General features: G+C 71.7%; 196 protein-coding genes and 6 pseudogenes (1 of these 202 running past the window's edge). 95 read left to right on the forward strand and 107 right to left on the reverse strand.

The genetic code is table 11. The features are described 5' to 3' along the window. The 5 genes from NW895_RS15045 to NW895_RS15065 form a co-directional block, all read right to left on the reverse strand. A partial coding sequence (locus NW895_RS15045; protein ID WP_289936028.1) for an aldehyde dehydrogenase family protein occupies nt 1-1,128 on the reverse strand: 1,128 nt, incomplete at its 3' end. Beyond that, a complete protein-coding gene (locus tag NW895_RS15050) occupies nt 1,125-2,003 on the reverse strand; it encodes an SDR family oxidoreductase (RefSeq protein WP_289936029.1) in 879 nt (292 codons plus the stop codon). The genes NW895_RS15045 and NW895_RS15050, both read right to left, overlap by 4 nt. Continuing rightward, nucleotides 2,000-3,346 carry an NAD(P)/FAD-dependent oxidoreductase gene (locus tag NW895_RS15055; RefSeq protein WP_289936030.1) on the reverse strand — a complete coding sequence of 449 codons (1,347 nt, stop codon included), beginning with the start codon at nt 3,344-3,346 and terminating at the stop codon, nt 2,000-2,002. Before NW895_RS15055 ends, NW895_RS15050 begins: the two co-directional genes overlap by 4 nt. A 226-nt stretch (nt 3,347-3,572) precedes the next feature. Next, the gene (locus NW895_RS15060) at nt 3,573-4,769 is read right to left on the reverse strand and encodes an MFS transporter (RefSeq protein WP_289936031.1); all 1,197 of its coding nucleotides are present in this window, start codon (nt 4,767-4,769) and stop codon (nt 3,573-3,575) included. Nucleotides 4,770-4,909: 140 nt separating this feature from the next. Further along, a complete protein-coding gene (locus NW895_RS15065; protein ID WP_289936032.1) occupies nt 4,910-8,131 on the reverse strand; it encodes a cytochrome P450 in 3,222 nt (1,073 codons plus the stop codon). A gap of 203 nt (nt 8,132-8,334) precedes the next feature. Here NW895_RS15065 and NW895_RS15070 point away from each other — a divergent pair, with 203 nt between their 5' ends. Continuing rightward, on the forward strand, nt 8,335-8,922 hold the full coding sequence (locus NW895_RS15070) for a TetR/AcrR family transcriptional regulator (protein WP_289936033.1): 588 nt from the start codon (nt 8,335-8,337) through the stop codon (nt 8,920-8,922). A 261-nt stretch (nt 8,923-9,183) separates the two neighbouring features. On the opposite strand, the gene NW895_RS15075 is transcribed toward NW895_RS15070, so the two are convergent. The 3 genes from NW895_RS15075 to NW895_RS15085 all read right to left on the reverse strand — a co-directional run bounded on the left by NW895_RS15075 (nt 9,184) and on the right by NW895_RS15085 (nt 12,730). After that, nucleotides 9,184-10,236 (reverse strand): LacI family DNA-binding transcriptional regulator, encoded by a 1,053-nt coding sequence (locus NW895_RS15075; RefSeq protein ID WP_289936034.1) that lies wholly within the window; start codon nt 10,234-10,236, stop codon nt 9,184-9,186. 197 nt (nt 10,237-10,433) lie between these two features. Continuing rightward, a complete protein-coding gene (gene trpC / locus NW895_RS15080; protein WP_289936035.1) occupies nt 10,434-11,219 on the reverse strand; it encodes an indole-3-glycerol phosphate synthase TrpC in 786 nt (261 codons plus the stop codon). Nucleotides 11,220-11,413: 194 nt separating this feature from the next. Then, the gene (locus tag NW895_RS15085) at nt 11,414-12,730 is read right to left on the reverse strand and encodes a ferredoxin reductase family protein (protein ID WP_289936036.1); all 1,317 of its coding nucleotides are present in this window, start codon (nt 12,728-12,730) and stop codon (nt 11,414-11,416) included. Nucleotides 12,731-13,419: 689 nt separating this feature from the next. Between NW895_RS15085 and NW895_RS15090 the strand changes: the two genes are divergently transcribed. Next, entirely contained in the window at nt 13,420-14,526 is a 1,107-nt protein-coding gene (locus NW895_RS15090) for a ricin-type beta-trefoil lectin domain protein (protein ID WP_289936037.1), read from the forward strand. A gap of 179 nt (nt 14,527-14,705) precedes the next feature. On the opposite strand, the gene NW895_RS15095 is transcribed toward NW895_RS15090, so the two are convergent. From NW895_RS15095 to NW895_RS15150, 12 genes and pseudogenes are all read right to left on the reverse strand, one after another. Beyond that, nucleotides 14,706-15,428 carry a FadR/GntR family transcriptional regulator gene (locus NW895_RS15095; RefSeq protein WP_289936038.1) on the reverse strand — a complete coding sequence of 241 codons (723 nt, stop codon included), beginning with the start codon at nt 15,426-15,428 and terminating at the stop codon, nt 14,706-14,708. Further along, nucleotides 15,419-16,099 (reverse strand): aldo/keto reductase, encoded by a 681-nt coding sequence (locus NW895_RS15100; RefSeq protein ID WP_289936039.1) that lies wholly within the window; start codon nt 16,097-16,099, stop codon nt 15,419-15,421. The genes NW895_RS15095 and NW895_RS15100 overlap by 10 nt, the downstream gene beginning before the upstream one ends. Before the next feature lie 112 nt (nt 16,100-16,211). Then, nucleotides 16,212-16,793 (reverse strand): annotated as a pseudogene (locus tag NW895_RS15105) (PfkB family carbohydrate kinase); the annotation flags it as partial. Continuing rightward, on the reverse strand, nt 16,790-17,422 hold the full coding sequence (eda, locus tag NW895_RS15110) for a bifunctional 4-hydroxy-2-oxoglutarate aldolase/2-dehydro-3-deoxy-phosphogluconate aldolase (protein WP_289936040.1): 633 nt from the start codon (nt 17,420-17,422) through the stop codon (nt 16,790-16,792). The pseudogene NW895_RS15105 and the gene eda, both read right to left, overlap by 4 nt. Continuing rightward, nucleotides 17,419-18,180, reverse strand: a complete 762-nt coding sequence (locus tag NW895_RS15115; protein ID WP_289936041.1) for an SDR family oxidoreductase — start codon at nt 18,178-18,180, stop codon at nt 17,419-17,421. The genes eda and NW895_RS15115 overlap by 4 nt, the downstream gene beginning before the upstream one ends. Further along, entirely contained in the window at nt 18,177-19,220 is a 1,044-nt protein-coding gene (locus tag NW895_RS15120; RefSeq protein ID WP_289936042.1) for an alcohol dehydrogenase catalytic domain-containing protein, read from the reverse strand. The genes NW895_RS15115 and NW895_RS15120 overlap by 4 nt, the downstream gene beginning before the upstream one ends. After that, nucleotides 19,217-19,654 (reverse strand): RbsD/FucU domain-containing protein, encoded by a 438-nt coding sequence (locus NW895_RS15125; RefSeq protein WP_289936043.1) that lies wholly within the window; start codon nt 19,652-19,654, stop codon nt 19,217-19,219. Before NW895_RS15125 ends, NW895_RS15120 begins: the two co-directional genes overlap by 4 nt. Beyond that, nucleotides 19,645-20,547, reverse strand: a complete 903-nt coding sequence (locus NW895_RS15130; RefSeq protein WP_289936044.1) for an amidohydrolase family protein — start codon at nt 20,545-20,547, stop codon at nt 19,645-19,647. The genes NW895_RS15125 and NW895_RS15130 overlap by 10 nt, the downstream gene beginning before the upstream one ends. After that, entirely contained in the window at nt 20,540-21,865 is a 1,326-nt protein-coding gene (locus NW895_RS15135; RefSeq protein ID WP_289936045.1) for an L-fuconate dehydratase, read from the reverse strand. Before NW895_RS15135 ends, NW895_RS15130 begins: the two co-directional genes overlap by 8 nt. 94 nt (nt 21,866-21,959) lie before the next feature. After that, nucleotides 21,960-23,003, reverse strand: a complete 1,044-nt coding sequence (locus NW895_RS15140; RefSeq protein ID WP_289936046.1) for an ABC transporter permease — start codon at nt 23,001-23,003, stop codon at nt 21,960-21,962. Continuing rightward, nucleotides 22,996-24,561, reverse strand: a complete 1,566-nt coding sequence (locus NW895_RS15145; RefSeq protein ID WP_289936047.1) for a sugar ABC transporter ATP-binding protein — start codon at nt 24,559-24,561, stop codon at nt 22,996-22,998. Before NW895_RS15145 ends, NW895_RS15140 begins: the two co-directional genes overlap by 8 nt. Nucleotides 24,562-24,607: 46 nt before the next feature. Beyond that, nucleotides 24,608-25,672, reverse strand: coding sequence for a sugar ABC transporter substrate-binding protein (locus NW895_RS15150; RefSeq protein WP_289936048.1), 1,065 nt, complete (start codon nt 25,670-25,672; stop codon nt 24,608-24,610). A 455-nt stretch (nt 25,673-26,127) separates the two neighbouring features. Here NW895_RS15150 and NW895_RS15155 point away from each other — a divergent pair, with 455 nt between their 5' ends. The 5 genes from NW895_RS15155 to NW895_RS15175 all read left to right on the forward strand — a co-directional run bounded on the left by NW895_RS15155 (nt 26,128) and on the right by NW895_RS15175 (nt 37,019). Continuing rightward, the gene (locus tag NW895_RS15155) at nt 26,128-28,359 is read left to right on the forward strand and encodes an alpha-L-fucosidase (RefSeq protein WP_289936049.1); all 2,232 of its coding nucleotides are present in this window, start codon (nt 26,128-26,130) and stop codon (nt 28,357-28,359) included. A 731-nt stretch (nt 28,360-29,090) separates the two neighbouring features. Then, on the forward strand, nt 29,091-31,118 hold the full coding sequence (locus NW895_RS15160; RefSeq protein WP_289936050.1) for a non-reducing end alpha-L-arabinofuranosidase family hydrolase: 2,028 nt from the start codon (nt 29,091-29,093) through the stop codon (nt 31,116-31,118). 95 nt (nt 31,119-31,213) lie between these two features. Continuing rightward, a complete protein-coding gene (locus NW895_RS15165) occupies nt 31,214-32,179 on the forward strand; it encodes a glycoside hydrolase family 6 protein (protein WP_289936051.1) in 966 nt (321 codons plus the stop codon). Between the two features lie 700 nt (nt 32,180-32,879). Further along, nucleotides 32,880-35,330 (forward strand): SpoIIE family protein phosphatase, encoded by a 2,451-nt coding sequence (locus tag NW895_RS15170; protein ID WP_289936052.1) that lies wholly within the window; start codon nt 32,880-32,882, stop codon nt 35,328-35,330. A gap of 303 nt (nt 35,331-35,633) precedes the next feature. Beyond that, complete coding sequence (locus NW895_RS15175; protein WP_289936053.1) at nt 35,634-37,019, forward strand: MFS transporter; 1,386 nt, start codon at nt 35,634-35,636, stop codon at nt 37,017-37,019. Nucleotides 37,020-37,061: 42 nt separating this feature from the next. Here NW895_RS15175 and NW895_RS15180 read toward each other — a convergent pair whose 3' ends face one another. The 4 genes from NW895_RS15180 to lnt form a co-directional block, all read right to left on the reverse strand. Further along, on the reverse strand, nt 37,062-39,065 hold the full coding sequence (locus NW895_RS15180; protein WP_289936054.1) for a GAF domain-containing protein: 2,004 nt from the start codon (nt 39,063-39,065) through the stop codon (nt 37,062-37,064). Nucleotides 39,066-39,161: 96 nt separating this feature from the next. Continuing rightward, a complete protein-coding gene (locus NW895_RS15185) occupies nt 39,162-39,962 on the reverse strand; it encodes a 3-hydroxybutyrate dehydrogenase (RefSeq protein ID WP_289936055.1) in 801 nt (266 codons plus the stop codon). Between the two features lie 54 nt (nt 39,963-40,016). Further along, on the reverse strand, nt 40,017-40,496 hold the full coding sequence (locus NW895_RS15190; protein WP_289936056.1) for an NUDIX domain-containing protein: 480 nt from the start codon (nt 40,494-40,496) through the stop codon (nt 40,017-40,019). Between the two features lie 67 nt (nt 40,497-40,563). After that, nucleotides 40,564-42,174, reverse strand: coding sequence for an apolipoprotein N-acyltransferase (gene lnt, locus NW895_RS15195; protein ID WP_289936057.1), 1,611 nt, complete (start codon nt 42,172-42,174; stop codon nt 40,564-40,566). A 239-nt stretch (nt 42,175-42,413) separates the two neighbouring features. Between lnt and NW895_RS15200 the strand changes: the two genes are divergently transcribed. Next, nucleotides 42,414-43,481 (forward strand): O-antigen ligase family protein, encoded by a 1,068-nt coding sequence (locus NW895_RS15200; RefSeq protein ID WP_289936058.1) that lies wholly within the window; start codon nt 42,414-42,416, stop codon nt 43,479-43,481. A gap of 46 nt (nt 43,482-43,527) precedes the next feature. On the opposite strand, the gene NW895_RS15205 is transcribed toward NW895_RS15200, so the two are convergent. Together NW895_RS15205 and NW895_RS15210 are read right to left on the reverse strand one after the other, a co-directional pair. Beyond that, complete coding sequence (locus tag NW895_RS15205; protein ID WP_289936059.1) at nt 43,528-44,073, reverse strand: hypothetical protein; 546 nt, start codon at nt 44,071-44,073, stop codon at nt 43,528-43,530. A 32-nt stretch (nt 44,074-44,105) separates the two neighbouring features. Further along, nucleotides 44,106-44,918, reverse strand: coding sequence for an aspartate/glutamate racemase family protein (locus NW895_RS15210; protein ID WP_289936060.1), 813 nt, complete (start codon nt 44,916-44,918; stop codon nt 44,106-44,108). A 39-nt stretch (nt 44,919-44,957) separates the two neighbouring features. Here NW895_RS15210 and NW895_RS15215 point away from each other — a divergent pair, with 39 nt between their 5' ends. Beyond that, nucleotides 44,958-46,151, forward strand: a complete 1,194-nt coding sequence (locus NW895_RS15215) for a glycosyltransferase (protein ID WP_289936061.1) — start codon at nt 44,958-44,960, stop codon at nt 46,149-46,151. Between the two features lie 20 nt (nt 46,152-46,171). Here NW895_RS15215 and NW895_RS15220 read toward each other — a convergent pair whose 3' ends face one another. Further along, complete coding sequence (locus tag NW895_RS15220; protein ID WP_289936486.1) at nt 46,172-47,452, reverse strand: TerD family protein; 1,281 nt, start codon at nt 47,450-47,452, stop codon at nt 46,172-46,174. A 306-nt stretch (nt 47,453-47,758) separates the two neighbouring features. On the opposite strand from NW895_RS15220, the gene NW895_RS15225 reads away from it, so the two are divergent. The 4 genes from NW895_RS15225 to NW895_RS15240 all read left to right on the forward strand — a co-directional run bounded on the left by NW895_RS15225 (nt 47,759) and on the right by NW895_RS15240 (nt 52,440). Continuing rightward, nucleotides 47,759-48,199 (forward strand): DUF6643 family protein, encoded by a 441-nt coding sequence (locus tag NW895_RS15225; RefSeq protein WP_289936062.1) that lies wholly within the window; start codon nt 47,759-47,761, stop codon nt 48,197-48,199. Nucleotides 48,200-48,243: 44 nt separating this feature from the next. Further along, nucleotides 48,244-49,071, forward strand: coding sequence for an MOSC N-terminal beta barrel domain-containing protein (locus tag NW895_RS15230; RefSeq protein ID WP_289936063.1), 828 nt, complete (start codon nt 48,244-48,246; stop codon nt 49,069-49,071). A 174-nt stretch (nt 49,072-49,245) separates the two neighbouring features. After that, nucleotides 49,246-49,851 carry a hypothetical protein gene (locus NW895_RS15235; RefSeq protein ID WP_289936064.1) on the forward strand — a complete coding sequence of 202 codons (606 nt, stop codon included), beginning with the start codon at nt 49,246-49,248 and terminating at the stop codon, nt 49,849-49,851. A 156-nt stretch (nt 49,852-50,007) separates the two neighbouring features. Continuing rightward, nucleotides 50,008-52,440 carry a right-handed parallel beta-helix repeat-containing protein gene (locus tag NW895_RS15240; RefSeq protein WP_289936065.1) on the forward strand — a complete coding sequence of 811 codons (2,433 nt, stop codon included), beginning with the start codon at nt 50,008-50,010 and terminating at the stop codon, nt 52,438-52,440. Here the strand turns inward: NW895_RS15240 and NW895_RS15245 are convergent. Further along, the gene (locus NW895_RS15245) at nt 52,410-54,785 is read right to left on the reverse strand and encodes a hypothetical protein (RefSeq protein WP_289936066.1); all 2,376 of its coding nucleotides are present in this window, start codon (nt 54,783-54,785) and stop codon (nt 52,410-52,412) included. The two genes, NW895_RS15240 and NW895_RS15245, sit on opposite strands and share 31 nt — an antisense overlap. A gap of 289 nt (nt 54,786-55,074) precedes the next feature. On the opposite strand from NW895_RS15245, the gene NW895_RS15250 reads away from it, so the two are divergent. Next, nucleotides 55,075-55,896 (forward strand): DeoR/GlpR family DNA-binding transcription regulator, encoded by an 822-nt coding sequence (locus NW895_RS15250; protein ID WP_289936067.1) that lies wholly within the window; start codon nt 55,075-55,077, stop codon nt 55,894-55,896. Nucleotides 55,897-55,971: 75 nt separating this feature from the next. Then, a complete protein-coding gene (locus tag NW895_RS15255) occupies nt 55,972-56,454 on the forward strand; it encodes an SRPBCC family protein (protein ID WP_289936068.1) in 483 nt (160 codons plus the stop codon). Nucleotide 56,455: 1 nt separating this feature from the next. Here NW895_RS15255 and NW895_RS15260 read toward each other — a convergent pair whose 3' ends face one another. Continuing rightward, a complete protein-coding gene (locus NW895_RS15260; protein ID WP_289936069.1) occupies nt 56,456-57,580 on the reverse strand; it encodes a PLP-dependent cysteine synthase family protein in 1,125 nt (374 codons plus the stop codon). Between the two features lie 353 nt (nt 57,581-57,933). On the opposite strand from NW895_RS15260, the gene NW895_RS15265 reads away from it, so the two are divergent. Both NW895_RS15265 and NW895_RS15270 read left to right on the forward strand, forming a co-directional pair. Beyond that, nucleotides 57,934-58,257: a hypothetical protein gene (locus tag NW895_RS15265; RefSeq protein WP_289936070.1), complete on the forward strand. Its 324-nt coding sequence runs from the start codon at nt 57,934-57,936 to the stop codon at nt 58,255-58,257. 183 nt (nt 58,258-58,440) lie between these two features. Then, nucleotides 58,441-58,983, forward strand: a complete 543-nt coding sequence (locus NW895_RS15270) for an ATP-binding protein (protein WP_289936071.1) — start codon at nt 58,441-58,443, stop codon at nt 58,981-58,983. Between the two features lie 24 nt (nt 58,984-59,007). Here NW895_RS15270 and NW895_RS15275 read toward each other — a convergent pair whose 3' ends face one another. Genes NW895_RS15275 through NW895_RS15285 form a run of 3 tightly spaced genes read right to left on the reverse strand, consistent with a single transcriptional unit; the run spans nt 59,008 to nt 62,602 of the window. Further along, on the reverse strand, nt 59,008-61,569 hold the full coding sequence (locus NW895_RS15275; RefSeq protein WP_289936072.1) for an FtsX family ABC transporter permease: 2,562 nt from the start codon (nt 61,567-61,569) through the stop codon (nt 59,008-59,010). After that, entirely contained in the window at nt 61,566-62,315 is a 750-nt protein-coding gene (locus NW895_RS15280) for an ABC transporter ATP-binding protein (protein ID WP_289936073.1), read from the reverse strand. The genes NW895_RS15275 and NW895_RS15280 overlap by 4 nt, the downstream gene beginning before the upstream one ends. Beyond that, nucleotides 62,312-62,602, reverse strand: a complete 291-nt coding sequence (locus NW895_RS15285; RefSeq protein WP_289936074.1) for an SHOCT domain-containing protein — start codon at nt 62,600-62,602, stop codon at nt 62,312-62,314. The genes NW895_RS15280 and NW895_RS15285 overlap by 4 nt, the downstream gene beginning before the upstream one ends. A 154-nt stretch (nt 62,603-62,756) precedes the next feature. Here NW895_RS15285 and NW895_RS15290 point away from each other — a divergent pair, with 154 nt between their 5' ends. The 4 genes and pseudogenes from NW895_RS15290 to NW895_RS15305 all read left to right on the forward strand — a co-directional run. After that, nucleotides 62,757-63,338, forward strand: a complete 582-nt coding sequence (locus tag NW895_RS15290) for a TetR/AcrR family transcriptional regulator (RefSeq protein ID WP_289936075.1) — start codon at nt 62,757-62,759, stop codon at nt 63,336-63,338. Between the two features lie 10 nt (nt 63,339-63,348). Further along, nucleotides 63,349-63,927, forward strand: coding sequence for a DUF4865 family protein (locus tag NW895_RS15295; RefSeq protein ID WP_289936076.1), 579 nt, complete (start codon nt 63,349-63,351; stop codon nt 63,925-63,927). Next, nucleotides 63,924-64,853: a phosphotriesterase gene (locus NW895_RS15300; RefSeq protein ID WP_289936077.1), complete on the forward strand. Its 930-nt coding sequence runs from the start codon at nt 63,924-63,926 to the stop codon at nt 64,851-64,853. The genes NW895_RS15295 and NW895_RS15300 overlap by 4 nt, the downstream gene beginning before the upstream one ends. Before the next feature lie 8 nt (nt 64,854-64,861). Continuing rightward, a pseudogene (locus tag NW895_RS15305) lies at nt 64,862-65,194 on the forward strand (tautomerase family protein); the annotation flags it as partial. A gap of 50 nt (nt 65,195-65,244) precedes the next feature. Here the strand turns inward: NW895_RS15305 and NW895_RS15310 are convergent. Then, the gene (locus tag NW895_RS15310; RefSeq protein WP_289936078.1) at nt 65,245-66,249 is read right to left on the reverse strand and encodes a DUF6215 domain-containing protein; all 1,005 of its coding nucleotides are present in this window, start codon (nt 66,247-66,249) and stop codon (nt 65,245-65,247) included. A 62-nt stretch (nt 66,250-66,311) separates the two neighbouring features. On the opposite strand from NW895_RS15310, the pseudogene NW895_RS15315 reads away from it, so the two are divergent. Beyond that, a pseudogene (locus NW895_RS15315) lies at nt 66,312-66,889 on the forward strand (LysR substrate-binding domain-containing protein); the annotation flags it as partial. A 16-nt stretch (nt 66,890-66,905) separates the two neighbouring features. On the opposite strand, the gene NW895_RS15320 reads toward NW895_RS15315, so the two are convergent. Both NW895_RS15320 and NW895_RS15325 read right to left on the reverse strand, forming a co-directional pair. Next, nucleotides 66,906-68,147 carry an ROK family protein gene (locus NW895_RS15320; protein ID WP_289936079.1) on the reverse strand — a complete coding sequence of 414 codons (1,242 nt, stop codon included), beginning with the start codon at nt 68,145-68,147 and terminating at the stop codon, nt 66,906-66,908. A gap of 37 nt (nt 68,148-68,184) precedes the next feature. Next, complete coding sequence (locus tag NW895_RS15325; RefSeq protein ID WP_289936080.1) at nt 68,185-68,826, reverse strand: alpha-ketoglutarate-dependent dioxygenase AlkB; 642 nt, start codon at nt 68,824-68,826, stop codon at nt 68,185-68,187. 68 nt (nt 68,827-68,894) lie between these two features. Between NW895_RS15325 and NW895_RS15330 the strand changes: the two genes are divergently transcribed. Continuing rightward, on the forward strand, nt 68,895-70,028 hold the full coding sequence (locus NW895_RS15330) for a methyltransferase (protein ID WP_289936081.1): 1,134 nt from the start codon (nt 68,895-68,897) through the stop codon (nt 70,026-70,028). Here the strand turns inward: NW895_RS15330 and NW895_RS15335 are convergent. After that, complete coding sequence (locus NW895_RS15335) at nt 70,018-70,878, reverse strand: class II fructose-bisphosphate aldolase (RefSeq protein WP_289936082.1); 861 nt, start codon at nt 70,876-70,878, stop codon at nt 70,018-70,020. The genes NW895_RS15330 and NW895_RS15335 overlap by 11 nt on opposite strands. A gap of 26 nt (nt 70,879-70,904) precedes the next feature. Continuing rightward, nucleotides 70,905-71,786 (reverse strand): sugar isomerase, encoded by an 882-nt coding sequence (locus tag NW895_RS15340; RefSeq protein ID WP_289936083.1) that lies wholly within the window; start codon nt 71,784-71,786, stop codon nt 70,905-70,907. Nucleotides 71,787-71,908: 122 nt separating this feature from the next. Between NW895_RS15340 and NW895_RS15345 the strand changes: the two genes are divergently transcribed. Both NW895_RS15345 and NW895_RS15350 read left to right on the forward strand, forming a co-directional pair. Continuing rightward, complete coding sequence (locus tag NW895_RS15345) at nt 71,909-72,688, forward strand: DeoR/GlpR family DNA-binding transcription regulator (RefSeq protein ID WP_289936084.1); 780 nt, start codon at nt 71,909-71,911, stop codon at nt 72,686-72,688. A gap of 94 nt (nt 72,689-72,782) precedes the next feature. Continuing rightward, entirely contained in the window at nt 72,783-74,606 is a 1,824-nt protein-coding gene (locus NW895_RS15350) for a glycoside hydrolase family 15 protein (RefSeq protein ID WP_289936085.1), read from the forward strand. 2 nt (nt 74,607-74,608) lie between these two features. Here NW895_RS15350 and NW895_RS15355 read toward each other — a convergent pair whose 3' ends face one another. Next, nucleotides 74,609-75,556, reverse strand: a complete 948-nt coding sequence (locus NW895_RS15355) for a hypothetical protein (protein WP_289936086.1) — start codon at nt 75,554-75,556, stop codon at nt 74,609-74,611. A 192-nt stretch (nt 75,557-75,748) separates the two neighbouring features. Between NW895_RS15355 and NW895_RS15360 the strand changes: the two genes are divergently transcribed. From NW895_RS15360 to NW895_RS15370, 3 genes are all read left to right on the forward strand, one after another. After that, nucleotides 75,749-75,979: a cation transporter gene (locus NW895_RS15360; protein ID WP_289936087.1), complete on the forward strand. Its 231-nt coding sequence runs from the start codon at nt 75,749-75,751 to the stop codon at nt 75,977-75,979. A gap of 1 nt (nt 75,980) precedes the next feature. Continuing rightward, nucleotides 75,981-78,233: a heavy metal translocating P-type ATPase gene (locus tag NW895_RS15365; RefSeq protein WP_289936088.1), complete on the forward strand. Its 2,253-nt coding sequence runs from the start codon at nt 75,981-75,983 to the stop codon at nt 78,231-78,233. A 288-nt stretch (nt 78,234-78,521) separates the two neighbouring features. Next, entirely contained in the window at nt 78,522-79,223 is a 702-nt protein-coding gene (locus tag NW895_RS15370) for a phosphatase PAP2 family protein (RefSeq protein ID WP_289936089.1), read from the forward strand. Here NW895_RS15370 and NW895_RS15375 read toward each other — a convergent pair. The 9 genes from NW895_RS15375 to NW895_RS15415 all read right to left on the reverse strand — a co-directional run bounded on the left by NW895_RS15375 (nt 79,177) and on the right by NW895_RS15415 (nt 89,195). Beyond that, entirely contained in the window at nt 79,177-79,773 is a 597-nt protein-coding gene (locus NW895_RS15375; protein ID WP_289936090.1) for a hypothetical protein, read from the reverse strand. The genes NW895_RS15370 and NW895_RS15375 overlap by 47 nt on opposite strands. A gap of 5 nt (nt 79,774-79,778) precedes the next feature. Continuing rightward, nucleotides 79,779-80,645: a carbohydrate ABC transporter permease gene (locus tag NW895_RS15380; protein WP_289936092.1), complete on the reverse strand. Its 867-nt coding sequence runs from the start codon at nt 80,643-80,645 to the stop codon at nt 79,779-79,781. Beyond that, nucleotides 80,642-81,586, reverse strand: coding sequence for a sugar ABC transporter permease (locus tag NW895_RS15385; RefSeq protein WP_289936093.1), 945 nt, complete (start codon nt 81,584-81,586; stop codon nt 80,642-80,644). The genes NW895_RS15380 and NW895_RS15385 overlap by 4 nt, the downstream gene beginning before the upstream one ends. Continuing rightward, entirely contained in the window at nt 81,583-82,866 is a 1,284-nt protein-coding gene (locus NW895_RS15390; RefSeq protein ID WP_289936094.1) for an ABC transporter substrate-binding protein, read from the reverse strand. The genes NW895_RS15385 and NW895_RS15390 overlap by 4 nt, the downstream gene beginning before the upstream one ends. 64 nt (nt 82,867-82,930) lie before the next feature. Next, nucleotides 82,931-83,701, reverse strand: coding sequence for a cupin (locus tag NW895_RS15395; RefSeq protein ID WP_289936095.1), 771 nt, complete (start codon nt 83,699-83,701; stop codon nt 82,931-82,933). Beyond that, nucleotides 83,695-84,627 carry a PmoA family protein gene (locus NW895_RS15400; protein ID WP_289936096.1) on the reverse strand — a complete coding sequence of 311 codons (933 nt, stop codon included), beginning with the start codon at nt 84,625-84,627 and terminating at the stop codon, nt 83,695-83,697. The genes NW895_RS15395 and NW895_RS15400 overlap by 7 nt, the downstream gene beginning before the upstream one ends. Beyond that, on the reverse strand, nt 84,624-85,739 hold the full coding sequence (locus tag NW895_RS15405) for a Gfo/Idh/MocA family oxidoreductase (protein ID WP_289936097.1): 1,116 nt from the start codon (nt 85,737-85,739) through the stop codon (nt 84,624-84,626). Before NW895_RS15405 ends, NW895_RS15400 begins: the two co-directional genes overlap by 4 nt. A 150-nt stretch (nt 85,740-85,889) precedes the next feature. After that, the gene (locus NW895_RS15410; RefSeq protein ID WP_354670091.1) at nt 85,890-86,960 is read right to left on the reverse strand and encodes an LCP family protein; all 1,071 of its coding nucleotides are present in this window, start codon (nt 86,958-86,960) and stop codon (nt 85,890-85,892) included. A 153-nt stretch (nt 86,961-87,113) separates the two neighbouring features. Then, nucleotides 87,114-89,195 (reverse strand): bifunctional polysaccharide deacetylase/glycosyltransferase family 2 protein, encoded by a 2,082-nt coding sequence (locus tag NW895_RS15415; protein ID WP_289936099.1) that lies wholly within the window; start codon nt 89,193-89,195, stop codon nt 87,114-87,116. Between the two features lie 238 nt (nt 89,196-89,433). On the opposite strand from NW895_RS15415, the gene NW895_RS15420 reads away from it, so the two are divergent. Beyond that, nucleotides 89,434-90,018, forward strand: coding sequence for a hypothetical protein (locus tag NW895_RS15420; RefSeq protein WP_289936100.1), 585 nt, complete (start codon nt 89,434-89,436; stop codon nt 90,016-90,018). A 270-nt stretch (nt 90,019-90,288) separates the two neighbouring features. Here NW895_RS15420 and NW895_RS15425 read toward each other — a convergent pair whose 3' ends face one another. Beyond that, nucleotides 90,289-91,032, reverse strand: coding sequence for a response regulator (locus NW895_RS15425; protein WP_289936101.1), 744 nt, complete (start codon nt 91,030-91,032; stop codon nt 90,289-90,291). Further along, nucleotides 91,029-92,663 (reverse strand): ATP-binding protein, encoded by a 1,635-nt coding sequence (locus tag NW895_RS15430; RefSeq protein WP_289936102.1) that lies wholly within the window; start codon nt 92,661-92,663, stop codon nt 91,029-91,031. Before NW895_RS15430 ends, NW895_RS15425 begins: the two co-directional genes overlap by 4 nt. 238 nt (nt 92,664-92,901) lie before the next feature. Between NW895_RS15430 and NW895_RS15435 the strand changes: the two genes are divergently transcribed. The 3 genes from NW895_RS15435 to NW895_RS15445 are packed head-to-tail and all read left to right on the forward strand — an operon-like array spanning nt 92,902 to nt 95,916. Next, nucleotides 92,902-93,885 carry a tripartite tricarboxylate transporter substrate binding protein gene (locus NW895_RS15435; protein ID WP_289936488.1) on the forward strand — a complete coding sequence of 328 codons (984 nt, stop codon included), beginning with the start codon at nt 92,902-92,904 and terminating at the stop codon, nt 93,883-93,885. Further along, nucleotides 93,882-94,421: a tripartite tricarboxylate transporter TctB family protein gene (locus tag NW895_RS15440; protein WP_289936103.1), complete on the forward strand. Its 540-nt coding sequence runs from the start codon at nt 93,882-93,884 to the stop codon at nt 94,419-94,421. The genes NW895_RS15435 and NW895_RS15440 overlap by 4 nt, the downstream gene beginning before the upstream one ends. 1 nt (nt 94,422) lies before the next feature. Beyond that, on the forward strand, nt 94,423-95,916 hold the full coding sequence (locus NW895_RS15445) for a tripartite tricarboxylate transporter permease (protein WP_289936104.1): 1,494 nt from the start codon (nt 94,423-94,425) through the stop codon (nt 95,914-95,916). A gap of 24 nt (nt 95,917-95,940) precedes the next feature. Here the strand turns inward: NW895_RS15445 and NW895_RS15450 are convergent, their stop codons facing one another. Then, a complete protein-coding gene (locus NW895_RS15450; RefSeq protein WP_289936105.1) occupies nt 95,941-97,185 on the reverse strand; it encodes an ROK family transcriptional regulator in 1,245 nt (414 codons plus the stop codon). 226 nt (nt 97,186-97,411) lie between these two features. Between NW895_RS15450 and NW895_RS15455 the strand changes: the two genes are divergently transcribed. The 4 genes from NW895_RS15455 to NW895_RS15470 all read left to right on the forward strand — a co-directional run bounded on the left by NW895_RS15455 (nt 97,412) and on the right by NW895_RS15470 (nt 103,700). After that, nucleotides 97,412-98,788 (forward strand): extracellular solute-binding protein, encoded by a 1,377-nt coding sequence (locus NW895_RS15455; protein WP_289936106.1) that lies wholly within the window; start codon nt 97,412-97,414, stop codon nt 98,786-98,788. A gap of 95 nt (nt 98,789-98,883) precedes the next feature. Continuing rightward, nucleotides 98,884-99,714 (forward strand): sugar ABC transporter permease, encoded by an 831-nt coding sequence (locus NW895_RS15460; protein WP_289936490.1) that lies wholly within the window; start codon nt 98,884-98,886, stop codon nt 99,712-99,714. Continuing rightward, nucleotides 99,714-100,613, forward strand: coding sequence for a carbohydrate ABC transporter permease (locus tag NW895_RS15465; protein WP_289936107.1), 900 nt, complete (start codon nt 99,714-99,716; stop codon nt 100,611-100,613). The genes NW895_RS15460 and NW895_RS15465 overlap by 1 nt, the downstream gene beginning before the upstream one ends. A gap of 30 nt (nt 100,614-100,643) precedes the next feature. After that, on the forward strand, nt 100,644-103,700 hold the full coding sequence (locus tag NW895_RS15470) for a glycoside hydrolase family 38 C-terminal domain-containing protein (RefSeq protein WP_289936108.1): 3,057 nt from the start codon (nt 100,644-100,646) through the stop codon (nt 103,698-103,700). Here NW895_RS15470 and NW895_RS15475 read toward each other — a convergent pair. Continuing rightward, complete coding sequence (locus NW895_RS15475; protein ID WP_289936109.1) at nt 103,690-104,772, reverse strand: substrate-binding domain-containing protein; 1,083 nt, start codon at nt 104,770-104,772, stop codon at nt 103,690-103,692. The genes NW895_RS15470 and NW895_RS15475 overlap by 11 nt on opposite strands. Further along, on the reverse strand, nt 104,769-107,303 hold the full coding sequence (locus NW895_RS15480) for a SpoIIE family protein phosphatase (RefSeq protein WP_289936110.1): 2,535 nt from the start codon (nt 107,301-107,303) through the stop codon (nt 104,769-104,771). The genes NW895_RS15475 and NW895_RS15480 overlap by 4 nt, the downstream gene beginning before the upstream one ends. Nucleotides 107,304-107,622: 319 nt before the next feature. Between NW895_RS15480 and NW895_RS15485 the strand changes: the two genes are divergently transcribed. From NW895_RS15485 to NW895_RS15495, 3 genes are all read left to right on the forward strand, one after another. Next, on the forward strand, nt 107,623-108,711 hold the full coding sequence (locus tag NW895_RS15485; protein WP_289936492.1) for a substrate-binding domain-containing protein: 1,089 nt from the start codon (nt 107,623-107,625) through the stop codon (nt 108,709-108,711). Nucleotides 108,712-108,755: 44 nt separating this feature from the next. Then, complete coding sequence (locus NW895_RS15490; RefSeq protein ID WP_289936111.1) at nt 108,756-109,529, forward strand: ATP-binding cassette domain-containing protein; 774 nt, start codon at nt 108,756-108,758, stop codon at nt 109,527-109,529. Nucleotides 109,530-109,627: 98 nt separating this feature from the next. Then, on the forward strand, nt 109,628-110,806 hold the full coding sequence (locus tag NW895_RS15495; RefSeq protein ID WP_289936494.1) for a sugar ABC transporter permease: 1,179 nt from the start codon (nt 109,628-109,630) through the stop codon (nt 110,804-110,806). 23 nt (nt 110,807-110,829) lie between these two features. On the opposite strand, the gene NW895_RS15500 is transcribed toward NW895_RS15495, so the two are convergent. The 3 genes from NW895_RS15500 to htpG all read right to left on the reverse strand — a co-directional run bounded on the left by NW895_RS15500 (nt 110,830) and on the right by htpG (nt 114,368). Beyond that, nucleotides 110,830-111,552, reverse strand: a complete 723-nt coding sequence (locus NW895_RS15500) for a class F sortase (protein ID WP_289936112.1) — start codon at nt 111,550-111,552, stop codon at nt 110,830-110,832. A gap of 114 nt (nt 111,553-111,666) precedes the next feature. Continuing rightward, on the reverse strand, nt 111,667-112,209 hold the full coding sequence (locus NW895_RS15505) for a hypothetical protein (protein WP_289936113.1): 543 nt from the start codon (nt 112,207-112,209) through the stop codon (nt 111,667-111,669). 260 nt (nt 112,210-112,469) lie between these two features. Then, nucleotides 112,470-114,368 carry a molecular chaperone HtpG gene (gene htpG / locus NW895_RS15510; RefSeq protein ID WP_289936114.1) on the reverse strand — a complete coding sequence of 633 codons (1,899 nt, stop codon included), beginning with the start codon at nt 114,366-114,368 and terminating at the stop codon, nt 112,470-112,472. Nucleotides 114,369-114,769: 401 nt separating this feature from the next. On the opposite strand from htpG, the gene NW895_RS15515 reads away from it, so the two are divergent. Continuing rightward, nucleotides 114,770-115,417 (forward strand): hypothetical protein, encoded by a 648-nt coding sequence (locus tag NW895_RS15515; RefSeq protein ID WP_289936115.1) that lies wholly within the window; start codon nt 114,770-114,772, stop codon nt 115,415-115,417. 62 nt (nt 115,418-115,479) lie between these two features. On the opposite strand, the gene NW895_RS15520 is transcribed toward NW895_RS15515, so the two are convergent. Together NW895_RS15520 and NW895_RS15525 are read right to left on the reverse strand one after the other, a co-directional pair. Beyond that, a complete protein-coding gene (locus NW895_RS15520) occupies nt 115,480-116,532 on the reverse strand; it encodes a cellulase family glycosylhydrolase (protein ID WP_289936116.1) in 1,053 nt (350 codons plus the stop codon). A gap of 195 nt (nt 116,533-116,727) precedes the next feature. Then, nucleotides 116,728-116,871: a hypothetical protein gene (locus tag NW895_RS15525; protein ID WP_289936117.1), complete on the reverse strand. Its 144-nt coding sequence runs from the start codon at nt 116,869-116,871 to the stop codon at nt 116,728-116,730. 234 nt (nt 116,872-117,105) lie between these two features. Here NW895_RS15525 and NW895_RS15530 point away from each other — a divergent pair, with 234 nt between their 5' ends. From NW895_RS15530 to NW895_RS15540, 3 genes are all read left to right on the forward strand, one after another. Beyond that, the gene (locus NW895_RS15530; protein WP_289936118.1) at nt 117,106-118,197 is read left to right on the forward strand and encodes a LacI family DNA-binding transcriptional regulator; all 1,092 of its coding nucleotides are present in this window, start codon (nt 117,106-117,108) and stop codon (nt 118,195-118,197) included. Between the two features lie 102 nt (nt 118,198-118,299). Next, nucleotides 118,300-118,830: a DUF2269 domain-containing protein gene (locus tag NW895_RS15535; RefSeq protein WP_289936119.1), complete on the forward strand. Its 531-nt coding sequence runs from the start codon at nt 118,300-118,302 to the stop codon at nt 118,828-118,830. A 58-nt stretch (nt 118,831-118,888) separates the two neighbouring features. After that, a complete protein-coding gene (locus tag NW895_RS15540) occupies nt 118,889-120,334 on the forward strand; it encodes a glyceraldehyde-3-phosphate dehydrogenase (RefSeq protein WP_289936120.1) in 1,446 nt (481 codons plus the stop codon). 130 nt (nt 120,335-120,464) lie between these two features. On the opposite strand, the gene NW895_RS15545 is transcribed toward NW895_RS15540, so the two are convergent. Genes NW895_RS15545 through NW895_RS15560 form a run of 4 tightly spaced genes read right to left on the reverse strand, consistent with a single transcriptional unit; the run spans nt 120,465 to nt 125,114 of the window. Next, nucleotides 120,465-121,376: a YceI family protein gene (locus NW895_RS15545; protein ID WP_289936121.1), complete on the reverse strand. Its 912-nt coding sequence runs from the start codon at nt 121,374-121,376 to the stop codon at nt 120,465-120,467. 26 nt (nt 121,377-121,402) lie between these two features. Then, on the reverse strand, nt 121,403-122,473 hold the full coding sequence (locus NW895_RS15550; RefSeq protein WP_289936122.1) for a maleylacetate reductase: 1,071 nt from the start codon (nt 122,471-122,473) through the stop codon (nt 121,403-121,405). Continuing rightward, nucleotides 122,470-123,339 carry an intradiol ring-cleavage dioxygenase gene (locus NW895_RS15555; RefSeq protein ID WP_289936123.1) on the reverse strand — a complete coding sequence of 290 codons (870 nt, stop codon included), beginning with the start codon at nt 123,337-123,339 and terminating at the stop codon, nt 122,470-122,472. Before NW895_RS15555 ends, NW895_RS15550 begins: the two co-directional genes overlap by 4 nt. Continuing rightward, nucleotides 123,339-125,114 (reverse strand): FAD-dependent monooxygenase, encoded by a 1,776-nt coding sequence (locus tag NW895_RS15560; protein ID WP_289936124.1) that lies wholly within the window; start codon nt 125,112-125,114, stop codon nt 123,339-123,341. Before NW895_RS15560 ends, NW895_RS15555 begins: the two co-directional genes overlap by 1 nt. Nucleotides 125,115-125,264: 150 nt before the next feature. On the opposite strand from NW895_RS15560, the gene NW895_RS15565 reads away from it, so the two are divergent. From NW895_RS15565 to NW895_RS15575, 3 genes are all read left to right on the forward strand, one after another. Then, on the forward strand, nt 125,265-127,094 hold the full coding sequence (locus tag NW895_RS15565; RefSeq protein WP_289936125.1) for a helix-turn-helix domain-containing protein: 1,830 nt from the start codon (nt 125,265-125,267) through the stop codon (nt 127,092-127,094). Between the two features lie 194 nt (nt 127,095-127,288). Beyond that, nucleotides 127,289-128,452 (forward strand): MFS transporter, encoded by a 1,164-nt coding sequence (locus NW895_RS15570; protein WP_289936495.1) that lies wholly within the window; start codon nt 127,289-127,291, stop codon nt 128,450-128,452. A 59-nt stretch (nt 128,453-128,511) separates the two neighbouring features. Next, nucleotides 128,512-129,240, forward strand: a complete 729-nt coding sequence (locus tag NW895_RS15575) for a maleylpyruvate isomerase family mycothiol-dependent enzyme (RefSeq protein WP_289936126.1) — start codon at nt 128,512-128,514, stop codon at nt 129,238-129,240. A gap of 31 nt (nt 129,241-129,271) precedes the next feature. Here NW895_RS15575 and NW895_RS15580 read toward each other — a convergent pair whose 3' ends face one another. Then, complete coding sequence (locus NW895_RS15580; RefSeq protein ID WP_289936127.1) at nt 129,272-129,667, reverse strand: MarR family transcriptional regulator; 396 nt, start codon at nt 129,665-129,667, stop codon at nt 129,272-129,274. A gap of 86 nt (nt 129,668-129,753) precedes the next feature. On the opposite strand from NW895_RS15580, the gene NW895_RS15585 reads away from it, so the two are divergent. After that, nucleotides 129,754-131,232 (forward strand): MFS transporter, encoded by a 1,479-nt coding sequence (locus NW895_RS15585; RefSeq protein ID WP_289936128.1) that lies wholly within the window; start codon nt 129,754-129,756, stop codon nt 131,230-131,232. 83 nt (nt 131,233-131,315) lie between these two features. Then, on the forward strand, nt 131,316-131,600 hold the full coding sequence (locus NW895_RS15590) for a DUF6332 family protein (protein WP_289936129.1): 285 nt from the start codon (nt 131,316-131,318) through the stop codon (nt 131,598-131,600). On the opposite strand, the gene NW895_RS15595 is transcribed toward NW895_RS15590, so the two are convergent. The 3 genes from NW895_RS15595 to NW895_RS15605 form a co-directional block, all read right to left on the reverse strand. Next, on the reverse strand, nt 131,561-132,226 hold the full coding sequence (locus tag NW895_RS15595; protein WP_289936130.1) for a response regulator transcription factor: 666 nt from the start codon (nt 132,224-132,226) through the stop codon (nt 131,561-131,563). The genes NW895_RS15590 and NW895_RS15595 overlap by 40 nt on opposite strands. Further along, nucleotides 132,223-133,452: a sensor histidine kinase gene (locus tag NW895_RS15600; RefSeq protein ID WP_289936131.1), complete on the reverse strand. Its 1,230-nt coding sequence runs from the start codon at nt 133,450-133,452 to the stop codon at nt 132,223-132,225. The genes NW895_RS15595 and NW895_RS15600 overlap by 4 nt, the downstream gene beginning before the upstream one ends. 125 nt (nt 133,453-133,577) lie before the next feature. Next, nucleotides 133,578-134,267: a TetR/AcrR family transcriptional regulator gene (locus NW895_RS15605; protein ID WP_289936132.1), complete on the reverse strand. Its 690-nt coding sequence runs from the start codon at nt 134,265-134,267 to the stop codon at nt 133,578-133,580. A 149-nt stretch (nt 134,268-134,416) separates the two neighbouring features. Here NW895_RS15605 and NW895_RS15610 point away from each other — a divergent pair, with 149 nt between their 5' ends. Further along, nucleotides 134,417-134,866, forward strand: coding sequence for a nitroreductase/quinone reductase family protein (locus tag NW895_RS15610; RefSeq protein ID WP_289936133.1), 450 nt, complete (start codon nt 134,417-134,419; stop codon nt 134,864-134,866). Here the strand turns inward: NW895_RS15610 and NW895_RS15615 are convergent. Beyond that, nucleotides 134,856-136,091, reverse strand: coding sequence for a geranylgeranyl reductase family protein (locus NW895_RS15615; RefSeq protein ID WP_289936134.1), 1,236 nt, complete (start codon nt 136,089-136,091; stop codon nt 134,856-134,858). The genes NW895_RS15610 and NW895_RS15615 overlap by 11 nt on opposite strands. A 134-nt stretch (nt 136,092-136,225) precedes the next feature. On the opposite strand from NW895_RS15615, the gene NW895_RS15620 reads away from it, so the two are divergent. The 3 genes from NW895_RS15620 (at nt 136,226) to NW895_RS15630 (ending at nt 139,404) form a co-directional block, all read left to right on the forward strand. Continuing rightward, nucleotides 136,226-137,581, forward strand: coding sequence for a dipeptidase (locus NW895_RS15620; protein ID WP_289936135.1), 1,356 nt, complete (start codon nt 136,226-136,228; stop codon nt 137,579-137,581). Nucleotides 137,582-137,642: 61 nt separating this feature from the next. Continuing rightward, entirely contained in the window at nt 137,643-138,341 is a 699-nt protein-coding gene (locus tag NW895_RS15625) for an MBL fold metallo-hydrolase (RefSeq protein WP_289936136.1), read from the forward strand. Nucleotides 138,342-138,351: 10 nt separating this feature from the next. After that, on the forward strand, nt 138,352-139,404 hold the full coding sequence (locus NW895_RS15630) for a protein kinase family protein (protein WP_289936137.1): 1,053 nt from the start codon (nt 138,352-138,354) through the stop codon (nt 139,402-139,404). On the opposite strand, the gene NW895_RS15635 is transcribed toward NW895_RS15630, so the two are convergent. The 8 genes from NW895_RS15635 to NW895_RS15670 all read right to left on the reverse strand — a co-directional run bounded on the left by NW895_RS15635 (nt 139,377) and on the right by NW895_RS15670 (nt 148,232). Next, on the reverse strand, nt 139,377-140,447 hold the full coding sequence (locus tag NW895_RS15635) for an oligopeptide/dipeptide ABC transporter ATP-binding protein (protein ID WP_289936138.1): 1,071 nt from the start codon (nt 140,445-140,447) through the stop codon (nt 139,377-139,379). The genes NW895_RS15630 and NW895_RS15635 overlap by 28 nt on opposite strands. Further along, nucleotides 140,444-141,538 carry an ABC transporter ATP-binding protein gene (locus tag NW895_RS15640; protein ID WP_289936139.1) on the reverse strand — a complete coding sequence of 365 codons (1,095 nt, stop codon included), beginning with the start codon at nt 141,536-141,538 and terminating at the stop codon, nt 140,444-140,446. Before NW895_RS15640 ends, NW895_RS15635 begins: the two co-directional genes overlap by 4 nt. After that, nucleotides 141,535-142,455 (reverse strand): ABC transporter permease, encoded by a 921-nt coding sequence (locus NW895_RS15645; RefSeq protein ID WP_289936140.1) that lies wholly within the window; start codon nt 142,453-142,455, stop codon nt 141,535-141,537. Before NW895_RS15645 ends, NW895_RS15640 begins: the two co-directional genes overlap by 4 nt. Beyond that, nucleotides 142,448-143,434: an ABC transporter permease gene (locus tag NW895_RS15650; RefSeq protein ID WP_289936141.1), complete on the reverse strand. Its 987-nt coding sequence runs from the start codon at nt 143,432-143,434 to the stop codon at nt 142,448-142,450. The genes NW895_RS15645 and NW895_RS15650 overlap by 8 nt, the downstream gene beginning before the upstream one ends. A 103-nt stretch (nt 143,435-143,537) precedes the next feature. Further along, nucleotides 143,538-145,355 carry an ABC transporter family substrate-binding protein gene (locus NW895_RS15655; protein WP_289936142.1) on the reverse strand — a complete coding sequence of 606 codons (1,818 nt, stop codon included), beginning with the start codon at nt 145,353-145,355 and terminating at the stop codon, nt 143,538-143,540. A 228-nt stretch (nt 145,356-145,583) separates the two neighbouring features. Next, complete coding sequence (locus NW895_RS15660) at nt 145,584-146,645, reverse strand: NUDIX hydrolase (RefSeq protein ID WP_289936143.1); 1,062 nt, start codon at nt 146,643-146,645, stop codon at nt 145,584-145,586. 147 nt (nt 146,646-146,792) lie between these two features. Next, entirely contained in the window at nt 146,793-147,014 is a 222-nt protein-coding gene (locus NW895_RS15665; RefSeq protein WP_289936144.1) for a hypothetical protein, read from the reverse strand. Nucleotides 147,015-147,278: 264 nt separating this feature from the next. Then, nucleotides 147,279-148,232, reverse strand: coding sequence for an ROK family protein (locus tag NW895_RS15670; protein ID WP_289936145.1), 954 nt, complete (start codon nt 148,230-148,232; stop codon nt 147,279-147,281). Between the two features lie 160 nt (nt 148,233-148,392). Here NW895_RS15670 and NW895_RS15675 point away from each other — a divergent pair, with 160 nt between their 5' ends. Then, the gene (locus NW895_RS15675) at nt 148,393-149,484 is read left to right on the forward strand and encodes a LacI family DNA-binding transcriptional regulator (protein WP_289936146.1); all 1,092 of its coding nucleotides are present in this window, start codon (nt 148,393-148,395) and stop codon (nt 149,482-149,484) included. A gap of 7 nt (nt 149,485-149,491) precedes the next feature. Continuing rightward, the gene (locus NW895_RS15680) at nt 149,492-150,235 is read left to right on the forward strand and encodes a hypothetical protein (RefSeq protein WP_289936147.1); all 744 of its coding nucleotides are present in this window, start codon (nt 149,492-149,494) and stop codon (nt 150,233-150,235) included. Between the two features lie 99 nt (nt 150,236-150,334). On the opposite strand, the gene NW895_RS15685 is transcribed toward NW895_RS15680, so the two are convergent. Together NW895_RS15685 and NW895_RS15690 are read right to left on the reverse strand one after the other, a co-directional pair. Beyond that, the gene (locus NW895_RS15685) at nt 150,335-151,921 is read right to left on the reverse strand and encodes a serine/threonine-protein kinase (RefSeq protein WP_289936148.1); all 1,587 of its coding nucleotides are present in this window, start codon (nt 151,919-151,921) and stop codon (nt 150,335-150,337) included. 165 nt (nt 151,922-152,086) lie between these two features. After that, complete coding sequence (locus NW895_RS15690) at nt 152,087-153,388, reverse strand: aldolase/citrate lyase family protein (RefSeq protein WP_289936149.1); 1,302 nt, start codon at nt 153,386-153,388, stop codon at nt 152,087-152,089. A gap of 190 nt (nt 153,389-153,578) precedes the next feature. On the opposite strand from NW895_RS15690, the gene NW895_RS15695 reads away from it, so the two are divergent. After that, complete coding sequence (locus NW895_RS15695; protein WP_289936150.1) at nt 153,579-154,472, forward strand: endonuclease/exonuclease/phosphatase family protein; 894 nt, start codon at nt 153,579-153,581, stop codon at nt 154,470-154,472. A 55-nt stretch (nt 154,473-154,527) separates the two neighbouring features. Here the strand turns inward: NW895_RS15695 and NW895_RS15700 are convergent, their stop codons facing one another. The 4 genes and pseudogenes from NW895_RS15700 to NW895_RS15715 form a co-directional block, all read right to left on the reverse strand. Beyond that, nucleotides 154,528-155,490: an electron transfer flavoprotein subunit alpha/FixB family protein gene (locus tag NW895_RS15700; RefSeq protein WP_289936151.1), complete on the reverse strand. Its 963-nt coding sequence runs from the start codon at nt 155,488-155,490 to the stop codon at nt 154,528-154,530. A gap of 54 nt (nt 155,491-155,544) precedes the next feature. Next, on the reverse strand, nt 155,545-156,333 hold the full coding sequence (locus NW895_RS15705; RefSeq protein ID WP_289936152.1) for an electron transfer flavoprotein subunit beta/FixA family protein: 789 nt from the start codon (nt 156,331-156,333) through the stop codon (nt 155,545-155,547). A 218-nt stretch (nt 156,334-156,551) separates the two neighbouring features. After that, complete coding sequence (locus NW895_RS15710) at nt 156,552-157,061, reverse strand: flavin reductase family protein (RefSeq protein ID WP_289936153.1); 510 nt, start codon at nt 157,059-157,061, stop codon at nt 156,552-156,554. A 207-nt stretch (nt 157,062-157,268) separates the two neighbouring features. Next, a pseudogene (locus NW895_RS15715) lies at nt 157,269-157,681 on the reverse strand (thioredoxin family protein). Nucleotides 157,682-158,007: 326 nt separating this feature from the next. Here NW895_RS15715 and NW895_RS15720 point away from each other — a divergent pair. Continuing rightward, nucleotides 158,008-158,736: a lysophospholipid acyltransferase family protein gene (locus NW895_RS15720; RefSeq protein ID WP_289936154.1), complete on the forward strand. Its 729-nt coding sequence runs from the start codon at nt 158,008-158,010 to the stop codon at nt 158,734-158,736. Between the two features lie 5 nt (nt 158,737-158,741). Here NW895_RS15720 and NW895_RS15725 read toward each other — a convergent pair. The 5 genes and pseudogenes from NW895_RS15725 to NW895_RS15745 form a co-directional block, all read right to left on the reverse strand. Beyond that, nucleotides 158,742-159,059: pseudogene (locus NW895_RS15725) on the reverse strand (phenylalanine--tRNA ligase beta subunit-related protein); the annotation flags it as partial. Between the two features lie 65 nt (nt 159,060-159,124). After that, nucleotides 159,125-159,697, reverse strand: a complete 573-nt coding sequence (locus tag NW895_RS15730) for a transglutaminase domain-containing protein (RefSeq protein WP_289936155.1) — start codon at nt 159,695-159,697, stop codon at nt 159,125-159,127. An 88-nt stretch (nt 159,698-159,785) separates the two neighbouring features. Further along, nucleotides 159,786-160,856, reverse strand: coding sequence for a low specificity L-threonine aldolase (locus NW895_RS15735; RefSeq protein ID WP_289936156.1), 1,071 nt, complete (start codon nt 160,854-160,856; stop codon nt 159,786-159,788). Then, on the reverse strand, nt 160,853-161,599 hold the full coding sequence (locus NW895_RS15740; protein WP_289936157.1) for an SDR family NAD(P)-dependent oxidoreductase: 747 nt from the start codon (nt 161,597-161,599) through the stop codon (nt 160,853-160,855). The genes NW895_RS15735 and NW895_RS15740 overlap by 4 nt, the downstream gene beginning before the upstream one ends. A 38-nt stretch (nt 161,600-161,637) precedes the next feature. After that, nucleotides 161,638-163,035, reverse strand: coding sequence for a DUF6421 family protein (locus NW895_RS15745; RefSeq protein WP_289936158.1), 1,398 nt, complete (start codon nt 163,033-163,035; stop codon nt 161,638-161,640). Nucleotides 163,036-163,296: 261 nt separating this feature from the next. Here NW895_RS15745 and NW895_RS15750 point away from each other — a divergent pair, with 261 nt between their 5' ends. Continuing rightward, nucleotides 163,297-163,980 carry a glycerophosphodiester phosphodiesterase family protein gene (locus tag NW895_RS15750; RefSeq protein WP_289936159.1) on the forward strand — a complete coding sequence of 228 codons (684 nt, stop codon included), beginning with the start codon at nt 163,297-163,299 and terminating at the stop codon, nt 163,978-163,980. Here NW895_RS15750 and NW895_RS15755 read toward each other — a convergent pair. Continuing rightward, the gene (locus NW895_RS15755) at nt 163,970-164,539 is read right to left on the reverse strand and encodes a GNAT family N-acetyltransferase (RefSeq protein WP_289936160.1); all 570 of its coding nucleotides are present in this window, start codon (nt 164,537-164,539) and stop codon (nt 163,970-163,972) included. The two genes, NW895_RS15750 and NW895_RS15755, sit on opposite strands and share 11 nt — an antisense overlap. A 79-nt stretch (nt 164,540-164,618) precedes the next feature. Between NW895_RS15755 and NW895_RS15760 the strand changes: the two genes are divergently transcribed. Further along, the gene (locus NW895_RS15760) at nt 164,619-165,011 is read left to right on the forward strand and encodes a VOC family protein (RefSeq protein ID WP_289936161.1); all 393 of its coding nucleotides are present in this window, start codon (nt 164,619-164,621) and stop codon (nt 165,009-165,011) included. 216 nt (nt 165,012-165,227) lie between these two features. Here the strand turns inward: NW895_RS15760 and NW895_RS15765 are convergent, their stop codons facing one another. Beyond that, nucleotides 165,228-166,148: a GNAT family N-acetyltransferase gene (locus NW895_RS15765; protein WP_289936162.1), complete on the reverse strand. Its 921-nt coding sequence runs from the start codon at nt 166,146-166,148 to the stop codon at nt 165,228-165,230. 174 nt (nt 166,149-166,322) lie between these two features. On the opposite strand from NW895_RS15765, the gene NW895_RS15770 reads away from it, so the two are divergent. Continuing rightward, nucleotides 166,323-167,087, forward strand: a complete 765-nt coding sequence (locus tag NW895_RS15770; RefSeq protein WP_289936163.1) for a VOC family protein — start codon at nt 166,323-166,325, stop codon at nt 167,085-167,087. Between the two features lie 93 nt (nt 167,088-167,180). Further along, nucleotides 167,181-168,233 (forward strand): aldo/keto reductase, encoded by a 1,053-nt coding sequence (locus tag NW895_RS15775; RefSeq protein WP_289936164.1) that lies wholly within the window; start codon nt 167,181-167,183, stop codon nt 168,231-168,233. A gap of 16 nt (nt 168,234-168,249) precedes the next feature. Here the strand turns inward: NW895_RS15775 and NW895_RS15780 are convergent, their stop codons facing one another. Continuing rightward, nucleotides 168,250-170,823 (reverse strand): cellulosome protein, encoded by a 2,574-nt coding sequence (locus NW895_RS15780; RefSeq protein WP_289936165.1) that lies wholly within the window; start codon nt 170,821-170,823, stop codon nt 168,250-168,252. 245 nt (nt 170,824-171,068) lie between these two features. On the opposite strand from NW895_RS15780, the gene NW895_RS15785 reads away from it, so the two are divergent. Next, a complete protein-coding gene (locus tag NW895_RS15785; protein ID WP_289936166.1) occupies nt 171,069-171,809 on the forward strand; it encodes a restriction endonuclease in 741 nt (246 codons plus the stop codon). Nucleotides 171,810-171,873: 64 nt separating this feature from the next. On the opposite strand, the gene NW895_RS15790 is transcribed toward NW895_RS15785, so the two are convergent. The 5 genes from NW895_RS15790 to NW895_RS15810 all read right to left on the reverse strand — a co-directional run bounded on the left by NW895_RS15790 (nt 171,874) and on the right by NW895_RS15810 (nt 178,542). Continuing rightward, nucleotides 171,874-173,157 carry a VWA-like domain-containing protein gene (locus NW895_RS15790; protein WP_289936497.1) on the reverse strand — a complete coding sequence of 428 codons (1,284 nt, stop codon included), beginning with the start codon at nt 173,155-173,157 and terminating at the stop codon, nt 171,874-171,876. 164 nt (nt 173,158-173,321) lie between these two features. Further along, nucleotides 173,322-174,629 carry a MoxR family ATPase gene (locus NW895_RS15795; protein WP_289936167.1) on the reverse strand — a complete coding sequence of 436 codons (1,308 nt, stop codon included), beginning with the start codon at nt 174,627-174,629 and terminating at the stop codon, nt 173,322-173,324. Between the two features lie 110 nt (nt 174,630-174,739). Further along, nucleotides 174,740-176,233: a hypothetical protein gene (locus NW895_RS15800; protein WP_289936168.1), complete on the reverse strand. Its 1,494-nt coding sequence runs from the start codon at nt 176,231-176,233 to the stop codon at nt 174,740-174,742. 135 nt (nt 176,234-176,368) lie between these two features. Further along, nucleotides 176,369-176,878, reverse strand: coding sequence for a MarR family transcriptional regulator (locus tag NW895_RS15805; RefSeq protein WP_289936169.1), 510 nt, complete (start codon nt 176,876-176,878; stop codon nt 176,369-176,371). Between the two features lie 29 nt (nt 176,879-176,907). Continuing rightward, on the reverse strand, nt 176,908-178,542 hold the full coding sequence (locus NW895_RS15810) for an FUSC family protein (RefSeq protein WP_289936170.1): 1,635 nt from the start codon (nt 178,540-178,542) through the stop codon (nt 176,908-176,910). Nucleotides 178,543-178,702: 160 nt separating this feature from the next. Here NW895_RS15810 and NW895_RS15815 point away from each other — a divergent pair, with 160 nt between their 5' ends. The 5 genes from NW895_RS15815 to NW895_RS15835 all read left to right on the forward strand — a co-directional run bounded on the left by NW895_RS15815 (nt 178,703) and on the right by NW895_RS15835 (nt 182,975). Beyond that, a complete protein-coding gene (locus NW895_RS15815) occupies nt 178,703-179,251 on the forward strand; it encodes a DUF5134 domain-containing protein (protein ID WP_289936171.1) in 549 nt (182 codons plus the stop codon). An 88-nt stretch (nt 179,252-179,339) separates the two neighbouring features. Continuing rightward, nucleotides 179,340-180,275: a M56 family metallopeptidase gene (locus tag NW895_RS15820; RefSeq protein WP_289936172.1), complete on the forward strand. Its 936-nt coding sequence runs from the start codon at nt 179,340-179,342 to the stop codon at nt 180,273-180,275. 79 nt (nt 180,276-180,354) lie between these two features. Further along, nucleotides 180,355-181,071 (forward strand): phosphatase PAP2 family protein, encoded by a 717-nt coding sequence (locus NW895_RS15825; protein WP_289936173.1) that lies wholly within the window; start codon nt 180,355-180,357, stop codon nt 181,069-181,071. Between the two features lie 297 nt (nt 181,072-181,368). Then, entirely contained in the window at nt 181,369-182,058 is a 690-nt protein-coding gene (locus tag NW895_RS15830) for an HAD-IA family hydrolase (protein ID WP_289936174.1), read from the forward strand. Between the two features lie 212 nt (nt 182,059-182,270). Further along, on the forward strand, nt 182,271-182,975 hold the full coding sequence (locus NW895_RS15835) for a TetR/AcrR family transcriptional regulator (RefSeq protein ID WP_289936175.1): 705 nt from the start codon (nt 182,271-182,273) through the stop codon (nt 182,973-182,975). Here NW895_RS15835 and NW895_RS15840 read toward each other — a convergent pair. After that, a complete protein-coding gene (locus NW895_RS15840) occupies nt 182,963-184,465 on the reverse strand; it encodes a hypothetical protein (RefSeq protein ID WP_289936176.1) in 1,503 nt (500 codons plus the stop codon). The genes NW895_RS15835 and NW895_RS15840 overlap by 13 nt on opposite strands. A gap of 191 nt (nt 184,466-184,656) precedes the next feature. Between NW895_RS15840 and NW895_RS15845 the strand changes: the two genes are divergently transcribed. Continuing rightward, nucleotides 184,657-185,310 (forward strand): DUF305 domain-containing protein, encoded by a 654-nt coding sequence (locus tag NW895_RS15845; protein WP_289936177.1) that lies wholly within the window; start codon nt 184,657-184,659, stop codon nt 185,308-185,310. 30 nt (nt 185,311-185,340) lie between these two features. On the opposite strand, the gene NW895_RS15850 is transcribed toward NW895_RS15845, so the two are convergent. Beyond that, nucleotides 185,341-185,796 (reverse strand): DUF6214 family protein, encoded by a 456-nt coding sequence (locus NW895_RS15850; RefSeq protein ID WP_289936178.1) that lies wholly within the window; start codon nt 185,794-185,796, stop codon nt 185,341-185,343. A 209-nt stretch (nt 185,797-186,005) separates the two neighbouring features. Between NW895_RS15850 and NW895_RS15855 the strand changes: the two genes are divergently transcribed. Together NW895_RS15855 and NW895_RS15860 are read left to right on the forward strand one after the other, a co-directional pair. Further along, nucleotides 186,006-187,349 carry an FAD-dependent oxidoreductase gene (locus NW895_RS15855; protein ID WP_289936179.1) on the forward strand — a complete coding sequence of 448 codons (1,344 nt, stop codon included), beginning with the start codon at nt 186,006-186,008 and terminating at the stop codon, nt 187,347-187,349. A gap of 201 nt (nt 187,350-187,550) precedes the next feature. Then, nucleotides 187,551-188,912, forward strand: coding sequence for a nucleobase:cation symporter-2 family protein (locus NW895_RS15860; RefSeq protein WP_289936499.1), 1,362 nt, complete (start codon nt 187,551-187,553; stop codon nt 188,910-188,912). A 72-nt stretch (nt 188,913-188,984) separates the two neighbouring features. Here the strand turns inward: NW895_RS15860 and NW895_RS15865 are convergent, their stop codons facing one another. Beyond that, nucleotides 188,985-190,298: a PHB depolymerase family esterase gene (locus NW895_RS15865; protein ID WP_289936180.1), complete on the reverse strand. Its 1,314-nt coding sequence runs from the start codon at nt 190,296-190,298 to the stop codon at nt 188,985-188,987. After that, nucleotides 190,295-191,404, reverse strand: coding sequence for a non-reducing end alpha-L-arabinofuranosidase family hydrolase (locus NW895_RS15870; RefSeq protein WP_354670092.1), 1,110 nt, complete (start codon nt 191,402-191,404; stop codon nt 190,295-190,297). Before NW895_RS15870 ends, NW895_RS15865 begins: the two co-directional genes overlap by 4 nt. A gap of 43 nt (nt 191,405-191,447) precedes the next feature. Between NW895_RS15870 and NW895_RS15875 the strand changes: the two genes are divergently transcribed. Then, complete coding sequence (locus NW895_RS15875) at nt 191,448-192,425, forward strand: polysaccharide lyase family 1 protein (RefSeq protein WP_289936182.1); 978 nt, start codon at nt 191,448-191,450, stop codon at nt 192,423-192,425. A gap of 38 nt (nt 192,426-192,463) precedes the next feature. Further along, nucleotides 192,464-193,267 carry a pectate lyase gene (locus tag NW895_RS15880; protein WP_289936183.1) on the forward strand — a complete coding sequence of 268 codons (804 nt, stop codon included), beginning with the start codon at nt 192,464-192,466 and terminating at the stop codon, nt 193,265-193,267. 63 nt (nt 193,268-193,330) lie between these two features. Here the strand turns inward: NW895_RS15880 and NW895_RS15885 are convergent, their stop codons facing one another. Further along, the gene (locus NW895_RS15885; RefSeq protein ID WP_289936184.1) at nt 193,331-194,083 is read right to left on the reverse strand and encodes a PaaX family transcriptional regulator C-terminal domain-containing protein; all 753 of its coding nucleotides are present in this window, start codon (nt 194,081-194,083) and stop codon (nt 193,331-193,333) included. Between the two features lie 75 nt (nt 194,084-194,158). On the opposite strand from NW895_RS15885, the gene NW895_RS15890 reads away from it, so the two are divergent. Together NW895_RS15890 and NW895_RS15895 are read left to right on the forward strand one after the other, a co-directional pair. Further along, nucleotides 194,159-195,829 carry a DNA alkylation response protein gene (locus tag NW895_RS15890; RefSeq protein WP_289936185.1) on the forward strand — a complete coding sequence of 557 codons (1,671 nt, stop codon included), beginning with the start codon at nt 194,159-194,161 and terminating at the stop codon, nt 195,827-195,829. 120 nt (nt 195,830-195,949) lie between these two features. Then, complete coding sequence (locus NW895_RS15895) at nt 195,950-198,160, forward strand: HEAT repeat domain-containing protein (RefSeq protein ID WP_289936501.1); 2,211 nt, start codon at nt 195,950-195,952, stop codon at nt 198,158-198,160. Between the two features lie 82 nt (nt 198,161-198,242). Here the strand turns inward: NW895_RS15895 and NW895_RS15900 are convergent, their stop codons facing one another. Continuing rightward, a complete protein-coding gene (locus NW895_RS15900) occupies nt 198,243-198,827 on the reverse strand; it encodes a hypothetical protein (protein WP_289936186.1) in 585 nt (194 codons plus the stop codon). A gap of 281 nt (nt 198,828-199,108) precedes the next feature. Here NW895_RS15900 and NW895_RS15905 point away from each other — a divergent pair, with 281 nt between their 5' ends. The 4 genes from NW895_RS15905 (at nt 199,109) to NW895_RS15920 (ending at nt 203,061) form a co-directional block, all read left to right on the forward strand. Continuing rightward, complete coding sequence (locus NW895_RS15905; RefSeq protein WP_354670093.1) at nt 199,109-200,203, forward strand: exo-alpha-sialidase; 1,095 nt, start codon at nt 199,109-199,111, stop codon at nt 200,201-200,203. A 132-nt stretch (nt 200,204-200,335) separates the two neighbouring features. After that, nucleotides 200,336-201,013 carry a uracil-DNA glycosylase gene (locus NW895_RS15910; RefSeq protein WP_289936188.1) on the forward strand — a complete coding sequence of 226 codons (678 nt, stop codon included), beginning with the start codon at nt 200,336-200,338 and terminating at the stop codon, nt 201,011-201,013. Next, on the forward strand, nt 201,010-202,026 hold the full coding sequence (locus NW895_RS15915) for a BadF/BadG/BcrA/BcrD ATPase family protein (RefSeq protein ID WP_289936189.1): 1,017 nt from the start codon (nt 201,010-201,012) through the stop codon (nt 202,024-202,026). Before NW895_RS15910 ends, NW895_RS15915 begins: the two co-directional genes overlap by 4 nt. A 111-nt stretch (nt 202,027-202,137) precedes the next feature. Next, the gene (locus NW895_RS15920; RefSeq protein WP_289936190.1) at nt 202,138-203,061 is read left to right on the forward strand and encodes a hypothetical protein; all 924 of its coding nucleotides are present in this window, start codon (nt 202,138-202,140) and stop codon (nt 203,059-203,061) included. A gap of 116 nt (nt 203,062-203,177) precedes the next feature. On the opposite strand, the gene NW895_RS15925 is transcribed toward NW895_RS15920, so the two are convergent. Both NW895_RS15925 and NW895_RS15930 read right to left on the reverse strand, forming a co-directional pair. Beyond that, nucleotides 203,178-204,221: a lactonase family protein gene (locus NW895_RS15925; protein WP_289936191.1), complete on the reverse strand. Its 1,044-nt coding sequence runs from the start codon at nt 204,219-204,221 to the stop codon at nt 203,178-203,180. 95 nt (nt 204,222-204,316) lie between these two features. After that, the gene (locus NW895_RS15930; RefSeq protein WP_289936504.1) at nt 204,317-205,807 is read right to left on the reverse strand and encodes an FUSC family protein; all 1,491 of its coding nucleotides are present in this window, start codon (nt 205,805-205,807) and stop codon (nt 204,317-204,319) included. Between the two features lie 204 nt (nt 205,808-206,011). Between NW895_RS15930 and NW895_RS15935 the strand changes: the two genes are divergently transcribed. From NW895_RS15935 to NW895_RS15955, 5 genes and pseudogenes are all read left to right on the forward strand, one after another. Continuing rightward, complete coding sequence (locus tag NW895_RS15935; protein WP_289936192.1) at nt 206,012-206,488, forward strand: Lrp/AsnC family transcriptional regulator; 477 nt, start codon at nt 206,012-206,014, stop codon at nt 206,486-206,488. Nucleotides 206,489-206,552: 64 nt separating this feature from the next. Further along, nucleotides 206,553-207,245: an HAD family phosphatase gene (locus NW895_RS15940; RefSeq protein WP_289936193.1), complete on the forward strand. Its 693-nt coding sequence runs from the start codon at nt 206,553-206,555 to the stop codon at nt 207,243-207,245. A 62-nt stretch (nt 207,246-207,307) separates the two neighbouring features. After that, nucleotides 207,308-210,448, forward strand: coding sequence for a carboxyl transferase domain-containing protein (locus NW895_RS15945; protein ID WP_289936194.1), 3,141 nt, complete (start codon nt 207,308-207,310; stop codon nt 210,446-210,448). 6 nt (nt 210,449-210,454) lie between these two features. Next, a pseudogene (locus NW895_RS15950) lies at nt 210,455-211,093 on the forward strand (glycosylase); the annotation flags it as partial. Nucleotides 211,094-211,244: 151 nt separating this feature from the next. Beyond that, a complete protein-coding gene (locus tag NW895_RS15955) occupies nt 211,245-212,015 on the forward strand; it encodes a DUF4142 domain-containing protein (protein WP_289936195.1) in 771 nt (256 codons plus the stop codon). Between the two features lie 37 nt (nt 212,016-212,052). On the opposite strand, the gene NW895_RS15960 is transcribed toward NW895_RS15955, so the two are convergent. Further along, on the reverse strand, nt 212,053-212,799 hold the full coding sequence (locus NW895_RS15960; RefSeq protein WP_289936196.1) for a LysR family substrate-binding domain-containing protein: 747 nt from the start codon (nt 212,797-212,799) through the stop codon (nt 212,053-212,055). A 58-nt stretch (nt 212,800-212,857) separates the two neighbouring features. Between NW895_RS15960 and NW895_RS15965 the strand changes: the two genes are divergently transcribed. The 6 genes from NW895_RS15965 to NW895_RS15990 all read left to right on the forward strand — a co-directional run bounded on the left by NW895_RS15965 (nt 212,858) and on the right by NW895_RS15990 (nt 218,821). Beyond that, entirely contained in the window at nt 212,858-213,247 is a 390-nt protein-coding gene (locus tag NW895_RS15965) for a DUF5997 family protein (RefSeq protein ID WP_289936197.1), read from the forward strand. Between the two features lie 218 nt (nt 213,248-213,465). Continuing rightward, complete coding sequence (locus tag NW895_RS15970) at nt 213,466-214,803, forward strand: sugar ABC transporter substrate-binding protein (RefSeq protein WP_289936198.1); 1,338 nt, start codon at nt 213,466-213,468, stop codon at nt 214,801-214,803. Next, nucleotides 214,800-215,705, forward strand: a complete 906-nt coding sequence (locus tag NW895_RS15975; RefSeq protein WP_289936199.1) for a sugar ABC transporter permease — start codon at nt 214,800-214,802, stop codon at nt 215,703-215,705. Before NW895_RS15970 ends, NW895_RS15975 begins: the two co-directional genes overlap by 4 nt. Then, nucleotides 215,702-216,646 carry a carbohydrate ABC transporter permease gene (locus tag NW895_RS15980; protein WP_289936200.1) on the forward strand — a complete coding sequence of 315 codons (945 nt, stop codon included), beginning with the start codon at nt 215,702-215,704 and terminating at the stop codon, nt 216,644-216,646. The genes NW895_RS15975 and NW895_RS15980 overlap by 4 nt, the downstream gene beginning before the upstream one ends. A 25-nt stretch (nt 216,647-216,671) precedes the next feature. Further along, complete coding sequence (locus tag NW895_RS15985; protein ID WP_289936201.1) at nt 216,672-217,580, forward strand: 5-dehydro-4-deoxyglucarate dehydratase; 909 nt, start codon at nt 216,672-216,674, stop codon at nt 217,578-217,580. Beyond that, nucleotides 217,577-218,821, forward strand: coding sequence for a glucarate dehydratase family protein (locus tag NW895_RS15990; protein WP_289936202.1), 1,245 nt, complete (start codon nt 217,577-217,579; stop codon nt 218,819-218,821). The genes NW895_RS15985 and NW895_RS15990 overlap by 4 nt, the downstream gene beginning before the upstream one ends. 51 nt (nt 218,822-218,872) lie before the next feature. On the opposite strand, the gene NW895_RS15995 is transcribed toward NW895_RS15990, so the two are convergent. Continuing rightward, entirely contained in the window at nt 218,873-219,100 is a 228-nt protein-coding gene (locus NW895_RS15995; protein ID WP_289936203.1) for a LysR substrate-binding domain-containing protein, read from the reverse strand. A 636-nt stretch (nt 219,101-219,736) separates the two neighbouring features. On the opposite strand from NW895_RS15995, the gene NW895_RS16000 reads away from it, so the two are divergent. The 5 genes from NW895_RS16000 to NW895_RS16020 all read left to right on the forward strand — a co-directional run bounded on the left by NW895_RS16000 (nt 219,737) and on the right by NW895_RS16020 (nt 224,253). Next, a complete protein-coding gene (locus NW895_RS16000; RefSeq protein ID WP_289936204.1) occupies nt 219,737-220,621 on the forward strand; it encodes an NAD(P)-dependent oxidoreductase in 885 nt (294 codons plus the stop codon). Nucleotides 220,622-220,635: 14 nt separating this feature from the next. Next, nucleotides 220,636-221,058: a PPOX class F420-dependent oxidoreductase gene (locus NW895_RS16005; protein WP_289936205.1), complete on the forward strand. Its 423-nt coding sequence runs from the start codon at nt 220,636-220,638 to the stop codon at nt 221,056-221,058. A 73-nt stretch (nt 221,059-221,131) separates the two neighbouring features. Then, nucleotides 221,132-221,560: a DUF2267 domain-containing protein gene (locus NW895_RS16010; protein ID WP_289936206.1), complete on the forward strand. Its 429-nt coding sequence runs from the start codon at nt 221,132-221,134 to the stop codon at nt 221,558-221,560. 160 nt (nt 221,561-221,720) lie between these two features. Next, a complete protein-coding gene (locus NW895_RS16015) occupies nt 221,721-223,142 on the forward strand; it encodes a cytochrome ubiquinol oxidase subunit I (RefSeq protein WP_289936207.1) in 1,422 nt (473 codons plus the stop codon). Nucleotides 223,143-223,221: 79 nt separating this feature from the next. Next, nucleotides 223,222-224,253, forward strand: coding sequence for a cytochrome d ubiquinol oxidase subunit II (locus tag NW895_RS16020; protein ID WP_289936208.1), 1,032 nt, complete (start codon nt 223,222-223,224; stop codon nt 224,251-224,253). 83 nt (nt 224,254-224,336) lie between these two features. Here the strand turns inward: NW895_RS16020 and NW895_RS16025 are convergent, their stop codons facing one another. From NW895_RS16025 to NW895_RS16040, 4 genes are all read right to left on the reverse strand, one after another. Beyond that, nucleotides 224,337-224,816 (reverse strand): hypothetical protein, encoded by a 480-nt coding sequence (locus NW895_RS16025; protein WP_289936209.1) that lies wholly within the window; start codon nt 224,814-224,816, stop codon nt 224,337-224,339. Nucleotides 224,817-224,818: 2 nt separating this feature from the next. Further along, nucleotides 224,819-225,373 (reverse strand): AAA family ATPase, encoded by a 555-nt coding sequence (locus tag NW895_RS16030; protein ID WP_289936210.1) that lies wholly within the window; start codon nt 225,371-225,373, stop codon nt 224,819-224,821. Nucleotides 225,374-225,387: 14 nt separating this feature from the next. Continuing rightward, a complete protein-coding gene (locus tag NW895_RS16035; protein WP_289936211.1) occupies nt 225,388-225,879 on the reverse strand; it encodes a DUF1360 domain-containing protein in 492 nt (163 codons plus the stop codon). Between the two features lie 74 nt (nt 225,880-225,953). Beyond that, nucleotides 225,954-226,340 carry a DUF2267 domain-containing protein gene (locus NW895_RS16040; protein WP_289936212.1) on the reverse strand — a complete coding sequence of 129 codons (387 nt, stop codon included), beginning with the start codon at nt 226,338-226,340 and terminating at the stop codon, nt 225,954-225,956. 259 nt (nt 226,341-226,599) lie between these two features. On the opposite strand from NW895_RS16040, the gene NW895_RS16045 reads away from it, so the two are divergent. Continuing rightward, nucleotides 226,600-228,381 (forward strand): glycoside hydrolase family 15 protein, encoded by a 1,782-nt coding sequence (locus NW895_RS16045; RefSeq protein ID WP_289936213.1) that lies wholly within the window; start codon nt 226,600-226,602, stop codon nt 228,379-228,381. Nucleotides 228,382-228,611: 230 nt separating this feature from the next. Continuing rightward, on the forward strand, nt 228,612-228,800 hold the start of the coding sequence (locus NW895_RS16050) for a cytochrome P450 (RefSeq protein WP_289936214.1). 1,206 nt of this gene lie beyond the right edge of the window; 189 of the gene's 1,395 nt are visible here — the first part of the coding sequence; its start codon is at nt 228,612-228,614; the stop codon falls past the right edge of the window.

Raw genomic sequence — 228,800 nt, forward strand, 5'->3', positions numbered from 1 at the left:
GGTGAGCACGTCGCTGCCCGCCGGAGCCCGGCTGATCACGGTGGGCGGGTAGTAGGCACCGCGCGCCGGCAGCCCGTGTGGCAGCCCGCCGGTGTGGATGTGGGCTCCGGCGGAGCGGGCCGCCTCCACCGCCGCCACGACCCGGTCGAAGGCAGCACGGTCGATGAGCGGCCCCATCTGGGTGCGCGGGTCGGCGGGATCGCCGATGACAAGGCCTTTCGCGGCGGCTGCAAACCGGTCGAGCACCTCTTCGGCGATGCGGTGGTGGACCAGGACACGGGAGCCGGCGGTGCAGTTCTGCCCCATGGTCAGGAACGCTGCCTCGATCATGTCGGCGATGAGTTCGTCGCCGTACTCGAGCGCGTCCGCCATCAGGAGTTGAGGGCTCTTGCCGCCCATCTCCAAGGAGACCCGTTTGAAGTTGGTCTCCGCCGCGTCGGCCAGGACACGGCGTCCGGTGGCCGTGGATCCGGTGAACGACAGGGCTCGCACAAGCGGGTTGCGGGCGAGCGCCGTACCGGTGACGGTGCCGTGGCCGGGCAGCACGGTGAGCACGCCGTCCGGAAGGCCCGCCTCGGCCGCCAGACCGGCGAGGTGCAGGGTGGAACGCGGGGTGGCCTCGGCGGGCTTGAGCAGCAGGGAGTTTCCCGCGGCGAGCGCGGGCCCCACCTTCCAGGCGGCCATGGCCAGCGGGTAGTTCCAGGGCAGGATGGCGGCGGCCACCCCGACCGGCTCCCGGCTCACCAGACCCAGGCTGTCGTGACCGGTGGGGGCCACGCGGCCGAAGACCTTGTCGGCCGCCTCGGCGAACCAGCGGATCGACTCGATCGCCGCGGGCACGTCGCCCGTGCGGCACTCGGTGATCGGCTTGCCCGCATCCTCGCAGTCCAGCCGGGCCAGCAGCTCGGCGTCGCGCTCCATCAGGTCGGCCAGGCGCAGCAGGACAGCGGCCCGCTCCCGTGGGGACCGGCCGGCCCAGGCGCCGCTGTCGAAGACCTTGTGCGCCCGCTCGGCGGCCAGCACGACGTCCTGCTCGCTCGCTGCCGGCACGGTGGTGATCAGCTCACCTGTCGCGGGACTGACGACGTCGAGCGTCCCCTCGACATCCGTGATGGCCCTCCCGCTCATGCTTCCTCCACCAGTTCCCACCGGCCGCCGCCGACTTGGCGCGCCAGTCCCCTGCGGCGCAGGTCCTCCAGATAGCGGGCCATGCCCCGCTCACCGCGCCTGCGGAACAGTGGAAAGATCCGGGGCAGCAGATTCGGGGCCAGCATCGCGCACCGCACCAGCCGGGACTCGCCGGGTCTGACGTAGGCCTCCAAGCGGGGCTTGTCCAGCAGGCTCACGACCGCCCTGACGACATCGGACGGCTGCTGCGGCGCGTCCTGGAACTGCAGTGAGTTCCCTCCCTCCACGGCCTCCTGACGGAGCATCCGGGTGTCGGTCGCCGAGGGCAGCACCGAACTCGCCGTGATGCCCTTGCCCCGCAGGTCCAGCCCAATGGCGAGCATCGCGCCACGCAGCCCGAACTTCGAGGCGGTGTAGATCGGCGTCTCGCCCAGCGGGAAGATCCCGCCGAGGGACACGGTCGTGACCACCCGGGGGTCGCCGGAAGCCCGTAGCAGCGGGATGGCGACCCGGGTCATGACCAGCGGGGAGACCAGGTTGAGATCGATCTCCCGCTCGATGCTCTCGACGCTGCGCACATCGAACCGCTCGGCGCTGGTCATGCCCACGTTGTTCACCAGGACGTCGATACGCCCGTGGGTGACCGCGATGCCGTCGAGCATCTGCTCCACCGCGAGCCGGTCCAGCAGATCGCAGCCCAGCCCGGCATGCCCACTCCCGGGCAGATCGGCAGCGGTCCGCTTGGCCCGCACCTCGTCGATGTCGACCACGACGAGCCGGGCACCTCCCGCGGCGAAGCGGTGGCACAGGGCGCTGCCGATGCCTCCGGCACCGCCGGTCACCAGGATGACCTTGTCATGGAAGTCGTACGTCATGACGCCGTCGCCTCCTGTCGCACGGACGCCGGCCGAGGCGGCCGACCCGCGGTACGCCACCCCATCCCTTCGGCCACTTTGCCGAGGTACCTCACGAAGGCGTCGCTGTGGACATAGCCGGTGTGGCGCGGCGAGTCGACGAACTTCAGTCCGCCGGACAGGTCCGGCCGGTCGCTGCGGATCATGCGTGCGAACCGCTCGGCGGTCGGCAATCCGGCCCGCGCGTCCCGGATGAATGAGGCAATCAACTGGGCCTGGGCGTCGAAGAGTTTGTAGGCACCGGAGTTGGTCTCCACGAAGCCGACGCCGAACAGGCCCTCGTGCTCGCGGGAGAACGAGGACAGATAGAGGTCGGGGTGCTGCTCGTCTCCGAAGTACTTCTGCGCGACGGGGACTTTGTGGACGTACCCCGTCGCAAGCAGGATCAGGTCGAAGTCGTCGCTGGTGCCGTCCGTGAAGTGCACCGTCCGGCCCTCGGTGCGCGCGATGCCGGGCCTGGCCGTGATGTCCCCGTGCTGGAGGTGGTGGATCAGCAGCGAGTTGATGGCCGGGTGGGTCTCGAACAGCCTGTGGTCGGGCTTTTGCAGACCGAGCCTGCGCGGGTCGCCGTTGAGCAGTCGCAGCAGGCCGCCGAACAGCTTCTGCTGCAGCCACATCGGCAGGTGGGGTCCGCCCGCGGCGATGGTGTCCACGGGCCGGCCGAACAGGTGCTTGGGTATGAACCAGTAACCACGGCGCATGCTGATCGCGGCGTGGTCGGCGGAACGCGCCGCGTCGCAGGCGATGTCCAGCCCGGAATTCCCCGCACCCACCACCAGCACCCGTTTGCCCCGCAGTTCGGCGCTGCTGCGGTAGGTGACCGTGTGGCGGACCTCTCCCGTGAAGTCGCCGGGGAGGTCAGGGACGTTGGGGTGCCACTGCGCACCCGTACACACGACGACCTCCCGGTGTGTGCCGGTCCGGCCGTCGGCCCGGGTGACCGTCCAGGTGCCGTCCGGGTTCTTGTCCACGCTGCGGACCTCGGTGCCGAACTCGATCCGGTCCCTGAGCCCGTACGCCTCGGCGAACGACGTCAGGTAGGACAGGATCTGCCGGTGCGGCGGGTAGTCGGCGAAGTGGTCCGGCATCGGATAGCCGCCGAAGCCGGAGAGGGTCTTGCTGGAGATGAAGTGGGCCGACTCGTACATCGGACTGCCCGGGTTGTCGATGTCCCACAGCCCGCCCGGTCCCGTGTGGCGCTCGATGTGCGTGTACGGCAGGTCCCGCTCGGCCAGCGCCCTCGCGACCGCCAGCCCTGCGGGTCCCGCACCGATCACACAGGTGTCGTACTGGTTCTCACTCACCAGCTCGCTCCTTTCGCCGATGTCTCATGTGTTGTGGGGAACCTATGCACCGGGTGACCGGCGCGAACTGACCCGCGCGGCCACAGAGGGGACCGCGGCGGCCACAGACAGGCCTCGACGTCGGACCCGGTCAGGACGCGGTCCAGCCGGTACAGCGGACTCGAGTCCGGCCACGCTCCGGGGGACGTCACCGACGTCGAGCCGTCGGACCAGCCGCCTGCAGAGCTCACCCCGTCTCGGCGGCGGAGGAGGGCGCGAGCCCGTGCTCGGCCGCTGCCTTGGTGCCGGACACCGTCATCCGGAGCAGGGGCAGCGAGGCGATGAAGGTACCGAGCGCCAGGACGACGCCGAGCAGGTCGGCCCCGGCGGCGTCGAGGACCGCTCCGACGGCCAGCGGTCCGAGGCCGGTGCCCAGGGCGCCCGCGCCGCTGAGGGAGGCGACCAGGCGTCCGGTCGGGTCGATGAGCGCCGCGGCGGCGAGCATCTGCACCAGAACGGCAAGTTGGCAGGCTTGCCAGAGGACGGCCGCGACGGCGAAGAGCACGGGGTCGTGGGTGATGACCAGGACCGACATCGCGAGGGCCTGCGCCGTGACGAAGACCGCCATCGACCGCATGCGCCCGAAGCCCCGCGCAGCCACCGGACCCACCACCGCGCCGACGAGAGCCACCACGCTGGAGATCGCGAGGACGGCCGACACGGCCGAGTGGGACATCCCGGTGTGCTGACGGCCCAGGACCGACGCGTACGACCACGCGCCCTGTGTGACGGTCCACAGCAGCGCGGTTCCGAGGAGCAGAACCACCGACGGCTTGGCCGTGGTCGTCACTCCGGTACCGGCGGAGGCGGCGCCGGGCGTCGCGGGACCGTCCGGGAGTCGGCGTACCAGTGGCCAGGCCACGAGACAGCACAACGCCATGAGCAGGAAGCCGGTTGCCTCCCCCAGGTCGTGGTTGGCCGCGGGGACGCCCATGATCAGCAGCGCCGTCACGCCGACCACGCCGGAGATGGTGACCGCGGACGCCTTGTCGGCGTCGTCGGTGGCGGCGAGCGCCGCCGTGGCCGCCGCGTAGACCGCGCCGAGCCCCGCGCCGAGGACCAGGTTGGCCAGGACCAGGGTCACCGGGTCGGTGGCCGCCGCCGCTCCCAGGAAGCCGGCGCCGGAGAGGGCGAGCCCGAGGCGGGTCATCCGCACCCGTCCCGGCCGCGCTGCCCGCTTGGCCAGCAACAGCGTCACCACCGCCGTCGCCATCAGCTGGGTCGCGGCCACGAGCCCGGCGCCTGAGTCCGACAACCCGAAGCGTGACGCGAAGTCGTCGACGAACACGGGCATCACGTTCGCCCCACCGTTGCCGAGGGTGACCCCGGCGATGAGCGCCACCGCCACACCGAAGGTCAGGGCGGAGGCGCTTCGCGCGTTCACCGGCCGCTCCTAGGCGAGGAGTCGGGGACTACTACCGTTCCTCGGCGGAGCGCCGAGTGTGCACCAAGCATGAGAGCCTCACGAGTCAGGGAGCGCGAGCCGCGTTCGAACGAAGTTGAGAGCCGGGGGGGGGACGGCGGTCAGCCGGCCCAGACGTCTTCGACGTAGTGGCCGGACTCGGTCAGGGCGGCCAGCCAGGCGGTGGCCTCCTCGTCGTCGGCGCCCGTGTTCTTGCGGTAGATCGCCATGAACGCCTCCCGCACCGCCGGGGCCATGCGACGGCCGTCTCCGCAGATGTAGACGCGTCCGCCGGCCTCCAGTACCGCCCAGACCTCGTCGCCCTCCTTCACGATGCGGTCCTGGACGAAGCGGGCTCCGTCCTCGGGGGCGCAGGAGAAGGTGGGCCGCATGCTGACGGCGCCGGCTGCCTCGGCGGCCTCGAACTCCGCGCGGTGCAGGTAGTCGACGTCGGGGTGGTCGCAGCCGAAGTAGCACAGCAGCGTTCCGGTCGACCGGGTGTGGTGGCGGTCGAGGACCGCGCCGCGGAAGGGAGCCAGACCAGTGCCCGCGCTGACCAGGATCACCGGCACCGACTCGTCCCGGGGCAGGCGGAAGGCCTCGCTGCAGGGCAGCACCCTGGCCTGGACGGTGTCGCCCGCCGCCACGGTCTGGAGGTAGTGCGAGGCGATGCCGTGGAAGGTGCCCTCGCCGCCGCGGTGGGGCGCGGCCAGCAGTGACACCATCAGGTCCACTTCGCCGGGTGCCGCTTCGGCGGACGAGGAGATGGAGTAGTGGCGCGGCCGCAGGACGGGCAGCAGCTCCAGGAAGCGTTCGAAGGGCAGCTCGCAGGCGCGGTAGCGCTCCAGCAGGTCCAGGACGCTGCGTCCGGCCGCGGTCACCTGCTCACGGAAGGTCTCCGGGTCCGCCGCCGCGAGTTCGGCCAGGGGCCGCTTCTCGGGCGGGCAGGCGGTGTGCTCGGCGAGTACGGCGACCTGCTCCTGGGTGGCGGCGTCCTGCAGTTCCACGAAGCCGGTCAGCAGGCGGCGCAGGGTCAGCGGCCGGTCGACGGGCAGGGCGCCCCGGCTGCGGCGACGGGCGCGCAGTCGCACGGTGCGGTCCAGATCGAGGCCGAAGCGGTCGGCCACCCGCCGCACCAGGGCGTCCGGGTTGCTCGGGAGCACGGCCAGGTGATCGCCGGTGCGGTAGGTGACGCCCTCGGGCAGCCGCAGTTTGAGGAATCGCTTGGAGCGGCCCAGCTCGTGGTCCATGTCGACGAGTTCGTACGCGTCGAGCACCTCCATCGGCTGCACGCCGTGCCGTGCCGCGAGCCCGCCGATGACCGAGTCGGTCGCGTCCTGCAGTTCGTACAGTCCCGTCTCATGGTCGGCGGCCGGCTCGGCCTCGTGCGCTTCTGCGGCGGCTCCGTACCGCTCCAGCAGGGCGTTCCACAGGTCGCCGGTCCACCGGTCCACCGTGCCGGCGAAGTCGCCGGCGGCGTCCGCGGCGCCGCGCTCAAGCAATGGGGTGGCGCCCGCGGCGGTGAGCTTCTCGTCGATGAGGGTGGGGATGCGCTGGTAGGTGGCGGCCCAGTTGCGGTCGCCGACCCCGAGTACGGCGTACTTCAGGCCGTCGAGCGCACCGGGCTCCAGGCCCTCCAGCCATGCGACGAAGTCCGTGGCATCGTCGGTGGGCCTGCCGTTGTAGGAGGCGGCCACGATCACCACCGGTCCATCACCCGCGGAGAGTTCGCCCACGGCGTCGTCGAGGGGAGCGACGGACGGGGCGAAGCCGCGCTCGTCGCCGTCCGCCGCCAGGTCGCGGGCAATGCCCGCGCAGGTGCCCAGGTTGGAGCCGTGCAGGAGGGTCAGCGCGGTTCCGGTTGCGCGCCGGACGGCGGGCCGGTCCCGGCCGGCGGGAGCGCTGTTCGCGTCCACGGCCGCAGCGGTGGGCAGGCGGCGCTCCGCGCTGGTGCGCCGGGCCAGGTGCAGTGTGAACTCGTCGGGCTTGAGGGTGAGCGACTGCTTGATCTTCAGCTGGTAGTCGGTGTGGTCGATCAGCCGGTAGCGGTGGATCACCAGCGCCAGGACCAACGTCGCCTCGTGCAGCGCGAACTGGCGGCCGATGCAGGCGCGTTCGCCGCTGCCGAACGGCTTGAACAGATGGACCGGCCGCTCCTCCTCCCGCTCGGGCAGGAACCGGTCGGGGTCGAACAGCTCGACGTTCTCACCCCAGGCGGGGTCCCGGTGCAGCTGCGGGATGAGGATCTGGATCGACTCGCCCTTGCGCACGGCGTACTTCCCGCCGATGACCGTGTCCTCCAGCGGCTCCACCGCGTAGGCGGGGGCCGTCGGCCACAGCCGCAGGCCTTCGTTGAGCACCTGGCGGATGTACGTCAGCTTGCCGATGTCCCCGTAGTCCGGCTCGGGGGTGTCGGAGTCGCCCCACAGGGCGTCCACCTCGGCCTGGGCGCGGGCTAGGACCTCGGGGTGCTTGGTCAGGTAGTAGAGGGCGAAGGACAGGGCACCGCTGGTGGTCTCGTGACCGGCGATGAGGAACGTGATCGCCTGGTAGCGGATGTTGATGTCGTCCAGGGGCTCGCCGGTCACCGCGTCCCGGGTGTGCAGCATGCGCCCGAGCAGGTCGTCGGTGCTCTGGTCTCCGGACGCCCGGCGCTCTCGGATCACGTCGTCGACCAGGCCCTTCATCAGGGCCACGTCGGCGCGGAACTGCTCGGCCTGCTTCCACTTGAACAGCTCCGTGCCGGGGATGGACTCCCCCTTGGCCTGGGCGAAGCCGAGCGCTCGCGACAGGGCGGCGACGAAGGGGTGCGGCTCCTCGCGGCCGAAGGACTCGAAGTCGTAGCCGAAGCCGCACAGACCGATCGTGTCGAACGTCAGCCGCGTCATGTCGCCGGCCACGTCCACGGGCTCCGTTCCGGCCGCCCGGTCCCACTTCCCGATCAGCTCCCGGGCCACCGTGAGCATCGTCGCGTGGTAGCCACGCATCGCGCCGAGCGAGAAGGCCGGCATCAGGACGTCGTGCGCCTTGCGCCAGTTGGGCTCGTCGTTGAACGCGGTGAAGAGCCCGTCGCCGCCGATCTCGCGAAGGATCACGAGGTCGGGGTGCACGTTCTTACGGAACCGGCTCTCGTCCGCCAGCTCGGTGACCAGGTCGAGGCCGGAGGCGAAGTTGATCTCGTTGCCGAAGACACGGAGCTTGAACAGCGGCCCCAGCTCCTTGGCCTCCTTCATCACGTAGAGCAGGCCGTCGGCGCCACCCGGGATGTCGAAGGCGTGGCCGACCAGGGGCAGGGCGGGGCGCTGAGGGATCGGCTCGGTTCCGCGCAGGGTCTCGTGAGTCATGAGCTTGCCTTTCGGTCGGCGCAGGCTGTCGCTGGGCAGAAACATACAAGCGACTTTGTCAGGCGACAATGTCAGCCGACCCTGTTGGATGACACAGTCGCTTGATGGAACCGTCGGAGACCTCGAAGCGTCTGGCTAGAGCCAGGTCGGGGACATCTTGTCGAGCGACCAGTTCGACAGACTGAGTCGCATAAGATGCCGTCATGGCTCATGTATCCGCGGCGGAGCGCCGCCCCCAGCTGATCAAGGCGGCCATCGAGCTGATGGCCAGGGAGGGCGTCGCCGCCGGCAGCACCCGCGCCATCGCCGCAGAGCTCGGTGTGGCCCAGGCGACCGTGCACTACACCTTCGGCACGAAGGAAGAGCTGTACCGGGCCGTCATGGAGCAGCTCACCCAGGACCTGGTCGCCCAGGTGGAGCAGGCCGCGCCCGCGGCCGCGAGCTTCGAGGACACGATCGCCACGCTCGCCGAGGCCCTGTGGCGCACCGTGCTCGAACAGCCCGCGTCCTACCAGCTCCTCACGGAACTGTCGATGTTCGCCCTGCGCACGCCCCATCTCCGGGAGGCTCTGCACAGCCACCATCGCGACGTCTCGGCCGTGACGACGAAGCTGATCAGTGCGGCCGCCGAACGCACCGGCCACCGGCTCGCCCAGCCCGCCGAGGTGATCGCGAGGTTCTTTCTCGCGGGTTTCGACGGACTGACGATGCAGCACCTCTCAGTGCCGGACGAGGAAGCCGAAGGGGTCTGCATGCGGGCGCTGATCTCCGCCGTCCTGGCCATGGCCTGAGGGCACCCGCGAGCGACGGGGAACACGTCGAGCCCCCTTGCCGGCCGGACTGGGACATCGTCGCGTTTCAGGCCGTCAGCAGGGGGAGTTGGTCTGCGTGGGCAGGCTCATCCTTCAGGGCAGGCGGAGGAGGTCCGGCCGTTGCCGGCGCGGACCGTCTCGCCTCGACCAGCTCGCCAACGTCCGCAAAGGCAGGTGCGCCGACGTCAAGGACGCTTCCAGCACGGCCGGTGCAAGGGTGATCGGCCCTGCATGGGCCCCTCACGGTGTGCCGTTCCTCCGCCGCATCGCGCGCCGAGTGGACCGCCGGGGGAACAGCACCGGTTGCACGAGCCGGCGCCGGTCCACGCCGCTGCGGGCGTTGATGACAGCGATCAGCAGGTCGACCGCTTCGGCGCCGACCCGGTCCGGGCGGAGACTGACCGTGGTGAGGGGCGGGGTGGTGGTCGCGTAGTCCGGATCCTCGCTGATGCACGCCACCAGCAGGTCCTGCGGCACCCGAAGCCCGTGCTGCCGGGCGGCGGCCAGGATGTTGTGACCGGAGTCGGAGTAGACGCCGATGACGGCGTCCGGCCTCGGATCGTGGTGGAGGAGCCGGCTGACGGCGTCCTGTTCGGCCGTGAAGTAGTCGGGCACTGTGGCGTACTCCTCCACGAGCGCGGGCATGCGGTGTTCGTCGCACCAGGACCGGTAGGCGTGTGCGATCAGGTGCGGGTACGCGTCGTCGTGGACAGGCAGGGACAGCCCGATCCGCCGGGCGCCGGACCGCGCGAGGTGCTCCAGCAACAGACGCAGGCCCGCTTCGTGGTCGGCGTCCACCCATGCGTCGCACGGATGCGGCTTGGGCGGCCGGCCTTCGCTGATCATCGGTATGCCACGTTCCCGCAGGATGGAACGGACCGGGTCCTCGGCGCGCGGTCCGACGTGGATGACTCCGTCCATCGGCGTGTTGAGCCACATCCACGGTGACTTCGAACTCTGCATCACCAGGAGCAGATGGCCGCGCTCGTGGGCCGCTGCCATGGCGCCCAGCGCCAGCTGTGCGTAGTACGGGATCTCCGTGTACGGGACGGGCAGGTCGCCGTACGTGGTCATGGTCAGGCCAAGCACTCCGGTTCCGCCGCGGGCGAGGGCACGGGCCGTACTGGTGGGGGCGTAGCCGAGTTCGCGCGCCGCGGCGAGCACGCGCTGTCTGGTCGCCTCGGAGAGCCGTCCCTTGCCGTTGAGTGCGTTCGACACCGTGGCGGTGGACACGCCTGCCCGTGCGGCGACGACGTCCAGCGTGGGACGCCGCCAGGCACGAGAGTTCTGCATACCCACCCCAACTACCGTGTGACCGGCTGTAGTTCTTGCGGTCAAGAACTTGACCACGCAGCGTACCGGGCACGGCTACCACAAGGATCGCCGGGTGAGGAGTGATCAGATGTCAGAGGTCTTGGACGGCACACTCGAAGGCCCGGGGACGGCACGCTGCGCCGGAACAGCACGTCGCCCCACCGCGGCGGACTCCGTTACGCCCCGGCCGCCTCGATGAACTCGCGCACGGCGGTGCTCGGGTCCCCCGAGCGGACCAGTGCCTCGCCGACGAGCACCGCGTCAGCTCCCCAACCTCGGTACTCCGCTACGTCCTTCGGGCCCATCACCCCTGATTCCGCGATCTTGACGGTGCCGTCCGGGATGGCGGTCACGAGGTCGGCGAACACACTGCGATCCACGTCCAGCGTTGTCAGGTCTCGCGCGTTGATGCCGAGGAGCTCGGCTCCTGCCGCAGCGGCGCGCCGCACTTCGTCGGCTGTGTGGGCCTCCACGAGCGGTGTGAGGCCCAACTCCTCGCACAGTCCCATCAGATCGGCGAGTTGGCCGTCGTCCAGCGACACGACCATGAGAAGCGCGAGATCGGCGCCGTGTGCGCGAGCTTCCCACAGCTGGTAGGGGTCGATGATGAAGTCCTTGCGCAGGACGGGCACGTCGACCCGGGCACGTACGGCGTCCAGATCGGCGAGAGAGCCGCTGAAACGCCTGCGTTCGGTCAGCACGCTGATCGCAGCGGCACCGCCGGCCGCGTACTGGACCGCGAGCGACGCGGGGTCGGGGATGTCCGCCAGAGCACCCTTGCTGGGGCTCCTTCGCTTCACCTCGGCGATGATGGACACCCCCGGCGACCGGAACGCGGGCAGCGGGTCGATCGCGGGTGCCGCGTCCGCCGCTCGGGAGCGCAACTCTGCCAGCGGCGTCGCGCGCTTACGCTCTTCCAGGTCTTCGCGGACTCCCGCCAGGATTCCGTCAAGAACGCTCATTGTCCTCTCCTTGTCGACTGCTGTCTGCCGCCGCGGACGTCCCCGGCGGCTTGGGTGAGGCCGTTGCCTCACCCACGTCCACGTAGTGCTCGGATCGGCCAGTGGGCGCGGCCACCAGCATGGGACTCTGCCTGGCCGCGCCCCTCCTCGCTGCCTTCGGTCTCGACGAGCCGGACACCGCCGCAGGCGGGGGCTCAGGCCAGGCCGAACCGCTCGGCGTGCACGCGCCGTTGGGGAACCTTCAGCGTGCGCAGGGCGCTGAGCACGGCCGAGGTCATGGCGGGCGGGCCGCAGACGTACACGTCGCGTTCGGTCAGGTCGGGAACCAGGGCACGGAGACTGTCCGGCCCGAACGGCGGGTTCCCCTCCCCCGTGCGGCCGGTGAGCAGGTGCAGCTGCCCGCCGCGGTCCGCGACCAGGGTTCGTACCTCGTCGACCAGCACGGCGTCCTTCTCGCTGCGCACCCGGTAGAGCACGACGACGTCGCCGGCCGGTTCCTCCTCCAGCAGAGCTCGAACCGGCGTGATCCCCACTCCTCCGGCGATCAGCAGTGCGCCGGGCCGCGTTCGATGCAGGGAGGTGAATGCCCCGTACGGCCCTTCGACGAACGCGCGGCTTCCGACCGGGACGTGGCGCAGGCCGGCGCTGGTGCTGCCGACCGCCTTGGCGGTCAGGCGCAAGGTACGGCCGTCGGGTGCCGCCGACAGGGAGAACGGATTCGCCAGCCACCAGTGGTTGTGGCCGGGGAACCGCCAGATGCAGAACTGGCCGGCCCGGGCCGGCAGCCGGTCGAGGTGGCGGCCGGTGACCCGCACCGACACCACGTCGTCCGACTCCGCCACAACCTCCGCGACCCGGAATCGGTGATAGGCGTTGCGCCACAGAGGCATGACGACACGGCCCGTGACCAGGGCACCGAACGCGAACAGCCACAGTGCCCACCAGTAGATCTTCGCGAACGCGGAAGAGCTGAAGGTCGTGGTCTCCTGCAGTTGGTGGACGAACGCCAGCCCCAACGCCAGGTACAGCAGCAGGTGCAGGCCGTGCCAGGTCTCGTACCGCAGCCGCTGCCTCACATACCGGCCGGAGACCGCGCCGACCACGACGACGATCGCCGCGGCCAGCATCCCGAGCAGGGAGGCCGGTACTCCGGCCAGCGCGAAGAACGTCTTCGTCATCGACGCGTCATCGAGCCTCGCGTAGCCCAGCACCACCAGCACGGCGTGGGTGAGGAGGGTCCACAGCAGGGTGAAGCCGACCCACCGGTGCCACACCGTCAACCGGTCCATGCCGATACGACGGTCGAGCCACGGCAGCCGGGCCACCAGCAGGAGCTGGAACAGCATCACCACGGCGGCGTGCAGGCCGAAGAACTTGGCGACCGTGAGCACCGCGTTTTTTCCGGTCCCGGCGGTGAGGAACAAGGCCTCGACGATCACCAAGTTGACGATGACAAACGTCCACAGCGCCAGCCGCGCCGCAACGACCGGAGGTATGGTGCCTTGCCGCACCTGCGAAATGGTCGCCTCCACCGCTTCCCCTCTTGTTCATGTGCTTGTCCATGCGATTGTTCATGTGAGGACGTGCGAAGAATAAGGAACTGACGTGAATCGGGCTGTCCTGGCCGACCGGCCGCCATTGACCGGTACGTTGAGTGATTAACGTCTTAACCGCAAGCCTTCACAGGGGTGTCCCGGCAGGTCAGCTCATGCCCTGGAGGCGCACGTTCACCGAGGCCGAGTTGCCGCTCACGGTCAGGGCCTGGTCGGAGACCGTCACCGGACGCGCAGGCCGTCAGCTCCGGCGCGCTCCGGGCGGGAGATGTACTCCCGCCCGCGTGCCAGAACACCGGCAACGTCAGACATGGGATGTCCACGGGTCCACATCAGCGTGACGGAGTGGCGAGCAGGTCGCCCCAGCAGCGTCCCTCTGCGAGAAACAGTGCAGGACTCGCCTTCGTGCCGGCGATCCCCGATTTCCGCCATTCATGGGATGTCCCAGCCGCGATCGTGGTATCTATACGGATGCGCTTGCGAGACGGGTTCGAGCCGACCCCCTCGGTGCGTGCGCCCCGCCCACCCCGTTCTGCCCATACGTAAGGCGGCCGCCGAGCCGAAGGAAGGCGCTGCGGCCGAGCTGCTGACACGAACGGCGATCAGGCCCGCTGATACAGCTACCACTCGCAGAAGAGGACGCCTGCATGAGAAAGTCCTGGATCCTGCCCCTGTTCACGCTCGTCGCCGCCACGCTCGGGGTGACAGCGGCAGGTGAGGCCCCTGCCTCCGCCGCCCCCAACACCCCTTTACGGGTCATGCCGTTGGGCGACTCGATAACCTGGGGTGTGGGAAGCAGTACGGGCAACGGTTACCGGGGTCCGCTGTGGAACCGGCTTGCGGCGGACGGCCATCCGCTGGACTTCGTCGGCACGGTGCGGGGCGGGTCGATGTCCGACCCCGACAACGAGGGCCACCCCGGATACCGTATCGACCAGATCGCCGCCCTCGCCGACGCCTCGCTGACCCGCTACCGGCCCAACGTCGTGACGCTGCACATCGGTACCAACGACCTCCAGGGGGCCTCCGAGGTCGACAGCTCCATCGCCCGGCTGAGGTCGCTGGTCAACCGGATCACCGCCGACGTCCCCGACGCAACCGTCCTCGTCGCCTCCTTGGTCGTGTCCACCAGCAGCTCGGAGGAGCGGTGGCGGGGCACGTACAACCAGGCCATCCGCCAAATCGTCAGCGACGCACAGGCCACGGGCAAACGCGTCGCATTCGTCGACATGAGCAGCGTGACCACGGCCGACCTGGTCGACCCCCTGCATCCCAACGACGTCGGCTACCAAAAGATGGCCGACGCCTTCCACCGCGGCGTCCGGGCCGCGGACAGCGCAGGGTGGCTGAGGAACCCAGCCCCCGCCCCCGCACACATTCAGTCCGGAATCGCCGGCAAGTGCATGGACGTCAACGGCGCAGGCACCGCCGACGGGACCGCCGTCCAGACGTGGAGCTGCGGCGACAGCGCCAACCAGTACTGGTCCGCCTACACCGACGGCACCCTGCGCTCCATGGGCAAGTGCCTAGACGCCGCCGGCGGGGCCACGGCCAACGGCACCAAGGTGCAGCTCTGGTCCTGCCACGGCGGCGCCAACCAGGTCTGGCAGCCCTACAACGGCGGCTACCGCAACCCCGCCTCCGGCCGCTGCCTCGATGTTCCCGGCTCGTCCACAGCTGACGGCGCGCAGCTCCAGCTGTGGGACTGCCACGGCGGCTCCAACCAGAAGTGGACCACTCTGACCGCCGGATGAACCCCGCGCTCGGGGCATGAGCCCGGCTCACGCCCCGAGCGAAAATACGACGCGTGGGGCCGCAGGCATCAGACTGCCCAAGCCGCCGCAGGAAGTGGCGCTCCAGGCCGCCCGCGCGGCACAGCGAGTGGCCCGGCCGCCCGACGCCGACTTCTTGCGCCACGGGCGGCGCCCGCCCGTCACTTCCGGACTGTCGCCCCGAAGGGCAGGGGTTCGCCCGAGCGCAGGTGTTCCCTCAGCCACTGCTCGGTGTTGCTCACGTGCAGGAGTGCGGCGGCCTGGCTGAGGGCGGCGTCGCGGGTGGACAGGGCGTTGAAGATCGCCTCGTGTTCGGCGAGGGTGCGGCCCGCGGCCTTGTCGTCGACCAGACCGCGCCAGATGCGGGCGCGCAGGGTCCGGCCGGAGATCCCTTCGAGAAGGGTGAGGAGGCTTTCGTTGCCCGTGGCCGAGACGACGGCCCGGTGAAAGGCGGCGTCGTGGGCGTTGAGCTGTTCGACGTCGTCGCGGGCCTCGCGCATGGCGTCCAGGTGCCGCTTCACCTCGGCCAGCTGTTCATCGGAGATCCGGGTGGCGGCAAGCGCCGTGGCGACCGGTTCGAGGAGCCGCCGTACCTCCATGAGGTCCTGAAGGGCGGCCGAGTCGCCCTGCAACAGCTCCACCGCGCCGCCGAGCCCCTCCAACAGCAGGCTCGGCTGGAGGCTGGTCACATAGGTGCCGTCGCCTCGCCGGACTTCCAGGACCCGCGCGACGGCCAGTGCCTTGACCGCTTCCCGGGCGAGATTGCGGGACAGGCCCAGCTGGGCCGCCAGGTCCGGCTCCGGCGGCAGCTTCGAGCCCGGCGGCAGGGCACCGGTCCGGATCAGCTCACGGATCTGCTCGATGGCCTTGTCCGTCAGAGACACCGCGCATCCCTCCCCCCGCCGTGCCCCGCGAGCACGTCCGACCTGATCAGCCCCTGAGCGCGGAGATCGTGCCAGAGACCATCAGGTACGCGCCGATCTTGGACTTTCACGTTCCGTACGACCTGTTCCGGGGTCCGCATGCCGAGGGTCACGTTGATGATACTGGGGTGCGTTCGCGGGAAGGCGATCGCGGCGGCGGGCAGGGTGGTCCCGTGCGCCTCGCAGACCTCGGCGATCGCCCGGGCACGGGCGACCAGGGCCGGTGGGGCGTCCTGATAGTCGTACTTCATGCCCTCGGCGGGCCGGTCGAGACAGAGCAGTCCCGAGTTGAACACGCCCACCGCCACCACGCTCTTGCCGAGTTCCCGCGCGGCGGGCAGGACGTCGTCCAGCGCCGACTGGTCCAGGAGTGTGTAGCGCCCGGCGAGCATGACCACGTCGGCGTCGGTCTCGCGCAGGAACCGGGCGAGCATCGCCGACTGGTTCATGGAAAGGCCGAGGCCGTAGTGCGGCGCGGTGTCGACATACCGGATGCCGGCTTCCCAGGCCGCGTCGACGGCGGCTGTCGCGTCGTCCACCGGCGTGACGTGGTAGAGGTTGCCGATCACGGACGCCCCGAAGCCGAGTTCCGTGAGTGCGATGGACGTGTTCCGGATCTTCCGCTGGTGCAAAGGTGCTCCTGGGATACGGGCGATGGGAGCGCCGGTCAGCGTCTGACGTGGGCCGAGCCGCCCGCGATGAGTGCCTCCACCTCGGGGAGCGTGGCCATGGAGACGTCTCCGGGTCGACCTCGCGGGCGGCGCCGGCGCCGCCCCGGCCGGCCCACAGGCTGGGGCGGTGGTTGGGGTCGTAGGACACGGTCACCCCGTGCCGCCGGGCCACCGCCATGGCCTCGTCCGCGACGTCCGCCGTGGTGTCCGACAGACCCGCGAAAATGCCTCCGGTGTGGAACCAGCGCACCCCGGCCGAGAACACGGCGTCCCAGTCGACGTCCCCTTTGCGCAGCTGGGAGACGGCGGTGTGCGCGCGGTCGCTGACGCCCAGCGCGCCGCGGATGCCGTAGCCGCGTTCGACGAAGTTCAGGCCGTTGCGGGCGGTGCGGCCGACGCCGTCGTCGGGCACCCAGCGGATCAGCGAGGTGTCGACGCCTCCCTGGAGGATCAGGTCCTCGACCAGCCGGCCCACCGCGTTGTCGGCGAGCGCGGTCACGACCGCTGTCCGCAGGCCGAAGCAGCGCCGCAGCCCGCGTACGACGTTGTACTCGCCGCCGCCCTCCCAGACCTGGAAGGTGCGGGCGGTGCGGATGCGTCCCTCGCCCGGGTCGAAGCGGAGCATCACCTCACCGAGGGCCACCACGTCGATCACGCCCTGCTCCTCTCCACCGCGTCGCCGGTCAGCCGGCGGATCTCGTCGTAGTCGCCGCGCTCCAGGTGGTCGGTGGTGGCCATCCAGCTGCCGCCGACGGCGAGGACCGCCGGGTGGGCGAGGTAGGCGGCCAGGTGGGAGGCGCCGATCCCACCGGTCGGCACGAAGCGCATCCCGGGGAAGGGAGCCGCGAGCGCTCGCAGCGTCGGCACACCGCCGAGCGGCTCGGCGGGGAAGAGCTTCACGGTGTCGAGGCCCGCCTTCAGGGCGCGCATCAGCTCGGTGGCGGTGGCGATGCCGGGCACCACCGGCACGCCCAGCTCGCGGCACTTCGCGACGACCTCCTCGTCGAAGCCGGGTGAGACCACGAAGCCGGCGCCGGCCGCTACGGACCGTTCCACCTGCTCGGCCGTGAGGACCGTGCCGGCGCCGACGGCCAGGCCACCGTGGGCGGCCATCTCCTTGAGCACCTGCTCGGCATCCGGTGTGCGGAAGGTGACCTCGGCACACCGGGCGCCGCCCGTCGCGAGCGCGTCGGCCAGCGGGCCGGCGGTCGCGACGCGCCGCACCGTCAGTACCGGCAGCACGCGGGCTCCGGCCAGTACGGAGGCCAGGTCGGTGCCGGTCATCGGCCCAGCCATCCGCCGTCGACAGGCAGGACGACGCCGTGGACGTAGGCGGCGGCGTCCGAGGCGAGGAACACCGTGGCGCCCGCCAGGTCGTCGGCGTCGCCCCAGCGTCCGGCCGGTATGCGGTCGAGGATCGCTGTGCTGCGTACCGGGTCGTCGCGCAGCGCCTGGGTGTTGTCGGTGGCGATGTAGCCGGGGGCGATGGCGTTGACGTTCACCCCACGTGGGGCCCACTCGTTGGCCAGCGCCTTGGTCAGGCCGGCGATGCCGTGCTTGGCGGCCGTGTAGCCCGGGACGGTGATGCCGCCCTGGAAGCTGAGCAGTGACGCCGTGAAGATGACCTTCCCCTGGCCGCGGGCCACCATCGCCGCGCCGACCGCCCGGGTCAGCGCGAACTGGGCGTTGAGGTTGACCTGGAGCACCGACTCCCAGTCAGCGTCGCTGTGTTCGGCGGCCGGAGCACGGCGGATCGTGCCCGCGTTGTTGACCAGGATGTCCACCGGCCGTTCGCGCCCGGCGAGCTCGGCGCCCAGGGCCCGTACGGCCTCGGGATCGGCGAAGTCGGTGCGGATGGCCTCGAACGTTCGGCCCGCGGCCAGGACGTCCTTCTCGATGTCGCTGCCGGACTCCTCCAGGTTCGCGCTGACGCCGATGACGTCCGCGCCGGCCTCGGCGAGCGCGCGGGCCATGGCCCGGCCGATGCCGCGCCGGGCACCGGTGACGACGGCGAGCTTGCCGGTGAGGTCGAAGACGGTCATACGGTGGCTCCCTGGGCGTCGTCGGTGCAGTCCACGAGGATCTTCATCACGTCGCCGCCGCTCTCCAGGGCCTCGAAGGCGGCCGGCGCCTGGGTGAGCGGCACGACCTTGCTGATCAGCCGGTCGGCCGGGACCGTGCCGTCGTCGACCAGGGCGACCGCCTTCTCGAAGTCGGAGCGGTCGTACAACCGGGCGCCGACCAGGGTGAGTTCGCGCCAGAAGAAGCGGTGCAGGTTGACCTCGCGGGGGTGGGGGTGGATGGCGACCAGGCACAGACGGCCGCGCACACCCAGCACGTCGACCGCCGTGGTCACGCCGCCCGCGGCACCGGACACCTCGAAGGCGACGTCCGCGCCCGCGTCCCCGGTCCACTGCCGCACCAGCTCCGGCACGTCGACGTCGGCCGGGTTCCACGCCGTCAGTCCCCATTCCTCGGCGAGCAGCCGACGGTGGGCGCTCAGCTCCACCACGCGGACCTCGGCGCCCGCGGCTCGCGAGACCAGCGCGATGAGGATGCCGACCGGGCCGCCGCCGACCACGACGACCTTCTCGCCCGCGCATACGGCGGCCCGGCCGACGTCGTGGACGGCGACGGCGGTGGGCTCCACGAGCGCGGCCCGGTCCAGGGGCAGGGAGTCCGGCAGCCGGATGAGCGTCGAGGCGGGCACGGTCCAGCGCTGCTGCATCGCGCCTGGGGAGTCGATCCCGATGAAGTCCAGGTGCTGGCAGATGTGCTGGTGGCCGGCTCGGCAGGCCGGGCAGGAGGCGTCCCAGCGCAGCGGCATCACGGTGACCGCGTCGCCGGGCTGCCAGCCCTCCACTTCGGGGCCGACGCGTACGACGCGGCCGGACATCTCGTGTCCCAGGACGGCGGGCGCGGCGACCCGGGCGTCCATGACGCCGTGGAAGATGTGCAGGTCGGTGCCGCAGATGCCGACAAAGGCGGGGGCGAGCTCCACCTCGCCGGGACCGGGATCGGAGGGCGCGGCGGGAGCGGTGTCCAGGGTGCGGGCGGCTGTGTAACGGACGGCGAGTGTCATGGTCTCGTCAGGGTCCCTTCAGCGCGGACGCCGATGGTCAGCAGCAGGTTGGCGTAGGTACGGGTGTCGGCGGTGACGATGGCGAGGGCCAGGTCGGGTGAGCGGGCGGCGTCGTAGAACTCGAAGCGCCCCAGCCTGTCGACCGGGAGGGGCGCGAGCATCGAGCGGTACTCGGCGATGGCAGGCGGCTCCGGTTCGCCCTCGGGCGGCACCATCACATGGGCTGCCTCGATGGGCAGGGCGCGCAGCAGGACGTCGAGCACGGTGGTGACGTCCAGCAGGCCAGGGGTCAGGTTGAGGTGAACGGTCCTGGCGCGCTCGCCGGTGGCGGTGCTCGCGGGGTAGTGACCGTCGGCGAGCAGGACCCGGGCGCCGTGGCCGGCTCCGGCCAGGGATTCGAGGATGCCGGGGTGGAGCAGTTCCGTCAGGAGCATGCTGTCCCCTCCTTGGTGGGGGCGGGGGTCAGGCGGTAGAAGGCGGTGGCGGTGCCGGCGAGCACCGCGTGGATCTCGGAGCCGGAGCAGCCGTCCAGGAGTTCCTCGACGGTGGCGGCCCAGCGGTTCCAGCCGCCGGCGAGGACGCAGACCGGCCAGTCGGAGCCGAACATCAGCCGGTCGGGACCGAAGGCGGAGAGCAGCACGTCCCATACCGGGCGGATGTCGTCGACCGTCCACTTCTCGTGGTCGGCCTCGGTGACGAGACCCGAGACCTTGCAGCGGGCTGGGGAGTGCCGGGCCAGCATCCGCAACCGCTGTGCCCAGTCGGTCAGTTCCCGCCGCGCGACGGGGGGCTTGCCTGCGTGGTCCAGGACGAGCGGCAGCTCGGGGAGTCGTTCCGCGAGGCGGATCGCCTGCGGGAGCTGGTGGCTGCTGATCAGCACGTCGTATCCGAGCCCGCGCTCCCCGACCGCCCGCAACCCGCGCTCGACGTCGGGCCGCCCGAGCCAGTGCTGGTCCGACTCGCCCTGCACGACGTGCCGTACGGCCCGTAGGTAGCGGCCTGTGGGCCCGGCCCGCAGGTCGTCGAGTCCGTCGCCGATCGCGGGGGACGTCAGGTCCGCCCAGCCGACGACGGCGCCGATCAGCGGGTCACTGCCGGCCAGGGCGAGGAGGTCGCGGGTCTCGGGTACGGAGGCGACGCACTGGACGACGACCGTGCGCGTCAGCCGGCGACCGGCGATCGGCCGGGTCGCCGCCGAGCGCAGGGCGTGCGAGCTGAAGCTGCGGCGGATCGGCCCGTGGCCCGGTTCGTCCAGCCACGGCTGCGGCCGGACGTGCAGGTCCCCCACGTGGTGGTGGGCGTCGATGAGGCCCTGGGCATCAGACACGAGCGGTCCAGACGGGACCGTCGGGGTAGGCGTACTCCTTGAGCGAGTCCGGGTGCATCTGCGCGCTCAGCCCGGGCAACGTCGGCGCCTGGTAGTGGCCGTCGACGATGCGCACCGGGTCGACGAAGTGCTCGTGCAGGTGGTCGACGTACTCGATGACACGGTCCTCGGTCGTGCCGGAGACCGCGACGTAGTCGAACATCGACAGATGCTGGACCATCTCGCACAGGCCGACCCCGCCGGCGTGCGGGCAGACCGGCACTCCGAACTTCGCGGCGAGCAGCAGGATCGCGATGTTCTCGTTGACGCCGCCGACCCGGGCGGAGTCGATCTGCACGATGTCGACCGCGCCGGCCTGGAGGAGCTGCTTGAAGACCACCCGGTTGGCGATGTGCTCGCCGGTGGCGACCTTGATGGGACCCACCGCCTTGCGGACGGCGGCGTGGCCGAGGATGTCGTCGGGGGAGGTGGGTTCCTCGATCCAGTACGGCTTGTAGGGGGCCAGGGTGCTCATCCAGTCGATCGCCGCCTGGATGTCCCATCTCTGGTTGGCGTCCACGGCGATGCGGATGCCGTCGCCGACCGTCTCGCGGGCGGTGCGCATGCGCCGTACGTCGTCCTCCAGGTCAGCGCCGACCTTCAGCTTGATCTGGGTGAAGCCGTCGGCGACGGCCTCGCGGGCCAGGCGGGCCAGCTTCTCGTCGGAGTAGCCGAGCCAGCCGGGGGTGGTGGTGTAGGCGGGGTAGCCCCGGTCGAGCAGGCGGCCGATGCGCTCGTCACGGCCCGGTTCGGCGCGCTTGAGGATCTCCAGGGCGTCCTCGGGGGTGAGGGCGTCGCTGAGCCAGCGGAAGTCGACCTGCGCGACCAGTTCCTCCGGGGACATCTCCCCGAGGAAGCGCCACACGGGCTTCCCGGCCCGCTTGGCCGCCAGGTCCCAGGCGGCGTTGACGACGGCGCCGGTGGCCATGTGGATGGCGCCCTTCTCCGGTCCCAGCCAGCGCAGTTGGGGATCGTGTACGAGGGAGCGGGAGAACGCGCCCAGGTCGGCGCAGACCTCCTCGACGGACAGGCCGACCACGTGCGGGGCAAGGGCCGCGATGGCGGCGGCCTGCACGTCGTTGCCGCGGCCGGTGGTGAAGGCGAGAGCGTGGCCCTCCAGTCCGTCGCCTGCGTCGGTGCGCAGGACGACGTAGGCGGCGGAGTAGTCGGGTTCGGGGTTCATGGCGTCCGAGCCGTCGAGGTGTTCGGAGGTGGGGAACCGCACGTCCAGGACGTCCAGGGCGGTGATGCGGGCGGATGAGGGCACGGTGCGGGACATGGCGGCAACTCCTGTGAGGGGCAAGGAGGATCGGCCCCCTTGTGACGAGACGTGAACGCGGCGGAGGGCGGTCGGCGGGCGACGGCCGCCCGGGTCACTCCTGGACCTTGCCGCCGGTGATGCGGGAGATGGCGAGGGCGACCAGGATGATCAGGCCGTTGAGGGCGCCGATCCACTGGGCGGGGACGCCGCCGAGCGTGAGCACGTTCTGGATCATGAACAGCAGCAGGATGCCGCAGAACGCGCCGAACATGGTGCCCTTGCCTCCGTTGAGGCTGATACCGCCGATGACGGCGGCGGCGAAGACGGTGAAGATGTAGCCGTTTCCCTGCGCCGAGGCCACCGAGGCCAGGCGTCCGGAGAGCATCAGCCCGGCGAGCGCGGCGAGCAGGCTGCCGGTGACGATGACGATCCACAGCACCCGGTCGGTGCGGATACCGGCCGCCTTCGCCGCGTCTACGTTGCCGCCGATGGCGTACAGCGAGCGGCCGAAGCTGGTCCAGCCGAGCACCACGATCGCGATGGCGAACAGCACCAGGCAGATCCAGATCGACGCGGGCGTCCCGAACCACTCGGCGGTGCCGAGGTAGAGCATCGACGGCGGCAGCTGGAAGAACGTCTGGCCGCCGGAGATGCCGGTGAGAACTCCGCGCAGGACGATCAGCATGCCGAGGGTGACGATGAAGCCGTTGAGCCCGAACCGGATGATCAGCAGGGCGTTGATCACGCCGACGAGCGCGCCCACGGCGAGGGTGACGGGGACGGCCCACGCGCCGGGAAGCAGTCCGAGTCCGTGGCCCGCGCCGACCGGCACCACCAGCCAGGCCGCGACGCCGGGCGCGAGACCCATGGTGGACTCCAGCGACAGGTCCATCTTCTTGACGATCAGCACCATCGTCTGGGCGAGGACCAGCAGGGCCATCTCGGACATGGTCTGCAGGACGTTGATGAGGTTGTCGGGCTGCAGGAAGACCGGGTTGATGATCTGTCCGACGATGGCGATGACCACGATGGCCGGGACAAGCGCGAGGTCGCGCAGGCGGGCCAGGGGTATCCGGCCGCCGAGCAGAGCGGTCCGCTTGGGGCCGGCCCCTTCCGTCTTCAGGGCGGGTGTGTCCGCGAGGGCGGTTTCAGGCATCGAGGTCCACTCCTTCCATCGCGGCCACGAGGTCGTGGTCGTGCCAGCCGCGGGCGATCTCCGATGTCACACGGCCCTGGAACATCACCAGGACCCGGTCGCACATGCGCAGGTCGTCGAGCTCGTCAGAGGCGATGAGCACTCCGGTGCCGGTCTGCGCGGTTTCCTCGACCTTGCCGAGGAGGAACTCCTTGGAGCGCACATCCACGCCCGCGGTCGGGTTGATCAGGACCAGCAGCTTCGGGTCGTCGGCGAGGGCACGGGCCATGACGACCTTCTGCTGGTTGCCTCCGGACAGGGCGGAGACGGGCAGGTCGGGACCGGACGTCTTGATCGCCAGGTTCTCGATCATGCCCTCGGTGAGCCGGTCCCGTCGGCTGCGGCTCAGGAACCCGCTCCGGCCCAGCCGCCCCGGCACCGACAGGGTGGCGTTGTCCGCGATCGACATGTCGGGGACGAAGCCCTGGTGGTGCCGGTCCTGGGGGACGAATCCGACGCCGGCGGCGAGCGCGGCGGGCACGCTGCCGGGCCGGGGCCGGTTGCCGGCGATTTCCACGTCGCCGGCCGTTGCCGCCCGCAGCCCTACGACGGTCTCGGCGACCTCGGTCCGCCCGCTGCCGGCGGCACCCGCGAGGCCGACGATCTCCCCGGCGCCCACCTGGAAGGTGACATCGCTGTAGGTGCCGCCACTGTTCAGCGCGCGCACGGAGAGCGCGGGCGTGACGGTGGTGTCGAGGGAACTCGACCGCTCCTGCAGCCGGTCGGCCGCCGCCTCGCCGGTCATCGCCGCGACCAGTTCGGTGCGGGGCAGTTCCGCGACCGGGGCGGTCACGATGTGCCGGGCGTCCCGGAACACCGTCACCATGTCGCAGATCTCGTAGACCTCCTGGAGGTGATGGCTGATGAACAGGAACGTCACGCCCTGGCGCTGCAGGTCGCGGATCCGGGCGAAGAGGCGGTTGATGGCCGCCCCGTCGAGCTGGGCGGTCGGCTCGTCAAGGATGATGAACCGGGCGCCGAAGGACAGCGCCCGGGCGATCTCCACGAACTGCCGCTGCTCCACGCTCAGATCAACGGCCGGGCTCTGCGGATCCACGTCCACCGACCACGTCGACAGCAACTCCTGTGCCCGCCGGCGCACACCCTGCCAGCTGATCAGCCGGCCGCGGCCGCGGTCGTACCGGTTCAGGAAGAGGTTCTCGGCCACGGTCAGCGTGGGGATGATCGTCGACTTCTGGTAGACGCAGGCCACACGCTCTCGCCAGGCGTCGCGGTCGGCGAGTCGTGGTGCGGGACTGCCGCCGAAGGTCACCGTTCCCCCGTCGGGGGCCTGGAGGCCGGTGAGGACCGACACCAGGGTCGACTTGCCGGCGCCGTTGCGGCCGACGAGCGCGTGGGTCTCACCGGGCCTGATGGTGATCCGGGCGCCGTTCAGGGCCACCGTCGGACCGAATCGTTTGACTATGCCCGCCGCCTCGACGACGGGCAGGCCCGAGGGAACCCGTCCGTTGTCCGCCGGCGCGGGCGCGGGGGTGACTGTTCGCTCCTCGTCGCTCATCTCAACCGCCTTGTGCTGGATAGCCGTTGGGTTCTGACGAACGCTGTCAGCCGATGTTGTTGCCCCATAGCGACTTGTCGTCGCTCTTGACGCTGGGCACGCCGCCGTAGGTGCCGCCGTCGGCGGTGACGAGCGGGGCGGAGAGCTGGTCTTCGAGCAGGCCGTCGCGGACCCGGATGATCGTGCTGTCATGGTCCGTCCTGCCGGGCTTGAACGTCTTCCCGTCGATCGCTGCCTTCAGGTAGTACAGGGCGTACTTGGCGTAGAGGTCGGCCGGCTGGGAGACCGTGGCGTCGATCTTTCCCTCGGCGATGGACTTCAGTTCCTCGGGGATGCCGTCATTGGACACGACGAAGACGTGCTTCTTTTCCTTCGGGCCCACCAACAGGCCCTTCTGCTTCAGGACTTGCAGCGTGCCGGACAGGGCGAAGCTGGACTGCATGTAGACGCCCTTGATGTCCGGGTGCTGAGCCAGCCGCGTCTGGAGCTTCTGCGCGGCGACGGCGCCGTCCCAGTTGGTGGCCTCACCGAACACCTTGATGTCCGGGTAGTTCTTCTTCATGCAGTCGCTGAACGCCTCGGTGCGGTCACGGCCGTTGATGGAGTCCAGGCCGCCCTGAAGCATGACGACCTTGCCCTTGCCGCCGAGCTTGGTCCCGAGGTACTGGCAGGCCTTCTCACCGTAGGCGCGGTTGTCGGCGCGTACGACCATGAACACCTTGCCCGTGTCAGGGCGGGTGTCGACGGTGACGACCGGGATCTTCTTCGCCTCCAGCTGCGCCAGGGTCGGGGCGATGGCGGCGGTGTCCTGCGGGGCCATCGCGAGGCCCTTGACGCCCTGGCTGATGAAGGTCTGCGCGTTGGCGGTGAGCTTGGCGACGTCGTTCTGCGAGTTGGTGGTCTTCAGGTCCAGGCCCAGCTCCTTGGCGTACTGGGGCGTGTACTTGATGTACGAGTTCCAGAAGTCGGTGTCGGAGCGCGGGTAGTCGACGCCGACCAGCGGCGCCCCACTCGACGACCCCGCGGTGGTGGAGCCGTTGCCGCACGCGCTGACCAGCGCCAGAGCGGACAGGGTGGAGACGACGGAACAGAGGGCGGTTCTGAGTCTCATCGGTGCTTCCTCGCGCCGGTCCCGTAGCGGGAGATGTTTCGCCTCGGCGACATCTGCGTATCGCCGCGCAGCAGAGATGGGATGTTTATAGGTCCGGTCTCGATGCGCTGTCCAGCCTCCTGCTCGACCCCGCAAGGAAGTCCCAGGTCACTTCGCCCAGCAAGGGCGGGACAACACAAGATCCATCCCATCAATCATCGTCGTCGGACAGACGCGATCAGCCATGAGCCCCTCACAGACATGCCATGTTTAGCCAGCCACAAATCGCCAGAAACAGGCCGCGAAGGTACTTAACACCTGAACCACCGGCGCCTTTCATCCCTGCAAACCGGTTGACATCCCATGGGGGCATGGCGGACCTTCATGGCGTAACAAGCGGCGCCCCATGCACAGCAGCCACGCCGACTCGTGTCCTCCTGCGCCCCCTGTCCCCCTTCTGCACCAGGGATGTCTCCATGCCGAGTTCGCTCAACAGACGCCACTTCCTGGCCGGTGCCACCTGTGTCGCGACGGCGGCCGTTGCCGGAGGTGGGTTCGGCGCCGGCATCGCCCAGGCGGCGCCCAGCACCTACACGCCGGACTGGAACTCCGTCGACCAGCACCCGCCGGCCCCGGAGTGGTTCCAGGACGCCAAGTTCGGCGTCTACTTCCACTGGGGCGTCTTCAGCGTCCCCGCCTACGGCAACGAGTGGTACCCGCGGAACATGTACGAGGCGGGCAACAACGCCAACCAGCACCACATCGCGACCTACGGCCAGCCGTCGGCATGGCCGTACCACAACTTCATCAACGGCGCTCAGGACCTGGCGGGCAACTTCGTGAAGTTCGCGCCGAAGCTGAAGTCGGCCGGCGGGAAATTCGACCCCGACGAGTGGGCGCAGCTCTTCGTCGACGCCGGCGCCAGGTTCGCCGGCCCGGTCGCCGAGCACCATGACGGCTTCTCCATGTGGGACAGCCAGGTCAACGAGTGGAACTCGGTCAAGAAGGGCCCAGGCCTTGACCTGCTGAAGCTCTTCTCCACGGCCATCCGCGCGAAGGGACTCAAGCTGCTGGTGGCCATGCACCACGCGTACAACTTCACCGGCTTCTACGAACACGCCCCCGCCCAGACGGACCCGAGCCTGAAGAAGCTCTACGGGCAGCTGGGGTCGGCCCCGGAGAACCAGCTCTGGTTCGACAAGCTCAAGGAGGTCGTCGACCGCGCCCAGCCCGACATCCTGTGGCAGGACTTCAACCTGGACGCCGTCGACGAGCAACAGCGCCTGAACTTCCTGGCGTACTACTACAACCAGGCAGGCACCTGGGGCCGTGAGGTCGTCGCCACGTACAAGGACGGCATGCACGGCAAGGGCGAGGTCTTCGACTACGAGCGCGGCGGCCCGGCCGACCTCACCACCCCGTACTGGCTGACCGACGACAGCATCTCCAGCTCCAGCTGGTGCTACACGCAGGGCATCGGCTACTACACCATCCAGCAGATGCTGCACTCGTTCATCGACCGGGTCAGCAAGAACGGCAACGTGCTGCTGAACATCGCGCCGATGGCCGACGGCACCATCCCCCAGGCGCAGAAGGACATCCTGCTCGGCATCGGAGACCACCTGAAGCGCTTCGGCGAGTCGGTCTACGCGACCCGCGCCTGGACCGCGTACGGCGAGGGCCCCACGAAGATGGGGGGTGGCTCCTTCACCACCCCGCACGCCGGCACGCCGCAGGACATCCGCTTCACCCGTAACAAGGCGAACACCGTCCTGTACGCCACCGTCCTGGGCTGGCCGGGCGGCTCACTGACGATCAAGACCCTGAGCTCGGACCGGATCAACCTCGCGTCGCTGTCCTCGGTGAAGCTGCTCGGCACCACCGCCGGCACCTACATCGACCTGCCCGCACCGACCCAGAACTCCTCCGGCCTCACGGTCACCCTGCCCTCCTCGGCGCCGTACAGTGCGAACGCCTACGTCCTGAAGCTGGCTTTCTCCGGAACGATCCCGGCGCTGCGGCCGCTCACGGGAGCCGTCGCCTTCGCGGACGTCAACTACACCGGCAACGCAGGCGTGTTCACCGTCGGCGACTACACCGCGGCCGATCTGACCGCCGCCGGACTGGGCGCGGGCACGCTCTCCTCCCTGCGGCCGGCGCCCGGTTACCAGGTGATCGGCTACTCCGGAGACAACTTCACCGGCACCTCCTGGACCTTCACGGCCGAGAACCCGGACCTGCGGGTCACCGGCAACAACGACCGGATCACCTCGCTGAGGGTCCAGTTCAACCCGGCGACGTACTTCCGGATCACCAACGCCACCAACGGGCTCGCCCTGGACAGCGGTGGCAACGTGGCCTCCGGGTCCAACCTCAAGCAGTGGACCTGGGACGGCAGTACCAACCTGCAGTGGCGGGCGGAGGCCGTCGGGGGCGGCTACTACCGGCTGGTCAACCGCACGAACGGTATGGTCGCCGACGGCTGGGGCGCCACTTCCGACGGCTCTCCGGCCCGCCAGGCCCCCTGGAACGGCGGTACCAACCAGCAGTGGAAGATCACCCACCGGGGCGGTGACCGCTACTCGTTCGCCAACCGCACCACCGGCCTGGTCCTCGACGGCGGAGGCAACGTCGACTCGGGCTCCGTCACCAAGCAGTGGACGTACGGCAGCAGCACCAACCTGCTGTGGAGCGTCACGGCCGTCTGACCCTCGGAACGCGCGAGCGGCTGCGCCGGCGTGCTCCCCGTACGCTGTTTCCGTCGGGGGGCGCTGCCGGCTCATCGCTGAGGGCGGCACCGAACACGGCCACGGCGTGTCCATCGCCCCGTCCGCACTCCCAGTGGGCTGCTTGGTAGCCGGCCGACCAACGGCCCTGCAGTGATGGACCGGCGTGGTCACACACAGCGCCAGACAGCGGATGAAAGCTCCTTAGAGCGGCACTGTCAGGCGGATAACAGCTTATGGATCATTCGAAATTTCGCTTGGATTTCGGATCGCTGACGTCACAGACGCTAGAGGACATCACGAGGCTGTCAACACTCTCATCGTACCGTCCGCAATCTTGACCGGCTATCGACCACCATCGGCCGCACTCCGGCGTCGAAAGATTTCGCTGATCACATCGACTCCTGCGAGGCCTATTGACGGGAGCTCTCGGCCTCCTATCATCCAGGATGCTCACCCCTCGATTGGTATTCGAGTTTTCGAACACAGCCGGACCGATCGCCTCAAGCAAGCACTCCCTGGAGAGATCGAGACATTGACATGTCATGTTCTCAACAACCCTTGGCTCGCCGTCGGGCGCCGGCTGCCGCGACCGGCCTTGTCACCAGCGCCTTCCCTTCCCGGGCGCACCCGTCGTGGACGGTGCATGTTCGCGCACGCCTGAGGAGGTCCACCTACCGCACCACCCAACCCCCCACCCCACGAGGAGAACCATGAACCCGCTGAAACGGCTCGGCTGCCGCCGAGCCTCCGTCCTCGCCCTGCTGGCGGCGACCATCCTGGTGACGCCCGGGACGGCAACCGGCGCGCCCGACGCCGTGAAGGCCTCCACCCTGGGCGCCCAGGCGGCCCAGTCCGGACGGTACTTCGGGGCCGCCGTGGCCGCGGGCCGGCTCGGCGACGGTACGTACACCGGCATCCTGGACCGTGAGTTCAACTCGGTCACGCCCGAGAACGAGATGAAGTGGGACGCGACCGAGCCCTCCCGCGGCTCGTTCAACTTCGGCCCCGCCGACCGGATCGCGAACCACGCGCAGGCCCGCGGTCAGCGCCTGCGCGGCCACACCCTGGTCTGGCACTCCCAACTGCCCGGCTGGGTCAACTCCATCAGGGACGCGAACACCCTGCGCGGCGTGATGAACAACCACATCACCACCGTGATGAACCGCTACAAAGGCCGGATCCACTCCTGGGACGTGGTCAACGAGGCCTTCGCCGACGGCCCCAGTGGCCAGCTTCGCAGCTCGGTCTTCCGGGACGTGCTGGGCAACGGCTTCATAGAGCAGGCGTTCCGCACCGCGCGCTCCGCCGACCCGGCGGCCAAGCTCTGTTACAACGACTACAACATCGAGAACTGGAGCGACGCCAAGACCCAGGGCGTCTACCGCCTGGTCCGCGACTTCAAGGCGCGCGGTGTGCCCATCGACTGTGTCGGCCTGCAGGCCCACTTCGGCAACGGTGGCCCACCCGCCAGCTTCCAGACCACGCTGTCGAATTTCGCCGCCCTCGGCGTGGACGTCCAGATCACCGAACTGGACATCGCGCAGGCGTCGCCGACCGCGTACGCGAACACGGTCAGGGCCTGCATGAACGTCGCGCGCTGCACCGGCATCACGGTCTGGGGCATCCGCGACAGCGACTCCTGGCGCGGTTCGGAGAACCCGCTGCTGTTCGACCGCAACGGCAACAAGAAACCGGCCTACCGATCGGTGCTCACCGCGCTGGGCGGCACACCCACCGCCACCAGCGGCACGCCTGGCGCCGCGCGCAGCGCTACCAACGCCGCTGCTCTGCCCAGCCGTTACTCGTGGAGCTCCAGCGGCCCGCTGATCTCACCGAAGTCGGACGCCAGCCACAACATCGCCGGGATCAAGGACCCGACGGTCGTGCAGTACAACGGCAAGTACCACGTGTTCGCGAGCGTCGCCAGCTCCTCCGGATACAACCTGGTGTACCTGAACTTCAATGACTGGTCCCAGGCCGGCTCGGCCACACACCACTACCTGGACCGCAGCGCCATCGGTCGCGGGTACCGGGCCGCACCGCAGGTCTTCTACTACGCGCCGCAACGCCTGTGGTACCTCGTGTACCAGACCGGCAACGCCTCGTACTCCACCAACCCCGACATCAGCAACCCCAACGGGTGGAGCGCCCCGCGCAACTTCTACTCGTCGATGCCCGACATCATCAGGCAGAACATCGGCAACGGCCACTGGGTCGACATGTGGGTGATCTGCGACAGCGCCAACTGCTACCTGTTCTCCTCCGACGACAACGGACACCTGTACCGCTCACAGACGACCGTCGGCCAGTTCCCGGGCGGCTTCACCAACACCGTCATCGCGGCTCAGGACTCCAAGTACGCCCTGTTCGAAGCGAGCAACGTGTACAAGGTGCAGGGCACCAACCAGTACCTGCTGCTCGTCGAGGCCATCGGATCGGACGGCCGACGCTACTTCCGGTCCTGGACCTCGGGCAGCCTCGCCGGTTCCTGGACGCCCCTGGCCGCGTCCGAGAGCAACCCGTTCGCTCGGTCCAACAACGTCACCTTCCCCTCGGGCGCCTGGACCCGGGACATCAGTCACGGCGAGATGATCCGTGCCGGCTACGACCAGACACTGACCATTCCCGCCTGCCGGCTCCAGTACCTCTACCAGGGCATGAACCCCAACGCGGGCGGCGACTACAACCTCCTCCCGTGGCGGCTCGGCCTGCTGACCCAGACCAACTCGACCTGCTGACCGACCGTGCCGTGGGGAGCGCTTCCTACAGGAGCGCTCCCCACGCTCACCGGCGACCTTCGGACGCATCCCTGTCAGAAAGCCGAGGTAATGCCATGCGCCGCAGACTTCTCGCCCTGGTGGCAGCGCTCGCCTCGCTGCCGCTGGCGCTCGCCGCCGCCCCGTCCGCCCACGCGGCCGACCCGACGACCATGACCAACGGGTTCTACGTGGACCCCGACTCCAGCGCGAAGCGGTGGGTCGCCGCCAACCCCGGCGACGGCCGGGCGCCCGCGATCAACGCCTCCATCGCCAACACCCCGACGGCCCGCTGGTTCGGCTCCTGGAGCGGCACCATCGGCACCGCCACCGGCGCGTACGTGGGCGCCGCGGACGCCCGGGACAAGCTGCCCATCCTCGTCGCCTACAACATCTACAACCGCGACTACTGCGGCGGGCACTCCGCGGGCGGAGCCTCGTCGCCGTCCGCCTACGCGAACTGGATCGCCCAGTTCGCGGGCGGGATCGCAGGCCGCCCGGCCGTCGTCATCCTCGAACCGGACTCCCTCGGGGACTACGGCTGCATGACCCAGGCCCAGATCGACGAACGCAGGGGCATGCTCACCGGCGCGCTCGCCGAGTTCAACCGTCAGGCCCCCAACACCTGGGTCTACCTCGACGCCGGCAACCCGGCCTGGGCGAGCGCGGCGACCATGGCCCAGCGCCTCCACGGAGCCGGCCTCCGGCAGGCCCGCGGTTTCTCGCTCAACGTCTCCAACTACCTGACCACGGCCGAGAACACCGCGTACGGCGCCGCCGTCAACAGGGAACTCAGCGCCCGGTACGGCTACACCAAGCCGTTCGTCGTGGACACCAGCCGCAACGGCAACGGCTCCAACGGCCAGTGGTGCAACCCTTCGGGCCGCCGTATCGGCACTCCCACCCAGTTGGGCGGAGGCGCCGAGATGCTCTTGTGGATCAAGGTCCCGGGCGAGTCCGACGGCAACTGCGGCGTGGGAACCGGCTCCTCGGCCGGACAGTTCCTCCCGGAGGTCGCCTACAAGATGATCTACGGTTACTGATCCGGAACCGCTCAGACGCGGCTCTGCGGGCCGAGGTCGATCACGCCGAGAGGGACGCGGACCGACCTCGGCCCTGACGTGGGATCAGCCTCCGTTGACTGGAGGATCGGCTTGATGCCCTCGTGCCGGAGTTGGAGTCGTGCGTCCGCTTGTAGTTGACGCAGAGCATGATCTCTCCACTGGTGGTCGGTAATTGATCCGCGTCCAGGTCTTCGTCTCGTCGTCGGAGCGGTAGATGGCGTTGCAGCTCTCGACGGCGCCGACCTGTGGATCGCCGGGTAGGAAGCGCCCCTGGTGCCTTGCCGAAGCCCAGGGTGCGTGAGGTGCGGCGGCTGCACCTCAGGTAAGCCCGTCGACACGAGACTCCCGCGATGCGCGCCCGCGACGACCGCGTGGCGCTGAACGAGGACGGTACGACCCTGGCCCTCCCGGCATGTCCACGGCGAGCAGCGCGGCGATGAACAGCAGCCCGGCGCCGACCACGCTCTGCAACGGGCACCTGAAACCCTCCGCCGGCGGACGAGCTGCGGTTGATGTCGCGAGGGGATGCGCAGGCCCCGGCCCCGATCGCTCCGGCACCTGACACCCCGGACGCGCCGGTCGGAGCGCCGTGGAGCGGCAGCCGATCTAGGCTGGAAGCAGCCGCTGGAAACCAGCCCTGACGGGCACGGCTGTCCGGACGGAGGCGTGTCGGGTGGAGATGGCCGACAAGCAGGACGCGCCCACTGCCGTTGCCGTTGTGGACCCGGACGGCATGGTCAGTGGCTGGAGCGAGGGGGGCCGGCTGCTGCTGGGCTGGACGGCCGAGGACACGGTCGGGCGCCCCGTGACGGATCTGCTGGTCGATCCCGCGCCGCCCGGCTTCCCCGAGGGCTACGGCGCCGGCCCCGACCCCTCGGGGTTCATCCCCCTTCGCCACCGGGACGGCTCCACGGTGGACGCCGTGGTAACGGCTCACCCGCTGTTCGGCCCCGACGGGCGGGCGCTGGGTCACGTGATGACCATCCAGCGTTGGGGACGCCGCCCGGTGATCGCCGACCGGGCCTTCGAGCAGTCTCCCTTCGCTCTGGGCGTCTACGACCCTGAGCTGCGGTTCCTGTGGATCAACGCCTCCTCGGGCCGGGTGATCGCGCACTCCGAAAAGCAAGTGCTGGGTAAGAAGTACCGCGAGGTGCTTCCCGAATTCGACCGCACGCTGTTTCCCGAAAGGGACGACAAGCCCTACACCGACGCGCTGGCCGAAGTGGCGAGGACGGGCGAGGCCACGCGTCTCATCACCGTCTTCCGCCCTCGCGGCAGTGACTACGCCAATGCCTGGGCCACCAGCATCTGGCCCGTCCGGGATGCCGAGGGCAGGGTCCGCGCGATCGCCAACTGGGGATTCGACATGAGCGCCGAGTACTGGGCTCGGCAACGCCTGCTCATCCTCAACAAGGCCAGCGGCGGCATCGGCCGGACACTCGACGTGATCGGCACCGCCCAGGAACTGGCCAGGACCCCGGTGCCGGGATTCGTCGACCTCGTCAGCGTGGATCTCTTCGACGAGGTGCTGCGCGGTGAGGAACCGCCCTCGGTGTCCGCGTTCACCCCCGGCGAGACGATCAGGCTCAGCCGTGCCGCCCAGCACAGCGCGAAGGAGGACGCCGACCGGGCGCCCGGGCCCACGACGCCGGTCAGTCACCCTGCCGGTTCCGTCGCCGCCCGCTGCATGGCCACCGGCAGGTCCACGGTCGAGCTCGCCGCTGAGCCCGGCCAGGGCGGCGAGTGGGCCTTCGGGCCCGGGCTCGCCGCCGATCCGGCCCACTGGCCACCGGGCAACCCGGTGATCGACGAGTCCATCGCCGCGGACGGGCTGACCGGCCGGATCACCGTGCCGCTCCGGGCGCGCGGCGCGCTCCTCGGCGTCGTCGCCTTCTCCCGCCTCGACCGGCCCGAGGCCTTCACCGCCGACGACCTGATCCTCGCCGAAGAGCTGACCGCCAAGGCAGCCGTCGCCATCGACAACGCCCGCCGGTACTCGCGCGAACGCACGACCGCGCTGACCCTGCAACGCAGCCTGCTGCCGCAGGGCCTGCCGGTCCAGGAGGCGGTCGAGGTGGCATCCCGCTACCTGCCCGGCGGGACCGGCATGGAAGTGGGCGGTGACTGGTTCGACGTCATTCCGCTGTCCGGCGCCCGGGTCGCCCTGGTCGTCGGCGATGTAGTCGGCCACGGCCTGCACGCCTCGGCCAGCATGGGCCGACTGCGTACGGCCGTACGCACCCTCGCCGACGTCGACCTGCCGCCGGACGAGCTGCTGACCCACCTGGACGACCTGGTCCTCCACCTCGCCGACGACCTCCAGCCCACCGGCCACTTCCAGCCGACCGGCGAGTCCGGCGCCACCTGCCTGTACACCGTCTACGACCCTGTCTCCCGGCGCTTCACGCTGGCGAGTGCCGGCCATCCCCTGCCGCTGATCATCTCACCGGACGGCACCAGGACCCCGGTGCCCGTCCATCCGGGACCCCCGCTCGGCATCGGTGGTCTGCCTTTCGAGGCCGCCGAGCTCGAACTGCCGGAGGGCAGCCTGCTCGCCCTCTACACCGACGGGCTGGTGGAAAGCCGCGAGCGCGACGTCGACCAGCGGACCACCGAACTGGAGCGCGCCCTGGACCCCTCGGCCACCTCGCTGGAGGCCCTGTGCGACACGGTGATGGACGCCATGCTCCCCGAACGCCGCACCGACGACGCCGCCCTGCTGCTCGTTCGCACGCACGCGCTGGCTCGCCGGCACGTCGCCGACTGGGAGGTCGAGCCCGACACCGCGCAGGTGCCGCGCGCCAGGAAGTTCGCTGTCGACCAGGTGGACGCCTGGGGCCTGGAGGAGGCGGCGTTCGTCACCGAGCTGGTCGTCAGCGAGCTTGTCACCAACGCCATCAGATACGGCGAGCCGCCGATCAGGCTGCGGCTGATTCGCGATACCTCCCTGATCTGCGAGGTCTCCGACTCCAGCAACACCGCCCCGCACCTGCGCCGGGCTCGCGTCTTCGACGAGGGCGGTCGGGGACTGTTGCTCGTCGCCCAGCTCACCCAAGGGTGGGGCACCCGGCACACCGGCAACGGCAAAACGATCTGGTGCGCGCAGACCCTCCAGTCTGAGCCGCACTGAGATCCCGGCTCGCGGAGCGGCGCCGGCCGCGCGGCAGGGCACGGCAACGGCACCGCTCGTCCGTGCGGGAGCCCGCCGCCTCGCGAGGGCCGGCACGACATCCGGCTGACGAGGCCTGGTCTCTGGGCACGATCAGGATCCGTGATCCACGCCTCTCACCCACCGCGCCGCGAGCGGGCATGGTGGTACGACGCATAGCTACGCCCCGAAGTATGTTGCACCACCACATGTGCCCCTGACGTGCACCTTCTTACGGTATCCCGACACGTACCCGTCCCCACCGCACACGAGGAAGTGGCGCACATGCCCTCCGCAACCACCGTTCCCCCACCCCCCGCCAGCCTCAAACGCATCGTGGCTGCCGGCCTCATCGGCACCACCATCGAGTGGTACGACTTCTTCCTCTACGGCTCAGCCGCCGCCCTCGTCTTCAACAAGCTGTTCTTCCCGGGCTCCGACCCTCTCGTCGGCACGCTTCTGTCGTTCCTCACGTACGCGGTCGGGTTCGCCGCCCGTCCGCTGGGTGCTCTCGTGTTCGGGCACTACGGCGACCGGCTCGGCCGCAAGAAGTTGCTGGTTTTGAGCCTGTTGCTGATGGGCGGGGCGACCTTCGTGATCGGGTTGCTGCCCACGCACGCGACCATCGGGACCGCCGCGCCCGTGCTGCTGACGGTACTGCGGCTGGTCCAGGGCTTCGCGCTCGGCGGTGAGTGGGGCGGGGCCGTGCTGTTGGTGTCGGAGCACGGGGACGCGCGGCGGCGCGGGTTCTGGGCCTCGTGGCCGCAGACCGGTGCGCCGGCGGGGCAGTTGCTGGCGACCGGTGTGCTCTCGCTGCTGACCGCCGTCCTGTCGGACTCCGCCTTCGGCTCCTGGGGCTGGCGGATCCCGTTCCTGCTCTCCGGTGTGCTGGTGATCGTCGGTTTGTGGATTCGTCTGTCTGTCGATGAATCGCCGGTCTTCAAGCAGGCGTTGGCGCGGGCCGAGGCCCGCAAGGCGGCGGTGGCGACGGACGCCGAGCGGCCGCCACTCGTGTCCGTGCTGCGGCACCACTGGCGGGACGTGCTGGTCGCGATGGGCGCGCGCATGGCGGAGAACATCAGCTACTACGTCATCACGGCGTTCATCCTCGTCTACGCCACCACCTCGGCAGGCGTCTCCAAGCAGACGGCCCTCAACGCGGTGCTGATCGCCTCGGCCGTGCACTTCGCGGTCATCCCGGCCTGGGGCGCTCTGTCGGACCGCATCGGGCGTCGGCCCGTCTACCTGCTGGGCGCAGCCGGCGTGGGGCTCTGGATGTTCCCGTTCTTCGCACTCGTGGACACCGGCGGCTTCGGCGGCCTCGTCGTCGCGGTGACGGTGGGCCTGGTGCTGCACGGTGCGATGTACGCGCCCCAGGCCGCCTTCTTCTCCGAGATGTTCGCGACCCGGATGCGCTACTCCGGTGCCTCCATCGGCGCTCAGTTCGCCTCGGTCGCGGCGGGCGCGCCGGCGCCGCTGATCGCCACCGCGCTGCTGTCCGACTACGGCAGCTCCACCCCGATCGCCCTGTACGTCATCGCCGCGGCCGTCCTGACGATCGTCGCCGTGGCGGCGGGCAAGGAGACCCGTCACCGGGATCTGGCCGACGTCGGGCCCACTGCGGGCACGGTGCCGGCGGCGGCCGGGGCGGCGGACGCGCACACCGTCTGATCAGGGCTCCGCACCGCCCCCGTACGCCCGTGCGTGCGGGGGTCAGCGCTGTGCCGGTGTCGCCAACCGGTGCAGCCGCAGGGCGAGTTGTATCTCCAGGGCGCGGGCGGGGCTCTGCCAGTCGTCGCCGAGGAGTCGGCCGACGCGTTCCAGGCGCTGGGCGACCGTGTTGACGTGGACGTGCAGTCGGTCCTTGGTGCGGGCCGGGCTCATCCCGCAGGCGAAGTACGCGTCGAGGGTGCGCAGCAGGTCGGTGCCGCGCCGTGCGTCGTACGCGACGACCTGGCCGATGGTGCGGTCGACGAAGCCGGTGATGTCCCGGTCTCCGGCCAGGAGGAGGCCCAGGAAACCGAAGTCCTCGGCGGCGGCTCCGTCCCCGGAACGGCCCAGGAGCCGCAGGGCGTCGAGGCAGCGGCGGGCCTCCGCGTAGGCCGCGGCCACGGAGTCCGGGTGGGCTGCGAGGTCTTCGACCGGGGCGGAGGCGCCGACGGTGACGGCTTCATGGACGGCCGTGCCGAGGTGTCGGGCGGTGCGGCGGGCCAGCTCGGTGGCGGTGTCTCCGGGGCCGAGGGGCAGCAGCAGGACGGTGCCGCCGTCGCGGGCGGCGGCCAGGCCGTGCCGGGTGGCGGCGAGGTGGGACGCGGCGGACCACAGGCGCCGGCGGGCGGCCGCCTCCTGGTCGGCGTCGGCTGCTGTGCCGTCGAGGCGGGCGGCGAGCACGGCGTGGGTGGCGTCGAGGTCGGCGTGCAGCCGAGAGGCGCGGTCGCGCAGGAGGCGCGGGTCCCGGTCGCGGGCGTCGAGGAGGTCGTCCAGCAGTTCGCCGCGGACGCGCTGTTCGGCTTCGGCGGCGGAGCGACGGGCCAGCAGGAGCAGCGACGTGACCGTCGCGGCACGTTCCAGGGTGCGTTGGTCGACGGGGTCGAGCCCCGGGTGTCCGCGCAGCACCAGCGCGCCGAGCAGTTCGCCACCGGCGGCGACGGCGGCGATCCAGTCGTCCTCGTGGCGGACCGCGTGCCCTTCGGCGCGGGAGGCCTCCAGGGCCTTCGCCGGTGCGGCGGCCGCTTCCGTGAACTCGACGGTGCCGTCCAGGACCTGGGAGACAGCGGCGGCCACGTCGTGCACCCCGCCGCCGCGCAGGACGAGTTCGGCGAGTCTGTCGTGGACGTCGGAGGCGCGTTCGATGACCCCGCTGCGGTCGCGGATGATCTCGTTAGCCCGTTCCAGGTCGGTGAGGGCGGACCGGGTCTCGGCGAGAAGGTTGGCGGCGTCGATGGCGGCCGCGGCGAGGGCTGCGAAGGAGCCGAGCAGGGCGATCTGCTCCCGTTCGAAGACCCGGGCGCGCCGGTCCGCCGCGAACAGCACGCCGATGACGTGGTGCCCGAGCATCAGTGGCACTCCGAGGATGGCCACGAGCCCCTCGTCCCGCACCCCCGCGTCGATGGTGTCGGTGTGCTGGAAGCGGGCGTCCTTGAAGTAGTCCTCGGTGACGTACGGGCGGGCTGTCTGGGCGACCAGGCCGCCGAGGCCCTCCCCCATGCCGAGCCGCAGCTGCTGGAAGCGGGCCGCGACCGAACCCTCGGTGACCCGCATATAGGTGTCGCCTCTGACCGGGTCGTTCAGGCTGAGGTAGGCGACGTCCGTGCCGAGCAGCGAGCGGGCGCGCTGCACAATCGCCTGCAGAACGGCGTCCAGGTCGCGCAGCCCGGCCAGGTCGTGGGCGGTCTCGAAGAGCGCGGACAGCTCGGCCTCCCGCCGGCGCCGCCCCTCCAGCTCCGAGCGGACCCGCAGGGCGAGCAGCTTGGCATGCTCCAGCGCGGCGATCCGCTCGGCCGGCCGGCCCTCGGCGCGGGCGAGGAGCACCGGCTGCTCGTAGGCGTCGGCGGAGGCGCCACGGGCCAGCAGCTCCAGGAACGGTGTCTCGGCATCTGCCGGCCTGGAGCCGCCCAGCGCCTCGCCCGGCGCCTGGCCCGGGTCCCTGGCGTCGCCGGCCGGCGCTCCGGCACCGGTGGCGGAACGCTCGGCGGACTGCACGTGATCGAGGGACATGCTCACAGGATTACTCATCGCCCACCCGCCCCGTCAGGCCTGTGGAAAACTCGGGCCCGCCACGGCGGGGGCCGTCGGCACGGCGAAGGACCGCGCTCAGTGCGCCGTCCAGCCGCCGTCCAGGACGAGCGAGGTGCCGGTCACGAAGGATGCCTGTGGGCTGCACAGATACGCCACGGCCTCGGCGACCTCGTCCGGTTCGATCAGCCGTTTGACGGCGCTGTCCTGCAGCAGCACCTCCGACAGGACGCGTTCCTCGGGGATGCCGTGTGCTCGGGCCTGGTCGGCGAGCTGCTCCTCGACGAGCGGGGTGCGGACATAGCCGGGGTTGACGCAGTTCGAGGTGACGCCATGGGGGGCGCCTTCCAGGGCGGTGGTCTTGGAGAGTCCTTCCAGGCCGTGCTTGGCGGTCACGTAGGCCGACTTGTAGGCCGAGGCGCGCAGGCCGTGGACGGAGGAGATGTTCACGACGCGGCCCCAGCCCTGCCCGTACATGTGCGGCAGGGCGCCGCGGATGAGCCGGAAGGGCGCCTCCAGCATCACGGTGAGCATGGTGTGGAAGACGTCGGGCGGGAACTCCTGGAGGGGCCGCACCAGCTGCAGCCCGGCGTTGTTGACGAGGACGTCGGTGCCCGCGGCGGCGAGTTCGGTGGCGTCCAGGTCGGTGAGGTCGAGGACGTGCGGCTCGACGGTGCCCGCGAGGTCGCGGGAGTGCTCGGTGAGCGCGTCCAGGCCGGCGGCGTCCCGGTCGACCGCTCTCACCTTGGCCCCGGCGGCCGCCAGGCGCAGCGCGCAGGCGCGGCCGATGCCCCCGGCGGCGCCGGTGACGAGGGCGGTGCGGCCGCCGAGGTCGAGCGGGAGGGCGTGGGGGGCCGGGTGGACGCTGGGCGCGGTCATGCTCCGACCCTAGGCGGCAGCCACACACCGACCCATGTGGTCTGGCCCCACAGTTCAGCCGGAACCGGTGGGGTCGAACCATGTGGGTGCGTCGGTCAGGGCCTGCTTGATCCGGAAGAGCCCGAACTCATGGAGGTCCGGCAGGGCGTCCACCGCGAACCAGCCCACCTCCAGCGACTCGTCGTCGTTGACCCGCGCCTCGCCGCCGACGGCCCGGCAGCGGATCGTGACGTCCATGTACTGGCAGATGTCGCCGTTGTCGTACGTGACCGGGTCCAGCGCCTGGACCAGGACGATCCGCTCCGCGACGCAGCGCACCGCGGTCTCCTCGTACACCTCTCGTACGGCGCAGGCGGCGGGCTGCTCCCCCGGTTCCGGGATACCGCCGATCACCGACCACCTGCGGGTGTCGGACCGCCGGTTCAGCAGCACTCTGCCCTCGTCGTCGAAGACGAGGGCGGTGACTCCGGGGAGCCACAGCAGCTGCTGTCCGGCGGTGGCACGCAGGGTGCGGATGAAGTCAGGAGTAGCCATGGCCCGACCCTAGCGGGCCTGCTCCGTCGCCTCCGGCGATTTCAAGGGGCGTGCGGCGGGCGTGCTGCTACACGTCACGGGCGCGTCGCCCGCGCACGCCGGCGCCGATCGCCCAGCCGAGTCCGCCCGCGGCGAGCAGCACCAGGGCGATCTCCGGCAGCACGCCCAGCTCTGTGGCGGGGGTCGTGGAGGTGCGCAGGGGCACCTTCTGGACGAGGTAGTCGGCCACGAACATGCCGGTCTTCTGTGTGATCTTCCCGTCCGGCATGATGATCGCGCTGACGCCGCTCGTCACCGGCACGGTGACGGTCCGGCTGTGCTCGACGGCGCGGACACGGGACATGGCGAGCTGCTGGTAGGTCATCTCGCTGCGGTCGAAGGTCGCGTTGTTGCTCGGCACGGAGATCATCTGGGCGCCGTCGGTGACCTCGGAGCGCACGGTCCAGTCGAAGGCGGCCTCGTAGCAGGTGACCAGCCCGACCTTGGCGCCGTCCATGGTGAACACGCCCGGCTCGGTGCCCCGGCTGAAGTCCTGGCGGGCCATCGCCGTCCAGTTCTTGTTGATCGCTCCGATGAGCGAGCGCAGCGGCAGGTACTCGCCGAAGGGCTGGATCTGCCGCTTGTCGTAGGTGTCGACGGGGCCCTTGGCCGGATCCCACTGGATCTGCTCGTTGTACAGCTTGCCGTCGCGCTCCACGACTCCGCCGACCGAGATGGGCACGCCGATCGCCCTTGCCGCACCGTCGATGACGGCACGCGCGTCGGCGTTGGCGAACGGGTCGACGTCGGAGGAGTTCTCCGGCCAGAGCACGAAGTCGGGCTGCGCGACCTTGCCGGCCTTGACGTCGGCGGCCAGACGTTCGGTCTCACGCGCGTGGTAGTCGAGAACCGCGCGGCGCTGGGAGTTGAAGTCGAGGCCTGCGCGGGGCACGTTGCCCTGGATCACGGCGACGGTCACGGTGCCGTCCTCGGCCTTGTCGCTGACCAGTGGCCGGGCCGCCACGGCCCCCGCCACCGGCACGGCCAGGCTGAGCAGGGCAACGGCCGCCGCGCCCCGCCGTACCGCACGGGTGCGCCGCGCCTGCATGGCCAGGCGCACGACCTCGTAGAGACCGAAGCCGCACAGGACGACGGCGAAGCCGAGCACCGGGGTGCCGCCTACCGCGGCGAGCGGCAGGAAGACGCCGTCCGCCTGCCCGAACGCGATCTTGCCCCAGGGGAAGCCGTTGAACGGCACGCGCGCGCGTGCCGCCTCGCCGACGGTCCACACCGCGGCCGCCCACACCGGCCAGGCGGGCAGTTTCGACACCGCGGCGACGCCCGCGCCGACCAGCGCCACGAAGAGCGCCTCGATGGCGACCAAGGCCAGCCACGGCACAGGGCCGACCTCCACGCCGGTCCACACCAGCAGTGGCAGCAGGAAGCCGAGGCCGAAGAGGTAGCCGAGGCCGAGTCCCGCCTTCCAGCTGCGGCCGCGCAGCACCCGGCCGAAGACGGCGAAGGCCGGCAGGGCCAGCCACCACAGGGTGCGCGGCGGGAAACTGATGTAGAGCAGCACTCCGGAGAGCGCGGCAGCGGCGGCCGGGACCAGGCGCAGGAGCCACTCGCCGCGCGATGCGGGCGCGTTCCGCGGCTGCAGCTGGTCCGAGTCGCCGACGGAGGTTGCGGTGACGGTCACCCGGGGAGTCTACGGCGAGTGACCTGGCCGCCGACAGCGCGGTCCGCGGGGCGGCGGCGCAGGGCACGGCCCGACTGCCGCATCGTTTCTTCACAACTCTGCACGACTCATCCACAAATCGCCCACCAGTCGTTACGGTGTGCCGGAGCCCTTGTCGCACGGCCCCGCACGGCCGGGCGGCCGGGGCCGTCACAGGTCGGGGGCGGCGCGGGTCGGGGGGCGGCGTGGGTTCCAGAAGGATGACGTCTGCGGTCGGTCCCGAGGCGGACGGCGACGGACGGCTCGTTTCGGACGCGGCGGGTGTGGTGATTCTCGGGGCCTGTGCCGCCTGGTCACTGATCTCGGCGACCGCGCGCGACGGCCGTCCCGAGGGCGTCCTGCTCGCGGTGCTGGCCGTGACCGCCGGGTATGCCGCGGGGCGGATCGGCGGAGCCGTCCTGCCGGTAGCCGCGCCCGGTGTCGCCGCGCTCGCCGGCACCGGCCTCACGGTGGCCGTTCCGCATCTGGCCCCGGGACCGCAGCTCGCAGCGCCGCTCGGGCACGCCGGCGCCACTGCCGCCCTGCTGACGCTGGCGACGGGCGCCGCGTGCTGCGGGGCCTGGGCCAGTGGGGTGCCGGCCGTGCGGCTCGGGCTGCGTCTGCTGGCCGCCGGGATCGCGGTGACGGCGGCCGCTCTGGGCTCGGCCACCGGCTGCGTCGCCTGTGCCGTCGTGCTGCTGTGCTCGCTCGCGGCCGGCCACGTGCGGCACCGCGGTACGGGCATCGCCGCGCTGGTCCTGGTCGTGGCCCTGGTGACCGCCCTGACGTGGGCGCTGGCGGCGAACGCGTTGCCCGCCGGGCTCACCGCGTCCCTGGAACGTCCACTGACCTCGCACCGGGTCCAGCTGTGGCGGGACGCGGTGCACATGGTGCGCCAGGAGGCGGCCCTGGGCATCGGTCCGGGGCGCTTCGGGGAGCTGAGCCCGACGGCGGCGCTGTCCCTGCCGCCCGACATCAGGCCCCACTCGGCGCCGTTGCAGCAGGCGGCCGAACAGGGAGTCGTGGGCGTGGCCCTGCTGGGCGCCGCCTTCTGCTGGTTGCTGTTCGCACTGTGGCGCTCGCCGCGCCCCACACCGGTCGCGCTCACGGCGGGCGTGGCCCTGACGGCACTCGCAACCATCGCCACCCTCGGCAACGCCCTGAGCTTCACCGCGGTGACGGCAGGCGCGGGACTGCTCGCAGGACTGGCCACAGCCCACCCACTCGCCGACGAGCCACCGACCCGGACCACGAACGTCCGGCCACGCGGCGACCGGCTCTCACGGTGACTTCACCGGCAACGCCCCGAGCTGCACCACAAGCCGCGCGGTGACCTCAGTGGGCGGTGCCGGTCGCCTTGGGGCGTAGTCGGGCCTTGATGACCTGGACGGCTGTCTCGGCGTCGTCCACGGTGATCGTGAAGGTATGACCGTCCCACAGTTGGAGCACCACGCCCTCGCCGCGCCGTACGACGACGGCCGTGCCCTTCTCGGGCCGCCAGCGGTAGCCCCAGCCGCCCCACTGACGCGGGGTGACGTGGGAGCAGTACTCGGCACCGGCGACGTGCGCCAGCGGGATGCGGCGGCGCGGCACGCCGATGTGGCCGCAGCGCACTTCCAGCCACTCCTGGTCGACCCGCAGGGCGACATGCACGAACGCCAGGGTGCCGAAGAGGACGAGCAGCCCGGCCGCGATGCAGCCCACGACGGCCATGACCAGCGGAACGATCCCGGACGTCCACGCGGAGTCGACGGCCAGCTCGATGCCGAGCGCCATGCAGGCGGCACCGGCGAGCGCCATCAGCCACTGGACCCGGTTCCTGGCGTGTCCGGTCCAGACATCGGAGTGGGGGGCGTGCTCGCCGTGGCGGTGGTCCCTCATATAGAGGAGGTTACTCAGGTTTCGCTCCGCGGCTACAGCGTTGCGGAGCGTGACTGAGCCGACCGGGCGGGTGTGACCGTCCGCAGCAGCTGGCCCTCCTCGTACGCCAGGGCGGGCGCGGGCAGCGTGCCCTCGCGCCCGCTGAGCAGCACCGTCAGGGTGCCGACCGGCTCGGCTTCGGGGGCGGGCAGTTCGCCGATCCGGCGCAGTGCCTGAGCGGCGACGGCCCCGGCGGAGCCGTGCAGGACGAGGGGCGGGTGACCGGGGCGCTGCACGGCGGTCCGGATGCGCTCGGCGACCAGTTCGTAATGGGTGCAGCCCAGGACAACGGTCGTTACATCCTCGGGGGTGAGGGCGGCCGCCGCGGCGACCGCGGCGGTGATCGCCGCCTCGTCCGCGCGTTCGACTGCTTCGGCGAGCCCCCAGCAGGGGACCTCGGTGACCGAGACCCCGCCCGCGAAGTCCTGGATGAGATTGCGCTGATAGTCGCTGCCGGTGGTGGCGGGCGTCGCCCAGATGGCGAAGGGGCCGCCGCCGGCCGCGGCCGGCTTGATCGCCGGGACGGTGCCGATGACCGGCAGGTCCGGCTCCAGCCGGGCGCGCAGGGTGGGCAGCGCGTGCACGGTCGCGGTGTTGCAGCCGACGATCAGGGCGTCCGGCCGGTGCGCGGCGGCGGCCTCTGCGACGGCCAGGGCACGAGCGGTCAGGTCTTCCGGCGTCCTCGGTCCCCAGGGCATGCCGTCGGGGTCCAGGGAGAGGATGAGATCGGCGTCGGGGCGGAGACGCCGTACCGCGGCGGTGGCCGCCAGCAGACCGATTCCGGAGTCCATGAGCGCGATCTTCACCCGGCCACGATAGACGATGTGCCGTGTCGGGCCGGTCCGGTGGGGCAGACTGCGCGCGTGAGCGCCGTTACGTGGACCGCCCTCGTATCACTCGCCTCCTGGCTGTGGCTGCTGCTCTGCCAGGGCTTTTTCTGGCGGACGGACGTTCGGCTGCCGCCCCGCCGGGAGCCGGACGCGTGGCCGTCGGTGTGCGTGGTCGTCCCGGCACGCGACGAGGCGGAGGTCCTTCCCGCGAGCCTGCCGTCGCTGCTCGCCCAGGACTATCCGGGGCGGGCGGAGGTCTTCCTGGTCGACGACGGCAGTTCGGACGGGACGGGGAGGCTGGCGCACGAGCTGGCGCGGCGCCAGGGGAGGCTGCCCCTCACCGTGTCCTCGCCGGGTGAGCCGCCCGCGGGCTGGACCGGCAAGCTCTGGGCGGTGCGCCACGGCATCACCCTGGCACGCGCGCGTGCGCCCGAGTACCTGCTGCTGACGGACGCCGACATCGCGCACGCCCCGGACAGCCTGCGGCACCTGGTGGCGGCGGCCCGGACCGGCGGGTTCGACCTCGTCTCCCAGATGGCCCGGCTGCGGGTGGAGAGTGCGTGGGAGCGGCTGGTCGTGCCTGCCTTCGTCTACTTCTTCGCACAGCTGTATCCGTTCCGCCGGATCGGCAGGAAGGGGGCGCGGACGGCGGCCGCCGCGGGTGGCTGCGTACTGCTGCGCGCCGAGGCCGCCGAGCGGGCCCGGATCCCGGACGCGATCCGGCACGCCGTCATCGACGACGTGGCGCTCGCCCGGGCCGTCAAACGCGGCGGCGGCCACATCTGGCTGGGACTGGCCGACGGGGTGGACAGCGTGCGGCCCTATCCGCGGCTGCGGCACCTGTGGCGGATGGTCTCGCGCAGCGCGTACGCACAACTGCGGCACAACCCCCTTGTACTGGCCGGGACGGTCGCCGGGCTGGCGGTGGTATACCTGGTGCCGCCCCTGGCGGTGGTCGTGGGCGCGGCCACGGGAAGTGCCCCGGCAGCGGTCGCCGGCGCCCTGGCGTGGCTCGTGATGACAGGGACGTACGTCCCGATGCTGCGCTACTACCGGCAGCCGCTGTGGCTCGCTCCCCTGTTGCCGTTCACCGCGTTCCTGTACCTCCTGATGACGGTGGATTCCGCGGTGCAGCACCACAGAGGTCGCGGTGCGGCCTGGAAGGGGCGGACCTACGCTCGTCCGGAGGCCGTGCCCGACGAGGGCTGAGCGCCCGCCCCCACACGGGCTCATTTCCTGCCGGGGGTCCAGTTCATGCCCCACCCGTAGGCGTGGTCGATCGTGCGCTGCGGGCTCACTCCGCGCTCGGGCACCAGGTAGCGGGCCTCGCGCTGGACGACCAGGTCGCTGCCGGTACTGGTGATCAGCGCGAGCGCGCACACCGTCGAGGGGACCGTGCACTCGTCGAGCGAGAACTCGATCGGGGCGCCGTACTGCGGCTGCAGGGTGACCGTGGCGTGCAGGTCGGCGAAGGAGCGTGCCCCGGCGTAGATGGTGACGAAGACGAGGATGCGCCGGAAGGCCTGCTTGTGGTCGAGGTTGACGGTGAGGTTCTCGCCGGTCGTCACGGCGCCGGTGCGGTCGTCGCCGTCCAGGTGGATGTACGGGGGCTGGTGCAGCGCGCCGAAGGCGTTGCCGAGGGCCTGGACGACGCCCTTGCTGCCGTCGGTGAGTTCGTACAGGCAGCACAGGTCGAGGTCGAGATCGTCGTGCAGGGCGACCGGACGGCCCAGCTTGCCGGCCCACCCCGAGAACTGCTTGCGCACCTGCCAGTTGAGGTTCACGCGCAGGGCGCCCGAGGTGCCGCCCTGCTTGGTCAGGGAGACCGAGGGGGCCGCCTTGGTCAGCGTCACCTTGGTCAGGCGGACCGGTGCGGCGGGCGCTGCCGCGGGTGGAGGCGGCGGAGTGGCGACCGGCCCCGTCACCGGCGGGGGCATGGTCACCGGGGGTGCCGGCGGCGGGACCGGCGCGGCGGCCGGGGCCGCGTGCTGCGGCTCGTCCACCGTGATGCCGTAGTCGGTGGCCAGGCCCTCCAGCCCGCTGCTGTAGCCCTGGCCGACGGCCCGGAACTTCCAGGCGCCCTGACGGCGGTAGAACTCACCGAGCACGAACGCCGTTTCCACCGTGGCGCCCGTGCTGTCGAAGCGGGCCACCTCCGTGCCCCGGGCCGCGTCCTTGACCTCGATGTACAGATCCGGGACCTGTCCGAACGATCCGCCGTCCGCGGAGGCGGCGAGGATCACCGTCTCGATCGCGGGCTCCACGCGCGCGAGGTCCACGAGGAGGCTGTCGGTCACCCTGCCGCCATCGGTGCGCTTGCCCTCGTGGCGGACCGCGCCGGAGGAGTGCACCGGCTGGTTGTAGAAGACGAAGTCCCCGTCGGAACGGACCTTTCCGCCCATCAGCAACAGCGCCGAGGCGTCCGCGTCGGGCACACCCGGGCCGGAACGCCAGCCCAGTTCCACCCGCAGCGCCGTGGTCGGCACCGGGGTGTTCGATCCTTTCGGCATTGACATGTCCGCCCCCATCACGTGTCACCGCGCCAGGCCGCGCCCGGCGGTCCGGGAAGTCTCCGCGCACAACCTATTCCCCCCGACTTGCCCCGGACAGCGAACTCCCCTGAGGAGGTCGACAGGACCGGCCCCCGACCCGCCGGTAACCCCTTCGGAACTCGGCCTTTACAAGAACGGCACTACTGGGGGCGCCCCTTTTTCCCAAGTTCGCTCGTATTAGGGATCCCACGTCACGCCGCACACGGAAAACAACCCTCTTATCGGTCTCCCCAACCAGCACATCGTGGGCTTAACTTATGTGCCATGACCTCCCCCCGCTCCACCTTTGGCGGCGGCTACTACTCCGCCTCATTCCCGGACACCCCGATCTACGACTCGCTCGTCAAGGAGCGGGGCACCCCGCAGATCGCCCCGATCCGGGTGCCCGCTCCGTACGACACGCCGGGGAGCCACCTACCCGCGGTCCCGTCGGCGCTGCCCGCCCTCCCGGCGGCCCCGCCCCAGCCCTCCTACGGCTACCCGCAACAGGCACCGCAGCCCGCCCCGCTGCAACAGGCGCCCGCGGCGTACATCCCGCAGCAGGCGACTGCTCCGCGCGCCTACCCGGGTCCGCAGCAGCCGCAACAGCCACGCCCGGCGGCACCCGGCGCGGCGGGCTACGAGGCCATGCGCCCCGCGGCTCCCCGGCCCGCCCCGGCTCCTTACCAGGACCCGTACAACAACCAGCAGTACCGCGGCTACTGAGCCGTTCCCCGGCGGGTGTCGGTGCCGCCTGGCACGATGTCCGCATGGGGAACGCGCGACTGCAGTCGATTCATGTCCATCCGGTCAAGGCGTTCCGGGGCCTGGCGCCCCGGGAGGCCGTCGTGGAGCCCTGGGGGCTGGCCGGAGACCGGCGTTGGGTCCTGATCGACGACGGGGGAAAGGTCGTCACCCAACGCGAGCATCCGCGCCTCGCGCTGGCCGCCGCCGAGCTTCTGCCCGGCGGCGGCGTCCGGTTGTCCGCACCGGGCATGGAGCCGCTGACCGTGCCGGTTCCGGGGCCCGTGGGCCTGCTGTCGATGGAGATCTTCCGCGACAAGGTCGAAGCGGTCCCCGCTGAAGGCGAGGAGGCGCACGCCTGGTGCAGCGCCTATCTCGGTGCCGGGATGCGGCTCGTGTACATGGACGATCCCGCCACGCGCCGACCCGTCGACCCTGAGTACGCGCTGCCGGGCGAGACCGTCTCCTTCGCCGACGGCTACCCACTCCTGCTCACGACGACCGCCTCCCTCGACGCCCTCAACGCGCTGATCGCGCAGGGCGACCGTGCGGACGAGGGCCCCCTGCCCATGAACCGCTTCCGGCCGAACGTCGTCGTGGCCGGTACCGAGGCCTGGGCCGAGGACGGCTGGTCACGCCTCACCATCGGCGAGGTCGCCTTCCGCGTCACCAAGCCGTGCGGGCGGTGCGTCGTGACCACCACCGACCAGAGCACGGCCGAACGCGGCAGGGAGCCCCTGCTCTCCCTCGGGCGGCACCGGCGCATGGGTGGCAAGCTGGTCTTCGGGCAGAACCTGGTCCCCTGTTCCCGCGGCACGATCCGCGTCGGGGACCCGGTCACGATCATCGAATAGCAAGGATTCTCCGACGGGGCCGGAGGCGGGAACCGAGCCCGAGGGCCCGCGCGTTGGCTGTCGTGAGAAGTTCATGAGGGGCACGGCGAGGGGTGATTTCGCTCTCTCTTCGACGGGCCTGCGCGTGGACGGCTCCGCCAGGGGTTATCACGGAGCGGGAAGGGGGTGCGGACGGTGCGGGCAATCAGCGGTCTGTGGCGCTGGCGGCACAATCCGCTGCGCCGTGCGACCGACCTGGCCGAGGCCTGGGTGGCCCTGGTGGCCCTGCTGCTGATCCTCTTCGTCGCACCCGTGATCGGCACCGTCGTCGGCGGCGTCGCCCAGGACGGCCTGCAGCGGTCCGTGCGAGACCAGCACCAGTCGCGTCACCTGGTGACGGCCACCGTGATCCGCAAGCTGGACCGCTCGCCCCTGGACGCCGACCCGGAGACCTCCTCCGCCCGGGATCTGCGCACCCGCGTCCTCGCCGGCTGGACCGCGCCGGACGGCACCGAGCACAGCGGACCTGTCATGGCGAGCCTCAAGAGCCCGCAGCAGGGCGACCACTTCGCGATATGGACGGACCAGCACGGCAAGTTGGTGCCCCGTCCGCTGGACTCCGCGACCGCGACGACGCACGCCGTCATCGCCGGGTTCGGCGCCGCGCTCGCGACCGCCGGACTGGTCGAGGCCGGACGGCGACTGATCGTCTGGCGCATGGTCCGCCGCCGGTACGCCCGTTGGGACCAGGCCTGGGACCGGGCCGGACCGGACTGGGGCAGGACCGGCACCGGCAGCTGACGGCCTTCCGCCTCCGGTCAACTCACCACCTGCGCGCACGCTACGGTGGACCAGCCGAACTCCCTTCGGCATCAACCCGCGCGTGAGGGAGCCACAGGGGCGCGCCCCGGAGGCGAACGAGCCATCAGTACGACGATGTGGGGGCACAGCAACGCCATGGCACAGGGCACGGTCCAGGTGACGCACACCGGCACATCGCGGTGGCGGCGCCGCACGGGTGAGTACGCATCGCTCGCCGCAGCCCTGGAGGTCGCGGCCGACGGTGACGTCCTCACCGTTGCTCCCGGGACCTACCGGGAGAACCTCGTCGTGCAACGGGCGGTGACCCTGCGCGGCCCCGAGGGCTCCCCCGGCTCGGTCCGGATCGCGCCCGTGGACGGGGTGCCGCTGACCGTGCGCGCCTCGGCGGTGGTCCAGGACCTGCACGTGGAGGGCCAGGACGCGGCCGCGCCGGCCGTGCTCGTCGAGGAGGGCACACCGGAGCTGATGGACGTGCGGGTCGTGACCCGGTCCGCGGCCGGGATCGAGGTGCGCGGGAGCGCACGCCCGACCGTGCGGCGCTGCACGGTCGACAACCCGGCGGGCATCGGCATCGCCGTCGTCGACGGCGGGGGCGGGGTGTTCGAGGACTGCGAGGTCGTCGCGGCCGGCCAGTCCGGTGTCGCGGTGCGCGGCGGCGCCCATCCCCGCCTGGAGCGGTGCCGTGTCCACCACGCCTCGGGTGTCGGCCTGTCGGCGACGGGCGAGAACTCCGGGCTGGAGGCGGTGGGGTGCGAGGTGTACGAGGTGCGCGGCAGTGGCGTGCAGGTCACCGGCCGGGCCACCGCACACCTCACCGACTGCGATGTGCACCGCACCACCGCCGACGGTGTCACGCTCGACACGGACGCGGTGATGACGCTCGCCGACTGCCGCATCCACGACATCCCGGAGAACGCGGTCGACCTGCGCTCCCGCTCCGTCCTGACGCTGACCCGCACGAGCGTGCGGCAGTTCGGGCGCAACGGTCTGTCGGTGTGGGACCCGGGCACGCGTGTGGACGCCAACCAGTGCGAGATCTTCGACAGCACGGGCGACTACCCGGCGGTGTGGGTCAGCGACGGCGCGACCGCCGTCCTCGACTCCTGCCGGGTGCACGACGTGCCGGACGCCCTGTTCGTCCTCGACCGCGGCTCCCGCGCGGACGTCGTCGACAGCGACCTGTCCCAGGTGCGCAACACGGCCGTGTCGGTGAGCGACGGCGCCACCGCGCAGCTCGACGACTGCCGCATCCGGGACGCGGCGACCGGCGCCTGGTTCCGCGACCACGGCAGCGGCGGCACCCTCAACAACTGCACCCTGGACGGTACGCAGACCGGCGTGATCGTCACCAAGGGCGCCGACCCCACGATCGAGCGCTGCACGGTCGAGTCGCCCGCGGAGGCCGGGTTCTATGTGTCGGCCGGCGGTCGCGGCAGCTTCCTGAACTGCCGCGTGACCGGCAGCAGCGGCTACGGCTTCCATGTGATCGACGGCTGCCGGACCACACTGCGGAAGTGCCGTACGGAGCGGTGCGCGCGCGGCGGGTACGAGTTCGCGGACGGCGGCCCGGGCACGGACGCGGGCCCGCTCGTCGAGGACTGCACCAGCGACGAGAGCGGGGGTCTGCGGCCGCCGATGGCGCGCGAGACAGCCGTGCAGACGGTGCCCCAGTCCCCCGGCCTGCTGGGATCGATCCCCGGGCAGCGCACCTCCGAGCAGGCGCCTCCGCCCGCGGCCGAGGAGCCGGTGAAGCCGACCCGGACCTCGAAGGCGGTGCTCGGAGAGCTCGACGCCCTCGTCGGCCTGGAGAACGTCAAGCGTGAGGTGCGGGCGCTCACCGACATGATCGAGGTGGGCCGGCGCCGGCAGCAGGCCGGCCTGAAGGCGGCCTCCGTCAAGCGGCACCTGGTGTTCACGGGCTCCCCCGGCACCGGCAAGACGACGGTCGCCCGCCTGTACGGCGAGATCCTCGCCTCCCTCGGTGTCCTGGAGAAGGGACATCTCGTCGAGGTGTCCCGCGTCGACCTGGTCGGCGAGCACATCGGCTCCACCGCGATCCGCACCCAGGAGGCCTTCGACCGGGCGCGCGGCGGTGTGCTGTTCATCGACGAGGCGTACGCGCTGTCGCCGGAGGACTCGGGCCGGGACTTCGGCAAGGAGGCCATCGACACGCTGGTGAAGCTGATGGAGGACCACCGGGACGCGGTCGTGGTGATCGTCGCGGGTTACACGGCGGAGATGGAGCGCTTCCTGTCCGTCAACCCGGGCGTCGCCTCCCGCTTCTCACGGACCATCACCTTCACCGACTACGGCCCCGGGGAACTGCTGCGGATCGTGGAGCAGCAGGCCGAGGAGCACGAGTACCGGCTCGCGCCGGGCGCCGGGGAGGCACTGCTGAAGTACTTCACGCAGCTCCCCAAGGGCCCCGCCTTCGGCAACGGCCGCACCGCGCGACAGACGTTCGAGGCGATGGTGGAGCGGCACGCGAGCCGGGTCGCCCAGCTCGACGACCCGAGCACGGACGACCTGACCCTGCTCTACGCCGAGGACCTGCCCGAGCAGCCCTGAGGCCCGCCGTCCGCGCCCGGGACGGGCGGCTGCTCGGTGTGACGCGGCGCCGGCACCTCGTGCCTCAGCCTCCCCAGCAGCCGCTGCCGTTCCTCCACGAACGCCGGGTCGGCCTGGTAGTCGGAGTGGCCGAGGATCGGCTCCGGCAGCGGATGGCTCCGGGTACGGCCGTAGGCGAGGGGGTCCTTGAGGGGCGCGCGGTCCACCTCGGGCCCGCAGCCGCCCGGCAGGCGCACGGGGCCGCCGATGGGGTCGGTGAGGCGGTAGAGGTTCCGCCAGCAGTCGATCTCGCGGTGCAGGGAGCTGAGCGCGTCCGGGCCGAAGTGGGCCGGGAACCAGCGGCCGTACAGGCGCTCCAGCGGGGAGCCGTACGTCAGCAGGGCGATCCGCTTGCGGGCGGACGGCGTCAGCTGCCAGGCCGCGGCGGCGGCGAGCACACTGCCCTGGGAGTGTCCGGAGATGACCAGCCGCCCGCCGGTGGCGTGTGTCCAGGTCGCCATGCGCCAGGTCAGGTCGGGCACGGCTCGCTCGGCGTAGCAGGGCGGCGCGAAGGGGTGGGCGGCGCGTGGCCAGAAGGTGCCGACGTCCCAGAGGATGCCGATGGTGCGGCGGGCGGAGGCGTCCTTGTAGGCGCGTCTGCCCCAGGTGACGAACAGGATGAAGCCGAGGCCGATGAGCCAGGAGCCCAGGGCCTGGGCGGTTTCGGCGGCACCGTGGACGAAGGCGTGGGTGCCTCGGGCGGCGTCGGCCGGTGGCCGGTCGGTCGTCAGGGCGCCCACCAGCGCTGCGGCGCCCAGCAGGAGAGTGGTGGCGGAGGTGACGGCGATGATGCGGGGGCCTCGGTCGGTGAGCGCTGCCATCGCGCGGGTGCGGGCGATGCGGCGGGTGCGTTCCGTGTCGGCGGGCTCACCGGGGTAGTCGCGGGTCACGGCGGCATGCTCGGCGCGGGCCAGCTGCCAGGCCCGCCGGGCGAGCCAGCCGCAGACGACCAGCAGCACGATCAGCAGCGGCGGGATCACGGACGCCTGCCAGGTCAGCAGAACCGGCGGTCCGTCGATGTTCGTGCCGGTGCCGTCCAGCCAGTCCGACACGCGTTGGGAGACGCCGCCGGACATCACGCCGCCCAGCGCGCAGGCCAGCATCGCCACCGCGGGTCCGCCGAGGCCCCGCATCGCGGCGCGCCTGTCGGGGTGGGTGCGGTGCAGGGCGTGGGCGACCACGCCGAGGGCGATCACGAGCAGGCCCTGTCCCAGGGCGATGCCGCCGAAGGCGGCGTCCCCCGGCAGCCGGCCGGCCGACTCCCACCCCGGACGGGACCACCCGGCGTAGAGCACGGCGAGCACCAGCAGGACGAGCGCGGTCAGCGGCAGGCGTCGTACGAGGTGCTGGTCGAGTTCCCGGTCGAGGCGCCGCTCGCTGCGGCCCCTGCGGCAGACCACCCACACCACGGCGGCAGCGCCGGCGACGAGTGCCGCTTCCAGGAGCCACCCCAGCGTGTCGAGCAGCGCGGGCCCGCCGGACCGGTGGTCGAAGCGGGCCGCGGGTGAGCCGACCGCCGCGGTGACCGTGAGCAGTCCCGCGGCGGTGTGCGCGGCCCGCAGCCGGGCCACCAGGCGGCGGCCGTACCAGAAACCGGGCCGGCCCAGTGCGGTGCGGCCGGTCTCCTCCTCCGGCTCGGGGGCGCGGTCCATGGGCTGCTGGGACTCGTAGGCGCTCCAGGTGCGCAGGGAGAGGAACCAGAGCAGGCCGGTGAGCGCGGCCGGGACGACGGCGGCGAGGGCGAGCCTGCGGCCGGGCAGGGTCCACCAGCTGCCGTCGGAGACCGCTGGCGACAGGAAACCCAGCCAGGAGTGCCGCTCGGCGCACTCGGGTGTGCCCGCGCACTGCCAGGCCGCGAGGTCGAGCGCGACCTCGCAGGCGGCGGCCACGAGCAGCACCGTCAGGGTCAGCCCGGTGAGCCGCACCAGCAGCCCGTACAGCCGGGCCGCGCTTCTGCGTCCGTGTGCGGGGGGCCGCATCCAGTGGGCGAGGTTGACGACCATGAACGGCAGCAGCAACAGCCACAGGGCGCGTGTGCCGTTGCCGGAGGTGAGGTTGCACCACACGTAGGCCTCGGGGACGGGTCTGCCCCGGTGGTCCTCGGGCCGGGACTCCGCGTCGGCGTCCTCGGTGCGCCGGAAGACCGCCGCCGTGTCGTCGCCGCTGATCCGCACCGTCCGCGGATCGTTCAGCATCTTCTCGGGTGTCGTGCCGCCCACTCCGTGGACCAGGAGCTCCAGAGCGGTCCCGGCTTCTCCCCTGTCGTCCGGTCCGTCCGCCGAAGTCCGCTTTTGCGCACGTTCCACTGTTTCGCCTTCCCCCGTGACGCGCCGTCGGCTGTGTCGGTGCGGGCACAAGGATCTCCATTTCAGGGGCGGCGTACACCTGCGGGCACGGAATCTCCCCGGTACGTGTGACAGATGAGGCCGGAATGAACCCCGTGCGGCATGTGCGCGTCGGCGGTCGGTGGCGCACCCCCTGGCGGGCCGTGCGAGGATGGGGCGTCCGCGCACCAGGTCGGGGGGAGAATGTCCTCGTCGGAGTAGATGTGTCGGGCGTGTCGGACGGCTTTGAGGCGAAAGGACCGGAGCGTACGTGAGCGAGAATCAGAACCTCCTCGCGGAGCAGCGGCGCGCCCTGATCCTCGACGAGGTCCGCCGCAGGGGCGGGGTCCGGGTCAACGAGCTGACCCGGAAGCTCGGCGTGTCGGACATGACGGTCCGCCGCGACCTCGACGCGCTGGCCCGGCAGGGCGTGCTGGAGAAGGTGCACGGCGGTGCGGTGCCGGTGGTCGAGGCGAGCACGCACGAGCCGGGTTTCGAGGCCAAGTCGGGTCTGGAACCGACGGCGAAGGAGGACATCGCGCGGGCTGCGGCCAAGCTGGTCTCGCCGGGTGCCGCGATCGCGCTGTCGGGCGGTACGACGACGTACGCGCTGGCGCATCAGCTGCTCGACGTGCCGGATCTGACCGTCGTCACCAACTCGGTGCGGGTCGCCGACGTCTTCCACGCGGCGCAGCGCACCTCGGGCCCACGGCAGGGCGCGGCCACGGTCGTGCTGACCGGCGGGGTGCGCACCCCGTCCGACTCGCTGGTGGGGCCGGTGGCCGACCAGGCGATCGGGGCGCTCCACTTCGACATGCTGTTCCTCGGCGTGCACGGGATATCGCTGGAGGCGGGCCTGTCGACGCCGAACCTCGCGGAGGCGGAGACCAACCGGCGGCTCGTGCAGTCGGCCCGGCGGGTGGTGGTGGTCGCCGACCACACCAAGTGGGGCGTGGTGGGCCTCAGCTCGTTCGCGGCCCTGGAGCAGGTCGACACCCTGGTGACGGACGGCGGTCTGCCGGCCGACGCGCGCGCGGACGTCTCGGAACATCTGAGCCTCGTGGTGGCGGGCGAGCCGGAGAACGGTGACTGAATCCGGCCGCACTGACATCTGACGGGCCGCCAGCTAGTGTGGCCCGGTACCAGGGGTCAGCGAGGGGGGTCGTCCATGGCGCGCCGTCTGCGTCGTCTGCGTCCGGTGGGGCTCGACCACGTCGGCACCGCCCCCGTACGACTGGTCTTCGCCCGGGAGATCACCGCCGCCCCCGAGGCGGTCTTCCATGCCCTCGCCGAGGACGTGCCGGGCTGGGCCGAGTGGTTCGCGGCGGTGACGCTGGCACGGCCGGCCGGCGACGGGGCGGGACGCGAGGTCCGGCTGAAGGGCGGCACGCGGTTCGAGGAGACGGTCCTCGTGGCGAAGGAGCCCGAGGTGTACGCCTATCGCGTGGACGCGACCGACGCGCCGGGAGTCCGTGCGCTGGTCGAGGAGTGGCGGCTGACGCCGGCCGGCACCGGCACACGCGTGCAGTGGACGATCGCCGCCGACGGGACGGCGCTGTTCCGTCTCGTCGTGAGGTCGGCACGCTCGGGCCTGGGGCGGCAGTTCAGGCACGCGGTCGCGTCGCTGGACCGGCGTCTGGCGCGCCGGTAGCTCAGTCGGGCCAGGTGCCGGTGAGGAGCAGCGACTCGATCGCCGCGGTGTAGGGACCGATGTCGAGGCCCTGTTCGGTCAGCCACGCGTCCGAGTAGTACTTGTCGAGGTACCGGTCCCCCGGGTCGCACAGGAGCGTGACCACGCTCCCCTGCCGCCCCTCGGCCACCATCTCGGCGACGATCTTCAGCGCGCTCCACAGCCCGGTGCCCGTCGAGCCGCCCGCCTTGCGGCCGATGGCCCGCTCCAGGGCGCGGACGGCGGCGACGCCTGCCGCGTCGGGCACCTTCATCATCCGGTCGATGGCGCCGGGCACGAAGCTCGGCTCCATGCGGGGGCGGCCGATGCCCTCGATGCGGGAGCCGCAGTCGCAGGTGACATCCGGATCTCCGGTGGTCCAGCCCTCGAAGAAGCAGGAGTTCTCCGGGTCGGCGACGCAGATCCGGGTGTCGTACTGCATGTAGTGGACGTAGCGCGCGAGGGTCGCGGAGGTGCCGCCGGTGCCGGCCGTGGCGACGATCCACGCGGGCACCGGATACCGCTCCAACCGCAGCTGGCGGAAGATGGATTCGGCGATGTTGTTGTTGCCGCGCCAGTCCGTGGCCCGTTCGGCGTAGGTGAACTGGTCCATGTAGTGGCCGCCGGTCTCGGCCGCGAGGGCGGCGGCGGCCTCGTACATCCTGCGGGGGTCGTCCACGAAGTGGCACCGCGCGCCGTGGAACTCGATCAGGCGCACCTTCTCGGCGCTGGTCGTGCGGGGCATCACCGCGATGAAGGGCACGCCGATCAGCTTCGCGAAGTACGCCTCGGAGACGGCCGTCGAGCCGCTGGACGCCTCGATCACCGGGCGGCCGGGCCGGATCCAGCCGTTGCACAGGCCGTAGAGGAAGAGAGAGCGGGCGAGCCGGTGCTTGAGGCTGCCCGTCGGATGGGTCGACTCGTCCTTGAGGTACAGGTCGATGCCCCACGGTTCCGGCAGCGGGAAGCGCAGCAGGTGGGTGTCGGCCGAGCGGTTGGCGTCGGCCTGGACCCTGCGGACGGCTTCCTTCAGCCACGCCCGATAGGCGGTGTCGCTGCGGTCGACATCGAGGGTCGCGCCGGGCCTGGTCTGCTGGGGGGTGGTCACGACGGGGCTCCTTAGGCTGCGCGCCGACGGCGGGTCGCGCGGGCGGCACACCGCATCATAGGCACCTTTCGCACGCTTCTCACCTGCATAAACGGATCTTTGAGCGCCTCTAAGGCGCCCCTGTAGCAAGGGGGTGCACGCCCCCGGGGCCGAGGGGTGCACGGACCTGGGGGCGCGTTCGCGGGCGTGCTCCGTTGCGCCCCGTCGCGACCCCGTCGTGCGTACTGGTGCTCGACGCCGGGCGCGGGCAGACTGCCAGCGGACGGGACGAGGGCCCGAACGGGGACGCACACTGGAGCACGACACGCGCCGGGCAGGTTCGGCGCGCCGACGCACGCGAGGGGGCAGGGGGCATGGCGGAGCCGGAGTTCACGGCCATGGGGGTGCGGATCGGGAAGCGGCTGCGCTCGCTCACCCGGGCCGGACAGGTTCGGATCAGTGACGGCAGGCTGGAGCTGCTCACCAGCTACGGCAGTGTGATCGACAGTGCGCCGGTGCAGGCGGTGCGTGCCTCCCGGCCCTGGTTCGCCCCCGAGGACCGGGCCCTCGCGGACCTCAACGGCAATCGGTACCTGCTGACGCTCGGCGAGCACGATCCCGCTCCGGGTGAGCCGGGGCCGCCCGCGGCGCGTCGCTTCATCGAGGCCGTGCGCAGGGCGGCGGGGCGCGGCGGCTGAGATGTCCGCGAGTTGCGGTACCCCACCCCCTGGGTCACTCTTGTCTCACGTCACTCTGGGTTTACCGGCGATAACGCTGCGAACCAGCCCGCCGGCCATCACAGCAGGCGGCCGTTTGGACGCAAGCACCCTGCTGGATCCGTATCCGTGTTCTTCCGGACCTCACGTCGGGGAGTCGCAGCCGTGATCAGTCACCCAAGCAGGCACTGCACGGTGGAGCTCCAAGCCCTGCCGTCGCGGATCGGCCAGGTCCGCAGAATCGTATCTGCGCAGTTGCGCTACTGGCACCTGGATTCCCTGATCGACCGGGCGGCGCTCGGCGTGACGGAGCTGTTGACCAACGTCCACCGGCACGCCCAGCCCGACAAGACCTGCACCGTGGAGATAGAGCTGCTGCTCGACCGGCTGATGGTCTCGGTACGCGATCACGATCCGCGTCTGCCGGTGGTGGAGGACCCGGGCGACATCGCGCCGCTCGCGACCTGCGGGCGCGGGCTGGCGATGGTGGCCGCGATGAGCGAGAGCTGGGGCGCACGGCCGGACGGAGACTCCGGCAAGGTCGTCTGGTTCACGCTCCCGACGCCCACGGCCGCGAGAACCACCCCCGCCCGCCCGCGGCGGCGCACGGCCGCGGAGAAGCCCGCGCACCGGTTCGCCGAGGTCGAGCACGCGGTGGACGTCGCCAGGCCCCAACCCACTCCCGCCCGGTCGGCCGTTGCCGGCTGACCGGGCGGTGACCCACCGTGCGGGTCACTCGGTGGCGATGGCCCGCAGCACGTCGAGGCGCGCCGCGCGCCGGGCCGGGCGCAGTCCCGCGAGGGCGCCGGCCGCGAGGCCCACCAGCGCCACCACCGCGAGCTGCGCGGGTGGCAGCGCGAAGGCGAAGGCGCTGTCGGAGGCGCCGTCGGAGGCCCGCACCAGCACCCAGCCGAGGAAAGCGCCGAGCCCGAGCCCGCCTGCCGTGCCGAAGGCGGCGACCAGGACCGACTCCCAGCGGACCATGGCCCGCAGTTGGGACCGGGTCTGGCCGACGGCCCTGAGCAGGCCGAGTTCACGGGTGCGTTCGTGGATCGCCAGCGTGAGGGTGTTGGCGATACCGAGGAGCGCGATGAGGACCGCCAGGGCGAGCAGCGCGTAGACGAGGGTCAGCATCATGTCGATCCCGCCCGCCGAGGACTGCGCGTACTCGTCGCGGGTCTGCACGTCCGGGTTGCCGTACCGGTCGGCGACCTGCTCCACCGCGGCCTTGCCCGCGTCCGTGCTCACGCCGTCCTTGAAGGAGACGGCGACGAGGGTGTCGGAGTCCTGGGTGCGGTGCGGGGCCCAGGCGGCACGGGTGATGACGTAGTCGCCGGCGAGTTCCGACCGGCCGTAGACCGCGCGGACCGTGAAGGTCTCCCGCTGTCCGTCGGTGAAGGTGAGCCGTGCCTTCCCGCCGGTGGTCAGGCCCTGCTTGCCGGCCTCCTTCTCGGTGACGGCGATCCCGTCGGTGCCGAGGTCGCGCAGGGAGCCGTGGACCGTGCCGAGGTCGAAGGTGCGTTCCAGGGCGACCGGGTCGGTGACGGTCAGCGCCCGTCCCCTGCCGTCGACTTCGGCGACGCCCCGGCCGAGGCCGACGGCGGTGTCCACCTCGGGCAGTTGCTGGATCGCGCCCGCCAGCCTGGGGCTCAGTCCGCTGCCACCGGCGCCGAAGGACGGCGTGCTGACCGCGACGTCGCCCGCGAAGGACCGGGACACGGTCTGGTCCATGGTGGCCTTCAGCGAGGCGCCGAACACCGTGAACAGCGACACCACGGCCACGCCGATCATCAGCGCGCCGGCCGTGGCGGCCGTCCGCCTGGGGCTGCGCAGGGCGTTGCGCCGGGCGAGGGCGCCGGTGACGCCGCGCAGCCGGTCGAGGGGCGCGCCGAGGAGGCGTACGGCGGTGGAGGAGGCGACCGGGCCCAGGGCCACGAAGGAGGCCAGGGCCAGGACGGCGCCGAGTCCGGCCAGCCACACGGACGGGGATACCAGGACGCCGGTGAACGTCACGGCCAGGGCCGCCGCGACCAGGCCGATGCCGGTGACGGCACGCGCGCGGGAGGCGCCGGAGGTGTCGACGGACGTCTCGCGCAGCGCGGCCAGCGGCGCGGTGCGGCCGGCCCGGAGGGCGGGCATCAGGGCGGAGCCCAGGCAGACCACGACACCGACCGCGAGCGGCAGCAGCAGGGACAGGGCACCGACCACCAGGGCGCCGTCGGGGAAGGGGAAGCCGATGGCCGGGAACAGCGCCCGCAATCCGGCGGCGATGCCGATGCCGCCCGCCAGTCCCGCGGCCGACGCGGTCACGGCGACGGCGGCCGCCTCGGCGAGGGTGGACGCGGTGACCTGCCGGCGCGAGGCGCCCAGGGCGCGCAACAGCGCGTTCTCACGGGTGCGTTGGGCGACGACGATGGCGAACGTGTTGTGGATGGAGAAGGTGGCCACCAGCAGGGCGATGCCGGAGAACACCAGCAGGAAGGTCGTGAACAGGGTCAGGAACTGGCTGGAGATCATGTCGGTGTTCTCCTCGGCCGACTCCTGACCGGTGATGGCCTCGACCCCCTTGGGCAGCACGGGAGTCAGCCGGTCGACGAGCTCCTGCTGGCTCACGCCGGGCTCGGCCCGTACCACGATGCTCGCGGCCTGGCCCGGCTTCGCCGTCAGGTACTTCTCCGCGTCGGACCGCGTCATGCCGGTGAAGGTCACCTGCGCCATGCCGTCCTCGCCGCCGAAGGTCGCGAGGCCGACGATGGTCACCCTGACCGGGTCGGGAGTGCGCAGGGTGGTCGTGTCGCCGATCTTGAGGTCGCCCCGCTGCGCGGTACCGCGGTTGACGATGACCTCGCCGGACCTCTCCGGGGCGCGGCCTTCGGCGAGCCGGTACGGGTTGAGCCGGGGGTCGTTGATCCAGTTGCCGGCGAGGGTGGGCGGGCCCTGGCCGCCGATGGGCTTGCCGTTCGCACCGATCAGCTGGCCGGCGCCCTGGATGTCGGGGGCGGCGGCCGCGACGCCCGGGACCTTCTCGACGGTGCTCACCAGGCCGGTGCCGACCGGCTGCCGTACGCCCTCGCTCTCGCCGGGTGTGGTGATGGCGTCGGCGCTGCGGACGACGGCGTCCGTACCGCTGGTGGCGTTGCCGAACAGGGTGTCGAAGCTGGCGCGCAGCGTGTCGCCCATGACGAGGGTTCCGGCGAGGAAGGCGACACCGAGGAACACGGCGAGGAAGGTGCCGGCGAAACGGCGCTTGTGGGAGCGCAGGGAGGACACGCTCAGGCGCACGGAGGCGTTCATGACGGCACCTCGAAGGCTTTCATGCGGTCCAGGACCTTGTCGGCGGTCGGGGATTCCATGCGGTCCACGAGGCGTCCGTCCGCGAGGAAGACGACCTCGTCGGCGTGGGCGGCGGCCACGGGGTCATGGGTGACCATGACGACCGTGCGGGCGGTCCGGCGCACGGTGCGGCCGAGGAGCCCGAGGACCTCCTCGCCGGAGCGCGAGTCGAGGTTGCCGGTCGGCTCGTCGGCGAAGACGACGTCCGGCCGTCCGGCGAACGCCCGGGCCACGGCGACGCGTTGCTGCTGCCCTCCGGAGAGTTCGGCGGGCCGGTGGTGGAGCCGGTCGCGCAGGCCGACGACGTCGATCAGCGCGTCGATCCACTCCCGGTCGCCCTTGCCGCCCGCGAGGTCGAGCGGCAGCGTGATGTTCTCCGCGACGGTCAGCGTCGGCACCAGGTTGAACGCCTGGAACACGAAGCCGACGCGGTCGCGGCGCAGCAGGGTGAGGCGGCGGTCGTCGAGGGTGCTCAGGTCGGTGCCGCCGATGTGGGCGGCGCCCGAGGTGAGAGTGTCCAGCCCGGCGGCGCAGTGCATCAGGGTGGACTTGCCCGAGCCCGACGGGCCCATGATCGCGGTGAAGCGGCCGGCCGGGAACTCCACGCTGACGCCGTCGAGGGCGCGTACGGCGGTGTCTCCACCGCCGTACACCTTCACGGCGTCCACGACCCGGGCGGCAGCGCGCACGGTGGTCGTCGTGGTCATGCCGCACCGCCCCCGGTCGTACGGCCGAACTGCTCGTCCAGGACGGACAGCCGGCGCCAGTACTCGTCCTCGTCGATCTCGCCGGAGGCGAAGCGGCGGCCGAGCACGGCGACGGGCGAGTCGCCGGACGGACGCGGGTCGTCCGGAGCGCGCCACGGTCCGCGGCGGCCGCGCCCGACGGTGCGGCGCAGCACGGTCACGGCGCCGATCGCGACGACCGCCCAGAACAGCGGGAAGAGCAGGATCCACGGGCCGGGGCCGCCGTCCCAGTGCGCAAGGGTCTGCATGTCGGTTCATCTCCCGGATGTCGGTCTGTGGCTGTGCTGCTTCGAGACTCGCGCCGCGGAGGGCTCCGGGTCGTCGTACGGCCAGCGGCAGTCCACATACCTCCCGGGGAGTACGCGGGGAGTGCCTGACTGCTCGACTTCTGTAACTACTAGTATGTACAGTGCGGGTATGAGCACCTCGGAGCGACTGATCGAGTCCACCCGCGAGCTGCTGTGGGAGCGCGGTTATGTGGGCACCAGCCCGAAGGCGATCCTGGAGCGGTCGGGCGCCGGGCAGGGCAGCATGTACCACCACTTCAAAGGGAAGCCGGACCTCGCACTGGCCGCGATCCGGCGGACGGCCGAGGAGCTGCGAGCCACCGCCGAGGGAGTACTCGGCGGTCCGGGAACACCGTACGAGCGGATCGAGGCGTATCTGCTGCGTGAGCGTGACGTGCTGCGGGGCTGCCCGATCGGGCGGCTCACCATGGATCCGGACATCATCGCCAGCGACGAGCTGCGCGCCCCCGTGGACGAGACCCTCGACCGGATCCGGGAGCGGATCGCCGGGATCGTCGAGGAGGGCAAGGAGCAGGGCCAGTTCGCGCCCTCGCTGGACGGCGAGGAGATCGCGGCAGCCGTCCTCGCCACCGTCCAGGGCGGGTATGTCCTCGCCCGCGCGTCCGGCTCACCCGCCGCGTTCGACACGGGTGTCCGGGGGCTGCTGTCCCTGCTGGCGCCCCGTTCCGCCGCCTGAGGAGGCTTCGATGCACGCCATGCAATACGAGCTCACCATGCCCGCCGACTACGACATGGACATCATCCGGCGCCGGGTGTCCCGCATCGGGCATCTGCTGGACGAGTGGGAGGGCCTCGGCGCCAAGGCGTATCTGATGCGCGAGCGCGGGGTGGACGGCTCGCCGGTCAACCAGTACGCGCCGTTCTATCTGTGGGACACCGTGGAGGGCATGAACTCCTTCCTCTGGGGAGGCGCCTTCCAGGGGCTCAGCGACGACTTCGGACGGCCGTCGGTACGGCAGTGGACGGGTGTGGCGTACGAGGCGGGCGGCGGCTCTGCCGCGCGGGTGGCCGTGCGGCGGCGGCAACCGGTGCCGGACGCAGGGACGTTGTCCGGGGTGATGGAGGACGCGGTGCGCGAGACCGGGCGGCTGGCGGCCGAGGACGGTGCGGTGCTCGCGGCGGCGGCCGTGGACACGAGCCGCTGGGAGCTCGTCCACTTCTCGCTCTGGGAGCACGACGTGCCCAAGGCCGAGGGCGAGCTGTTCCGGGTGCTGCACCTGTCGGCGCCGGGGCTGGACCGGCTGCGCCGGGGGCGTCAGTGGTGAGCACGGTCCGCACGGTGCTGGGGGACGTGCCTCCGGGGCGGCTGGGCGTGTGCGACGCCCACGACCATCTGTTCTTCGGCAGTCCCCGACTGCCCGGGCAGGAGTTGAGGAGTGTGCCGGCGGCGCGGGCGGAACTGGCCGCGTTCCGGGAGCAGGGCGGGCGGACCGTGGTGCAGTGGACGCCGTACGGGCTGGGGCGGCGGGCCGCCGATCTGCCGCCGCTGTCCCGGGAGACCGGGGTGCACGTGGTGGCCGCGACGGGACTGCACCAGGCCGTTCACTACGACGACGAGACGCTCGCGCACCTGCGCGGCAGGCTCGCCGAGGTCTTCGTCTCCGAACTGACGGAGGGCATCGGGACCTCCGGGGTCCGCGCGGGGCTCGTCAAGGTCGCGGGCGGTTTCCACGCCCTCGACGCGCACGCCCGGTGGACCATGGCGGCGGCGGCCGAGGCCCATCACGCGACGGGAGCGCCGATCGCCGTGCACCTGGAGCTGGGCACCGGCGCCCTGGACGTGCTCGACCTGCTGTGCGGCGAGTCGGGGGTGCCGCCGCACCGGGTGATCCTGGGGCACCTCAACCGCTCCCCCGACCTCGTGGTGCAGCGCCAGGCGGCCGAGTCGGGCTGTTATCTGGCGTTCGACGGACCGTCGCACGCCCACCACGCCACGGACTGGCGGATGCCGGACGCCGTACGCGCCCTCGCCGACGCCGGGCACGGCGACCGGCTGCTCCTCGGCGGCGACACCACCACCGCCGCGGCCCGCTCGGTCAACGGCGGCCCGGGGATGCCGTATCTGCTGCGCCGGGTGCGGCCACGGCTCGAAGTGGCCCTGGGTGCGGAGCTGGTGGAGTGGATCCTGACCGCGAACCCGGCACGGGCCTTCGCCGTGGACTGGTCCCCGACCGGAGAGGGGAGCCGCTGACATGCCTCCAGGTGCTGACCGGTCACGACGGCACACACAGCACGCTGCGCTGCGGCGACTACCTCGGTGTGCGCCGCGACGACGGCATCGTGTACGTCTCGATCACCATGCGGTCGGGCCGCACACCGGCACAGAAGCAGGCGCTGTACCGGCGGATCGCCGAGCTCGCCGAGGAGCACGCGGGGACCGAGCCGCGGAACGTGTTCGTCACCGTGACCGAGAACGAGTCCGCCGACTGGTCACTCGGCCACGGTGTGGCGCAGTACCTCGTGTCCTCGGACCGCCCCCAGGTGTGCGGTGATCGAGCCGTCGCCGTCCGCCGCGGACGGTCCGCCCGGTGAAGGAGCTCTGGTCCCCGTCGTCGTCGGTGCCTGGCCCTTCACCGAACAGCTCACTCGGAGATGCTCGGAAGCACCTTCTCAGTGATGCCGAGGAGAGCGCCGTCGTCCGGGAGGGCTCCGGAGGTGCTCCACACGGTGAGCTCGTAGTAGCCGCCCCGGTCGTCCCGGTCGAGGGCCACGGTCAGCGTCCTGGCCAAGGGGCCTTGTTCGACCGGCCCGCCGGATCCGCCGCTCCCGAGATCGATCTCCAGCTTCATGGTGTGATCCGAGGAGAACACCGCGGGCCGGCCGAGGACCGTGAGTGTCTTGACGTCCTTCTCGTCCCCGTACTTCATCAGCTTCACGTACTGGTCGATCGACAGCTCGTTGTAAGTGGCCGAGACGTTCACGGTGTACGTTTCGAACGCCACCTCGGCCTCCGGCTGGGCGACCTTGCCATCGGTCAGGGCAGCGGTGTTGCTGGTGCCGGAAGCAGTGGTCGCGGACTCTTCGGGGGTTCCGAGGAGCCTGGCCAGGTCCGGCCGGTTGAGCGCCTCGCACAGCTCTTCCCCGGTCACAGGGCGGGGCGTCTCCTTGTAGGCCTTCGGCAGTTCCTCGTGGTCCCCGGCCGAACACGAGGCGGGCTGCGAGGTGGTGTCTTCGGACGGCATCATGCGTGGGGCCAGCACCAGCGCGGCCCCGAGTGCCCCGAACAGGGCCACGGCCGCGAAGGCCTGGCCCCACGCGTTGGGCTCCTTCTCGGGCGTACGCGGGCCGGGACGCGGCCCGACTCCGGCCCGGGCCTGAACCTGGACCTGCGCCTCGGCGGCGGCATCGACCGCCGCCCCGTCTGCGGAGGCCGCCGGACCCGGCTTCCGGCGGGCGCGCAGTGCCCGGACCACCGCGTGGACGCGTAATGCGGTGAACACCAGGAACACCGCGCCGAGTCCGGCCGCGACCCGATCGTGATCGCGGACGGCGAGATACATGATGCGTACGCCGAGAACGGACCCGACCGCGATGAGCAGGGGCTCGCGGAGCCAGAACGGCAGGAGACGGAGGAGGAAACCGAGCATCCGGTGATCTCACCAGGGCAGGACCACATGCGCCGTGGTGGAGGCCACAGTTCCGGGTACGGGCCACGGTCAGCGCCTGTCAGGCGCTGCTGCCCGGCCTGTTGGCCCCGTTCCGCGCCGCCCATCCCCAGGTGCGGCTGGATCTGCGGACCGGTGACGCGGCGGCGCTGGCCCGGCTGGACGAGGGCGAGGTGGACGTGGCCGTGGCGGGGGTCCCGGCCCGGCTGCCCGAACCGCTGGTGAGCCGGACCGTGGCGGTGACGGAGCTGGTGCTCGTCACCGCGCGGGACCGGCGGATCCGGATCTCCGCGGCCCCTTCGTCCTCCCCCACCGCGGGCTGGTGCGCGAGGCCGCCGACCGCTGGTTCCGATCCCGCGGCACAGTGCCCGACGTGGCCTGCGAACCGGACGGTCACGAGGGGCTGCTGGCACTGGTCGCCCTGGGCTGCGGCACCGGAGTGGTCCCCCGTCTGGTCCTGGAGCACAGCGCGGTGCGGGACGGGCTGGCGGTGCTGCCCGCCGATCCGGCACCGGAGCGGTTCCCGATCGGGCTGTGCGTGCGGCGGGCTGATCTGCGGGGGCCGTTGCTGGCGGCGCTGTGGAGTCTCACGGCACCCGCCGCCGCGACCAGTGGGGTCTGACCACCACAGGAGGCGACTACGCCAGCGCCCCCAGCGGATCGTCCAGCACCGGCTGCCAGGCCAGTTCGGCCGCGCCGACCAGGCTGTTGTGGTCGAGGGTGCAGGCCAGGATGGGGACGCCTCCGCTCTGGCCCCACAGGCTGCGGTCGGCGACGACGGCGCGCAGGCGGTCCGGGTCGGCGTCGAGGAGGGTGCGATGGAGGCCGCCGAGGATGATGCGGTCCGGGTTGAGGATGTTCACCAGTCCCGCGAGGCCGAGGCCGAGGCGGTCGATCAGGGCCTCGGTGGCGGTGCGGACGGTCACGTCGTCGTAGTGGTTGCGGATCAGGTCGATGGCCTGCTGGAGCAGCGAGACCTCGGGGCCCGGCTCGCGTCCGGCCGCCGTCAGCAGGGCCAGCGGGTCGGCCTCGACGTCGAGGCAGCCGCGGCTGCCGCAGTGGCAGGGGCGTCCCTCGGGGTGGACGGTGAGATGGCCTACCTCCAGGGCGAGGCCCGAACTGCCCATGTGCAGACGGCCGTCGAGGACCAGCGCACCGCCGACGCCCCGGTGCCCGGTGGCCACGCACAGCAGGTCGCGGGCGCCGCGCCCGGCCCCGTGCCGGTGTTCGGCGAGGGCGGCGAGGTTGACGTCGTTCGCGGCGAACGCGGGCCCGTCGATGCCGGCCGCGCGCACCTGCTCCTCGAAGATCCGGCGCACGGGCGCACCCGCCGGCCAGGCCAGGTGCAGCGGGTTCAGCGCCAGCCCTTCCGGTTCGGCCACCGCCGACGGCACGGCGAGCCCCGCGCCCACGCAGCGCCGCCCGGTCTGCCGCAGCAGTTCGGCGCCCGCCTCGACGACGGAGCCGAGCACCTTCGCCGGGTCGGCGTCGACGACCTCGCAGCCGGGCGCGGTGGCGACGATCCGTCCGCCGAGACCGACCAGCGCCGCCCGGAACCCGTCGGCGTGGACCTGCGCGGCGAGGGCGACCGGCCCGTCCTCGGCGACCGCGAGCCGGTGCGAGGGCCGGCCCTGGGAACCGGCGGCCGCTCCGGGCCGGGCGTCCACCCGGATCAGGCCCAGCGCCTCCAGCTCGGCGGCGACCGCCCCGGCCGTCGCCCGCGTCACGCCCAGCTCGGCGGTGAGCACGGCACGGGTCGGCGCGCGTCCGGTGTGCACCAGCTCCAGCGCGGGCCCGAGCGCGCCGCGCCCCCGGTCCAGCCGCGTCCTTGAGGTGGTCCCATCCCCCGTTGCCGACCGGGGGTCCGCCTTGCCGCTCATGAGGGCGAGTCTCCCATGATCCGCAGGGTGTGGCGGCTCACCGGCCGCTGACCCTGAGCGTGATGTTCAGCCGCCCGGTCAGCCCCAACTCGGGCGGTGCCGTGCCCGCGTGCACTCTGGGCACGCCGTGGTAGGCGAGCCGGGAGGGCCCGCCGAAGACGAACAGGTCGCCGCTGCGCAGTTCGACGTCGGTGGAGGGCCGGCTTCGGGTCTCGGTGTTGCCGAACCGGAAGACGCAGGTGTCGCCCAGGCTCAGGGACACCACCGGCGCGTCGGACTTCTCGTCGCTGTCGCGGTGCATGCCCATGCGGGCGTCGGCGTCGTAGAAGTTGATCAGTGCGATGTCGTACGCCGCCACCGGTCCCCCGAGTGTGTCCCGCACCGCCCGGCGGCCCAGCTCCCCCAGCCACCGCGGGAACGGCTTCACCGGCGCGCCGTCGCCGTCGACGACGGTGCGGGCGTAGGCGTACGGGTACCAGTGCCAGCCGAGGCACACCTGCCGGGCGGTCATCGTGCCGCCGCCGGGGGTGCGGACCGTGCGCAGTCCGGCGGGCGGGCGAGCCCACTCCCGGCAGGCTTCGAGCAGCTCGCGCTGGTGCTCCGCGTCCAGCCAGTCCGGTACGTGCACCGCGCCGGGCGCGACCTCCGTACGCTCCCTGGGGAACAGCTCGGCGTCCATGGGTTCCATCCTGCCCGACAGGCCCTGAGCTGCGGCTCGGCTAGCCTTGACGCACGATGAACGACCGTATGACGACGCCATGGGGCAAGCTGGCCCTCTCCCGCTTCCCCGAGGACCCGCGTGACCGGTTGCGCGCCTGGGACGCCTCGGACGAGTACCTCCTCAGGCACCTCGCGGAGGAGAAGGTGCCGCTGTCGGGCACGGTCGTGGTGCTCGGGGACCGCTGGGGCGCGCTGGCCACGGCGCTCGCGGCGCACCGGCCGGTGCAGATCACCGACTCCTTCCTCGCGCAGGAGGCGACGCGCGCCAACCTCGCGCGGGCCGGCGCCGAGCCCGGCTCGGTGCAGCTGCTCACCACCCAGGACCCACCTCCCGGGCGGATCGACGTGCTGCTCGTGCGGGTGCCGAAGAGCCTGGCGCTGCTGGAGGACCAACTGCTGCGGCTGGCGCCCGCGGTGCACGAGGGCACGGCCGTGGTCGGCACCGGCATGGTGAAGGAGATCCACACCTCGACGCTGAAGCTGTTCGAGCGGATCCTCGGCCCGACCCGGACGTCCCTCGCCGAGAAGAAGGCCCGGCTCATCTTCTGCACCCCCGAGCCGTCACTCGACCGGCCCGCCAGCCCCTGGCCGTACACCTACACGCTCCCCGGCGGCATCGGCCCGGTCTCGGGAGGCACCGTCGTCAACCACGCGGGGGTCTTCTGCGCCGACCGGCTCGACATCGGCACCCGGTTCTTCCTCCAGCACCTGCCGAGCGGCCACGGTGCCCGGCGGGTGGTGGACCTGGGGTGCGGCAACGGTGTCGTCGGTACGGCGGTGGCGCTGGCCGATCCCGGGGCCGAGGTGCTGTTCGTCGACGAGTCGTTCCAGGCCGTGGCCTCGGCGGAGGCGACGTACGAGGCGAACGGGGTGGGGGGACACGCCGAGTTCCGGGTGGGGGACGGGCTGGCGGGCGTGCCGGACCGCAGTGTCGACCTCGTGCTCAACAACCCGCCGTTCCACTCCCACCAGGCGACGACCGATGCCACGGCGTGGCGGATGTTCACGGGCGCCCGGCGCGCGCTGCGGCCGGGCGGGGAGCTGTGGGTGATCGGCAACCGGCACCTCGGCTACCACGTCAAGCTGCGGCGTCTGTTCGGCAACAGCGAACTGGTGGCCGGCGACCCGAAGTTCGTGGTGCTGAAGGCCGTCAGAAAGTAGCCCGGCCGAGGGCGTCGATCGTCTCCGCCACCGTCCGCACCATGGCTTCCCTGCCCACGGTGAGGTACGGGCGCGAGTCGACCGCCTCGGGGTGGGCTGCGAGGAATTCCCTGATCGCGCCGGTGAGGGCGATGTTGAGGGCCGTGCCGACGTTGACCTTGGCGATGCCGCCGGCGACCGCCGCGGCCAGTTCGCCGTGCGGAACGCCGGAGGAGCCGTGCAGGACGAGCGGCACGTCCAGCGTGCCGGACAGCCGCTTGATGAGGTCGTGGTCGAGGGTCGCGGTCCGGGTGGTCATGGCGTGCGCGCTGCCGACGGCGACGGCCAGGGCGTCCACGCCACTGGCGGCGACGAAGGCGCGGGCCTCGACGGGGTCCGTGCGGGCGCCGGGCGCGTGGGGGTCGAGCGGCGGCTCGCCGTTCTTCCCGCCGACCTCGCCCAGCTCGGCCTCGATCCACAGACCTCGGGCGTGGGCCCAGTCGACCGCGGCCCGCGTCGCGGCGAGGTTCTGCTCGTACGGCAGCCGGGCCCCGTCGTACATCACCGAGCTGAATCCGGCGTCCGCGGCCTGACGCAGCAGGTCCTCGCTGCGCACGTGGTCGAGGTGCAGCGCGACGGGCACGGCGGCGTGTTCCGCGGCGGCGGCGGCCGCGCGGGCCAGCGGCAGCAGCCGTCCCTGGCGGAACGTGACGGCGTTCTCGCTGACCTGGAGGACGACGGGCGCGTGCACGGCCTCGGCGCCGGCGATGACGGCCTCGACGTGTTCCAGGGTGATGATGTTGAAGGAGGCGACGGCGGAGCGGTGGGCGGCGGCGCGGGTGACGAGCTCGCCGGTGGTCACGAGGGGCATGGCTTCTCCCTTGCCGACGCGTGGGGTCAGGGCGTGAGGATCACCGAGCGGGTGAGGTGGCGCGGCCGGTCCGGGTCGAGGCCGCGGGCCTGGGCGACGGCGACCGCGAGCCGCTGGGCACGGACCAGTTCGGCGAGCGGGTCGAGGGTGCCCGACACCCACAACCCACCGGTTTCCCGCACCTGTTCGGCCAGTTGCCCGGGTGCCTCCCCGATCATCCAGGTCGCCGTGCCGTGGGTAGTGACGCTGATGGGCCCGTGCCGGTACTCCATCGCCGGATAGGCCTCGCTCCAGGACAGCGAGGCCTCGCGCATCTTCAGCCCGGCCTCGTACGCCAGCCCCACCGTCCAGCCCCGGCCGAGGAAGGTGAACTGCGTGCAGTCGACGAGCCCTTCGGGCAGCGGACCGGTCAGCGCGGTGCGGGCGTCGGCGACGACCGACTCGGTGTGCAGGCCCAGGTGGGCGCGGAGCAGGGTCAGCGCGGTGGTGGCGAACCGGGTCTGCACCACCGACCGTTCGTCCGCGAAGTCGAGGACGACGACGTCCTCCGCGGCCTCCATGACGGGCGTGCGCGGATCGGCGGTGATCGCGGTGGTTCGGATGCGGCCCGTCAACCGCCCGAGCAGATCGAGGATTTCGGTGGTGGTGCCGGATCGGGTGAGGGCGACGACCCGGTCGTACGCGCGGCCGTACGGGAACTCCGAGGCGGCGAAGGCGTCCGTCTCGCCGTGCCCCGCTCCCTCACGCAGCGCCGCGGCCGACTGCGCCATGAAGTACGAGGTGCCGCAGCCGACGACCGCGACCCGCTCCCCCGGCACCGGCAGCGCCTCTCCGTATTCCGCCGCCTCGGAGGCGGCGCGGGTCCAGCACTCCGGCTGACTGCTCAGCTCATCCTCGACGTGCGTCATACCGCCACCCCCTGATCTGATTGTTCTTGCAAGATATAGGCGGCTTTCGAGCACAATCAAGCATCAAGACGGTGATCGGGTTGCGTCAGGGTCGCCGAGAGGTCGAGGAACGGAGGGCGGGGATGTCGCGCGACGCCCGCTGGAAGGCGCTGCTGGAACTGCTCGTCGAGCGCGGCCGGCTGGACGTCGAGGAGGCGGCGGCCGAGCTGGCGGTGTCGGCCGCGACGATCCGGCGGGATTTCGACCAGCTGGCCGAGCAGCAGATGCTCGTGCGGACGCGGGGCGGCGCGGTCGTGCACGGGGTGTCGTACGAGTTGCCGCTGCGCTACAAGACGGCCCGCCGGGCCTCCGAGAAGCAGCGCATCGCGAAGGCGGCGGCCAAGCTCCTCGCGCCCGGCGAGGCGGTGGGACTGACCGGCGGCACGACCACCACCGAGGTGGCGCGCGCGCTGGCCGTGCGCGGCGACCTCGCTTCCGGTTCGCCCGCGCTGACCGTGGTCACCAACGCGCTCAACATCGCGAACGAGCTGGCCGTCCGGCCGCAGTTCAAGATCGTGGTGACGGGCGGGGTGGCGCGTGCGCAGTCGTACGAACTCGTCGGCCCGCTCGCGGACGGGGTGCTGAACCAGATCACGATCGACGTGGCGGTGCTCGGTGTCGTCGCCTTCGACGTCACACACGGCGCCGCCGCGCACGACGAGGCGGAGGCGGCGGTCAACCGGCTGCTGTGCGAGCGCGCCGAGCGCGTGGTCGTGGCCGCCGACTCCAGCAAGCTGGGCCGGCGGGCGTTCGCCCGGATCTGCGCGGCCGACGCGGTGGACACACTGGTCACGGACACGGCGGCCGACCCGGAGGAGGTACGGCGGTTCGAGGAGGCGGGGGTGCGCGTCCTCGCGGTATGAGACCCCATGGGCCGTCGAGGTCTCGGTCCGAGCCCCTGGGGATACCGGGCCGCCTAAGCTGGGGTGAGGTGGGAGCCGGGCCAGGGAGGCTGCGATGGGCGGAACACCGACCGGTCGGGCGGGGCGTTACCTGCCGATCGCCGAGCACGGCCTGATCGGCGACCTGCGCAGCGTGGCCCTGGTGGGGACCGACGGCACGATCGACTGGTACTGCTGCCCCTCCTTCGACGCCCCCAGCGTCTTCGCCTCGATCCTGGACGCGGAGCGCGGCGGCTGCTTCGAGCTCGCGGCGGCCGTGCCGGCCAGGACGAAGCAGTTCTACTTCCCCGACACCAACGTCCTGATCACCCGGTTCTTCACCGAGGACGGCGTCGGCGAGGTGCAGGACTTCATGCCGGTCAGCAGCGACTCGGTGGAGGTCGCGCGGCACCGGCTGATCCGGCGGGTGCTGTGCGTGCGCGGTTCCATCCCGTTCCGTGCGCGCGTGGCGCCCCGCTTCGACTACGGCGCCCGTCCGCACACGGTCCGCAGGGTCGGCGACGCGGCGATGTTCGAGTCGGACGGGCTCGCGCTCGCGCTGAGCGCGACCGTCCCCCTGGAGACCGACGGGACGGACGCCCGGGCGGACTTCAAGCTCGCCGAGGGCGAGGCGACGGTCTTCGCGCTGGACCAGGTCGGCGGCGACGTGGCACCGCGCAGGTGCGCGAGGACGGAGGCCGAGGAGCAGTTCGCGGAGACGGTGGCGTACTGGCGGCGCTGGCTGTCCGCCTCGAAGTACCGCGGCCGGTGGCGGGAGATGGTGCACCGTTCGGCCCTCACGCTGAAGCTGCTCACCTACGCGCCCACCGGAGCGATCGTGGCGGCTCCGACGACGAGCCTGCCGGAGCAGCTCGGCGGCGAACGCAACTGGGACTACCGGTACGTGTGGGTGCGCGACGCGGCCTTCTGCGTGTACGCGCTGCTGCGGCTGGGCTTCACCGGCGAGGCCGAGGCGTTCATGCACTTCGTGACCCGGCACATCAGCCCGGGCGACGGCAAACCCTCGGGCCCGCTGCAGATCATGTACGGCATCGACGGCCGCACCGACCTGCCCGAGCGCGAACTGACCCATCTGGAAGGACACCAGGGCTCTGCGCCGGTGCGGGTCGGCAACGACGCCGCCGACCAGCTCCAGCTGGACATCTACGGCGCGCTCATCGACTCGATCTACCTCTACGACAAGTGGGCCAAGCCCGTCTCCAGCGACCAGTGGGACGACGTGTGCGCGCTGGTGGACTGGGTCTGTGACAACTGGGACCAGCCCGACGAGGGCATCTGGGAGACCCGCGGCGGCCGCAAGAATTTCCTCTACTCGCGGCTGATGTGCTGGGTGGCGATCGAGCGTGCCATCCGGATGGCCCACCGGCGCGGCCTGCCCGCCGACCTGCCGCGTTGGCGGCAGTCCCGCGACACGATCTACCGGCGGATCATGCGGCGCGGCTGGTCCGAGCAGCGGCAGGCCTTCATGCAGTCCGAGGACGGCGACGTGCTGGACGCGGCCGTGCTGATGATGCCGCTGGCGAAGTTCATCGCCCCCACCGACCCCAAGTGGCTGTCCACGCTCGACGCGCTCGGCCAGGACCTGGTGTCCGACTCGCTGGTCTACCGGTACGACCCGCAGGCCAGCCCGGACGGGATGCACGGCGACGAGGGCACGTTCTCCATCTGCTCCTTCTGGTACGTCGAGGCGCTGGTGCACGCCGGGCGGGTCGACGAGGCGCGGCTGGCCTTCGAGAAGATGCTGACGTACGCCAACCACCTGGGCCTGTACGCCGAGGAGATCAGCAGCACCGGCGAACAGCAGGGCAACTTCCCGCAGGCCTTCACCCATCTGGCGCTGATCAGCGCCGCGTTCAACCTGGACCGGGCGCTCGGCTGACCTCAGTGCGTGTGCGGGTCCGACACGTGGTCGGTGGCCGCCGCCGCTCCGGCCCGGACCGTGAACGCCGCGGTGTGGACCGTGCCTTCGTGCTGGAAGTCGAGGAAGAGGCGGTAGGTGCCGCTGCTGGGTGCGGTGGCCGTGAACGAGACGGTGGGGCCGGGCTCGGTGGTGCCGTCGCCGGGTTCGCCGTTCGGGTGGACGTGCAGGTAGGCGAGGTCGCCGGAGCGCAGGGCCACGAGGTGGCCGTACGCACCGAGGTAGGGCTGGAGGTCGGTGACGGGCCTGCCGTCGCGGGAGACCTTCAGCTTCAGTTCGCTCGCCCTGCCCGGGCGCAGCCCGCCGACGAGTTCGACCTGGTAGCCGTCGGTTTTGGCGGTGGTGCGGGGCGCCGGCACATCCTTCGGCTCGTAGGCGCCGGAGGCCGCCAGGTCCGCGCCCAGGGTGAGGTTCTCGGCGCCCTGCCGCGCCGGGGTGAAGTCGGCGAAGACGCGGTATCCGCCCGCGCGGGGCAGGTCGACGGGGGTGCTCCAGGTGCCGTCGGCGGCGCGGGTGGGGTGCAGGTGGCGGTAGGTGGCCAGGTCGCGTGAGGCCACGATGAGGTGCAGTTCCTTGCCGTGTTCCGGCCGGTAGGCGGTGACGGCGCGGCCGCTGTCGTCCCGGACGGTGAAGCGCAGGTCGGTGCGCTGCCCGGCGGTGACGCGAGGGGTGTCGAGATCGAGTGTGTAGCCGTTCTCGGAGATCTGCAGGCCGCCGGCCGCGGGCGACTCGTGGCCCGCGTGACCGTCGCCCGCCTCCGCTGCGGGGGAGGGCCGGCTGTGCCCCTTGTCATGCGGTGCGGGCGCGCTGTCGGCGACGAGGGGGTCGATGCCCTTGCCGACGCCGTAGGCCGTGCCGAAGGTCGCGGCCAAAGCGGCGGCGAACGCGGTGATCTTCAGTCCGGTGTTCATGGCGGTCGTCTCCTCCGGTGACAGGGCCTCCGGCCTGAGTGGGAGGCTTCCCTACAGCTCACAATACCCCCCGGGGGTACCAAGTCAAGGCGGCGACAGCTTGCTTTCGGTACCCCATGGGGGTATACAGATTCCCCTAGCGGGGAGATACCCCTCCCCCGTATTTCTCGCTACCTGCCGAGGAGGCACCCCATGTCTTCGACCGCCAGCGGCTTCGTCGCCACGTACGCCGTCTCCGGGATGAGCTGCGGCCACTGCAAGGCCACGCTGACCAAGGCCATAGGCGAGCTGGACGGCGTCACGGGCGTCGACGTCGACCTCGGCACCGGTCAGGTCACCGTCACCGGCACCGCCGAGCCGGACGACGCCCTGATCGCCGAGGTCGTCGACGAGGCCGGCTACGAGCTGACGGGACGGGTCTGACATGGCCGTCCGTACGACCGGCGCCGCGGCCGAGGTGGAGCTCGCCATCGGCGGCATGACCTGCGCCTCGTGCGCGGCGCGCATCGAGAAGAAGCTCAACCGCATCGACGGGGTCACCGCCACCGTCAACTACGCGACGGAGAAGGCCAGAGTCAGCTACTCCGGTGACGTCTCCGTCGGGGACCTGATCGCCACCGTCGAGGCGACCGGGTACACCGCCCAGGAGCCGGCGCCCGCCGAACGGTCCGCCGAGCCGGCCGAGGAGACCGACGAGCTCCGGCCGCTGCGCCGGCGGCTGGTGACGGCCGTAGCGCTGGCCGTGCCGGTCGTCGCGATGGCCATGGTGCCGGCCCTGCAGTTCGAGTACTGGCAGTGGTTGTCCCTGACGCTGGCCGCGCCCGTCGTGACGTATGCCGCCTGGCCCTTCCACCGGGCGGCCTTCACCAACGCGCGGCACGGCGCGGCCACCATGGACACGCTGATCTCGGTCGGTACGTCGGCCGCGTTCCTCTGGTCCCTGTGGGCCCTGTTCTTCGGGACGGCGGGCACGCCGGGCATGACGCATCCCTTCGAGCTGACCATCGCCCGAGGTGACGGCTCCGGGAACATCTATCTGGAGGCCGCCGCCGGCGTGACCGCCTTCATCCTGGCCGGACGGTACTTCGAGGCCCGCTCGAAGCGGAGGGCGGGCGCGGCGCTCAGGGCGTTGCTGGAGCTGGGCGCGAAGGACGTCACCGTGCTGCGGCCCGACGGGGTCGAATACACGGTGCCGGTCGCGGAGTTGGCGGTCGGCGACCGATTCCTCGTGCGTCCCGGCGAGAAGATCGCGACCGACGGGACGGTCGTCGAGGGCTCCTCCGCGGTGGACGCCGCCATGCTGACCGGTGAGTCCGTGCCGGTGGAGGTGGCGGCCGGTGATCCGGTCACCGGTGCCACGGTCAACGTCGGCGGGCGTCTGGTGGTCGAGGCCACGCGGGTCGGCGCCGACACACAGCTGGCCCGGATGGCGAGGCTGGTCGAGGACGCGCAGAACGGGAAGGCCGCCGCCCAGCGGCTCGCGGACCGGATCTCCGCCGTCTTCGTGCCGGTGGTGATCGCCCTGGCTCTCGGCACCCTGGGCTTCTGGCTGGGCAACGGCAGCGGGCTGACCGCCGCGTTCACCGCCGCCGTCGCCGTACTGATCATCGCCTGCCCGTGCGCCCTGGGGCTCGCCACGCCGACGGCGCTGATGGTCGGCACCGGGCGCGGCGCCCAGCTGGGGATCCTCATCAAGGGCCCGGAGGTGCTGGAGTCCACGCGCCGGGTGGACACCGTCGTCCTCGACAAGACGGGCACGGTCACCACCGGCCGCATGACGCTGCTGGCCGTCCACCCGGCCGACGGCACCGACGAGGCCGAGGTGCTGGGTCTGGCGGGGGCGTTGGAGCATTCCTCGGAGCACCCGGTGGCCCGTGCCGTGGCCGAGGGGGCGCTGGAGAAGCTGGGCTCGCTGCCCACGCCCGAGGACTTCGCCAACGTGCCGGGACTCGGTGTGCAGGGGATCGTCGACGGCCACGCGGTCCTCGTCGGGCGGGAACGGCTGCTCGCCGACTGGGCGTTGGAGCTTCCGGAGGACCTGAAGCGGGCGAAGGCGGAGGCCGAGGCGGCCGGGCGCACCGCCGTCGCGGTCGCCTGGGACGGGGAGGCGCGGGCGGTCCTCGAAGTGGCCGACGCCGTGAAGGAGACCAGCGCGGAGGCGATCACCCGGCTGCGCGCCCTGGGTCTGAGGCCGGTCCTGCTGACCGGCGACAACGAGGCGGTGGCCCGGTCCGTGGCCCGCGAGGTGGGCATCGCGCCCGAGGACGTGATCGCCGAGGTGCTGCCGCAGGACAAGGTCGACGTCGTCAAACGGCTGCAGGGCGAGGGACGTTCGGTCGCGATGGTCGGTGACGGCGTCAACGACGCGGCCGCGCTGGCCCAGGCCGACCTGGGGCTGGCCATGGGCACCGGCACGGACGCCGCGATCGAGGCGGGCGACCTGACCCTCGTACGGGGTGACCTGCGTGCCGCGGCGGACGCCATCCGGCTGGCCCGCCGGACCCTCGGCACCATCCGCTCCAACCTGTTCTGGGCGTTCGCCTACAACGTCGCCGCTCTGCCGCTCGCGGCGGCCGGCCTGCTGAACCCGATGATCGCGGGCGCGGCCATGGCCTTCTCGTCGGTCTTCGTGGTCGGCAACTCCCTGCGCCTGCGTTCCTTCCGGGCCGGGAACTGACTCTCAGCGGCTGTGCCACACGAGCGTGTGGCGGCACGACAGCCGACGCCGCGAGGCGCGCGCCGGGCAGGACGGCGCGCGCCTCGCGGCCGATCTCGGCCGTTCCGCTCCGAGAGACACCGGCGACTCGCCGCGCGGTGGCCGCACGAGGAGCACGTCCAGGCCCACGCGCGCCGGGATCGCCCGGACGGGCTCGTCAGGGCGCCGTCGGGCCGGACACGGGCGAGGCTTGTCCGGCAGCCGGTCATCAGCCGGACCGCCCCGGACCGCCCTGCGGAGCAGGAGCCCATGACCGAACCGACCAATGCCGACGGTGACACCAGCGGCCCGCTCCCGGCGGCCGCGGAGCCCGTACGCGGCCGCAGGCCGTTCCTCTCCGCCGTACTCGGCGACCTCCGCGCCGTGGACGGCGCCCTGTACGCGGCCGTGGCCGCCACCCCGACCCCCGCGCTCGACCGGGCGCTGCGGCGCCTGTCCCACGCGGCCGACCACTCCAAGGTCTCGTTCACCATCGCCGCCGCCCTGGCGCTGGGCGGCGCCCGTCCGCGCAGGGCCGCACTCGCCGGGGTCGGCGCGATCGCCGTCGCATCCGCCTCCGCCAACCTGCTCGGCAAGCGCCTGGTCCGCCGCCCCCGGCCCGACCGGGAGGCGGCCCGGGTGATCGTGGACCGGCATGTCCCGATGCCCACGTCGGCGTCGTTCCCCTCCGGCCACACGGCCGCGGCGGTCGCCTTCGCCACGGCCGTCGGTGTACTCCTCCCGTCAGCGGCGGTCCCCCTCGGAGCGCTGGCGAGCGCCGTGGGCTACTCCCGCGTCCACACCGGCGTGCACTACCCGGGTGACGTGGCCGCGGGCGCGGTCCTGGGCATCGCCAGCGCCGCCGCCGCATTGGCCGCGGCGCGTCAGGTGCCCCCGGCGACGGCGGATCACGGCGTCCCTCGCCTCACCCCCCGGCCACGGACGCCGTCCGCCGCACATCGACCGCCGTGAGCGCCAACGCCAACGGCCCCGGCGCCAGCAAGGCGAGCGGCAGCAGCATCCCCGCGCACAGGACCGCCGTCGCCACCGCGAGCAGCACCAGGGCGCTGCCGCCCGGGTCCCTCACGGCGTCGCGGGCGGCCTCGCGTACGGCGGCCGGCCAGTCGGAGAGCGACTCGGGGCGGGCGCACGCCCTGAGGCCCACGACCACCGCGCACGCGCCGATCACCGCCGCCGTCACCGCGAACAGCGGTGCCCCCGGCAGCCCCGCCGTGGCCAGCGCCAGGTCGGCGACGAGGAGCAGCACCCCCGCGAGGGCGACGGTGCCCGCCGCCAGGTCGCCCGCCCGCAGGCGGTGCCGCAGGAGGGCGACGTACCGTCCGGCGGTGGCGGGCCGGTCCTCCCCCGCGCCGCGCAGCACCGCGCACGCCGTGGACAGCGCCGCCGGGGCGGTCAGCAGCGGCAGGCAGGCCACGGCCGTGGCGAGGCCGACGCTCAGCACGTCGGCGAACAGGGTCATCCGCGGCCCGAAGACCTCACCCGGTTCACGGGTGGTACGCATGGCACTCACCCCTTGAGTCCCGAGCTGGCCATGCCCTCCACGAGGAACCGCTGGAAGGCGAGGAAGAACAGGACGATCGGCAGCAGCGCGATCACCGACATCGCGAACATGGGGCCGAACGCGGAGCTGCTGGAGGCGTCCACGAACGACCTCAGCGCGAGCGTGAGCGTGAACTTCTCCGGGTCGAAGAGGTAGATGAGCTGGGTGAAGAAGTCGTTCCAGGTCCAGATGAAGGTGAAGATGGCCGTGGTGATCAGCGCCGGGCGGGTGAGCGGCAGGACGACCTGGAAGAAACTGCGGAAGGGGCCGCAGCCGTCGATGCGGGCCGCCTCCTCCAGTTCGCGCGGCAGGCCACGCATGAACTGCACGATGAGGAAGACGAAGAACGCCTCCGTGGCGAGGAACTTGGGCAGGATCAGCGGCCAGTAGGTGTTCACCAGGCCGAGCTGGTTGAAGATGATGTACTGCGGGATGAGCACCGCGTGGTGCGGCAGCATGATCGTCGCGATCATGAAGGCGAACAGCGGCCCGCGGAAGCGGAAGCGGAGCCGGGCGAAGGCGTAGGCGGCGAGCGAGCAGCTGATGACGTTGCCGAGGACCGCGCCGCCCGCGATCAGCAGGGAGTTGGTGAGCAGCCGCCAGATGGACACGTCGTTCACGCCGTCCAGGGCGGTCGTGTAGTTCGACCACTCCAGGCGGCTGGGGAGAAGATCGAGGCTCGCGATGACCTCGTCGGCGGGTTTGAGCGAGGTGGCGAGCAGCCAGGCCAGCGGGTAGAGCATCACCAGCAGGGCGGCCAGGCAGCCGAGGTGCAGGGCGATCCGGCCCCAGCGGACGGGCTTGCGGGGAGCGGGAGTGGTGATGGTCGTCATCGGTCCCCCTCGGAGGCGTAGAAGACCCAGGAGCGCGCGGTGCGGAACAGCACCGCCGTGACGGCGCCGATGACGAGCAGCAGCACCCAGGCCATGGCAGAGGCGTAGCCCATGTGGGAGGCGACGAATCCGCGGTCGTAGAGGTACAGGGTGTAGACGAGGGTCGAGTCGGCGGGGCCGCCCTTGCCCGCGCCGATCGCGAAGGCGGGGGTGAACACCTGGAAGGCCTGGATGGTCTGCAGGACCAGGTTGAAGAAGAGCACCGGGGACAGCATCGGCACGGTGACGGACAGGAACTGCCGCCACTTCCCGGCCCCGTCCACGGCCGCCGCCTCGTACAGCTCGGCGGGGATCTGCTGGAGGCCCGCGAGGAAGATGACCATCGGAGCGCCGAACTGCCACACCGTCAGCAGCGCCACGGCCAGCAGCGCCCAGCCGGGCTTGTTGACCCAGCCGCCGGTGCCGAGCAGGTGGTCCACCGTTCCGCCGTCGTTGAAGACCGCCCGCCAGACGAGGGCGATGGACATGGAGGCGCCGAGGAGTGAGGGGGCGTAGAACGCGGAGCGGTAGAAGCCCTTGCCGCGCTTCATGGTCTTCAGGGCGAGCGCGACGACGAGCGCGAGCGCCAGTTGCAGGGGCACGGCGATCACGACGTAGGTCAGGGTCGTCACGACCGACCGCCAGTAGCGCGGGTCCTCGGTGAACATCTGCGTGTAGTTGCGCAGGCCCACCCAGCGCGGCGGGTTGAACAGGTCGTAGTCGGTGAAGGAGAGGTACAGCGACACGGCCATCGGCAGCAGCGTGAGGACGGTCGCGCCGAGTACCCAGGGGGACAGGAACACCCAGGCCGCGCCCTCGCGTTCGCGCTGCGGGCGCCGCTTCGAAGGCGCACCGGAGCGGGCGGCGGGGGCGGTGGGCGCGGGGACGTCGGTGGTGGTCATGACCTCAGTTCCGCCTTCGCCTCGGTGACGTAGTTCTCGGCCGCCTCGCGGGGCGACATGCGCTCGTACGACACCTGGTCGTAGTCGCGCTGGAAGGTGGTCTGCAGGGCGTTGTCGCCCGAGGGCGGGGCCTGGGGCGGGTCCTTGAGGGTGCCTTCGAGGGATGCCTGGAAGTCGGCGATGGTCTTGTCGAAGTCCTTGAGCTGCGGGGCGGTCTCCTCGCGGATGCTGTCGTTGACGGGGATGCCGCGGGTCGCGCCGAGGATCTTCGCCGCCTGCCGGTCGTTGATCATGAAGTCGACGAGCTGGGCGGCCTCCTTGGGGTGGTCGGTGTCGGCCGAGACGCCGAGGAACATCGACGGCTTGAAGTACTGGCCGGGCGTGCCGTCCTCCCCGGACGGCATCGGCGCGAGCGCCACGCCGCCCTTGACGAGGGCGAGGAAGCCGCTGGACGGGGCGTCCCAGTTGGTGTCGGCGGTGGCCTCGCCGCGTCCGAGCGGAGTGTTCTCGACAGAGCCGTCGAGCTGGGTGGTCTGCTCCGCCGGGGAGACGGCCCCCTCGCGGCGGAGCCCGTCGGTGAAGGTCCACCAGCGGGTGAGGTCGTCGGCGGTGAAGCCGAGGCCGCCGTCCTCGGTGTAGAGGGACTTGCCCTGGCCGCGCAGCCACACCTCGAAGGCGTCCTCGCTCTGCCCGGGGTCGGTGGCCCCCGGTCTGCCGGTCTTCTTCGCCAGGGCGCGCATGGCGTCGGCCCAGTCGCTCCAGGTCCAGCCCCGGCGGGGCAGCGGAACCCCGGACGCCTTCCACGCCTGGACGTCGTACACGACGGTCTCGGTGCCGCGGCCCTGCGGGACCGCGTACTGGGTGCCGTCCAGCCGGCCGGTGGCGAGCAGGCCCGCGTCGATGCCGCCGGTGCGCAGGACGGCCTTCTGCTTCGCCAGGTCGAGCAGGACCCCGCCGGAGGCGTACTGGTCGATCTGCCGGTAGTCGAGCTGCATCACGTCGGGGGCGTCGCCGCCCGCCGCCTGGATGGCGAGCTTCTGCTTGTAGGCCTCGTAGGCCGAGAACGATGTCTGGACCTGGATGTTCGGGTGCTGTTTCTCGAACAGGGCGACGGCCTGCTCGGTGCGTTCCGCGCGGTCGGGGTTACCCCACCACGTGTAGCGCAGCACGACCTTGCCGCCGCCGACCGACTCTCCGGATCCCCCGCATCCGGCCAGCACCGCACAGAGCACCAGTGCGGCGGCCGACGCGCAGAACCCCTTTGTCCTGTGTCCGGGCATGCCGAGGTCACCTCTTCCTCTCCTCGGACTTCCTGTGGCCCCCCTTCCGGCCCCCCTCGCTCTGTTACTCGCCCTGGTACGGCAGGGTCGTGCCGGGCAGGTTGTACTCGTCCCGCCGGCCGCACATGCCGAAGCCGCCGAGCCTGGTGGGCGCGGCCTCGTACGCGGTGGCCTCGCCCAGGTACGCCGGCTCGCCGTCCGCCAGCGCGTCCAGCTGCGCGCCGGTGCGCTCGGCGGTGGCCAGCGCGCCGGCCCGCCACAGCTCGCGCCAGGCCGGCACCTTGGCGCGGACCAGGCGGGCGGCGGCGCGCTGGAACTCGCGGTACGGGCCGTTGTCGCCCGCGACGAGGGCCTCCCGCAGGGCGAGGTAGCCCTCGACGGCGAGGTCCCTGCGGCGCCGGGCCGCCGCCGCCGTCTGCGGTCCCGTGCCGGGCGGGAGAGCCGCCGCGGCCGCGTACTCGTCGGGGTCGGCGAGCACCTCGGGCGGGAAGGTGAACACCGCGTCCCCGGCCTCGGGCAGGCCACTGTTCTGCATCAGCACGGTGATGCGCAGGTCGCCGCCCTGCACCATGCGGTGCACGGTGCCCGGCGTGAACCAGGCGACCGAGCCCGGCTCCAGGGGGATGTCCCGGTAGCCGTCGGGGCTCAGCGTCTGCACCGCGCCCCGGCCGCCGGTGACGACGTACGCCTCCGTGCACACCAGGTGCAGGTGCGGGCTGCCGCCGCACACTCCGTCGGCGGCCTCCCAGTCGTAGGCGCTCAGGTGGGACAGGCCGACGGCGCCGGGCAGCGGGTGCGGAAGGGCGGGCTTCACGACTGCGGGGTCGTTCACCACGGCAGGGCCTCCAGGTGGGTGCCGACGCGGTCGCGGTCCCAGGCGCCGTCGGCGACGACGATCCGGTAGCGGTAGGCGAAGGACTCGCCGGGCGGCAGCTCGAACTCCTCGAAGAACGCCCAGGAGAACGCGACCGTCGGGAACGGCTCGGAGCGCACGAACCAGTGCGACTCGTGGATCGCCCGTTTCTCGTCGAGGTTCTCCGGAGCGTGCGCGAAGACGAGCGTGGAGTGCGCGTCGACCTCGTCGTGCTGGGTGGTGAAGGCGAGCCACGGGCCCTGTGTGCCCATCAGCTTCCCGGCGTCGGCGTCGGTGTCCGGCGCGAAGACGGTACCGCCGGTGAAGTCGCGGGGCCCCCGCCACTGCAACCCGGTGTAGCCGGCCATCTCCCGGCCCGCGGTGGTCGGGGAGCCGAAGGCCAGGGGCTCGCCACGGATGTTGGTGAGGCGGATCGACCAGTCCAGGGCCCAGGCGCCGGCCTCCTCGTCGACCGAGTGGACGGTCACCTCGCGCTTCTCCCGCGCCCACTCGGCGCCGCCGTTCTCCACCCAGGTGAGCTCCTCGGTGAAGGCGAGCCGGTCGTCCTCGACCGTGAACGCGGGGAAGCCGTCGTGCCGCATCGAGCCGACGCGCTCGGGAAGGGCGAGATACCCCTGGCCGTGGACGTAGCAGTTGCCGCCCCAGAAGTTCTGCCCGGACAGGTGACTCGCCGTCATCTGCAGGCCCTTGTGCCAGCGGTGGTCGTTGGGACGGTAGCCGGTCACGGTGCGCCCGGCGAGGGTGCGCACCGGGTGGGCGTACGGCTTGCGGGACTCGAAGGCGTCGGGATCGGGGCGGTAGACGTAGCGGAGGATCTCGGTCCCGTTGCCCGCCGCCGCGACCGCGATGTGGTCGCCGTAGGCGTGGCTGACTCGGATGGTGCTCATGCGCGCTCCTTGGGGGCCCAGTCGGGGTGCTCGCCGTGCATGGCCGTGTAGAAGGGGTCGCCGGGTCCGATCTCGCCCGCGTGCACCGGGTGCCCCGTGAACGCCGCCTTGTAGAGGGCGGCGGCGAACTCCAGGGTGGCGCGGGCGTCGGTGCCGCTGCCGGGCGGCCGGACACCGTTGTCGTACGCGTCGAGGAGGGCACCGAGCTGCGCCGCGTGCGAGCTGGGGGTGTCCGAGGCGGGGGTGCTCCAGGCGGCGGCACGGTCGGGAGCCACGTGCGGGGCCGGGGTGTAGACCCAGTCGTCGTTGCGGTGTCCGTACAGGTGGGTCAGCTCGACCGTCGCGTCGGCGCAGTCGACGCGGACACGGCTCACCTCGTCCGGGGAGAGCACGCTGTTGACGACGGTGGCGAGGGCGCCGTTCTCGAAGCGCACGAGGGCCGTCGAGACGTCCTCGCTCTCGGTGTCTTGCACGAGCCGCGCCGCCATGGCCCGGACCTCCGCCCACGGGCCGAGCAGGTGCAGCAGCAGATCGTACTGGTGGATGCCGTGGCCCATCGTCGGCCCGCCGCCCTCGCTGGCCCAGCGCCCGCGCCACGGCACGGCGTAGTACTCGGCGTCGCGGTGCCAGGTGGTCTGGCAGTGGGCGACCCGTGGGGCGCCCAGCTCGCCGCTGGTGATCAGCTCGCGGGCGTGCACCGCGCCGGAGCCGTAGCGGTGCTGGAAGACCACGGACGCGTACGCCCCCGACGCCTCCTCGGCCGCCGCGATGTCGTCGTACTCGGCGAGCGACAGACACAGCGGCTTCTCGCACAGCACCCAGGCACCCGCCTTCAGCGCCGCCACCGTCTGCTCCCGGTGCAGCGCCGGCGGCGTACCGATCAGCACCAGATCGGGGTGTACGGCGTCCAGCATCGCGCCGACCGAGGTGAATCCGGCGACCTCCCCGCCCGCCAGTTCCCGGAAGTCGTCGAGCCTGCCCTGGTCCACATCGACGGCGGCCACCAGCTCCACCCGATCGCGGTGGGCTCTGAGCGCGGCCAGATGGCTGCCGCTGACGATGGCGCCGGTGCCGATGACGGCGGCGCGGCGGCGGGCTGGGAGCGGGGACATGCGGTCCTCCTCGGACGTACGGCGGACAGCCCTCACAGAAAGCGCTTGCACCGTGACACTAGGCGGGGATCGAATGTCAGGACAACCCCTCGCGCGGTGATGTTGGAAAGACGTGTCCCCACGACAGCCTTTCCCGGACGTCGAGGGAGGTCACCTCGGCTGCCGTGCCGTCACCGGCCGGTCGTCCCTCAGCTCGGCGAAGAGCTCCCGGGCCCGGCCCGCGTCCCAGCGCACGGCGCTGCCCTGAGGAGTGGCGAGATCCGGGTCGGAGACGGGGACGTTGAGCTGCCTGCCGTTGCCGGCGGTGACATCGCGCATCGCCTGGAGCAGCGAGCCCAGCTGCGGCAGGTCCGTGCCCTTGTCCACCACGAGAGTGTCCAGTCCCGCGTCGAGGGTCGGGAAGGCCTTGGCCGGGTTGAGCAGGGCGCCCGGCGTGGCCGCTTTGGCGGCGAGCGCGGCCAGGAACCTCTGCTGGTTCCGGGTGCGGCCCAGGTCTCCCTGGGCCTCCTGCTTGCGCTGCCGGACGAACGCCAGCGCCTCGGCACCGTCGAGGGTCTGGCAACCCCTGGGCAGGTTCGCGCCCGAGTTCTCGTCCCTGATCGCCCGGTCGAGGCACATCTCCACGCCGCCGACCGCGTCCACGACACCGACGAACCCCGCGAAACCGATTTCGGCGTAGTGGTCGACGTGCAGCCCGGTGTTGCGCTCCACGGTCCGCACGAGCAGGTCGGGTCCGCCCAGCGAGAACGCCGCGTTCAGCTTGTTCGGGGCGGCGGAGTACCGCTTGCCGGTGCCCGGATCGACGTACGGCGGGATGGTCACCCACGAGTCGCGGGGCAGGCTCATCATCGTGGTGCCGTGGGCGCCGGTGTGCAGCAGGATCATCGAGTCGGTGCGGCGGCCCTCCGCCGAGCCGGTGCGCAGATCCTTCTTGTCCTGCTCCGACAGGCCTTCGCGGCTGTCGGAGCCGACGACGAGGTAGTTGGTGCCCTTGCCGGGTGCCGCGCGGCTCCCGATCGTGCCGAGGTCGACCTGCTGGTCGAGTTCGGTGTCGGCCCACACGTAGGTGCCGAGGGCGGGCCCGAGCAGCCCGGCCAGCAGGACGGCCACCAGCCGCCGCCCCGGGCGCCGCCTGCGGGATCTCCTGCCGCGGTGCCCCGTCCTGCTCTCCTGGGGCGGGCGTCCGTCGCCCATACGGCCCGGGGGCGCGGGTGAGGGCATGCCGGGCAGGGGTGCCGTCCGCGTCGGGGGCGGGGACCCGTTCCCGGGCCTCCCGCTCCCTGTGATGACGCGTGTCGGCTCGCGCCCGTCGTCGCCCGTCGCACGGGCAGTCCAGTCGTTCATCGGCCTGTCCAGTCGCTCAGCGCATGGGGATCACCTCGTCGGCAGGCTCTTATACGGGGCGGTGCCACCGATGTGTTCACCGGCCGTGCCGGACCGCTGCATGCGCTGCCACTTCAGCCTGCTGCCCAGCAGGACCGCGACCACGGACTGGATGACGACCAGGTACATCAGCTGCCGGTAGACGAAGATCTGCAACGGCATCGACCACAGGCTGCCCGTCGTCTCGCCGTCGAGTCTGAGCGCGTAGCGGGCGCTGACGACCTGGACGCCCAGGAAGGCGAGCCACACCCCGGCCGACGTCAGCGGATCGAGGAACAGCACGCCGTACAGGGCGTAGACGTCGATGACCGGGGCGAGCAGCGGAAGCAGTACCTGGAAGAACGCGATGTAGGTCAGCCCGCGCCGGCCGAAGCGCCCGGCCGTCCCCGATGCCAGGACGGCACCGCGGTGCTTCCACATGGCCTGGATCGTGCCGTAGCTCCAGCGGTAGCGCTGCCGCCACAACTGGCGCAGCGAGGTGGGGACTTCGGTCCAGGCGACGGCCGACTCCTCGTACAGCACCCGCCAGCCCGCCCGCCACAGTGCCATCGTGAGGTCGGTGTCCTCGGCGAGGGTGTCGTCGCTGACGCCCCCGACGCCCACCAGCGCCTCTCTGCGGAACGCCCCGATGGCACCGGGGACGGTCGTCATGCACTCCAGGACCTCGAACATCCGGCGGTCGAGGTTGAACCCGAAGCAGTACTCCAGGTGCTGCCACTTGGCCAGCAGGCGCCGCCGGTTGCCGACCTTGGTGTTGCCGCTGACCGCGCCGACGGCGGGGTGCGCCAGCGGCTGGACGAGCTGGTGGATCGCGTCCGGTTCGAAGACGGTGTCGGCGTCCACCATGACCACGATGCCGTGCCGTGCGTGAGCCAGGCCGGTGTTGAGGGCCGCCGCCTTGCCCCCGTTGGGTTTGCGTACGACCTCCACGCGCGGGTCCCCGATGCCCTCGGCGATGTCCGCCGTACGGTCGGTCGACCCGTCGTCGATCACGACGATCTGCAGGCCGGGGTGGGTGGAGGCGAGCAGCGAACGGACGGTGGACTCGATGCCGGCCTCTTCGTTGTAGGCCGGGACGAGCACCGTGACCGGCTCGGTCACCTCCCGCATCCAGGGCGCGCCGGGCCTGAAGCGTTCCAGCCTGCGGACATGGGCGCGGGCGAAGAGGGCGAGCAGCGCCAGGCGCAGCACCCCGAGGGCACCGGCGATCCCCAGGGTCCACGTCATGACGGTCGAGAAGGCCTGTCCCGCCTTGGTGACCCAGATCAGGGCGGTGCCCTGCCGGCGCCCGAGGGTCGGCACCGGCGTGTACGGGGTGAGGTCGAGGCCGTCCGAGACGGTGGTGAATTGCTCGACGTCCGGGTTCTTCAGCAGCCTTCTCGTCTCCGCGTACGCGGCCGCCGTCTGGCTGAACTGCCGGACAAGGCCCTGCGCCGGCTCGCGGGTCCCCTTGTCGGCGGTGACCAGCACATAGCCGCGGCCGGTGGCCTGCCGGGCCGCCCGCCACTCGCGGCCGCACAGCGTGTCCGGGGTGGTGGTCCTCGGCATCCGGAGCAGGGTGGTGTTCACGCCCGCGGCGCCCGCCAACGCGGTCTGTGTCAGGTCGAGTTCGGCCGTGAAGCGGAGGGCAGACGCCTCGCCGAGGACGGCGCCGGTGTAGGTGTTCGAGCCGATCTCGTGGCCCTCGGCACGGATCCGCCGGACCAGGTCGGGATGGCGGACGGCCTGGGCTCCGTGGAGGAAGAACGTGGCGCGCGCCCGGTTCCGGCGCAGCAGGTCCAGCAGACGTGGGGTCCACACGGGGTCGGGGCCGCCGTCGAAGGTGAGGGCGACGGTACGGGCGGGCATCGAACCGGTCTGTATCCCGTTGCGGTTGATCCCCACCACGGGGCCGTTTCCTTCGGCCACCGCCTTCGGTGCGGGTGAGGTACAGGGCGACCGTGTCTTCGCGGCGTCGACCTCGTGGTTGGTCCAGCCCTCGAAGAGCAGGGCCGCGAACAGCGCGGGAAGCACGAGTATCAGTAACAGCCAGTGTCCGCGCGGGTCCCGGGACTGTTTGTGCCGGCCCTTCATGGAAGCCCCGCCCTCCTCCCGCCGTTCGGGCCGAGAAGGGAAAGCCTGCGCTGTCTGGTGGGGCTCGCGTTACGCATGGGGCGCGAGTCTAGTTGCGGGGTTTCGCTCGTACGGTGTGAACGCGCAGGCTCACAGAATCGCCTGCGCCACCAGGAGAATGCGGCGGGAACAGTGCAACCGTTCTGCCGGCCTGAGTGTCCCACCTGATATCAGACACACAGGCCCTTCGGGGGACATCATGGTACGAATCAGAACCACCTGGGCTGCCCTCGCTCTCACGAGCGCCGTTCTGGGAGCGGCAGCCGTCCCGGCCACGGCCACGGCCGTCACCTCCCCGCAGACCACCACCGCCTGCCCCACCGGCTGGGGCAGCCTCGCCAAGACACACGCCTCCACCACGACCGCCCCGGTGACCAACATCAGGACCGGCCGCCACGACTGCTACGACCGTATGGTGATCGACCTCCCCGGCGCGGGCCGGAGCGGACTCGGCTACTCCGTCAAGTACGTCGACCGCCTCTACCAGGACGGGTCGGGTCGCCTCATCCCCGTGAGCGGCGGAGCCGTCCTGGAGGTACGGGTGACCGCGCCCGCCTACGACCCGGACACCGGCGCCCCCACGTACCCCGGCCGGGCGGGCCGGCCCCTGCCCGGCGTCGACCTCACGGGGTACCGCACCTTCCGGGACGCACGGTTCGCCGGCAGCTTCGAGGGCGACACACAGATCGGACTCGGCGTGCGGGCCCGGCTGCCGTTCCGGGTGACGCAGCTGACCGACCGTCTCGTGGTGGACGTCGCGCACAACTGGACCGGCGCACGCTGACGTCCGGCGGTTCACCGTCCGGCCAGGGGGTTTCGTTCTGGATCGGTCCGGGTCCGCGACGCCCGGCACGGCACCTCACCGCGTTGTCGACGCGGCGGCCTGAACCGAGCCGCACAACGAAACCCCCAGGGGGTGCGCCCGCACAGTCGCGCTGCCCCGCGACGCCCGGCACGCTCCCCCAGGCTCGTCGAGCAGGGGAACCCGCAGAGCACGCACCGGACTCCGCAGGGCCCGCCCTCCGGGCGGACGACGCGACTTCACGGACACCCCCTAGGCACGCGCCTCCCCGCTGGGCTGGAGTCCCGTGGGCTGCCCGCGGTAGCGGTAGCGGCGCTCGGGGCGGCCCGTCGTGCCGTAGCGCAGGGAGACGTCGGCGCTGCCGACGGCGTGGAAGTGCTCCAGATAGCGGCGGGCGCTGACGCGGGAGACGCCGGTCAGGGTCGCGCACTCGGCGGCGGACAGGGTGCCGTCCGCGGCCCGCAGCGTGCGTTCGATCAGCGCGGCGGTCTCCACGCTCATGCCCTTCGGCAGCGTGCTGAGCCCCGACGCCGGTACGGCCGCTCCGGCCAGGACGCGGTCGACATCGGCCTGACTGCGCACGACGGTGGCGAGCAGCCGGCCGCGCTGAACGGCGTAGCGCTCCAGCCGGGCGCGCAGGTCATCGAACTCGAACGGCTTGAGGAGGTAGTCGACGACGCCGTGGCGGACGGCGCCGCGCACCGTGTCGGCCTCCCGCGCGGCGCTGATGACCATGACGTCGCAGTCGTGTCCGGCGGTGCGCAGCCGGGGGATGACGTCCAGTCCGAAGACGTCCGGGAGGTACAGGTCGAGCAGGACCAGGTCGGGGTGGAGTTCGTCGACGGCGCGGGCCGCCTCCTCGCCGGTGTGGGCGACACCGACGACCCGGAACGGCTCGACGCGTTCGACGAAGGTGCGATGGACCCGGGCCACCATGAAGTCGTCGTCGACCACCAGCACGTCGATCGTGTCGGTCGGGTCGGTCGTCGCGATCATCGTGGCGCTCCTTCCGCCACCGCGTCGGTGAGGTGGCTGACGGTCATGCGTGCGGTGAACATGGCCCCGTCGGGTGTGTTGGTCACCGAGATCTCACCACCGTGACGTTCGCAGACCAGACGGGTCAGCGCCAGGCCGATGCCGCGCTCGCCCTCCCGGGCGGCCTTGGTGGTGAAGCCGTGGGAGAAGACCTCCTGGGCGAGTTCCGGTGCGACGCCCGGCCCGGAGTCGCGGACCACGATCTCCACGCTGGCGGCGTCCTGCCTCAGGGCGACCTCGACCCAGGCGTCGTCACCGCCCTGCGCGGCCGCGTCGACGGCGTTGTCGACGAGGTTGCCGACCACCGTCGCCACGTCGGCCGCGTCGTCGGGGGCGAGCCGGTCGAGCGCCGTGTCGTCGGAGATCCGCAGCGTGACCCTGCGCTCGGCGGCCAGCGACGCCTTGGCCATCAGCAGGGCGGCGACAGCGGTGTCACGGACGCGGCGGCTGAGGGTGACGTCCAGCGACTGGCGGCGCTGGTTCAGCGCGCGGATGTAGCGCACGACCTCGTCCTGCTCGCCGATCTGGATCAGCCCGGAGATGGTGTGCAGCTGGTTGGCGAACTCGTGGGCCTGCGCGCGCAGCAGTTCGGAGGAGCTGCGGAAGGAGCCGATCTCCCGCTCCAGCCGGGCCAGTTCGGTGCGGTCGCGCAGCGTGGTGACCGAGCCGAGCGCGCGGCCGTCCTTGGTGACGGTCATCCGGTTCATCACCAGGACCCTGCCGTGGCGGATGACCACCTCGTCACGCCGGCCGGCGGAGCCCTCCCCCGCCAGGACGTCCCGCAGCCGTCCCTCGACGCCGAGGTCGGCCAGGCTCCGGCCCACACAGTCCTCGGGCAGGCCGAGCAGGCGCCGGGCCATCTCGTTGGCCAGGGTGAGCCGGTGCTGCGGATCGAGGGCGATCACGCCCTCGGCGATCCCGTACAGCATCGCCTCGCGGTGCTCGGCCAGCCCGGCGATCTCACGTGGTTCCAGGCCGAGCGTCTGCCGTTTGACGCGCCGGGCCAGCAGCCAGGATCCGGCGATGCCGAGCCCGCTGGCGATGCCGAGGTAGGCGAGCAGGTACGAGGAGGCGCCGCTCAGACGCTGCCACACCGTCGGGTCCGCCTCGCCGATCATCACGGTGCCGAGGTGCCGGCCGAGGGTCTCCTGGGTGGCGCCGAGGACGGGCACCTGGGCCACGAGTTCGCGGCTGCCGTCCAGTGTCAGCGACCCCGACCAGCCGCGGCCCTTCTCGGCGCCCTCCCCCAGCGGCAGCCGGTCGCCGATGACCGTGGGGTTCGTGGAGCTGACGATCCGGCCGTCGGCGTCGGCCACCGTCACCGAGGTGATGCCGGACTGGGTCTGCGTGGAGTTCACCAGCGTGGCCAGGGCCTCGTGCGGAGCGGGCCGGGCGAGCTGGCTGCGCACCAGCGCGTTGGCGGCCAGTTGCTCGGCCAGCGCGCCGACCCGGCGGCCCTCGACCCGGGTGAAGGTCGCCTCCGACTGCGCGAGGGAGACCGCGGCCACCGCCAGCAGCACCACCACGACGATGGCGAGCTGGAGCACCAGCATCTCGCCCGCGAGGGTCTGACGACGGAAGGTGACGGCCACGACGTACTCAATCTCTCGTACCGGCTCAATCTCTTGTACCGGGTCGCCCCATCATGGCGTCCACCTGCGAAGAGGGAAAGAGAGGTGCACACGCTGCCCGGCGACCACAAAGAACAGAAGCTCCATTGGTTCCGCAAGAGAGACAGCTCGTCGGCGCGCGGGCACCATGTGGCCCACGTCACCCTCCCCCACAGGGCTCCCCATCCCGCATCGACCGTACCGACAGGTGGTGGCATTCGTGCGCCTGCGCACTCCCCTCGCCCTGCTCGGGGCCGCCGTGCTCGTGCTCGTGGGACCGCCGCTGCTGACCACCGGCAGCGGCGCCGAGACCGGCACACAGATCCCCGGCCTGCGCTTCATGGTCCCCAACACCCCCGGCGGCGGCTACGACATCACGGCCCGCACCGCCGCGAAGAACGCCGAGGACGCCGGACTCACCCACAACATCGAGGTGTTCAACCTGCCCGGTGCCGGTGGCACCGTCGGGCTGAGCCGCCTGGTGAGCGAGCACGGCAACGGCAAGCTCGCGATGTCCATGGGCCTCGGCGTCGTGGGCGCCGTCCGCTCCAACCACGCGCCCAAGACCCTCGCCGACACCACGCCGATCGCCCGGCTCACCGAGGAACAGGACGTCGTCGTGGTCGCCAAGGACTCCCCGTACAAGACGATCGACGACCTCATCGCCGCCTGGAAGGAGAACCCCGGCAAGCTCCCGGTGGGCGGGGGTTCCTCGCCCGGCGGGCCGGACCACCTCGCGCCGATGCTGATGGCGCGGGCCGCCGGGATCGCCCCGAAGGAGGTCAACTACATCCCCTTCGACGGCGGTGGCGAACTGCTCGCCTCGATCCTCGGCAACAAGGTCGCCTTCGGGGTGTCCGGCGTCGGCGAGTACCTCGACCAGATCAAGGCGGGCGAGCTGCGCCTCCTCGCGGTCACCGGTCCCGAACGGGTGGACGGCCTGGACGCGCCCACGCTGAAGGAGGCGGGCTACGACGTGAACTTCACCAACTGGCGTGGCATCGTCGCCCCGCCCGGCCTGACCGACGCCGAGCGCGGCAAGCTCGTCCGGCTGGTGGAGAAGCTGCACGACTCGGACGAGTGGCAGAAGTCCATGCGGCAGAACGGCTGGGACGACGCCTTCCTCACCGGCGAGAAGTTCGGCGCGTTCCTGGACGCCCAGGACAAGCGTGTGGTTTCGGTGCTGAAGGAGCTGGGACTGTGACGACGCACACCACCGACACTCCCCCGGCCCCTGCGGCCGAGCGCCGCTCATGGCTGCGCGACCACTCCGAACTCGGCGTCTGTGTCCTGCTGCTGGCGCTCGGCGTGCTGGTCCTCACCGACGCGCTCACCATGGACGTCGACATCGCCCAGCGCGGCCCCGTCGGCCCGAAGACCGTGCCGGTCGTGGTCGGCGCCGGGCTGCTGCTCATCGCCGCGCTGCTCGCCGTGGACGTGCTGCGCGGCGGCCGCGGCCAGGCCGAGTCCGGCGAGGACATCGATCTGACCGAGCCCGCCGACTGGCGCACGGTGCTGCTGCTCGCCGGGGTCTTCCTGGGCGCGGCCGTACTCATCGAGCCCCTCGGCTTCCCCGTCGCGGGCGCCCTGCTCTTCTGGGGAGCCGCCTTCGCCCTCGGCAGCCGCAGAGCCGACCGGGACCCGCTCATCGCGGCCGTCCTCTCCCTCGTCACCTACGTCGTCTTCAACAACCTGCTGGGAGTGCCGCTGCCCGGTGGCCCGCTGATGGGAGTGCTGTGACATGAATGCCCTCAACTCCCTGCTGGACGGCTTCGGTACGGCACTGACCCCCGTCAACCTGCTGTGGGCCGCCCTCGGTGTGCTGCTCGGCACCGCGATCGGCGTCCTGCCCGGCATCGGGCCCGCGATGGCCGTCGCGCTGCTGCTGCCGGTGACGTACGGCCTCGACCCGATCGGCGCGTTCATCATGTTCGCCGGTATCTACTACGGCGCGATGTTCGGCGGTTCGACCACCTCGATCCTGCTCAACACCCCCGGCGAGAGCGCCGCCGTGGTCGCCGCCATGGAGGGCAACCCCATGGCCAAGTCGGGGCGCGGCGCGCAGGCACTCGCGGCCGCGGCCATCGGGCACTTCGCGGGCGGCATGGTCGGCACGCTCCTGCTGGTCGCGCTCGCGCCGGCTGTCGCCGAGCTCGCCGTGGACATCGGCGCTCCCGACTACTTCGCCATCATGGTGCTGGCGTTCATCGCCGTGACGTCCGTGCTGGGCTCGTCGCGCATCAGGGGCCTGGCGTCCCTGCTGATCGGTCTCACCTTCGGCCTGGTGGGCCTGGACCAGATGACCGGGCAGCAGCGGCTGACCTTCGGTTCGCTGCAGCTGACCGACGGTATCGACGTGGTGATCGTCGCGGTCGGTCTCTTCGCCATCGGCGAGGCCCTGTGGGTGGCGGCGCACCTGCGGCGCAGGCCGCCGGAGCCGATCCCGGTGGGCCGCCCGTGGCTGGGCCGGGGCGATGTGAAGCGGACCTGGAAGTCGTGGGCGCGCGGCCCGTTCATCGGCTTCCCGTTCGGCGCGATCCCTGCGGGCGGTGCGGAGATCCCCACCTTCCTGTCGTACGTCACGGAGAAGCGCCTGTCGAAGCACAAGGACGAGTGGGGCAAGGGCGCGATCGAGGGCGTCGCGGGACCGGAGTCGGCGGCGTCGGCCTCGGCGGCGGGCACCCTGGTGTCGATGCTGACCCTGGGGCTGCCGACCACGGCGGTCGCGGCGGTGATGCTGGCCGCCTTCCAGCAGTACGGCATCCAGCCGGGCCCGCTGCTCTTCGAGCGCGAACCCGACCTGGTGTGGGGCCTGATCGCCTCCCTCTTCGTCGGCATGGTGCTGCTGCTCGCGCTCAACCTGCCACTGGCGCCGGTGTGGGCGAAGCTGCTGCGGATTCCGCGGCCGTACCTGTACGCGGGGATCCTGTTCTTCGCGGCGGTCGGCGCGTACGCGGTCGGCGGCGAGGTGATCGACCTGGTGATCCTGCTGATCATCGGCCTGATCGGGTTCGGTATGCGGCGCTACGGACTGCCGGTGCTGCCCGCCGTCATCGGCGTCATCCTCGGCCCCAACGCCGAGCAGCAGCTGCGGCGTGCCCTGCAGATCAGCGACGGCAGCGTCACGGGGCTGGTGAACACGCCGTTCGCGGTGACGGTGTACGCGGTGATCGTGCTGTTGCTGGCCTGGCCGCTGCTGAAGCGGCTCGTGCTGCGGGGTCGCGTGAGCGCATGAGAGGGCTGACGGGGGGCCTCCGGTTCAGCCGGAGGCCTCCGTCAGCATGCGCCAGCCGGGCGTGTAGTTACCGTGCAGCACCAGGGACGCGGCACCGACGGCGCCGACCGTCTCGCCGATGACGCTCTGCTCGATCGCGACGGGACGGATGGCCCGGGCGACGGACGTGCTGTTGACGGCCGTGTCGATCTCCTCGCGCACGAGGGGCTCGATGCCCCGCAGTCCCTCACCCCCGAGCACGACGCGGCCGACGTCGAGCAGGCTGGCCGCGCCCCGGACGGCCTGACCGATACGTCGGGCGGCGTGGCGTACGACGTCGCGGGCGTCCGGGTCGCCGCTGCGGGCGGCGCGGCGCAGGCGCTTCCAGTCCTCGTGCAGGGCGTCCGGTGTGCCGGCGAGGCCGATGCGGTCGGCCGCGGCCGGCCCGTGGCGTCGCAGCAGATCGTCGATGATCGCCGCCGGGGTGCAGTACGGGCCGAGGCAACTGGTGCCGCCGCAGTGGCAGACCCGGTCGCCCGGCTCGACCGCCATGTGCCCGAACTCCCCGGCGTTGCCCGAATCGCCGTGCAGAACCGTGTTGTTGAGGACGATGCCGGCGCCGATGCCGGTACCCAGGTAGATGAACAGGAAGCTGCCCGCCCTGGCCTCGCCGCCGATCCAGCGTTCGCCGATGGCGGCGGCGGTGGCGTCGTTGTCCAGCGCTACGGGCATCTCGGTGGCCTCGGCGAACATCTTCGTCAGCGGCACGCGGTCCCAGCCGGGCAGGTTCGGCGGGGAGACGACGGCACCGGCGGAACCGTCGATCGGGCCGGGCGCCGCGACGCCCAGGCCCAGCAGCCGGTCGGGGTCCACGGCGGACCGGTCGACGAGGCGCAGCGCCGCGCGGGCCACCCGGTCCACGACGTCGGCGGGCTCGCTCGGCATGGTGAGCCGGAGCCGGCGGGTCATGACCGCCTCGCCGGCGAGGTCGACCAGGACGATGACGGCCGCGTCGGGATCGAGGTGGACGCCGAGCGCGTAGGCGCCGTCGGGGCGGGGGGACAGCAGCGTGCGGCGCTTGCCTCCGTTGGACGGGGCGTGGCCGGACTCCGTCACCAGGCCGGCGTCGAGCAGCTTGCGGACGACGTTGGAGACGGTCTGGTTGGTCAGGCCCGTGAGCACCGCCAGCTCGACACGGCTCACCGGGCCCCTCGTGCGGATGGCGTCCAGCACGACGGCCTGGTTGTAGCCGCCCACCCGCGGCAGGTTCGTCCCACCGAGCCTCGTCACCTGTCGGTCACCTGCCGCTCCTCCTGATATCGGTGATCCGTGCCGAAAGTTTACACACCGGAAGCGTTGACTTAATCCATCAATTGGATTTAGCTGTGCGCCACCAAGCCGGGCCCGCAAGGCCAGGTCGCGCGGGGTGGCGCCGAGTGGAACGCCTCGTTCGAGCTGCCCGAAGCCCGCACTCAGTCGCGGCTTCCCCTCAGGTTCGCGTTCCGGAGGAACCACAGTGCGTTCGAGACTTTTCGCTGCCGCAGCCCTCACCGCCACCACCGCCCTGCTCGTCTCCGGCTGCGGTTCGGGGTCCTCGGGCAGCTCCGCCAAGTCGATCAAGGTCGTCTACTGGCAGAACCTGGACAGCAACAACAAGCTCCATGCCGACTTCCTCGCCTCGATGGTCAAGCAGTTCACCAAGGCCAACCCGGGCACCAAGGTGACCCTCGTCCCGGTCACCGCCTCGGAGAACGACTACTACACCAAGATCCAGCTGATGATGCGGTCCCCCGCGACCGCCCCCGATCTGGTCTACGAGGACACCTTCCTGATCAACTCCGACATCGCGAGCGGCTACCTCAAGCCGCTCGACGCCTACCTGGCCAAGTGGAGCGACTGGTCGAAGTTCGCCCCGGCTTCCAAGAACGCGGTGCGCGGCGGCTCGGACGGCAAGATGTACGGCGTCCCGGACGGCACCGACACCCGCGGGATCTGGTACAACAAGCAGCTCTTCACCAAGGCCGGGATCTCCGTGCCCTGGCAGCCGAAGACCTGGGACGACATCCTCAGCGCGGCCAGGAAGATCAAGGCGAAGCTGCCCGGTGTCGTCCCGCTGAACCTCTACACCGGCACGGCGGGCGGCGAGGCCTCCTCCATGCAGGGCTTCGAGATGCTGCTGTACGGCACTCCGGCGGGCGACAAGTCCCTCTACGACGCCGGCCAGAAGAAGTGGGTCGTGGGCAGCAAGGCCTTCAAGGACTCGCTCGACTTCGTCCACACCGTCTACCACGAGAAGCTCGGCCCTCCGGTGGACCAGGCCCTCGGTGCCAACTTCGGTACCACCGTCGGCACCGAACTGTTCCCCCAGGGCAAGCTGGCGATGGACATCGACGGCTCCTGGATGCCCAACAACTGGGGCCCCACCAGCTCCAAACCGTGGAGCCAGTGGAAGACGGTGATCGGCACCGCGGCCATGCCCACCCAGAACGGCCAGGCACCCGGCAAGGTCAGCATGTCCGGCGGCTGGGCCTGGTCGATCCCGGCGAAGGCCAAGAACCCTGATCTGGCCTGGAAGTTCCTCACCACCGTCCAGACGAAGGCCAACCACGCCAAGTGGAACGCCATCAACGCCGGCATCGCGGTCCGCACGGACGCCGCCAGTGACCCGGCATATCTGAACGCCGTGGAGACCAACAAGTTCTTCACCGACCTCGTGAAGTACACCCACTACCGGCCCGGCCTGCCCGTCTACAACCAGGTCTCGACCGCGATCCAGAAGGCCATGGAATCGGTGACCACGAACCAGGCCTCCGTCGGCGAGGCGGCCGCCACCTACGACAGTGATGTGAAGGCCGCCGTGGGCGGTGACAAGACCGTCAAGGGTGCCCCGTGACCGCGCTGACCTCGGCGCCCCGCAAGGCCGGCGACCGCCACCGGCCCGGCGGGGCGCCGCCCGCCGCCGTACGGTCCCTGCTGCGCGGCCTGCCGATGCTGCCGTCGCTGGTCCTGCTGGCCGTCTTCCTGGCCGGACCGATCGCTTACTGCGTGTACTACGCGTTCACCGACATGCAGCTCACCGGCGCGGCCGGCACGCACTTCGTGGGCCTGGACAACTTCCAGCGGGCGCTCGACGACACCGACTTCCTGAACGCGGTCTGGCTGACGCTGGCGTTCGTCCTCGGCTCCGCCGTCGTCGGCCAGAACACCCTGGGGCTGGCGCTGGCCGTGCTGATGGAGAAGGCGGAGAAGCCGGTCCGGGCGCTCACCAACGGCGTCGTCATCGGCGCCTGGGTGCTGCCCGAGGTGGTCGCCGGCTATCTCATGTACGCGTTCTTCTACCGCCAGGGCTCGCTCAACGCCATCCTGGACGCCCTGCACCTGCCGCAGCAGAACTGGTTGTACACGATGCCGATCCTGGCGGTGTGCCTCGCCAACGTCTGGCGGGGCACGGCGTTTTCGATGATGGTCTTCTCCGCCGCCCTCAACGACGTGCCGCAGGAGCTGACCGAGGCGGCCGAGATGGACGGTGCGGGTCCCTGGCAGCGGCTGTGGCGGGTCGTGCTGCCGGTCATCCGGCGGTCGATCATGACCAACCTGATGCTGATCACGCTGCAGACGCTCTCCGTCTTCGGCCTGATCTACACCATGACCCGCGGCGGACCGGGCAACAAGAGCGAGACCCTGCCGATCTTCATGTACCAGCAGGCGTTCCAGAACAGCCTCATCGGCTACGGCACGGCGATCGCCCTGGTCCTGCTGGTGGTCGGCGCCCTGTTCTCCGTCGTGTACATCCGGCTGCTGAAACTGGAGGACGACTGATGGCCGCCGTCGCTTCCCCGCCCGCCAGTCCGGCCCGGCGGAGTACGACCACCCCCGCACCGCAGGCCTCGCGACGGCGCCGCCCCCTCCCCGGCCGTATCGCGGTGAACGCCGTTCTGCTGGCGGTCTCGCTTGCGTACGTCCTGCCCCTGCTGTGGATGCTGCTGGCCTCGGTCAGCCACACCAACAGCTTCCGGCTGACCTGGCCGTCGTCGCTCACGCTCGGCAACTTCGACGCGATCCTCAACGTCGACACCACCTACCGGCCGCTGTTCGACAGCCTGCTGCTGTGCGGCTTCGGGACGCTGGTGACGGTGGTGGTGTCGGTGCTGGCCGCCTATCCGCTGTCCCGGTACCGGTCGCGGCTGCGCCGCCCGTTCCTGTACACGATCCTGTTCTCCACCGGGCTGCCCATCACCGCAGTGATGATCCCGGTCTACAGCATGTTCGTGCAGGTGAACCTCATCGACTCGATGCCCGGTACGACGCTGTTCCTGGCCGCGTCCGCGCTGCCGTTCGGGATCTGGCTGATGAAGAGCTTCATGGACGGTGTGCCGATCGTGCTGGAGGAGTCCGCCCGGATCGACGGCGCGAACACCCTTCAGGTGCTGTGGCGGATCGTCCTGCCGCTGATGCGCCCCGGCGTCATCGTGGTCACGATCTTCACCTTCATCGGCATGTGGGGGAACTTCTTCGTCCCCTTCATCCTGCTGCTGTCCCCGGAGAAACTCCCCGCGTCCGTCAGCGTGTTCACCTTTCTCAGCGCCCACGACCAGACACAGTACGGGCAACTGTCGGCGTTCTCGATGCTCTACTCCCTGCCCGTCGTGATGCTCTACCTGCTGCTGTCCCGGAAGCTGGGCGGCGGCTTCGCGCTGGGCGGCGCGCTCAAGGGCTGACCCCCACACCTCCCACGGAAGACCACCTCCATGCACTACGACCGTGAACTCACCGAGCAGCGGCTCGCCCGGGTGCTGAACGAACGCATCCGCCCGGCCGTCCACGCCCGGTCGGTCCCCCTCCGGGTCGAGATCTGGAACGTGCCCGGCGAACCGGTGCCGGTCCACGAGGGCCTGTCCGCGCCCTACCGCCCGGCACGGGTCGGCGACCGGTGGGGTCCCGCCTGGTCGACGAGCTGGTTCCGGGTCAGCGGCTCGATCCCGGCCGAGTGGGCGGGGCTGCCCGTCGAGGCCGTGCTCGACCTGGGGTTCTCCCCGCACTCCCCCGGCTTCTCCGCCGAGGGCCTGGTCCACCGGGCCGACGGCACCGCCGTGAAGGCGCTCAACCCGCGCAACACCTGGCTGCCGGTCACCGCGTCGGCCGCCGGCGGCGAGGAGGTCGTCCGGTACATCGAGGCCGCCGCCAACCCCGTCGTCATGCACACCGCCCCCGACCGGCTCACGTTCGGTCCGACATCGGTCGGCGGACGCGCGCCCTGGCTGGGCGACCCGGCCGCCGACCCCGGTGAACCGCTGTACCGGCTGCGGCGGCTGGACCTCGCCGTCTTCGACCGGGAGGTCCACGAACTCGTACAGGACCTGGAGGTGCTCGGGCAGCTGATGCAGGAGCTGCCCGTGGAGTCGCCGCGCCGCTGGCAGATTCTGCGGGCGGTCGAACACGCCCTGGACGCGGTGGACCTGCAGGACGTCGGCGGCAGCGCTGCCGCGGCACGCGCGGCGCTGGCCCCGGCGCTGGCGGCACCGGCGAGTGCGAGCGCGCACCGCATCTCCGCGGTCGGGCACGCCCACATCGACACGGCCTGGCTCTGGCCGCTGCGCGAGACGGTGCGCAAGGTCGCCCGTACGGTCTCCAATGTCACCCAGCTCATGGACGACCACCCTGAGTTCCGTTTCGTGATGTCCCAGGCGCAGCAGCTGGCCTGGCTCAAGGAGCACCGGCCCGACGTGTACGAGCGCGCCCGGGAGAAGGTGAAGACCGGGCAGTTCCTGCCCACCGGCAGCCTGTGGGTGGAACCCGACACGAACCTCAGCGGCGGCGAGTCGCTGGTCCGCCAGTTCGTCCACGGCAAGCGGTTCTACGTGGAGGAGTTCGGCGTCGAGACCGAGGAGATGTGGCTGCCGGACACCTTCGGCTACAACGCCGCCCTGCCCCAGCTGATGAAGCTGGCGGGGGTGCGCTGGTTCCTCACCCAGAAGATCTCCTGGAACACCACCAACAAGTTCCCGCACCACACCTTCTGGTGGGAGGGCATCGACGGCACCCGGATCTTCAGCCACTTCCCGCCCGTCGACAGCTACAACGGCGACCTGTCCGGCGCCGACATCGCCCACAGCGTGCGCAACTTCCAGGACAAGGCCGCCGCCAACCACTCCCTCATCCCCTTCGGCTACGGCGACGGCGGCGGTGGCCCCACCCGCGAGATGCTGGCCCGCGCCGCCCGGCTGGCCGATCTGGAGGGCTCGGCCCGGGTCACGCTGGAGCGGCCCGCCACCTTCTTCGCCCGCGCGCACGCCGAGTACGAGGCGAACGGCGGCGCCCCGGTGTGGTCCGGCGAGCTGTACCTGGAATTCCACCGGGGGACGCTGACCAGCCAGCTCGCCACCAAGCAGGGCAACCGGCGCAGCGAGCACCTGCTGCGCGAGGCCGAGCTGTGGGCGGCCACCGCCGCCGTGCGGCACGGCCACCCGTACCCGTACGAGGCACTGGACCGGCTCTGGAAGACGGTGCTGCTGCACCAGTTCCACGACATCCTGCCGGGGACGTCGATCGCCTGGGTGCACCGCGAGGCCGAGGAGACGTACCAGGCCGTCGCCCGGGAGCTGGAACAGATCGTCGAGGACGCGCAGCGCGCCCTGGCCGGGCCCGGCGAGGGGAGGGTCGTCTTCAACGCCGCCCCGCACGCCCGCGGGGACGTCCCGGCACTCGGCGCGGCTGTCCGCACCGGCCCGGCCGAGGGCAACGTGCCGCCGGTCGCTGACGGCGACGGCTTCCTCCTGGACAACGGCCTGATCCGGGTGACCGTCGACGCACGGGGCCTGATCACGTCCGCCCACGACCGCACCGCCGACCGTGAGGCACTGCCGCCCGGTGCGGTCGCCAACCTGCTCCAGCTGCACCAGGACTTCCCCAACCAGTGGGACGCCTGGGACGTCGACGCCTTCCACCGCAACACGGTCCGCGACCTCACGGACGCCGAGTCGGTCACCGCGGCGGAGGGGGCCGTCCGCGTGGTCCGCGCCTTCGGGGCTTCACGGATCGAACAGCACCTGACCCTGCCCGCCGGTTCCAGGCGTCTCGTCATCGACACCGTCGTCGACTGGCACGAGAAGGAGAAACTCCTCAAGGCCGCCTTCCCGCTGGACGTCCGCGCCGCGCACTCCAGCGCCGAGATCCCCTTCGGACACGTCGAACGGCCCACCCACACCAACACCAGCTGGGACGCCGCCAAGTTCGAGGTCTGCGCCCACCGGTTCCTGCACGTCGGCGAACGCGACTGGGGCGCCGCCCTGGTCAACGACTCCACCTACGGCCATGACGTCACCCGCGATGTCCGGCCCGACGGCGGCACCACGACCACGGTCCGGCTCTCCCTGCTGCGCGCCCCCCGCTTCCCCGACCCGGACACCGACCAGGGCACCCACCGGCTCCGCTACGCCCTGGTCGTCGGCGCCGGTATCGCCGACGCCGTGCGCGAGGGCTACCACTTCAACCTGCCCGAACGCGTCCGCCAGGGCAGCACGCCCGTCGCTCCGCTGCTCTCGGTCGACCACGCGGGGGTCGTCGTGGAGGCCGTCAAGCTCGCCGACGACCGGTCCGGCGACATCGTCGTCCGTCTCTACGAGTCCCACGGCACCCGCGCCCGCGCCACCCTCACCGCCGGCTTCCCCTTCACCTCCGCCACCACGACCGACCTCCTGGAACGCCCACTCGACGACCCGACGAGCCATCAGGTCACCGGTGACACCGTCCGGTTGACCCTGCGCCCCTTCCAGATCCTCACCCTCCGGTTCCGCCTCACCCGGTGAGCCCGGCCCGGTCGCAGGCCGCCCGGAGCGCCGGTGTGCAGATCTGCTCGACGGTGTACGCACCGTCCTTGACGAGGACCTGCTCGATCGTGTCGGCCGTCACCGCCCTGGGGGTCAGCAGCACGGCCGGGATGCGCTCGGTGGTGGGGCTGTCGATCGTCGTCGTGGCGATGTCGCCGAGGTCCTCACCGCGGCCCAGGGCGACGGCCATGGCGGCCGCCGAGTCGGCCTCCGTCTCGAACGGTTTGTACACCGTCATGTACTGCTCGCCCTTGACGATCCGCCGTACGGCGTCCAGATCGGCGTCCTGACCGGTGACGGGAGGCAGGGGGTGGACACCGGCGCTCTTGAGCGCGGAGATGACCCCTGCGGCGATGGAGTCGTTGGCCGCGAGGACGCCGCCGATCCGGTCCGGGCCCAGCGCCGTGATGGCGGCGGACATGTTGGCGTGGGCGTTCTCCGACCGCCAGCCCAGGGTGTCGTACGACCTGCCGATCTTCACCTTGCCGGTGAGGACGGACAGCGCGCCCCTGCGGAACCAGGCGGCGTTGGGGCTGGTCGGGTCGCCGTTCATCATGACGACGCTCCGGCTGTTCGCCGTGTCGCCCATGGCCTTCAGCAGCGCCTCGCCCTGGAGCCTGCCGACCTGCGCGCCGTCGAAACTCACGAAACCCGAGATCGGGCCCTCGGCAAGCCGGTCGTAGGCGACGACCGGGACGTCCGCCCGGCGCGCCTCCTGGATGGAGGAGCGGAGCGCTCTGCTGTCGGCGGCGTCGAGGATCAGGACCCTGACCCCCTTGGTGATCATGGAGGTCACCTGGTTCTGCTGCCGCGCCGCGTCGTTCTCGGCGTTGGCGTACGCGATGGTGCAGCCGGGGCACAGCTCCTTCACCCGCTTCTCGATCAGCGGCTTGTCGGAATGCTCCCAGCGGGGGGTCGCCCGGTTGGGGAGGAGCAGTCCGACGGTGAAGGTGTCCGTGCCGGCACCGTCGTCTCCCCCACAGGCGGCCAGGGACACCGTCATGACGACCGCGACGAGTGCCGCGACGACATGCCGCGCGCGGGTTTTCACAGCAGCCCTCCTCGCTCGCTGCCGAGTCCGGATTCCGCGGGAACCGGCTCACCTCCCGGCACGACGATCTCGCTCCACACCTGCTTGCCACCGGCCACCGGCACCGAGCCGAAGGCATCCGACATCGCCTCGACCAGCAGCAGGCCCCGCCCGCCGGTGGCCTCCCAGTCCACGATCACCGGCTTGGCGGGCGCTCGCGGCGAGGAGTCGCTCACGCTGACGCGCACCCGGTCCCCGCGGAGCACCAGGTCGAGGCGGACCGCGCCCTGAGTGTGCACCAAGGCGTTGGTGACCAGTTCGGAGACGACCAGCAGCACCGCGTCGGCCGCTTGGTCGACCTTCCACCTGCGCAGGGTGCGTGCGGTGAAACGGCGGGCGTGCATGACGGCGTCGGGCAGCCGCCACACCACCCAGCCGGCCCGTATCGGCCGGGTCTTCATGCCGTCGTAGCGCAACAGCAGCAGTGCCACGTCGTCCTCACGGCGGACGCCGTCGCCGAGCAGTTCGTCGGCCATCCGCCCCGGGTCCTCCGGGTCGGCCGCGGCGAGGGCGGCGCGGGTGCGGTCCATGCCCTCGTCCAGCGGCAGATCGGCGGCCTCGACCAGGCCGTCGGTGACCAGGGCGAGCACCGCGCCGGGGGTCAGGGCGACCGCTGTCATGGGGAACTCCGCCTCCGCCGATATGCCGAGCGGGAGCCCGCCCTCGACCTGCACCTCCTCGGTGGTGCCGTCGGGGTGGCGGAGCAGCGGGGAGAGGTGCCCGGCCCGGACGAACAGAGTGTTGCCCTCCTCCATGTCCAGTTCGACATAGCAGCAGGTGGCGAACAGGTCGGTCTCCATACCGACGAGCAGGCGGTTGGCGTGGGAGACCACCACGTCGGGCGGGTGCCCCTCCACCGCGTACGCCCTGACCGCGGTCCGCATCTGGCCCATGATGGTCGCGGCTCCGGCGCTGTGCCCCTGTACGTCCCCGATGACCAGCGCCACCCGGTCCTCGGAGAGCGCGATGACGTCGTACCAGTCGCCGCCGACCTGCAGGCCGCGCCTGGCGGGCAGATAGCGGGCGACGGCCGTCCCTCCGGGCAGTTCGGGCAGGCGCCGGGGCAGCAGGCTGCGCTGCAGCATCGTCGCGAGTTCCTGCTCGGCGTCATGCGCGTGCGCGCGCTTGAGGGCCTGCCCGGCCAGCGCCGCGGTGGCCGTCAGCAGGGACCTCTCCTCGGGGGCGAACTCGTGCGGCTGGTCCCAGCCGACCAGGCACACGCCGGCGATCCTGCCCTTGGCGGGGAGTGGCAGGACGGCCAGACCTCCGTCGCCGACGCCCGCGAGGGCGGGTTCGAGGGAGGTGCCGGCGGGCCACAGATCCAGGCGTCCGTCCCGCAGCGCCATCTGCAGCGTGGGCAGGGCGCTGAGTGGTGCGTCGGGCCACTCCGTACGCCACTCGGAGCGCCAGGCCCTCGGCCAGGCGGAGGGCTGCGGCGGGTCGAGGACGGTGACCGTGAGCCGGTCGTCCTGCAGTTCGGCGAGCGCCACCCGGTCGGCACCCAGTGGTTCACGCAGCGCGGTGACCAGCACATGGCTGACCTCACTGACGGTTGCGGCATCGTCGAGTGCGGCGGTCAGCCACTGGATCCGGGAGACGTCGTCGGCGGTCCGGCGCAGCACCGAGGTGGCCGTCACCACGCCCAGCACCTGCTCCGGCCGGTCGTCGGTGCCCGTGACCACCCGGCATCCCATGCTCAGCCAGCGCATCTCACCGGTCGGGCAACGGACGCGGAACTCCAGCTCGCGCCGGCCGAAGGCCTGGGTGGACGGCTCCAGCACCGACATCAGCGCGTGCATGTCCTCCGGGAGGGCGTGCGAGAGCAGGGTGTCCGCCTTGCCGTCGAAGTCGTCGGGGGTGATGCCGACCAGCTCCAGCAGGGTCTCGTCCGCCTCGATCACGCCGGTGTCCGGCACCAGGACGAACGAGCCGACGCGCAGACTCCGCAGGGCGGGCCCCAGCAGCGACGTCGGCGGCGGCCGGCCGTTTCCGGCTCGGAGCAGGTCGGCGACGGCGTCGGCGTACCGCTCCAGGAAGCGCTGCTGCTCGACGTCGAAGCCGTCGGGGGACGTCCCCACGACGACGAGGCAGCCCAGCCGCCTGCCCTCCGCCTCCAGGGGCAGCGCACCGAGGGTCGCCTCCCCGCGCGCCGGCGTCGGCCCGCCCTCGGCGAAGGAGGCGAGTGCCGCGGAGCCCAGCCACACCGGCCGGTCGAGGTGCAGCGCGTGTGCCGCGGGCGAGCCACCGGTCAGGGGCAGATGCTCCGGCAGCCGGTACTGGGCGGCGCCGCATCCGGCCGTTTCCACCAGCCGGAGCCCGGCGTCCCCGGCGCCGGGCACATACAGCGCCGCCAGCGCCGCTCCGGCGAACGTCAGGGCCCGATCACTCGCGGCTGCACCCGGCACCGGAGGCGGTGAACCCGTGTCTGCGGCGCCGGCCTCGGGCGCCCGTGGCTCGGATACTCCGGCCGGGGCAGGGCCGTCATGAGGCATGTCCGCAACCTACCTCCCGTCCATGCCGCAGGTGCCGAAAGAGTCCAGATCGGGGCACCCACACACCAGAATCGCATATACCGGCAAACCAGACAGAGTCGTCTGCCCGCCATCGGTGTCGGGGCCCGCCGGGCTCCACGGCATCGATGGCCACTGCATTCGCAGTTCACCGCAGCCGGTGTCACACTGACGACGTGGCGGTCTTGCAGAAATGGTGACGACCCCACTGGTCCTCCGTGATCGCGGACAACCGTGAGCGCCCCCTCGCCAGGCACGGTGAAGGTCAAGGGAGGTCTCTCACATGAAGGCCTGCATCCACATGAAGGCCTGCATACGGGACACGGCCCTCGCCATGACCGCGGTCTCGACAGCCGTCACTCTCGCGGCCTGCGGGTCCGATGCGGGGAACGACTCCGGCGGGGACGACTCGCCGACGATCGGCCTGCTGCTGCCGGACGCCACCACGGCCCGCTGGGAGACACAGGACAGGCCCTTCTTCGAGCAGAAGACGGAGGAGCTCTGCGGCGACTGCACGGTCGAGCACGCCAACGCCAAGGGCGATGTGGCCCTCCAGCAGGAGCAGATGGACTCGATGATCACCCAGGATGTCGACGCCATCGTGCTCGTGGCCGTGGACGCCAGGTCGCTGGCCCCCGCGGTCAGGCAGGCGGAGCAGGCCGGCATCCCGGTCATCGCCTACGACCGCCTCGCCGAGGGCCCGATCTCGGGGTACGTCTCCTTCGACGGCGAGGAGGTCGGCCGTCTCCAGGCCAGGGCCCTGCTGAAGGCCATGGGCGACAGGATGCGCAGCGAGCAGATCGTCATGATGAACGGCGATCCCAGCGACCCCAACGCGGTGGCGTTCAAGAAGGGCGCCCTGTCCGTTCTGCGGGGCAAGGTGAAGATCGGCAAGGAGTACGACACCCTCCTGTGGAGGACGGAGGCCGCGAACATGAACATGTCCGGCGCCATCTCCGCGCTCGGCGTCGCCAACATCCATGGGGTCTACGCCGCCAACGACGGCCTCGCAGCCGGCAGCATCTCCGCCCTGAAGGCGAACAAGGTCGAGCCGTTGCCCCCCGTCACCGGGCAGGACGCCGAACTCGGAGCCCTGCGGCGCATCGTCGGCGGCGATCAGTACATGACCGTCTACAAGCCCTTCGGTCCGGAGGCTTCCGCCGGCGCCACCCTGGCCGTGGCCGCGGCCCGCGGTGACAGCCTCGACCCGGTGTCCACGGGCAAGGTGACCACCCCCGACGGGCAGACGGTTCCGGCCGTCATGCTCAGCCCGGTCTCCGTGACCGTCGACAACATCGAGGAAACCCTGATCAGGGACGGTGTCTACACGATCCGGCAGATCTGCACTCCCCAGCTCGCCGCCGCCTGCGACAGGGCCGGGCTGACCTGACCTGGTTTCCGACCGATCGGGGCCCCCGAGAAGGAGATGTTCCCGTGCCGACTCCCCCCTTGCTCGCACTGCGCGGCGTGTGCAAGCGCTACGGCGTGGTCGAGGTCCTCACGGACATCGAGCTGGAGATCCACGCCGGTCAGGTGGTCGCCCTGCTGGGCGACAACGGGGCCGGCAAGTCCACCCTGGTGAAGGTGATCTCCGGGGTCGCTCCCGCGGACCGGGGCGTCATCGAGTGGGAGGGCCGGACGGTCCACATCAGGCGCCCGCACGACGCGCGGAACCTCGGTATCGCCACCGTCTACCAGGACCTCGCGCTGTGCGGGAACCTCGACGTCGTCGGCAACCTGTTCCTCGGGCGGGAGATCCGCCGGTACGGGTTTCTGGACGAGGTGGAGATGGAGCGCCGCACGAGGCACCTGCTGGAACGCCTGACCAGGGCCGTGCCCGATCCGCGCGCCCCCGTCGTCTCCCTGTCCAGCGGCCAGCGGCAGACGGTCGCCATCGCCCGTTCGCTGCTCGGCGAGCCGCGGGTCCTGCTCCTCGACGAGCCGACCGCCGCGCTGGGACTTGAGCAGACCACCGAGGTCCTGGACCTCGTGGACCAGCTGCGCGACCACGGTCTGGGGATCCTCCTGATCAGCCACAACATGGGGGACGTCAAAGCTCTCGCGGACCGGGCCGCCGTGCTGCGGCTCGGCCGCAACAACGGCTTCTTCGACGTGAACACCGCGTCCCAGGAACAGATCATCTCGTCCATCACCGGCGCCACGGAGAACGTTCCCCGTCAGATGGGTCCACGGGAGGCGAGGTGGTGAAAGGGAGGCGCACCATGGCGGACCACACGCGGACCGAACCCGGCGCGCCCACCGCCGAGTCCGGTCAGCCGCACCACGGGCGGGCCGTGGCCCGTGCCATGGAGGGCTGGATCGACGTCGTACGGCACAAGCTGAGCGCCGGTGAGCTGGGCGCAGTCCCCGTCGTCCTGGTCCTGGCCGCGGTCTGGATCATCTTCCAGTCCCTCAACGAGAACTTCCTCTCGCCGCGCAACCTGTCCAACCTCAGCGTGGACATCGTGGGTACGGGCCTGATCGCGGTCGGCATCGTCTTCGTCCTGCTGCTCGGTGAGCTCGATCTGTCGGTCGGCTCGATCAGCGGCCTGGCGGCGGCCGTGTTCGCCGTGCTGAACGTGAAGCACGGCGTGCCGGAGTGGATCGCCCTGATCATCGGGGTGCTCGCGGGCACCCTCGCGGGAACCGTCCAGGGCTACTCCTTCGCCAAGACCCGGGTACCTGCGTTCGTCGTCACGCTCGCCGGGCTGCTCACCTGGAACGGACTCATGCTCTACATCCTCGGGACCAGCGGCACCGTCAACCTCGATGAGAGCGGGCTGGTCGCCAAGCTGACCAGCTACTACTTCACCCAGGACGGCGTCGCCTACGGCGTGGCGGCGGTGGGCGCGGGACTGGTCTTCCTCGTGTCCTTCCAGGACATGCGGCGCCGCAAGGCCGTCGGCATGCCGCACCGCTCGTTGCGCGGGATCGGGGTGCGCGCGGGAGCGGTCGCGGTGACCGCGTTCGCCGCCGCGTATCTGCTCAACCGGTTCCAGGGCCTGCCGCTCGCTCTCCTGATCTTCCTCGTGGCGGTGGCCGGCCTCGACGTCGTCCTGCGCCGCACGCACTACGGGCGGCAGGTCTACGCGCTCGGCGGCAGTGTCGAGGCCGCCCGCCGCGCCAGCCTGAGCGTGATCCGGGTGCAGACGGCGGTGCTCGCCGTCTCGGGCACCCTGGCCGCGGCCGGCGGCCTGTTCCTGGCCTCGCGCATCACCTCGGTGAGCCAGACCTCGGGCTCGGGGGTTCTGCTGCTCAATGCCATCGCGGCCGCCGTCATCGGGGGCACCAGCCTGTTCGGAGGACGCGGTACGACCTGGTCCGCGGTACTCGGCATGCTGGTGATCCAGTCGATCTCCTCGGGCATGGCGATCACGGACACCCCCGCCGCCGTCCAGTTCATCATCACGGGCGGTGTGCTCTTCGCGGCGGTGGTCATCGACTCTCTGTCACGGCGCTCGCAGGAGGCACACGGGCGGGCCTGATCCGCATCAGGCCCCTCCCGGCGTCAGACCAGGTGGGCGAAGACCACCAGGTTCTCGGTGTAGTCCCTGGCCACGCGGTCGTAATCCCCCGAACAGGTGATGAGGCGCACCTCGGCCTCGGAGGTGTCCGCGTACACGCGCTCGTTGGGGAAGCGGTCCTTGTCGAACGACTCCACGCTGTCGACCACGAAGGAGGCGGTTCGCCCGTCGGCTCGCCGCACCTGGAACCGGTCCCCCTTCTTCAGTTCCCCGAGCTCCGCGAAGACGGCCGGGGAGGTCCGGGTGTCCACATGCCCGGCGATGATCGCCGTGCCGGCCTCACCGGGCGACGCGCCGTCGGCATACCAGCCGACGAGGTTGGTCTCGTCGGGCGGAGGGGGTTCGAGCTGGCCGGAACGCCCGATGGCAAGGGCGGTGAAGGGGGCGTTGACCGAGATCTTGGGGATGACCAGGCGGGTCGGCCTGGAGCGCGGCAGCGGTCTCCCCGCCGGCTCCCTCCCTCCGGCCCGGCTCGGCTCTCCGGCCTGCTTCTCTTCTTCGGCTCGGTTCCCGCCGGACGGGGCGGATGTGACGGCCGACGCGGCATGCGGTGCGCGACCGTTGTCGGGCGACTCGCCCTGGCCGCCGATCAGGCTCACGGCCAGGGCGAGGGCGGCACCGCTCCAGAGCATCATCGCGCCGGTGCGTGACCTCCGCCCCGGCGGCACGGGGTCGGTATCGGTAGGGGAAGGAGGGCTGGCTGCCATCGGAGACCACCTCACTCGGGCACGGCAGCGGACACGACTAGCGGGAGGGCGAGCGGGGCCGCCGCGGCGCGAGGTACGCCGCGGCGGCCCAGCCGGTACGAGCTCAGGCGCCGGTCAGGCCATGCCTCCGGAGACCTTCCTGCGTCGCAGCGCGTACATGCCGGCGCCGGCCACGCCAAGAACGGCCAGCCCGCCGGCGGTGACACCCGGCGTGGCGAGCCCGCCGCCACCGGTGTGGACGCCGCCCCGCGGCTTGTGCTCGCCGTCCCATGAGCCCTTGTCGTGGTCGCCGCCCCACGAGTCCTTGCCCTGCTCGTGCTCCTTGCCCCCGAAGTCGTGCTCCTTGCCCCCGACCTCGTGGTCCTTGCCGCTGTAGGAGTCGGAGTCCGAGCCGGAACTCCAGTCCTCGTGGGACGCGTCGGTCAGCGCTCCGCCGCCCGTGTGAACACCCCCGTGCGGCTTGTCGTGCTTGGCGTCCTTGTCGTGCTCCTTGCTGTAGGAAGAGTGTCCGTGGTCTCCGTCCTTGTCGTGCTCCTTGCTGTAGGAGGAGTGTCCGTGGTCCCCGTCATCCATCGCGGTGGCGTAGGCGGCGGGTGCGGCGATCGCAAGCGCGGCCGTGGCCGTTGCGGTGGCGATCAGCATGCGGGCAGAACGCATCTGAGAGTCCTTCCGTCACAGCCGGGCAGCTAACGCTTTCAGCAGCTGGGGGAACCCGGCTTCGACTGATCCACCGTCAGCCATATCCGGCCCGCACACCATCCGGGACGTTCACTCGGGTTAAGCCGTCACCCACTCCGGCGACAAAAGTGCCGCGGAGCCGAGTTTTGTGCCCTGGGCAACCACATACGGATCGGTCCGGGGCGCTCCGCCTGAGCGGGCGCCCCGGACCGTCTTCTCACCGCGCGCCTGCCGCGGAGCTACAGCGTGTGCTCCAGGCGGTCGGCCACCAGCTTGACGAACCGTGCGGGCTCCTTCGGCTGGCCGCCCTCGGCGAGCACCGCAAGGCCGTACAGCAGTTCCGCCGTCTCGGCGAGCTGCGTGCGGTCCTCGCGCTCCTTGTACGCCTGGTTCAGGCCCTTCACGAGCACGTGGCCGGGGTTGAGCTCAAGGATCCGCTTGGTGCGCGGCACCTCCTGGCCCATCGCGCGGTACATGTTCTCCAGGGCGGGGGTGAGGTCGTGCGCGTCCGCGACGATGCAGGCCGGGGAGACGGTGAGGCGCGACGAGAGGCGTACCTCCTTGATGTCCTCCTCCAGCTGCTCCTTCATCCAGCCGAGCAGCTCGGCGTACTCCTCGTTCTGCTTCTCCCGCTCGCCGTCGGTCTTCTCGCCCCCCTCGGCGTCGAGGTCGATCTCTCCCTTGGCGACGGAACGCAGCCGCTTGCCCTCGTACTCGCCGACCGTGTCGACCCACACCTCGTCGACGGGGTCGGTGAGCAGCAGGACCTCGATGCCCTTGGCCCGGAACGCCTCCATGTGGGGGGAGTTCTCGATGCTCTGCCGGGAGTCACCGGTGATGTAGTAGATGTCCTCCTGCCCGTCCTGCATCCGCTCCACGTAGCTCTTCAGCGTGGTCGGCTCGTCGTCGCCGTGCGTGGTGGCGAACGAGGAGACGGCGAGGAGGGCGTCGCGGTTCTCCGAGTCGGTGACCAGCCCCTCCTTCAAAACGGCGCCGAACTCGCGCCAGAAGGTGGTGTAGCGGTCCTGGTCCTTGGCCATCAGGTCCTTGACCGTCGACAGGACCTTCTTGGTGAGCCGGCGCTGGATCATCCGGATGTGCCGGTCCTGCTGCAGGATCTCGCGGGACACGTTGAGCGAGAGGTCCTGAGCGTCGACGACTCCCTTGACGAAGCGGAGGTAGGGCGGCAGCAGCGCCTCGCAGTCGTCCATGATGAAGACGCGCTTCACATACAGCTGCACACCGCGCCTGAAGTCCTGCCGGAACAGGTCGTGCGGGGCGTGCGACGGGACGAACAGCAGGGCCTGGTACTCGAAGGTGCCCTCCGCCTGGAGGCGGATCGTCTCCAGCGGCTCGCGCCAGTCGTGGCTGATGTGCTTGTACAGCTCGTGGTACTCGTCGTCGGACACCTCGTCGCGCGGGCGCGCCCACAGGGCCTTCATCGAGTTCAGCGTCTCGGGTTCGGGCGCGGCGTCCCCCTCGCCCGCCGCCGGGACCAGCCTGATCGGCCAGGTGATGAAGTCCGAGTACCGCTTGACGATCTCCCTGATCTTCCAGGTGGCGGTGTAGTCGTGGAGCTGGTTCTCCGGGTCCGCCGGCTTGAGGTGCAGGGTGACCGCGGTGCCCTGCGGGGCGTCGTCGACGCGCTCCAGCGTGTACGTGCCCTCGCCGCGCGACGTCCAGCGGGTGCCCTGGCTCTCACCTGCCCGCCGGGTCACCAGGGTCACCTCGTCCGCCACCATGAAGGCGGCGTAGAAGCCGACGCCGAACTGGCCGATGAGCCCCTCGGCGCCACCCGTCTCCTGGGCCTCCCGCAGCTCCTGGAGGAACTTGGCCGTGCCCGAATTGGCGATGGTGCCGATGAGCTGCCCGACCTCGTCGTACGACATCCCGATGCCGTTGTCCCGCACGGTGAGGGTACGGGCGTCCTTGTCGATGTCGATCTCGACGTGCAGGTCGGACACATCGGCGTCGAGTGTGTCGTCCCGCAGGGCTGCCAGACGCAGCTTGTCGAGCGCGTCGGAGGCGTTGGAGACGAGTTCACGCAGGAAGACATCCTTGTTCGAGTAGACCGAGTGGATCATCAGCTGCAGAAGCTGACGGGCCTCTACTTGGAACTCAAACGTTTCGGTCGTCATGGTTCGCGTGTACCTCACAGGTCGCAGAGTGGCTGGTACTGGCGCCAGTCACTCTAAACACCAAGTCAGGGTGGCATGGCGGTCTTTCTCCAGGTGGCGGCCGATACTCATCGGTACGGCGCGCCTCTCTTCCGCTGCGCGCGTCTCGACCGGTCCGCCCGTGCCGACATTGCCGGAGTAGACACCGATGTCCTCAACTCAGGCCAACTGTCCATGAGTTCGGAGTGACCGGCTGGTGCGTGACCTCTTGACGCCGCACTGATCGACTGGATACTTGCGGGCAGCGCATGCGGAATTCCACTCGTGCCTTCGATATCTCGAACAGCGTACGACATGCTGCACCTCCCTGGTCGTTCCCCCCACATCACGACGGCCCACCCCCCACACAGGAGGCCCCCTCGATGCGTCAGCCACGACGAGCACCGGAGCACTCTCGGCGAACGGTCACATCCTGGCGCGGCAAGGCGGTGGTGGCCGCGCTGGCGGCCGCCGTGCTGGCCGGGCCCGGGGTCGCCGCGCACGCCGCGCCGCAGACCGCACCGGCGCCCCGGCAACAACAGGTGGCTGCGGCCGGCATCACCTGGACCCTCGAACGGGCGAGCAACCCCACCCAGGACCAGCAGACGGCCTACAACCTCATCACAGCGGCCATGAACGCCGCGGTGGCGCGGTACAACAACCTCAGCGACCTGAGCAAGAACATCACCGTCCGCTACGACCCGGGAGTGCCCACCGCGGACGGCAGCATCAACGGCACCATCCGCTTCGGCAACCGGAGCTACATGACGGAGAGAACCGCTCTGCACGAGATCGCCCACACCATCGGCGTGGGCACGAGTTCGGGCTGGTCCCGACTCGGCGGCAGCGGAACCTGGACCGGCGCACAGGCCACGGCGCTGGTCCGGCAGTTCGACGGGCCGGGCGCCAAACTCTCCACCGGCGGAGGCCACTTCTGGCCCTACGGCCTGAACTACGACAACGAGATGTCGAACACGGCGGCCGATCGCCATGTCCGGATCGTCGCCGCCATGGTGCGGGACGGCTTGTAACCACAAGGGCCCCTGCCTGGGAGCGGCAACCGCTCCCAGGCAACGCCGACACCCCGAACGGATCAGGGCTGGACCGGCTTCCCGCGCCCCCAGCCCCAGGCGAGGCGGTCGGCGCCGGACTGGTTGGTGGTGGCCAGCCAGGGCCGGGCCGGGTCACCGATCAGCTTCTGCAGCGAGTAGGTGTCGTCGGTGCGCAGACCCGGCCAGTACACGGACCCCATCTTGAGCTCGCGGAAGGTGTCGGTGACGGCCTGGATGAAGTTGATGGAGTTGTTCTCCGGAGCCGGCTTGTTGTAGTTCAGGCCGGTGGTCATCGGGGCGCCGAACTCGTCGGCGACGGTGCGGTCGGCACAGTCGCCGATGCGCTCCTTCAGGTCGGCCACCCACTGGTCGTAGGTGGCGTACGACTTCCAGAAGCCGTAGTGGTGCAGCGACAGGTACGTGCCCTTCAGGCGCGGGTCCGCGCAGACGGTGGTGACGTGGTCGTTGTAGCCGGCGCCGCTGACGAACACCCGGTTGCGGGGGACGGAGGAGTAGGTGGCCAGCCACTTCGCGGCGATGTCGGCCCACTCGGTGTCGGTGTAGCCGTGGGGCTCGTTCATCGGCTCGAAGTAGACCCGGGAATTGCCCTGGTACGCCTTGACGACGGTGTCCCACATGGGCCAGAAGGTGGCGGTGTCGTCGATGAAGCCGTCCCGGCGGTCGCCGGTGCCCTCCCAGTAGGAGACGATGACCTTGAAGCCCTGGGCCGTCGCCGCGTCTATGACACCGCGGTAGGACTTCCAGTAGGTGCCGTTGACGGTGTACGGGTTGATGGGCAGCCGGACGGTGTTGGCACCCAGGTTCGCGCGGAAGGCCGAGATGATGCGGCTGGCCTTGGCGTACGTCTGGGCATACGTGTCGGAGGTCGACAGGCCGGACAGCTGGAGGGCGTCGTCGGCGAAGTTGTCCCGGGGGTCCGCCCAGTTGACCCCCCTGAACTGGGTGGTGTCGCCGGTCGGCGCGGCGGAGGCGGGGCTGCCGGCGATGGCGGTGCCGCTGAGCGCGGCGATCGCGACGGCCACGAAGGCGGCGCGCAACCGGGGAGAGCGGATTCCGGCAGGGGTCTTGCTCATCAGCTTGCCCTTTCAGGAGGTGGCGGCTCGGCGCAGGGGGAGTGCTGCGCGGTACCGGTTCCCTCTGCGCTTGGCGTGAGGGAGTACGGGGCGAGGTCCTGTCGCCGGCGCGGCCGTGGCCGTCCCGCTGTCGGGCACAGGCCCTGACAACGGTGTCATCGATGGCGCCGGCGACGGGACATCACATGGGTTCGGCTACGCGGTGGTGGCGGAGAGGGCGCCACCGGCACGTGTCCTCGCGTCCACGTCGGGGTTGGTGCACTCGGGGCGGCGTAAGGCAAGGTCCTTGCCGGCGCGGCCGTCCGGGGCGCGCATCCTCGCCTGCGGTGCTGGGACCACGTTCCGTTCCTCCCTGCTCCACCGACCGCGACGCGATGTTCACGTAAACATGCTGAGAACGAAGCGGCGATCGCTGGTGAGCGGGGGCTGTTCCAGGGGCGATGTTTACGTAAACTTCGGGGCGTCGGAATCGTGGCACCCGCCCCAACGATCGTCAAGGTTTCCCACGCGTAACATCCGTGGCATCGCATGGCGGAGTCCCGGACCGGGTCGGGCGGCGGGAGTGGTGGAGCGATGGACCTGAACGACCGGGAGCAGAAGGTTTCCGCGACCTCGGGCGGTGCGCAGCGGGGCGGCTCCGGCGTGCCCGGCGGGCGTCGCAAGCAGCGTGTCTCGATGGCCGATGTGGCCAAGCTGGCGGGCGTCTCGTCCCAGACGGTCTCCCGGGTCTCGAACGGCCATCCCGGGGTGATCAGTTCCACGCGGGAGCAGGTGCTCGCCGCGATGCGGGAGCTGGGCTACCGGCCCAACAGCGCCGCACGCGCCCTGCGGTACGGCCAGTTCAACACCATCGGCGTGATCCTGTTCAGCCTGTCCTCGACGGGCAACAGCCGCACCGTGGAGGCGATCGCCACCCACGCCGCGGCCGAGGGGTACGCGATCACGCTGATCCCCATCGACGTTCCGACCCAGGACAACGTCCTCGGGGCCTTCACCCGGATGGGCGAGCTGGCCGTCGACGCCGTGATCGTCATCATGGAGATCCATCTGCTCGACACCGGCACGGTGCAGCTCCCGCCCGGTGTGCATGTCGTCGTGGTGGACTCCGACGCCGGCGACCGCTACAGCGTGGTCGACACCGACCAGGCCGACGGCGCCCGCAAGGCCGTCAGGCACCTGCTCGACCTGGGTCACCGGACCGTCTGGCATGTGACCGGCCCCCGGACGTCCTTCGCCGCCCAGCGCCGGACCCAGGCCTGGCGCGCCGCCCTGGAGGAGGCCGGGCGCCCGGTGCCGCCGCCGCTGCACGGCGACTGGTCGGCCGAGTCCGGCCATGCGGCCGGCCTGGCGCTCGCCGAAGAACCCGACTGCACCGCTGTCTTCGCCTCCAACGACCAGATGGCCCTGGGGCTATTGCGCGCCTTCCACGAACGCGGCCGCTCCGTCCCCGGGGACATCAGCGTCGTCGGCTTCGACGACATCCCCGACGCGGCCTTCTTCGTCCCGCCCCTCACCACCGTCCACCAGGACTTCGCCGAGGTGGGCCGCCGCTGCGTCCAGGGCGCCCTCCGGCAGATCCGCACCCACGGTGGCGCCCGACCGGGGACCGACCTCGTCCCGACCCGTCTGGTGATCAGACGCAGCACGGCAGCGCCGCCCGGCTGACGGTGGGGCCCTGGGCCCTCTCCCCTGTACTCCAGGGTCGGTACCCGGAGTTACTCCCGCCGTCGGACGCCCTCGCCGCGCCCGCCCGGCACCGTGTCGCAGGTGAAACTCAGCCGCCCCGCACGCCGGGCCACCCTCGTCGTCCATGTCGCCGCCTCCGCGAGCTGGCTCGGGCTCACGCTCGGACTGCTCGCGCTCGGGGTCACCGCGGCCACCACCGGGTCCGCGGTGACCGTGGAGGCCTCCGTCCGGGCCATGAAGCTGTTCGCCGACCGGCTCCTGCTCCCCGTCGCGTTCCTGACGCTCCTCAGCGGCCTGGCGCTGTCCCTGGGCACCAAGTGGGGCCTGGCAAGGCACCGATGGGTCTGCGCGAAGTTCTGGCTCACCCTCGCCACGACCACCGCCACCGCCTTCGCGCTGCGCCCCGCGGTGAACTCCGCGGTCACCGCCGTCGCCGCGGGCGGACCCCTGCCCGACGCCGGCGACGTGCTGTTCGGGCCGTCCGTCTCCCTGTCCGCCTACGTCTTCATGACGGCGATCTCGGTGCTCAAACCCTGGGGACCGACACGGCGTGGCAGGCGACTGCGCGCCCCCGTCCGCGAACCGGCCGCCGCCCAGCGGGCACCCCTGTGAAGGGCCGCGACGGCGGAGGTTTAGCATATGAGCGCCACCTAGCTCGAAAGATAGAACTGTGACTGTCACCGAGGACTCGTTCACCAACTGGAAGACCCGCGAGGAGATCGCGGAGTCGATGATCCCGATCATCGGGAAGCTGCACCGGGAGCGGGACGTCACCGTCCTCCTCCACAGCCGCTCCTTGGTGAACAAGTCGGTGGTCAGCATTCTCAAGACCCACCGCTTCGCGCGGCAGATAGCCGGTGAGGAGCTCTCCGTCACCGAGACGCTGCCGTTCCTGCGGGCTCTCGCCACGCTCGACCTCGGCCCGTCCCAGATCGACCTCGGCATGCTCGCCGCGACCCACAAGGCCGACGACCGGGGTCTGTCGGTGGAGGAGTTCACCGCCGAGGCCGTGGCCGGGGCCACGGGTGCCGACAAGATCGAGCGCCGTGAGCCGCGCGACGTCGTCCTCTACGGCTTCGGACGCATCGGCCGTCTCGTCGCCCGGCTGCTCATCGAGAAGACCGGCTCGGGCAACGGCCTGCGGCTGCGTGCCATCGTCGTACGCCAGGGCGGCGAGCAGGACATCGTCAAGCGCGCCTCGCTGCTGCGCCGCGACTCCATCCACGGCCAGTTCCAGGGCACGATCACCGTCGACGAGGCGAACAGCACGATCATCGCCAACGGCAACGAGATCAAGGTGATCTACGCGGGCGACCCGTCGGAGATCGACTACACGGCGTACGGCATCAGGAACGCCATCCTCATCGACAACACCGGCAAGTGGCGCGACCGTGAGGGCCTGTCGCAGCATCTGCGCCCCGGTATCGACAAGGTGGTTCTGACCGCCCCGGGCAAGGGCGACGTGCCCAACATCGTGCACGGCGTCAACCACGACACGATCAAGCCGGACGAGCAGATCCTGTCCTGCGCGTCCTGCACCACCAACGCGATCGTGCCGCCGCTGAAGGCGATGGACGACGAGTACGGCGTCCTGCGCGGCCACGTGGAGACCGTCCACTCGTTCACCAACGACCAGAACCTGCTGGACAACTACCACAAGGCCGACCGGCGCGGCCGCTCGGCGCCGCTCAACATGGTCATCACCGAGACCGGTGCCGCCTCCGCCGTCGCCAAGGCCCTGCCCGGCCTCAAGGCGAAGATCACCGGCAGTTCGATCCGCGTCCCGGTGCCGGACGTGTCGATCGCGATCCTCAACCTGCAGCTCGCGCGGGAGACCACTCGCGAGGAGGTCCTCGACCACCTCCGCGGTGTGTCGCTAACCTCGCCGCTCAAGCGCCAGATCGACTTCATCAGCGCCCCCGACGCGGTCTCCAGCGACTTCATCGGCTCCCGCCACGCCTCGGTCGTCGACGCCGGCGCCACCAAGGTCGAGGGCGACAACGCGATCCTCTACCTCTGGTACGACAACGAGTTCGGCTACTCCTGCCAGGTCATCCGCGTCGTCCAGCACGTCTCCGGCGTGGAGTACCCGACGTACCCGGCCCCGGCCGTCTGATTCCGGCGGACCATCCGGCTCGGTCCCCCGGACGAGGGGAACTCGCAGGTGTCCTGGCGGGCGGGTTCCTCCCCGCCGGGGGCCGAAGCCGGTCGCGTCCGCGGGCATCACCTGTGGCGGGCCAGCACCGCTACTCCGGCGGTGTGGGCGTGTCGTGCGTGCGGTACATCGCCTGGACGTCGAGCTCCAGCTGGACCGTCGGGCCGACCACCGCGATGCCACGCGCCAGCATCGAGCGCCAGTTGAGCGTGTAGTCCTCGCGGTGCAGCTCCGCCTTGGCCAGGGCCGCGCAGCGCAACTCCTCGCCGTAGCCGCCGTTGACCATGCCCAGGTACGTCGTGTCCAGCGACACCGACCGGCTCACCCCGTGCATGGTCAGGGTGCCCAGGAGGTTCCACTTGCTGCCGCCCCGGTAGGCGAAGCGGGTGCTCCTGAACTCGATGTACGGGAAGCGGTCGACGTCCAGGAAGTCGGCGGAACGCAGATGCGTGTCCCGGGTGTTGTTGCCCGTGTTGATGCTCGACGCGTCGATGCGCACGTGGACGCGGGAGTCCGACACGTCCTGGGTGACCTGGATACCGCCCTCGAACCGTTCGAAACGGCCGTGCACATGGGCCATGCCGACGTGCTTGGCGATGAAGCGGATCGCCGTGTGCGGCGGGTCGAAGAGCCACGTGCCGGGGACCGGTAGTTCGGCCTGCCGGGCCGGCTGGAGCCACACGCGCTGCGAGGACGGGCCGGCATCGGCGACGACGTCCATGGTCTCGCGATGCGGTTCCAGCCCCTCCGCCACGATGAGCACGCTGTAGCTGCCCGGCGGGAGGACGGCCATGAACAGGCCGTAGGGGTCCGTGGTGCCGCGCACCACGACCTGGTGGCCGCGCAGTTCCGTCACCGTCACGTCGGCGGCGCCCAGGGGCTGGTTCACCGGGTCCAGGACCTCGCGGACGACGGCACCCGCGCCGGCCGGGACGGGAAGCGTCAGTCCCGCGGCGCTCCCGGAGGCATTCCTGAGTCGCCGCCGGAGCATTCCGAGGGGCATGATGTTCACCTTTCGGTTCTCGTCGGTCAGAAATTCGTTCGCGGCCGGTCGCCCTCGTACGCCGCCCTCAGTACGTCCAGTACGCCCGCCACGCCGACCTCCCGCGGGTTGGGGTACGTCTGAGCGGTCGCCTCCTGTGCCGCCACCGCCAAGTCGGCTTCCCTGAGGCCGAGTTCCGCCAGGGAGCGGGGTGCGCCGAGGCGGCCGGAGAGTTCCCGGAGGGCGAGCGCGGCGTCGTCGGTGCCCAGGGCTCGGCCGAGCGCGGCCATGGCCTCGGGCGCGGCCGGCGCGTTGTGGGCGAGGGCGTACGGCAGGACCACGGTGTGGGTGTCGGCGTGCGGCAGGCCGAAGGTGCCCCCGAGGACATGGCACAGCTTGTGGTGCAGTCCCATGGTGGTCGCGCCGAGCGCGGCACCGCAGAGCCAGGCGCCGTAGAGGGCACGGCCACGGGCGTCCAGGTCCCGGGGATCGGCAGCCACTGCGGGCAGAGCGCCCGCCATGGCCCGGACGCCCTCCTCCGCCATCAGTGACACCAGCGGCGAGGCATCCGGCGCGTACAGGGCCTCGGCCGCGTGCGCCACCGCGTTGATGCCGCTGGTCACGGACAGGCCCACCGGGAGCGACAGGGTGAGCTCGGGGTCGTAGACGACGCTGCGCGGCAGGACCGACGGGTCGCGGCCGGTGCGCTTGGTGCCGTGTTCGGTCAGGCCCCAGACGGAGGTCATCTCGGAGCCGGAGTACGTCGACGGCACGGCGACCAGCGGCAGGCCGGTGCGCAGCGCGATCACCTTGCCGAGGCCGATCGCGGAACCCCCGCCGACGGCCACGCAGCCGTCGGCTCCGGCGGCGCGCGCCACCTCGACGGCCCGGTCGGCCACCTCGGCGGGCACGTGCATACGGGCCTCGGCGTGCAGCCCGGCGCACGCGCCGCCCAGCGCGTCCGCGACAGCCCGGGCCGCCCTGGCGCCCCGCGGCCCGCTGACCACCAACAGCCGCCGCAGGCCGAGTCGTTCGGCCTCTCCGGCGGTCGCGGTGCGCGCGGCGCCGGGGCGGAGGACGACCCGCATGGGCTGGGCCTCGTAGACGAACTCCTTCATGCCCGCACCGCGTTCAGCACGAGGTCGAAGCGGGCGTGCCGGAACGGGTTCGGGACGCCGAACCGCCGTGCCAGGTGCGGATCGTCGGTCTCGGCGAAGTCCTTGACCAGGCTCTCCTTGACCGCGAACACCGCGTCCGAGTCGAGGTGGTCGCTGCCCGCCACGAAGATGTGCGTGGTGACCGGCGCATGCCCTTCGGCCGAGGCGATGAAGTGGATGTGGGCCGGGCGGTAGGGATGCCGGCCCGTCGCCCGCAGGAGGTCCCCGACCGGGCCGTCCGTGGGGATCGGGTACGGGCTCGGCACGCAGGTGCGGAACCAGAAGCGGCCCTCGTCGTCGGCGGTGAACAGCCCGCGCCCGTTGCCCGCGGGCTGGACCTCCGGCTGCTGCACGTCGTAGTACCCCTCGGCGTTCGCCTGCCAGACGTCGAGGACCGCGCCGGGCAGCGGGGTGCCCTCCCGGGACAGCACACGCCCGCTGACCACGCACGGCTCGCCGCCGCCCACCAGGTCGATGGTCGCGCCGAGTTCACGGACCGGGGACTCGGTCATGTGGAAGGGGCCGAGCACCGTCGACTCCGTGACGTCGCCCCGGCCGTCGCTGTTGATCGTCTCGACGAGCATCGAGACGCCCAGCACGTCCGACAGGAGGACGAACTCCTGCCGGGTGTCCGTGCAGGTCTGCCCGGTCGCCGTCAGGAAGTCGACGGCCCGCTCCCACTCCGCCGGGGTCGGCTCGGTCTCCCGGACGAAGGCGTGCAGGTGGCGGGTGAGGGAGGCGAGCAGCTCGCGCAGCCGGGGGTCGGCCGTGCCCTTCAGGCTGTCGACGACGGCCTCGGTGATGCGGGTGGTGAACTCGGTGCTCATTACCTGCTCCTGTTCCCGTCAGCATGCCCGAGGATCCGCCGCACCGCCTCGGTCAGCAACCGCTCGGCGTCCTCGCCGGAAGCCGCCGCCGTGGCATGCCGGAAGGCGACGTAACCGTCCGGCCGTACGAGGAGCGCGCCGCCGTCGGCCACCTCACTCAGGCGCGCCCAGTCGCCGTACGGGTCCTCGTACTCCTGGCCGGGCCCGATGACGACGGTGGCGATCTCCAGGTCCTGGGCCTCGGCCGCGCCCACCCACGCGGCGCCGCCGATGCCGGTGAGCAGGGTGAAGCGGCCCTTTCCGACGGTGTCGAGCGTGGACAGGGTGCGTGTGCCCGAGGTGATCCAGGCGTGCGGGAGCTTGGCTCCGGGGCGGGAGGAGGGCTGGTGGTACAGCTCTGGGTCGCGGTCGAAACCGGGGTCGGGGGTGCCGTCGGGAACGATCGCGGCGGAGTCGTACCGCTGGTTGAGGTCGACGCCGTGCGCGTTGAACTCGTACACCTTGAACGCGATCGCCTCGCGCAGCTTCGCCCGCTGCTTCTGAGCCGCCTCGGTGTCCTCCTTGCGGGCGGCGATGTTGGCCCACAGTTGCTCGGGGGTCTGCGGGGAGAGCCCGCCGAGGGCTTCGAAGACGGGGGCGGTCTCGCCGATGGACCGGTTGGCGCGGGTGACGATCTGCCTGCCGATCGGGGCGCGTTCGGCGGTGTAGGAGTCCAGCAGTTTCTCGGACGCCGTTCCGTCGAGGACGAGCTTGAGCTTCCAGGCGAGGTTGTAGGCGTCCTGGATGGAGGTGTTGGAGCCGAGGCCGTTGGACGGCGGGTGGCGGTGCGTGGCGTCCCCGGCGCAGAAGACCCGGCGGTGGGAGTAGGTCTCGGCGTACATCTCGTTGACGGTCCAGGCCGAGGACGACTTGATGGTCACCGGGATCTCGTCGTCGCCGACCAGCTTGCGGACGACCGACTCGGCGTACTCGGTGGTCAGGTCGGGGGCGCCCGCGGTGACGTCGTACCCCCAGACGATCAGCCATTCGTTCCAGGGCTTCACACAGCGCACCAGGCCGGCGCCGATGCCGCCGACGGTGGCGCCGGGAGCGAGCACCCAGTAGAGGGTGGACGGCCGGTGGGCGGTGTACTTCGACAGGTCCGCGTCGAAGACGATGTTGATGCTGCCGGCCACCCCCATCCTGCCGCCCATCGGCAGCCCGGCGTCCTCCGCGACCTGTGAGCGCCCGCCGTCGGCACCGATCAGGTACTTGGCGCGGATGGTGTACTCGTCGCCGCGCAGCCGGTCCTCGACGGTGACCGTCACACCGTCGGCGTCCTGGACGAAGGACTTGTAGACGGTGCTGAAGCGCAGGTTCGTGCCGCGTGCGACCGCCGCGTCGACGAGCACGGGCTCCATGAGGTGCTGGGGCATGTCGCACATGCGGGTGGGACTGGCGAGCTCGTGCGCGGCCTGGACCAGTGGGTCGTTGCCCCAGGAGCGGACCCGGCCGAGCTCCTCGCCGGCGAGGCTGGTGCAGAAGGTCGTGTTGCCCATCAGGTGCTGTGGAGTGGCCTTGGCGACCACCTCCTCCTCGATGCCGAGGTCACGCAGCACCTCCATGGTGCGCTGGTTGGTGATGTGCGCCCGAGGGGTGTCGGCGAGGCTCGCACAGCGGGTGACGACGATGTTCGGTACGCCGTAGGTGCTCAGGGCGAGCGCGGCGGAGGCGCCGGCGGGACCACTGCCCACGACGAGTACGTCGGTCACGACATCGGGCTCGACGGTGTGCACGGGAAACGCTCCAGGGGAATGAGAAGAGGCGCCGACTGTTCAAGATCATGTAGCGGGACGCGAGAACCCGGGTGTCTCAATAAGAGACAGTGCCCTGGACCGACACAGCTTGTTGCGGATTCAACCGATCCCGATAGGCTGAGCGGCGCCGTGACCACCGCAGAGCGCCCTTCCGTCCGCCCCGCCCTCGCCGCGCTGCGCAGGGCCCGCGAGTCGTTCCTGCTGGGGCGGCAACTGCCGGACGGGGTGCCGGAAGAGGTCGTCGCCGCCTGGAAGCGCGCCCGGTTCTTCGGCGTACGGCACGACGTGCAGGACCCGGCGCCGGAGGCGCCACACCTGCCCCTGCGGGCGCCCGAGTCTCCTCTGCTGGCCGCGGCCCGCCCCGTGCTGGAACGGATCGCCCCGACGGTCGGCACCGGGCAGACGTCACTCCTGCTCACCGACGAGCGGCTGCGCGTGCTGTGGGCGACCGGATACCCGTCGCACCCCCTGTGCCGCGACCTGTCCGAACAGGTGGTCGGCCACAACAGCGCGGCCCTCGCGATGCACACCCACCGCCGGGCCGAGGTACACGGCCCCGAGCACTTCCTCGACCTGTGGCAGGACGTCTGCGCGGTCAGCGTGCCGGTGCGGGCGCCGGAGACCGGGCAGATCCTGGGCACGGTGACGGTGACCTGCGGACTCGGCGCGGAGTGCGGGCCGCATCCAGGAGCCCCGCTCGCCGAGGCCGCGGCGAGCGCCGTCGAGGCGGAACTCCTCTCCCGGTCGCGGGCGGCGGAGCGGGTGCTGCTGGACGCCTATCTGCGGGCCGCGGGAGAGCAGGGGCGCGCGGTCCTCGCCCTCGACGGTCGCAACCGGCTCATCAGCGAGGCTGCGGGACGGTTGGTGTCACCGGAGGGCCTGGCGGAGCTGGAGCGGAAGGCGACCGCCCTGCTGCGGGAGTCGGGCCGTGGAGCGCCACCGGAGTCCGAGGCCGCCTCCCCCGCCGTCACGGGGCCGGACAGTGAGCCGGCCAACGACCCTGCCGCACGCATCGGAGCGGGGCCGGACCCGGCGCCCGCCGCCTCGTACCGCGTCCGGCTGCCGGACGGCGCGGGATGTACGGCGACCCTCACCCCTGTACCGCACCTGGGCTCGGTCGTCGGCGTGGTCGCCGTGCTGGAGCCCGTGGGAGGCGCGGCCGCGACGTCGCCTTCCCGGACCGTCGTAGGGCTGGCCGGGCGATCGGTGCCCTGGCGGCATGCGGTCGACCGCGCGGTGGAGTTGGCCAGGTCCCCGGAGCCCCTGCTGCTGGTCGGCGAACGCGGCACCGGGAAGACCTCGCTCGCACGGGAGCTGGCCGTGAACCCGTTGGTCATGGACGCTGCGGAAGGCGAACTCCGGGACGAGGTCGAGGCGTTGGTGAAGGGACGCCCTCTCCTCGTGCGTCATGTCGAGCGTCTCGCACCGCCCGACACGGCAACCCTCAACTCGCTGCTGGAATCGCGTCCAGGTGTACGGCTGCTGGTCACCTACACCCCCGGAGCACCGCCGGGCCCGTGTCTGCAACGGCTCCTGGACGCCCTGGCAGCACGCTCGGTCACCCTCCCCGCGCTGCGCGAACGGCCGGACGATCTCAGGGAGCTGCTCACGGCCCTGGCTCCCAGACCCGCGCCGGGACGGCCCCCGCTCACCTGGACGCTGGACGCGTTGCGCGCTCTGGAACAGCACCCGTGGCCCGGTAACGTCACCGAACTCGCCCATGTCGTACGGGCCGTGGCCGAGCATCGCCGCACGACCGGTCCCGTCCGGCGTACCGAGCTGCCGGACCCCGTGCGTGAAGGCCCCGCCTCCCGGCCGCTCAGCCCGATGGAGCACGCCGAGCGCGCCGCCATCCTGGAGGCCCTCCGTCTGCACGGCGGCAACAAGGCCCGCACTGCGGCGGCCCTGGGCATCGCCCGCGCCACGCTGTACCGGAAGCTGCGGGGCTATCGGGGCTGAGCCCCGCATGCATGCGGACGCCACGACATCCCCTTCTCCCGCCTGGCACCGTCGTCGGCCGCAGCCATCTGCGCGTTCCTGCGCGAACCCCCGGCGCCCTGCTCCGGGCGTCCGCGAACTCCCTTGCCCCACCCCGAACGGCCACCTAGCCTGATTTTGTGCCGCTGATAAACAAAGCCCGATCGCACAGCGCCGTGCCGGGCCACGACCTCACCCGCCTCCGTATCGCCCTCACCGTCTTCTTCGCCCTCGACGGCTTCGTCTTCGCCGGCTGGGTCGTCCGCATCCCTGCGATCAAGGAACAGACCGGCGCCTCCGCCAGCGCCCTCGGCCTCGCCCTCCTCGGTGTCTCGGCCGGAGCCGTCATCACCATGACGCTCACCGGCCGGCTCTGCCGCCGCTTCGGCAGCCACCCCGTCACGGTCGTCTGCGGTGTCCTGCTCTCCCTCAGCGTCGCCCTTCCCCCACTCACCCACTCCGCGGTCGAGCTCGGCGCCGTCCTGCTGCTCTTCGGCGCCGCGTACGGCGGGATCAACGTCGCGTTCAACAGCGCCGCCGTCGACCTGGTGACCGCGCTGCGGCGGCCGATCATGCCGAGTTTCCATGCCGCCTTCAGTCTGGGCGGCATGATCGGCGCGGGCCTCGGCGGGCTGGTCGCGGGCTCCCTGTCCCCCACCCGTCACCTGCTGGGCCTCACCGTCATCGGCCTGATCGTGACCGCGCTCGCGGGACGCACACTGCTGCGCCACGAGCCGCCGGTGACGCCGGACCGTGATCCGTCCGGGACGGACGGGCCGCGCCGCCTGGACGCCCGTACCCGTGGCCTGGTGACCGTCTTCGGCCTGATCGCCCTGTGCACGGCGTACGGCGAGGGAGCCCTGGCCGACTGGGGCGCCCTGCACCTGGAACAGGACCTCGGCGCCTCCCCCGGCGCGGCCGCCGTCGGCTACTCCTGCTTCGCGCTCGCCATGACCGTGGGCCGGCTGAGCGGGACGACGCTTCTCGAACGGCTCGGCCGGACCCGGACCGTGGTCGCCGGCGGCACCACCGCGGCGGCCGGGATGCTGCTCGGCTCGCTCGCCCCCTCGCTGTGGGCGGCCCTGCTCGGTTTCGGGGTCGCGGGACTCGGCCTCGCCAACCTCTTCCCCGTGGCCGTGGAACGCGCGGGCAGGCTGGCGGGGCCGAGCGGGGTCGCCATCGCCTCCACGCTCGGCTACGGCGGCATGCTCCTCGGACCGCCCGCGATCGGCTTCATGGCGGACTGGTTCTCCCTGCCGGCCGCACTCACCAGCGTGGCCGTCCTCGCCGCGGTGGCCGCCGCCATCGGGTTCGCGACGCGCCGGGCCGGCGCCGGCTGAGGGCCTTCGGTACCCGTCCGCCTCCCCTGGAGTGCACTCCATCCGGCAGACTCGCCCCCATGGACACTGCCCGCTTCCTGGAAACGCTGGACAGAGAAGGCCAGTTGCTCGCCGCGGCCGCCGAGCAGGCCGGGACCGACGCCAAGGTGCCGACCTGCCCGGACTGGCAGGTGCGAGACCTGCTGCGGCACACGGGCGCGGTGCACCGCTGGGCCGCCGCGTTCGTCGCCGACCGGCACACCGAGCCGCGCCCCCTGGGCGAATCCCCGGATCTGGACGGCCCGCCGCTGGTGGCCTGGTACCGGGACAGCCACCGCAGGCTCGTCGACACCCTGGCCGACGCGCCGCCCGACCTGGCCTGCTTCACCTTCCTGCCCGCGTCTTCCGGAACGGCGTTCTGGACCCGGCGGCAGGCCCACGAGACGACCGTGCACCGGTTCGACGCGGAGTCGGCGCTGGGCGGCCCGGCGTCCCCGGTCGCCACGGACTTCGCGGTGGACGGCATCGACGAACTGCTGCGAGGCTTCCACGCCCGGCCCAAGAGCCGGGTCCGCACCGACGAGCCGCGGGTGCTGCGGGTACGCACGACGGACGCCGACGCGGTGTGGACCGTACGGCTGTCGGCGCAGCCGCCGGTGACCACGCGGGACGCGTCGCTGGACGCGGAGTGCGAACTGGCCGGTCCCGCAGGCCAGTTGTACCTGGCGTTGTGGAACCGCATGCCGGTGCCGGCCGTGACGGGCGACCGCTCGCTCGCCGCGCTGTGGCGGGAGACGTCGACGGTCTGAGCCGGGCCGTCATCCGAGCCGGCCCGAGCGCTCAGCCGTCCGCCAGCATCCGTGTCAGTACCGCGCGCTGCACCGGCAGCACCTCGCCGTGCAGCGCGCGCCCCTTCGCCGTGAGCGCCACGCGCACACCCCGCCGGTCCTCCGAGCACATGCCGCGCTCGACGAGGCCGTCCTTCTCCAGCCGGGCGATCAGTCGCGACAGCGCGCTCTGACTGAGGTGGACCCGCTCGGAGATCTCCTGGACGCGGTAGGAGCAGGAGCCGTCCGACGCGCGCTGCTCGGCCAGGACGTCGAGCACCTCGAAGTCACTGGCGCACAGGCCGTGTCCGTGCAGTGCGCGATCGATCTCGCACTGGGTCCGCGCGTGCAGCGCGAGGATGTCCCGCCACTGTGCCACGAGCGCCTGCTCGGCCTTCTTCGCCGCCATGACCGGCACCGTAGCAGAGGAAAGACTTTGTTGCATCGGAATTAAATGCATTTGCATTCGATGCATACGCATGTAGTGTTCCGGGCATGACCTCTCCGCTCACCACCCCCGCGTCCCAGGGACGTTGGACCCCCAGGCTGTGGGGCACCCTGCTGGTGCTCTGCGCCGCGATGTTCCTGGACGCGCTGGACGTGTCGATGGTCGGCGTCGCCCTGCCGTCCATCGGCTCGGACCTCGGCCTGTCCACCTCGACGCTGCAATGGATCGTCAGTGGCTACATCCTGGGCTACGGCGGCCTGCTCCTGCTCGGCGGACGAACCGCCGACCTGCTCGGCAGGCGCCAGGTCTTCCTGATCGCGCTCGGCGTCTTCGCGCTGGCCTCACTGCTCGGCGGACTCGTGGACTCCGGACCGCTGCTGATCGCCAGCCGCTTCGTCAAGGGACTGAGCGCGGCCTTCACGGCGCCGGCCGGCCTGTCGATCATCACCACGACGTTCCCCGAGGGCCCGCTGCGCAACCGGGCGCTCTCCATCTACACCACCTGCGCGGCCACCGGCTTCTCGATGGGCCTGGTGCTGTCCGGCCTGCTCACGGAGGCCAGCTGGCGCCTCACCATGCTGCTGCCCGCGCCCATCGCCCTGATCGCGCTCGTCGCCGGTCTGAAGCTGCTGCCGCGCAGCGAACGGGAGAAGGACCACAACGGCTACGACGTCCCCGGCGCCGTCGTCGGTACGGCGTCGATGCTGCTGCTGGTCTTCACCGTCGTCCAGGCACCGGAGGTCGGCTGGGCCTCGGCCCGCACGCTGCTGTCCTTCCTCGCCGTGGCCGTGCTGCTGACCGTGTTCGTCCTGGTCGAGCGGCGCTCTGCGGGTCCCCTGATCCGGCTCGGCGTGCTGCGCTCCGGGAACCAGGTCCGCGCCCAGCTCGGCGCGATGGCCTTCTTCGGCTCGTACGTCGGCTTCCAGTTCCTCGCGACGCTCTACATGCAGTCGCTGCTCGGCTGGTCGGCGCTGCACACGGCACTCGCCTTCCTGCCCGCGGGTGCCCTGGTGGCGGTCTCCTCGACGAAGGTGGGGGCGATCGTGGACCGGTTCGGCACCCAGCGGCTGATCGCGGTGGGCTTCGCGCTCATGGTGCTCGGGTACGCGCTGTTCCTGCGCGTCGACCTCAACCCGGTGTACGCGGCGGTGATTCTCCCCAGCATGCTGCTGATCGGCGCGGCCTGCGCCCTGGTCTTCCCGTCGCTCAACATCCAGGCCACCAACGGCGTCGACGACCACGAGCAGGGGATGGTCTCCGGGCTGCTCAACACTTCGGTCCAGGTCGGCGGCGCGATCTTCCTGGCCGTGGTGACGGCGGTGGTGACCGCGGGCGCCCCGGCGGATCCCACTCCGCAGGCGGTCCTCGACAGCTACCGTCCCGGGTTCACCGTCGCCACGGGCATCGCCGTCGCCGGTCTTCTGATCGCCCTCTCGGGCCTGCGCACCCGCCGCGCCTCGGCCCCCTCCGTGGTGGTCGCCAAGTCCGCACCCCAGGAGGCGGAGCGCGTCGCCGTGGGCGACTGACGCGACTCGGGGGACGCCTCCCCACCGTGTGCCCGGCGGGGCCCGCTTGCCCCGCCGGGCACACGCCTGTTTCACTCACCGGCATGACCACTCACGGGGGACGACGCAGTCAGGCCGAGCGGGACGCGGTCACGGTCGAGATCGGGTACGCGCTGTGCAGCGCGGTCTTCGCGGCGGCGGTCGTCTTCGGGGCGGTCGCCGGTCCGGTACTGCTCTTCGAGCTGCCCGAGATCATGGAGGGCCCGCTGTTCCGGGCCGGGCTGGTCCTGGCGTCGGTGCTGTTCGTCGCCCGCGTGGTCAGCGTCCTCGTCCGTTTCCGGCGGGCCGCTCAGCCCAGCCAGCCCGGCCGCACCAGCCCCGACTCATAAGCGAGGACGACCAGTTGGGCCCGGTCCCGGGCGCCCAGCTTCACCATGGTGCGGCTGACGTGGGTCTTCGCGGTCAGAGGGCTGACGACCAGGCGCCGGGCGATCTCCTCGTTGGACAGGCCGAGGCCGACCAGGGCCATCACCTCCCGTTCCCGCTCGGTGAGGTGGGCCAGTGTGCCGGCGGCCGCGGGCTCCTTGGAGCGGGCCGCGAACTCGGCGATCAGGCGCCGGGTGACGCCCGGCGAGAGCAGCGCGTCGCCGTCGACCACCGCTCGTACGGCGCGCAGCAGCTCGTCGGGCTCGGTGTCCTTGACCAGGAAGCCGGAGGCGCCGGAGCGGATCGCCTCGAAGACGTACTCGTCCAGTTCGAAGGTGGTGAGCATGACCACCTTCACATCCGTCAGCTCCGCGTCCTCGGTGACCCGGCGGGTCGCGGCCAGGCCGTCGAGCACGGGCATGCGGATGTCCATCAGGACGACGTCGGGCCGCAGTGCGCGGACCTTCCGCAGCGCCTCCTCGCCGTCGGAGGCCTCCCCGGCCACCTCGATGTCCGGCTGTGCGTCGAGCAGCGCCCGGAAGCCGGCCCGTACGAGTGACTGGTCGTCGGCGAGCAGTACCCGGATCACGCTTCCCCCTCCACCTTGAGCGGCAGTACGGCGAGCACCTGGAAACCGCCGTCGGCGCGCGGGCCCGCCTCGATGGTGCCACCCAGCGCGGCGGCCCGCTCCCGCATTCCGGCCAGTCCGTTGCCGCTGCCGCCCGCGTCGGCGCCGGTCGCGGGCCCGTCGTCGTCGATCCTCAGCCTCAGCGTCGTCCCGTCTCCGCGATCGAGGCGCACGCGCGCGTGCCGTGAAGCCGAGTGCCGTACGACGTTGGTGAGGGCCTCCTGCACGATGCGGAAGGCGGCGAGGTCCGCGCCGGGCGGAAGGCGGGGCGGCTCTCCCTCGACCTCCACGGTGAGGCCCGCGCTCGCCGCCTGCTCCACCAGCTCGGGCAGCCGGTCGAGCCCGGGCGCGGGCGCGCGGGGCGCGTCACCGGGCGCGCGGAGCGTGTCGAGGACCTGGCGGACCTCGCCGAGCGCCTCCTTGCTCTTGGCCTTGATGGTGGTGAGCGCGGTGCGCGCCTGGTCGGGGTCGCGGTCGAGGAGGGCGAGGCCGACGCCCGCCTGAACGTTGATGACGGAGATGCTGTGCGCCAGCACGTCGTGCAGTTCGCGGGCGATCCGCAGCCGCTCCTCGTCGGCACGCCGCCGGGCCGCCTGCGCCCGCTCGGCCCGCTCCCGCGCCCACTGCTCACGCCGGACACGGGCCAGTTCGGACAGCGCGACGATCGCCACGATCCAGGTGGCGACCACGATCTCCTGCGTCCAGGACGCGGCGGAGTCCCCGGACGGCGGCAGCCACCGGTAGAGCCAGTGCGCCACCAGCACATGTCCGGCCCAGAGCGTTCCCAGCGCCGCCCACGCGGCTCTTCGGTGCCCGGCGACGACGGCGCTGAAGCAGGCCAGGGCGACGGTCAGGAACACCGGCCCGTACGGGTATCCGGCGCCCAGGTACACCGTGGCGGCCGCCGCCGTACCGAACGCGACGGCGACCGGATACCGCTTCCGCCACAGCAGCAGCACGCCCGACAGCACCAGCAGCACGCGCGCGAAGGGGTCGAGGTCTGCGCGCTCACCCGCCTGCTGGTGGGCCGCGAAGGTGGAGCCGGCGAGCACGAAGGCCGTGACCAGCACAGTGGAACGCCAGGGCCGGCCGGGGCGCCGTTCCTCGTCGTCCCAGCGGTTCCACCACGGTGGCCCGTGCCGCCACCACTGCGGCGGACCGCCCCCGGGCACGCGCTGCTCGTCCATGCCAGCCACGCTAGACGCCACCGGCGCGGGCGGCGTCACCCGAGCGTGGCGATCAGACGTACTCCCCGCGAAGTACGTGGTCGACGGGGGCCGTCAGGGGCCGTTCGCCGGATGCCCTCGCCGATCTACTTGATCCCGACTCCATGGGCGAGCCGGAGCGCGGCATGACGGAAGAAGGCCTCCCGGTCCTCCACGACCCGGTTGAACTGCCCGAACAGCTCGAACCCCACCAGCCCGTACAGCTGGGCCCAGGCCGCGACCAGTGCCGTCACGGTCTCGGGCGGGAGGTCGGGCGCGAGGTCGGCGGCCATGCGCTCGGCCTCGGGACGCAGTTCCTGCGGGAGTGACACCTCGGTCAGGCCGGACCCCTGGTGCGCGTCGCGCGCGATGCCGATGAGGAGGAGGCCGACACGGGAGGCGGCGGGGACGGTGGCCTCGGGCGCGGTGTAGCCGGGGACCGGGGAGCCGTAGATCAGCGCGTACTCGTGCGGATGCCCGAGCGCCCAGCCGCGTACGGCCTCGCACACCGCGCCCCACCGCTGGGCGGGCCCGGCGCCGGCCACCGCGTCGTGCGCCGCCTCGGCCGCCTCGCCGAGCGAGTCGTAGGCGTCGATGATGAGGGCGGTCAGCAGGTCGTCGCGGCTGGGGAAGTAGCGGTAGAGCGCCGAGGAGACCATGCCGAGCTCGCGGGCCACGGCCCGCAGCGAGAGCTTGGCGGCACCGTCCGCCGCCAGCTGTCTGCGCGCCTCGTCCTTGATGGCCGCGGTGACTTCGATCCTGGCCCGGGCCCGGGCGCCGCGCGCGGTACTGGTCATGCGAGGCAGTGTGCCATGGAAACGGAGCAGTGCACACGAATCGGAGCAGCGACAAAATAAGAGAGCACTGCTCTTGCTTTGGATCGCTGATCTCATGCACACTGCTGCGCATAGCGAGAGCACCGCTCTCTCAACCACTGGGGGTCATCATGTCGACGCCGTACTACCTCAAGGGCAGCCCGCTGAACGTCCGTTTCAACAACGTCATCGGCTGGCTGGCCCGGCACGGGTTCAGCCTCGCGGGTACGGCGGAGATGTCCGTACGGGGCCGCAAGAGCGGCAAGATGCAGCGCATCCCGGTCAACCCGCACACGTACGAGGGCACGCAGTACCTCGTCTCGGCCCGCGGCCACTCGCAGTGGGTGCGCAACATGCGCGTCGCCGGGGGCGGGGAGCTGCGCGTCGGGCGCAGGGTCCGGGAGTTCACCGCGGTGGAGCTCCCCGACACGGAGAAGCTCCCGATCCTGCGGACCTACCTGGAGAAGTGGGGCTGGGAGGTCAACCAGTACTTCAACGGGGTCACGGCCAAGTCCTCCGACGAGGAGATCATCGCGGCCGCCCCCGACCACCCGGTCTTCCGGATCACGGTCAGGAGCTGACCTGGTCCTCCGCGGGCGGGCGGCGGTCCAGCGCGGTCAGCGCGCGCTGGGCCATCGGACGGGTGCGGACGATCTCGCCGAGTGACGTCGAGCCCTGCGTGATGTCCTTGAAGGCCTTCCAGGCGGGCCGGAAGCCGGTGATGGCCGCGTGGAACAGTCCCGGACGGCGCTCGAAGGCGGTCAGCATCCGCTTGCCGACGGCCATCTCGACGCCCAGCCCGGCCTTGACCGCGAAGGCGTAGTTGAGGGCCTGGCGCCGGGTGTCCACGGCGTCGTGCGCCTCGGCGATGCGCACCGCCCACTCGCCCGCGAGCCGTCCCGACCGCAGCGCGAAGGAGATGCCCTCGCGCGTCCACGGCTCCAGCAGCCCCGCCGCGTCCCCGCACACCAGCACCCGCCCGCGCGACAGCGGCGAGTCGTCGGCACGGCAGCGGGTCAAGTGACCCGAGGAGATGCTCGGTTCGAAGCCGGCGAGGCCCAGCCGTCCGACGAAGTCCTCCAAGTACCGCTTGGTCGCCGCCCCTTCACCACGCGCCGAGATCACCCCGACCGTCAGCGTGTCGCCCTTGGGGAAGACCCAGCCGTAGCTGCCCGGCATCGGCCCCCAGTCGATGAGGACCCGCCCCTTCCAGTCCTCGGCGACCGTGTCCGGCACCGGGATCTCCGCCTCCAGGCCCAGATCCACCTGGTCGACCTTCACGCCGACATGCGCTCCTATGCGGCTGGCGCTGCCGTCCGCGCCGACGACGGCCCGCGCGAGCAGGATCTCGCCGCCCTGCAGCACGACCGCCACCGTGCGCCGGTCCGGCACCGCCGACCCGTGCTGCTCGACCCTGGAGACCGTCACGCCCGTCCGCAGCTCGGCGCCCGCCTTCAACGCGTGCTCGACCAGCTGCTGATCGAACTCGGGACGGTTGATCAAGCCGAACAGCATTTGCTTGGAGCGGCGGGTACGGGTGAAGCGGCCGTTGCTGGAGAAGGTCACCGCGTGCACCCGGTCCCTGAGCGGCAGCTCGAAACCGGGCGGCAGGGCGTCGCGCGAGGGGCCGATGATGCCGCCGCCGCACGTCTTGTAGCGGGGCAGCTCCGCCTTCTCCAGCAACAGCACGCGCCGTCCCGCGACCGCCGCCGCGTAGGCGGCCGAGGCCCCCGCGGGTCCCGCGCCCACCACGACGACGTCCCACACCCGCCGCGCGTCGTCCGCCGAAGAGTTCTCGCTGCTCACGATGGTCTACTGCTCCGATCAAGCCGCATGCCGCACCTGTCCCCCCGCATCCTACGGCGGCCGTCCCCGCAGGCCGCTGTGGGAGGATCGGCAGCACAGATCATCACAACGTCGCACCCACCAGGAGCGTTCCCATGTCGTCGCATCCGGTCGCCGAGACCGTCGCCTCTCTGATGCCCAGGGCGAAGGCGGAACTCACCGAGCTGGTGGCCTTCCAATCGGTGGCGGACTTCGAGCAGTTCCCCCGGAGCGAGAGCGAGGGCGCCGCGCGGTGGGTCGCGGACGCGCTGCGCGCGGAGGGCTTCGAGGACGTGGCGCTGCTCGACACCCCGGACGGCACACAGTCGGTGTACGGCCACCTGCCCGGCCCCGAGGGCGCGAAGACGGTCCTGCTCTACGCCCACTACGACGTGCAGCCGCCCCTGGACGAGGCCGCCTGGTCCACTCCTCCCTTCGAGCTGACCGAGCGCGACGGCCGCTGGTACGGGCGCGGGGCCGCCGACTGCAAGGGCGGCGTGATCATGCATCTGCTGGCGCTGCGCGCGCTGAAGGCGAACGGCGGCATACCCGTGCACGTCAAGGTGATCGCCGAGGGTTCGGAGGAGCAGGGCACCGGCGGTCTGGAGCGGTACGCCGAGGAGCACCCGGAGCTGCTGGAGGCCGACACCATCGTCATCGGCGACGCGGGCAACTTCCGCGTCGGCCTGCCGACGGTCACCTCGACCCTGCGCGGCATGACCCTCGTCCGCGTGCGGATCGACACGCTCGAAGGCAACCTGCACTCGGGCCAGTTCGGCGGCGCGGCCCCCGACGCCCTGGCCGCCCTGATCCGCGTGCTGGACTCGCTGCGCGCCGAGGACGGTTCGACGACCGTCGACGGGCTGACCGCTGAGAGCCGGTGGGAGGGACTGCAGTACGCGGAGGAGCAGTTCCGGCAGGACGCCAAGGTGCTGGACGGCGTCCAGCTGATCGGCTCCGGCACGGTCGCCGACCGCATCTGGGCGCGCCCGGCCGTCACCGTCCTCGGCATCGACTGCCCCCCGGTGGTCGGCGCCACCCCGTCCGTGCAGGCGAGCGCCCGCGCACTGATCAGCCTGCGGGTGCCGCCGGGCGTGGACGCCGCCGAGGCGACCAAGCTGCTGCAGGCGCACCTGGAGGCGCACACACCGTGGGGTGCCCGGGTGAGCACCGAGCAGATCGGCCAGGGCCAGGCGTTCCGCGCCGACACCACCAGCCCGGCCTACCAGGCGATGGCGGACGCGATGGCGGTGGCGTACCCGGGCCAGGAGATGAGCTACGCCGGCCAGGGCGGCTCCATCCCGCTGTGCAACACCCTCGCCGCCCTCTACCCGCGCGCGGAGATCCTGCTCATCGGCCTGAGCGAGCCGGAGGCCCAGATCCACGCCGTGAACGAGAGCGTGTCCCCCGAGGAGCTGGAGCGGCTGTCGGTGGCGGAGGCGCTGTTCCTGCGCAACTACGCGGCGGGCTGACGGTTCTGCCACGAGCAGAGGGTCCTCGCCGCCGGGCGGGGGCCCTTCGTACGGTCGGCCCATGGACGTCATCGAGCTGCTCCCCAGCCTGCACCTCCTGCGCTTCCCCGTCGGCCAGGCCTATCTCTGGCGCGACGGGGACGAGGTCACACTGATCGACGCCGGACCTGCGGGCTTCGGCGCGGCGATCGCCGGCCTCGTGTCCGGGCCCGTACGCCGTGTCGTCCTCACCCACTTCCACGAGGACCACGTGGGCAGCGCGGACGAGTTGGCCGCCCGCAGCGGCGCCGAGGTGCTGGCCCACGGCATGGACGCGCCGGTCGTGCGGGGTGAGGTCCCTGGTCCGCCCCCGGTGTTCGAGGACTGGGAGCGCCCCCTGCGTGCGGAGGCGGTCAAGCTGCTGCCGCCTGGCGACTTCGCGCGCCCGTCCAAGGTCACCGAAGTGTCCGACGGCGACATTCTCGACTTCGGTGGCGGGGCGCACGTCGTCCACGTCCCCGGCCACACGCACGGCAGCATCGCGCTCCACCTTCCGCGGCACGGCGTGCTGTTCACGGGGGACGCCGTCGCCGCGTCGCCGGTCGACGGCAGCGTGATACTGGGCGTGTTGAACCTCGACCGGGATCTGGCCGTGGCCTCCTTCCTCCGGCTGGCGGCACTGGAGGCCGACGTGGCCTGCTTCGGTCACGGCGACCCGGTGATCGGCCACGCCTCCACGGCCCTTCGCCGATCGGCGGACAGGTACCGGGTCTCCCCCTGATGATGGGTCCATGTCCCCCTCCGCACGGCTGACCGCCCACACCGGCATCGCCACCGCCCTCGCCCTCCTCAGCGACCGCGACCTCGCGGACCTGGTGGCGTCGGGTACGCCCGTCGGCACCGGGATCGGCGGACGGGCGACCCTGGTGGACGTGGACGGCCGGCGGGTGTTCGTGAAGCGGATGCCCCTCACCGACACCGAGCGGCTGCCGGAGAACATCCACTCCACCGGGAACCTCTTCGGGCTCCCGCCCTACTGCCACTACGGCATCGGCGCCATCGGCAGCCCGGGCTTCGGCGCCTGGCGGGAGCTCGCCGTGCACACGATGACCACGAACTGGGTGCTGTCCGACCGGTTCGCCGGCTTCCCCCTGATGCACCACTGGCGGGTGCTGCCCGACACCCCACAGCCCCTTCCCGACGAACTGGCCGACGTGGAACGGTGCGTCGCCTACTGGGGCGGCTCACCGGGACTGCGCGAGCGCATCGAGGGCCTGCGGACGGCGACCGCGAGTCTGACGCTCTTCCTGGAGTACGTCCCGTACACCCTGCACGACTGGTTCAGCGCCCAACTGCGCACGGACGGCGCCGACGCCGCCTGCGCCCTGGTGGAAGAGGGCCTGGGGGCCGTGACCGCCTTCCTCCGCGAGCGGCGGCTGGTGCACTTCGACGCCCACTTCGGGAACATCCTCACCGACGGCCGCCGGCTCTACCTCACCGACTACGGCCTCGCCCTCTCGGCCCGCTTCTCCCTCACCGCCGAGGAGCGCGGCTTCTTCGCCCGCCACCGTCACTACGACCGGGCCTACGCCCTCTCCTACCTGGTGCACTGGCTCGTCGTCGACCAGTACGGGTACGGCAGGGACGAACGGGAGGCCTACATCCGCGCGTGCGCCGACGGCAGGCGGCCCGAGGGGATCCCACGGGCCGCCGCCGGCCTCGTCTCCCGGTACGCGCCGCTCGCCACGCTGGTGGGCGACTTCAACCGCCGCCTGGAGCAGGAGAGCAGGCTGACCCCCTACCCGCACGAGGAGCTCTACAGCAGCTGCACGCTCTCCGCGTAGTGGCAGGCGACCGGGTTGCCGGCACCGCGGTCGACCAGTGCGGGCGCCTCCTCCACGCAGGCGGTGCGTTCGCTCTCGGTCAGCTGGCCGGCGAACTTGGGACAGCGCGTGCGGAACCGGCAGCCGCTCGGCGGGCGGACCGGGCTCGGTACCTCGCCCTGGACGGTGATCCGCTTCCGGGCGCGTTCCTTGCGCGGGTCCGGCAACGGGATCGCCGAGACCAGGGCCTGGGTGTACGGGTGGGCGGGGCGGGCGAACAGCTGGTGGGCGGGGGCGATCTCGACCAGCCGGCCCAGGTACATCACGGCGACCCGGTCGGCCATGTGCCGCATCACCGACAGGTCGTGCGCCACGAACAGGTAGGACAGGCCGAGTTCGCTCTGCAGGTCCATCAGCAGGTTGAGGACCCCGGCCTGGATCGACACGTCCAGCGCCGAGACCGGTTCGTCCAGCACGACGACCTTGGGACGCAGCGCCAACGCCCGCGCGATACCGATGCGCTGGCGCTGTCCGCCGGAGAACTCGTGCGCGTAGCGGTTGCCGTGCTCGGGGTTGAGGCCGACGAGCCGCAGCAGCTCACGTACCTCGTCGGCGGCCCCGGGCCCGTACCTGCCGTGGATGCGCAGGGGTTCGGCGACGATCTCGTGCACCGAGATGCGCGGATCGAGGGAGGCGTACGGGTCCTGGAAGACGATCTGCAGCTCGCGCCGCAGCGGCCGCATCCGGCGCCTGCTCAGCTCGGTGAGTTCCTGGCCCCGGTAGCGGACCTGGCCCGAGGTGGCGGACTCCAGGCCGAGGACGGTGCGGGAGATCGTCGTCTTCCCGGATCCGGACTCCCCCACCAGGCCCAGGGTCTCGTTCTCGTGCAGGTCGAAGGAGACCCCGCACACCGCGTGCACGTCGCCCACCCGGCGGCGTACGACACCGCGGGACATCACCGGGAAGTGCTTGACGAGGTCGCGGACCTGGAGGACCGGCTCGCCGGTGCCGCCGTGGCCGGGCAGCGGGGTGAGGGGTGCGGCGGCCAGCGTGGGCGCGCTCATACGGGGTCCTCCTCGGGGGTGGTGACAGGTGCGGCGTCGGCGAAGCGGGCCAGGGCCGCGGAGTCGGCGCCGGTCGCGTCGAAGACCTCTCCGGCTCCGGTGCCGACGAGTTCGCCGGCGAAGTGGCAGGCGCTGAGGTGGCCGGCGGACCCTGCCCGGGTCAGCGGCGGCTCGGTGCTGTCGCAGTCGTCGCGGCGCAGGGGGCAGCGGGGTGCGAAGGGGCAGCCGGGGGGCAGGTTCAGCAGGGAGGGCGGGGAGCCGGTGATGGGGGTGAGTCGTGCCTCCTCGCGGTCGAGGCGGGGCAGGGAGCCGAGCAGGCCGAGGGTGTAGGGCATGCGCGGGGTGTAGAAGATCTCCTCGACGGAGCCGGTCTCCACCATCCGTCCCGCGTACATGACGGCCACCCGGTCGGTGTGCCCGGCGACCACGCCGAGGTCGTGGGTGATGAGGACGAGGGCCGCTCCCGTCTCGGCGCGGGCGGTCTGCAGCGCGTCGAGGATCTGCGCCTGCACGGTGACGTCGAGCGCGGTGGTCGGCTCGTCGGCGATGATCACGTCCGGGTCGTTGGCCATGGCGATGGCGATCACGACGCGCTGGCGCATGCCGCCGGACATCTCGTGCGGATAGGTGTCGACCCGCCGTTCGGGGCTCGGGATGCCGACCGTGCCGAGCAGGTCGATCGCCCGCTCGCGGGCGGCCCGGGCGTTCAGGTCCGGGTGGTGCCGGAGCAGGGTCTCGGTGATCTGGTAGCCGACGGGGTAGACCGGGTTGAGGGAGGTCATCGGGTCCTGGAAGATCATCGCGATGCCTTTGCCGCGTACCTCCGACAGCCGCGCGTCGGACAGTCCGAGCAGCTCCGACCCCGCGAACCGCACCGAGCCGCTCACCCGCGCGGTGGCCGGCAGCAGGCCCATCACCGCCAGGGCGGTGACGGACTTCCCGGAGCCGGACTCGCCGACGATGCCCAGCGCCTCCCCCCGCCTCAGACGGTAGCCGACGCCGCGGACGGCCCGTACGGTCCCGTCCTCCGTGGGGAACTCCACGGTGAGGCCGTCGACTTCGAGAACCGTGTCCTTGTCGGTGTCGGTCACTGTCGCACCCTTTGCTGCCGGGGGTCGAAGGCGTCGCGCAGTCCGTCACCGATGAAGTTGACGGTCAGCGCGATGGCGATGATGAAGGCGCCGGGGATGTAGAAGAGCCACGGCCGGGTGTCGACGGCCGTCTGGGCCTGGGCGACCAGCAGGCCGAGGGAGGTGTCCGGCGGCTGGACGCCGAAGCCGAGGAAGGACAGCGCGGTCTCGGTGAGGATGCCGGTGGCCACCAGGACCGTCGCGTTGACGATGATCGGGCCGAGCGCGTTCGGCAGCAGGTGCCGGAAGATGATCCGCGCGTCCGAGGAACCCAGCGCCCGCGCCGCCTCCACGAACTCCTTCTCGCGCAGCGACAGCACGCTGGAGCGTACGACCCGGGCCACGTAGGCCCAGGTCAGTCCCGCGATGACGAGGGCGATCCAGTACCAGGAGCCGCCGCTGCGGGAGGAGATGACGAGGGCGATGGCCAGCAGCGGAAGCGTCAGTACGAGGTCGGCGATCCGCATCATGACCGCGTCGACGAGGCCCCGGTAGAAGCCGGCGATCGCTCCCCAGATCGCGCCGACCAGGGTGGAGCCGAGCGCGATCATGACGGCGATCTTCAGCGAGGTCTGGGTGCCGCGCATGACCTGGGCGTAGGCGTCGTACCCGGAGGAGTCGGTGCCGAAGGGGTGCTTGAGGGACGGGGACCGGGAGTTGTCCGGGGTGAACTTCCGGTACGAGTAGTGCCAGAAGTGCGGGCCGGCGAACGCCCACAGCATGATCAGCAGGAAGAGGACCAGGCTGATCACGGCCGCGCGGTGGCGCAGGAAACGGCGCAGGACGAGCTGGGTCTGGCTGCGCTGCCGCACCGTGAACTCCTGGTCGACGCGCGGGGCTCGGGTGGCGATCGACCCGGGTGCCTTGATGTCAGTCATATCGGATCCTCGGGTCGAGGACGGCGTAGAGGAGGTCTGCGAGAAGGTTGAAGACGATGACGACGACCGCCGAGAGCAGCAGCCACGCCATGAGCCGGTAGACGTCGACGGTGGAGGCGGCCTGGACGAGCATCTCCCCCATGCCGTGCCACTGGAAGATCGTCTCGGTGACCACCGCGCCGCCCAGGATGCTCGCGATGTCGAGCGCCGTGACGGTGGTGAGCGGGATGAGGGCGGTCCGCAGGGCGTGCCGCGTGATGACCTTGCCCCGCCGGAGCCCCTTGGCGCGGGCCAGCCGGACATAGTCGCTGTTCAGCACCTCCAGCATGGAGGCGCGGGTGTAGCGGGTCCAGGAGGCGAAGGAGACCAGGGCGAGGGTGATGGTGGGCAGGACGAGGTGGCCGACGTGGTCGAGGAACTCGTTCCAGGGAGTGTCGACGTCGAGGTACGGCGACTTCTCGCCGATCGTGCCGAGGAACTGGCTGCCGGTGGCCTCGTTGAACCAGATGCCCGCCTGCTTGAGCAGGACGGCGAACCAGAACACCGGCATGGCGAGGAACAGGAAGCCGACGAAGGTGATCGAGTAGTCGGCGGCGGAGTACTGGCGGATCGCGCTGAACGCTCCGAACAGCACGGACAGCAGCAGGGCGATCACCATGGCCGCGGCGACCAGGCTGAGGGTCACGCGGAAGCGGGTGAACAGGTCGTGGCCGATGTCCAGGTTCGCCTGCACGGACGGTCCGAAGTCGCCGTGCAGCACTCCGGTGATCCAGTTCCAGTACCGCTCAAGGACGGGCTGGTCGGCGTGGATGTGCCGGGCGAAGGCGCGGACGGCGGCCTTGCTGGGGGCGGGCTGCCGCGAGGTGGCGAAGTTGGCCACCGGGTCGCCGGAGTTGACGACGACCAGGAACACGATGAACGTCGAGGCGATGAGGACGGGGATGGAGCCGAGGATGCGGCGCACGGTGTAGGCGAGCATGCGGTCTTCTCTCGGGGCCGACGGGGTGGGGTGCAGTCCGTGGGCCGGGGGCCCGGCCCCGCGGTCGCGGGGCCGGGCACTCGGGACAGCTGCCTGGGAGGGGCTACTTCTTCAGGCCCCACTCGGCGGTGTTGTAGGGCGGGCCCACGTTCGTGGCGTTGTCCCGCACGTTCACGAACCGCGTCTGCACCGCCAGGAACGTCGGCTTCTGGTACAGCGGCAGGACGTAGGCGTCGTCCGTCATGATCTTGTCGGCCCGGTTGAGCAGGGAGGCCGCCTTCGACTGGTCCGTCTCACCGACGGCCTGGTCGATCAGGGAGTCGACCTTCTTGTTGCTGTAGCCGCCGTAGTTGCCGCCGCCCCCGGTGGTCCAGGTGGACTGAGCGTTGCTGGTGGGGAACGGCGAGGCGACCCAGGCGAAGACGATGATGTCGTACTGGTGCCCCGTCAGGACGGTGCCGAGATCGGCTGCGCCGATCGGCTTGATGGTGACCTTGATGCCGAGGTTCGCCAGGTCGCTCTGCAGGATCTGGCACTCGCTCTGGCGGATCTGGTTGCCGGTGGTGTAACGGCAGTTGAAGGGTCCGACGGCCTTGCCGTCCGGGGTCTTCAGGGCCTTGCCCACGCCGGTGAACTTGGCGTCGGTCAGGTACTTCTTGGCCTTGGCCAGGTCACCCGATCCCTGCTCGGTCCCGGCGACGAGGTCCTGGTAACCGGTCTGACCGGGGACGTAGTTGTGGTTGCCGAGCTGCTTCACCTTCGGGTCGAACTGGCCGACCGTCTTGCCCACGATGTCCTTCACGCTGATGGCCGTGAACATCGCCTGGCGCAGCGGCTTGTACTTGCCGAGCACCGGGTTGTGCAGATTGAGGTCGAAGTGCTCCCAGGTCAGCCCGCTGCCGATGGTGTAGGTGACGTTCGGGATGTCCTTGACCTGCTTGACCAGATCCACCTCGGGCTGCGGGTAGATGGCCTGGACCTCGTTGTTCTGCAGGGCGGTCGGCTCCTGCGTGGCGTCCGTGATGACCTTGAAGATCAGCCGCTGCAGGGACGGCTTGTGCTTGCCCCACCACTTGGGGTCGGGGACGAAGGTGGCGTGGTCGTTGTCCACCCACTGCTGCATCTTGTACGGGCCCGCCGTCGCGTACTTGGTGGGCGGGGTCTTCAGGAAGTACTGCCAGCCCTTGGTCAGCTGGGCGGCCGTCATGTGGGCGGCGTCGCCGGTCTTGGCGCCGGAGAGCTTCTCGGCGACGTGCGCCGGGTACAGCGGATATCCCGCGCCGAACAAGCCCTTCCAGTCGGAGTACGGCTTGGACATCACGACGGTGACCGTCTTGCCGCCGTCGGATCCGGTGACCGACTTGATGCGGTCGTAGCCGGCCGTGCTCGCCGGCACGCAGCCCTTGGTCTGGGTGCTGTCACTGGCGGGCGGCGGCGGGCAGTCCTTGCCGTCGTTGGTGCGCCAGTAGTACACGAAGTCGTCGGCGGTGATGGGGGTTCCGTCGTTCCACGACGCCTTCGGGTTGATCTTGTAGACGATGGTCTGCGGGCTGGTGCTGGTCTGTCTCGCCGAGGTGACCAGGTCGGTGTTGAGGGCCACGCCCAGGTCCGGCTGGGGGACGAACACCGAGGGCAGGACGATGCCGAGAGCCTCGCCGTTCTCGAAGGTGTTGCCGTTGGCGTCCTGGACGTTCCACTGCTGGATGTTCTTCTCCAGCGTGTAGGTGAAGGTTCCGCCGGACTTCGTGGTGCCGGAGTTGCAGGTGTCGGCCCTGCCTTGGGTGGTGCAGGACGCGAGACCCGCGGAAGTGCTCGTGCCGGAGCCGCCGTTCCCACCGCCGCTGCTGCAGGCGGTGAGGACCAGCGTCAGCCCGGCGGCGAGCGTGATGCCCCGCGCGAGGGCAGATGAGTGCGCGCGCATGTCTCTCCTTGGACCGGCGGTGGATCCGGCCCGATGGAGGTGGCCGGCGACCGCGAAGAACTGAGCTGCGCACCGACGGTAGAACGCTCACCCTCTGTATTCGGATTTCTGTTCATACGGGGACGGCGAAGATTCACCCTCGCTTTGTTCTCGGAATCTCCCAGGTCAGGCAAACTCGGAAAGTTGCGACTCCAGAACGGCAAAATTCACGCCAACAACCGCACGGAATCAGCCATTCCGTGGATCTCCGCCGACCGGGACACCTGCCTCCAGATACAGCGCCTTTCCGTGTTCCCGGGCCCGCAGCGCCCAGCGCAGCCGCTCGTAGCGGACCGGCGGCAGCAGGCCGGCGGCCTCCTCCTCGGTCACGAAGCGCCAGTCGCGCAGCTCGGGCCCGGGCAGCAGCAGCCGTCCCGCCTCGGCGGAGCTCAGGCGTCCGCCGTCGAAGAGCAGGCGCAGCCCGCCGTAGCCGGGCGGCGCGGGCGGCTCCCAGTCGACGACCAGCAGACTCGGTACGTCGTCCAGGCGGATCCCGGTCTCCTCGGCGACCTCCCGCATACCGGCCCGGGCGGGTGCCTCGCCGGGCTCCACGACACCACCGGGGAACTCCCAGCCGGCCTTGTAGGTGGGGTCGACGAGCAGCACCCGGTCCTGTTCGTCGAAGAGGAGCACTCCGGCGGCGAGCGTCTCGGCGGTGGGCTCCGGCGTCTGCACGATCTCGCACGCGGGTACGGCCCCTGAGCTGACGGCTTCGGCGATGCGGGCGGCGGTCTCGTACGGGGTCAGGGCGCTGGTGTCGATCGGATGGGCGTCGGCGGTGAGCCATGAGGCGAGGGCGGTCCGGTACGGCTCGATGTGGTCGTCACTCCACTGCCGTACCCGCATCTCACCGTCGGGAAGGTCCGGAGGGACTTCCCGGTCGGCTATTCGCTCCCGCAGTATCGTTTCGGCCGGAGCGAGCAGAATGTGCCGGACACTGATCCGGCGAGCGGCGAGGCCGCCGAAGATCTCGTCGCGGTACTCCTGGCGCAGCAGGGTCATGGGGACCACGAGGGTCCCGCCCAGTTCGGCGAGCATCGCTGCCGCCGTGTCGATGACCAGGCGGCGCCAGATCGGGAGGTCCTGGTAGTCGCCGACCTCGGCGAGGTGCTTGGGCGGTAGCAGATGTGTGAGCGCTCCGCCGATGACCTCGGGGTCGAAGAGCGTGCTGTTCGGGATCAGGTCGATCAGTTCCCGTGCGGTGGTGGTCTTCCCCGCACCGAACGCGCCGTTGATCCAAACGACGGTCACGGTTCCCCCTCTTCTGTTGGCCCCCTGTGGCTTGCCCGCTCAACCCTGCCACGAAAACCAGCCTTCGTTGAGGGCGCATGACAACGGCGCCGGCGCCCCTGGGTGCGGGGCGCCGGCGCCGAGTGGTCCGGCTTCAGAGAGTGCTCGTCACTTGCCCTTCTTCTTGGGGAAGCCCTTCTTCTTGGCGTGGTCGAGGTCCAGGTTCTTGGTGGCGACGCTGCGCTGAAGGTCGCTGAGGGTCTTGTCCACGTCGACGCTGTTGAGGCCGACACCCTTCAGGTTCTCCCCCACGGCGTGGGACGGCGTGACGGCCGCGACGACGAACCCGGTGGCGAGGGAGGCGATGGCGAGCATGCTGCGCTTCTTCATGCCGGGTTCAACTGCGCAACCGGCCAGGAGTCACGGTCGGACATCACCGCTACCCTCCAGAGGAGTACGCGGCCGTGCGCGCACTCCCACCCACCCGCGGCCGCCCACGGCGCGAAGGGATCGTGCCGGGGCGGCCGGCGTCCATCACCGGAACGCACCGCAGGCGCAACGTCCCCCGCCGCACCGGCCGCCGCAGGCATGGACGAGGCCCCCTGAGCCCCGCACGTCACCGCCTGCGGGGGGGAACGTTCCTGCCGACGCGCCTCAGACGCCTGCCGCGGTCACGCCCGCCGTCCGGGCGAGCGCGGCCGCGGCCGCCCCCACGAGCCCCGCGTCCGTGCCCATCAGCGCGGGCGTCACGGTCAGGCGCTGCACGAAGGACAGGGTCGCGTAGTCGGTCAGGGCCTTGCGCAAGGGGACGAAGAGGACGTCGCCCGCCTTGCCCACTCCCCCGCCGATCACGGCGATGTCGATCTCGACGAGGGTCGCGGTGGCCGCGATTCCGGCGGCCAGCGCCTGGGCGGCCCGCTCGAAGGAACCCACGGCGACCGGATCTCCGTCGCGGGCGGCGGCGGCCACCGCGGCGGCGGAGGTGTCACCGTCCGGGCCGGGCTGCCAGCCGTTCTCCAGGGCGCGCCGGGCGATGTTGGGGCCGCTCGCGATCCGCTCCACGCAGCCGCGCGCGCCGCACGGGCACGGGTCGCCGTCCAGGTCCACGCTGATGTGGCCGATGTGGCCCGCGTTGCCGGTCGGGCCGGGGTGCAGTTGCCCGTTCAGCACCAGGCCACCGCCGACGCCCGTGGAGACCACCATGCACAGCGCGTTGTCGTGGCCACGGGCGGCGCCCTGCCAGTGCTCGGCCGCCGTGATCGCCACGCCGTCGCCGATCAGCTCGACGGGCAGGTCCCCGGTCGCGGCCCGGACCCGCGCCACGAGCGGGTAGTCGCGCCAGCCGGGCACGTTCACCGGGCTGACCGTGCCCGCGGAGGCGTCCACCGGCCCGGCGCTGCCGATGCCGACCGCCGTGGCACGTCCCCACAGCGGCGAGGCGGTCAGCTCACCGAGCACCTCCTCCACGGCCCCCATCACGGTCTCGCCGTCCTCCTGCGCGGGCGTCGCACGCTGGGCGCGCCCCAGGATCCGGCCGTGGCCGTCCACCAGCGCTCCGGCGATCTTGGTGCCGCCGATGTCCAGCGCGGCCACGAGGTCGGTGTGCATCAGAGTCGGATCTCCCCGTCAACCATGAGAAAGCGAGTGGGAAACATCAGGCCGGTCTCGCGGTGGGGGGCGCGGGCCGGAGCGTGCGATGGACAGTGTCCCCCGCATCTGACAACGTTGTCCAGGCTCTATGCTCGACGCCACATCCTCATACAAGCCCATGGACCGACGCATCCCCGTGGACGACAGGACAGGACACCGCACCGTGCCCGAGACGCCCCGCTCGCCCCGCCGACCCGGCACCCGCTACGGCAACCGTCCGACCATGAAGGACGTGGCGGCCCGAGCCGGCGTCGGGCTCAAGACCGTCTCGCGTGTGGTGAACGGAGAGCCGGGTGTCACCCCGGAGACGGAGCGGCGCGTCCAGGAGGCCATCGAGGCACTGGGCTTCCGCCGCAACGACAGCGCGCGGGTGCTCCGCAAGGGCCGGACGGCTAGCATCGGACTGGTGCTGGAGGATCTCGCGGACCCGTTCTACGGGCCGCTGAGCCGCGCGGTCGAGGACGTGGCCCGCGCCCACGGATCGCTGCTCATCAACGGCTCCAGCGCGGAGGACCCGGACCGCGAGCAGGAGCTGGTGCTGGCACTGTGCGCGCGGCGGGTGGACGGGCTGGTGGTCATTCCGGCCGGCGACGACCACCGTTATCTGGAGCCGGAGCTCAAGGCGGGCGTCGCGACGGTGTTCGTGGACCGGCCGCCCGGGAAGATCGACGCGGACGTCGTGCTGTCCGACAACTACGGCGGCGCCCGCGACGGGGTGGCCCACCTCATCGCACACGGGCACCGCCGGATCGGCTTCATCGGCGACATGCCCCGCATCCACACCGCCGCCGAGCGGCTGCGCGGCTACCGGGCGGCCATGGAGGACGCGGGCATACCGGTCAAGGACTCCTGGATGTCCCTGGGCGTCACCAGCCCCGAGCGGGTGCGCCGGGCGGCGGAGGAGATGCTCTCCGGTGCCGACCCGGTCACCGCGATCTTCGCGGGCAACAACCGGGTGACGGTCACCGTGGTCCGGGTCCTCGCCGAGCAGTCCCGCAGCGTCGCCCTCGTGGGCTTCGACGACATCGAGCTCGCCGACCTGCTGCAGCCGGGCGTCACGGTCGTCGCCCAGGACGCGGCCGCCATCGGCCGCACCGCGGCCGAGCGCCTCTTCCGACAGCTGGACGGCACCCTGGTGACGCCCGAACGCATCGAGCTGCCGACCCGGCTGATCACCCGCGGCTCCGGCGAGCTGCCCCCGGCGGACTGAGCCGGCCATGGAGAACCGCACCCTGCACGCGCTCGGGCTGGCCGAGGCTCCGCGGATGCGTCCGCTGCTGTACCCGGGAGCGTGGCCGCGGGAGTCCGGGCTCCTCGACGGGGACCGTCTGCTGCCGCTGGACCGACTGGTGTACGAGGACCGCTTCCCCGTCCTCGCGGTCGGCTCCAACGCCTGCCCTGGGCAACTGCGGCACAAACTGGACCAGTTCGGCATCACGTCCGCCCTCCCGATGGTGAAGACGCGGGTGACCGGGGTCGACGTGGGCGTCTCCGCGCATGTGAGCCGCATGGGCTACGTGTCCGCGTCCCCGGTCAACGCGCCTGATGCTGTACGGGAGTTGTTCGTCCTCTGGCTCGACGCGGAGCAGCTCGCGATCATCGATGCGAGCGAGGGCGTGCCGCTGCCGGCGGGCAACTTCCACCGCGCCTGGCTGCCCGCACCGGACGTGCGGTTCAAGCTCGCCGACGGCACCACGCTGCCCGGCGCCTACGCGTACGTCAATCGCCACGGCGTCCTGCACGACGGCACCGGGGTGCCGCGCACCCACCCGGGCCAGCGGGCCCTGCTCACCGAACTGCTCGTGGAAGTGCCGCGGTTCCGGGAGCTGTTCGGCGTCACGCCCGAGCAGTTCTGCGCGCGGGCACGGTCCGACCGGTGGCTGTGCGAGCGGGGCACGCGGCTGTTCGTCGAGGAGAAGCTGGTGACGGCTTCCGGGCTGGAGCGGTACGTGGCGGGCTGAGCGGTGTCCGCGGGGCGGTTTCCCGGGCTGCCACTCCGTCAGGGGTGGAGGATTCATGGACGGGATGCCCAGGCCGGGCGTCCGCTGTTCGCGGCAGACTCAGCAGACGGGGAGTCCGGGCACCGGCTCGTCGTTGTCGCCGCCCTTGATGTAGACGTCGCTGACGTAGACATCCGTGTTGCCGCTGTCGTCGTCCGTCTTTGCCCACCAGACGTTGGTCCACTCGCCGTACGTCTCGCGGCGGCCTAGGTTCCGCTGGCAGTAGAAGTAGTTGGTGCCCGCCCTGAGGGCGCCCACCTCGGTGCCGGAGGCGGTGTACGACTTGGCGGTGCGCCAGACGTGGCAGTCGTACTTGCCCGCGCCTTTCGGGTAGCAGGACGGGGCCGGGGTCGTCGCACCGCGGCCGGCTGTCGTCTGTGCGGGAGGCCGGGCCTTCCCGTCGCCCTGGCCGGCGGGCTCGGGGTCGGTCGGGCGGCCGGAGGCGGTGGAGGCCGGTGCGGAGGAGGAGGCCGCGGGCTGCGTACGGGTCGCGTCCGCCCCGGCGTTCGTGTCCGGGCTGTCGGGGGCGTACAGCAGGGTGAGTGCCACGCCGGCCGCGGCCAGGACGACGGCGACGGCCGCGGCGGCCGGCAGGCGGCCTGTGCGGCGGGGCGGGGTGGAGGTGGCGGCGGACATGGAGCCGGTGGGCGCGGATGCGGGAGGCGTGGGCGAACCAGAAGCCTGTGGCGGTCCGACCCCCGGCGGTGCCGCCGGGACACCGCGTTCCGTCTCCGGCCTCGCGGGCGTGGTCACCGGTCCCCGCAGAGTCGTCGTCGGCGTGTCCGTGCCGCTCTCGTCGGCCACCGCCTGCAGCAGCTCGCGCGCCTGGTCGGCCTCCGGGCGGGCCTCGGGCCGCTTGTCCAGCAGGTGCCGGAGCACCGGGCCGAGGAGTCCGGCGCGGCGGGGCTCGGGCAGCGGCTCGGTGACGATCGCGGTGAGGGTGGAGAAGGCCGACGTACGCCGGAAGGGCGAGGCGCCCTCCACCGCCGCGTACAGCGTGGCGCCGAGGGCCCAGATGTCGGAGGCGGGGCCCGGGTCGGCGCCCTGGGCGCGCTCGGGGGCCAGGTAGTCCAGGGAGCCGACGAGTTCGCCGCTGCGGGTGAGGCGTGTGGCCGAGCCGTCGCCCGGGTCCTCCATCGTCGCGATGCCGAAGTCGGTGAGGACCACGCGGCCCGATCGGTCGAGGAGGATGTTGCCGGGCTTGACGTCGCGGTGCGTCACGCCGACGCGGTGGGCGGCGGCCAGGGCGTCCATGACCTTGGCGCCGATCCCGGCGGCCTCGCCAGGGTCCAGGGTGCCGCGCTCGCGCAGCACGTCGTCCAGGGACGGCCCGTCGACGAGCTCCATGACGATGAGCGGGCGGCCGTCCACCTCGGCGATGTCGTGCACGGCGACGACGCCGAGGTGGCGCACCCGGGCCGCCGCACGGGCCTCGCGCTGCATCCGCAGTCGCAGGTCGGCGAGTTCGGGTGCGTCGGCGTCGGTGTAGGTGCGCAGTTCCTTGACGGCGACCTCGCGGCCGAGGACCTCGTCGACGGCTCGCCAGACCACGCCCATGCCGCCGCGCCCCAGTTGGGCCCTGACGCGATAGCGCCCGGCCAGCAGCCGGCCGGCCCCGTCCGCCTGTCCGTACTCCCCCGAAGACACCGCTGCCCCGTTCCTGTGACACCTCGGACACGCCCATGCGTGGCGTACAGCCTACGGGTCGGGACCGACAGGGCGAGCCCGTGCCGCTGGGCACTGTCGTTTGGATCAGGCCGGCCGTGAGGTGCGGTGCGTTGCACGCGACGCCGGGATGATCCAAACGAGTGCCTAGGTGGCGGAGGCGGTGAGGCCACCGCGCCGGGGTGCCGCGAAGCCCTCCAGGTCGGCGCGGGTCAGTCCGGTCAGCCGGGCCACCTCGGCGATGTCGAGGGCGCCGCAGTCCAGGCCGCGGAGCAGGTAGCCGCTGAGGGCCTTGGCGGTGGCGGGCTCGTCCATGACGTCACCGGCGGTCCGGTTCGCATAGCGGGCGAGGCGGGCGGCGGCCTGTTCGAAGCCCTCGCGGTAGAAGGCGAAGACGGCCGCGTACCGGGTGGGGATGTGGCCGGGGTGCATGTCCCAGCCCTGGTAGTAGGCACGGGCGAGGGCGCGGCGGGTGAGGCCGTAGTGCAGGCGCCACGCGGCGTGGACCTTCTCGGTGGGGCCCACCGGCAGGACGTTCGTCGAGCCGTCCGAGAGGCGTACGCCGGTGCCCGCGGCCGCGACCTGCATGATGGCCTTGGCGTGGTCGGCGGCCGGGTGGTCGCTGGCCTGGTGGGCGGCGGAGACGCCGAGGCAGGCGCTGTAGTCGAAGGTGCCGTAGTGCAGTCCGGTGGCGCGGCCCTCGGCGGCCTGGATCATGCGGGCCACGGTCGCCGTGCCGTCGGCGGCGAGGATGGACTGGCTGGTCTCGATCTGGATCTCGAAGCCGATGCGGCCCGGCTCCAGCCCGTGCGCCTCCTCGAACGCCTCCAGCAGGCGCACCATGGCGGTGACCTGCTCGGCGTACGTCACTTTCGGCAGGGTGAGCACCAGCCCGCCGGGCAGGCCGCCGGCCCGCATCAGACCGGTGAGGAAAATGTCGAGGGTACGGATACCCCGCGCGCGTACCGGCGCCTCCATGCACTTCATGCGGATGCCCATGTACGGGGCCGCCGTCCCGTTCTGGTACGCCTCGGCGACGATCCGGGCGGCGCGGGCCGCGGCCTCGTCCTCCTCGGCGTCGGGGCGGTTGCCGTAGCCGTCCTCGAAGTCGACGCGCAGGTCCTCGATCGGCTCGCGCTCCAGTTTGGCGCGCACGCGCGCGTGGACCGGCTCGGCGAGTTCGTCGGCGAGGCCGAGGACGGCGGCGAAGGACGCGGCGTCGGGGGCGTGCTGGTCGAGGGCGGCGAGGGCCTTGTCGCCCCAGGCGCGGACGGTGTCGGCGGCGAAGACATCGCCGGGGACGTAGACGGTGTGGACGGGCTGGCGGGTGCCGGGGTCGCCGGGGTAGCGGCGCTCCAGCTCGGCGTCGACCGGTGCGAGGGAGGCGCTGATCTCCTCGCTGACGGCGCCCGCGAGGCTCGTCGCCACCTTCTCCTGGCCCTGGCCCATTGCCATACCCTCTCGCTTTCCGCTTTACGGAATCAACAATCCGTAGAGCGAAGCTATCTGGGCGGCTTCCCGCTGGTCAACACCCCGTCCACCGCCCGAGCCGCCCCGTGCACTTCCGTCTCCGAGGGCCACTACGCCCTCTTTCGCACTTCGATTCGCCCCTTCATCCTGACTCGTGGGGAGGGACAACATGCCGGACGCCAACAGGATGACTCGTCGCATGGGCCTGAGAACGGCGCTCGCCGCGGCGGCCACCGTGCCGCTCATCGGTACGGTGCCGGCCTCGGCCGCCAAGCACAGCAGCCACCGCCTGCACGTCATGACGTTCAACCTGCGTTTCGCGAGCGCCGCGGAGCCCAACAGCTGGGCCGTGCGCCGCCCGGTGATGCGCGAGCTGTTACGCCGTGAGGAGCCGGATGTCATCGGCACCCAGGAGGGCCTCTACCAGCAGTTGCGGGACATCCGGGCCGATCTGGGGCCGCACTACGACTGGATCGGCACCGGCCGCGAGGGCGGCAGCCGCGACGAGGCCGTGGCGATCTTCTACGACACCCGGCGCCTGGCTCCGGTCGAGCACGACACCTTCTGGCTCTCCGACACGCCCAGAGTGATCGGCTCCAACACCTGGGGCGGCTCGCTCCCCCGGATCGCCACCTGGGTCCGTTTCCGCGATCTACGCGGGGGCGGGCGGGAGTTCCACCTCCTCAACACCCACCTCGACCACGCGAGCCAGTACGCACGCGCGCGTGCCGCCTCGCTCATCGTGGAGCGGATCACGGAGCCAGGCAGCTCCGTGCCGTTCGTCGTGACCGGCGACTTCAACGCGGCGGCCCACAAGAACCCGGTCCACGACACCCTGCTGGCCGCCGGACTCGTCGACACCTGGGACACGGCCGCCGAGCGCGGCAAGCTGTACGCGACCTTCCACGGCTACCAGCCGCTGACGCCGGACGGCGACCGTATCGACTGGATCCTGACCACCCCGGGCGTCAGGACGCACCGGGCGTCGATCAACACCTTCTCGCGGGGCGGCCAGTTCCCGAGCGACCACCTGCCCGTGCAGGCGTCACTGACCCTGGGATGAGCGAGGCCCCCGTGACCGGCGCGGGTCACGGGGGCCTCGTCACAGCCTGCGGTGATCAGCCCTTGCGGGCCTTGATCTCGTCGGTCAGCTGCGGGACGACGTCGAACAGGTCGCCGACGACGCCGTAGTCGACCAGGTCGAAGATCGGGGCCTCGGGGTCCTTGTTGATCGCCACGATCGTCTTCGAGGTCTGCATGCCGGCGCGGTGCTGGATCGCGCCGGAGATGCCGGAGGCGATGTACAGCTGCGGCGAGACCGACTTGCCGGTCTGGCCGACCTGGTTGGTGTGCGGGTACCAGCCCGCGTCCACCGCGGCACGCGAGGCGCCGACGGCCGCGCCGAGGGAGTCGGCGAGACCCTCGATGATCGCGAAGTTCTCCGCGCCGTTGACGCCACGGCCACCGGAGACCACGATCGCGGCCTCGGTCAGCTCGGGGCGGCCCGTCGACTCACGCGGCGTACGGGCGGTGACCTTGGTGCCGGTCGCCTTCTCCGAGAACGTCACCGACAGCGCCTCCACCGCGCCCGCGGCCGGGGCCGGCTCGACCGCTGCGGAGTTCGGCTTGACCGTGATGACCGGGGTGCCCTTGGAGACACGGGACTTGGTGGTGAAGGCGGCGGCGAACACCGACTGCGTGGCCACCGGGCCCTCGTCGCCGGCCTCCAGGTCGACGGCGTCGGTGATGATGCCCGAGCCGATGCGCAGCGCCAGACGCGCGGCGATCTCCTTGCCCTCGGCCGAGGACGGCACCAGCACGGCGGCCGGGGAGACGGCCTCGTACGCGGCCTGCAGGGCATCCACCTTCGGTACGACCAGGTAGTCGGCGTACTCCGAGGCCTCGTGCGTGAGGACCTTCACCGCGCCGTGCTCGGCGAGCGTGGCGGCGGTGTCACCGGCGCCGTTACCGAGGGCGACGGCGACGGGCTCGCCGATGCGGCGGGCCAGGGTCAGCAGCTCCAGCGTGGGCTTGCGGACGGCACCGTCCACGTGGTCGACGTAGACGAGAACTTCAGCCATGGGACTTCTTCTCTCCTGCTTGCGAAGTATGCGGGGCGGTCAGCGATTGCGTGCTCAGATGAACTTCTGGCTCGCGAGGAACTCAGCGAGCTGCTTGCCGCCCTCGCCCTCGTCCTTGACGATCGTGCCGGCCGTGCGGGCCGGACGCTCGGCCGCGGTGTCGACCGTGGTGTAGGCGCCCTCCAGGCCGACCTCCTCGGCCTCGATGTCCAGGTCGGACAGGTCCCAGGACTCCACCGGCTTCTTCTTGGCCGCCATGATCCCCTTGAAGGACGGGTAGCGAGCCTCACCCGACTGGTCCGTCACGGACACGACGGCCGGCAGCGAGGCCTCCAGCTGCTCCGAGGCGGCGTCACCGTCGCGGCGGCCCTTGACCGTGCCGTCCTCGACCGACACCTCGGACAGCAGGGTCACCTGCGGCACGCCCAGACGCTCGGCCAGCAGCGCGGGGACGACGCCCATGGTGCCGTCGGTCGACGCCATGCCGGAGATCACCAGGTCGTAGCCGGCCTTCTCGATCGCCTTGGCCAGGACCAGGGAGGTACCGATCGCGTCGGTGCCGTGCAGGTCGTCGTCCTCGACGTGGATCGCCTTGTCCGCGCCCATCGACAGCGCCTTGCGCAGGGCGTCCTTGGCGTCCTCCGGGCCCACCGTCAGGACGGTGACCTCCACGTCGTCGTCGGAGTTCTCGGAGATCTGCAGCGCCTGCTCGACGGCGTACTCGTCCAGCTCGGAGAGCAGACCGTCCACGTCGTCCCGATCGACGGTCAGGTCATCGGCGAAGTGCCGGTCGCCAGTGGCGTCGGGCACGTACTTCACAGTGACAACGATCCTCAAGCTCACGCCGGCTCTCCTACTGCATCGTCATTTCGGTGCTGCCTGCCTGCAGGCAGCATAGGCGCCTCAAGCGGCCGATCCCGGTCGGGGCGGCCCGCGCTCCGATCGAAATATTACTCGTCAGTACAGCCAGATCGTTCCCGCTAAGCAAGCGCTTTGAACTGTGACCTGTGCAACGCAGCGTAACCGGAACTCGACGGCTTCGCAGGAGGGACGGGGCGTGATCAATCGCGCAGGCCGTTGAAGCGTCCCTGGTGGTACAGCAGGGGACGACCGGGGCCGGCGGGGTCGCCGAGGAGGACCTCGGCCAGCACGATCCGGTGATCCCCGGCGGGCACGCGGCCGACGATCCGGCACACCAGCCAGGCGAGCACGCCGTCGAGGACGGGAACACCCTCGGGACCCTCACGCCAGGCGGTGGCAGCGCCGAAGCGGTCGGCGCCGCTGCGGGCGAAGGTGGCGGCCAGCTCCTGCTGGTGCTCGCCGAGTATGTGGACCCCGACGTGGTCGGTCGCGGAGATCACGGGCCAGCTCGACGCGCCGGTACCGATACCGAAGGAGAGGAGCGGAGGCTCGGCGGAGACCGAGGTGAGGGAGGTGGCGGTGAAGCCGACCGGCCCGCTCTCGCCGCGGGCGGTGATCACGGCGACCCCCGCGGCATGCCGCCGGAAGACGGAGCGCAGCAGGTCGGGGGTGGCGAGATGGACGGTGCCGAGGTCGGGCGTGGCCGTCATGGAGTGTCCTTCTTCAGGGGGTGACGAGCGGGTCCGTGGCTGCTCAGCAGACCTGACAGCGCGCACTCGCGGTACGGACGAGGTCGACGTGCACTCGTCCGACGAGAAGGAGTTCCGAAGGCATACGGTCAGACTGACGATAGGTGGTGCACACAGTCAAGTACGTTCCGGCATATGGGAGATGGCTCACTTTTGACGTGATCGCCATCACACCGCCTCCCCGAGTGCGGCGATCACGTCGGCCTTGCGCGGCTGGCCGGTGGCGCGCCGTACGACGCGGCCGTCGGTGTCGAGGACCAGCACCGTCGGCGTCTTGAGGATGTCCAGGGCGCGGACGAGGTCGAGGTGGGCCTCGGCGTCGAGCTCGACGTGGGCCACGCCCGGCACCATGTCGGCCACTTCGGCAAGGATCCGGCGGGTCGCCCGGCAGGGCGCGCAGAAGGCGCTGGAGAACTGTACGAGCGTGGCCCGTTCGCCGAGTGCCACGCCCAGCTCGGCCGCACCGAGCCGCTCGCCCTCGTCCCGCACGCGCACCGCACTCTCCCGCTCCGCCGCCCTCGCAGCACTCCGTAGGCGCTCGCCGCCGCGAGCACCAGCGCACACACCACCAGTGCGGTCACCTTCCGTGCCAGCGTTCACAAGACTGCGAAGATTCCCGCCTCCCCGGAGCGTTTCCGCTGCGGATTGCTTGATTCCTATGGATATCGGGAGTCGTCGGTCACACGCTCGGACCGGCGGGTGACGGTCCGCGCAGAGTAAGCATCTCGCAAAAGCCCGAGGTGGATCACTGGGCCGACGTGACGAGAATCTCGCCGCCGACGGGCACCAGGACTGGTTCGCGGGGCGTTCTTGGGGCACCATCTGCGACAAGCCGTAAACCTACGGCTGCGTAACTTTCAACTGGGAGTCGCCTTCCCAGGTGAAGAAGGAAGGGTCCAGCCCGCCCATGGCAGAACTCGTCTACCGTCCCGTCGTCGGTTTCGCCCGCACCCTCTTCAAGGTGTGGGACCTCAAGATCGACTGCAAGGGTTCGGAGAACATCCCGCGCTCGGGCGGCGCCGTGCTGGTGAGCAATCACATCAGCTACCTGGATTTCGTCTTCAACGGCCTGGCGGCACTCCCGCAGAAGCGTCTCGTGCGTTTCATGGCGAAGGAGTCCGTGTTCCGGCACCGGATCTCCGGTCCGCTGATGCGCGGGATGAAGCACATCCCGGTCGACCGCAAGCAGGGCGAGGCGGCGTACGCGCACGCCCTGGACTCGCTGAGGTCCGGTGAGATCGTCGGGGTCTTCCCGGAGGCGACGATCTCGCAGTCGTTCACGCTGAAGAGCTTCAAGTCGGGTGCCGCGCGTCTGGCGCAGGAGGCGGGTGTCCCGCTGGTCCCGATGGCGGTGTGGGGCACGCAGCGGCTGTGGACCAAGGGCCACCCGCGCAACTTCAGACGGAGCCACATCCCGATCACGATCCGCGTCGGCGAGGCGATCGAGGCCTCACGCGACAAGTACGCGGGCGCGATCACCCGGCAGCTGCGCGAGCGCGTACAGGATCTCCTGGAAGCCGCACAGCGGGCCTACCCGGTGCGCCCCAAGGACGCCAACGACACCTGGTGGATGCCGGCCCACCTCGGCGGCACGGCGCCGACGCCGGAGGAGGTCCGCGCCGCCGAGGCGCACTGAGCGGTTCAGCCCTGCGGCGGGGTACGCGCCGGGTCGGCGGGGTGGACGGTGATCCGCGCGCCCGGGCTGAACTTCTCCAGCAGCTCGGCGAGTTCGGCGGCCGCGGCCTCGACCTCGGCCGGCGGCATCGGCGCCATGCCCTCCAGGAGGAAGATGCCGGAGACCGTCTCCTCGGTGAGCCGGGTGCGCGGTCCCTGGCGCCAGTTCCAGCGGCGGCAAGTGACGCCGGCGTCGTCGCGCCACACCACCTCCCCCGCGTCCGGGTGCTCGACGGTCTCCTCGCCGCCGGCGACGGTCACGAAGTCCTCGTCCCCGCTGGCGCGAGCCGGGCGCGAGGGCGCGCACCTCGTCGGACACGGTCAGCGCAAGAGTCATGGTCCGCCTTCTCTCAGAGTGCGGTGGGGAGCGTCTGCCACAGGTGTGGCCGGTCGGGGGCAGCCTTGAGGACGCTGAGCACAACCGGATGAGGTGCAGCATATAGAACTGGATAGTCCATTTCATTGGACCCCGGGTCCGGCGTGAACGCCAACCGCTCACCCTCCAGAGAGAACCGGGCGTCCACCCCCGGCTTGTTGCCCCGCGGGTCCTGCCGGTGCCAGGCGCCGTTGAACCGTACGGCGACCAGACCGTGCACCGCCTCGAACTTCTGGTAGCACAGTGCGGTCGGGATGTCCTCGGCCCGCAGCAGCGCGGCCAGCGCGTGGGCCTTGGCGTAACAGATGCCGGTCCCCTGCGCCAGGACATCGGAGGCCCGCCAGGTGACGCGCGGGTCACCGGCGTCCTGTGAGTGCGGAATGGTGTCCCGCACGAACTCGAACGCAACCCGCGCATACTCATACGAGTCTGCCACCCCCGTCGCGAGCCGTGCGGCCGTCTCACGCACCAGGGGATGGTCATGGTCGATCGCCTCGTCAGCGACCAAGTAGGCGGACAGGTCAGGGGTTTCCTGGATCAGCTGCATGCCCGCAGAGCATAGGTATACGGCCGATCGAAGGTCAATGCATTTTCGATCAGCCGTATATCTATGCAGTTAGTCGGGAGCGGCGGCGCTAGCGCGCCATCTCCTCCTTCAGCGCCGCCACGAACGCGTCCACATCCTCCTCGGTGGTGTCGAAGGAGCACATCCAGCGGACGTCACCCGCGGCCTCGTCCCAGAAGTAGAAGCGGAACCGCTTCTGCAGACGCTCGCTCACCTCGTGCGGCAGCCGGGCGAAGACCGCGTTGGCCTGCACCGGGTAAAGGATCTCCACGCCGTGCACCGCGCGCACGCCCTCGGCCAGGCGCTGGGCCATCTCGTTGGAGTGGCGGGCGTTGCGCAGCCACAGGTCCCTGGCGAGCAGGGCCTCGAACTGCACCGAGACGAAGCGCATCTTGGAGGCGAGCTGCATGGACAGCTTGCGCAGGTGCTTCATATGGCTGACGGCGTCCTGGTCGAGGACCACCACCGCCTCACCGAACAGGGCGCCGTTCTTGGTGCCGCCCAGGGAGAGGATGTCGACGCCGACCGCGTTGGTGAACGTCCGCATCGGGACGTTCAGCGTGGCCGCCGCGTTGGCCAGCCGGGAGCCGTCCAGGTGCACCTTCATGCCGCGCGCGTGGGCGTGCTCGCAGATGGCGCGGATCTCCTCCGGTGTGTAGACCGTGCCCAGCTCGGTGGCCTGGGCGATCGAGACGACCTGCGGCATCGCGCGGTGCTCGTCCTCCCAGCCGTACGCCTGCCGGTCGATCAGCTCGGGGGTGAGCTTGCCGTCGGGCGTGGGCACCGTGAGCAGCTTCAGCCCGCCGACCCGCTCCGGTGCACCGCACTCGTCGACGTTGATGTGCGCGCTCTCGGCGCAGATCACCGCACCCCAGCGGTCGGTGACCGCCTGGAGCGCGACGACGTTGGCGCCGGTGCCGTTGAAGACACAGAACGCCTCGGCCGTGGCCCCGAAGTGGCTGCGGATCACCTGCTGGAGGTTCTCGGTGTACACGTCCTCGCCGTACGCGACCTGGTGCCCGCCGTTGGCCAGGGCCAGGGCGGCGAGCACCTCCGGGTGGGCCCCGGCGTAGTTGTCACTGGCGAAACCGCGGACCTCCGGGTCGTGATGGCGACGCGCGTCGGTCTTCGGGGGGTTCACGGCTTCTCGGTCAGCCACAGACGGTTTCCGTTCACTTCCGCGGCGGGCTTCTCCCAGACTCCGGCGATGGCCTCGGCCAGGTCCTTGACGTCCGTGAAGCCCGCGAACTTCGCGTTGGGGCGCTCTGCGCGCATCGCCTCGTGCACCAACGCCTTCACGACCAGGATGGCAGCCGCCGACGTCGGCCCCTCGGGGCCCCCGGCCTTGCGGAAGTAGTCCGCCAGGGCCAGCGTCCACGCCTCGGCGGCGGCCTTGGCGGCGGCGTAGGCGGCGTTGCCCGCGGTGGGCTTGCTGGCTCCCGCGGCGCTGATCAGGACGTACCGGCCGCGGCTGCTGCGCTGCAGTGCCTCGTGGAAGGCGAGGGAGGTGTGCTGCACGGTGCGCACCAGCAGCAGCTCCAGCAGGTCCCAGTCGTCGAGGCTCGTCTTGGTGAAGGTCTCGCTGCCGCGCCAGCCGCCGACGAGGTGGACCAGGCCGTCGACCCGGCCGAAGTCCTTCTCGACGCGGATGGCCCAGTCGCGGGTCGCCTCGCGGTCGAGCAGGTCGACCGTGTCACCGACGACGGTCGCACCGCCGTGCCCGTAGCTGGCCGCGTCCACGGCCTCGGCCAGCCGCTCCGGGTCGTTGTCCGAGCCGATGACGACCGCACCCGCCTCGGCGAGCCGCAGCAGCGTGGCCCGGCCTGCGGGTCCGCCCGCTCCGGCCACCGCGATCACCGCGCCGTTGAGCGCCCCGTTCCCCATGGTCCTCGCCTCCTGAGCAGTGTGGTTGGCGCCGTCGCTCACGCGGCGACCCGCTCGGCGCTGTCCGCCGTGATGCCCTTGGTGGAGGCGATCACGTTCTTCAGCTTCTTCGACAGCGCCTCATAGAACATGCTCAGCGGAAACTCGTCCGGAAGCACGTCATCGACGAGTTTGCGCGGCGGCTGGGTCGTGTCGAGGGCGTCGGGGCCCTTGGCCCACTTGGAGCCGGGGTGCGGGGCGAGGTAGGTGGCGACCAGCTCGTACCCGGCGAACCAGTGGACGAGCTTGGGACGGTCGATGCCGTCGCGGTAGAGCTTCTCGATCTCGGCGCACAGCTGGTTGGTGACCTGCGGGGCGCGCTCCCAGTCGAGGGAGAGCTTGTTGTCGGTCCAGCGCACCACGTCGTGCTTGTGCAGGTAGGCGAAGAGCAGCTGGCCGCCGAGCCCGTCGTAGTTGCGGACGCGCTCACCGGTGACCGGGAAGCGGAACATGCGGTCGAAGAGCATCGCGACCTGCACGTCACGGGCCTGCGGGACGCCGTCGGCCGCCAGCTTCACGGCCTCCCGGAAGGCGGTGAGGTCGCAGCGCAGCTCCTCCAGGCCGTACATCCAGAACGGCTGGCGCTGCTTGATCATGAACGGGTCGAAGGGCAGGTCGCCGTGGCTGTGGGTGCGGTCGTGGACCATGTCCCACAGCACGAAGGCCTCCTCGCAGCGCTTCTGGTCGTGGACCATCGCGGCGACGTCCTCGGGCAGCTCCAGGCCCAGGATGTCGACGGCGGCCGCGGTCACGCGGCGGAAGCGGGCGGCCTCGCGGTCGCAGAAGATGCCGCCCCAGCTGAACCGCTCGGGGGCCTCGCGCACGGCGATCGTCTCGGGGAAGAGCACGGCGGAGTTGGTGTCGTAGCCGGCCGTGAAGTCCTCGAACTTGATGCCGCAGAACAGCGGGTTGTCGTAGCGGGTGCGCTCCAGTTCGGCCAGCCAGTCCGGCCAGACCATGCGCAGCACGACCGCTTCAAGATTCCGGTCCGGGTTGCCGTTCTGCGTGTACATCGGGAAGACGACCAGGTGCTGCAGGCCGTCGGTGCGGTTGGCGGCCGGCTGGAAGGCCAGCAGCGAGTCGAGGAAGTCGGGCACCTGGAAGCCGCTGTCGGCCCAGCGACGCAGGTCCTTCACCAGGGCCTCGTGGTAGGCGCGGTCGTGCGGGAGCAGCGGGGACAGCTCCTGTACGGCCTCGACGACACGCCCGACGGCACGTTCGGCCTCGTCGCGGTCCGGGGCGCCCTCGGCATCGAAGTCGATCGACCCGTCCTTGGACTGCCATGGCCGGATCCGCTCCACGGCATCCTTGAGCACGGGCCACGCCGGGTGCTCCACCACCCTGGCCGCCGGAGGAACCTGCCCCTCCACACCCGTCTGCACAAGAATTTCCGTCATGTCCCATCCTCCACAGGAGAACCTCGCGTAAGGACACCGTATGCATACGGGGTTTCTCTCAGCAAGATGACCTTCCGAAAATTATCCTGCACCACCCCCGCCTTCACCGCAGTTTTTCCTGCCGGACACCAATATGGCGGTGACTGTGCCGTAGCACTTCGGTCGCGCCCCCGATCGCCGTGTACGCGTGGGTCCGGCCGACCGTGGGACCGTTAGGCTGCGGCTGGTGCCAGGCCGCCGTCGACGGAAGCGAGTTGAACTTTGAACTTCCTTACCATCGGTCACCGCGGAGTCATGGGTGTCGAACCCGAGAACACTCTGAGGTCCTTCGTCGCCGCCCAGGAGGCCGGCCTCGACGTCATCGAACTCGATCTGCACCTGAGCAAGGACGGCGCGCTCGTCGTCATGCACGACGCAGACGTGGACCGCACGACCGACGGCACCGGACCGATCGCCGAGAAGACGCTCGCCGAGCTGCGTGCGCTGGACGCGGGGCGCGGGGAGCGGATCCCGGTGTTCGAGGAGGTCCTGGACGCCGTGACGCTGCCGCTGCAGGCCGAGATCAAGGACGTTGCCGCGGCCCGGGCGCTGGCCGAGGTGATGCACGCGCGGAACCTGGCCGGCCGGGTGGAGGTGTCCTCGTTCCACGACGAGGCGATCGCCGAGATCGCCCGGCTCGTGCCGGGGGTACGCACCGCGCTGATCGCCAGCCGCTACGGCACCGACATCGTGGACCGCGCCGTCGAGGCCGGTGCGCGGACCGTCTGCCTCAACATCCGCCGGCTCACCCTGGAGATCGTGGAGCGGGCCCGCAAGGCGGACCTGAGGATCATCGGCTGGGTGGTGAACACCCAGGACCATCTGCGTCTCGTACGGGCCCTCGGGCTGGACGGGGCGACCACCGACCACCCGGAGATCAAGCGCACGGGCCGCTTCACGGCGTGACGGTCAACGGCGCCGGCCGTGGTGCGAGCTCCTTGACCAGCAGCTCGAACTGCAGGTCGTCGCGCTGCGGGATGCCGAAGCGCTCGTCGCCGTACGGGAACGGGGTCATCCGTCCCGTACGGCGGTAGCCGCGGCGCTCGTACCAGGCGATGAGGTCCTCGCGCACGGAGATCACCGTCATGTGCATCTCCTTGGCGCCCCACATCTCGCGGGCCTGCCGCTCCGCCTCCGCGAGGATCACCTTGCCGAGGCCGCCGCCCTGGAGCTGTGGGCTGACCGCGAACATGCCGAAGTAGGCGTGGTCACCGCGATGCTCCAGCTGGCAGCAGGCGACGATCCGCCCGTCCCGCTCGACCGCCAGCAGTCGGCCGTCGGGCGACTTGATGACCTCCAGCACGCCTTCCCGGTCGGTCCGCCGGCCCTCCAGGATGTCCGCCTCGGTGGTCCACCCGACCCGGCTGGAGTCCCCGCGGTACGCCGACTCGATCAGGCCGACCAGTTCGTCCACATCGGCGTCGGTGGCGTCGCGGAAGGTCGGTCGGGTGGCGGGGGACTCCATAGGTGTCTCCGATTCTCGGTCGCGGTTCGGCAAGGACGAGAGCAAGGAGAGAGTAGCGCTGCCACTAGGCTCCGGGTGCATGGTGCACGTACTCAGTAGCCGGACCCTGCTCCGCCCCACCGACCCCGAACGCTCCCGCGTCTTCTACGGCGAACAACTCGGCCTCTCCGTCTACCGCGAGTTCGGTACGGGCCCGGAGCGCGGCACCGTCTACTTCCTGGGTGGTGGCTTCCTGGAGGTCTCGGGCCGCTCCGACACCCCGCCGGATCCGGCCGTGCGGCTGTGGCTGCAGGTCGAGGACGTGGCCGCGGCCCACGACGAACTGCGGGCGAAGGGCGTCGAGATCGTGCGGCCGCCGGTGAAGGAGCCGTGGGGCCTGGTGGAGATGTGGCTCGCGGACCCCGACGGCACGCCGATCGTTCTGGTGGAGGTACCGCCGGACCACCCGATGCGGCACCGGCCGGGAATCTGAGGGTCACCGGGGCCGGCAGCCGCCGATGCGAAGGGGCTGACGGCCGCCGGACCCACCACGAAGTCGGCGTCACCGCAGGCACCACCCCGGCAACCCCCGACACGGACCGGCCACCGACGACCGCCGAACCCTCCGCCGAGAAGCCGGCGTCGCCGGATGCGGCGCGGTCGGCCGCTGCCGATGCGGTGGGCTGCGGGCCGTCCGGTGCCCGGCGGTTCAGGCCGCCGCAGGACGGTGCTCCCAGCCGCGGTCGGTGCGGGTCAGCTCGCGGAATCCGGCCGCGCCGAGGTGGGCGATCGCCGTGCTGTCGGTCTCCGTCTCGTAGGCGAAGAGGCGGTCGACGCCGCACAGGCGCAGCCAGTCGGCGGCCTGGGCGAGCAGCCGGTGCTCCAGGCCCCGGCCGTAGTGCCCGGGGTCGATGTGCAGGTTGCCGATGTCGGCGAGGCCCGCGGCTCGGACGTGCCGTTCGGGGCGCGACAGGGTCGTGTCGACCTCCACGAAGCCGAGGGCGTGTCCGTCGGCGTACGCCGTGAAGCGGGTGCCGCACTCCCCCAGCGTGCGCTCGACCGTCACGCCCGGCCCCGGCTCGTGCGCCGGCAGGTCGGCCACGCGGGCGACGAGGACGACCTCCGTGTGCCCGGCGTGCCGGAAGCCCGCGCCTTCGTACACCGCCCGGATGTGCGGCCAGTTGCGGGGCACGCCGTGGACGACGGGGGCGGGCAATGCGCCGTCGGCGTAACGGACGCGTACGTTCCAGCGGGCGAGCTGGGCCAGGCAGGCGCTCATCAGCAGGTCGGCGGCCTCGTCCGCGTCCGGCCAGAAGGAGGCCGGAGGATGGCACACGAACCAGCCGATCTCGCCGGCGTCCCGACAGCTCTCACCGACCTCGGCGTCGGCCCGGTACCGCAGCAGATGGGCCGCGGCGACGACGTACCGGCGCTGCTCGGCGACGAGCGTCACGCGCTCGCTCACCCACGGGTCGGTGATGAACTCGCCGGGCCGGCGCTCCAGGGCGCTCAGAACGGTGTTCACGGAGACGGAGACACCGGGGACGACAGCGGCGACGTGCGCGTTGATCAGGTCGGTCACCTGGTCGCGGTCGTCGCGGCGGAAAGGGCGCACCGTGAGCGCGGGCATGCGGAAACCTCCGGGCAGGCTGGAGAGACGGGAGGCCGCCATGCGGTGCGGTACGGGGTGAGGGTACGTCGGTGGCGGCGCCGCGCACCAGGGGGTTTCCGTCGGATGGCCGGGGCGCGGGCCGGGGCTTAGCGTGCTTCAGGGGCTCTTCTCCGGTTCTCTGGAAGGAACGCCATGAAGCTCGACAAGCCGGTGACCGGCGGGCCCTGCTGGGCCGAGCTGGGGACCAGCGACCTGGAGGCGGCCAAGCGGTTCTACACGAGGCTGTTCGGCTGGCGTCCCGAGACGGATCCGCGTCAGGAGGCCGGCGGCTACACGGTCGCGCACCTCGGGGACGCCGCGGTGGCCGCGCTGACGCCGCTGTACCAGCCGTCGCAGCCCGTCGCGTGGAACGTGTCGTTCGCCGTGAGCGACGCGGACGCCACCGCACGGGAGGTGACGGCGGCCGGCGGCACGGTCCTGCTCGGTCCGATGGACGTGTTCGACGTGGGCCGCTTCGCGGTGGCCGCCGACCCGACCGGCGCGGTCTTCCAGCTGTGGCAGGCTCGGTCCTTCCCCGGAGCCGGGCTGTTCAACGAACCGGGCGCGCTGGGCTGGGTGGAGCTGCTGACCCGCGAGCCCGAGCGGGCCGTGGACTTCTACACGACGGTCTTCGGCTGGAGCATCGACGGTTCGGAGCAGTACACGCAGTGGGGCGTCGGTGGCGAGGACTTCGGCGGCATGGTGACGATGGACGACAAGTTCCCGCACGAGGTACCGGCGCACTGGCTGCCGTACTTCGCCGTGGCGGACGTCGACGCCACGGCGGCCGACGCGACCCAGGCGGGCGGCACCGTGCTGATGGAGCCGACGTCCGTGCCGGACGGGCCGCGCATCGCGGTGCTGCGGGACCCCCAGGCGGCGGTGTTCGGCGTGTACCGGGCGGGCGACGAGGGCTGAGCCCACCGGACACCGGCGGACGCCGTCCGTTTGCGCTGAAGTGCGCTCCAGCTCCTAACGTCGTGCGCAAGACCAGCCCGGAGGGAAGAGATCGTGCGTTACACACTGTTCGGCAGGACCGGTCTGCGGGTGAGCGAGCTGAGCCTCGGTGCGATGACCATCGGTGACGACTGGGGCTGGGGCGCCGACAAGGAGACCAGTGCGCGGATCGTCGACGCCTACGCGGAGGCGGGCGGCAACTTCGTCGACACCGCCAACAACTACACCGACGGCAGTTCGGAGCGGATCCTCGGCGAGCTGCTGGAGGGGCGGCGCGATGAGTTCGTGCTGGCCAGCAAGTACACCTGCGGGACCCGTGAGGGGGATGTCAACGCGGCGGGCAACCACCGCAAGAACCTGCTCCAGTCGGTGGAGGCGAGTCTGCGGCGGCTGCGCACCGACCGGCTGGACGTGCTGTGGGTGCACGCCCGGGACAACTTCACCCCGGTCGAGGAGGTCATGCGCGCCCTGGACGACCTGGTCCGGACCGGCAAGGTGCTGTACGTCGGCGTCTCCGACTGGCCCGCCTGGGAGATCGCGCAGGCCAGCACCCTGGCCGAGCTGCGGGGGTGGACGGCGTTCGCCGGTTCGCAGCTGCGCTACAACCTGCTGGAGCGCACCCCGGAGCGTGAACTGCTGCCCCAGGCGCGGGCGTTCGACCAGGCCGTGCTGGCCTGGGGGCCGCTGGCGGCCGGACGGCTCACCGGCAAGTACCGGCGGGGCGAGACAGGTCGGCTGGCCGCCTCGGGTGCCGGGGCCGACCCGCGCGAGGAGGCGGTGGTCACCGCCGTGCTGGAGATCGCCGAGCAGGGCGGCTGGAGCCCGGCCCAGGTCGCCCTGGCCTGGCTGCTGTCCCGCCCCGGCAACGTGGTCCCGATCATCGCGGCCACCAAGGAGACCCAGCTCGCCGACAACCTCGCCGCCGTCGACGTCCGCCTCGACGCCGACGCCCTCGCCCGCCTCGACGAGGTGAGCGCGGTACCGCTGGGCTTCCCGCACGACTTCGTCCGGGAACCGGCCATCACCCGCAACATCTACGGCGAACGCTGGTCCGCCATCGACGACCGCCGCTCCACCCACCGCCGCTCGGTGCACGACGTGCTCTGAGACAGGCTGTCCGGGCTCACGCCAGCGGGGTCACCGTCACCCGGTCGACGACCGGCGCGTACGCGGAGCGCTGGCCGTGCGGGTTGCGGGTGACGCCGTCGAAGCCGGGGAGTTCGTCGGCGGTGAAGGTGACGGTGTTGGTGCCCTTCTTCAGGGTGACGGGGACGGACAGCTCCCAGAAGTTGTTGAAGTGGAAGGTGGTGGGGAACAGGACGCGGCGCGGGGCGGCACCGTCGACCGAGACGTCCGCGTGGCGGCAGATCGGGTCGGGGTTGTAGTGCGTGGCGGGGGCCTGCTCACCGTTGGAGTAGCGGATGGTCAGCGCGTGCCGTCCGTCGCGCTCGGCCGTCACCGTCAGCGCGAGCGCGTTGCCGGTCCCGCCGCCGATGCCGTCGACGGCCTTGCCGCCGGTGGCGTACGGGTAGGCGCCGGTGACCCGCGCGGTGCCGGTCAGGACGCCGTCCTCGGCCGGATACACGGTGACCGGCAGCAGTCCGCGGGACGGGCCGGTGCTCAGCCGGTCCACGACGAGACGCTCCGAAGTCGCGGTGACGGTGAGCTTGTTGACGCCCGCGGCCAGGAACAGCGGGACGGGTCCCCGCGCGACGTGCCCGACGTCCTCTCCGTTGACGGTCAGCAGCCCGTCCCCGGGCCCGAGCAGGTCGACGGTCACGCTCGCCTCCCCGTCCCGGTCGGCGTGCACCCAGAAGGTGACGGTGCCGCCCCGGGGCAGTACGGCGGCGCCGGGACCCGAGACGCCGCGATAGGCGTAGTCGACGTGGGCTCCGCCGCCGAGGCAGGCGTACTCGGCCTCGTACAGCGCGGGCGCGGTGACCTGGTCGTCGCGCAGGGCCAGATCGAGCTTGTCGATCACCGCGTCGCCCCGCGTGGTGCCGAGGTCGGGGTCCTGCGCGGCGAGGGTGATCCGGTGCCGGCCGGCGGTCAGCTCGACACGGGTGTCGGTGTGACCCCACACCGCCCACTTGTAGCCGAGCGGCAGCAGCAGTTCGTGCGGGTCCTCGCCGTCCACGCGCAGGAAGACGTTGGTGGGGCCCTGCTCCCGCACCAGGTCGGCCTGGTTGTGGGAGTTGGCGTACACGGCGATGTCGTACGTGCCGTTCTGCGGGACCTCGACGTCGAAGGCGAGCACGCCGTCGGATCCGGTGCGCAGACCGCCCACGTGGTAGCCGCCGGAGGTCGCGAACCGGTCGACGCCGGCCGGGGAGCCCTCGGGGCCGTTCTTCGAGTAACCGCCGCCCGTGTAGGACGCGTCCTCGGCCTCGTACGTCCGCCGCCAGCCGACCGAGGGCGGTGTGAGGGGCGCTCCGTTGCCGCCGGGCGAGAGGATCACATGGTAGGCGGACATCTCGTTCAGGCCGGTGACCGGGAGGGTCACCCTGCCGTCCACGACGGGCAGTTCGTCGTCCCGGAGCCGCAGCGGCTGGGGGCAGAAGCCGACCTGGCCGGTCCACGGGATCTCCTCCAGCCGGACGTGGACGACCGTGCCGAGGACGTCCGGGTCGACGCCCTCGAAGACGACGTCCGCGGCCCCGCCCGCCCCGCCGAACAGCGCCCGCGCCTGCCGCTTGGCCCGGTCGAGCGTGGCGAGGCCCTGCAGCGTGTACTGCACACCCGGGTGCGGCGGGGTGACCTGGACGGTGGTGCCGGTCAGCCGGCCGTAGGAGTTGAACAGCCACCACTGGCCGTTGCCCTTGTTCGCCTCGACCGCCGAGTCGTTGAGGTTGCCGGCGATGTTCCAGTACGCCATGTCGGCGTCGATCTTCGACTCCTCGATGGCGGCGATCCACTGGATCATCTGTCCGGGGACGGACAGGTGGTAGTTGTGCGCGTACTCGTTGATGTTGACGGGCAGCGGGCCGATGCCCAGCTCCCGTTCCATCTCGCGGTACTTGGCGACGTTGGTGCGGACCTCGGCCGGGGAGGACAGCTCGTGCCAGGTGACCACGTCGGGCAGCACGTCGTGGGTCTTGGCGAACTCCAGGAAGTTCCTGACCTCGGGGTAGAGGATGCAGGTGTTGGGACCGGCGATCCGCGCTGCCGGGTGCAGTTCTCTGATCAGGCGGTAAGTCTCCGTCCAGGCCGCGAAGTAGTGCTCCGGGGCATCGCGCCAGGAGGTGCGGTCGTGGCTCCACTCCCCCGTGCCGAACATGTTGCCCTCGGGCTCGTTGAACGGGACGTACACGACATGTGACGCGTATGTGCCACCGAGCGCGAGGACCTGTTCGACCTGCCTGCGGATCCGCGAGCGGAAGTCGGCCAGTCGCTGCTCGCCGGTGGCGCCGGGCCATTCGTAGGGGAAGCCGCGGTAGATGTCCGGCATGTAGACGTAGACGTCCCGGCCTCCGGACTCGACGAAGGCCGGCAGGACCTCCAGGGCGTCGGCGCCGGGGTGCTGGACGCCGTCCTGGGCCTTGGTCGCGAGCGTGCGGACGTACATGCCCTCGACGAGGGTGCGGCTGGGCACGCCGTCGCCGTACAGACCGTAGAGGGATCCGCTCGCTCCGCCGTGGAAGGGGCCTGTCTCGGCACCGAGGTCGATGGTGAGGGTCTCGGGGGTGTCGGCTGCCACGGCATCCCAGCTTTCGTTCGGTATTTCGTACGCCAGTCGATGACTCGAACTGGCCTGGTCGAACGTAAGAGAGTGCCCGGATCACGTCAACGGTCGGTCGGCCTCCGAAACTTCCGAAAGCGCGGCCTGGCGACTCCGGACGGGAGGCGGCGGCCGGGCCACTCGAACCCGGCACGATGAAAGGCGCGATCTTGGGCAGTCGTGGGAGTGATCTTCGCATCGATCTCGTAAGGGGGCTCATCAGCGTGACCGCACCTGCGCGTCGCACCGCACCGGCGAACCGCCGACGTGCGTTCGACCTCCGCTCGACCGCCCTGTTCTTCGCCCTTCTCGCCGTGGCCGTGAGCATCCTGGGCTTCGCGGCTCGTACGGTGGCCGACACCTTCGACCGGCACCCCGGCTGGGCATTCGCCCTGGCCCTCGTGGGGGTTGCGGGCTTGCTGGGCCTGCGGCGCCGGTTGCACGTGGCCAGAGCGGCACGTCGGGCCGCGGCCGCACTCGACGAAGCGGCAAGGGAGGCGGCCGACGAGCTGGAGAGCCTGGCGCCTCCCCGCGAGAGTCCGGCCACGGGGACCGGCGTCGACTACGACGCGCTGGACCCCGAGGAGTTCGAGGCGGCGATCGCCGCCCTCTGCGAACGCGACGGATGCTCCGGCGTCGACGTCGTGGGCGGCGCCGGGGATCTGGGCGCCGATGTCGTGGCCGTGACCCCCGACGGGCGTCGTGTCGTCATCCAGTGCAAGCACTACGGGGACACTCACCGGGTCGGCTCCCAGGAACTGCAGCGCTTCGGCGGCACCTGCTTCACCGTCCACGAGGCCGACGTCGCCGTCCTGGTCACCACCAGCGACTTCACCACGCCGGCGGCGGAGTACGCCGAACAGTGCGGGATCGTGTGCGTGGACCGGCAGTCCCTGCTGGCATGGACGGACGGCACCGGGACCCGGCCCTGGGAAGCCACCGGTGACGCCCGGGCGGGTCAGTGAGACGGGTGTCAGGCGCCCGGCCGGATCGGCCGCCGTGCCACAGGTCAAGCATCGGAGCATGCCTTCAGCCGATGGTGACGACACGCGCCCAGGACGGTGGGGTGTCCGGGACGTAGCCGGGGTTCTCCTCGTCCACGGCGCGGCCGGGGCGGGGGAAGAGTCCGACGACGGTGCGGCAGGGCGGCTGCGCGGAGGGCCACGGCGTCTGACCGTCCGTCAGGGCGACGATCACGTCCGGGCGTGGCCGGGAGCGGAGCGCCCGGGCGAAACCCGAGCGCAGATCCGTTCCCCCACCGCCGATCAGTGCGAGGTTCTCGGCACGGCAGAGCGGGACGGCGACCCCGGCCACCGCGTCGCAGGAGATCACCGAGACCAGGTCGCGCCGCCCGCCCACCGCCCGCGAGATCGCCGCCACCTCCAGCAGCGCGCTGCCCAGCTCGGCGTCGCTCACCGACCCCGAGGTATCGATCACGACGCACACCCGGGGAGGTGTCCGGCGCAGGCTCGGCAGCAGGACTCCGGGGACACCGGCCGAGCGCCGGGACGGACGCCGGTAGCTGTGGTCCTCGCCCACCCCCGGCCCACCCGCCGCCGAGCGGACCGCCGCCCCCAGCAACTGCCGCCACGGCTGCGGCGGATGGAACGCCTCGTCCGCCCATCGGCGCCACCCCTCCGGCGCGTCGCCCGGTCGGCCCTTGATCCCCTCCGCGACCCGGAAGCGGACCGCGTCCCGCTGCTGCCTGCTCAGCCCGTGTGCCCCGTCGGGCCCCAGCTCCCACGGCCGGTCCTGTCCGTCGGCGCCACTGCCGCAGTCCAGCCAGGCCAGGTCCGCGGCGAGCCCGGACATCGACGCCGTCCGCAGGTACTCCTCCATCAGCAGCCCGTCGGGCAGCCGCAGCAGCGAGGGCAGCACCGCCCCGGCCGGCCTGGGCAGACCGTCGCCGTAGATGTCGTCGTTGATCTCGAAGTCGGCGGCGATGTTCCGCCGCAGCCTCTCCCAGCCTGCGGCCGGGGGTGCCCCCGTCTCGCTTCTCCCCCAGCCTCCGGCCGGAGGGGCCCCCGTCTCGCGGCGCTCGCCCGGCCCGTGCTCCTCCTGCTCGCGCGCATACCGTTCGCCCCGCCCGTGGTGGTCCCTGAGCAGATGGGAGACCTCGTGCACCCAGACGCCCGCCAGCTCCTCCACGGAGGTGCGGGCCACGAAGCCGGGAGAGACGTAGCAGCGCCAGTACGCGTCCACCGCCATCGTCGGCACCGACCGGTCCTCCACCACGTGCAGCGCGAAGAGCGCGCAGGCCAGGTAGGGACGGACCTTCACGGCGTGCAGCCGGGCGGCCAGCAACTTCTCCATGTCCAGCGGGAGTCGGGGCAGGCCGGCCGGCTCGCCGGAGCCGGCCGGAGGCCCCGGCACGGTGGCCCGCACCGGGCGCGGCGGCGCCGGCCGGGACATCGGACGCGGCAACGGGCGCGGTCCCGGGGCCTTCGAGGCCCCCGTCACCGGCATTGCGGGGCCCGTCATCGGCGCACCCCTGTCGCCCGCCCGGCGTCGGCCGCCGCCGCTGCCCGCCCCACCGACCGGTCCGCCCGCCGGGCGAGACCGACCACCCCGGCCAGCCGTTCCACCGCCTCCGGCACCTCCCAGTCGTCGCGCCGCAGCGCGGCCAGCGCCGTCGCCGGGGCGACCACCAGGTCCGGCGGGCCGGTCTCCAGCGCCCGGACCAGCACCGCCCAGCCCGCCTCCCACCGCGCCCGCTCCGGCCGCGCCCCGACGGCGGCCACCACCGCCTCCAGCGACGCCTGCCGCAGATCGCCCCGCACCGGCAGTTCGGCCGAGGCCGGATCGGCCAGCAGCGACTCCGGGTCCGGCAGGTCCATCCGGTCCAGATGGGCGAGGAGTTCGAGCCCCGGCCCGTCCCCCACCGCGCCCCGCACCAGCAGCGCCAGCACCTCACGAGAGACGGAGGCCGCCGTGCCGAAGGCCAGCAGGGTCAACGCGGCCTCCCAGCTCCGGGGCGAGGGCCAGGCGCCGCCGCGCCGCGTCTCGGTGCTCGGCAGCCGGTGGATCAGCGTCGGCCGGGTGGTGAGGAAGCCGCAGACCGCGCGCCGGGCGAGGGCCACCGCCTCCGGCAGCCGCTCCGGCACCAGCCGGGGCAGCTCCGCCCGGGGCCAGACCCCGCCCAGCCCGCGCACCACCACCTCACGGTCGTGCACCCAGTGCAGATGCACGAAGCGGTTGGCCAGCGGCGGGCTCAGCTCCCACCCGTCCGCCGCCGACGCGCGCGGATTGGCGGCGGCCACGATCCGCACCCCCGGCGGCAGTTGCAGCGCACCGACCCTCCGCTCCAGGACGACCCGGAGCAGTGCGGCCTGGACGGCCGGGGTGGCGGTGGAGAGCTCGTCCAGGAAGAGCAGCCCCCGTCCGGCCCGGACGAGCTCCACGGCCCATTGCGGTGGGGCCATCGGCACGCCCTTCACCGCCGGGTCGTCGCCCACGATGGGCAGCCCGGAGAAGTCGGACGGCTCGTGGACGCTGGCGATCACGGTGGTCAGCGGCAGGTCGAGGGAGGCGGCGAGCTGCGTCAGGGCCGCGGTCTTGCCGATACCCGGCTCGCCCCAGAGCAGCACGGGCAGGTCGGCAGCGACCGCCAGGGTGAGCGCTTCGAGCTGCTCGTCGGGGCGCGGCTCGGTGGTGGTCGTCCGCAGGAGGGTCAGGAGGTCGTCGGCGAGGGCGAGCTGGGCGCCGGTTCGGGATGCGCCGGCGGGGGTGGGTGCGGGCGTGCCGGCGGCCGGCGGCGCGCCGGGCAGGAAGGTACTGAGGGTCATGCGAATCACCTGGGATGGGATAAGGGGACGGGACGGCCCGTCCCGGATGTCGTGGGGGCGCGCGGCGCGGGGTGCGCGTACAGGAAAGGGACTTCGGTGGGCGCAGCCGGTCAGCAGGCCAGGCCGGTGCGCGGCCGGGCACGGCTGCTCCGCTTCCGGCGCATCGCGGGCGGCGTACGGCGGTCGAGCCGGGGCCGGTGGCCCGCCTCCGCGTGCCCCGTGTCCCAGGCGTCCCCGCTCCGTACCGCAGCGGCACCGGGATGCGTGGCGACCAGCCCCGCGCGGAAGAGACCGTGCTCGACGCGGCGGGCCGCGGCCGACTCCAGTTCCTCCCGGAGCGGCCCGTCGCGCAGGACCGCGCCGGGGCCGAGCAGCCGCTCGACCACGGCCAGCGCCCCGGCGGCGTCACCGTGACGGAGCCGCTCCCGGACCGCGGGCAGTGCCTCCGGGTTGCGGTGCACCGTGTCGATCGCCCGCAGGCAGGGCAGGGCCGGACCGCCGAGCGCCACCAGCAGCTCTTCCCGGCGCAGTTGGGCCGGGTCGTGATCGATCGCCGTGAGCACCCCGTCCCGCAGTGCGATCCGGTGGATCTCGCCCCGGCACTCCACCCGGTGCGGATCGCCGGGCTCGGGGACGGGGTCCGCCACCGGTGCCGAGCCGGCCCCGGCCAGCGCCGCTGCGACGAGCGGATGCAGCCGCTCGGCCGTGACCAGCCCGGCTCGCAGCAGCTCCAGGTCCGGAAGGACCCGGGCCGCCGCCTCCGGTAGCACCGGGAGCGCCGCGACCTCCTGTGGCGGCAGCGTCTCCCGCAGCGGCCGGAACGTCGGGGCATGGCTGTCGTCGGGGGCGACGAGTTCGAGCACGGCGCGGCTCCGCGCACCGAGCCGCACGGTGAAGGCCCCGCGTGGGCGCCCTTCGGCCCGCAACAGCAACTCGGCCTCGGCGGCCCAAGTCGCCACCGCCCACGGCGACTCCTGGACGGCAGGCCGGTCCGGCAGGTCCGGCAGGTCCGGCCCGCCTGTTGCGTGGGACCGAGTGGGTGGCGTCATGGACGGTGCCAGGCCCGCACCGCACCGCCTCGCCAGTTCGCCGCTGCGTCCGGGGTCCCAGAGATGCCGGTGCAGGTCGAGCCGGAAGCGCCGGTCGGGATGCGGGTGCGGGTGGTGTCCGGGGACGTCGTTCCCGGACCCTTCCCACAGGGTCAGGGACATCCGCTGTCCGGCGTCCGCCCAGGCCGGCGGTGTCCGCACCACCAGCTGCAGCGACGTGGCACGGGAGCTGTGGTAACGGGCCAGGGAGAGGGTGAGGCCGGGTCGGAGCCGCCCGTCGGGGGCGATCCGGGGCATGTGCCAGCGGAGCAGATCCGGCGCCAGCCGGCGCAGATCTGCACGGAGCCGGGTGACGAGATCGGTGCCGTGGCGGTCGCGCACGGCGCGCAGATCGAGATCGACGTCGATCCGGGCAGCGGCGCAGGCCCCCGCCCAGTCACCGACCGAACGCCGTGCGGTCGCGGTCTCGATCATGGACGGTGGCACGGCGTACTCGCGTACGCGCTGCCACATCAACAGGTGGGCCGGAATCGCAGGCGCGAAGTGATGTGCCATCAGCACTCACCTTGCGCGAACGATTCCCCCAATCCGAACGAGGAGAAGTTCTTCATCCCGGGCATCGTAACCACGCCCATGATGATCTGTCGCCCCTTTAAGCCGCCCGGCTCAACCAGGCTCATGAGCCCTGTATCAGCCCCGCAGTGTGCCGAGCCGCCCCTCCAGCTGTCCGAGCAGTTCGCCGAGCAGCGCGGCGAGTTCGCCCTGCTCCGGTCCGTCCAGGCCGGACAGGGCGGCGGTCTCGTAGGCGAGCTGCTCGGGCAGGATGGCGTCGACGAGGGCGCGTCCGGCGTCGGTGAGGCGCACGTGGGCGACGCGACGGTCGCGGGCGTCGCCGCGGCGCTGCACCAGCCCGCGCTCGGTGAGCTGCTTGAGGCGCTTGGTGACGGCGGCGCCCGAGGAGAAGGTCTCCCGGGCCAGTTCGCCCGGGGTGAGTTCGTGCCCGGTGCGGCGCAGCGCGCCGAGCAGGTCGAACTCGGGACGGCTCAGGCCCGCCCGGCGCAGTGGCGCGTCCTCGGCCTGTTGGAGGAGTGCGGCACAGCGGTTGATGCGGCCGATGATCTCCATGGGGCCGGTGTCGAGGTCGGGGTGGACCGTCCGCCACTGCCGCACGACCGTCGCGACGGTGTCCCTGTGCGTCACGCCCGCCGCTTCTCCCCCGCCGGTTGCCGTCATGGCCGTACGTCCTCCGTCTCCGTGCCCGTGCGCCGGTCCCCGAGCGGTCCCTGGCGTCGTACCGTCGCGGCGAGCGTACGGTGTCCGGACTGCTCGGCGAGCACGACCCGCTCCTGGGGCAGGGCGCGTTGCCACCACTCGCCGGCCGCGGCGTCGGCGACGGCCCGCAGGTCGACCAGTGCGGCTGCGAGGCCGCGGCGGGCGGACTCCAGTGCGCCGGGTTCCGGGTCGGGCTGTGCCAGGAGGCGGGCGGCGTCCTCGCGAGCGCGGTCGACGGCCGTCAGGGCCTGTTCGACGCGGTCGCCCGCGCGCCGGTTGGTGACGGCGACGGCGACGGCGAAGCCGACCAGGGCGCCAACGAGGGTGTCCATCACCCGCTCGGTGATCAGCCGTCCGGTCTCCTGCTGCCCGGTGAACTCGGTGACGAGCAGCGCCATCGGGGTCACACAGACGCTGCCGAGCCAGTAGTTGCGGCTGATGAGCGCCTCGGCGCCGAAGTTGAAGGCGAGGCAGCACAGGACGAGGGCGGCCGGGCCGAGATGGGCGAGCGGGGCGACGGCGGCGAAGAGCAGCACCCCGGCGATGTTCCCGACGATCCGCTGGACGCCCCGGCTCCAGGTGAGGGTGATGTTGGCCTGGTACAGCGAGGCCGCGGTGACCAGTGCCCAGTAGGGCCGGCCGATGCCGAGCGCGAGGGAGGCGTAGCCCGCCAGGGCGCAGCCGAGGGCGGTGCGGACGGCGAGCGGGGTCAGCGGGCGGAGCCGGAGCCGGAGCGGCTGCCCGGGTGTCCCGGCTTCGGCGTCCACGCCGAGGAGTTCGTCGGCGACGGCCCGGGGCTCGTGGCCGGTCCGCGGAACCCGGCCGGTGCCGCGCAGGGCGCGCGCCCAGTCACGCAGCCGCGCCGGGTCCGTGTCCGCGGGCGCGGCGAGAGCGATCTCGGCACGGACGACGAGCCGTTCCAGCGCGCGCCGGGCCTGGGAACGGGTGCCGGTGGACAGCAGCGTCTGCCAGGCGGCCTGTACGGCGGCGTAGGCGGCGGCGCGTGGCTGGGTACCCCCCGCCTCGACGTACGCGGCGGCGGCGTTCAGGGCCTGGGCGGTGGCACGGCGCTCGGGGCCGTGCGGGCGGACGAGTCCGGGCGCCATGCCGACCAGCCAGGCCCACACGCCCGCCGCGGCGGCCGGCGCGAGGTGGCCGGGGACCTGGGCGAGGGTCTGTGGCGCGAACAGCGAGGCGGAGCTGATGAAGGTGAGGACCACGTTGCCCGGCGGACCGATGCGGGTGGCGTCGCACAGCGTCTTCTGCGCGGAGGCCAGCAGGGCACCGACGGTGACGAGGACGGCGGCACGGTCGGTGAGCGCGGCCGTGACCAGGGCCGCGGCGACGCCGCCGAGCATGCCGAGCACCACCCAGGCGAGGGCGCGGGCCCGGGCGGCGTAGGGGCGGTTGTGGGCGTACAGCGCGCACAGGGACCCGGCCATCGTGTACATGGCCAGGTCGAGCCGGTCCAGCGCCAGCAGGGTCAGGTTGGGTGGGGCGACCGCGGCGACCACGCTCAGGGCGGGCTTGAACCAGATGTCGGAGGGGCGGCCGAGGCGCAGCACGCCGGTCAGCGGGAGACGTCGTGGCATAGGCGTCATGTTAACAAGTGTTTTACCCGTAAACATTATCCCACGTTTTCCCCGTGACGTGCTGTGCTCCGTCGAATGCTCCCCGTCTACATCCTTGCGCTCGCTTGCGCGCCGCATGGCCCGGGCATCCCTTGACCGACCGTCGAGCGGGGAGGTGCGTGTGCACGGACCGGCTTCGTCCGGCTGGCTGCTGGTCGCGCTGTGCGCGGCGACCGGCGCCTACTGTCTGCTGCGGATGCGCAGCAGCGTCGAGGAGCAGCGCCGTGCGGCGGGTGGCGAGGCGCTCATGGGTTTCGGGATGGCCGCGATGGCCGTGCCCACGGCCGTGTTCACGCCACCGTCGTGGACCTGGCTCGGGTACGGCGCCGTGTTCGGCGCGACCGCGGTGCACGCCCTGTGGACGGCGCGGGACGGCCCGCATCATCTGCACCACCTGGTGGAGGCGGCGGCCATGGTCTACATGGCGGTGGCGATGGCGGGCTCGCCCGGGCACGCGCACGGGTCCGGCGGCTCCGGAGTGCCGCTGGTCACCGGGGCCCTGTTGCTCTACTTCGCCGGGTACGTGCTCCTGACCGGCGTCCGGCTGGTCCCCGTCGCCGCCGTGGCAGGCGGTGGTGGGGCCGTCGGGTGGGGCGACCGGCCGGAGCTGGCGCGGGCGTGCAGGCTGTCCATGGGGATCGCGATGGTCGCCATGCTGCTGACGCTGTGACGGGTGTTCGCCGACCGGACCGTTGTCTGCGTCACTTTGCGGTGGCAGGCCGTACCCGAGTGGGGTACGGCGCTCATAGGCTGCCCCCATGATGCTCCCCGCGGCACTGCTGCTGCTCGGCGCCGTGACCGCCGTCGTCGCCCCCCGGCTGCTCGCGCGGGCCGACTGGGTGGACCGTGAACCGGTGGTCGCCCTGTGGGTGTGGCAGTGCGTGGTGGCGGCGGTGCTCGTCTGCTGTGCGCTGTCGATGACGCTCAGCGCCGCGGCCGCCTGGCATGCGGTGGGCGGTCACGTCTTCGCCCCGGCGCCGCGTGCGGTCGTGGAGGCCTACGCCCTCGGCACGGCCGGGCCCTGGGCGGCGACGATCGCGGTCACGCTGGCGTGCGGCGGGTTGTGGAGCGCGGCGATGCTGGTCCGGGAGGTCATCAGGGCGCGGTCCCGGCGTCGGCGGCACCGGGCCGAACTCCTCGTCCGCGCCCCGCTGTTGCCGGGCGAGGAGTCTCAGTCCGGTCGGCTCGTCGTGCTGGAGGGCGAGCAGCCGGACGCCTGGTGGCTGCCCGGTACACCGCCTCAACTGGTCGTCACCACGGCCGCGTTGAGCCGCCTCAAGGGCCGGCAGCTGGACGCGGTACTCGCCCACGAGCAGGGGCACGCGCGGGCCCGGCACGACTGGCTGCTGCACTGCTCGGCCGCGCTGGCGGGCGGGTTCCCGCAGGTGCCGGTGTTCGCGGCGTTCCGCGACGAGATGCACCGGCTGGTGGAACTCGCCGCGGACGACATGGCCTCACGCCGCTTCGGCCGGCTGACGACCGCACTCGCGCTGGTGGAACTCAACGAGCACCGGGGCGTTTTCGGCCCCGGCCCGGCCCCGCAGGCTCATGTGCCGCAGCGGGTGCACCGGCTGCTCACTCCGCCGGACCGGCTGACGGCAGCACGGCGACTGCGGCTGACGGCGGCGGCCGCCTTGGTGCCGGTGGTGCCGGTGCTGCTGGCCTTCGTACCGGGGCTGCGGGCGCTGGGGTAGCCGGCGAGCGTCCGTCGCCCTGGCGGGCGGTGATCCCGTGGACTGGCCTACGGCCCCGCGGGTCGGCGAGGATCGCCTCATGCACTCCCCCACCGTCGACTCCCCCACACGTCCGCCACAGCAACGCGTCCTCGTCCGCTCCGCCGGCGTCCTGGCGGTGTGCTCCGTGCTGCTGCTCACCCTGGTGGCCACCAGGTGGCAGCCGTTGATCACCGTGGACGGCGGCATCTCCCGCACCACCCACCGCTGGGCGGTCGACGAAACCGGCATCACCCGGACGTGCCGCATCCTGACGGACTGGGTGTGGGACCCGTGGACGATGCGCGCCCTGTGCGCGGCCGTCGCCGTGTGGCTGGCGTGGCGGCTCGCGGCCTGGTGGACGGCCGTGTGGCTGGCCGTGACCTGCGCGCTGGGCAATCTGCTGCAGCAGCTCCTGAAGGCTGCCGTCGACCGCCCCCGCCCCGTCTGGCCGGACCCCGTGGACTCCGCCCACTACGCGGCCTTCCCGTCGGGTCATGCCATGACCGCCACGTTGGTCTGCGGCCTTCTGCTGTGGCTGCTGCACCACCACGGCGTCGCCCGCGCCCTGTTCCGTACGGCTCTGGCCGTGGCCGTGGTCTCGGTCGCCGGCGTCGGACTGACCCGCGTCTGGCTCGGCGTCCACTGGCCCTCGGACGTCGTCGGAGGCTGGCTCCTGGGCGCCCTGGTGGTGGTGCTGGCGGTACTGGCCCACGCCCGGTGGCGACCGGGAGCCCGGCCGTCCGGAGCGGCCGATACCTGGGACCGCCCGAGCTGAGACCGGCCGCGCGTGACATCGAGGGGCGTCGTCCGCTCCCGGCCGGCCTGGAAGCCCGGGCCGTCGGGCGGGACGGAGCGCAGTGCGCGGAGCCGTTCGCCCACGTCGTCGGGCTCCGCGGCCTGCTGCGCCCGGTCCCCGCCGGAGCGGGCACATCGCGTCGCGGGCGGCCGTGACGCGCTGAGCGGCAATCGGTCCACCGGCTCCTGCCCGGACCTCGACTCGGTTGACTGCGTCTGCTGTTGTGCGGCGGCGATCTTCCCTCGCGCCGGAGCGTGGCCTCGTAAGATCCACCCCATGACCGCAGTCCTGTTCGACTTCTCCGGAACGCTCTTCCGTATCGAATCCGCCGATTCCTGGCTGCGCGCGGTGCTGGCCGAGGCCGGACTGGCGCTGCCCGAGCCGGAGCTGGCCGCGACGGCGCGGGCGCTGGAGACGGCGGGCGCCCTGCCGGGCGGGCCGCTGCCCCTGAGAATGCCCGAGGAACTCGCCGCCGTGTGGGAGATCCGGGACGAGAGCTCCGAGCTGCACCGGGCCGCGTACACCGGCCTCTCCCGCCAGGTGCAGCTCCCCGAGCCGCGGCTGCACGACGCGCTGTACGACCGCCATATGACACCGGTCGCCTGGTCGCCGTACCCCGACGCCGTCGAGGTGCTGCGCACACTCCGTGAGCGCGGGATCGCCGTCGGCGTGGTCAGCAACATCGGCTGGGACCTGCGTCCCGTGTTCCGCGAGCACGGCCTCGACGAGTATGTGGACGCGTACGTCCTGTCGTACGAGCACGGCATCCGCAAGCCCGACCCGCGGCTGTTCGCCACCGCCTGCGCGGATCTCGGCGTCGACCCGCGGGAGACGCTGATGGTCGGCGACGACCGGCGGGCGGACGGCGGCGCGGCGGCCCTGGGCTGCGGAGTGCACTTCGTGGACCATCTGCCGGTGACGCAGCGGCCGGACGGGCTGCGTCCGGTGCTGGGCCTGGTGGGCTGATCCGGCGCCGTCCGGCCGGCGGGAACATGCGGGAAAGCCCGCGTCCGCCTCCGGCAGAAAGGAGCCCGAGGCCACCGACCCGGTCGCTCGCCCGCCCTGGACGATCCCCCGCGTCGCCCAGGGCAGACGGCAGCTCCGGCCAGACCCGCCAGGGGCCTGTCCGGACGCCTGAGTATAGTTGGCTGGCAGCCAGTCAACGCAGGAGTTACAGCATGTCCCCGCGCAGCGCCTCGGTCAATGAAGAATTGCGCAGGCGTTCCAAGGAACGGCTCCTGCAAGCCGCGGTCGAGCTGGTCCGGGAACGCGGCTACGAGGCGACGACGCTCGGCGACATCGCCGACCGGGCGGGCTCGGCGCGCGGCCTGGTCTCGTACTACTTCCCCGGCAAGCGCCAGCTGCTGCAGTCCGCCGTGCACCGGCTGATGCACCGCACGCTGGAGGAGGCGCTGGAACGCGAGCCGTGCGCCGAGGACGGCCGGGAGCGGATGGCGCGGGCCATCGACGCGATCCTGGGCCTCGCCCGGGACCAGCCTCTGCTGATGCGCCAGCACATGGCCGGGTTGCTGCAGGCCGAGGGCTTCGTGCCCTGCCCGGAGCAGCAACGCCTGGCCGAACTGCTGCGGGACACGGTCGCCCGGCACGGCTCGTGCGATGTCGACAGCGACTACCCCATGCTGCGCGCGCTGCTGATGGGCGCCGTCTACGCGGCCCTGGTGCCGGGGGTGCCGATGCCCGTGCCGGTGCTGCGCGCCGAGCTGTTCAAGCGCTACCGGCTGGAGTGGGAGATGGGCGTTCCGCCGGACACCGAGGCGCCCGGCGGAACCTGTGACACGGATCTGTCACGCTTCTTCGCGACCGGGGCGGCACCGGAGTGCCGGCCCGAAGGTCGGGCGACCGAAGCCCGTCAGTCGAAGTAGTCCGGCTGCGTCTGGACGTTGAGCTCGCTCAGCCGGACCCACTTGGCCGGGTCCGTTCGCCGGTCATTGATCTTCAGGACGTCGAGGCCCTTGGCGATGTCGTTCGAGTAGACATAGCCGTTGTAGTAGTACGCCGACCAGGAGCCGCCGAGCACCAGGGCGTCGGTGGAGAGCGGGCCGCGCTCGAAGTAGGCGATCTCCTTGGGCTTCGAGGAGTCGGTGAAGTCCCAGACGGAGACGCCGCCCTGGTACCAGGCCTGGACCATGAGGTCCCTGCCCCTGACCGGGATCAGCGAGCCGTTGTGGGCGACGCAGTTCTCGGTGTCGGCCTGGTGACGGGGCATCTTGTAGTAGCTGCGGAAGACCAGCTTGCGCTTGTCACCCTTGCCGACGATGTCGTAGATGCCGTCGGCACCGCGGTTCGGCCCGGTGGCCTCGTTGCAGGTGGCGCCGCTGCCGCCGCCCAGTTCGTCGGTGAAGACGACCTTGTCGGCCCTCTGGTTGAAGGTCGCCGAGTGCCAGAACGCGAAGTTGACGTTGTCCTGCACGCGATCGATGACCTTCGGGTGCTCCGGGTCCTTGATGGAGAACAGGATGCCGTCGCCCATGCAGGCGCCCGCGGCCAGGTCCTTCGAGGGCAGGACGGTGATGTCGTGGCAGCCGGTGGTCTTGGAGACGCCGGGGTTGGTGGGCGAGCCCGGGTTGCCGCCGCCGTCCGGACCCTCACCGGGGAACAGCACCGGGAAGCCCACGACCGCCGCCTTCTCGGGGGACTTGCGCGGCACCTTGATGACGGAGATCCCGTCGTGCGGCGGCTGGCAGTCGGGGTAGGTGGCGCTCGGCGAGTACGAGGAGACGTAGATGTAGACGTTCCGGCGTTCGGGCACCAGCGTGTGGGTGTGGGAGCCGCAGGCCGTCTCGACGGCGGCGACGTACTTCGGGTTCGCCTTGTCGCTGATGTCGAAGACCTTCATGCCCTCCCACGACGACTTCTCGGTCGCGGGCTGTGTGGTGCTGTTGCAACTGCTGTCGCTGCGCGAGGAGTCCGTGGACAGGAAGAGCAGGTTGCCGGAGACGGAGATGTCGTTCTGCGATCCGGGGCAGAGGACCTGGGCGACGGTCTTGGGCGCCTTCGGGTTGCTGATGTCGAAGATGCGGAAGCCGTCGTAGTTGCCGGCGTAGGCGTACTTGCCCTGGAAGGCGATGTCGGAGTTGGTGCCCGGCAGCGCGTCCTTGGGGATGTTGGCCACGTGTTCGACGTTGGCCGAGTGGACGACCTCGTCCTTGCCGGGTATCTCGCCGCTCTCGATGGCCTCCCGTGCCTCGGCCCGGGCGTTCTTGGACACCCCCTTCGGCGCGACCGGGCTGTCTCCCGGGTCAGGGGTCGCGGCCGCCGGACCGGCCGTGAGCAGAGCGGCCAGGAGTCCGGCGGCAGCGGTGGCAACTCCCAGACGTCTGCGTCGCGTTCGCAGGTCGTTTAACAGGATCACTGTTTCCTCCCTAGTTCCGTTCCGTCGGAACGGATTCACGCACCATCGAAGTATCGTCTTCGCCATGCCCATACCAACACAGCTCAACGAAACTGCAATCAAGTTTTTTGATCAGCAACGCTCAGAAGCGTGCTAGGACGGTCATGACACTCACGAGGTGTCCGTCATCACGCCTGCCACAGGAGGTCGTTGTGCTCTTACGCCGCACGTCCCGCACACCCCTCGTCACGGCCTCACTGGCCGTCCTGACCGTGCTCGGGCTCGGGGCCTGCGACTCCGGTTCGGACACCGGGTCAGCCGCGGCGGGCAAGCCTTCCGTTCTGGTGCCGGGCAAGCCGGGCGAGGCGAACCGGACGCTGTCGGCCGAGGAAGCGGAGCAGCACCGCGCCGACGACGACTCGCCCAACTCGGCGGATGTCAGCTACGCCCGGATGATGATCGAGCACCACTCCCAGGCCCTGGAGATGACCGAACTCGTACCGAAGCGCGCCGAGTCGGCCAAGGTCAAGCGGCTCGCCGAGCGGATCGCCGCCGCACAGGGCCCGGAGATCACAGCCATGCGGAGCTGGCTGAAGGCGAACGGCAAGAAGGAGACGGACGGCGGCCACCAGCACGCCGAGATGCCCGGGATGGCGACCGAGGCACAGCTGAAGAAGCTGCGCGCGGCGCAGGGGAAGGCGTTCGACCAGCTCTTCCTGACCCTGATGATCACCCATCACCAGGGCGCGCTCACGATGGCCACGGACGTCAAGGCGCAGGGCAACAACGTGCGGATCGAGGAGATGGCCGACGACACGGTCGCCCAGCAGACCAGCGAGATCACACGGATGCGGGACATGCTGTGACGGCTCCCGGCCGGACGACGGCGGGCCGGCTCAGCGCCGTGCCCGACGCGGTGTCAGGAAGCCCGAGTCACGCGCCTGCCCGATCAGCCTGAGCGCCCTGCGGCGGCTGTGCCCGGTCGCGCACATCACCGCGAGGACCGGATCGACGCCCTCCGCCTGAGCGGCGCGGTACTCATGCGCGACGAGCCACCGCCCCTCCACGCCCTGCGGCCAGGCCGGCCTGGAGCGCCGCCGCCCGGCAGAGGGGTGGGTCCCGTCGCGGGCGCCACAGGCCTCGAAGAGCGGTCCCTCGATCCACTCGGCGAGCACCTCCAGGTCGTCGAGGGACAGCGCCGGCTGGGCCCGGACGTCCTCGATGCCCACGTGCTCCCCGGACACCACGGCGAGCACGTCCACCCGGGCACCGTCGGCGAACGCCAGCCGGACGTAGAACCACGAGGTGGCCCCGCCGTCCTCCCGCACTTCCCACGCGGGCCGCACGGACACCTCACCGTCCGTCGGAAAGCGGTCGGAAAGATGAAGAAAGGATGCTTCCAGCACACACGGAACGTAACCGCATGATCACACTCCATCCGGCTGACACGCGTCCCGCGCGGCCTACAGCACCCTGTCAGCGCAGCCGGAGCAGTGCGATGCTGGAAGCACCAGCGATCTCCTGAAGGTCCCTCCGGATCCCTCGGGTAAGGAGTTCCGCCGTGCTGCGTGTCGCCGTCGTCGGCTCCGGGCCGAGCGGGTGCTACACCGCCCAGAGCCTCGTCCAGCAGGACCCCGACGTACTCGTCGACGTCCTGGACCGGCTGCCGTGCCCGTACGGCCTGGTGCGGTACGGCGTGGCACCGGACCACGAGAAGATCAAGTCGCTGCAGAACAACCTTCGCGCCGTCCTGGAGCACGAGCGGGTGCGTTTCCTCGGCGGCCTCCAGGTCGGCCCCCAGGGGGTGCCGGCGGCCCGGCTGCGGGAGCTGTACCACGCGGTCGTGTACTGCGTGGGCGCGGCCACCGACCGGCATCTGGGGATCCCCGGCGAGGAGCTGCCGGGGAGCTGGTCGGCGACCGAGTTCGTGTCCTGGTACAGCGCGCATCCGGACGCCGTCGACGACGGTTTCGTACGGGACGCGCGCTCGGCCGTGGTGATCGGCGTGGGCAACGTCGCCGTGGACGTCACCCGGATGCTGGCCCGCGGGCCGGCCGAACTCAGTCCCACCGACATGCCGCAGGCGGCACTCACCGCGCTCGCCGCCAGCCATGTGAGGAACATCCACATGGTGGGCCGGCGCGGCCCCTCCCAGGCCCGCTTCACCACCAAGGAGCTGCGGGAGCTCGGCGCCCTGCCGGACACCGACGTGGCCGTGGACCCGGCGGAGCTGGCGCTGGACCCTGCGTACGGGGACCCCTCCGCGCTGCCCGGCACGCAGCGCCGCAATGTGGAGGTGCTGCGCGGCTGGGCCGAGGCCCCGGCGCGAGGTGTCCCGCGGCGGATCCGGCTGCGCTTCTTCCTGCGCCCTGTCGAACTGCTGGCCGACGGGGGCCGCGTGGGCGCGGTGCGCTTCGAGCGGACGGCGCCGGACGGGCGCGGCGGGGTCGTGGGCACCGGCCGGTTCGAGGACATCGAGGCGCAGCTGGTGCTGCGGTCGGTGGGGTATCGCGGGGTTCCGCTGGAGGGGCTGCCGTTCGACCCGGAGAGCGGCACGGTCCCGCATCTGGCCGGGCGGGTGCTGCGCGGGGGCGTCGTCGCGCCGGGCGAGTACGTGGCCGGCTGGATCAAGCGGGGGCCGACCGGGGTCATCGGCACCAACCGCCCGTGCGCCAAGGAGACGGTGATGTCCCTCCTGGAGGACGCCGCCGTGCTCGTGCGCAAGGACGTGCCCGAGGATCCGCTCACGGTGCTGCGTGCCGAGGGTGTCGAGCCGGTCGAGTGGGCCGGATGGCGTGCCATCGAGCGGGCCGAGGCGGAGCTCGGAGCCTCCCTCGGGCGGAGCGTGGTGAAGCTCTCCGACTGGGATTCCCTGCTGGCCGCGGCACGGAGTATCTCCTCGTAGCAGAGTCGGCGGCCGTCGGGTGGGCATGACACAGAGCGGCAACACCCCGGAAATCAACAAACTGTTCAAGTGGCTTACGGTCTCCTGCTGTTCGGCCTCCTGCTGTTCGGACTTCTGTTGTTCGGGCTTCTGTTGTTCGGACACCTGCTGTCCGGACATGCCGCCGATCCGTCCCCGCCCACCCGCCGCTCTGGAGCGCCCATGGCAACGACCGCACCCGTGCATCCCGTCGACGAGGTCCCACCCGCACGGCAACTGGCCGCCTTCGGCCTGCAGCACGTGCTCGCGATGTACGCGGGCGCGGTCGCGGTTCCGCTGATCGTGGGCGGCGCGATGAAGCTGTCGGCCGCGGACCTGGCGTATCTGATCACCGCCGACCTGCTGGTGTGCGGCATCGCCACGCTCATCCAGTGCGTCGGCTTCTGGCGCTTCGGCGTGCGGCTACCGATCATGCAGGGCTGTACGTTCGCGGCCGTGTCGCCGATGGTGCTGATCGGGACGACCGGCGGCGGACTGCCCGCGATCTACGGCTCGGTGATCGTCGCGGGGCTGGCGATCATGCTGCTGGCGCCGGTGTTCGGGAAGCTGCTCCGCTTCTTCCCGCCGCTCGTCACGGGCACGGTCATCCTGATCATCGGCATCTCGCTGCTGCCGGTGGCGGGCAACTGGGCGGCGGGCGGCGTCGGGGCGAAGGACTTCGGGGAGCCGGAGAACCTGGCGCTCGCGGCGTTCGTGCTGGCGGTGGTGCTGGGCGTGCAGCGGTTCGCACCCGCGTTCCTGAGCCGGATCGCGGTGCTGATCGGCATCGCCGTGGGGCTGGCGGTCGCGGTGCCGTTCGGGTTCACGGACTTCGGCGGGGTGGCGGAGGCCGACTGGCTCGGGATCAGTACGCCGTTCCACTTCGGCGCCCCCGCCTTCGAGGCGTCGGCGATCGCGTCGATGCTGGTGGTGGCTCTGGTGACGATGACCGAGACGACCGGTGACATGATCGCGGTCGGCGAGATGACCGGCCGGAAGGTCGGGCCGCGCTCCCTCGCGGACGGCCTGCGCGCCGATGGCCTGTCCACCGTTCTCGGCGGCGTCTTCAACACCTTCCCGTACACGGCGTTCGCACAGAACGTCGGCCTCGTCGGCATGACCCGGGTGCGCAGCCGCTGGGTCGTCGCCGCCGCGGGCGGCATCCTGGTCCTGCTCGGCCTGCTGCCCAAGCTGGGCGCGGTGGTGGCGGCGGTTCCCGCGCCGGTGCTGGGCGGCGCGGGTCTGGTGATGTTCGGGACGGTGGCCGCGAGCGGGCTGCGCACCCTGGCTCAGGTCGACTTCAAGGGCAACCACAACCTCACGGTGGTGGCCGTCTCGGTGGCCGTGGGCATACTGCCGGTCGGCGTGCCCACGGTCTACGAGAAGTTCCCGGACTGGTTCCAGACGGTGATGAACAGCGGCATCAGCGCGGGCTGCCTGACGGCGATCGTGCTGAACCTGCTCTTCAACCACCTTCCGGCGAAGGCCGGTTCGGTCGGCGCCGAGGCGGGCGGCCTGGTGGGCGGCGGCGAGCGGGCTGTCTAGAAGTCCACGTCCGGCCCCACGTGTCCCCTCCGGTCCCGCACGGAGGGGACACGCTTCGGTATGCCCTCGGCCTCAACCGGTCGTGCAGGCCGCCCCGTTGAGCGTGAAGCCGCCCGGAGCCGCGCTGTTGCCGGTGTGGTTCGCCTGGTAGCCGATGCTGACGCTCGCGTTCGGGGCGAGCGAGCCGTTGTACGCGGCGTTCGTGGCCGTCACCGCCCCGGACGCCGGCGTGTACGTGGCTCCCCAGCCGCCCGTGATAGTCTGCCCGGCAGGCAGGGTGAAGCCGAGCTTCCAGCCGTTGATCGCCGTCGTACCGGTGTTGGTGATGGTCACCGAGGCGGTCAGGCCCGTGCTCCAGGGGCTGGTCGTCGCGGTCACCTTGCACGCGCCGGGCTGGGGCCCGGGCGCCGGACCGGAACTGTTGAGACCGAAGAAGGTCAGGGCGCGTTCCCCCATGCCCCAGGCGTACACGTCGTGGCCGGCACCCTGGAGGCTGATCGCCTCCACGGGGGCGCGGTCACCGGTGCCCCCGTAGCGCGTGCGGGTCCAGCCGGACTGGGGCGTGTCGGTGGCGGCCGGGGTCTGGCTGACGCCGTGCACGTTCGTCCACTGCTTGATCTCCTCCCCGAAGTTGGGGTAGCGCAGGACGGCGTCCTCGGTGCCGTGCCACAGCTGCATACGAGGCCGGGAACCGGTGTAGCCCGGGTAGGAGCCGCGGACCAGATCGCCCCATGCCTGCGGGGTGCGGGTCACCGTGCCGTTCGCGCAGGCGCTGTTCCACTCCGAGCCGTTGGTCGTCGCGAAGCAGCCGAAGGGGACGCCCGCGAAGGCGGCGCCCGCGGCGAACACGTCCGGGTAGTTGCCCAGCAGCACGTTGGTCATCATCGCGCCGGAGGAGATGCCGACGGCGAAGATCCTGCTGGTGTCCGCGTTGTAGGTGCGCGTGACCCAGTCGACCATCGACCTGATGCCCACCGGGTCGCTGCCGCCGCCGCGGCGCAGCGCCTGGGGCGAGGCGACGTCGAAGCACTTGCTGGCCCGGGTGACCGAGGGGTAGACGACGATGAAGCCGTAGCGGTCGGCCAGGGAGGCGTACTCGGTGCCGTTGTACATCGCCGGGCCGGACCCCGTGCAGTAGTGCACGGCCACGACGACCGCCGGGCGGGTGGTGACACTGGCCGGCACGTACAGGTACATCTGCAGGTTGCTGGGGTTGGTGCCGAAGTTGGTGACCTCGGTGAGCGTCGCGGTGGGCGCCTGGGTGCGGGCGGAGGCCGGGGGTGCCGTGAGGGTCACCGCCGCGAGTATCGACGCGAGCGCCGCGAGGAAGGCCACGAGCAGCGCACGCGGCGATCTCCGTGCCGGGGTGCGGGGGGTGGTGGTCACGTCCTTGTCCCTTTCTGTCGCGACCGGAGGGGACGTGCTCGGTGATCGGTCAGCAGGAGGAGTCGGTCCGGGTCAGCAGGCCCAGCCGCCGGGGCAGCCGGGAGTAGTCGCCGCTCGCGCCCGGGTCCATTCCGGTAGGCGAACCGGAGGAGGCACGGGTCGCTCGCGAGGGTCTGGCCGACGCCGGCGCGGATCATCTCCCCGTGGCTGAAGTCCTCGGTCCAGGCCGGTTGTCCCGCGGCGAACATGACGTTGTCCGAGCGGATGAGGGCGTTGGTCTCGGTGTCCGCCGGCGGTGTCCAGGTGCCGTCCGGACGGTCGGCGGTCCTGGCTCGGACGTTGCGGCGCCGGTCGAGGAAGGTCTGCGGCGCGGTGGCGCCTTGGACCAGTCGGAGAAGCCGGTGTGCGCGAGCCTCCACCGCCCGGAGGTGTCGGCGGTGGTGGCGTCGACGTGCCGGCGGTTGTCGTACCGGAAGACCGCCGGGTCCTTCACCGAGACGATCGGATGAGTCGCATCCGGCTCGGGGCTGATCAGCGGACCGGTCGAGGACCAGCTGAAGGAGCCCGGCGGCGGACTCGCCCGCTCGGCCCGGGAGCCGCCGGCGGCCGCCGGGCCCGGCGCGAGGGCCGTCAGGCCGACGGGCCGTACAGTGCCAGCTCGCCGGCAGGAGCCCGCCGATGAACGCACGTCCTCTGGGGAACGTACGTGTGCGCGGAGTCCGCATCGACTCGCCCCCTCTCGCACGGGAGATGTCCGGGGAAACGTCCTGGGAGACGTTCGGGACAACGTCCCGGGGAAACACCGGGCGTGCATGGTGGCATGGACATGGCCGTATATGGAAGCGCTCCCACAACAATCGGTGACGGCCTCGCCCGACAGCGCTTGCCCACCCTGGTCGGCTGAATCTGATGCTGCGAAAGCCGTTGACTAGAAAGCGCTTGCACCCTACGGTCCGTTCAGGAGTGTGACCCGCCGTCGCCATGGGACGCCTGACGACGACGCCCACTGAGGACCGCAAGCCCGGAGAAGTGCACTCCCCGGGCGTGGCTGGATCCTCGTTCAGGTCACCCCGCCTGCGCGCGGCGAACAAGATGACGAACGTCATTCACGTACATGACCCACCAGGCACCTTGAAGGGACGCACCCCCATGCGTACTCTCCCCCCACACCCACACACGCACAGATCCACTCTGGTGGCCGCCACGGCCGCCCTGGCGACGGCGGTCGTCCTCGCTCTCCCCCAGCCGGCCGGGGCGGCCGAGAGCTCGCCGGTCGGGTTCGGCGCCGGGACGAACGGCGGCGGCAGCGCCTCGGCGGTCACCGTCTCCACGCTGAGCGCCTTCAAGACGGCCGTCACGGGAAACTCCGCCAAGGTGGTCAGGGTCAGCGGCCTGATCTCGCTGAGCGGTCAGGTCGACATCGGATCCAACACCACGGTCCTGGGCGTCGGTTCGTCGTCCGGGTTCACCGGCGGCGGGCTGCGGCTGAAGAACGTCTCCAACGTCGTCATCCGCAACCTGAACATCAGCAAGCCGGTCGCTCCCGCCGACGGCGTCACCGTCCAGGCGTCCACGAAGGTGTGGATCGACCACAACTCCTTCTCGGCCGACCGTGACCACGACAAGGACTACTACGACGGTCTGCTGGACATCAATCACGGCTCGGACAACGTCACGGTCTCCTGGAACACCTTCAAGAACCACTTCAAGGGCTCGCTCGTCGGCCACAGCGACAACAACGCGAGCGAGGACACCGGGCACCTGAAGGTGACGTACCACCACAACCACTTCAGCAACGTGTACTCACGCATCCCGAGCCTGCGCTTCGGCACCGGGCACTTCTACAACAACTACGTCGAGGGCGCGGACACCGCCTGCCACTCGCGTATGGGCGCCCAGATGCTCGTCGAGAACAACGTCTTCCGCTCGACCAAGGTCGCGGTCACCACCAACCGCAGCAGCGATGTCGACGGATACGCCAACCTGCGCGGCAACGATCTCGGCGGAGCCGCGACCGAGATCTCGCGGGTCGGCAGCTTCACCAGTCCGCCGTACAGCTACACGGCGGAGCCGGCCTCGTCCGTCGTCACCTCGGTGACCTCGGGTGCGGGCGCCGGAAAGCTCTGACACCCCCCATCCGCACAGACGACAGAAGGATTCGGGACATGACTTCTGCGACACGTCCGCGCGCCCGCGGGCGCGCGCTGACCGGCGCGCTGGCCACACTCGGCCTGTCGGTTGGCATGATCATGACCACCCAGGCGCCCATGGCGAACGCCGCCACATGGCCCACGCCGAACGGCAGCCAGGCCGTCTCCGCCACCATCCCGGTCTCCGGCACCAAGGACTACGGGATGAAGCGGCTGTACGGTACCGGTGACCTGGGCTCCGGCGGCCAGGACGAAGACCAGGGGCCCATCCTGGAGCTGGCTGCCGGGGCCGTGCTGAAGAACGTCATCATCGGCGCCCCCGCCGCGGACGGCATCCACTGCAAGGGCAGTTGCACGCTGCAGAACGTCTGGTGGGAGGACGTCGGCGAGGACGCGGCCACCTTCCGGGGCTCCTCGTCGTCCAACGTCTACAACGTCGTCGGCGGGGGCGCGAAGGAAGCCAGCGACAAGGTGTTCCAGTTCAACGGCGCGGGGACGCTGAACATCTCGAACTTCGCCGTGAAGAACTTCGGCACCTTCGTCCGCTCCTGCGGAAACTGCTCCACGCAGTACAAGCGGACGATCAACCTCAACACCATCGAGGTGAACTGGAAGGGCGGTAAGATCGCCGGCATCAACACCAACTACGGCGACTCGGCCACGCTGCGCAAGATCACCATCGTCGGTGACAGCAGCAGGAAGATCATCCCGTGCCAGAAGTACATCGGCAACAACACGGGCAAGGAGCCGACCACGAACGGCTCGAACCCGGACGGCACGTACTGCAAGTACTCGACGTCCGACATCACCTACCGGTAGTCCCCCCACGGTGAAGGCGGCCGTACGAAGTGTCCCCGCGCGGCGCTTCGTACGGCCGCCGGGTCATTCCCGGCACGTCTGCATCTCGTCGGTCACCTCCCGCTGATAGCCGGTGTACGTGGCGCGCAGCGCGGCGCCCGGCCAGTCGGCGGGCAGCAGTTCCGGGGGCAGGACGGGGTCGGCGAGCAGATGGCGTACGACGGCCGCGAAGGCGGTGAGGCGGTCGGCGGGCAGCTCCGTACGGGCGATGTGGGCGAGCAATGCCCGGGCTGTGGCCGACCAGTCGTCCAGCGGCCACAGACTCGCCGCCAGCTCGCCGGCCGGCCGTTCGGGACGGGCCGTGCAGCGCTCGGCCACCCGGTCGAGGTCGCCGGGCAGAGGCCTGCGGAGGTTGGCGGGCCGGAGCCAGACGCCCTCCCGGAGTTCGGCGAGCCGGAGGGCGGTGAGCCGGGCGCGCAGGTCGGCGCGTTCGGCCGGGCCGCGTCCCGTCACGGTGATCACGACCATCTCCCAGTCGCCGTCCCACGCGCGCGTGTGCGGGTGCACGGCCTCGTCCTGGCGGCGCTGACGCTCCAGCAGCCGGTCGCTGAGGAGGTAGCCGGTGTCCGTGCGCCGCAGGTCGCCCGCGGCCACCATCCGGCTGAGCGCCGCCCGCACCGTGGACCCACCGACGCCGAACGGCTCCACCCCGCGCACCAGGTCCTTCACCGGCAGCTCGGGGGGATGCGTGCCCAGCAGCAGGCTCAGGACCACCGACCGCGCGGACAGCGGACGCAGTTCGAGCTCGCCGGGTTCCGCCGACAGGTTCATCCGCATGGGCACGTACTGTACGGACTCCCTTCGATGTTGCAGTATTGCTGCGGCCGCAGCGCAAGTGCAACACTCCCTTTCATGGACTCGACACTCGCGCGGGAACGGCTCCAGGGGTACGAGCACACCACCCACGACGTCACCAACCAGCCCCCTCCCCTGGCCCCCTACGACGCCTCCGGCGACAGGGCCCTGCTGGAGGGGCTGCGGCGCGAGGGCGCCGGGTGGGCCGAGGAGGGGCTGAGGCGGCTGGGCAGGCGGGCGGGCAGCGCCGAGGCGCAGGAGTGGGGCGATCTGGCCAACCGCCACGAGCCGGTGCTGCGCACCCACGACCGGTACGGCAACCGCGTCGACGAGGTCGAGTTCCACCCCAGCTGGCACCATCTGATGCGGGTGGCGGTCGCGGAGGGGCTGGCCGCCGCGCCCTGGGCGGACGACCGGCTCGGCGCCCATGTCGCCCGTACCGCGGGCGGGCTGGTGTGGGGCCACACGGAGGCCGGACACGGCTGTCCGACGTCGATGACGTACGCGGCGGTTCCCGCCCTGCGCCGGCAGCCGGAGCTCGCGGAGGTCTACGAACCGCTGCTGACCAGCCGGGAGTACGAGCCCGGACTGAGGGTGCCCACGGAGAAGCGGGGCCTGCTGGCCGGTATGGGGATGACCGAGAAGCAGGGCGGTTCCGACGTCCGTACGAACACCACGACGGCCACGCCCAGCGCCGAGCCGGGCGTGTACACGCTGCGCGGGCACAAGTGGTTCACGTCGGCGCCGATGTGCGACGTGTTCCTGGTGCTGGCCCGGACGCGGGGCGGGCTGTCCTGCTTCCTGGTGCCGCGTGTGCTGCCCGACGGCAGCCGCAACACCTTCCGCATCCAGCGGCTGAAGGACAAGCTGGGCAACCGGTCCAACGCCTCCTCCGAGCCCGAGTTCGACGGGACCGTCGCCTGGCTGGTCGGACCCGAGGGGCACGGGGTCAAGACGATCATCGAGATGGTCAACTGCACCCGGCTCGACTGCGTGATGATGTCGGCGGCGCTGATGCGCAAGACGCTCGTCGAGGCGGGACACCATGTGCGGCACCGCAGCGCGTTCGGCAAGCGGTTGGTCGACCAGCCGCTGATGCGCAACGTCCTGGCCGATCTCGCGCTGGAGTCCGAGGCCGCCACGACGCTCACCCTTCGGCTGGCTGGCGCGGCCGACCGGGCGGTGCGCGGGGACGCCGGGGAGGCTGCGTTCCGGCGGATCGCCACCGCCGTCGGCAAGTACTGGGTCACCAAGCGGGGTCCGGCGTTCACCGCGGAGGCCCTGGAGTGCCTGGGCGGCAACGGCTACGTGGAGGAGTCGGGCATGCCCCGCCACTACCGTGAGGCTCCCCTGCTGTCGATCTGGGAGGGCTCGGGGAACGTCAACGCCCTGGACGTGCTGCGGGCGCTCGGCCGTGAGCCGGCCACCGCGCACGCGCTCTTCGAGGAACTGGCCCTGGCGCGGGGCGCGGACGCCCGGCTGGACGCGGCCGTGACACGGCTCCAGGACCGGCTGGCCGAGGGGTCGGAGGCCGGTGCCCGGCGGCTGGTGGAGCTGATGGCCCTCACCCTTCAGGCCTCCCTCCTCGTGCGGCACGCTCCTTCCGCGGTCGCCGACGCCTTCTGCGCGACCCGGCTCGGCGGCGACTGGGGGCACGCCTTCGGCACGCTTCCCGACGGCGCCGATCTCGACGCGGTTCTGGAACGGGCGCTGCCCGAAGGGGGCTGATGTTCCGCCAACGGCGCGCCTGAGGAGGCTGGTTCGCACACAGTCGCCTCTCGGTTCCGCTTCGTTGTCAGTGGCGTGGTGCAGACTCACGATCGTTGGCACTTCGCCTGGGAGGACAACGTGTTCACGGGGATCGACGAGGTCGACTGGGCCTCGATGCGGCACGCGTACGGCAGCGCGGAGGACGTGCCCGGACTACTGAGGGGGCTGGCCTCCGCGGAGCGCGCCGAGCGAGAGATCGCGCTGGACGGGATGTACGGCGCGGTGCACCACCAGGGAGATGTGTACGACTCGACGCTCGCCTGCATTCCGTTTCTCCTCACACTGATCGCCCGGGAGGAGGTGCCGGACCGGGACGGGATCGTGGAGCTTCTGGTCAGCATCGGTGGGGCGGGTGACGGGCCGGGAGCGTCGGCCGGCGGGGAGGCGAGGCGGTCCGGAACAGGTCGGCAACGGGGGGAGACGGCGGGTGGGGACGGCTCGGGCGGGGGTGGCCTGGGCGGGGACGGCTCGGGCGAGGACAGACCTGGCGGAGGCGACCGCAACGGGGGCGGCGTCGGTGGCTACGGCTCTGGCGGAAGCGGAGCAGACAGGGCGGGGGCGGGGTGGAGCCGGGGCAACCGGGCCATGGCCCGGGCCGCGGTCCGGGCCGGGGCCGAGGTCTTCGTCGGGCTGACCGGGGACGCGGACCCGGGGGTGCGCCGGGCGGCTCCGGCGGCGCTCGTGCGCTTTCTGGAGGAACCGGCGCGTGTGCTGGACCTGTTGCGGCAGCGGACCATGGTGGAGCGGGACGACCGGGTCCTGCTCGCCCTGGCCGAGAGCCTCGGCGTCTTCGCCCGGCGGCACCCAGGGCACGCCGCCGAGGCGATCGACCTGCTGGTGGCGCAGAGCGGACCGCCGTACGGCCCCGGGCTGCGGCTCGCCGCCCTCGGCCAGCTCGCGGGCTGCGCTCCCGACCGCCTCCCGGCCGACCTCGTGCCCACCGTCGTCCGGCTGCTCAGGGACAGGTCCGGGCAGCGGTCCGGAGGGCGGTGCGAACCCGGCCACCCCGACACGGACTCCCTCGTCGGACGGCTGCGCCGCCTGCGGCCCTCGGACGAGGAGGGCTCTCAGCTGCTGCGGACCCTGCACAGCGCGCTGGGCGGACGAGTGGCCGAACGGATCGCCCTGCTGTGCGGGCAGTTGACGAGTCCGGACCCGACCGACCGGTGCAACGCCGTGTGGATGTCGGCGGGGCTGTTCCGCGAGTGGCGCGCCGACCCCACCGAGCCCGTCGTCCTCATCGGCGCCCAACTGGGCACCGAAGAGGGGAGGCTGCGGGACGCGTCGGTGTCCGTCCTGGCGGACCTCTTCCACCTGGCCGCTCCCGCCGCCGGCGATCTCCACGCCCTGGTGACCTCCCGCCCGGATTTGTGGGTGCGACGGTGGGAGCGCGGAGCACCGACGCTGGGCGGCCCGGTCAAGGCACTGGCGAGGGCCGGGGATCCGCGGGCCGTCCCGGTCCTGGCCGAGATGCTGGCGGACCCGGCCGCGCCCGACGATCTGGGGCAGGTCGTCCCCCACCTGGGGCAGGCCGCCGCTCCACTCGCCCCCGCGTTGCGGCACAGGCTCGCAGGTCTGCGGCTCGACGCCCCGGACACCCACCGGCGTGCCGTGACGCTGCTCCTGGCACTCAGGGCGCTGGAGGACCGGGAGTCCGTTCCCGCGGTGCTGCGACTGCTGCTCGGCACACCCGAGGACCTGCGGATGCGGGACTCGGTGATGGCGTCGGCGGTGCGGACCCTCGGCACATTCGGCCATGCCGCGCGTGAGGCGATACCGGTGCTGCGCGGACTGCTGGAGGGCGAGTACGCCGTCGCCGCCGCGGAGGCGGTGTGGACGATCGAGGGGGACGCGGAGGCCGTAGTGCCCGCCCTGCTCCGCGCGCTGGCGGACGAGGGGGGCCACCAGCGGGGACGGGCCGCAGAGGTGCTGGCGCGGTTGGGCCCCTCGGCTCGCCCCGCACTGCCCGGGCTGCGCGGCCTGGCCGGGTCCGGCAGCGTGTCGGAGCGGACGGCGGCCGCTTGCGCACTCTGGCGGATCGGGCAGGACCCGGATCCGGCGATCCCGGTGCTGCGCTCCGCCTGGGCGGAACACCCTCAGACGCGCGGCAGCATCGCCGCCTGCGTCGCGACCATGGGCCCGGCGGGCGCGCCCCTGCACGACCTGCTCCGGTCGGAACTGGCCGCTGCGCGCCGCCATCAGGCGGACTCCGGCGGATACGGAAGTCACGACATCCACGAGGACGAGCGGCTGCTGCGGGACTGCCGGAGGGCGGTGGCGGACGAGTAGGCCTCGGAACGTGCGCGTCTGCATGCCCGGCATCACCGATGTCAGGGACATGCAGATGCGCCCCGCTCTGCCGCTCTCGCGGTCAGCTCGTCTTGCGGCCCCACAACGGACCGAACCGTGCCCACTCGGCGTCCCACTGATCCATGCGGCGGCGCTCCAGCCGGCCGCGCAGGGCCCGGCCGCCGGCGAACGGTACGGCCGCGGCGCTCACGCCTGCCAGGCCGCCGATCAGCGAGGCGCGCAGCTGGGCCTCGGACGCGGTGGTGGGCTTGGTCACCATGCGGCCCTGCGGATCCGTCCACACGGTCACCGGCGTCCCGGCCGCGCTGCCGGCCTGGACGCGGACCTGGCCCGAGTGCGCGGAGCCGTCCGCCCCGGTCCACCGCGCCTTCGCCCATACGTGCTCGCCGACGGACCGCTGGTCCTGCCCGGTGGACGTGCCCGGCGCCCGCTCGGCCAGCCGCCCCTCGACGGGACGCCACTCGACGCGTTCCCGCGCCAGCCCCTGCTCGACGGAGTGGGCCGCCGTCAGCCCGGCCAGCACTCCGGCGAGCACGGTGAGTGCCCAGGCACCCAGCACGACCCAGGCCTCCACCGCGTCGGCGCGACGCCTCAGCGGATTGCGCCGCCAGCGCCACAGCCACACCTTCGGACCACGCAACGCCATCGAAGGCACCCTCCTCGTCATTCCTGAGCGCACGACCATGCCGGACCGCCCTCCCATACGGGAGACGGCCCTTCGATGCTCACTGCAAGTACCCCGACTCGACGGTCCCACGAGTCCTCCGCCCGCGCGGGCGACTTCCCCAAAGCGCCCCCGGATCTCCGGTTCCGAGCCGCCGACACTCCTCTGACCTGCGGCGGAGCCCGCTCCAGAGGTGACTGTCAGTGGTGGGGTGCAGACTGGCCGATGTCTGAGACGAAGACGTCGAAGGAGACGTCGCGGAGGTGATCGGCATGACCGAGGTACTGCTCGCCGTGGGCACCCGCAAAGGCCTGTTCATCGGGCGCCGACGGGGTGGCACCTGGGAGTTCGACGAGAGTCCCTACTTCAACGCGCAGGCCGTCTACTCGGTCGCCATCGACACCCGCGGCGACTCCCCGCGGCTGCTGGCGGGCGGCGACAGCTCGCACTGGGGTCCGTCGGTGTTCCACTCCGACGACCTGGGCCGCACCTGGACCGAACCGGCCCGGCCGGCCGTCAAGTTCCCCCAGGACACGGAGGCTTCCCTGGAGCGGGTGTGGCAACTGCACCCGGCCGCCGCCGAGCCGGACGTGGTGTACGCGGGCACGGAACCGGCCGCGCTGTACCGCTCGGAGGACCGCGGAGAGAGCTTCGAGCTCGTCCGTCCGCTGTGGGAGCACCCCACCCGGTCGAAGTGGGTGCCCGGCGGCGGCGGTGAGGGTCTGCACACCGTGCTCACCGACAAGCGCGACCCGAAGGCGGTGACGGTCGCCGTCTCCACCGCGGGCGTGTTCCGCACCACCGACGGTGGCGCCAGCTGGGCCCCCTCCAACTCCGGTGTCTCCGCGGTGTTCCTGCCGGATCCGAACCCGGAGTTCGGTCAGTGCGTGCACAAGGTCGCGCGGGACGCGGCGAACCCGGACCGGCTCTATCTGCAGAACCACTGGGGCGTGTACCGCAGCGACGACGCGGGCGCGCACTGGACGGACATCGGTGAGGGCCTGCCGTCCACCTTCGGCTTCGCGGCGGCCGCCCATCCGCACCGCGGCGACACGGCATACGTGTTCCCGATCAACGCCGACTCCGACCGGGTACCGGCCGACCACAGATGCCGGGTCTACCGGACGGCGGACGCGGGCCGCAGCTGGGAGCCGCTGACGGCGGGTCTGCCCCAGGAGGACCACTACGGCACGGTGCTGCGTGACGCGTTGTGCACCGACGACCTGGACCCGGCGGGCGTGTACTTCGGCAACCGCAACGGCGAGGTGTACGCCTCGGCCGACGACGGCGACAGCTGGCTCCAGCTCGCGTCCCATCTGCCGGACGTGCTGTGCGTGCGGGCCGCGGTCGTCGGCTGAGCCCCTTGGGCGACTTGCCGCACCCCCCTGTTGAAAGGAGCCCATGAAACCGCGCCTTGAGCCCTTGCCCTTACCGGCCGGCCTTGGCCACTGGTTGATCGCCGCTGACCGTACGGCAGTAGGGTGACGCCCGTGGCACCACGACCGTTGCATGAAATCGTCGAAGCGGGCTGGGCGAAGGCCCTGGAACCCGTATCCGGACGGATCGCCGCGATGGGGGACTTCCTGCGCGCGGAGATCGCCGCGGGACGCACCTACCTCCCGGCCGGACCGAACGTTCTGCGGGCCTTCCAGCAGCCCTTCGACGACGTACGGGTCCTGATCGTCGGGCAGGACCCGTACCCGACCCCGGGACACGCGGTGGGCCTGTCGTTCTCGGTCGCGCCCGATGTGCGTCCGCTGCCCGGCAGCCTCATCAACATCTTCCGCGAGCTGAACGCCGACCTCGGCCTGCCCCAGCCGTCCAGCGGTGACCTCACACCGTGGACACAGCAGGGCGTGCTGCTGCTCAACAGGGCGCTCACCACGGCACCGCGCAGTCCCGGCGCCCATCGCGGCAAGGGCTGGGAGGAGGTCACCGAGCAGGCCATCCGCGCGCTCGCCGCGCGCGGCAAGCCCCTGGTGTCCATCCTGTGGGGCCGCGACGCCCGCAACCTGCGCCCGCTGCTGGGCGACCTGCCCTCGGTGGAGTCCGCCCACCCCTCCCCCATGTCCGCCGACCGCGGCTTCTTCGGCTCCCGGCCGTTCAGCCGTGCCAACGACCTGCTCATCAGGCAGGGGGGTCAGCCGGTGGACTGGCGCCTGCCGTGACCGGTGCGGGGGCGGGGGACGGCTCCGGCTATCTCGCCGTGGACTCCGGCGGCTCCGGTCTCCGCGTCGTCGTCGGGACCGTCGGGCGGGGGCCGTTGGCCCGTCGGGCGTCCCGGGTTCCGGTCCGTACCGGCGTTCGGGGGCTGGAGCCCGGGCATCTGCTGGAGCAACTGGTGCCCATGGCCCGGGCCTTGGCCGTCGAGGCCGGGGTGACGCGGCTGGACACGGCCGTCGTCGGGGCCACCGGGCTGGCCAGCCTGGGTGACGCCGTGCGGGCCGAACTGCCGGGCGCCCTGGCGCGGGAGCTGGGCGTGCGGCGGGTCGGGCTCGTCGCCGACGCCGTCACCGCGTACGTCGGCGCCCTGGGGCCGCGTCCCGGTGCCGTGGTCGCCGCCGGGACGGGGCTGATCGCCCTCGGCACCGACCTGACGGGCTGGCGCCGTGCGGACGGCTGGGGTCATCTGCTGGGTGACTGCGGTGGTGGCGCCTGGATCGGGCGGGCCGGGCTGGAGGCCGCGCTGCGCGCCCACGACCGGCGGGAGGGCGGTTCCGCCGGACTGCTGGCCTGCGCCGAGGAGCAGTTCGGGCCGATGCCGGGGCTGCCCGGCGAACTGTACCCGCGCCCGGACCGCCCCGCCGTCCTCGCCTCCTTCGCACCCCAGGTGGCCGCCTGCGCGGAGAGCGACCCGGTCGCCGCGGGCATCCTGCGCGCGGCCGCCCGGCACATGGCCGACTCCGCGGCCGCCGTGTGCCCCGCCGCAGGCGAGCCCCATGTCGCCGTCACCGGGGGCCTGCTGAAGTTGGGCGACCCTCTTGTCGTACCCCTGGACGAGGAACTGACGAACCGGCTGCCGCACGCACGGAGGGTGGCCGCCGAAGGTGATCCACTGCACGGCTCCGTCCGCATCGCGACGGATCTCGCGGCCGGCGCACTCACCCTTCCGAGTGATGGGGCGATGCTGTACGTGAGCACCGCACCAGGCGCTCGATTCCTCGGCACCGATCACTTCTGACACATACATCACTCAATCCGTACGTAACTCATCAGACAAAACAGGACGGATACCGCTCACCTGCACCCTCCCCGAACAGGGGAGCCCAGGAAGCCAGTAACATGCGGCGCCATGAGCTCCCCCACTGGGCCCGCGTCCGGCCTGCCAGTACGAATGCCGCGCCCCCGCCAGCCCGGACGGCACCGCCGTCCCGAACCCGTGGTGGCTCCTGAGGGCGCGCCCGCGCTCGTCCTCGCGGTGCCGGGCACGCCCAGCAGCGCCACGCGCGGCCTCGCCGAGGAGGTCGTGAGCATCGCCCGCTCCGAGCTGCCGGGCCTCGACGCCCGGATCGGGTACCTCGACGGGGACGACACCGAGTTCCCCTCGCTGACGTCCGAACTCACGCGTGCCGCCGCGGAACGCACCGCCCGCTTCGAGCAGGCGCGCGCCGCCGGTATGGACGTCAAGGAGCCCGACGGTCCCGTCGCCGTGGTCGTGCCGCTGCTCGCCGGCCCGGACAGCGCCCTGCTGCGCCAGGTCCGCCAGGCCGTGATGGACAGCCGCGTCGCGGCCGAACTGACCGATGTGCTCGGCCCGCACCCGCTGCTCGCCGAGGCGCTGCACGTGCGGCTCTCCGAGGCCGGTCTGGCCCGCGCCGACCGCGCCCGTCTGTTCACCGTGGCGACCGCCGCGGACGGCATCATCCTGGCCTCCGTGGGCGGCGACGAGGCCGTGCAGGCGGCCGGGATCACCGGCATGCTGCTCGCCGCGCGCCTCGCCGTGCCGGTGATGGCGGCCGCCCTGGACCAGGAGGGCTCGATCGCGTCCGTGGCCGAGCAGCTGCGGTCCTCGGGCTCGCAGCAGCTGGCGCTGGCCCCGTACCTGATCGGCCCCGAGATCGAGGCGGCCCTGATCGAGGAGGCGGCCAAGGAGGCGGCCTGCCCCGCCGCCGAGGCGCTCGGCCCGTACCCGGCCATCGGCAAGCTCGCCCTGGCCAAGTACACGACGGCGCTGGGCATCACCCCGCAGCAGCCGCAGGGCGCGCCGGTCCGCTGACGCGCTGTTCCACGGCCGTACGACACAGGGCCCGCTCCTCGCGCAGGAGCGGGCCCTTTCGCGTGCGGCCCCGGCGGCCCACGTCGGCGCAGGGGCTCGCGTCTGCTGGCCCCTGCTCACCGGCCCGGCGCGCCTCCGGCGACCGGGCCGAAGACCACGCAGGAGGCGGCGGGCACCGCGATCGAGCCGCCGCGGCTCGGCAGACCGGTGTCCGGATCGACGGTGAACCACGTGACGTCCCCGGAGCGCTCGTTCGCCGCGTACAGGAAGCCGTCGGACTCGGCGATCGCCCGCGGCCAGTGGCCGCCGCAGGGGACCGTTCCGGCCAGCCTCAGTTCCTCCCCTTCGACCACGAGCACGGACAGGACGTCCTCGCCGCGGGTCGCGGTCCACACGAAGCGGCCGTCGGGCGAGACGACGATGCCCGACGGGTAGGCGTGGCCGGCCGGGGCACCGGACAGGACCGCGGTCTCGGTGAGCGGCTGCAGTGAGCCGTCGGCGGCGTTCCAGCGGCAGACGGTGACGGTCGGCGCGAGTTCGTTGAGCACGTACGCGTACGAACCGCCCGGGTGGAAGGCCAGGTGCCGCGGGCCCGAGCCGGGGCGCAGCGCGTTCTCCCGGTGTACGGCGAGGGCGCCGTCGGTCAGCGTGCACACCCGCACCGAGTCGGTGCCGAGGTCGACGCCGACCGCCCACCGCCCGCTCGGGTCGGGCTGCACCTGGTGGGCGTGGGGGCCCTGCTGCCGTGGCACGTGCGGGCCCGTGCCGGAGTGCTGGAGCACGCCGGACGCGGCCCGTGCGAGGGTGCCGTCGGAGCGGACGGGCACGGCGGTGACGCTGCCGGAGCCGTAGTTCGCGGTCAGGATGTGCCCGGCGAACAGGCTGAGGTGTGTGGGCCCGCTGCCGTCGACCGGCACGGGCCGTCCGGCCGGCTCCAGCCTGTCCTCGGTCACCCGGTACGCGGCCACCGCGCCCTCGGCCGTCTCACTGACCGCGTAGAGCGTGTCCCCGTCGGGCGACAGGGCCAGGTAGGAGGGGTCTGGCAGGTTGTTCACACTGCTCAGGACGGTCAGGGCACCGCTGTCCGGGGCGACGGCCGCCATCACGATCCCGGGCCCTCCGGCCGCCGTGAACGATCCGATGAACGCTCGCCGTCGCATGTCGCCGCCTGCCACCGCTGTCCCCTCTCGCCGTGTGCCGTCCGGGGCGACGGTAGCAGCCGAGGTCTAGACCAAGCCCTCCGGCCCAAGGGGCGTCAGGCCCCGACCAGCGGCGACCCCGAGGGAGACCGCAGGGGCGCGGCGAGTTCCGCCAGGGCCCGCTCCAGGCCGTGGAGGTGGGCCAGCGCGGGTTCGGCCGCGGAGGCGTGGCCGGGCTGGACGGAGACGGTCCCTCCGCCGGTGAGCGCCTCGACCGCGGTCTCCACGCGCCAGCAGGCGGCGGCGAGGCGCGCGTCGTGCGAGGCCTCCGGGTCGGCGGCCACGGCGACCAGCCCGCGGATCTCCCGGGCGCAGTCGTCGAGCAGGGCGAGCACCCGGCGGGCACGCCGCTTGCGGCCGAGCATGGGGTTCAGCGGGTGCACCAGCGGGGCGACCGAGAGCCGTACCCGCCCGAGCAGCTGCTCCAGTTCGGCGACCCGCGGCGCCGGGTCGGCGCCCTCGGCCCCCGCGAGGCGGGCGGCGGTCTCGGCGGTGCAGGCGTGGACGCAGCGCAGGGCCCGCTGGATCCAGGCGTCGGTGACGGCGTGGGTGGTGACGGGAAGCACGAGGATCACGGCCAGCGCGGCGCCGAGCGCCCCCACGCCGGTCTCCGCGAGCCGCAGGGCGAGCAGGCCGGGGCTGAGCACGCCCAGCAGGCCGTAGAGCAGCTCGGCGAGCAGCGTCACGCAGAGCATCATCCAGGTGTAGGACACGGCGGCCGTGTAGAAGATGCCGAAGACACAGGCGGCGACGAGGACGGCCGTCGGAAGGGGCGCCCCGTGCAGGGGGACGGCCACGAGCAGGCCGAGGCCGATGCCGATGACCGTGCCGAGGACGCGGCGGAAGCCGCGGACCAGGGTCTCGCCTCGCGAGGTGGTGTTGACGAAGATCCACCAGGTGGCGCCGACGGCCCAGTACCAGCGCTGCCCGGAGATCAGCTGGCCCACGACGAGGGCGAAGCCCGCCCCGGCGGTCGCCTGGACGGCCTGGCGGGTGGTCACGCGGGCCAGGCCGGTGCCGCCCGGCGGGGCGGGTACGGCGGCCGGGGGCAGGCGGCGCTCGTAGCACCACAGCCCGAAGCGGACCGCCGAGGCGGCGAGCACGGACAGCAGGACGGCGGCGTACAGCTCGGGCAGCTGGTCGGTGGTCGCGTGCAGGAACTGCGCCACGAAGAAGGTCATGAACGCGAACACGCCGAGGCTGTGTCCGCGCGGGCCCCAGCGGCGTGCGTACACGCCCGCGCCGACCACGGCGAGGAAGGTGAGGTCCCGCGCCACCGGGTGGTCGTGCAGTTCGGCCGCGGCGGCGAGCACGGGCAGGCCGACGGCCGGCAGCAGCGCGGTGGTGACCGCCTGCCCGCGGACCGTGGCGTCGGTGACGGTGAACAGGGCGAGCAGCGCGGCGAGCCCGCCGGTGACGGCGCCCACGAGGGAGTGTCCGGCGAGAGAGCAGACGACGACGGCCAGCCCGATGCCGAGGACGGCCCGCATGGCGAAGCGCAACCGCGCCCGCCCTGGGTCCGAAGCCACGAACACCCTCTTCAGCACCACTTACCGGCCCCCTTCTCGCACATCGGCATGAAAAAGGCGCCGCGGGTATCCGCAGCGCCATCGACGCTCCTATGAGAGCATCACTGCTGCCAGTGGCTCAAGTGAGTGCTCATCGACTGAGCCATTGGCACAGCATCGGCCCTCCGGAGGCTGTCCGGGGAGAGCCAACGGACCGATCGACCACCGAGGAGGCCGCGCGCGATGGCCGTGGACGAGCTCGACACCCGCATCCTGCGGCTGCTGCTGGAGCAGCCGCGCACGAGCGTGCGGGAGTACGCCCGCATCCTCGGGGTGGCCCGCGGCACGGTCCAGGCCCGCCTCGACCGGCTGGAACGGGACGGTGTGATCACCGGTACGGGCCCCACCCTCTCCCCCGCCGCGCTCGGCCACCCGGTGCAGGCCTTCGTGCACATCGAGGTCACCCAGGGCCACCTGGACGACGTGGGGGACGCGCTCGCCGGAGTCCCGGAGATCGTCGAGGCGTTCTCCATCACGGGCGGCGGGGATCTGCTGACCCGGCTCGTGGCGCGCGACAACGCCCACCTGGAGGACGTGATCCAGAAGCTGATCAGCCTGCCCGGCGTGGTCCGCACCCGTACCGAGGTGGCGCTGCGGGAGCGTGTCCCGTACCGGCTGCTGCCGCTGGTGGAGTCGATCGGCCGCGCCGCCCGGAAATGAACCGGGCGCATCGCCCCGGAACCGGCCGCCCTGCCCGTGAATGATCTTTGACATGCTGGGGCGCATGAGCACTCTCGGCGGAATCTCGGTCATCTTCGATCTCGACGGAACGCTCGTGGACAGCGAGCCGAACTACTACGAAGCAGGCCGACGGACCCTCGCCGCATACGGCGTCCGGGACTTCAGCTGGGAGGACCACGAGGGGTACGTCGGCATCAGCGCGCGCGAGACGGTGGCCGACTGGAAGGCGCGGTACGGTCTGCGGCCCCCCGTGGAGCAGCTGCTCGCCGTCAAGAACCGCCACTATCTGGAACTGGCCCGCGCCTCCACCCGCGTCTATCCGGAGATGGGGAAGTTCGTCGAGCTGCTGGCGACCGAGGGTGTCCCCATGGCCGTGGCCTCCGGTTCGTCGCCGGAGGCCATCGAGACGATCCTCACCTGCACGGGCCTGGACGCCTTCTTGCGCACCGTCGTCTCGGCCGACGAAGTGACGCACGGCAAGCCCGCCCCCGACATCTTCCTGGAGGCCGCCCGCCGTCTCGACGCGGCTCCGGCCGACTGCGTGGTGCTGGAGGACGCCGCTCCGGGCGCCGCCGCCGCGCACGCGGCCGGGATGAGGTGCATCGCGGTCCCGTATGTCGCCGAACAGGCCGACGACCCGGAGTTCGCCACCGCCGGTCTCCTGCTGCGGGGCGGCCAGCGGGAGTTCACGGCGCGCGGTGCGTACGACTGGCTGGTGCGCTCGGCCGGGTCGTGACCGGAGCGGCTCCGGGCAGGTACACGTACGGGTAGAGGTACAGGCCGTCTTGGAGGACTCCCATGGGTGCTGCCGCTGTGCTCGTCGCCAATCGCGGGGAGATCGCCGTGCGCGTGCTGCGCGCCGCGTCGGAGGCCGGGATGCGCACGGTCGCGGTGTACGCGGAGGGCGACGAGACGCACACCCGGGCGGCCGACGAGGCCGTGCCGGTCAGCGGTTACCTCGACGCGGACGCGCTGCTCGCGGTCGCCCGGAGCACGGGCTGCGGCTTCCTGCACCCCGGCTACGGGTTCCTGAGCGAGGACGCGGGGTTCGCGCGGCGGTGCGCGGAGGCGGGGATCGTCTTCGTCGGGCCCTCGCCCGAGGTGCTGGAGGTCTTCGGGGACAAGGCCCGGGCGCGGGATCTCGCCGTGGCGGTGGGGGTGCCGGTGCTGCCGGGCACCCGTGGAGCCACGGGGCGGGAGGAAGCCCGGGCGTTCCTGGCCGGCGGCCCCGTCATGATCAAGGCGGTGAGCGGGGGCGGCGGGCGCGGTATGCGGATCGTGCGGTGTGCCGAGGAGCTGGACGAGGCCTGGGAGCGGTGCGCGTCGGAGGCTCGTCACGGATTCGGCCGGGACGAGTTGTACGTGGAGCGGCTGCTGGAGGGGGCCCGGCACGTCGAGGTGCAGATCGTCGGGGACGCGACGGGCGCGGTCACGCATCTGTGGGACCGGGACTGCAGTGCCCAGCGCCGCCACCAGAAGCTGATCGAGCTGGCTCCGGCACCCGAACTCGCCGACGCGGTACGGGAGAAGATCCTCGACAGCGCGCTGCGCATGGCCCGCGCCGCCCACTGCACGAGCCTGGTCACCTTCGAGTTCCTGGTCCGGGACCACGAGTTCCACTTCATCGAGGCGAACCCGCGGCTCCAGGTGGAGCACACGGTCACCGAGGAGGTCACGGGCGTCGACCTGGTCGCCGTACAACTGCGGCTGGCCGCCGGGGAGACGCTGGACGGCCTCGCGATGTCGGGTCCGCCGGCGCCGCCGCGCGAGGTCGCCGTGCAGGCGAGGGTCTATGCCGAGGTGCGGGACCCGGACGGGGGTGTGCGGCCGTCGGCGGGGCGGATCACGCGCTTCGACGTGCCCACGGGTCCGGGGATCCGCGTCGACACGGCGGTCCGGGCCGGGGCCGAGGTCGGTGTGCGGTACGACCCGCTGCTCGCGAAGGTCGTCGCACATGTGCCGCACGGCGGTGCCGACGCGGCCTGCGCGCGGGCGCGGCGGGCACTGGACGAGTTCGCGGTGGAGGGGGTGCGGACGGGCATCCCGCTGTTGCGGGAGGTGTTGGCGGTGCCGCGCTTCTGGGCGCACACCGGGGTGGTGGAGGAGCACGCGCGGGCGCTGCCCGGGGAGGTGGCGGAGCCTGTGGACGGCTCCGTGGCCGCCCCCATGAGCGGGACCGTGGTCTCCGTGGACGTGACGGCCGGCGAACCGGTGCGTGCCGGGCAGCAGGTGCTGGTGGTCGAGGCCATGAAGATGGAGCACGTGGTGCGGGCTCCCGGCTCGGGCGTCGTGGCGGCGGTGCACGCGCGTGTGGGAACGACCGTCGGCGAGGGGCAGGTGCTGCTGACGCTGGACCAGGTGTCCGGCGCCCCCGCCGAGGACGGGCCGGGCGAGGCGGTGGATCCGGAGCTGGTCCGCCCGGACCTCGCCGAGGTGCGGCGCCGGCACGGCTTCGGGCTGGACGAGAACCGGCCGGAGGCCGTGGCGAAGCGGCACGCCCTCGGCCGGCGCACGGCCCGCGAGAACATCGAGGACCTGTGCGATCCGGGCTCCTTCACGGAGTTCGGCGCGCTGGCGATCGCCGCCCAGCGGCAGCGGCGTTCCCTGGACGACCTGATCCGTTCCACGCCGGCGGACGGCATGGTCACCGGTACCGGGCAGGTGGGCGGCGAGCCCTGCGTGGTGATGTCGTACGACTACACGGTCCTGGCCGGTACGCAGGGACTGCAGAACCACCGCAAGACCGACCGGATGCTTGAGCTGGCCGGGCAGCGGCGGCTTCCGGTGGTGTTGTTCGCGGAGGGCGGCGGGGGCCGCCCCGGTGACACGGACACCACGTCGGTGGCGGGCCTGGACGTGACCACGTTCCACAGCATGGGCCGGCTGAGCGGTCTGGTCCCGCTGGTCGGTATCGCCTCAGGGCGGTGCTTCGCGGGCAACGCGGCGCTGCTCGGCTGCTGCGACGTGGTGATCGCCACCCCGGAGGCGACGATCGGAATGGGCGGGCCCGCGATGATCGAGGGCGGTGGCCTGGGCGTGCACCGGCCGGAGGAGGTCGGCCCGCTGTCGGTGCAGGTGCCGAACGGGGTGGTGGATCTCGCGGTCGCCGACGAGGCGGAAGCCGTGCGCGTGGCCCGGCGGTATCTCTCCTACTTCCGCGGACGGCGGGAGAGCTGGGAGGCGCCTGACCAGCGGCTGCTGCGGCACGTCGTCCCGGAGAACCGGCGGCGGTCCTACGACGTGCGCGCGGCGGTCACGGGGCTCGCGGACACGGACTCGGTGCTGGAGCTCCGGCCGGCCTTCGGCGTGGGTGTGCTGACCTGTCTCATCCGCATCGAGGGACGTCCGATGGGCCTGATCGCCAGCAACCCGGCCCATCTCGGCGGGGCGATCGACCGGGACGCCGGTGACAAGACGGCCCGCTTCCTGCACCTGTGCGACGCCTTCGGCCTGCCGGTCGTCTCCCTGTGCGACACGCCGGGTTTCATGGTCGGCCCGGACGCCGAACGGACCGCGACGGTACGGCACTTCGCGCGGCTCTTCGTCACGGGCGCCAACCTGCGGGTGCCGCTGGTGAGCCTGGTGCTGCGCAAGGCGTACGGGCTCGGCGCCATGGCCATGATGGGCGGCTCCACTCGCGCTCCCCTGGCCACCGCCGCCTGGCCCAGCGGAGAGTTCGGCGGCATGGGTCTGGAGGGGGCCGTACGCCTCGGCCACCGCAAGGAGCTGGCCGCGATCGAGGACCCCGCCGAGCGGGCCCGGCTCTTCGAGGCGAAGGTCGCCGAGCTGTACGAGCGGGGAAAGGCCGTGAACGCGGCGGCGGCACTGGAGATCGACGCGGTGATCGACCCGGCCGAGTCGCGGGCGTGGATCCTGGCGGCGCTTCAGGGATGCCCCGAAGTCCGGCCGGGCCACCGGCCGTTCGTCGACCCGTGGTGAGGCACGCTGCGGCTGCGCGTGCCGTCGTGGGCGACCGCCGGTTTCCGGGTCACCGTCAACGGACGTGCGGTGCCCGGAACTCCTGAGCCGGGCGCGTACTTCACCGTGTCCCGGACCTGGCGCGGCGGGGACACGGTGAGGATCGCCATGCCGTTCCGGCTGCGGGCGGAGAAGGCGCTCGACGATCCGTCCCTGCAGACCCTGTTCTACGGCCCGGTCAACCTGGTCGCCCGTAACTCCGCCACCAGCCACCTGGAGTTCGGCCTGTACCGCAACGCGGCTCTCTCCGGTGACCTGCTGCCCGCGCTCACCCCCGTCTCCGGCAAGCCGCTGCACTACACGCTGGACGGGACGGAGCTCGCGCCCTTCTTCGCGGGCACGGAGGACCCGACGCACGCCTACTTCCGGCGCTCCGAGCCCCGGGTGGTGTTCGGCACCACCGACTCCGGCGTCGCCAACCCGGCGAAGGCGGACGGCACCACGCTGCTGGACGAGATCTGGGCCGGTGCGCCGTTCGGCGGCAAGGGGGCGCTGGTCGCACGCGTGCGGTCCACGGTGGACGCCTGGGTGTCGGCCGGGCTGCTGAGCCGGGCCGACGGCGACAAGGTGGTGAGTACGGCGCGGGCGGCCTCGTACGTCTCCTGAGGCCCGCGGGTCCTTGTGCCGTACAGCTGTCGCCGGCCTTCGGCACCGGGACCCGTACCCTCGTACGAAATTTTTCCGCGCGACGATGATTATCTCGGGCCTCTCATCCGTACTTCCTGGCGTTGGGCCGTTCTTCAACCCAGGAGGCACGATGCGCATCTCGCGCAGCACAGCAGGAACCGCGTTCGTGGGCGGTGCGATGATCCTCACCCTCACCGCTCTTGCTTACCCCAGCATGCTGGGCGTGCAGAACACCGCGAGCGGCCAGGACCGCATCATCGCCAACACCCAGTACGGCCCTCTGACCGAGGCGGACCGCGACTTCGTGGTCAAGGTGCGCGCGGCCGGCCTGTGGGAGCACCCGCTGGGCATGATCGTGATGCAGCGGGGCTCGACGCCGGCGATGAAGGAGGCCGGCGAGCACCTGGTCGTCGGCCACGGACGGCTCGACGCCGCCTGCCGCAAGATCGCCCCCGAGCTGGGCATCACGCTGCCCAACCAGGCGTCCCCGCAGCAGCAGCAGTTCGTGGCGACCGTGGAGGGCAGCAGCAACGGCAACGAGTTCGACTCCACCGCCGTGGAGATCATGCGCATCACGCACGGCTCGATCTTCTCGACGATCGCCAAGATCCGCGCCAACACCAGGAACACGCTGGTCCGTCAGCTCGCCGACCAGGCCAACTCCACGGTGCTCGACCACATGACGATTCTGGAGAAGACGGGCCTGGTCAACCATGAGCAGGTCAGCTTCCAGCAGACCGCCCCGGCCAAGCTGCCGCAGGACCAGACGACGCCGCCGCCTCCGCAGCCGGGCTCGCCGGTCCTGAGCCTGCCCATCCCCAAGGAGCTGGAGGACCTGCGGACGGAGGCTCCGAACGCTCTGCAGCCCAGCGGCACGCAGCCGTCCCCGGCGGCCAGCTGAGCCGGGCCGGGGGCCCGCTCCGCGGCGGGCCCCGAGGCTACGAACGGCGGCGCGGTTTGCCGCGCCTGCCGCTCTTGGCGGTGCCGGACTTGTGCCCCGCGCCCTTGCCGGTCTGCTGGCGCCGCACTCCGGCCGTATCGGCACGCTTGGCCTTCGCCTGCGGCTGAGCCGGCCTGCGGCCGCGCGTGCTGTTGACGGTCCGGCCGCGCACGATCCCGATGAAGTCCTCCACCTGGTCCGTGGTCGCCTCCTCGGGCCATGACAGCGCGACGCTCGACTCGGGGGCGTCCTTCACCGGCCGGTGCGTGAGGTCCTTGCGGTGGTGCAGGCGGGCCAGGGAGAGCGGTACGACGAGCACGCCGATCCCCGCCGCCACCAGCTCGACCGCGTCGGCCGTGGTGGCGGGGCGCTCGAAGGCGGGCCGTCCCGGCAGCCGCTCCCAGCCGAGGACGTCGTCGAGGGGATGCAGCACGATCTCGTCGGCCAGGTCGTCGACGGACACCTCGTCGACCGCCGTCACGATGTGGTCCTTCGGGACCATCACGACGGTCGTCTCGGTGTAGAGAGGGATCGCGCTGAGGACGGTCCGGTCGACGGGCAGCCGCACCAGGCCCGCGTCGGCGCCGCCCTCCAGCAGCACGCCGCTCGCCTCGGCGGCGGTCACCTGGGTGAGGGTCAGCGGGACGTCGGGCAGCCGCTCGTTCCAGATGCGCACCCATTTGTCGGGCATCACCCCCGGAACGTAGGCGAGCCGGAACGCGGGGGATTCTTCCGAGCCTGTCACCTGGCCAGGCTACCGGGCGTGGTCGGGCATCGCGCACACGCTCGATACCCTGGACGCCATGACGCAGCACCAGAGCACCCAGACGATGAAGCCCGCGACCGCGGCGAAGAAGCTGGGTGTGTACCTTCAGGCCACGCCCGCCGAGTTCCAGGAGGGTGTCGTCTCGCGCGCCGAGCTGAACGCGCTGCAGGCCGATCCGCCCGAGTGGCTGCGCGAGCTGCGGCGCAACGGCCCGCACCCCCGGCCGGTGGTGGCGGCCAAACTGGGCGTCTCCATCGCGGGTCTCGCGCGGGGCGGGATCACCGAGCCCCTCACCACCGAGCAGATCGAGGCGCTGAAGCAGGAGCGCCCCGAGTGGCTGGAGAAGGAACAAGCCACCCAGGCCGAGGTCCGCAAGGAGGCGGCGCGCGTCAGGAAGCTGCACGCCGAGCGCGCCAAGAAGGCCTGATCCCCCCGCCTGGTTCCACCAGCAGAACACACCAATAACGACAAAACCTGGCGCCGCCCCCTCGGGGTGGCGCCTTCGTCGTGTCCGGGCACGCCAGAGCTCGTGTGACAGCGGTGAAATCTTTCAGCCATGTCTTGACATGCGCGCGAAACGATTCGTAGCTTGGCCGATCATTTAGATGCGTGAAGTTGGTTCACGTACATGAACGGAGTAAGCCCATGCGGGATCGCCGACGAAGTCGCCGCCGCCCGGCCGCCATGCTCGCCGTCGTGGGGCTCGTGTTCGCAGTGGCCGGCTGCGGCTCGGGGTCCGACAGCGCCGGTACCGGCGACCCGAACACGCTGGAGGTGTGGACCCGGAGCAATCCGGACTCCGCCGCCACCTACGACCGTGTCTTCGCCGCTTTCACGAAGAAGACCGGCATCAAGATCGACTACCAGCCGGTCATCAACTTCGACCAGCAGCTCCAGGCGAGGGCCTCCACCAAGGACCTGCCCGACGTCATGATCAACGACACGGCTCTGATGGGCAGTTACCAGAGCCAGGGCCTGCTCAAGGCGATCGACCCCGACTCGATCGCGGGCCATGACCAGATCAGCGCCAAGTCCTGGTCCTCCACCGTGGGCCTGGACGGCAAGCACTACGGCATCCCGTACTCCCGCCAGGCGCAGACCCTGATGATCCGCAAGGACTGGCTGAAGAAGCTGGGTCTGAAGGCACCGACGACCTGGCAGGAGATGCTCGACGTCGCCAAGGCCTTCGCCACCCGCGACCCGGACGGGGACGGCAAGAAGGACACCTATGGCATCGTCGCGCCGGGCAGCGCCCAGAACGGCTACGCCGCCTGGTGGGGGGCCGGCTTCCTGTGGCAGGGCGGCGCGCAGATCATCGAGCCGGACGGCAAGGGCGGCTACCGCCCCACGATGGACTCGGCGGCCGCGGTACGGACCGTCACCTGGATGAAGGACAACCTCTTCTGCGGCGTCAAGGGCGTCCTGCAGCCCGGCGCCGTCACCGCCGTCACCGGCACCGCCACCAACTTCCAGGACGGCAACGCCGGTATGTACATGACCGGCCCGTACAACATCACCACCTTCGACGCCACGCCCGGCAAGGACAAGTACGAGGTCGTCCCCGCCCCGGCCGGCCCGGCGGGTTCCGTCGTGCTGGCCGACGGCGAGAACGTCTACTTCGGCGCCAAGACCGGGAAGACCCGGCAGGAACAGGCACTTGCCGCGTTCCTGATCTCCCCCGAGGGCCAGAAGATCGCCATGACCAGCGTCGACGGCCACCAGCCCGTCGTACGCATCCCCACCAACTCCACCCTGGACGCGGCCGAGGTGCGCGACGACCCGCGGTGGAGCGTGGTGCAGAAGGCGTACGAGACCGCGTCCGAGCAGTTCCCCAACGCACCGGACTTCGCCCCCATCAAGCAGGACACCGCAGACAGCCTCAACGCCCTGTTCACGTACTGCGGCAGTGACGTCCGCTCCGGTCTGAAGGAGCTCAACGAGACCCTCGCCGGTGACCTCAAGGACCAGGACCTGTTGAAATGACCGCTACTGTGACCGCGCCCCCGAGGCGCAGAGGGTTCAGCAAGAAGGCCGTCCTGCCCTGGCTCTTCCTCGCCCCGGGACTGCTGCTCGCCCTCGTCTTCAAGTTCCTGCCGATGGGCAAGGGCATCTGGCTCAGCTTCTTCAAGGTACGGCCCTTCCTCGGTGACAAGTGGGTCGGCCTGGACAACTACACCCGGGTCCTGACCGACCACCGCTTCCAGGACGCCATCGGCCACACCCTCGTCCTGGGCATCGGCCAGTCGCTGGGCGCCATCGTCGTGGGTTTCGCGCTCGCCCTGCTGCTGGAGGGCCAGAGCCGCTCTCTGAAGTTCGTCCGCACCGCCGTCTTCCTGCCCGTGGTCACCGCCACCGCGGTCGTCGGTGAGATGTGGCGGCTGATGTACTACCCGACCTCCGACGGCCTCATCAACCACGCCCTCGGTTTCCTCGGCTTCGGCCCCGTGCCCTTCCTCGACAACCCCGACACGGCCCTGTGGGCGACCATGGCGATGGGCGTCTGGATCTGGGCGCCCTACAACATGGTGATCCTGCTCGCCGGACTCGCCGGCGTCGACCGCTCGCTGTACGAGGCGGCGGCGATGGACGGCGTCTCCCTGTGGCAGCGCCTGCGCTACATCACGCTGCCCGCGATCCGCCCCGCCCTCGGCATCGTCCTCGTCCTCGCCGCCATCCGCGGCCTGCGCGTCTTCACCGAGGTGTACGTCCTCACCGGCGGCGGCCCCGCCGGGTCCACCGACGTCTGGATGACCCGCGCCTACACCCTCGGCTTCACCCGCAACGACATCGGCGGCGCCTCCGCGGCCTCCGCGGTGCTGCTCGGCGTGACGCTGCTGCTCACGGTGACCGTCAACTACTTCCGCAAGAGGGGAGACGTGCGATGAGCGCCCCCGCCCTCGATCCCGTCCAGACACCGGTGACGCTCTCCCCGGCGGGCAAGGCCGCCAGGGAACGTCGTACGACACCCGCCCGCTTCGACACCGCCCTCGGCTGGGACGACAAGCCGGGCCTGGCCTGGGCCCTGCGCATCCTGCTCTGCGGGACAGCCCTGGCGATCTTCGCGGCGCCGTTCCTGACCATTCTCTCCGGCGCCCTCAGCACGCACCCCAGCGGCTCGTCGCTGTCCTTCCTGCCGCACGACAGCACCCTGATGAACTTCAAGGTGGCGGGCGAGCGCGGCATCTGGGACTACTTCACCAACTCCCTGGTCATCGCGGGCGGCGGACTGCTGCTGCAGCTCGTGGTGTGCACGCTCGCCGCGTACGCGCTGGCCCGCCACAAATTCCGTGGTCAGGCGCTGGTGCTGACCCTGTTCATGCTGACGATGATGCTCCCGGAGGAGGTCATCGCCATCCCGCTGTCCCTGGTTCTCGGGCATGTGCCCGTGCTGGGCATCGATCTGAAGGGCACGGTCTGGGCGGTGATCCTTCCGCTCGGCGCCTGGGGCTTTTCGGTGATGCTGCTGACCGAGTTCATGAAGGACATCCCCGCCGAGATCGAGGAGGCCGCCCGCCTGGACGGCGTCGGCGAGCTGCGGATGCTGTGGCAGGTCGTCCTGCCACTGTGCAAGCCCGCGCTCGGCGTGGCCGGTGTGCTCGGCTTCATCATGATCTGGGACCAGTACCTGCTGCCCCTGATCGCCTCCAAGGACCAGACCGACTACACGGTCACCGTCGCCCTGTCCATTCTGCGCACCGACCCCGAGGTCGGCGCCGGGGTCGTGCTGGCCGGCGCGGTCATCGCCCTCGTCCCCAGTCTGATCGTCTATCTGCTCCTCCAGCGCTCGCTGGTCACCGGCATCGCGGCCGGTGCCACCAAGGGCTGAACCGACCCCCACGTTTGAGGGAGACATGAAGTTCCAAGGAGTGCTGTTCTTCCCGGTCACGCCGTTCGCCACGGACGGCTCGCTGGACGAGGAACGGCTCGCCCAGCACATCGACTCCGGTGTGGCCGCGGGCGCGGGCGGCGTGTTCGTCGCCTGCGGCACCGGCGAGTTCCACGCGCTGACGGCCGACGAGATCGAGCGGGCCACCCGGGTCGCGGTCGAGACGGCCGCCGGGCGGGTACCGGTCCTGTCGGCCGCGGGCGGCCCACCGCCGGTCGCCCGCGACCAGGCCGCCCGCGTGGAACGCGCCGGCGCGGACGGCATCCTGCTCCTGCCGCCGTATCTGGTGAGCGCGCCGCAGCAGGGCCTGGTGCGGTACGTCGAGGAGGTCACCGCCGCGACCTCGCTGCCCGTCGTCTTCTACCAGCGGGGCACCGCCCGCCTCACCGAGTCCACGGCCGCCGAACTCGCCGCCCTGCCCGGGGTGCTCGGCCTCAAGGACGGCATCGGCGACATCGAGCTGATGCACCGGATCGTGCGGGCCGTCCGGTCCGTACCGGGCACGGAGGACTTCCAGTTCTTCAACGGCCTGCCCACCGCGGAGACGACCGCGCCCGCCTACCGCGGCATCGGTGTGGAGCTGTACTCCTCCGCGGTGTTCGCGTTCGCCCCGGAGATCGCCCTGGCCTTCCACCGGGCGCTCGCCGAGGGCGACGACGCCCTGGTCGGCACGCTGCTCGACGAGTTCTACGGCCCGCTCGTCACCCTCCGCGACGAGGTCCCGGGATACGCGGTGTCCCTGGTCAAGGCCGGGGTGACGATCCGCGGCCTGGACGTCGGCGGCGTCCGGGCACCGCTGCTGGACCCTACGCCGGAGCACATCGCCCGGCTGACGAAACTCATCGACCACGGTCTGGAGGTGGTGCGGGCATGACGCGCATCCGGGAACTGATCGTCACGCCGATCGCCTTCCGCGACCCGCCGCTGCTCAACTCGAACGGCGTCCACGAGCCGCTCGCGCTGCGCATCATCCTCCAGCTCGTCCTGGAGGACGGCACCGTGGGCCTCGGCGAGTCGCCCGGCGGCGCCGCCCGTCTGGAGCGGCTGCAGGCCGCCGCGGAGGTGGTCGCCGGTATGGACGTCTTCGACACCACGGCCGTCGCCGCGACGATCGACGCCGCGCTGCTGCCCTCGGTGACCAGCTCCCACGAACGCGGCTGGACCACCTCCGCGGTGGAGGTCGCCTGCCTCGACGCGCAGGGCAGGCTGCTCGGACGTCCGGTCAGCGATCTGCTCGGCGGCACGGTCCGCGACTCGGTGCCGTTCGCCGCGTACCTCTTCTACAAGTGGGCCGAGCATCCCGCACTCGACGGCCGCCCGGCGGTCGGCGACGACTGGGGTGAGGCCCTGGACCCGGCCGGGATCGTGGAGCAGGCCCGGCTCATGCAGGAGCGCTACGGCTTCCGCTCGTTCAAGCTCAAGGGCGGTGTCTTCCCGCCCGACGAGGAGATCGCGGCGATCAGGGCACTGGCTGAGGCCTTCCCCGGGCAGCCGCTGCGGCTGGACCCCAACACGGCGTGGACGGTGGAGACGTCTGCGTACGTCGCCCGCGAACTGGACGGTGTGCTGGAGTACCTGGAGGACCCGACCAAGGGCATCCCCGGCATGGCGCAGGTGGCGAAGTCCTCGCCGATGCCGCTGGCCACCAACATGTGCGTGATCGCCTGGGAGCACCTGAAGCCGGCGGTCGAGCAGAACGCCGTCCAGGTCCTGCTCACCGACCACCACTACTGGGGCGGGCTGCGCCGCACCCGTGAACTGGCCGCCGTGTGCGAGGCGTTCGGGATCGCACTGTCGATGCACTCCAACTCGCACCTGGGTATAAGTCTCGCCGCCATGACCCATGTCGCTGCGGCCATCCCGAACCTCGACCACTCCTGCGACACGCACTACCCGTGGAACTCGGCCGACGATGTCATCCTCCCCGGTGCGCTCGAACTGCGCGACGGCGAGGTGAAGGTGCCGACCGGCCCGGGCCTCGGTGTCGAACTCGACCACGACGCCCTCGACCGGCTGCACCGCCTGTACGTGGACTCCGGGATGCGCAGCCGGGACGACACCGGCTACATGCGCCGGATCCATCCGGAGTACGAGCTGCGGCTGCCCCGCTGGTGACACCGATTCACCAGTCCCGGGCGGCGCGCCGCAGGTGGTCGCGGACCCGGGTCACGTCCGGGTTGGCGTCGGCGCCGGGCGCTGGACGAGGTACAGCGTGTTCAGACGGCGGCTCCTGAGTCTCGTGCCCAGCAGCACGAGACGGCCCACGGCGAGGTGCTCCTCGCACAGCGAGCGGGGCAGCACGCTGTAGCCGGTGCCCGCGGTGACGACGACGACCACGGCGTGCGGGTCGGGCACGGTGAGCGCGGCGCGGGCGGTGAGCTGCTCGCCGAACACGCTGCCCCATTAGCGGCGCACGATCGGCAGGTCCTCGGCGTAGGTGACCAGCGGGATGTGGCGGAGGGCGGGCCACGGGCCCGCACCCTCCGGGGAGCCCCGGGGGCGGCGACCAGCAGGTACTCCTCGTCCGCCAGCGACAGCGAGTCCAGCGCGCGGCCGCGTGGGCGCCGGGTGCCGATCACCAGGTCCCGTCAGCCGGCCCGCATCTCCTCCGGGAGGCGGTCGGTCAGCCCCTGGGCGACGCAGCCGCACCCCTGCGGCGACCAGGGGGCCGGCGCGGGCAGGACGGGGGTGCACAGTAGCTCGACAGACCGGCCGGGTGCACCGGCGTGACGGGTCCGGCGAGCGGGCCGCTACGGCCTTCCAGGGAGGCCAGTGCGTCCAGTGGGCCGGAGACGTGGCCCGCCGGCTCGGGGCGGTCACCGTCTGCCGGGACAGTCCGAGCAGCGGTGCCGCCGCTGTGAAGGAACCGGAACGGTAGACGGCAGACATCGCCGTTCCTCTTGGTTACCTGAGGGAACGGGGGCCTACCGTCGTCACCGGGCGAGGCTGGAGGATCCGGTCCGTGCCGTCCGCGCCCGAGTGGCAGGCTGAACGGGAGCAACGACCGCACCAGAACAGGAAGTCGACGTCATGACCGACAAGCTCACCGTGAGCGTCCTGGGCACCGGCATCATGGGCGCCGCGATGGCCCGCAACATCGCCCGGGCCGGACACACCGTCCGCGCCTGGAACCGCACCCGTGACAAGGCGGAGCCGCTGGCCGCCGACGGCGCGCACATCGCCGCCACCCCGGCCGAGGCGGTCGAGGGCGCCGACGTGGTGCTGACCATGCTGCACGACGGTCCGGCCGCCCTGGACGTCATGCGGCAGGCCGCCGGTTCCCTGCGCCCCGGCGCCGTGTGGGCGCAGTCGACGACGGCCGGGATCGACGCGATCGGCGACCTGGCCGCCTTCGCCCACGAGCACGGGCTGGTCTTCTACGACGCCCCGGTCCTCGGCACCCGTCAGCCCGCCGAGGCCGGTCGGCTGACCGTGCTCGCCGCCGGGCCCGAGGAACACCGGTCCGTGGTCACGCCGGTCTTCGACGCCGTGGGCGTCCGGACCGTGTGGACCGGCGAGGACGGGGCGGCGGGCACCGCCACCCGGCTGAAGCTGGTGGCGAACAGCTGGGTCATCGCCGCCACCAACGCGGCCGGCGAGGTGCTGGCCCTGTCCAGGGCCCTCGGCGTGGACCCGGACAGCTTCTTCGAGATCATCGCCGACGGGCCGCTCGACATGGGCTACCTGCGGGCCAAGGCCGGACTCGTCCTGAACGAGCAGCTCACCCCCGCCCAGTTCGCCGTGGCCACCGCCGCCAAGGACGCCCGTCTGATCGTCGAGGCCGGCGAGCGGCACGGCGTCCGCCTCGACGTGGCCGCCGCGAGCGCGCAGCGGCTGGAGCGCGCCGCCGCCCTGGGACACGGCGCCGAGGACATGGCCGCCGCCTACTTCGCCAGCTTCGACGACAAGTCCTGAGGAAAGGAACACCTATGTCCAAGCCGCCGCTGCCGGCCGAGGCCGTCGAACTGCTGCGCCGCCCGAACCCGTGCGTCATGGCCACCCTGCGCTCGGACGGCACGCCCGTCTCGACCGCGACCTGGTACCTCTGGCATGACGACCGGGTGCTGATCAACCTGGACGAGGGCCGCGTACGCCTGAAGCACCTGCGCCGCGACCCACGCATCACGCTCACCGTCCTCGACGGGGACAACTGGTACACGCACGTCACGCTGATCGGCCAGGTCGCGGAGATCTACGACGACGAGGGCATGGCCGACATCGACCGCCTCTCCCGGCACTACACCGGCAACCCCTACCCGGACCGCGTCCGCCCGCGTGTCAGCGCCTGGATCGAGGTCGACCGGTGGCACGGCTGGGGCTCGATGCGGGACAGCGACCAGGCGGCCACGTAAGGCCGGTGTCACCGTCCCGCGACGGGACACTCGCCGGGTAGGGCCCTGGGCAGAGCGAGGGGAGTGCGTGCTCATGAGGTACCACGATGTGATCCGAACCGTTCAGGAGCAGAGTCACTCGGCCGGGCGAGGTGAGGCCGATCAATCGGTGCGGGCCGTGCTCCGCACCCTGGCCGAGCGCCTGCCGGAGGGGCTGGCCGGCCATCTCGCCGCCCAACTGCCGCACGAACTGGCCGAGTCGGTTCAGTCGGCGCACGACTCCGGTGCCGGACAGGGGCAGCCGCGCACCACCGGCGAGCGCTTCGGGCTCACCGCGTTCGCGGGCCGGGTGGCCTGGCGCGCCGGCATCAGCGAGGACGTCGCGCTCCAGCGTTCCGCCGTGGTGCTGAACGTGCTGGACGCCTTCGTCTCCCCCGAGCAGATGACCAAGATCGCGAGCGCGCTGCCCGCGGACATCCGGGAGTTGCTGCCCACCACCCGGGCCGTGGAGACCGAGATCTGAGGCCGGACCGGGATCCGAGGCCCGGCGGAGCGTCTCCCGGGGAGGATGCGGCGGGGCGCGCGGGGCCGCATGGTGGTGTTACGGACTTCGTCCCGGGCCCCGCGCGCCGAGCGGTGACCCGGCGTGTGGCCGCCCGTGTCCTCTCGCGTCTGGAGCCGTGGTGTCCGTTCTCGGCAGCGTCCTGTTCCCGCCGTCCGTCGCCGCGTGGGCCGCTCCGGCGACGGAAGGCGATCTCTCGGCGGCCCGGGCGCAGATGGGGTTCTCGCTCGCCTGGCACATCGTGGTGGCCTGTCTCGGTGTCGGGCTGCCGCTGCTCACCCTGATCGCCGAGTGGCGCGGCCTGCGCACCGGGAACCCCGCCCTGCGGCTGCTCGCCCGCCGCTGGGCCCGGGCCATGGGGGTGCTCTTCGCCGTCGGCGCCGTCTCCGGGACCATCCTCAGCTTCGAGATGGGGCTGCTGTGGCCCGGCTTCATGGGGAAGTACGGCCAGGTCATCGGCCTGCCCTTCGCCCTGGAGGGATTCGCCTTCTTCATCGAGGCGATCTTCCTCGGGATCTACCTGTACGCCTGGGACCGGCTGCCGCCGCGCAAGCACCTGCTGACGGGGATTCCGATCGTCGTCGCGGGCATCGCCTCGGCGTTCTTCGTCGTGTGCGCCAACGCGTGGATGAACCAGCCCCGTGGCTTCACCGTGCGCGACGGCAAGGTGGTCGACGTGGACCCCTGGGCCGCCATGCTCAACCCCGCGAGCCCACCGCAGACCGTGCACATGATCCTCGCCGCCCTCATGGTCGCCGCGTTCCTCACCGCGAGCGTGTACGCCGTCGCGCTGCTGCGCGGCCGGAACGACGCCTACCATCGGGCGGGCTTCTTCATCCCGTTCGGCCTCGGCGCGATCGTCACCCCGTTCCAGATCGTCGTCGGTGACTGGGCCGCCCGCTTCCTCGCCGACTACCAGCCGTCGAAGCTCGCGGCCGTCGAGGGCGTCTTCGAGACCGGCTCGCACGTACCGCTCACGCTCGGCGGCATCGCCGTCGACGAGGAGATGAGGTACGGCCTGGAGATCCCCAACGGCCTGTCCCTGCTGGTCGGGTACAGCCCGGACACCGTCGTCCAGGGACTGGACCGGACACCGCGCAGCGAGTGGCCCCCGGTGACGGGTGTCCACATCGCCTTCGATCTCATGGTCCTCGCCGGTTTCTTCCTGCTGGCCCTGGGCCTGTGGCTGCTGGCCGCCTGGTGGCTGGCGCGCCGGTCGGGCCGGGCGGACGTCCTCACGGCCCGGACCATGCGTCTCTTCGTGTGGGCGGCGGCGTTCTCCGGCCCGGCCGCGGTGGTCGCCCTGGAGTGCGGCTGGACGGTCACCGAGCTCGGGCGGCAGCCGTGGGTCGTGTGGGGACTGATGAACGTGCGGGACGCGGTGAACCCGGCCTCGGGCCTGGTGATGGGGCTGTGGCTGGTGCTCGCCGTGTACGCCGCGATGACCGTCGCCACCGTGTACGTGCTGCGCCGGCTGACGCGGGAGACCCCGGTACCGATCGCTCCGCAGGAGAGCGATGTCCGGCAGTACCCCGTCGTCTGACGGAACATGAGGACGGCGTCCGCCCCGACCGGGAGACGGCGTCCGAACCGCCGTCCGGACCACGCCCGAGGAGGTGTCCGTGCTCGCCGATGTGATGCTCGCGGTCATGTGGACGGGTCTCACCTGCTACGCGCTGTTCGGCGGCGCGGACTTCGGCGCGGGCCTGTGGGACCTGCTCGCCGGGGGATCGCGCCGTGGGCTGCCGCAGCGGCGGCTGATCGAGCACAGCATCGGGCCGGTGTGGGAGGCCAACCACGTGTGGCTGATCTTCGTGGTCGTGCTGCTGTGGTCGGCGTTCTCGCCGGTGTTCGCCGCGGTGCTCTCGACGCTCTACGTCCCGCTGACGCTGGCCGCTCTCGGCATCATCGCGCGCGGCGCGTCCTTCGCGTTCCGCAAGGCGAGCCGGGCGCTGTGGGAGCAGCGGCTGTTCGGGGCGTGTTTCGCGCTCTCCTCCGTCGTCACCCCGTTCTTCCTGGGTGCGGTCGCGGGCGGCGTCGCCTCCGGCCGGGTGCCGCCGGGCCTCGCCGAGGGCGACGCCGTGACGAGCTGGCTGAATCCGACCTCCGTGCTGGGCGGAGTGCTCGCCGTGCTCACCTGCGCGCACCTGGCCGCCGTGTACCTGTGCGCCGACGCCGCCCGGTCCGGGGAGGCGGAGCTGGCGGACGCCTTCCGGCGCCGGGCGACGGCCGCGGGGCTGCTCAGCGGGGTGGTGGCGCTCGCGGGCATCGGGGTGCTGCACGCCGACGCGCCGGAGCTGTTCCACGGGCTGACGCACCGTGCGCTGCCGCTGGTGATCCTCAGCGCGGTCGCCGGGCTGGCCGGATTCGCCCTGCTGGCCCGGCGCCGCTACGTCGTCGCACGGGCGGCCGCCGCGCTCGCCGTGGCGGCGATCCTGTGGGCCTGGGGCGCCGCGCAGTATCCGGACCTGCTCGTTCCCGGCACGACCGTCGCCGAGACCGCCTCCACCGACAGCGTGCTCACCGCCTGCCTGGTCACCGTCGGCGTGGGCACGCTGCTGCTCGTGCCGTCCCTGTGGTGGCTGTACGCCACCTTCCAGGCGCCGGAAACGGGCCCCGCACCGGCACATGAGCCCGGTGCTCACGGGGAGTGACTCGGTACTCGACGCCCACCCCGCCGGGACCCGGCGTCGCAGACCGGACGCCCCGGTGCCGGCCCGCGGCCCCGTCAGCCGTTCTACTCCTCCGCCTGCCTCCGGGCGGCATCAGGCTCCGGGGCAAAGCGACCGGCCACCACCAAGCCGTACAGGACATGGTCCAAGGCCACGACCATCCGCCACAACACCCGCCGCTCCCGCGCGTGCCGCACGCCGAGGGCCGGGGCGACGGCGAGTTCGAAGCCGAGCCAGATGGCCAGGCCGTAGGCCGGCCCGGTGGCGGGGAGTCGGCGGACCCGGTCGGGCAGGAGTCCGAACGCCGCGCCGCCGGCGGCGCCGTAGGCCCAGTGGAGCAGTTCGGTGACCGCCTGCCGATGGTGGGTCTGCCAGCGCTGGATCCGCTTCGGGGCGTGCTTCTCCACGATGGCCTGCGGCGGCGTCTTCTCCTGGGGCGCGATGCCCGCGGCCACCGTCCGGACGCCGGTCATCGCCATGGCGGCCACCATTCCACGCGCCGTGGCCCGCGCGGTCGCACCCGGCTTCTGCTTCCCCTGCGGCATGCTCACCCTCGCCTTCCCGCCTGGCCGCTGTCGGAGCCCGGCAGCCACGCGTCGCGACCATCGTGGGCAGCGGATTCGGCGTGCCGCAACCGCAGCTGCGGCCGCTCCCCCCGCGCCGACCGCACCTCGAATCCTCCGCGCCCGTCGAAGCGGACGTCGAGCACGGCGTCGAAGCCGTCGCCCGGCGAGGGCCGGCGCAGTCGTTTCAGGGTGGCGTGGAGTGCGACGTCGGGAACCCGGTCGCGCCCGGTTCGTGTGGCGTTGCGCCGCAGGGAGCCGCTGAGGTCGGGGGGAAACCAGTAGGCGACGACGACGGCGCCGTGCGTGTGCCCGGCCTCCACCAGCGGGCGCCACTCCTCGGGGGACGGGTTGGTGTTGTCGACGGCCACCGACCGGGCGGCGGCCAGCTCCTGGGCGACCAGCCGCATCTGCCGGGCCTGCTTGTTGCGGGCCCCTCGGGGAAACAGGTCCTTGCTGACCAGCGAGTAACGGTCCCGCAGGCACTGCTCGTAGAAGGTGGTCTTCCCCGAGGCCTGCAGCCCGACCAGAACGGCCACCTCGGTCACCGTGATCAGCCCTCGGACCGCTGCTCGGTCCAGCTCCAGGCGTACTGCATCCAGTCCGCCACCGTGACGGCGGTCAGCCCCGCGCACAGCAGCCGGGCGGCTCGCGGAGCGACGGCGTAGTAGCCGACCAGCGATCCGGCCACCCAGGCCGAGGTGCAGAACGGGCAGGTCACCAGGTCCCCGACGGCGCGGCGCAGACCGCCGCCGCGGGGCGCGTCCATCACCTCGTTGGCGGTGCTCTCGCTCTCGCGGCGGGTGAACGGCGCCCTCAGGAAGCTGGTGACCTTGTCCTTGGACAGCAGCCGCGACGCCTTGAACGTCGCCGTTCCCAGCAGAGCGACGTCCCACGGAGGTACCCGGTCGGGCAGCCGCAGACCCCGTTGACGCGCCACCGCGGCGAACACCCCGGCGCCCGCCGCGAAGGTCGTCGCGAGCGCCGCGTACCCGCCGAGGGGCGCCTCGCCCTCTTCGTCGTAGCGCTGGTCACCGTCCGTCATGGAACCTCCCTCGGGGGGCCGCCTGTCCTGGACGGAGGCCGAGTGCCCTTTCCGGGCACGGCCATACGCGGCGGTCAGCTCGGTTCGAGCCTGCCGAACAGGTCGCGGTAGTCGGACGGCAGCTGGTCCAGGAGGTGGTCGACCTCGCCACGGGAGACCGCGTCGGCGACCGTGCACAGCACGGCGCTCGCGTCCCACTCCGCGGTCCGCGGCCGGGCGCCGGTCTGCTGGGCCACGCGCCGCAGGAACTCCTCGCGGTCGAAGGTCTCGGGGCGGCCACGCTCCAGGCGCAGTGCGTCGTCCAGCGGTGCGGGCAGTTGAGCGGCCAGGTCGGCGGCCTCCTCCGGGGTGATCCGGGAGGCGAGCACCCACAGGACCGCGGTACTGACCTGCTCGGCCTCCTCCTGGGTGTAGTACTCCCCGCGGTCGCGAACCTGGGCCAGGAACTCGTCGGACCTCACGGCACCCTCCTTCCGCCGGTAGGTCCCCACCGGGTGCCCGCCCGCCGGGCGGGAAAACGGGCAGGTCGTCTCCGGATGTCCGCGTGACCGGCCGGGAGGACTGCGCGGCGGGTGCGCCGCGGACGCGCCGGACGGCACGTCACGTGCCGAGCCCGCGGCCGGTGGGCCGGACGAGCACACCGCCTCCGGGACGCGCCCCCGCCCGGAGGGTCCGTGCGGGTGCCGTTTCGGTCCCGCGGTCCGGGTAATCCGTACCGCCATGAACCACAGCGCCGATCAGCCCGCGGATGCGCCGGACGGGGCCTGTCCCCCGTGGGTTCTGCGCGAGTACGCCGTGCTCGCCGACGGCGAACGGGGGGCGCTCGTGGACCCCGAGGGCCGGATCGTCTGGCTGTGCGCCCCCCGCTGGCACAGTGACGCGGTGTTCTCCGCACTGATCGGGGGCGCCGGGCACTTCACCGTCGAGCCCGTGGACCGGTGGCATGTGTGGGGCGGCAGCTACGAGGAAGGCTCGCTGATCCGGGTGAACCGGTGGGTGACGCCCGACTCCGTGATCGAGTGCCGTGACGCCCTGGCGATGCCGGCCCGTCCGGACCGTCTGGTCCTGCTGCGCAGGATGCGGGTCGAGCGGGGCGAGGCCCGGCTGCGCCTCGACCTGGACCCACGTCCGGGCTTCGGGAGCGGCCGGATGAAGGACCCCCGGCTGGAGGACGGGGAGTGGACGGCCGAGGGCGAGGGGCTGCGGCTGCGGCTCGCCGGGGCGGGGGATGCGGTCTGGCGTCCGGAGTCCGGGCTGCGGGGCGAGTTCCGGCTCCGGCGGGGCGAGGAGCACGACCTGGTGCTGGAACTCGCCGAGGGGCGCGGCGGCGGGGAAGCGCTCGACGCCGACGCGCTGTGGCGGGCGACGGAACAGGCGTGGAGGCGTGCGGTGCCCGACTGCTCGCAGCTCGCCGCGCCGCGCGACGCCGGTCACGCGTACGCCGTGCTGCGTGGACTGACCAGCACCTCCGGCGGCATGGTCGCCGCCGCCACCACGTCCCTGCCGGAGCGGGCCAACAGCGGACGGAACTACGACTACCGCTACGCCTGGGTACGCGACCAGTGCTACGCCGGACTCGCGGTCGCCGCGCACGGCCCCCACGAACTGCTCGACGAGGCCGTACGGTTCGTCGCGGAGCGCCTCCTGGAGGACGGTGAGCGGCTGCGTCCCGCGTACACGGTCGACGGCCGGCCGGTCGAGTACGAGCGCTCGCTGCGGTTGTCCGGCTACCCCGGAGGCAGCGACCTGATCGGCAACGACGCGGCCGCCCAGTTCCAGCTGGACACCTTCGGTGAGGCGCTTCAGCTCTTCGCCGCGGCGGCCGCGCACGACCGGCTCACCCCGGAGGCGGAACGTGCCGCCGCCGTCGCCGTGGACGCCGTGGAGCGCAACTGGCTGCGGCCCGACGCCGGGCTGTGGGAGGTGGAGGACCGGTGGTGGACCCACTCCCGGCTGAGCGTGGTCTGCGGTCTGCGCCGGGTGGCGAAGGCCCTGCCCTCGACGACGGGGCGCCGCTGCGACGAGCTCGCCGAGGCCGTCTTCCGGGAGACCCGGCGCCGGTGCCTCGGGGCGGACGGCCGCTGGCACCGGGCGGAGGACGACGACGGTCCCGAAGCCGCCCTGCTCGTGCCGCTGGCCCGCGGCTGCCTGCCCGGCGAGGATCCCGGCGGCGCGGCGACCCGCGCGTACATCGAGTCCCGTCTGGCCGAGGACGGGTACCTCTACCGCTTCGAGCACGGGGACGTGCCGCTCGGCGATGCGGAGGGCGCCTTCCTGTTGTGCGGGTTCGTGATGGCGCTCGCCGCACACCGTCTGGGCGACCGCGTCGGCGCGTTCCGCTGGTTCGAGCGCACCCGCGCGGCCTGCGGACCGGCGGGGCTGTTCGCCGAGGAGTACGACGTACGGCAGCGCCAGCTGCGCGGCAACCTGCCGCAGGCATTCGTCCACGCGCTGCTGCTGGAATGCGCCGTGCGCCTCGGTGAGGTCTCGGCGCTGCCCTGACCAGAGGAATTGGGGGGCGCGTCAAGAACGCGTGCGTCACAGAAACAAATCCCTCATCAGGTAGCTCGGTTCCACGGCGCTTCGGATGTGCTTCTCCGTGCTTCTGTGCGCCCTCAAGGAGTAACGATTCCGGGAGGCGACGGCGGGATTGACTGGGCAGTACATGAGTCGGGCGCCATGTGGTGAAGGTGACCCGACTTTCGCGTGTCGACCGAGACAGGGGGTATTCCATGAAGGATGTCGCGTCGATACCACAGCGGACGTGGACAGTGGGTACTGCGCCGGGCATATTCCCACCGATCAGCCACGGTATCGCCTTGTTCCGCCGGCCGCTGGCCTTTCTGAATTCTTTGCCTGCCCGGGGAGATCTGGTCGAAATTCGCCTGGGGCCACAGCACGCCTGGATGGTGTGTCACCCG

It is taken from the genome of Streptomyces sp. S.PNR 29, assembly GCF_030386795.1.
Lineage (GTDB): Bacteria > Actinomycetota > Actinomycetes > Streptomycetales > Streptomycetaceae > Streptomyces.

Excerpts from the sequence above, each read along its gene's own strand:
- NW895_RS15170 (WP_289936052.1), top strand. The coding sequence starts at position 32,880 with ATGGCCGACAAGCAGGACGCGCCCACTGCCGTTGCCGTTGTGGACCCG.
- NW895_RS15125 (WP_289936043.1), bottom strand. The coding sequence starts at position 19,654 with ATGCTCCTGACGGAACTGCTCCACCCCGGCATCCTCGAATCCCTGGCC.
- NW895_RS15545 (WP_289936121.1), bottom strand. The coding sequence starts at position 121,376 with ATGCCCCTCGGAATGCTCCGGCGGCGACTCAGGAATGCCTCCGGGAGC.
- NW895_RS15650 (WP_289936141.1), bottom strand. The coding sequence starts at position 143,434 with ATGCTCGCCTACACCGTGCGCCGCATCCTCGGCTCCATCCCCGTCCTC.
- NW895_RS15075 (WP_289936034.1), bottom strand. The coding sequence starts at position 10,236 with ATGCAGAACTCTCGTGCCTGGCGGCGTCCCACGCTGGACGTCGTCGCC.
- NW895_RS15175 (WP_289936053.1), top strand. The coding sequence starts at position 35,634 with ATGCCCTCCGCAACCACCGTTCCCCCACCCCCCGCCAGCCTCAAACGC.
- NW895_RS15280 (WP_289936073.1), bottom strand. The coding sequence starts at position 62,315 with ATGACCACGACGACCACCGTGCGCGCTGCCGCCCGGGTCGTGGACGCC.
- NW895_RS15340 (WP_289936083.1), bottom strand. The coding sequence starts at position 71,786 with ATGACGCACGTCGAGGATGAGCTGAGCAGTCAGCCGGAGTGCTGGACC.
- NW895_RS15115 (WP_289936041.1), bottom strand. The coding sequence starts at position 18,180 with ATGACCGTCTTCGACCTCACCGGCAAGCTCGCCGTCGTCACCGGTGCC.
- NW895_RS15470 (WP_289936108.1), top strand. The coding sequence starts at position 100,644 with ATGCACTACGACCGTGAACTCACCGAGCAGCGGCTCGCCCGGGTGCTG.
- NW895_RS15460 (WP_289936490.1), top strand. The coding sequence starts at position 98,884 with ATGCTGCCGTCGCTGGTCCTGCTGGCCGTCTTCCTGGCCGGACCGATC.
- NW895_RS15680 (WP_289936147.1), top strand. The coding sequence starts at position 149,492 with ATGGAGAACCGCACCCTGCACGCGCTCGGGCTGGCCGAGGCTCCGCGG.
- NW895_RS15180 (WP_289936054.1), bottom strand. The coding sequence starts at position 39,065 with ATGTCCCTCGATCACGTGCAGTCCGCCGAGCGTTCCGCCACCGGTGCC.
- NW895_RS15155 (WP_289936049.1), top strand. The coding sequence starts at position 26,128 with ATGCCGAGTTCGCTCAACAGACGCCACTTCCTGGCCGGTGCCACCTGT.
- NW895_RS15550 (WP_289936122.1), bottom strand. The coding sequence starts at position 122,473 with ATGAAGGAGTTCGTCTACGAGGCCCAGCCCATGCGGGTCGTCCTCCGC.
- NW895_RS15765 (WP_289936162.1), bottom strand. The coding sequence starts at position 166,148 with ATGCCCGCGCTCACGGTGCGCCCTTTCCGCCGCGACGACCGCGACCAG.
- NW895_RS15445 (WP_289936104.1), top strand. The coding sequence starts at position 94,423 with ATGAATGCCCTCAACTCCCTGCTGGACGGCTTCGGTACGGCACTGACC.
- NW895_RS15515 (WP_289936115.1), top strand. The coding sequence starts at position 114,770 with ATGCGTCAGCCACGACGAGCACCGGAGCACTCTCGGCGAACGGTCACA.
- NW895_RS15690 (WP_289936149.1), bottom strand. The coding sequence starts at position 153,388 with ATGGGCCAGGGCCAGGAGAAGGTGGCGACGAGCCTCGCGGGCGCCGTC.
- NW895_RS15940 (WP_289936193.1), top strand. The coding sequence starts at position 206,553 with ATGAGCACTCTCGGCGGAATCTCGGTCATCTTCGATCTCGACGGAACG.
- NW895_RS15670 (WP_289936145.1), bottom strand. The coding sequence starts at position 148,232 with ATGCACACCGACCTCGTGGCCGCGCTGGACATCGGCGGCACCAAGATC.
- NW895_RS15710 (WP_289936153.1), bottom strand. The coding sequence starts at position 157,061 with ATGACGGCCACGCCCGACCTCGGCACCGTCCATCTCGCCACCCCCGAC.
- NW895_RS15425 (WP_289936101.1), bottom strand. The coding sequence starts at position 91,032 with ATGATCGCGACGACCGACCCGACCGACACGATCGACGTGCTGGTGGTC.
- NW895_RS15485 (WP_289936492.1), top strand. The coding sequence starts at position 107,623 with ATGAAGGCCTGCATACGGGACACGGCCCTCGCCATGACCGCGGTCTCG.
- NW895_RS15185 (WP_289936055.1), bottom strand. The coding sequence starts at position 39,962 with ATGACCGCGCCCAGCGTCCACCCGGCCCCCCACGCCCTCCCGCTCGAC.
- NW895_RS15065 (WP_289936032.1), bottom strand. The coding sequence starts at position 8,131 with ATGACTCACGAGACCCTGCGCGGAACCGAGCCGATCCCTCAGCGCCCC.
- NW895_RS15220 (WP_289936486.1), bottom strand. The coding sequence starts at position 47,452 with ATGCCGAAAGGATCGAACACCCCGGTGCCGACCACGGCGCTGCGGGTG.
- NW895_RS15630 (WP_289936137.1), top strand. The coding sequence starts at position 138,352 with ATGTCCCCCTCCGCACGGCTGACCGCCCACACCGGCATCGCCACCGCC.
- NW895_RS15870 (WP_354670092.1), bottom strand. The coding sequence starts at position 191,404 with ATGACGTTCGTCATCTTGTTCGCCGCGCGCAGGCGGGGTGACCTGAAC.
- NW895_RS15730 (WP_289936155.1), bottom strand. The coding sequence starts at position 159,697 with ATGCAGCTGATCCAGGAAACCCCTGACCTGTCCGCCTACTTGGTCGCT.
- htpG (WP_289936114.1), bottom strand. The coding sequence starts at position 114,368 with ATGACGACCGAAACGTTTGAGTTCCAAGTAGAGGCCCGTCAGCTTCTG.
- NW895_RS15800 (WP_289936168.1), bottom strand. The coding sequence starts at position 176,233 with ATGGCACATCACTTCGCGCCTGCGATTCCGGCCCACCTGTTGATGTGG.
- NW895_RS15380 (WP_289936092.1), bottom strand. The coding sequence starts at position 80,645 with ATGACGACCATCACCACTCCCGCTCCCCGCAAGCCCGTCCGCTGGGGC.
- NW895_RS15770 (WP_289936163.1), top strand. The coding sequence starts at position 166,323 with ATGAAGCTCGACAAGCCGGTGACCGGCGGGCCCTGCTGGGCCGAGCTG.
- NW895_RS16045 (WP_289936213.1), top strand. The coding sequence starts at position 226,600 with ATGAACCACAGCGCCGATCAGCCCGCGGATGCGCCGGACGGGGCCTGT.
- NW895_RS15400 (WP_289936096.1), bottom strand. The coding sequence starts at position 84,627 with ATGAGCACCATCCGAGTCAGCCACGCCTACGGCGACCACATCGCGGTC.
- NW895_RS15390 (WP_289936094.1), bottom strand. The coding sequence starts at position 82,866 with ATGCCCGGACACAGGACAAAGGGGTTCTGCGCGTCGGCCGCCGCACTG.
- NW895_RS16035 (WP_289936211.1), bottom strand. The coding sequence starts at position 225,879 with ATGACGGACGGTGACCAGCGCTACGACGAAGAGGGCGAGGCGCCCCTC.
- NW895_RS15955 (WP_289936195.1), top strand. The coding sequence starts at position 211,245 with ATGCGCATCTCGCGCAGCACAGCAGGAACCGCGTTCGTGGGCGGTGCG.
- NW895_RS15530 (WP_289936118.1), top strand. The coding sequence starts at position 117,106 with ATGGACCTGAACGACCGGGAGCAGAAGGTTTCCGCGACCTCGGGCGGT.
- NW895_RS15990 (WP_289936202.1), top strand. The coding sequence starts at position 217,577 with ATGACGCGCATCCGGGAACTGATCGTCACGCCGATCGCCTTCCGCGAC.
- NW895_RS15620 (WP_289936135.1), top strand. The coding sequence starts at position 136,226 with ATGTCGTCGCATCCGGTCGCCGAGACCGTCGCCTCTCTGATGCCCAGG.
- NW895_RS15605 (WP_289936132.1), bottom strand. The coding sequence starts at position 134,267 with ATGACCAGTACCGCGCGCGGCGCCCGGGCCCGGGCCAGGATCGAAGTC.
- NW895_RS15200 (WP_289936058.1), top strand. The coding sequence starts at position 42,414 with ATGACGTCTGCGGTCGGTCCCGAGGCGGACGGCGACGGACGGCTCGTT.
- NW895_RS15645 (WP_289936140.1), bottom strand. The coding sequence starts at position 142,455 with ATGACTGACATCAAGGCACCCGGGTCGATCGCCACCCGAGCCCCGCGC.
- NW895_RS15375 (WP_289936090.1), bottom strand. The coding sequence starts at position 79,773 with ATGCGTACCACCCGTGAACCGGGTGAGGTCTTCGGGCCGCGGATGACC.
- NW895_RS15230 (WP_289936063.1), top strand. The coding sequence starts at position 48,244 with ATGGGGAACGCGCGACTGCAGTCGATTCATGTCCATCCGGTCAAGGCG.
- NW895_RS15495 (WP_289936494.1), top strand. The coding sequence starts at position 109,628 with ATGGAGGGCTGGATCGACGTCGTACGGCACAAGCTGAGCGCCGGTGAG.
- NW895_RS15090 (WP_289936037.1), top strand. The coding sequence starts at position 13,420 with ATGAGAAAGTCCTGGATCCTGCCCCTGTTCACGCTCGTCGCCGCCACG.
- NW895_RS15355 (WP_289936086.1), bottom strand. The coding sequence starts at position 75,556 with ATGAACACCGGACTGAAGATCACCGCGTTCGCCGCCGCTTTGGCCGCG.
- NW895_RS15745 (WP_289936158.1), bottom strand. The coding sequence starts at position 163,035 with ATGACGGAAATTCTTGTGCAGACGGGTGTGGAGGGGCAGGTTCCTCCG.
- NW895_RS16025 (WP_289936209.1), bottom strand. The coding sequence starts at position 224,816 with ATGCCGCAGGGGAAGCAGAAGCCGGGTGCGACCGCGCGGGCCACGGCG.
- NW895_RS15985 (WP_289936201.1), top strand. The coding sequence starts at position 216,672 with ATGAAGTTCCAAGGAGTGCTGTTCTTCCCGGTCACGCCGTTCGCCACG.
- NW895_RS15975 (WP_289936199.1), top strand. The coding sequence starts at position 214,800 with ATGACCGCTACTGTGACCGCGCCCCCGAGGCGCAGAGGGTTCAGCAAG.
- NW895_RS15875 (WP_289936182.1), top strand. The coding sequence starts at position 191,448 with ATGCGTACTCTCCCCCCACACCCACACACGCACAGATCCACTCTGGTG.
- NW895_RS15700 (WP_289936151.1), bottom strand. The coding sequence starts at position 155,490 with ATGGCTGAAGTTCTCGTCTACGTCGACCACGTGGACGGTGCCGTCCGC.
- NW895_RS15345 (WP_289936084.1), top strand. The coding sequence starts at position 71,909 with ATGTCGCGCGACGCCCGCTGGAAGGCGCTGCTGGAACTGCTCGTCGAG.
- NW895_RS15145 (WP_289936047.1), bottom strand. The coding sequence starts at position 24,561 with ATGAGCGACGAGGAGCGAACAGTCACCCCCGCGCCCGCGCCGGCGGAC.
- NW895_RS15935 (WP_289936192.1), top strand. The coding sequence starts at position 206,012 with ATGGCCGTGGACGAGCTCGACACCCGCATCCTGCGGCTGCTGCTGGAG.
- NW895_RS15505 (WP_289936113.1), bottom strand. The coding sequence starts at position 112,209 with ATGCGTTCTGCCCGCATGCTGATCGCCACCGCAACGGCCACGGCCGCG.
- NW895_RS15330 (WP_289936081.1), top strand. The coding sequence starts at position 68,895 with ATGACGACGCCATGGGGCAAGCTGGCCCTCTCCCGCTTCCCCGAGGAC.
- NW895_RS15635 (WP_289936138.1), bottom strand. The coding sequence starts at position 140,447 with ATGAGCGCGCCCACGCTGGCCGCCGCACCCCTCACCCCGCTGCCCGGC.
- NW895_RS15365 (WP_289936088.1), top strand. The coding sequence starts at position 75,981 with ATGGCCGTCCGTACGACCGGCGCCGCGGCCGAGGTGGAGCTCGCCATC.
- NW895_RS15405 (WP_289936097.1), bottom strand. The coding sequence starts at position 85,739 with ATGTCCCCGCTCCCAGCCCGCCGCCGCGCCGCCGTCATCGGCACCGGC.
- NW895_RS15190 (WP_289936056.1), bottom strand. The coding sequence starts at position 40,496 with ATGGCTACTCCTGACTTCATCCGCACCCTGCGTGCCACCGCCGGACAG.
- NW895_RS15920 (WP_289936190.1), top strand. The coding sequence starts at position 202,138 with ATGAGCTCCCCCACTGGGCCCGCGTCCGGCCTGCCAGTACGAATGCCG.
- NW895_RS15970 (WP_289936198.1), top strand. The coding sequence starts at position 213,466 with ATGCGGGATCGCCGACGAAGTCGCCGCCGCCCGGCCGCCATGCTCGCC.
- NW895_RS15310 (WP_289936078.1), bottom strand. The coding sequence starts at position 66,249 with ATGCTCGGTTTCCTCCTCCGTCTCCTGCCGTTCTGGCTCCGCGAGCCC.
- NW895_RS15820 (WP_289936172.1), top strand. The coding sequence starts at position 179,340 with ATGATGCTCCCCGCGGCACTGCTGCTGCTCGGCGCCGTGACCGCCGTC.
- NW895_RS15720 (WP_289936154.1), top strand. The coding sequence starts at position 158,008 with ATGGCAGAACTCGTCTACCGTCCCGTCGTCGGTTTCGCCCGCACCCTC.
- NW895_RS15625 (WP_289936136.1), top strand. The coding sequence starts at position 137,643 with ATGGACGTCATCGAGCTGCTCCCCAGCCTGCACCTCCTGCGCTTCCCC.
- NW895_RS15740 (WP_289936157.1), bottom strand. The coding sequence starts at position 161,599 with ATGGGGAACGGGGCGCTCAACGGCGCGGTGATCGCGGTGGCCGGAGCG.
- NW895_RS15890 (WP_289936185.1), top strand. The coding sequence starts at position 194,159 with ATGGACTCGACACTCGCGCGGGAACGGCTCCAGGGGTACGAGCACACC.
- trpC (WP_289936035.1), bottom strand. The coding sequence starts at position 11,219 with ATGAGCGTTCTTGACGGAATCCTGGCGGGAGTCCGCGAAGACCTGGAA.
- NW895_RS15295 (WP_289936076.1), top strand. The coding sequence starts at position 63,349 with ATGCACGCCATGCAATACGAGCTCACCATGCCCGCCGACTACGACATG.
- NW895_RS15480 (WP_289936110.1), bottom strand. The coding sequence starts at position 107,303 with ATGCCTCATGACGGCCCTGCCCCGGCCGGAGTATCCGAGCCACGGGCG.
- NW895_RS15225 (WP_289936062.1), top strand. The coding sequence starts at position 47,759 with ATGACCTCCCCCCGCTCCACCTTTGGCGGCGGCTACTACTCCGCCTCA.
- NW895_RS15830 (WP_289936174.1), top strand. The coding sequence starts at position 181,369 with ATGACCGCAGTCCTGTTCGACTTCTCCGGAACGCTCTTCCGTATCGAA.
- NW895_RS15240 (WP_289936065.1), top strand. The coding sequence starts at position 50,008 with ATGGCACAGGGCACGGTCCAGGTGACGCACACCGGCACATCGCGGTGG.
- NW895_RS15140 (WP_289936046.1), bottom strand. The coding sequence starts at position 23,003 with ATGCCTGAAACCGCCCTCGCGGACACACCCGCCCTGAAGACGGAAGGG.
- NW895_RS15370 (WP_289936089.1), top strand. The coding sequence starts at position 78,522 with ATGACCGAACCGACCAATGCCGACGGTGACACCAGCGGCCCGCTCCCG.
- eda (WP_289936040.1), bottom strand. The coding sequence starts at position 17,422 with ATGACCGGCACCGACCTGGCCTCCGTACTGGCCGGAGCCCGCGTGCTG.
- NW895_RS15285 (WP_289936074.1), bottom strand. The coding sequence starts at position 62,602 with ATGCAGACCCTTGCGCACTGGGACGGCGGCCCCGGCCCGTGGATCCTG.
- NW895_RS15520 (WP_289936116.1), bottom strand. The coding sequence starts at position 116,532 with ATGAGCAAGACCCCTGCCGGAATCCGCTCTCCCCGGTTGCGCGCCGCC.
- NW895_RS15360 (WP_289936087.1), top strand. The coding sequence starts at position 75,749 with ATGTCTTCGACCGCCAGCGGCTTCGTCGCCACGTACGCCGTCTCCGGG.
- NW895_RS16005 (WP_289936205.1), top strand. The coding sequence starts at position 220,636 with ATGTCCAAGCCGCCGCTGCCGGCCGAGGCCGTCGAACTGCTGCGCCGC.
- NW895_RS15610 (WP_289936133.1), top strand. The coding sequence starts at position 134,417 with ATGTCGACGCCGTACTACCTCAAGGGCAGCCCGCTGAACGTCCGTTTC.
- NW895_RS15885 (WP_289936184.1), bottom strand. The coding sequence starts at position 194,083 with ATGCGGATGAACCTGTCGGCGGAACCCGGCGAGCTCGAACTGCGTCCG.
- NW895_RS16000 (WP_289936204.1), top strand. The coding sequence starts at position 219,737 with ATGACCGACAAGCTCACCGTGAGCGTCCTGGGCACCGGCATCATGGGC.
- NW895_RS15585 (WP_289936128.1), top strand. The coding sequence starts at position 129,754 with ATGACCTCTCCGCTCACCACCCCCGCGTCCCAGGGACGTTGGACCCCC.
- NW895_RS15255 (WP_289936068.1), top strand. The coding sequence starts at position 55,972 with ATGGCGCGCCGTCTGCGTCGTCTGCGTCCGGTGGGGCTCGACCACGTC.
- NW895_RS15135 (WP_289936045.1), bottom strand. The coding sequence starts at position 21,865 with ATGTCCCGCACCGTGCCCTCATCCGCCCGCATCACCGCCCTGGACGTC.
- NW895_RS15655 (WP_289936142.1), bottom strand. The coding sequence starts at position 145,355 with ATGCGCGCGCACTCATCTGCCCTCGCGCGGGGCATCACGCTCGCCGCC.
- NW895_RS15120 (WP_289936042.1), bottom strand. The coding sequence starts at position 19,220 with ATGACACTCGCCGTCCGTTACACAGCCGCCCGCACCCTGGACACCGCT.
- NW895_RS15410 (WP_354670091.1), bottom strand. The coding sequence starts at position 86,960 with ATGCCCTCACCCGCGCCCCCGGGCCGTATGGGCGACGGACGCCCGCCC.
- NW895_RS15675 (WP_289936146.1), top strand. The coding sequence starts at position 148,393 with ATGGACCGACGCATCCCCGTGGACGACAGGACAGGACACCGCACCGTG.
- NW895_RS15070 (WP_289936033.1), top strand. The coding sequence starts at position 8,335 with ATGGCTCATGTATCCGCGGCGGAGCGCCGCCCCCAGCTGATCAAGGCG.
- NW895_RS15265 (WP_289936070.1), top strand. The coding sequence starts at position 57,934 with ATGGCGGAGCCGGAGTTCACGGCCATGGGGGTGCGGATCGGGAAGCGG.
- NW895_RS15760 (WP_289936161.1), top strand. The coding sequence starts at position 164,619 with ATGGTGCACGTACTCAGTAGCCGGACCCTGCTCCGCCCCACCGACCCC.
- NW895_RS15835 (WP_289936175.1), top strand. The coding sequence starts at position 182,271 with ATGTCCCCGCGCAGCGCCTCGGTCAATGAAGAATTGCGCAGGCGTTCC.
- NW895_RS15925 (WP_289936191.1), bottom strand. The coding sequence starts at position 204,221 with ATGCGACGGCGAGCGTTCATCGGATCGTTCACGGCGGCCGGAGGGCCC.
- NW895_RS15790 (WP_289936497.1), bottom strand. The coding sequence starts at position 173,157 with ATGGAGAAGTTGCTGGCCGCCCGGCTGCACGCCGTGAAGGTCCGTCCC.
- NW895_RS15205 (WP_289936059.1), bottom strand. The coding sequence starts at position 44,073 with ATGAGGGACCACCGCCACGGCGAGCACGCCCCCCACTCCGATGTCTGG.
- NW895_RS15980 (WP_289936200.1), top strand. The coding sequence starts at position 215,702 with ATGAGCGCCCCCGCCCTCGATCCCGTCCAGACACCGGTGACGCTCTCC.
- NW895_RS15825 (WP_289936173.1), top strand. The coding sequence starts at position 180,355 with ATGCACTCCCCCACCGTCGACTCCCCCACACGTCCGCCACAGCAACGC.
- NW895_RS16010 (WP_289936206.1), top strand. The coding sequence starts at position 221,132 with ATGAGGTACCACGATGTGATCCGAACCGTTCAGGAGCAGAGTCACTCG.
- NW895_RS15350 (WP_289936085.1), top strand. The coding sequence starts at position 72,783 with ATGGGCGGAACACCGACCGGTCGGGCGGGGCGTTACCTGCCGATCGCC.
- NW895_RS15665 (WP_289936144.1), bottom strand. The coding sequence starts at position 147,014 with ATGAAGAAGCGCAGCATGCTCGCCATCGCCTCCCTCGCCACCGGGTTC.
- NW895_RS15695 (WP_289936150.1), top strand. The coding sequence starts at position 153,579 with ATGCCGGACGCCAACAGGATGACTCGTCGCATGGGCCTGAGAACGGCG.
- NW895_RS15335 (WP_289936082.1), bottom strand. The coding sequence starts at position 70,878 with ATGCCCCTCGTGACCACCGGCGAGCTCGTCACCCGCGCCGCCGCCCAC.
- NW895_RS15880 (WP_289936183.1), top strand. The coding sequence starts at position 192,464 with ATGACTTCTGCGACACGTCCGCGCGCCCGCGGGCGCGCGCTGACCGGC.
- NW895_RS15415 (WP_289936099.1), bottom strand. The coding sequence starts at position 89,195 with ATGAAGGGCCGGCACAAACAGTCCCGGGACCCGCGCGGACACTGGCTG.
- NW895_RS15160 (WP_289936050.1), top strand. The coding sequence starts at position 29,091 with ATGAACCCGCTGAAACGGCTCGGCTGCCGCCGAGCCTCCGTCCTCGCC.
- NW895_RS15965 (WP_289936197.1), top strand. The coding sequence starts at position 212,858 with ATGACGCAGCACCAGAGCACCCAGACGATGAAGCCCGCGACCGCGGCG.
- NW895_RS15555 (WP_289936123.1), bottom strand. The coding sequence starts at position 123,339 with ATGAGCACCGAGTTCACCACCCGCATCACCGAGGCCGTCGTCGACAGC.
- NW895_RS15600 (WP_289936131.1), bottom strand. The coding sequence starts at position 133,452 with ATGGACGAGCAGCGCGTGCCCGGGGGCGGTCCGCCGCAGTGGTGGCGG.
- NW895_RS15945 (WP_289936194.1), top strand. The coding sequence starts at position 207,308 with ATGGGTGCTGCCGCTGTGCTCGTCGCCAATCGCGGGGAGATCGCCGTG.
- NW895_RS15385 (WP_289936093.1), bottom strand. The coding sequence starts at position 81,586 with ATGACCACCACCGACGTCCCCGCGCCCACCGCCCCCGCCGCCCGCTCC.
- NW895_RS15500 (WP_289936112.1), bottom strand. The coding sequence starts at position 111,552 with ATGGCAGCCAGCCCTCCTTCCCCTACCGATACCGACCCCGTGCCGCCG.
- NW895_RS15275 (WP_289936072.1), bottom strand. The coding sequence starts at position 61,569 with ATGAACGCCTCCGTGCGCCTGAGCGTGTCCTCCCTGCGCTCCCACAAG.
- NW895_RS15810 (WP_289936170.1), bottom strand. The coding sequence starts at position 178,542 with ATGCCACGACGTCTCCCGCTGACCGGCGTGCTGCGCCTCGGCCGCCCC.
- NW895_RS15320 (WP_289936079.1), bottom strand. The coding sequence starts at position 68,147 with ATGAGCGGCAAGGCGGACCCCCGGTCGGCAACGGGGGATGGGACCACC.
- NW895_RS15465 (WP_289936107.1), top strand. The coding sequence starts at position 99,714 with ATGGCCGCCGTCGCTTCCCCGCCCGCCAGTCCGGCCCGGCGGAGTACG.
- NW895_RS15575 (WP_289936126.1), top strand. The coding sequence starts at position 128,512 with ATGGACACTGCCCGCTTCCTGGAAACGCTGGACAGAGAAGGCCAGTTG.
- NW895_RS15860 (WP_289936499.1), top strand. The coding sequence starts at position 187,551 with ATGGCAACGACCGCACCCGTGCATCCCGTCGACGAGGTCCCACCCGCA.
- NW895_RS15325 (WP_289936080.1), bottom strand. The coding sequence starts at position 68,826 with ATGGACGCCGAGCTGTTCCCCAGGGAGCGTACGGAGGTCGCGCCCGGC.
- NW895_RS15580 (WP_289936127.1), bottom strand. The coding sequence starts at position 129,667 with ATGGCGGCGAAGAAGGCCGAGCAGGCGCTCGTGGCACAGTGGCGGGAC.
- NW895_RS15290 (WP_289936075.1), top strand. The coding sequence starts at position 62,757 with ATGTACAGTGCGGGTATGAGCACCTCGGAGCGACTGATCGAGTCCACC.
- NW895_RS15050 (WP_289936029.1), bottom strand. The coding sequence starts at position 2,003 with ATGACGTACGACTTCCATGACAAGGTCATCCTGGTGACCGGCGGTGCC.
- NW895_RS15795 (WP_289936167.1), bottom strand. The coding sequence starts at position 174,629 with ATGACCCTCAGTACCTTCCTGCCCGGCGCGCCGCCGGCCGCCGGCACG.
- NW895_RS15150 (WP_289936048.1), bottom strand. The coding sequence starts at position 25,672 with ATGAGACTCAGAACCGCCCTCTGTTCCGTCGTCTCCACCCTGTCCGCT.
- NW895_RS15755 (WP_289936160.1), bottom strand. The coding sequence starts at position 164,539 with ATGGAGTCCCCCGCCACCCGACCGACCTTCCGCGACGCCACCGACGCC.
- NW895_RS15420 (WP_289936100.1), top strand. The coding sequence starts at position 89,434 with ATGGTACGAATCAGAACCACCTGGGCTGCCCTCGCTCTCACGAGCGCC.
- NW895_RS15590 (WP_289936129.1), top strand. The coding sequence starts at position 131,316 with ATGACCACTCACGGGGGACGACGCAGTCAGGCCGAGCGGGACGCGGTC.
- NW895_RS15900 (WP_289936186.1), bottom strand. The coding sequence starts at position 198,827 with ATGGCGTTGCGTGGTCCGAAGGTGTGGCTGTGGCGCTGGCGGCGCAAT.
- NW895_RS15165 (WP_289936051.1), top strand. The coding sequence starts at position 31,214 with ATGCGCCGCAGACTTCTCGCCCTGGTGGCAGCGCTCGCCTCGCTGCCG.